Raw genomic sequence first — 168,413 nt, 5'->3', positions numbered from 1 at the left:
GGGGGGGGGGGGGGGGGCGGGCGGGGGGGCGCCCCGGCCGCGGCCCCGCCCCGCCCCCCGGGCCGCGGCGCGTGTCGACGCGGCGTCAGTTCCTCACGGGGCGAAGGTCGTCGTGGAGGCGAGGCTGCCCGCCGACGGCAGCGCGGGCAGCGACGGCAGTGCGGGCAGGGCGCCGAGGAGGCCGGCGACCGCCGCGAGGATCGGGGCCAGCAGCCCGGTGACGGCGCCCAGCAGCCCGCCGAGGTCGAGCGAGGTCAGCGCGCTGAGCAGCCCGTCGACGGCCGCCTGGATCGCGTTCAGCAGGTCCGAGACGGGGTCGGCCGCCCGGGGCGCGGCCCGGTGCGCACGGTCGGCGGCGCCGGCGTCCAGGTTCCGCAGCCGCTCCTGGACCTTGTTGCTCCACTCCCGCAGTGCCTTCGCGTAGGCGGCGGCCTGCGCCGGGTCGATGCGGGTGCCCTGCGCCGCGGCGAGGCCGGGAAGTTCGTCCAGCAGGGGCGTCAGGGCCCGGTCGTACTGTCCCGGGTCCAGTGCGTCGATCCGGTCGAGGAGCGTGGCGAGGTCGGTGCCGGGCGGCAGAGCCGTCTGCGCGACACCGGGTCCCGTCGCTTCTCGGCCGGCGTCGGCGGCGGCAGCGGAGGCCGCCGCCGGGCCGAGCACCAGGGCGGCACAGACCAGGGGGGAGACGAGGAGGCCGCGGGAGGCAAGGGCGCGCATGGGTTTCCTTTCGAGAACGTCCGTCTTTCGCCCACCGTGGAAAGCGGGGTGCGGGCCCGCAACCGGTCACCCACTCTGCCGAGCGTCGGCCGTGCCAAGACGAAGGCGCTGACCAGCGGTTTGCCCCGGCACCGGGCTCCGTCCGGGTGTCGGCCGGATGTTCGCCCGTCAGGGTGCGCCCGTCCGGCCGCGGCCGAGCGGCGCCAGTCGGGCCCTCGCTCTTGTATGTTCTATGCCAGACACCATAAGTTACCCTCTGGTAGTGATGTGGTGCGTCTCCACGGAAAGGGTGGTGGTCAGGTGAGTCCGCGCACGAGCGACAGCCGGGAACGGATGCTGCGCGGTGCCTCCGACCTGCTGGGCGAGTACGGCGCCGGTGCCACCAGCATCGACCGGGTCCTGGCCCGCACCGGTGCCCCCCGAGGCTCCGTCTACCACCACTTTCCCGGCGGCCGTGCCCAGCTGGTCGAGGAGGCGGTGACCCGGTCCGGAGACGTCATGGCGAAGCGGATCGACGCGGCCGTGGCGGCCGAGGACCAGGACCCCGTGGCGGCGCTCGACTCCTTCTTCGCGCTGTGGCGGCAGCGGCTGACGGAGAACGGCTACCGCGTCGGCTGCCCGGTCGCTGCCGTGGCCGCGGCGACCAACGACGAGGCTCCCCAGCTGGCCCGCTCCGCCGCCGCCGTCTTCGCCCGCTGGCAGCAGGCGCTGGCCGCGCACTTCCACCGGCACGGCCTCGCGCAGGCGCGCAGCACCCGGCTGGCCGCCTTCGTCGTCGCCGCCCTCGAAGGCGCCGTGATCATGTGCCGTGCCGAACAGACCACCGCACCGCTGGACGCGACCGCCGCCGAGCTGCGCGAACTGCTGACCCGTGCCTTCCAGGACCGGTGACGACCTGACGACCACCTGTCTCTCACGACCTGCCCCCGGCTCGTCACGTCAGGCGCCGACACCTGACGGCACGTGACGGCACGTGACGACCACCACGGCCCGCTGCCCCGTAGGCGGCGGACCGGCCCGCACCACCACGAGCACATCTGAGGAGCCACCCGTGTCCACCACCGACCTCGCCGCCCTGTCCGGCCTCGAACTGATGCGCTGGATACAGTCCGCGCGGCCGACCGACACCGTGCCCCCGACGATCGGCAGGCTGCTCGGCATGCGCTTCGACGAGGTGGAACACGGCCGGATGGTCATGTCGCTCGACACCCGCCCCGACTTCGCCAACCCCCTCGGCACCGTGCACGGCGGCATCGCGGCCACCCTGCTCGACTCCGTGATGGGCTGCGCCGTGCACACCACCCTGCCCGCCGGCGTCGGCTACACCACCCTCGAACTCAAGGTCAACTACATCCGCGCCGCCCACACCGGAGGCCAGACCCTCACGGCCGAGGGCAACATCATCCATGCGGGCCGCTCCACCGCCACGGCCGAGGGCAAGGTGCTCGACGAGCGCGGGAAACTGATCGCCCACGCGACCACGACCTGCCTCATCCTGCGACCGGCCGGCGACTGACGGCGGACCGGCCGCAGGACCCGCGCGCCGGGCGGGCGGCTACTCCGGGACGCGGGCCAGGTCGTGCAGCCAGGCCTTCGCCGAACTGTCCGACGGGGCACGCCAGTCGCCGCGCGGGGAGAGCGAACCGCCCGCCGAGACCTTCGGCCCGTTCGGCATCGCCGAGCGCTTGAACTGCGCGAAGGCGAAGAAGCGGCGGCAGAAGTAGTCGAGCCAGTGCCTGATCTCCGCCAGGTCGTACGCCTTGCGGTCGCCCTCGGGGAAGCCGGGCGGCCAGGCACCCGCCTCCCGGTCGTGCCAGGCGTGCCAGGCCAGGAAGGCGATCTTCGACGGCCGGAACCCGTGCCGCAGCACCTGGTACAGGGTGAAGTCGTGCAGGGCGTACGGGCCGATCTTCGACTCGGTGGACTGCAACTCCTCACCCGGCACCAGCTCCGGGCTGATCTCGGTGTCGAGGATCGCCGCGAGGGTCCTGCCGGTCTCCGCGTCGAACTGCTCGCTGCTGATGACCCAGCGGATCAGGTGCTGGATCAGCGTCTTCGGCACCCCGGAGTTGACGTTGTAGTGGCTCATCTGGTCGCCGACCCCGTACGTCGACCAACCCAGCGCCAGCTCCGACAGGTCCCCGGTGCCGAGGACGATGCCCCCGCGCTGGTTGGCCAGCCGGAACAGGTAGTCGGTGCGCAGACCGGCCTGCACGTTCTCGAACGTCACGTCGTAGACCGGCTCCCCGGCGGCGAACGGGTGGCCCATCTCCTGCAGCATCAGCCGCGCGGTCGGCGTGATGTCCAGCTCGGCCGCGGTCACACCGAGCGAGTTCATCAGCCGGTGGGCGTTGCCCTTGGTGTGCTCGCCGGTCGCGAAGCCCGGCAGGGTGAAGGCCAGGATGTCGCTGCGCGGGCGGCCCGCGCGGTCCATGGCACGGGCGGCGACGATCAGCGCGTGCGTGGAGTCGAGGCCGCCGGACACGCCGATGACGATCTTCGGTCCGCCGATCGCCGCCAGCCGCTGCTGGAGCGCGGCGACCTGGATGTTGTACGCCTCGTAGCAGTCCTGGGCGAGCCGCTGCGGGTCGGCCGGGACGAAGGGGAAGCGCTCCACCCGGCGCCGCAGCCCGAGGTCCGCCGCCGGCGGGTCGAGGTGGAAGGCGACGGTCCGGAAGTCGCCGGTGCGGGCCGCGTGGGTACGGCGGTTGTCGTCGAACGAACCCATCCGGGCCCGCTCCTGGCGCAGCAGGTCCAGGTCGACGTCGGCCACCGCGTACTGGTCGTCCAGCGGGAACCGGTCCGTCTCGGCCAGCAGCGCGCCGTTCTCGTAGATCATGGTCTGGCCGTCCCAGGACAGGTCCGTCGACGACTCGCCGAGCCCGGCCGCCGCGTACACGTACGCGGCGAGGCAGCGCTGCGACGCGGAGCGGCACAGCAGCTTGCGGTCCTCCGCCCGGCCGACCGTGATCGGGCTGCCGGAGAGGTTGAGCAGCACGGTCGCGCCGGCCAGCGCCGCCTCCGCGCTCGGCGGCACCGGCACCCACATGTCCTCGCAGACCTCGGCGTGCAGCACGAGACCGGGGACGTCCTCCGCCTCGAACAGCAGGTCCACTCCGAACGGCACGCTCTCGGCGCCGATCCGGATGGTGCCGCCGCGCTCGTCGTCGCCCGCGGCGATCTGGCGCCGCTCGTAGAACTCGCGGTAGTTCGGCGGGTACGACTTGGGCGCGATGCCGAGGATCCGGCCGCGGTGCACGAACACCGCGCAGTTGTAGATCCGGTTGCGGTGCCGCAGCGGGGCGCCGACGACGAGGACCGGCAGCAGCCCGGCCGAACCGGCCCGCACCGCCTCGACGGCCTCCTCGACCTGGTCGAGCACCGCGTCCTGGAGCAGCAGGTCCTCGATCGAGTAGCCGGTGAGGCCGAGCTCCGGGAAGACCGCCACCGCGACGCCCTCCTCGGCGCAGCGGCGGGCCTGCCGCAGTACTGCCTCGGCGTTGGCGCGCGGGTCGGCGATGACGGTGTGGCCCGTGCACGACGCGACGCGCGCGAAACCGTGCTCATAGATCGACCAGAAGTTCAACGGGGGCTTCCTCGGGAGAGACGGACACGGTGCGGATGCCGGACAGAAAGCATCGCCGTGGCACCCTCTCCGTCGACGGCCTGGCGAACCTCCTGCCCCGAGCAGCATAGATCGCCGGGCGATCCGGGCTGGTCAGGGATTCCGTGCGGCCCGCGCACAGGTCCGCCGCGCACGGCGGGTCACCGGCGCCGGATGCCCCGGCCGTGCCGGAGCGCGGCCGGGGCAGGTCGGCGGAACCGGACCGCTACGCGGCGGTGCCGCCCGAGTAGTCGCTGTTGAACGTGGTCTCGACGGTCGTCGCCACCGACTGCGCCACCCCGGTGCCCGTGAGGATGATGCCCAGCTCGCGGTTGTTGGAGAGGGAGTTGCTGCTGATGTTCATGGAGCCGGCCTCCACCTCCTGGGTGGACAGGCCGTAGTCGGCGACCATGGCCTTGGCGTGGATGTAGAAGCCGTCGGGGTCGGAGTAGCCGACGACCGTGCCGCCCGCGGCCTTGACGGCGGAGACCTCGCTGGAATAGTCGCCCGGCGTCTCCAGGACGACCCGCACCTTCACGCCCGCCTCGGCCCTGGCGACGATGGCGTTGACCACCGTGCTGTCGCTGAACTCCAGTTCCTCGACGTCGAGCGTCTTGGTGGCGGCGTTGACCACGGTCAGCAGGCGGCTGCGCGAGTCGGTGGGGGACCAGAGCAGGTGGTCGCCGTCCGTGGGGGTGATCGAGGTGCCGGCGTAGTCGGCGTTGAAGACCTTCTCGATCGCCGCGACGTCCCGGGTGTCGTCGGTGAAGACGCCGTAGTCGCGTCCCGTCGAGTAGTACTGGGAGGTCAGGTTGCCGGTCAGGACGAGCGACTTGGTGGCGTCGACCGTGATGGTCTTCTGGTGCGTGTAGACGAAGCTGGACGGCGACCACACCACGCCCACGCCCGCGTTGGTGAGGGAGGTGTAGGCGGAGTTGTTGGCGCTCTTGTGCGCCTGGTCCAGGACGACCCGCACGGTGACGCCCTTGTTCTCCAGGGCGATGAGGTCGTTGACGGCCGTGGTGTCCTCCAGCTCGTACATCGTCATGTCGAGCGAGCTGGTGGCCGAGTTGATGAAGTCGTAGATCGTGGGCTCGCTGCTGCTGAGCGAGAAGGCGAACGCGGAGTAGCTCGCGGCGTTCGCGGGGACCGCGGTGGCGACCACGGCCGCACCGGCCGCCAGGGCGACACCCGCGCGAACGAGAAGCTTCGACAGCATGTGCGTGACTCCTAGTCGAGTAGACGCTCACGTGGGGGGTGGGTGAGCGTGGGCATGACACCACGCGCGTAGACTGCCGAGGAAGGGAAGCCGGGTGAACTCACCGTTACCTGTGGGGCGTGCGGGCGGACATAGCGGACTCGGCGCAGGTGGGGGCCGGTTCATGGGCGTACCGCGAGAACGCAAAATCTTCGTAGCTGGGCGCACGGACGCAAGGAAACCGGTGACGGCGGCGGGATGCCGGCCGGTGTCGGCGGGGGTGGACGGCGGCTCGGCGTCAGCGGCGGTCCGGTGGCGGCCTGGCGTCAGCGGCGGTCTGATCGTGCCGGTGTCGGCGGTGGTCTGACGGTGGCCGGTGTCGACGGCAGTCTCATGGGCGCCGGTGTCCATCGCGGCTGAGGATGCGGGAGACGGAGCGGGCGCGGGTCACGCCGGTGGAGTGTGGCGCGGGCGGTTCGGTGCGGGGGCCGTCCGGTCGGGAGGCGGTCGAGGTCGGCGTCACGCGCGACCGTCCGCCGTGCCGCGGGTGTGCGGCGAGCGCGTGGCGGCCCCCGCGTCACCGGGAGGCGGAGAGGCCTGACTGCGGCGGGCGCCGGAATGGGCGTCGGCCTCCGCCCCGCCGCGCGCCTCCCCGTGGGGCCGGTGCGCGGGGTTCAGGTGGTCCTGAGCCGGACTCCGAGGCCGCCGTCGAGGAGGTCGAAGGCCTGGTGGGTGGCTCGGACCGCCTCCGGGTGGCGGGCGTCGGCGGACTCGCCGGCCGCCAGCGCCACGTGGTTCAGCACGGCCAACTGCCGCTGCACCGCGATCACCTGGGCCGCCGCCAGACGCGCCACCAGCGGATCGGCGCCGGTCTCCCGCAACGCCTCGGCCAGCGCCTCGGTCCCGCGTGCGGTGTACCGCGTCAGCCGCGCCGCCAGGCTCTCCGTGTCGAAGACCATCCTGAGGAAGGCGACGATCTCGGGAGTGTCGTTGAGCCCGGTGTTCGGGTCGCGCCGTGCCAGCGCGTCCAGCAGCGCCTCCCGCAGCGCGTCGAGCGGCTGCCGCCCCGCCGCGCGGGTGCGCACGATCCGGGCCGCCTCGCTCTCGTGGTCGGCGAACCGGTGCAGGACCAGGTCCTCCTTGGTCGGGAAGTACGCGAAGAGCGTCCGCCGGGAGATCTCCGCCGCCTCCGCGATCTCGGTGATCGAGACCTGGTCGAAGCCCCGGTCCAGGAAGAGGCGGATCGCCGTCGCCGACACCGTCTCCCGGGTGCGTTCCTTCTTGGTCTCCCGCAGGCCCATGCGCTGATTCATGCACTCAGTCTACCTGGTGGTAGACTCGGTGCATTCTTGCACTGAGTGCAATCGTTGGAGGCGTCATGCGAACCGAGATCATCGTGGTGGGGGCGGGTCCGACCGGACTGATGCTGGCCCATGAGCTGGCCCTGGCCGGCGTACCGGTCGTCGTCCTGGAGAAGCAGCGCACGCGCAACCCCCAGTCCCGGGCGGGCGGCCTGCAGCCGCGCACCGCGGAGGTGCTCGACCTGCGCGGACTGCTGGACCCCCTGCTCGCCGACGCGCCCTCGCGCGCCCTGCACGGGGGGCACTTCGCGATGCTGCCCGTCGAACTGGACTGCCGCCCCTGGCGCACCCGCCACCCCCGCCCGGTCACGCTCCCGCAGGAGCGGCTCGAGGCGTTCCTCGAGCAGCGGCTGCTCGCGCGGGGCGTGCCCGTGCTGCGCGGGCACGAGGTGTCGGCCGTGGAGCAGGACGCGGACGGCGTCACGGTCGGGGAGATACGCGGCAGCCACCTGGTCGCCTGCGACGGCGCGCACAGCGCGGTCCGCGCCGCGCTGTCGGTCCCGTTCCCGGGCCGGGCCGGCCGGATGTCCGCGGTGGCCGCCGACCTCACCCTCGCCGCCAGGTCCGACACGGTCCCCACCGAGTACGGGCACTTCAGCCAGTACCCGCGGACCGCCGGCGGCTACTTCAGCATCCTGCACCCCCTCGACGGCGACCGGTACCGGCTGATCTTCGGCCGGCTCTCCGGTGACGGCCCCGACCGCTCGGCCCCCGTGACCGCGGACGAGGTCTCCGAGGCGCTGCACGCCGTGTACGGGCGGGAGACCGAACTGGGCGAGCTGCGCGCGGCGTCCCGGTTCAGCGACGCCGTCCGCCAGGTCGAGCGGTACCGCGAGGGCCGGGTGTTCTTCGCCGGGGACGCGGCGCACATCCACGCGCCGATCGGCGGCCAGGGCGTGAACCTGGGCGTGCAGGACGCGGTCAACCTGGGCTGGAAACTGGCCGCCGAGGTGCTCGGCCGGGCCCCCGCGGGTCTGCTGGACACCTACCACGACGAGCGGCACCCGGTCGCGGCACGGGTGTTGGAGCACACCCGCGCCCAGGCCGTGCTCATGAACCCGGGCCAGGACGAGGAACTCGCGGCGGTCCGGTCCCTCGCGACCGAACTGCTGCGCCTGCCCGACACCAACCGCTACCTCTCGGGCGTGATGTCCGGCCTCGACACCGAGTACCCCGGGGTCGGCCCCCGGATGATCGACCTGGAGCTGGTCACCGGGTCCGGTCCGGCCCGGGTGAGCGATCTGATGCACTCGGGCCGGGGCCTGCTGCTCTCGCTCGACGGCAGGCAGCGCTCCGTGGGCGGCCGGGAGGACCGGGTCGAGCACGTCACGGCGAAGACCGACGAGGACGTGTCCGGCGCCGGGGCCTTCCTGGTCAGGCCCGACGGCTACGTGGCCTGGTCCACGGCCGACGGCAGCCCCCTGGAGACGGCCCTCGCCCGGTGGTTCGGCTGAACCCCTGCCCGGTGGTCCGGCCGGACCCGTGCCCGCGGGGTCAGCCGTCCGCCAGTCCGAGCTGGCGCAGCATGCCGAGTTCGTCGCTGCTGCCCCAGCGCTCGACGAGCCTGCCCTCCTCGTCGAAGCGGCTGATCTGCATGCCCCGGTAGCTCACCGTCCGGCCGGTAGGAGGCTGCCCCATCAGCGGTCCCAGATGCGTCCCGCTGATCTGGTAGGCGAACGCCAACTCGTCGTCGGTCGCCAGCAGATGCTCCACCTCGACGTGCAGGTCGGGGAAGGCCGCCCGAAGATCGTTGAACATGGCCTTGTATCCGGCGGGTCCCGGGACCTGTCCCGGTGCAGGGTCATGGTCGACGGAATCGGGCGCCACGATGGCGTCCAGCGCGTCGAGGTCCCCGGCTTCGACGGCCTTTCCGAAAGCGGTCTGTGCGGCGATGTTCGTCTGCTGCGCCATGAGCACTCCCGGGCGTGCGCGGGGCGCCGGCCCGTGTGTCGGCGGGGAGGTCCGCGCCTACGCCGTACACCGACCGTACAACGGCCCTCGGCCCCCGGCAGGTCAGGCCTCCTGGACGGTCCGCCCCGGCATCGGTCAGTAATGGAGAAGCACTACTGTTCCACCCCGACTAGCGTGGCGGCCATCGACGCAGGCACCGCGCAGCGGACGGAGACGGGTGTGAGCATGGCCAGAACGACCGGGACGCAGAAGACCACGCCCCATGTGGCCGACACACACGGCCTGATCCGTGTGCACGGCGCGCGGGAGAACAACCTCAAGGACGTCAGCATCGAGATCCCGAAGCGCCGGCTGACGGTCTTCACCGGGGTCTCCGGCTCGGGCAAGAGCTCGCTGGTGTTCGACACCATCGCCGCCGAGTCGCAGCGGCTGATCAACGAGACCTACCCCGCCTTCGTCCAGGGCTTCATGCCCAACCTGGCCCGCCCCGAGGTCGACGTCCTCGAAGGACTGACCACCGCGATCATCGTCGACCAGCAGCGCATGGGCGGCGACCCGCGCTCCACCGTCGGCACCGCCACCGACGCCAACGCGCTGCTGCGCATCCTGTTCAGCAGGCTCGGCAAGCCGCACATCGGCTCGCCCAAGGCGTTCTCCTTCAACATCGCCTCGATCAGCGGGGCCGGCGCCGTCACCGTCGAACGCGCGGGACAGAAGGTGAAGGAGCGGCGCAGCTTCAGCATCACCGGCGGCATGTGCCCGCGCTGCGAGGGCCGGGGCGCCGTCACCGACCTCGACCTCGCCCAGCTCTACGACGAGAACCTGTCCCTCAACGAGGGCGCGATCACCGTCCCCGGCTACAAGGGCGGCGGCTGGAACTCCCGCCTCTACGCCGAGTCCGGCTTCTTCGACCCGGACAAGCCGATCAGCAAGTTCACCAAGAAGGAGCTGCAGGACTTCCTGCACCGCGAGCCGACCCGGATGAAGATCGCGGGCATCAACATGACCTACGAAGGTCTGATCCCGCGCATCCAGAAGTCGATGCTCTCCAAGGACAAGGAGTCGATGCAGCCGCACATCCGCGAGTTCGTGGAGCGTGCGGTCACCTTCGCCACCTGCCCCGACTGCGACGGCACCCGGCTCAGCGAGGGTGCCCGCTCCTCGAAGGTCGACGGGATCAGCATCGCCGACGCCTGCGCGATGCAGATCAGCGACCTGGCCGCCTGGGTACGCGGCCTCGACGAACCCTCGGTGGCACCGCTCCTCGCCACGCTCCGGCACACCCTGGAGTCGTTCGTGGAGATCGGCCTCGGCTACCTCTCGCTCGACCGGCCGGCCGGCACCCTGTCCGGCGGCGAGGCCCAGCGCACCAAGATGATCCGCCACCTCGGCTCCTCGCTCACCGACGTCACCTACGTCTTCGACGAGCCCACCACCGGCCTGCACCCGCACGACATCCAGCGCATGAACGGCCTGCTGCTGCGGCTGCGCGACAAGGGCAACACCGTACTCGTCGTGGAGCACAAGCCGGAGGTCATCGCCATCGCCGACCACGTCGTCGACCTCGGCCCCGGCGCCGGGGCGGGCGGCGGCACGATCTGCTTCGAGGGCACCGTCGAGGCACTGCGGACCGGCGGCACGATCACCGGCCGCCACTTCGACGACCGGGCCGCTCTCAAGGACGCGGTCCGCAAGCCCACCGGCTCGCTGGAGATCCGCGGCGCCCACACCCACAACCTCCAGGGCGTCGACGTCGACATCCCGCTCGGCGTCCTCGCCGTCGTCACCGGCGTCGCGGGCTCCGGCAAGAGCTCCCTGGTGCACGGCTCGATCCCGGCCGGCGCCGGGGTGATCTCCGTCGACCAGGGCGCCATCCGCGGCTCCCGGCGCAGCAACCCGGCGACGTACACCGGACTGCTCGAACCGATCCGCAAGGCCTTCGCCAAGGAGAACGGCGTCAAGCCGGCCCTGTTCAGCTCCAACTCCGAGGGTGCCTGCCCCACCTGCAACGGCGCCGGTGTGATCTACACCGACCTGGCGATGATGGCGGGCGTCGCCACCACCTGCGAGGACTGCGACGGCAAGCGGTTCGAGGCGTCCGTCCTCGACTACCACCTCGGCGGCCGGGACATCAGCGAGGTGCTCGCGATGCCGGTGACCGAGGCCGAGGAGTTCTTCGCCGCGGGCGAGGCGCACACCCCGGCCGCCCACCGCATCCTCCAGCGGCTCACCGACGTCGGCCTCGGCTACCTCACCATCGGCCAGCCGCTCACCACCCTGTCCGGCGGCGAGCGCCAGCGCCTCAAGCTGGCCACGCACATGGCCGACAAGGGCGGTGTCTACGTCCTCGACGAGCCGACCGCGGGCCTGCACCTCGCCGACGTCGAGCAGCTGCTCGGACTCCTCGACCGGCTGGTCGACTCCGGCAAGTCGGTCATCGTCGTCGAGCACCACCAGGCGGTCATGGCCCACGCCGACTGGATCATCGACCTTGGCCCGGGCGCCGGCCACGACGGCGGCCGGATCGTCTTCGAGGGCACGCCCGGCGACCTGGTGGCGGCCCGCTCCACCCTCACCGCGCAGCACCTCGCGCAGTACGTCGGCGCCTGAACAGGCGACCGCTCCGGGGAGACGGGATCTCCCCGGAGCGGTCGCCCGCTGAGGATTGAAGCTTCAAACGTCAATGGTTAGGCTGCGTGCCATGACCACGACGCCACGCTGGCTGAACCCCGAGGAACGACGGGCGTGGCTCGCCTACGTCCAGTTCTCCACGCACCTGTCGGACCACCTCAACCGCCAGCTGCGGCGCGACGCGGGCATGACCCACGCCGACTACACGCTGCTCGCCAACCTGTCCTCGGTCAAGGACCACAGCCTGACCATGTCCGAGCTGGCCGAACGCCTGAAGATCACCCGCAGCCGCCTCACCCACGCCGTGACCCGCCTCCAGGAGGCCGGCTACGTCGACCGCCGCGAGGACCCGGTCAACCGCCGCAACCAGCACGCCATCCTCACCCCGGCCGGCATGAGCCTCCTGGAGCGCGCCGCACCCGGCCACGTCGAGGCGGTCCGCCGAGCCGTCTTCGACGCCCTCACCCCCGAGCAGGTCACCCAGTTCGCCGAGATCGGCGAGGCCGTCAACGCCGCGCTGCAACGCATGGACGCCGACACCGGCGAACAGGAGACACTGCCCTGGCGGCGCCGCTGAATCCGTGCCCCCGAAGGGGCGCGGGGAACTGCGCGACCGGCCACGACGGCGCAGCACATCCATGACGGCACAGCGGCTGGTAGCGGCGTCCGCCGCGGACGCCGAATCCGCAGCGGGCCCCGAGGCGGTGGCCGGAGGCCGGTCAGGCCTCGTCGTCGCCTTCCGGCGCCAGCAGGATCGCCGTCTTGGTGCGGTGCGCGACGGCATCGCTGACCCGCGGGTCGAACAGCGCCTCGACGGCGTTCCGGTGGTGCGGGCTCAGCACGATGAGATCGGCCGCGAACTCCTCCGCGGTGTCGGCGATGGCGGTCGCGACCTGGGTGGTCAGCCCCCTGACGAGGGTCCCCCCGGCCTTGACGCCCGCTTCGCGCAGGGCCGTCAGCGCCTCGTCGAGGACCGCCTGTGCCTCGGCGTCCTCCTCCAGGGGCACGATCGCGGCGACGGAGGCGGCGGAAGCGATGACGTGTACGACGCGGACCTCGGCGTTCGTCAGCTTGGCCAGCTCGCCGGTCAGCCGCACCGCGGAGCGGCGGGCGGGGCCGGGATCGACGGCGACCAGGATGCGCTGGAACACGGACACGGTGTTTCCCCTTCCGGGGGCCTGGAAGGTCTACTCGGTGGTCAGGGACGCCGGATCACGGCGTGACGGGTCGGCGCGTCCGGCGCCGAACGAGTTCTTCCAGCCCCACCCTGTGATCATCTCACCGGCCGCCTGCGCCACGGACGGCGGCCCGTGTAACAGCCACTGAACTGCCCCTCACCGCATGACGTCGACGAGATGCGGCACGACACGGGTCAGGCGCGTCACGCCCCACAGGATCAGACCGGCCCCGGCCACCTCGGGCAGCAGCCACCACCCGGTGCGGACCGACTCGTCGAACAGGGCGACGCCGAGCAGCAGGCTCACCGCCGCGTCGCCGATCGTCAGCGCCGGCTGGGAGGCGACGAGCGGACCGGCCTGGAGCGCGTTCTCCAGGAGCAGCAGCGCCGCGATCCCGGTGAGCGCGAAGCCGTAGGTCTGCCAGGCGGTGAGGAACGCGGCCAGGCCGTCGTCGGCGAGCCGGCCGGTGGCCGACTTCATGAGTGCCGCGGTCAGCGCGTTGCCGATCGCGGCCCCGGTGGCCAGGCCCGCCGCGCGGAACAGCGGCGACGCCGAGGACCGTACGAGCAGCACGGTGACGGCGATGGCGCCCAGGGTGAGGACCAGGACCGGGATCCAGCGCTGCATCGACGCCTGCTGACGGCCGCCGGACGGGGCCGCCGAGGCGAGCAGCAGGGCCAGCCCGGCCACCACCACGGCGATCGTCCGCCAGCCCTCCGGGCTGGGCCTGCGGTGCATCAGCGGCACGGCGATCAGCAGCGCGAACGGCAGCTCCAGCATGAACAGCGGCTGGACCAGCGCCATGGGCCCGTTGACCAGCGCGAGCGCCTGGAAGACCGCGGCCCCCGCCACTCCGGCGATACCGATGGCCCAGGCCGGCCGCCGCATGAGCACCAGCAGCAGGCGCAGTCCGCTGCGGCTGGGCGCGGTGGACGCGGCCTTGCGCTGGAAGGCCGTGCCCGCCGCGTTGCTGACGGCACCCAGGACGGCGAAGACCACGGCGAGCACCATCATGGTTCCAGCATGCCCGCTGCGCCCGGCCCGCTCAGCCCGGAGCGTCCGGCCCCGCCCGTGCGGAGCGGGCGCTACGGCCGGAGCACGATCTTGCCCTGGGCGTGCCCCCGTTCCAGGTCGCGGAACGCCTCCCGGACCTGTTCCAGCGGGTAGACGCGGGCGATCGGCACGTCCAGCTCGCCCCGGGCGGCGAGCCGCGCGAGCTCGCCGACCACGACCGCGGACGCGGCCGACCCCTCCCCGTAGGTCCGGGCCCCGACCCGGGCCGCGGCCTGCCAGTCGCGGATGGTGTTGATCCGTCCGGGCCGTACGCCCAGGTCCACGGCCATGTCCACGTAGCCGTCGCCGAACGTGTCGATGAACGCGTCGACGTCCCTGCCCCCGGCGGCCTTCCGGATCCGGTCCGCCGCCCCTTCCCCGTAGGCGACCGGGACGACGCCGTGGGCCGTCAGCCAGGCGTGGTTCGCCTCGCTCGCCAGCCCGACGACGGTGGCGCCGCGCCGCCGCGCCAGCTGTACGGCGAGCGCCCCCACGCCACCGGCGGCCCCGGACACCACGACGGTCTCCTCCGGCCCGGGGTCCACCGCGAAGACCGTCGCGTACGCGGTGGTGCCGGCCACGTACAGCGATCCGGCCACCTCCCAGGGCAGGCCCTCCGGGCGGGACACCAGGTTGACGTCCTCGGCCACGACGTACTCGGCGTGGCTCGCCCGGTCGTGGGTGAAGCCGAGCACCTCGTCGCCCACCGCGAAGCCGCGTACCTCGGGCCCGGTCGCCACCACCAGGCCGGCCAGGTCGCTGCCCTGCCCGGACGGGAACGTCGCGGGCCAGCGTCCGTGCCGGGCACCCTCGCGGATCATCACCTCACCCGGCTGGATCCCGGCCGCGCGGACCTCGACCAGCACCTGCCCGGGGCCCGGCACCGGCCGCTCCACCTCCTCCACCCGCAGCACATCGATCCCGCCGTACGCGTGGAACCGCACCGCCTTCATCGCGTGATCACCGTTCTTCCTCGCTGGGAGAAGCCCTGGCCGACGAGCCATCGGCCGGACAGACACCGACCGCGGCTCCGCCTTCAACGAACCGGGGGTGCGGCTCTCTTCCCGGGACCGGCATCGAGGCTCGTCAAGGCCTGTGCGCGTCAGACGAGTTGGTGGGCGAGGGGGTCGTCGGCCAGGAACGCGGCCAGTGCGGTCCGGTCGGGCGCCGTGGCCGGGCCGCGACGGGTCACCGCGAGGGCCGCCGCCGCGTTGGCGCCGCGCGCGGCCGTCAGCGGGTCGAACCCCTGGCCGAGCAGGGCGAGGAACGCGCCGACGTGCGCGTCGCCCGCGCCGTTGCTGTCCACGGCGGTGACCGGGAAACCCGGCACGTGCACGGGCGGCCGGCCGGGCGCGGACAGCCAGCAGCCGTCCTTGTCGGCCCGCACGAGCACCCCGGCCCCGGGGGTCAGCCGCCGCGCGAGCTCCGTCGCCGCGGCGCGCGGATCCTCGTGCCCGGTCATGATCCGGGCCTCGCGGGCGTTGGCGCTGAGCCAGTCGGTGCGGGCCAGCACGGGAGCGAGGACGCTCTCCGGGATGTCGGCGACCAGCGGGCCCGGATCGAGGCAGAGGACGCTGCCGGCGGGCAGCGCGGCGGTGAGGCCGGACAGCAGCGGGCCGTTGCCCGGCAGGGCCAGCCCGTAGCCGGAGAGCTGCACGAGGTCACCGGGGTGCAGCCGGGCCCGGACCGCGGCCACGTCGGCCGGTGCCAGCGTGGCCTCGGCGCCGAAGCTGGTCACGAAGGTGCGTTCGCCGCCGGAGTCGACCAGGGCCACCGTGAAGCCGGTGTCGAGGTCCGCACGGGCGGGCAGCAGCGTCCCGATGTCCTCGGCGGCCAGTGCCGCCCGGACCAGATCGCCGTGCGGGCCCGTCCCGTGCAGCCCTGCGTAGACCGCCTCCGTGCCCAGCCGGCGGGCCGCCACCAGCGTGTTGAAACCACCGCCCGCGGTCGTCTCGGTGCGCGTGCCGACGACGTCGCCGCCGCGTTCGGGCAGCGCGGGGATCTCGATCACCACGTCGGCGAGCACGTTCCCGGCGAGCACCAGCCGCCGGTTCACCGGCCGGCTCCCTGGAGACGGGCGGCGGTGGGTTCGCCGCTGTCACCCCGGGCGGGCGTGCCACGCCGGCCGCACAGCGCGTACACCCCCGCGCCGACGACCATGGAGACCGCCCAGCCGAGGCCGTTGACGCCCGGCCAGGTGCCACTGAGCGGCCCCGCGAACCAGACGTCGTCCGCGCTGGCCGAGGCCTTGGTGAAGAGCAGGCCGGCGACGATGGCGAGCGCCCAGCCGAGCACCGCGGGCAGCCGGAAGCCGCCCGAGTACCAGTAGGCGCTGGAGCGGGTGGTGTCCAGCAGGGCCCGCGGGTCGTAGGCGCGACCACGCAGCGAGTCCACCGCGACCACGCCGATCCAGGCCGAGATGGGCACGGCGAGGAGCGTCAGGAAGGTCGAGAACGGCCCGTAGAAATCGTCGGCGACCAGCATGAAGTAGATGCCGCCCGCGAACATCAGCACGACGTCGAGAGCGACGGCGTACGCCCGCGGCACCCGCAGGCCGAGAGTGATCATCGTGAGTCCCGCCGAGTACGTGGAGAGGTGGTTCGACATCAGCAGCCCGCCGAAGGCCGCGACGAGGTACGGGATCGCCATCCAGGACGGCAGCATCGCGTTGATCGCGGCGACCGGGTCGGAGGCGGTGGCCAGCGTCCGGTCGCCCGCGGAGAGCAGCGAGCCGAGCGAGATCAGCAGCACCAGCGGGATGCCCGCACCGAACGCCGAGGCCACCACGAGCCGCCGGCCCGGGATCTCGCGCGGCAGGTAACGGGCGTAGTCCGCACCGGCGTTGGCCCAGCCGATGCCGGTGCCGGAGGCGATGAAGCCCACCCCGGCGACCACCGCGCTGGTCGGCCCCGCCGGGGCGTCGAGCACCTTGGACCAGTCGACGGTCGAGATCAGGAAGCCCATCACCACGAGGTTCAGGACCCCGAAGACGACCGTGGCCCACTTGTTGATCCACATGATGGTGGCGTGGCCCAGGCCGCTGATGAGCAGCGTGCAGGCGATGAAGACCAGCAGGCACACCAGGGTGAGCACGGTGTTCTGCCGGACCCCGAACGCGGTGTCGAGGAGCGCCAGCAGCGCGTAGGCCGCGGTGGTCGTGGAGATGGTCTCCCAGCCGACCCGGCTCAGCCACGTGACCAGGGTCGGACCCGCGTTGCCCCGCTGCCCGAAGACCGCACGGGACAGGGTGAGCGCCGGCGCGCCGCCCTTCTTGCCCGCGAGGCTCAGGGCACCGACGAGCGCGAAGGAGCCGAACGAGCCGAGGACGGCCACCAGGACCGCCTGCCAGATGTCCAGGCCGCGGAACGCCACCAGGGTGGCACCGAGGGGCAGCCCGAGGATGCTGATGTTGGCGGCGAACCAGGTCCAGAACATCTGGCCGGCATGGCCGCGCCGTTCGCCGTCCGGGACCGGTTCGATCCCTCTGGTCTCGACGGTACCGACGCGATCGTTCGTCTTCGGGACGGCCATGACGGAACCTCCTTGCAGGGTGCGGAAGGGCGGGTGACGGGGGAGAGGAGGGGGAGGAGGGGGAGGGCTCAGCGGTGGGTGAGCAGGGCGGCCGTAAGAGGCTCCAGCTCAAGGGAGTTGACGGAGCGAAGGGTGCGTACGGCCTCGGCGGGCAGCGCGGAGAGCCCGGCGACCGAACCGGCGACGGCGCCGGCGATCGCCCCGATGGTGTCGCTGTCCCCGCCGAGGTTGGCGGCGAGCAGCGCGGTCCGCCACGGGTCGCCGTCCGCCAGGGCGAGCACCGCGAACGCGGCGGGCACCGACTCCTGGCTCGCCACGCTGGTGCCGACGAGCGCGACGACCCGGTCCAGGGCCTCGCCCTCGGTCCGGTCGCGCACCAACTCCCGCGCCCACTCGATCCGGGCGGCGATGTCCGCCCCGGCGACCCAGTGCCCGCGCCGCGCACCGGCACGGGCAGCGGCCACGGCGGCGGTGACGGCCTCGTCGAGCGAACCGCCGCCCACCCCCGTGCTGACGGCCGCGGCCACGGCGGCGGCGCCGGCGATGCCGAGGGTCGTGTCGTGGGTGACCTGGCAGGACTCCGCGACCCGGTCGACGAAGGCGTCGAGCGGGTCGGCGGCGAAGGCGATCCCCACCGGGGTGACGCGCATCGCGGCGCCGTTCGTCGTGCCGGTGCGGCCCGCCTCGCGCGGCGGGACACCGCGGGCCACCGCGTCCAGTGCGGCCTTGGTGGACGGGCCGAGGAGGTCGAAGGACCCCTTGGCCCTCATCTCCTTCTCCCAGTCGAGCAGTTCCTGGGCCAGCCGCAGCGGGTCGATCCGCCCGTGCCCCTCGACGAGCAGCCGGCCGACGATGACGGCCTGGTCGGTGTCGTCGGTGACGGATCCGGCGGGCATGCCCGCGCTGACCGGATTGTCGGGACGGGCCGCCTCGAAGCCGGTGACGGCGCCGTACACGCGCACGACGTCCTGCCTGGACATCACCTGCGTGGGCATCCCGAGGGCGTCGCCGAGCGCGAGTCCGTAGAACGCGCCCAGCGCGCGGTCGAGTCGGTCGGTCACGAGCGGCCTCCGTTGCCCGAGCGGACGTGCAGTTCGAAGCGGGCGGGATCGAGGAGGCTGCCGACCTGCTCGACCACCGAGCCGTCGGCGGCCCGGTACACCTGGTCGAGCCGGAGGAACGACTCGCCGGGGGAGCGGTGCAGTACGGCGGCCTCGGCCTCCGCGAGACCGCGCACCGAGACGACACCCTCACCGGAGTCGCTGACCCGGCCCGCCGCGATCAGCGCCCGGCTGAGCGAGCCCCCTTCGAGACCGCGCTCCGGCAGCCCGGCCAGCTCCCCGGTGACCGGCACCCGGCTGCGCTCCAGCGACACGCCCTGCCCGTCGGGCAGCCGCCGGACCCGGTCCAGGGCGATGAACGCGTCGGACGCGAGCCCGAGCCGGGCCGCCAGCTCCGGATCGGCGGCCTCCTCGAAGCGGAGGACCTCCGTCGTCAGCTCGGTGCCCTGCGCGGCCAGCGCCCGGGTCCAGCCAAGGCGGTTGTCGAGCGGCGCCCCGTCGAAGGTGACGAACGAGCCGATGCCCGCGTGGGTGGCGATGAGGCCCTCCTCGCCGAGAACCTGCAGGGCCTGCCGAAGGGTGGTGCGGCTGACCCCGAACCGCTCCCTGAGCGCGTGCTCCCCGGGGAGCCTGCTGCCGTCGGCATGGACCCCCGCGCGGATCTCGTCGGCGAGTACACGGGCGATGCGATGATGCTTGTGAACCTGTCCAGGCATGTCTAGACAGTAGGTGAACAAGTGGCGGTGGTCCAGAGGTCCCGACCCGGTTCCTAAACTTGACTCTGTCAAAACTAGGTGGCTATGTTCGATGTGTGCCGAGGTGGCGAGGGCCCGTCGGCGCACTGCCGTCACGCACCCCACCGCAGCAGCCGGTGGGCCGACCCATCGGGAAGCGACATGCACTGTTACGACTGCGCCCAGTCGGGGCGTCACGAGAGCAACGGGATCGGCGCCTGTACCCGCTGCGGCCTCTTCACCTGCGCCGACCACGCGCGGATCCTGCAGACCACCGTGCAGCGTCCCGTCGGGGTGATCCCCATGACGAGCGCCCTCCCGGCCCGGCGCCTGGTCTGCGGTACCTGCCGTACGGCGGAGGCCGCGTAGACGCTTGGGCGCACAGAACGGACCGGGTCGACTCCGGTTGTATCGTGCCCCCACCGGGCGGAACGGCCGGCGGGTTGTAGGAGAGCCACATGACCATGGAGGAGTTCGCGGGCGACCTGCTCAGGCGCAAGGGTCTGCGCAGCACGGCCCAGCGCCGGGCCGTGCTGACCGCTCTGCGGGGCCATCCGCACTCCACGGCGGCCGACCTCGAGACGCGCATCGGCACGGACCGGGCCGAGACCGGCGGGCTCTCCCGGCAGGGCCTGTACAACGTGCTGGAAGACCTGACCAAGGCCCAGCTGGTCCGTTGCATCGAACCCGCCGGCTCACCCACCCGGTACGAGCTGCGCGTCGGCGACAACCACCACCATCTCGTCTGCCGCCGGTGCGGGCGCATCGAGGACGTCGACTGCAGCGTCGGCGCGGCACCGTGCCTCACCCCCGACGACGACAGGGGATTCGCCGTCGACGAGGCCGAGATCACCTGGTGGGGACTGTGCGCGGAGTGCCGCGGGGCCACCGCACCGCAGTGAACTCCGCAGGCGCCACTGACACGTGACACAGGTCACCCCGTCTCGTGAGCCGATTCAGGAATGCGCGCTCACCGCATCCCGCTGCAACGTTCCAGGGGGTGGGCTGGGCAAGGGCGCTCGGTACGGCCGGCCACGGAGGGCGAAGAAACCATTCGGTTCCGTACGGCCACCCCTCCCGAACCCGCCGTCCCCGAAAGGTTCCCCCGCTCACCATGCCTCTGGCTCTGCTTGCCCTTGCCGTCGTCACCTTCGGCATCGGCACCACCGAGTTCGCCACCATGGGCCTGCTGCCCCAGATAGCGGACGGCGTCGGGGTGTCGGTGCCACACGCCGGCAACCTCGTCTCGGCCTACGCTCTCGGCGTCGTCGTCGGCGCCCCCCTCCTGACCGGCATCGGCGCCCGCGTCCCCCACAAGCGGCTGCTGCTCCTGCTGACCGGGCTCTTCGTCGTCGGCAACACGGCGTCCGCGCTCGCCCCGAACTTCGGCCTGCTGTTCGCCGCCCGCTTCCTCGCCGGACTGCCGCACGGCGCGCTCTTCGGCGTCGGCGCCGTCGTCGCCTCCCGGCTGGTCGCCGCCGACCGCGCGGCCCGTGCCGTCTCCCGGGTCTTCCTCGGCCTCACCATCGCCAACATCATCGGCGTCCCCGCCGGCACCGCCCTCGGCCAGCACCTGGGCTGGCGGTACGCCTACTGCGCGGTCGCCGTCATCGGCCTCGTGGCACTCCTCGCCCTCGCCCTCCTCGTGCCCCACCAGCCGCGCGGCCCGCAGGCCGGCATCCGGCAGGAACTGCGCGCGATGGGCAACCGGCAGGTATTCATCGGCCTCGCCACCGCCGTCGTCGGGTTCGGCGGCTTCTTCGCCGTCTACAGCTACCTCGTCCCCATGCTGACGCACCTGACGGGCCTCTCCGACGCCTCGACCACCTGGGTCCTCGCCCTCTACGGCGTCGGCATGACCGCCGGCACCCTGGTCGCCGGCCCCCTCACCGACCGCGCCCTGCGCCCCACTCTGTACGCCGGGATCACCCTCCTGGGAGCCGCGCTGGTCACGTTCTACTTCACCGTCCACAGCACGGTGCCGGCCCTCGTCACGGTCACCTTCATCGGCGCGATGGGCGCGCTCGTCACCACGCCCGTCCAGATGCTGCTGATGATCAACGCGAAGGACGCCCCGACGATGGCGGCGGCCTCCAACCACTCCGCCTTCAACATGGCCAACGCGGCCGGCGCCTGGCTCGGCGGCCTGGTCATCTCGGCGGGCTGGGGGTGGGCCGCACCCAACCTGGTCGGCGCGACCCTCGCGGCGGCCGGCCTCGGACTGGCCGTCACCGGCGGCCTCCTGGACCGCGGCAACCGCCCCTCGACGGTGGTCACCGGCCAGGAAGCCACGGAACCGGACCGGCCCACCACACCCGCCCAGGGCGTGACCGAGCCGAACCGGGGCTGACCTTCGCCTTCGAGACGGTCCGGCGATCCGGCGGCGTGGCGGTACGGCGGCGTGGCGACTCGCACTCCCGTGTGTCGCCACGCCGTCACGGCGCCGCCACTGCCTGGCGATCATGCTTGCTGTCCCGCCACGCCGCGTGATCGGATGGCGGCAGCATCGCGTGCCGGTGACGGTCTGCGTCAGGCATGGAGGTGCGGAACCGAAGGGACCGCCCTCCGTGGCTTCCCGTGACGGCGACCGCGCGGTCGCCCTGAGCAGGCAACTCGCGCGAGCGCATGACGAACTGCGTCGCCGCATCCGAGAGATCAGGACGGGTCTGGGACACCGTCGACCGGATGACGACGTGCTGCTCACCCACTGCCTGGCCTTCTGCACCGCGTTGTCCTCGCACCATCAGGGCGAGGACGACGGGCTGTTCGCTCAACTCCGCCGCGAACGCCCGGATCTCGCCCCGACGATCGCGAACCTCGTCGAGGACCACGGACTGATCTCCTCGATCCTGTCCCGGGTGAGCGAACTCGCCGACAAGGCTGCCGGACCGCACGGTTCGGCCCTGGAGGAGATCGGGCGCGAACTCGACGGACTGGCGGCGATCATGGAATCCCACTTCAGGTACGAGGAGCGCACGATCAGCGAGGCGCTCGACGGCCGGACACCTGACACGGACTGGCCCGACCTGGTGTTCGGATTCGGCATGACATGACCCGACGCCGCACCGGACGACCGACCCGAGTGGCGGTCAGCCGGCCGCCGACTCCGAGACCAGGGCGTCGATCGCCCCACGCAGCGCGGCCAGTTCGGCCGGGGTGGGATCGGCCGGTTCGGGCTGCACCAGCGCGGCGGGGTTCACCACGGGGGTGGTGCCCTCGGGACCGGCGGCACCCGCGGCGCGGGCGAGCAGCGCGCTCGTGTCGGGCAGCGGGACGCCGAGGCCCTCGCCGAGCCTCCGCAGTGCGGCCGGGAGCGACGGCGACGGGAAGGGGAAGTCCGCGGGCAGCAGCCCGGCCTGCAGGGTGTGGTCGACGCCGCGGAAGTCCAGGACCCAGTCCTCCCAGCCCGGCAGCGGCCAGTCGTGCACGCCGGCCACGGTCTGCACCGCCCACAGCGAGACGGTGCGGGCCCCCGGGTCGAAGTGGACGCCGCCGTGCGGCATGTCGGTGAGCGCGGGAGTGGCCGACGACGCGGCGATCAGGTCGATCAGGCGGGGGCCGCCCGCGAGATGGTCGACGGGGTCCCAGTCGCTGCCCCACGCGCGGACGCTCCCGTCGGGCAGCCGCAGGGAGGCCACGGTGCACGGCTCGCTGTACTCGCTGGCCGCGAACCCGCGAGGCTCGAAGGTCTCGAACCAGCCCGGCGTACGGGTCAGGTCCCTGCCGAGGCCCAGGTGGTGGGTCAGGTCACCCATGCCGTCGTGCGCGAAGCGGACGTCCCAGCCGGGCCAGGTCCGCGCCAGTACGGAGCGGGTGGCGAGGTGGTCGGCCCAGTCGTCCGTGGCGGCGAACCAGAACAGGGTCCGGCGGTCGTGGTCGACGAGTGCCGCACCCTCGCACCACACGTCGTCGAGCCATTCGTCGATCTCCCGGTGGGTACGGAAGCAGCGCGTCGCCGCGACCGGGCCGGGCAGCAGATCACGGGCCACCCGGTGGGCGGCCCAGTGTGAGTAGTACCGCTGCCAGGCGCCGTTCTCGACCACCACGTACTGCGCTCGTGCTCCCATGATCGTGAGGCTAGCTCCGGCGGACGGCCGGCGCCGAACGAATTTCGGGCGGCCCGGCTCGGGTTCGTCGGCTGGGGGGACGCGGCGCGTGGTGCCCTCCTCTCGCGTCCCGTCCCAGGGCGGCGTGCCGCCCCGCACCGGACGGGCCACGCCACCGCACGCTCTGTTGCGGCGGCGCGGTCGCCCGGCCCCGGATCAGGCGGGCCGCCCGCGGAGTTCGACGAGGGTCGACGCGGTCAGCGGCAGCGGCTCGTCGGACGGGTCGACCAGGACGACCGTGCAGGTCGCGGCGTGGGCGAGTGCGGTGGTGAGGCTGCCGTCGGCGAACTGGGCGAGCGGTCCGCGCGGTGAGCGCCCGACGGCGACGGCACGGGCGTGGACCTCGGCGGCATGCCGGGCGAGGACCCGGCCCGCGGCGGCGTGGTCGCCGACGCTGCCCAGGATCTGACCGGTGGCGGCGAAGCCCTGCGCGGCGAGCCGGTCGAGATGCGCGACGACCGCGGCCCGCGCCTCGTCGAGGGTTTCGGTCTCCGCCGCCGACTCCTCCACGACGGCCGTCCGCTGGACGTGTACCACCTCCAGCGGGCTGCCCGTGTCCCGCGCGAGCCGGGCGGCGGCGTCCACGATGGCCGTGGCCCGCCCGTGGGCACCGACGGCCACGACGACCGGACCCGGTCCTGCCGCGGCCTGCCGCCCGATGGGCGTGAGCGTGGGCACGGCCGGCTCGCCGTCGGCCAGGCGGGCCTCCGCGTCCCGCAGCAGCCGGTGCCCGCTGGCCAGCACCGGGATCGCGAGCAGGAAGGTGCCGGCGCCCAGGTAGAACGGCACGCTCAGGTCGGTCGCGTCGGCCAGCTTCCCGGCGACGTACGGGGCCAGGCCGCCGCCGATGAACCGGAGGAAGCCGTAGGCGGAGGAGGCCACGGGACGCTCGACCGGCGAGACGACCATCACCGCCTGCGTGGTGAGCGTGTTGTTGACGCCGATGAAGATTCCGCTGAGGACGACGGCGACGATCACGACCGTCGGCGTGCCGACGCCCGCCGCGATGACCGCCATCACCGCGCCGAGGCCGACGAGGTTGGCGTACAGCACGGGCGCGGTGCCGAAGCGGGCCTGCAGCCGTGGTGCGAAGAAGACGCTGAAGGCGGCCACCAGCAGCCCCCAGCCGGTGAAGACCAGCCCCAGCTGATGGGCGTCGAGCTCCATCGGGTAGGGCGCGTAGCCGAGCATCGTGAAGAAGCCCCAGTTGTACAGCAGGGCCATGATGCCCATGGTCAGCAGCCCTCGGTGGCGCAGGGCCGTGATCGGTGCCAGCGGCGAGGTGCGGCGCTCCGGCTTGGGCAGTGCGGGCACGAAGGCCAGCGTCGCGACGAGCGCGATCGCCATCAGGACGGCGACGCCGAAGAACGGACCGCGCCAGCTGATGCCGCCCAACTCGCCGCCCAGCAGCGGGCCGACGGCTATACCCAGGCCGAGGGCGGTCTCGTAGAGGATGATCGCCCCGGCGAATCCACCGCTCGCCGAGGCGACGATGACGGCCAGCGAGGTGGCGATGAACAGGGCGTTTCCCAGCCCCCATCCGGCCCGGAAGCCGACGATGCCGTTGATCGAACCGGAAGTGCCGGCGAGCGCGGCGAACACGACGATGATCGCGAGGCCGGTGACGAGGGTGCGCTTGGCGCCGATCCGGCTGGACACCCAGCCGACGATCAGCATGGCGACCGCGGTCACGATCAGGTAGCTGCTGAACAGAAGCGAGACCTGGCTGGGCGAGGCGTGCAGGCTCTCGGCCAGCGCGGGCAGGATCGGGTCCACCAGGCCGATGCCCATGAACGAGATCACGCAGGCGAACGCCACGGCCCACACGGCCTTCGGCTGCCTGAAGGGGCTCGCGGCCCCCTGGTGCGGTGCACTCATCAACGGTCCTCTCTCCGGATGCGGACGGACGGGACGGATGGCTGAACGGGACCAAGGCTGGACGGGACGGAAGGCCGAACGGGGCGGACGCGGGAGGGAGTCGCTCCCTGGGGGTGCGCGGATCCGCAGGCGCCTCAGCCGCGTGCCCGGCGCTCCTCGATCACGCGGGCCAGGGCGGGCAGGGCGAGCCGTACGGCCTGTTGTTCGGGCTCGGTCAGTTCCTCGACCAGTTCCTGGAGGGCGGCGGTGCGTTCGGCGCGGCGCTGCCGGGAGACGGCGAGGCCGGTCGCGGTGATCTTCACGAGGACCCCCCGGCCGTCGGTGCTGTCCGTGTGCCGCGCCACCAGCCCCGCGCGCTCCAGCCGGCCGACGAGCTGGGTCGTCCCCGGCTGAGAGACGCCTTCGGCGCGGGCCAGTTCGGTCAGCCGCAGCGGACCCTCCCGGCCCAGCCGGGCCAGGGCCGAGGAGGCGGCGGTGCTCAGGCCGCCCGCGGTGGCGCTGTGCCGTACATGGCGCACCAACTGCTCGACGGCGGCCATCAGTTGCTCCGGTGCCCCGGCAGCCCGCTCTTCGACCCGGTCATCCATAACCGCATTGTGCATCTAGATGTACTGTGAAACAAAGAGTGGGAGGGGAGAACTTCTTCCGGCGGGACGGTCCTCGTCGCCGTCACAGGTCCACGCGCACGCCCAACCCCCGCGCCCGTGCCATGTCGTAGGCCACCCGGACCGCCGCGACGTCCAGGGCCGCGTGCCCGGTGGACTTGAAGACCGTGAGGGCTCCGGTGTCACCGTCCCGCCCCGGGTGGTCGCCGGCGAGGACGGAGCCCAGGAGGGTGACGGGCCGTCCCGGGGGCAGCTCCTGGAGTTCATGGGCGCCGGCCGGCGGCGGGGACGTGGCCGCGCCGGTCCACTCGGCGAACAGGGCCGAGTCCCGGACCGTGCCGGGGTCCAGTTCGGGACCGTGCGAGCCGCCGACCGAGGAGACATGCACGCCGGGGGAGAGCCACTCCCGGCGGACCACGGGAGCGGTGGCGCCGGTGCAGCAGAACACCACGTCGGCCGCGCGTACCGCGTTCTCGATGCCCGGGGCGGCCCGCGCACCCGGGAACAGTGCGGCCGTCTCACCCACCCGTACCGGGTCGCGTCCCGCCACGACCACCTCCGCCTCCGGCCGGACCGCGGCGAGCAGCGCCACCTGGGCCCGCGCCTGCGCCCCCGTCCCCACCACCGTCACCCTTCCGAGACCGGGCCGGGCGGCCAGGGCCAGCGCACTCCGCGTGGCGGAGGCCGCCGTCCTGACCTCGGTCAGCGCCTCGGCGTCCACCAGCGCGAGAGGCCGCCCGTCGTGCTCGTCGAACAGGACCACGAGCCCCCGGTGGAAACTCCGTCCGGGGTGCCCCGGATCGGCGGTCACCGTCACCAGCTTCGCGGCCAGGCCCAGCCCGGAGACGTACCCCGGCATCGCGCCGAGCAGGCCGGACGGCGTCAGGGCGGCGATCCGCGGCGGAACGGAGACCTCCTCGCGGGCGACGGCGACGAGCGCCCGGCCCACCGCGTCGAGCACGGCGGACGGCTCCAGCGCCGCGGCCGTCTGCCGGCGGTCCAGCACCAGCACGCCGCTCACCGGCCCGCCTCCGCTCCGTCGGCGGTCAGTGCCGCCACCAGTTCATCGGCAGCAGCGGTCAACTCCCGCTCCACCACGGCCAGTTTCGGTCCGTCGAACTCGGTCGCCGGCCCCACCACCGTCAGCGCGCACACCGGCGCCCCGGGGGCGGGCACCACCGCCCGGCTGACGGAGGCCACCAGTTCGTCGTTACGGCCGTGCTCCACGGCGACACCGGTCCGCGCCACCTCGGCCAACTCCCGCGCGATCTCCGCGTCGTCCCCGGGGAGCCGCTCCAGCCACCGGCGCCGCGCCTCCGGTTCGAGTGCGGCGACCAGGGCCAGTGGCCCGGCGAACCGTCGTACGGGCAGCAGTTCGCCCCGCAAATGGCTGATCATGGCGAGCCGTTCGGGTCTGACCACGTCGATCACCCGGCCGCCGCCCTCCTCCAGCACCTGGAGGTTGACCATCAGCGAGGTCGTGGCCGACAGCCGTTCCAGCACCGGACGGGCCAGCGCCGTCAGCGAGTTGCCCGCGGCCGACGCGGACATCCGCAGCACGGCGGCGCCCGGCAGGTACCGGTCGCCGGCCCGCAGCACCCAGCCCCGCCTGACCAGGTCCAGCAGGATCCGGTACGCGGTGGCGCGGTGCAGCCCGACCTCGGCGGCGAGGTCCGTCAGCCGCACGGGGTGCGGCGCGCGCGAGACGGCCTCGACCAGGTCGAGGGCCTTGTCCACGGCCGACCGGGGCGGCCCCGGTGCGACGGGTGCCTCTGGTGCGGCGGGTGCGTCGGGCATGACGGCGGCTCTTCCCTCTCGTCTCGTCCCCGGTGCCGCGACGACCGCGGACCGGCGCTTCCTGTCCGGTACGGGCCCTTGCGGCGGTCCACCGGCTGCAGAGTACAGTTACCTGGATTTTCGCCACACGATACAGCTGTTACGTACCGCGTAACAAAGCAATCCAGCCTCAGTGGACCGAAGGGTGACCATGACCGACCTGCCCCCGGGTGCCCCGACCCCCTGGGCCGCTCCGCCCGCCGGAACCGTCACGGTCTACCGCGGCGCCACCCTCTTCGACGGCACCGGCGGCCCGCTGCGGCCGAACACCACGATCGTCACCGACGGCGCCCGCCTGCACACCGTCGCCGCCGACACCGACCCGCTGCCCCCGCACGCAGCAGGCGCCCGCCAGGTCGACCTCGACGGACGGTTCGTCGTCCCGGGCCTCGTCGACACCCACCAGCACCTGGCCACCCCGCCCGACCGGCCCGTCGCCGAAGCGGTGCTCCGCCGCCTGGTGTACAGCGGGGTCACCGCCGTCCGTGACATGGCCGACGACCTGCGGCACATCGGCGACCTGGCCCGGGCCACCCTGGTCGGCGAGATCCCCGGCCCCGACATCCGCTACGCCGCCCTCATGGCCGGGCCCTCCTTCTTCGACGACCCCCGCACCCACGAGGTCTCCCGCGGTGCCGTGCCCGGTGCCGTCCCCTGGATGCAGGCCGTCACCCCCGGCACCGACCTGCCGATCGCCGTCGCCCTCGCCCGCGGCACCCACGCCGCCGCCGTCAAGGTCTACGCCGACCTGGACGCCGCGACCGTCGCCGCCGTCACCGCCGAGGCACATCGCCAGGGCATCGCCGTCTGGGCACACGCCACCGTCTTCCCGGCCGCGCCCGGCGAGGTCGTCGCCGCGGGCGTCGACAGCGTCTCCCACGTCACCCTGCTCGCCTTCGAGGACCCCACCGAGCCGCTGAGCAGCTACAAGACCAAACCGCCGGTCGACCACGACCGTTTCGCCGCGGGCGACGACCCGAAACTCGCCGCCCTCTTCGCCGAGATGCGCAGCCGCGGCACGGTCCTGGACGCCACCGCCTCCATGTGGACCAGCGACGAACTCCGCGGCGACACCGCCGAGTCCGCCGAACGGGCCGCCCGCAACGCCGAGTTGGCCGCCGCCGTCACCGCCCAGGCGTACCGCGCCGGAGTCGACGTCTGCACCGGCACCGACCACGAGACCGACCCCGGCGACCCCTTCCCCGCCCTCTACGGCGAACTCGCCTTCCTCGTCGGCCGCTGCGGCACCCCCGCCGCCGACGTCCTGCGCTCGGCCACCCTCGTCGGCGCCCGCGCCGCCGGCACCGAGGCGGACATGGGCACCGTCGAACCCGGCAAGCTCGCCAACTTCGCCGTCCTGGAGGAGAACCCCCTCGACGACATCGGCAACCTGCGCACCATCACGTACACCGTCAGACGCGGACACCGCTTCGACCGCGCCGAGTTCGAGAAGGACGCCCAGTGACCGACACCGACACCGACACCGACACCGACTCCGGCATCGCCTTCGGGCGTCCCGTGATCGTCAACGCCCTGGGCCAGCTCGACAACCCCAACACCCCGGCCGCCCGGGCCGCCGCCACCCAGCTCAACCCCGCCAGCGACCAACTCGCGGTCGACGCCCGGGCGATCGCCGACGCCCACGCCTCCGGCCTGACCGCCGTGAACATCACCCTCGGCTACACGATGGGCGACCTGCCGCCGTACGAGCACACCCTCGAAGAGATCGCCGTCTGGGACCGGATCATCGAGGCACACCCCGCCGACCTGCTCAAGGTCCGCACCACCGCCGACATCCACCGCGCACACCGGGAGGGACGGATCGGCGTCGTCTACGGCTTCCAGAACGCCGTCGCCGTCGGCGCGGACCCCGCCCACCTCGACAGCCGGGTCGCGACCTTCGCCGACGCCGGCGTCCGCGTCGTCCAGCTCACCTACAACCAGGCCAACCACCTCGGCGACGGCTCCATGGCTCCCGCCAACCGAGGCCTGACCCCCTTCGGCCGGCAGGCCGTCGAGGTTCTCAACGACCACCGCCTGATGGTCGACCTCTCCCACAGCGGCGAGCGCACCTGCCTGGACGCGGCCCGCCACTCCCGGCAGCCCGTCTCCGTCAACCACACCGGCTGCCGCGCCCTGGCCGACCTGCCGCGCAACAAGACCGACGAGGAACTCCGCCTGGTCGCGGACCGGGACGGGTTCGTCGGCATCTACTTCATGCCCTTCCTCGACGTCACCGGGCAGGCCACCGCCGCCGACGTCGTGGAGCACATCGTGCACGCGGTCGACGTCTGCGGAGAGGACCACGTCGGCATCGGCACCGACGGCACCGTCACCGCCGTGGACGACCTCGACGCCTACCGCGCCACCCTCGCCGAACACGTCGCCGCCCGCTCGGCGGCAGGCGTCGGCGCGGCCGGTGAACGGGCCGACACCTACCCCTTCGTCGTCGACCTCCGCGGCGTCGACCAGTTCCGCGACCTGGTCCGCCTCCTGGAGAAGCGCGGCTACCGCTCCGGGCGCATCGAGAAGATCCTCGGCCGCAACTTCCTCGACTACGCCGACCGGGTCTGGACGGCCTGACGGGGGACCCGGGCGTCAGCCGCCGGCCGACGGGCGGCCGGCTTCGACGGCCGCACCGTCGGCCGCCGCCGTCCCCGGCGCGGACCTGAACCGCCGCGCCGGGCCGGGCTCGCGCAGGGTGCCGAACAACAGCCGGCTGAGCACCGGCATCAGGACCAGCGGTGCCAGCGCCGTCTGCAAGGAGGTGGCGTCGGCGAGGCTGCCGAGGAGCGGGCCGGCCAGGCCGCCGACGCTCACCGTCAGGCCGAGGGTGACCCCGCTCGCCGTGCCGATCCGCGAGGGCAGATAGTCCTGGCCGAGGGTCACCTGGAGCGAGAACGGCACGTACAGGCCGACCGACGTCAGCGCCACGAACAGGTAGAGCGCCGGACCCGGCACCCACACCACACCCGCGACCGCCACCACCGACAGGACGTACGACCAGCGGCAGACGGTCACCCGGTCCCAGCGGCCCGCCAGGGAGCCGCCCAGCACCGAACCGACCGCGCCGCCGAGGTAGAGCACGGTCAGCGCCGCGGAACCGGCGGCGGCCCCGCCACCCGTGCGCTGCCTGGCGTACAGCGAGATGAAGGTGCTCAGGCCGACGAAGGCGATCGACCGGAACACCACGGCCAGCGACAGCCGCACGAAGGACGCCACGTCGTCGGTCCCGCCCGGCCCCGGCACGGCGGCGCCGGAAGCCTTGCCCTCGCGCAGTCCGCGCAGCACCGGCAGGCACAGCGCGGCACCGGCCAGCGCCGGTATCACCAGCAGCGGCGTCCAGCGCAGCCCGCCGCCCGCCACCACCGCGCCCACCATCAGCGGAGCCAGCGCGAACCCGATGTTGCCGCCGGTGGCGAACACCCCCATCGCGCCGTGGCTGCCCCGGCTGGCGAGCCGCGCGACCCGGGCCGACTCGGGGTGGTAGGCGGCCACGCCGATCCCGGACAGCGCCATGAACCCGAGGGTCAGCGCATAGGAGTCGCCCAGCCCGCTGAGCGCCACCCCCGCACCGCCGAGCAGCGTGCTGGCCGGCAGCAGCCAGGGCAGCGGCCGGCGGTCGGTGAGCGCCCCGAACAGCGGCTGCGCCACCGACGACAGCACGGACGCGGCCAGTACGACCCCGGAGGCGACCGCGTACGAATAGCCGCGCTCGGCCACGAAGAACGGCAGCAGCGCCGCGACGGCGCCCTGGTAGATGTCGACACAGCCATGGCCGACGGAGAGCAGAGTGATCGATGAGTTCCTTCGCACCCCGCCATGCTCCGGGCCCGACCACCTGTCGCACTTCCGGTAATCTGCCAAGCGATGACGGAAATCCGCCACGAGACCGTTGCCCCGACCGAGACCCGCCGGCTCGCCGCCGGTCACGAGATCGACGCGCACCGGCACGACGACCACCAGATCGTCTACGCGGGGCGCGGCGTGCTGGCCGTGACGACCGACGCGGGCTCCTGGGTCGCCCCGGGCAACCGCGCCATCTGGGTCCCGGCCGGAACCGTCCACGCGCACCGGGCCTACGGCGAACTCGAACTCCACTTCGTCGGGCTGCCCGCCGGCGAGAACCCCCTCGCACTCGGTACGCCCACCGTCCTCGCGGTCGGCCCGCTGCTGCGCGAGCTGATCATCGCCTACACGAGCGACGAGGACGACGACAGCCCGGAACGGGCCCGCCTGCGCGCCGTCCTGCTCGACCGGCTGCGGGCCTCACCGCAGCAGCCGCTGCACCTGCCCGCCCCCACCGCACCCCTGCTCCGCGAGGTGTGCGCGATCCTGGAGGCCGACCCGGCCGACGGCCGCACCCTCGGGGAACTCGGCCGCACGGTCGGCGCCGGCGACCGCACCCTGTCCCGGCTCTTCCGCGCCGACCTCGGCATGACCTTCCCGCAGTGGCGCACCCAGCTGCGCCTCCAGCACGCCCTGGTCCTGCTCGCCGACCGGATGCCGGTGACGGCGGTGGCCCACGCGTGCGGCTGGTCGTCGGCCAGCGCCTTCATCGACGCCTTCCGCCGCGCCTTCGGCCACACCCCGGGCTCCCACCGCGACGGCCCCTGAACCAGGCGTGCCTCCGGAGGCCGGCCGGGGCGACGGGTACGCCCGCCGCCCCGGCCGGCCCGCGCTCACTGGCCGGGCGCGAGGATGTACGTGTTGAGGGTGCCCACCGCGGTCAGCGGGGTGGGCGACCCGGTGTCGTACCGGTCCACGGCCACGTAGTTGGGCTTCTTCCGGGCGGCGGGAGTGCAGAAGTTCTGCGCCCGGTTGAGGATCTTGCCGTTGTCGGTGGTGGCGGTACCGGCGATGGGGTAGTCCCGGAAGTGGTTCATCACGAACAGCGGGTGGAAGGCGGACGAGTCCGTGGTCAGCGGCCTGTCGGTGCCCCACCGGCTGTAGCAGGACCAGTCGGAGGAACCGAGGCCGGCGCCCATGGACCAGTAGTTCTCCACGGTCCACTCCCGCTGGTACATCACCCCGAACGTGTCGCGGGTGGCATACCCGTTGGCGGTGTCGCTCGCCCGGGTCCGGTCGCTGAAGACCAGCAGCTGCTTGCCGCGGGCCGCGAGGTCGGCCATGGTGGGCCACCCCTTAGCGGCGACGCCGTCCTGGTCGGGCCGGTACAGCACGTCGTACAGGCCGTTGACCGAGGCGAGGGACGACTTCAGCACGTCGGAGGAGGCGTAGTCCTCCAGGAACACGGTGGCGAACTGGCCGGGGTTGGCCTTGAGGAAGTCCACGATGCGCTGGAGGTCGGTGGCGAGCGGGACCGGGTTGCTCACCCCGTCGCAGCTGTTGTGGCACAGCACGGCCTGCCCGGAGACCGTGTAGTCGTCGAGCATGAAGCCCCGCACGCCGTCGGAGAGCTGACGGCTGATCCCGTAGTTCTGGTTGGGGAACAGACTGACCGGGAAGGACGCGAAGTTGCCGTCCGAGCCGTTGGCGAAGGCGTTGTGGGCGGTCAGGAAGGTCACCTGGTCGAGGGTCCGGGTGTCCGCGGAGGGCATCGCCGTGGTGGCGTAGGAGACCGGGGTGAGATACCAGCGGGCGAGGTCGCCTGAGGAGCCGACCTGCACGGCGGCGGAGTCCGACGACGATCCGGTGAGGTACTGCGAGGTGCCGGGGACGGTGACGGAGTAGGTGCTGCCGGTACCGGCGGTGACCGTCCAGGTGGTGCCGTCGGCACCGCAGGCGGCGGTGACCGCGGCGGTGCCGCTGCGTCCGAGGCAGGTGCCGGACTCGTCGGCGTTCTGGAGCTGGTACCCACCGCTGACCGCGACGGCGGTCCACTGCTGGTGGTCTTCGTTGCCCTTGGGGTTGTGCGCGGCGACGGTGCCGCCGCTGTCGGCGGCGTTGAGGCCGGTGACGTAGTTCTGCAGGTAGACCGAGGAGGTGGGGACCGCGGCCGACGCGGTGCCCGGCAGGAACACGGGCGCCGACAGGGCGAGGACGGCGGAACAGCAGAGGACGCGCAGGGGACGCAGACGCACGGGATATCCCTTCGCCGTGACAGGAGTTGCCGATGTGACAGAGCCATGAATTACCCGCTGGTAGGTGTGGAGCGCCAGTGCTGTCGCCTGAATTCCGCGTCAACCGAAGAAACTTGACGCTCCGTCACCGCTGTGCCGGTCCCCACCCGCGCCCGGCCGGTGCGGCAGGGACTGGACTCGGCGCTCCCCGGCACCGATCGTTGGCGTATGAACGATCACCGCACGGCCCCCGCCGCCTCTGCCGCCCCCTCCGAGGCCGAGGAGATCCGCCTCTTCCGGGAACGACACGGCCTGGCCGGGCTGATCGACATCCACACCCACTTCATGCCCGAACGGGTCCTGCACAAGGTCTGGAACTACTTCGACACCAACGGACCACTGATCGGCGACCTGGAGTGGCCCATCACCTACCGGAAGGAGGAGGCCGAACGCACCGCTCTCCTCAGGGAGTTCGGCGTCCGCTCCTTCACCTCGATGCTCTACCCGCACAAGCCCGGCATGGCGCCCTGGCTCAACGCGTGGGCCGCCGACTTCGCCCGCCGTACCCCCGACTGCCTGCACACGGCGACCCTCTTCCCCGAGCCCGGCGTCGAGACGTACGTCCGGGCGGCCGTCGAGGCGGGCGCCCGGGTGTTCAAGGCACATGTGCAGGTGGGCGCGTACGACCCGGCCGACCAGCTCCTCGACGGGGCCTGGGGACTGCTGGCCGACGCAGGGGTTCCCGTCGTGATCCACTGCGGCTCCGGTCCCGCCCCCGGCAAGCACACCGGCCCCGGGCCGGTCGCGCGGGTACTGGCCCGGCACCCGAGGCTGCGGCTGATCATCGCGCACATGGGGATGCCGGAGTACGAGGAGTTCGCCGGCCTCGCCGAGCGGTACGGGGAGGTGCGGCTGGACACCACGATGGCGTTCACGGACTTCACCGAGCGGTTCATGCCGTTCCCGCCCGGGGCCCTGCCCCGGATCGCCGCCCTCGGCGACCGCGTCCTGCTCGGCTCCGACTTCCCCAACATCCCCTACCCCTACGTGCACCAGCTCCACGCCCTGGAGCGGCTGGAGCTCGGCGAGGAGTGGCTGCGGGCGGTGTGCCACGACAACGCGGCAGGCCTGTTCGACCTGTGACCGTGCCCGTCCACCGCGGGGCGGCGGAGCGCCGGGCCGGCAGGTTCAGTCCTGCGCCGCCCTGGGCGCCGCGACGACCACGACGCCCGCCTCCTGCCTCTCGAACAGGCTCACCAGCTCGGGCAGCGCGACCGGGCCGTCGCTGTGCCCGACGCTGTGGTCGATCAGCAGCACGGGTTGCTGGAAACCATCCCGTTCGGCGGGCACGAAGTCGGTGACGGTCTCCCGGCGCACGAGGACGACACGGCCGTCGTCCAGGGGATCGCGGGGCAGGCGGTCGAGGTGCGCACGCAGCGCGGCCGGATGCGCGGCCAGTTCCTGGGCGAGCACGTCCCGGCGGGCCAGCAGGGAGACGGCGAGCCGGTTCCCGGTCCGCTCGTACCGGGCCGCAAGATCCTCCGGCAGCAGGTAGAACACCCCCTCCTCGCCCTCGTGCCCCCGGTTCAGCAGCATGCGGGCCATCCGCTCGGCCGAATCGCCGGACGTCTGGTCGAGGTCGAGGACCACTTCCCGGGTGTCCGGGTCGAGGGAGGGGATCGCGCTGATCCACATGCGGGCGGGGCCGTCCATGCCCGGCATTCAAGCACACCGCCGTACCCGGTCCGGCGGGCCCGCTCAGTCCCCGACGAACCGCACCGTCTCGGTGACTTCGGCCCGCCCGGTACGCACCCGTGGCGCGCCCTCCTCCTCGAAGCCCACCGCGACACCGCACAGCAGCACGAGCCGGTCGCCGGCGCCCACCAGCCGGTTGACGGTCCGGCGGTACATGGTCCACATCACCTGCGGGCAGCTGTGCAGGCCCTCGGCCCTCAGCAGCAGCATGACCGTCTGGAGGTACATCCCGGCGTCCGCCCACTGCCCGGGCCCCATCGCCCGGTCGAGGTAGCAGAACAGCACGAGGGGCGCGCCGAACGCCTGCGTGTTCAACGCGGCGATCTTCACGGGCCGTTGCGGGTCCTGGCGCTTGATGCCCAGCGCCGCGTACCGCTGCGCGGCTGCGGCGGCGAAGCGGTCCGCATACGGGGCGGCCGGCTCGGCCGGGTACATCGGGTACTCCCGCTCGTCGCCCGGGTCGCCGGCCAGCGCCCTGGCCGTGGCCTGCCGCTTCAGCTCGGCCAGCGGCTCGCCGGACACCACGTACACCTGCCAGGGCTGGAGGTTTCCGCTCGACGGCGCCCGCGAGGCCGCGGCCAGGACCCGTGCCAGCACCTCCCTGGGCACCGGCCGCTCGCTGAACGCCCGTACGGCCCGGCGGCTGTCCACCGCCACGTACACATCCACGCCGACTCGGCCTTTCGGGAACGTCGCAACGGGCTGGGAAAGCCCGCAAGCGACTGCGGGGCACTGGAAACCAGTGGAAGCCACTGGAGACTAAGGGAGTTCGACGCTGATGACGGTGCGCAGCATCCCGCGCAGGTGATCCGGCATGTCGATGGTGTCCGGGCTGAGCAGCCACTGGACCTGGAGGCCGTCCATGTAGGCGACCAGGTCCGCGGCCAGGTGCGAGGTGTCCGCATGAGGGCGCAGCAGCCCGCGCCGCGCCAGGTCGTCGACGGCCGCCTGCATCTCGTGGCGGGTGCGTTCGTAGCGCGCGACGAAGTACGGGCGTGCCGGGTGGTCCGCCGCGGTGGCCTCGCTGGACAGCACCGCGAACAGGCTCACGATGAGCGGGTTGGCCTGGTTGTGCGCGACGAGCCTGATCATCGCGGCGAAGTAGGCGAGGCCGTCCTGGCTGAGTGCGCCCGACTCCAGGAAGTGCTCGCCGTCCTGGCGGTCGCGTATGTCCAGTACCGCCTCCAGGAGCGACTCCTTGGTCGGGAAGTGGTGCAGCAGGCCCGCGCGTGAGACACCGCAGGCGGCGGCGAGCTGCACCATGCTGGCGTTGCGGTAGCCGACCTGCCCGAACGCGGTGAACGCGGCCTCGATGATCTGGGCGCGCCGGCGTTCCCCCTTGGGGTAGTTCCGTGGAGCCGCGGTCGGCCGCGCCGTTTCCCTTGCCATGAACGAGATGCTAACGACCTCTAGAAACCAGCACCCCTGTCGGTATTCTGTTTCACGGCCGTCCGCCACGAGAGGAGTTCCCCTTGTCGACACCACAGTTGTCGGTTCAGCTCTACTCCGTACGCCAGGCCCTTGAGGCCGACGAAGACGCCGCCCTCGGCCGTCTGGCCGCCCTGGGACTGACCAACGTCGAGGCCTTCGGCTTCACGCACCGCGCGGCCGAGCTCGCCGACGCGCTCGCCCGGCACGGACTGTCCGCGCGCACCGCACACGCCGGCTTCCTGTCGCCCGACGGCGCGACGGGGACCGACCTCGACGACACGTTCCGGGCCGCCCGGCGGCTGGGCGTGGACATCCTCTTCGACCCGTTCGTGCCCGCGTCCCGGTGGGCCGACGAGAAGGAGATCGCCCGCACCGCCGCCCTTCTGAACGAGGCCGCCGAGCGTGCCGCCGGACACGGACTCCGGGTCGGCTACCACAACCACTCCCAGGAGTTCGTGCACACCGTCGGCGGCGTCAACGCCTTCGACCGCTTCGCGGACCTCCTGAACCCGGAAGTCGCCCTGGAGATCGACCTGTTCTGGGCCGCGGCCGGCGGCAACGACGTCGTCGCCCTCCTCGACCGGCTGGGCCCCCGGGTGCGTGCCGTGCACGTGAAGGACGGACCCGTCATCGACGACCCGTTCACCTCGGGCGCCCCCTTCGACCCCGCCGACACCCGCCAGGTTGCGGCCGGACGGGGGCAGGTCCCGCTGGCCGCCTCACTGGCCGCGGCCACGCACGCCGAGTACGCCGTCATCGAGTTCGACCACTACGCGGGCGACATCTTCGAGGGCATCGCGACCGGCATCTCCTACCTGAAGGCGAAGGGCATCGCCTGATGACGGCACGCGGCCCGGTCGGTGTCGGTGTCATCGGCGCCGGCAACATCAGCGACCAGTACCTGACCAGCCTCACCCGCTACCCCGACCTGCACGTGGCCGTCGTGGGCGACCTCGACACCGCGCGTGCCGAGACCCAGGCACGCGCGTACGGCGTCAAGGAGTGGGGAACCGCCGCCGACGTCCTCGCCCACCCGGACGCCGAGATCATCGTCAACCTGACCCTGCCCGCCGTGCACGCCGAGGTCAGTTCGGCGATCCTCGCGGCGGGCCGGCACGTCTGGTCCGAGAAGCCCGTCGCCCTGGACCGCGCCGACGCGCGAGCCCTGCTCGACCAGGCCGCCGCGGCGGGCCTGCGGGTCGGGGTCGCCCCCGACACGATCCTCGGCCCCGGCCTCCAGACGGCCCTGCGCGCGATCGCCCGCGGCGACATCGGCACCCCGCTGTCCGCGCAGACCGTCATGCAGTACGCGGGACCCGACCTGTGGCACCCGAACCCGGAGTTCCTGTTCGCGAGGGGCGCCGGCCCCCTCTTCGACATGGGCCCCTACTACCTCACCGCCCTGGTCTGCCTGTTCGGGTCGGTCTCCCGGGTCGCCGCCCTCGGCTCGACCGCCCGCGCGGTGCGGACCGTACGGAGCGGGGACCGCACGGGCGCCGAGTTCACCGTCGCCGTACCCACCCATGTCTCCGCGCTCACGCAGTTCGAGAGCGGCGGGGTCGGTCAGAGCGTCTTCAGCTTCGACTCCCCGCTCGCCCGCACCGGGTACGTCGAGATCACCGGCACCGAGGGCACCCTGGTCCTGCCCGACCCCAACACCTTCGCCGGCGAGGTCAGGATCACGCGCGTGACGCAGCGGGGCCGCGAGCCGGAGTGGGAGACCGTTCCGTCCGTCGGCGTCGAGGGCGGCCGGGGCCTGGGCGTCCTCGACATGGCACGGGCCGTCCGCGGCGGGGGCCTGCACATCGCCAGTGGCGAACTCGGCTACCACGTCCTGGACGCCATGATCTCCATCGACGAGGCCGTCACCTCCGGCCAGACCGTCCGCGTCGGCAGCACGGCGCCCGCGATACCGCTCGTCCCCGAGGACCGGGACCCCTACGGAGCCACCCTCTGACCGCGACCCCGGCGCCGCGCTCGCGGACCGTGCCCAACTGCTCGGCTCTCACAGGTGATTGACGGGGAGATCGGGAGGCTGCTTCACTGGTCCAGTGGCTGAGCCACTGGACCTACAAGTCGCTGGACCTACAAGTCGCTGAACCAGTGGGCCGCCAGACCGGTGAGCCGCTGGAGCACTGACCGAAGCCTGGGAGATCCTCCGTGGCCGTCGAGAGCATTCCGCGCCGAACCGTGGTCGACCTGCTGGAAGCACGGCTGCGTGAGGACATCCTCAGCGGCACGCACGGCCCCGGGGCCCTGCTGCCCCCCGAGCGGGAGCTGGCCGCCGGGTACGGGGTCACCCGTACGACGCTGAAGCACGCGCTGACGCGGCTGGAGCAGGCGGGACTGCTGAGCACCCGGCACGGCATCGGCACACGCGTCCTGGACTACCTGCGGATCGGCGGCGCCGACCTGCTTCCGATGCTGGCGGCACAGGACCCCGCGTGGCTGCGGGAGGTCTTCGAGGTGCGCCGGCACATCGGCACCCTGATCGCGGGCCGCGCGGCCGACCGGCGTACGGACCGCCAGGCCCGTCGGCTGGAACACCTGCTGCGTCAGGTCGCGGACGGCCCGGACGCCGACGCCGTTCAGCTCGCCGACGTGGAAGTGCACCGCGAACTGGCGCGGGCCACGGGCAACCGGGTCTATCTGCTCCTCACGAACACGCTGTTCAACGCCTACCTTCCGGTTCGGACCGCGCTGCGGACGCCGTTCGAGGACGCCGCGCGGGCGGCGGACCGCCTCACGCCGGTGGTACGGGCCGTGGCCGGCCGGGACGTCGCGGAGGCGCGGCGCGCGGCGGAGACGTATCTGGCCGACACCGAGAAGATCATGCTCGCTTCGCTGAGCAGCCCTCGCGGACGGCCACCCGCCGACAGCCCCCGGTAGAGCCGCGCTCCCCGCCAGTGACTCCGGCCGCGGTGCGGCCCCGCTCATGCGTATGTGCATGCCCGTTCATCTCCCGCTTTCATGTCTGTCATGTACCGGACAACGGCGGGACCCGGGCTCGACCCCCCATGACGGCCGCCCGTTCACCGTGGGCGCGGCGGCGACCGACAACACAAGGAGCATGGTGAGCAGATCAAGCAGGAGACGCGCCGTCCTCATCGGCATGATGCTGTCCGCGGTCATCGGCGGCTCCGTCCAGCCGGCGGTCGCGGCGCCGGTGCGGGACGCCGGGGACCAGGCCACGACGTTCCGGAAGTCCCCGGTGTGGTCCACCGAACAGGAGATCGCGCGGGCACTGTCCACCTCGCTGAGCGACCCGCAGTGGCGCGAACAGGTCCGGACGGCCGCCCTCGGCACCGGGGACGTGGACCTTCAGGCGCTGACCGGCGGGACGACCGCCGCCCCGGACGGCAGGAACCTGCACGCCTCCGTCTCGGCCGCGAACCGACGCATCGCGGGCCTGAAGGGCCTGCCCGCGTCGACCGGTTCGCTGCTGCGCGTCCGGCTGGGCGCGCCGTCCATGCGCTCGCGGCTGAACGCCGACGTCACCCCGTGGATCGCCGTCGCCGCGCCCGACGACCACGCCGAGAACATCACGGCGTACGACAGCCGCGGCCACGCCCACACGGTCGGCACCGCGCGCGTCCCCGACCGCCCGCTGTACATCCTGGACATCGACGTCACCAAGGCCCACCGGGCCGGCCTGAAGGTGCTGCAGAAGGCCTTCGCCGACAAGGGCCTGACCTCCCTCCCGTCGAAAGCGGCGAACAGCGCGCAGGCCGCGAGCGCGGCGGGCTGGTGGGCGACCAAGGTCACGGCCGTCGAGGTGAACGACGACCAGGAGCCCTGGTTCAAGGGCGCCGCCGAGATGTTCTCGCTGGTGACCGGCTTCGGCCAGGACGGCACGGCACGCGTCGACTCGGTGGACATGCCCTACCTGGACTACGACGGCACCGTCTACTACCCGAACCAGATCCTGGTCAACTGGTCCAACTACAAGTACAACCTGGCCGACGTCGTCATGATGGAGGACGACGACGGCACCAACTACCGCGCACTGGCACAGGCGATCACCACCGCGCTGCTCACCGTCACCGACCAGGGCACCTACATCCCGCTGGTGAACGCGGTCCTCAGCGCGATCCCCGACAGCTGGTTCACCGACGACCCCGACTACGTGGAGTCCTGGTACACCCTCGCCCAGAACTCCACGGGCCGCCTGAACGGCGCCTCGGGCAACGGCTGGATGACCGTCGAGCCGTACTTCGTCCAGGAGTTCTAGCCCCCTGCCCCCGAGCGCGGACCGGCTGCCGCACGCCGACGAACGCACCGGTCCGCCCCGGGGACACGGCCCTCAGGAGCCGTGCGTGACCGCCATGGTGTCCCAGAGCGAGCACTGGTGCTCCGCGGAGACCTGGTCGTCGCCGACCGGCACACTCCTGCCTCCCGCCCGCAGCGACAACGTCAGCCCCTTGCCGTTGTGGTAGGCGGGCCAGGCGGGCTGCCGGGCGACGTGCGGCCGGCCGGTCTTCGTGAAGGCGCCCCAGTACTGCGTCATCTCGCGGGCCAGCCGGCGCTCGCCGGCGTTGAACAGCGGAGCGATCGGCGTGCCGTTGTCGAAGCTGGGCCAGATGTAGGCGAGTTCCGCGGCGTGGCCGGCGCCCCAGACGTAACCGGGGATCTGCGTCAGGCCGGGGCCGGTCCGGTGGTCGAACTCGTACGCATACGTGGGGGTGTAGCGCGCGAAGGTGCGGACGAGCGAGCGTTGCCCGCAGCCGCCGATCCCGGCGATCAGCCCCGAGTCGGTCATGACCGCGCCGACCAGGTACGCCGCCGTGTACGCGTCGGACGTCCCGGGCCAGGGATAGCGGGCGAGGACCTCGTCGGCGCGGTCCCCGGCGACGCCCTGGACGAAGGCGAGGTAGGCCTCCTTGCCCGCCCCTATGTAGCCCTGGGCGAAGGTGCGGCCCTCGTCACGGTTGGCGCCGACGACCAGCGGCACCCGGGCGAACCGCCCGCTGTCCACGGCCTCGCGTACGTTGACCGGGAACGTCGGCGTCCCGTCCACGAAGGCGGCCGAGAAGGTCCGGCTCGCGTCGAGGAGCGAACCCGCCGAAGCCGACCGCAGGCAGCCGAGGACGGCCGTCTGGTCGGTGCCGTCGCAGCCCGCCTGGCGGGCGAACGCCGTTCCCCCGGTCTCGGCCTGAGCCTGCGGCTCGCTGGGACAGGAACCGCTCTGGATCACGGCGCGGGCGAACAGACCGCGCGAGCCCGGCGACACCAGATGTCCGCAGACCGACCAACCGCCCGCGGACTCCCCGTCGATGGTGACCGCGGCGGGGTTCCCGCCGAAGGCCGCGATGTTGCGCTGCACCCAGCGCAGCGCGGCCTGCTGGTCCATGAAGCCGTAGTTGCCGGACTCGCCGCCCTCCTCGGTGAGGGCGGGCAGCGAGAGGAAGCCGAAGGCACCGAGCCGGTAGTTGAGCGAGACGCCGATGACTCCCGTCTCCCGTACGAGCTTCGACTCGTCGTTCTGCGCCCCGCTGCCGTTGGTCAGGCCGCCGCCGTGGATGAACACGTGCACGGGAAGGCGGGCCCCGGCCCGCACTCCCGCCGGCCGCCACACGTTGACGTCGAGACAGTCCTCGGTCTCGCTGCGCGGGCCGTTGCCGCTGGGCAGCACCGGGCAGGGGTTGCCGAAGGCGGTGGCCTCCCGGACCCCGGTCCAGCGTGCCGCAGGCCGCGGCGGCTTCCAGCGCAGGGAACCGGCGGGAGCCGCCGCGTAGGGGATGCCGAGGAACCGTTCGACACCGCGGGAGACGGCGCCGCGCACGGCGCCCTTGTCGGTGGACACCACGGTCGGCGCACTCGCGGACGCAGTTGCGGACGCCGTCGCGGGCAGCAGCCCGACGGCGGCCATGGACAGGACCAGCGCGCCGCCCAGGGCAGCACGGATTCTGCTCGCAGTCATGGGGACCTCTCTGGCGGGACGCCGGCCGCGGCGGTGCGGCCGGCACGCGGGGTGGTGCGGGGGAGGAACCGGGCGGTCAGCGGGTGACGCCGACGCTGCCGTGCAGGGGGAGCGTCCGTGACGAGGAGCCCACCCACACGTCCCGTTTCCCGGTACCGAGCGCCCAGGCGTGGGAGGCGGTGTCCCAGTACTTCAGCTGCTGGGCGTCGACCCGGATGCGCACGGTCTTCGACTGACCCGGGCGCAGCCGCACCTTCTGGTAGCCGCCGAGCGAGCGCACCGCCTGCGGCGCCGTGGTCCCCGGGCTCGCGCCGACGTAGACCTGGGCGACCTCGGCACCGGCGCGGGTGCCGGTGTTCTTCAGGGTGAACGAGACGGTCAACGCGCCATGACTCTGCCGTACCGCGAGGTCGCGGTAGGCGAAGGAGGTGTACGACAGCCCGTAGCCGAAGGGGAAGAGCGGAACGGCCCCCTCCTTGTCGTACCAGCGGTAGCCGACGTAGATGCCCTCGGAGTAGTTCTCCTGGTCGCCCACTCCCGGGTACCTGAGCGGGTCGCCGGCCACCGGTGTCCCGGACTCGCTCGCGGGGAACGTCTGGGTGAGCTTGCCCGAGGGGTTCACGTCTCCGAAGAGCAGCCCGGCGGTGGCCTCGGCCCCGTTCTCCCCGGGGTAGTACATGTCGAGCACCGCCTTGACCTTGGACAGCCACGGCATGGTGATCGACGACCCGGTGTTGAGGACGACGATCGTGTTCGGGTTGGCGTCGGCGACGGCGGAGATGAGCCCGTCCTGGTCGGCCGGCAGGGAGAGGTCCTTCCGGTCGAAGCCCTCGGTGCCGTCGTCGTAGGCGAAGACGACGGGGGTCCTCACCTGGCGGGCCAGGGCCACCGCCTCCTCTCGCGCCGCCTGCGCGGCCTGCGGGGTGATCCAGCTCAGCCGGACCTTCGTCGGTCCGCCCTGGATCGCGAGGGCACCGGCCTCAAGGCTGTGCGTGCCCGCCGTGAGGTGCACCGTGGCACTGCTGGAGCCCAGGAAACCGGTGATGACACTGTTCCCGTCGATCTTCAGCACGCCGTACGCCGCGGGAAGGTCGAAGACGAAGGAGTAGTCGCCGTCGGCCGGCACGGTGAGGGTGCCGCTGTAGTAGAAGGAGGTGTCCGGTGTGACGGGGATCGAGCCGTCCGCGTCGACCGGCAGGGCGGGGCTGAGGGCCGAGGCGGGGACGGGGACGCCGGTGTTGTCGCCGCCGGCCGCGTAGCGCACGGTGGCGTGCCGGCCGGCCCGCGCGGTGATGGCGTCCAGCGGCGAGGCCGCGGAGTCCGGTACGACGTTGGAGCTGCCGCCGCCGGTGACCTTCGGTGTCCTCGCGGTCGGGCCGATGAGTCCGATGCTGGTGTCCTTGCCGGTCAGCGGAAGCGCTCCGCCGGTGTTCTTCAGCAGGACCGCGCCGGATTCGGCCACCTTCTGGGCGACTTTCGCGCCGCCTTTCGGATCGCGTGCGGGCCGTCGGGTCGCCGCGCCGTCGAGGAGGCCGAATTTCGCCATCTGCTCCAGAATGCGCGCGACCGAATCATTCAGGGCCGAGACCGGAATGCTGCCGTCGGATATCGCGGTCTTGAGCGCGTCGCCCAGGAAGACGCCGCTCGGCATCTCCTGGTCGAGGCCGTTCACGATGTCGGTCGTGGCGTGGGCCGCGCCCCAGTCCGACATGACCCAGCCCGCGAACCCCCACTGCTCCTTGAGGATCGAGTTCAGCAGTTCGTCGCTGGCGCAACCGTGGCTGCCGTTCACCGAGTTGTACGAGCACATCACCGCCCCGGCGCCGGCCTTGACAGCGGACTCGAAGGCGGGCAGCTCGATCTGACGGAGGGTCTGCTCGTCGACGTTGACGTTCACCCCCATGCGGTTGTCCTCCTGGTTGTTCTCCGCGTAGTGCTTGACGGTGGCGATCAGGCCCTGGCTCTGGACGCCCTCGACCTCGCCGGCGACCATGCGGGAGCTGAGCAGCGGGTCCTCGCTGAAGGTCTCGAAGTTCCGCCCCGCGTACGGGACCCGGATGGTGTTCGTCATGGGCGCGAGCAGGACGTCCTGGCCGAGCGCACGGCCGTCGCGGCCGACGGTCCGGCCGAACTCCCGGGCCAGTTGGTCGTCGAAGGACGAGGCCAGTGCGACCGGAGCCGGCATCGCGGTGGCGTGCTCGTTGACCCGGACGCCCGCCGGGCCGTCGGTGAGGCGCAGTTCGGGGATCCCGAGGCGGGGCACCCCGGGGATGTACCCGGCCTGCCCGAGCGCCTGCGGATCGGTACCGCCGTGGACGAAGGACAGCTTCTCGTCCAGCGTCATCCGGGCGACGAGGGCGGCGACGCGCGCGGACACCCTGACGGTCACACCCGAGCTGCCCGCGCCCGAGGCGGTGGGAGCCACGAGTGCGCTCCCGGCCAGGAGGGCCGCGCTCACTCCCGCGATCAGCGCCGTACGGCGTAAACGGCCGCCGCGGCGTCGTACCGATCTCCGATCGGGCTTCATACGGACTCCCCTCACCACTGAAGTGCTCGACGATTTATGTTTCCGCTGGACAGAATTCGAGTCGAAGCAGGTGGCTCTATAAAAGATCGAACGTTCAAGGAGGTTAAATTCGCACATTCGATGCGTCAACCCTCTGGAATTCCGTTCCTGCCAGACATAAATTGACGCTCCCACGAGGGAGGTGACACGTGTCTCCACGTGACGAGGTCCTGACCCATGTCCGGCGGCACGGGAGTGCGTCGCGCCCCGAACTGCAGACGGCGCTCGGCATCAGTCGTCCCGTCGTCGCGGCCGTGGTCCGCGACCTCCTCGCCGCGGAGCTGCTGACCGAGCACCAGGGGGAGAACACGGGCGGCCGTGGGCGCCCCGGACGCCGCCTCCGGCCGCGCTATCCGGCAGGCGCGGTCGTCGGGGCGGACGTCAGCCACCGGCATCTCACCGTCGCCGCGGCCACACTCGACCTGACCGTCCGGGCCGAGCGGCGGGTGGCGATCGACGTGGACACCCGGCCGACCGCGGCCCTGGACATCACTGCGGACATGATCCGGCGCACGGTCGAGGAGGTCCGGTCCACGGTCGACGGGCCCGTCAAGGCGTGCGTCGTCGGCATACCGGGGCCGCTGGACATGAGCAAACGGGCGATCGCCTCGCCCACCATCCTGTCCAGCTGGTCCGGGCTCGATCTGGCGGCCGAGCTGGGCTCCCGGACGGGACTGACGGTCTCCCTCGACAACGACGCGAATCTCGGCGCCCTCGCCGAGCACCGCCACGGTGCGGCCGGCAGCCGCGGCAACCTCATCTACGTCAAGGCGTCCGACGGGATCGGAGCGGGTCTCATCGTCCACGGGATCCCGGTCAGCGGCAGCTTCGGGGCCGCGGGCGAGATCGGGCACACCCAGGTGATCCCGGACGGCGACTGGTGCCGGTGCGGGAACCGCGGCTGCCTGGAGACCATCGTCTCGGTCCGCCAGGTGCTCCAGCAGGTCCGGCACTTCTACCCGGGCGACACCGACCTGCGGTCCCGGCTGCCGGAGATCGCCCACCACCCGGTGGCCCGGAAGATCTTCGCCGAGTCGGGCCGCACCCTCGGCCGCGTCCTCGCCAACCTGTGCGCACTGCTGGACCCCGCCGCCGTCATCATCGGCGGCGAGATGAGCCAGGCGGGCGAGGTGTTCGTCGACGGAGTCCGCGACTCGATCGAGCGGCTCGCCCAGCCGGGTTTCGACAGCCGCGTCCTGGTCGCCGCGTCCGCCCTCGGCACCCGCGCCGAGCTGATCGGAAGCCTCACGCTCGCCCGGGACATCGCCCTGCGCGGCGGAATCCGGCAGACCGGGAGCTGACCGGCGAGGGACGGGCCCTCGTACGGGCCGTCGTACGGGCCCCGAGCGGGTCCTGCGCGACCATGGGACACCCGCCGCCCGTCGCCCGCGGTCGTCGCCGACGAGGTCAGGGGCTCTGCCCGCAGGCCGGAGGGAGGCCCGCCGTACCATCGAAGGGCGATCGGCGGCTTTCGTGGCGCGGTCCCGCACCCGCGCAGTGCCCGTGCCACGCGAACAGCAACGCGGTCACCGACGGGGTCGGCCCGGGCCGGGAGCTGATACCAGGGACAGGCAAGGATGAGCGAGCAGAGCAACCCCACCGCCACGACGGGTATGACGGACACGACGGTCAAGGCGTTCGCACCGGACGGTCCCACACTGCGCCGCCGCCACCGGCGGGCGGTCGGGCAGTTCGCCCTGTGCGTGTTCGTGCTCGTCCCCTGGACCGTCTACCTGGCCGTCTCGCTGCCCGATCGCTTCGAGGCGCGCTACTGGCCGATGGTGTGGGTGGGCTTCGACGTCCTGCTGCTGGTGTCGCTGGTCGGTGCCGGGCTGGCGGTCTGGCTGAGGCGGCAGGCCCTGATCCCGTTGTCCTTCGTGGCGGCCACGCTGCTGGTCTGCGATGCCTGGTTCGACGTTTCCCTGAGCTGGGGCCGGGACGACGTGTGGGGAAGCATAGCCTCGGCCGTACTGGTGGAACTGCCGCTCGCCGTCCTGCTCGTCATGCGGGCGCGCCGGGTGCTCAAGGTCTCGGCCCGGCTGGCCTGGGAGGGACTGGGCCTGGCAGGCGAACCTCCACCGCTGTACAAGATGCCGCTGTTCGTCACCCTGGCGTCCTCGGGCACCGTCCGCTTGGACTTCAAGGCGGCCGACGACGCCTGACGGCGTCCGGCCTCTATGTGTCCTGACCTTAATCAACTAACATAGTGAAATTAGGTAGATGAATGCGCTGATCATTCTCAGGGGTGGCCGTGGACTTCGGACTGACCGACGAGCAGGATCTGTTGCGCGCGACGGCACGGAAGTTCGTCGCCGACGTGTGCCCCGCCGAGAAGGCCAAGGAGTGGGACGAGCAAGGCGTCGTACCACCCGAGCTGTTCCGGGGCATGGCCGACCTCGGCTGGTTCTCGCTGCCGTTCGGCGAGGAGGAGGGCGGTGACGGCGGTGGACCGCTGGAGCTCATCCTCATAGCCGAGGAACTCGGGCGGGCCAGTTTCGACGTGGCCATGTGCTATATCGGGGTGCTCATCCCCGGCATCACCGTGTTCCGCTGGGGGGACGAGGAGCAGCGCCGCTTCATCCGCGAGCAGGTGATGACCGGCCGCCACCGGCTGGCCGTCGGCCTCAGCGAGCCGGACAGCGGGTCCGACGCGGCGGCGCTGCGCACCAGCGCCGAGGACCACGGCGACCACTTCCTGGTGCGCGGCCAGAAGGCCTGGTGCACCGGGGCCGGGCTGCCCCACACCACCATCGCGGCCTATGTCCGCACCGGGCCCCGGGAACCCAAGCACGGCGGGATCAGCCTCCTCCTCGTCGACCCGACCACGGAGGGCGTCGAGGTGCGCCGGACGCCGACCCTGGCCCGGCACATCCTGGGCACCAACGAGGTGTTCCTCAACGACGTCCGGGTGCCCAAGGAGAACCTCGTCGGCCCCCGCGACGAGGGCTGGAAGGTGATGCTCTCCAACATCGAACTGGAGAAGGTGATCATCAGCGGCGGGTATCTCGGCGCCGCCCAGGCCACCTTGGACGAGATGCTGGAGTACGCCCGCACCCGGCACGCCTTCGGACGTCCGATCGGCAACTTCCAGGTCCTCGCCCACGCCATGGCCGACCTGCAGACCGAGATCGACTCGGCCAGGCTGCTGGCCTACCGCGCGGCCTGGCTGCTCGCCCAGGGCAGACCCTGCACCAGGGAGGGCTCGATGGCCAAGCTGAAGGGGTCGGAGACCTACGTGGCCGCCGCCCGGCTCGGCATGCAGGTGTGCGCGGGGCACGGCTTCTCCACGGAGAGCGTGATGAGCTTCCGCTACCGGGAGTCGATCGTCGCCACCATCTCCGGCGGCACCAGCCAGATCCAGCGCAACGGCATCGCCCGCTCCATGGGCCTGCGCGGCTACTGAGCCTCGTCCTGCTCCGCGAGCCAGCGCTCGTGCCGTGCGAAATGGCCCTGGTCCCGGGTCACCCAGATCCCGGAGGCCCGGGCCAGTACGGCCCGCGTCGGCAGCAGCACCAACTCGCCCGCGAGGTACCAGCGGGAGCCCTCCCGCCGCTCGACCCAGGCCCGCACGCGCAGCGGGTGCCGCACCGGCACCGGCTTGACGAAGCTCACGGTCAGCTCGGCCGTGACACTCAACACTCGGTGCAGCAGCGGAAGATGGCCGAGGCAGTCGTCCAGCACGGCCGCCGTCCAGCCGCCGTGCGCGACGTTCGGGCCGCCCTCCTGGTCCGGTGGGCAGCTGAGGTCGAACCAGGCCACCCCGTCCTCGTCGAGCCGCTCCCGCTCGACTCCGAGGTGGCAGGAGCCTGCACCGCGACAGGCACCGCACAGGGCGACACCGCCCGGCGTGCGCGGCGGCTCCTGGAACTCCGAGGCCGCCGCCTCCGTGGCACCGGATCTTGTCGACATCGCCCAACTCCTCGTATCAGAACGCCGGAACACATCAGAACGCCGGAACACACCGGAACGTCGAAGCGCAGGAACGTCAGACATCGGCCAGCAACGGCCGCAGCGTTCCCGCGATCAGCCGGACCTGGCGGGCCACCATGTCCTCCGGCATCCCGGCCAGGGACGCCCACAGAAAGACCCCCTCGGCCGGCAGGCCCTTCACGTACGACCTGACGGCCTCGGCGACGGTCTCCGGCGTCCCGTAGAGGAACTGGCCGACGCCGGTCGCGGCGAGCCCCGTCTCCCGCCACCTGTCGGGGTCGATGGGGCGGGGCACGGGCTGGTCGGTGCCCTCCACCATGTAACGGCGGTAGCTGTCCCACTGGTACGAGAGGTGTCTGCGCACCACGGGCCAGTCGGCCTCCGGGTCCTCGGTGACGAAGGTGGTGAACGAGCCCTGCATCCGGGCCGCCGCCCCGTCGTACCCGCTCTCCGCCAGCCCCTCCCGGTACGGCGCGAGGAGCGCCGGGTCGAGCGAGAGCAGACCCGTGCCGAGCCGCCCGGCCCGCCGGGCACCCTGCGGGCCCTGGTAGCCGAGCCAGATCGGCAGCGGGTCCTGGACCGGGCCGGGGGTGACCCGGCCCGAGGCCCACAACTCCCGTATCTCACGGACACGTTGATCGGTCGTGGTGTAGCGCTTGGCGAGGTCCGCGCCGTACAGCCGGTACTCCGGGACCCGGTAGCCGGTGCCGAGCCCGAGGTCCAGGCGGCCTTCGCTCAGGATGTCCACGAGGGCGGCCTGTTCGGCGATCTCGGGAGCCGCGTGCAGTGGCGCGGCCACGACGGCGGTGCCCAGGCGCAGCCGCCGGGTCCGGGCGGCCGCAGCGGCGGCCATGGTGAGGGGCTGGGGGAGGTAGCCGTCCTCGAAGCCGTGGTGCTCGGAGAACCACACCGAGTCCAGGCCGAGCCGGTCCGCCTCCTCGCACATCTCCAGCGCGAAGCCGTACAGCCGGGACCAATCCTGTTGCCAGGGCGGGGGATTGCGCAGGTCGAAGTAGATGCCCACCTTCACCGGGAACCTCCAGGGGTGTCGTGCGCCAGGCGGACCGTCGCGCGGGTCACCGCGATCCCGGCGCCGGGCGGCAGCAGTCGTACGGGACGCAGGTCGAGGGCGGCTATCTCGGGGAGGTCCTCGACCAACGCCGACAGCCGCAGCACCGTCTCCTCCAGGGCGGCCAGATCCACGCCGGGTGCGCCCGCCCTGCCCTCCAGCAGCGGAGCCGCCCGCAGCGAGCGGACCATCTCCCGGGCGTCGCGGTCGCTCAGCGGGGTGACCCGGTGCGCGACGTCCGCCATCAGGTCGGCGTATCCGCCGGTGAGGCCGAAGGAGATGACCGGGCCGAAGACCGGGTCGGAGCCGACGGACAGGAACGCGTCCAGGCCCGGACCCTGGCCGGGGTCGTGGACGCTGATGCCGTAGGCGGCGAGCAGTTCGGCCGCTGTGTCGGCGCCTTCGCTCGTTCCGGCGAGCAGTTCGGTGGCCGTGCCGCTGCCTTCGCTGATTCCGGTGAGCAGGGAGCGTGCCCGGTCCACGTCGATCCCCGGCAGGTCGGGGACGACGCCCGCGGCGGTGGAGCGCCACGCCTGGTAGGCCGCCGCATGCCCGAGCGAGGCGGCAGCCGCCTCCGGGAAGGTGTACGACGGTACGGCCCGCCCGTCCCGGCGCAGGGGGCCGGTGATGCCCGCGCTGCCCAGGAAGCTGGTCACGACCGGCTTCTCGGGTGCCGCGGCGGCGGCGTCGAGGATGGCCGACGCCACCTCGTCGGGCTGGTCCGCGAGCGGCGGCATGAACAGGACGATCGCGGCGTCGATGCCGTCGTCGGCGAGGGCCGCGTCCAGGGCCTGCCGGTAGTGGGCGGCGGTCGCCGTCGGGGTGAGGTCGACGGGGTTGCCGATCTCGGCGCCGGGCGCGAGAACGCGGCCCAGTCGCTGCCGGGTGCGCTCGCCGAGCGGGGGCACGCGCAGGCCGTTCGCCGTGCAGGCGCCGACCGTCAGCGCCGCGGGGCCGCCCGCGTTGGTGATCACCGCGACGCGGTCACCGGGCGGCGGAGGCTGGTGGGAGAGGAGCAGGGCCACGTCGAACAGCTCCTGCAGACCGCGGGTGCGGATCACGCCGGACTGCGCGAACAGGGAACTCACCGCCGAGTCCGCCGGGCCGCCCGGGTGGACGGCGATGATCGGCTTGCGGGGCGCGATGCGGCGGGCGATGCGGGCGAAGCGGCGCGGATTTCCGAACGTCTCGACGTGCAGCAGGATCACGGAGGTGGCCGGGTCCTCCTCCCACCACCGGAGCAGGTCGTTGGTGGACACGTCCACGGCGTGGCCGACCGACACGAAGCCGGAGAAGCCGAGCCCGAGCCTGCGGGCGTGGTCGAGCACGGCGAGCCCGAGCGGCCCCGACTGGCTGGACATGGCCACCCGGCCGGGCGCAGGCAGGGCGGGGGAGAAGGTCGCGGCGAGCCGCGCGGCCGGCGTCGTGTTGACGACGCCCATGCAGTTCGGGCCCACCAGCCGCATCCCGGACGCCCGCGCGAACCGGGCCAGTTCACGCTCCGCGGCCCGCCCTGCGGGACCGGTCTCGCCGAAGCCGCTGGAGACGACGACCACCGCCTTGACCCCGGCCTCGGCGCAGTCCCGTACGACCTCGGGCACGGCCTCGGCCCGGACGGCGACCAGGGCCAGGTCCGGTGCCTCGGGCAGGTCGCGGACATCCGCGTACGCCCGTGCCCCGGCGACCTGTCCGGCGTGCGGGTTGACCGGGAACACGCCGCCGGTGAAGCCGCCGCGCCGCAGGTTGGCCACGATCTCGTGCCCGATCGTCAGCGGCTCGCGGTTGGCGCCGATCACCGCGACCGACCGCGGTTCGAGCAGGGGCCGCAGGGAGCGCCGTACCGCGGTCTGCTCGCGGCGCTCGGCCCGGGCGAGGGCCTGGGCCTGCGGGTCGACGGCGATCTCGAAGTGGATGATCTGGCCGGGCGGCCCGGCCTCGACCCGGAAGCCGGAGCCGAGGAACACGTTGATCATCCGGGTGTTGTCCGCGAGGACGTCGGCCTCCAGGACCCGGATGCCACGGGCGCGGGCCGCCGCCGCGATGTGCTCCAGGAGCAGCCGGCCGAAGCCCTCGCTCTGGTGGTCGTCCCGGATGGTGAACGTGACCTCGGCGTGCTCCGGTTCCCGAGGGTCGCGGACGTAGCGTACGAGTCCCGCGATGTCGTCCCCCGCCAGGGCGACCAGCGCCAGTTCGTCGAGGTAGTCCACGTGCGCGCCGCGCCGGATGACGTCGTCGCGCACCCGGACCACGGGCCCGAGGGAGCGGTAGGCGAGGGTCTGCCGGGACAGCCCGGCGACGAAGGCGACCAGCCGGTCGGCGTCCTCGGGCCGGACCGGCCGGACGAACGTCGACCGGCCCGTCCGCACGAGTCCCGGCCGCTCCAGGTCCTCGGGGTAGGGGGGAGCGGTGCCGGGGGTGGTGCCGCTCAGAGGGCCGCCTCCTGGGGAGTCTGCTCCGGCAGGCGGAACAGCTCGTTGAAGGTGCCGCGGGTGACCCGGTCGCGGATGTCGTCCGGCACCCCGTCGAACAGGTCGTGGAGCGTGGACTGGGTGTGGCCGTAGGTGCCCTCCAGGTGGGGGTAGTCGTCGCCCCACATCACGTTCCGGTAGCCGGTGGACTCGACGATCTCCACCGAGCTCTTGTCGTGCTGGAAGGAGGCGTAGACCTGCTGCCTGATGATCTCGCTGGGCAGCCGGCTCAGCTTCGGGCGGACGAACATGCCGTGCTGGCGGTAGGCCTCGTCCATGCGGTCGCCGATGGCCGGCACCCAGCCCGCGCCGCCCTCCGCGATGAGCATCCGCAGGTTCGGATGCCGGTCCAGGGCGCCGCCCGCGACCATGTGGGAGATCACCCGCATGCCCGGATAGGTGGTCTCCATGTAGTTGACGACCGCGCCGCCCGGACCGCGGAAGACGACGGTCTCGGCGCCGGTGCCGATGTGGAAGCCGAGCACCAGGCCGGCCCGCTCCACCGCCGTCCACAGCGGCTCCCAGCGGTCGAGCGCGTACTCCTCGCCGGGCCGGGTCGAGCAGGGCAGGAACACCGCCTGGAAGCCGAGTTCGGCGACCCGCTCGACCTCCTTGACCGCGTCCTCGATGTTCGCGGTCGACACGCAGGCGGGGGTGATGACGCGCTTGTTCCTGCACAGGACCTCGTCGTAGGCCCAGTCGTTCCAGGCGCGCACGGTCTCCCGGGCGAGCTCGCGGTCGGTGATGGAGACGAGCCAGAACCCCATGGAGGGGAAGGCCAGCTGGCCCCACACGCCCTCCTGGTCGAGGTCCTTGAGCCGGACCTTGAGGTCCCAGGCGCCCGGCGGTCGCATGGCGTCCATGAAGTCGCCGAGCTGGCGGTCGACGCGCTGGTCGTCGATGTAGAGCACCTCGTACTTCTCGCCGCGCTCACTGCGCGGCGCCCGGGCGGCCAGCCGGGGCGGCAGCGCCTCGGTCCACAGGTCGGCGGGTTCCATCACATGGGAGTCCCCTGAGTTGACCCAGAGCTTGGTCATGGCGCTCCTTCGACTGAATGGATGCAATCAGTTAGCTATTTTAGGTGGGGGAGCGTGTGGAGGGAAGACGTGAACGGGGTCGAGATCATGCCCGATCGCTTAATTAGTCGAATTGGTTGACTGATTGCGCTGATAGCTGGAAGATCTGGGCAGCTGAGCCGCGAGGAGGCGCCATGGCCGGTGATCGGGACACCGCTGACAGGTACTTCGAGCCGCTGGTGGAGACCATGCCGCGCGACCGCCTGGAGGCGCGGCAGGAGGAACAGGTCCTGGAGCTCGTCGAGTACGCCTACGGCCGCTCCGCCTTCTACCGCGAGCTGTGGGACGGACACGGGGTGCACCCCCGCGACATCCGCTGCCTGGAGGACTTCCGGGACCGGGTGCCCTTCATCACCAAGGACATGGTCCGCGCCCACCGGGCCCGCACCGGCGACCCCTTCGGGGGGCTGCTCTGCGTCCCGGTCGAGGAACTGACCTCCGTCTCCTCCAGCTCGGGCACCACCGGCGACCCGGAGTTCTTCGCCGAGATCTGGCAGGGCGCCCCGCCCCTGGTCACCGCACAGGTGCGGGACCTGTGGGAGCTCGGACTCCGGCCGGGGGACCGGGTGCTCAGCCCGCCCGGCACCTTCCGCAACCTCATGGACGCCGGCTACCAGGCACTGGGCGCCGTGGTCATCGAGGTCGACACCTGGATGGGCAGGATGCAGGAGGTCGTCGACGCCCTGCGCACCTACCGGCCCGCCTACCTCCAGATGATGTATCCGCAGATGGTGGAGTTGGAACGGCTGGCCGAGAGCACGGACCTGCGGGAGGCGTTCTCGTCCCTCAAGGGGGCTTCCTGCGCCGGCCAGCCGCTCAGCCGCAGGATGCGCGCCCGGATCCGCGACGACTGGGGCATCGACGTCTACGAGTACACCAGCGCCGCCGACACCGGCACGGCCTGGGAGTGCCGCGAGCACGACGGCTTCCACCTGTGGGAGGACACCGTCTTCCCCGAGTGCGTCGAGGTCACGGAGGACGGCTGGCACGACGCCGCCGAGGGCGACCTCGGAGAACTCGTCGCCACCGACCTCGACAACCGCGCCGCACCCCTCATCCGCTACCGCAGCGAGGACCTGGTCCGCCTCGCCCGCGACACCTGCGGCTGCGGACGCACCCACGCCCGGATGTGGGTGGCAGGCCGGCGCGGCGACGAGACCGTGGTGCGCGGCCGGGCCGTCGTACTGCGGGACATCTGGCAGGCGGTGGAGGACCAGCCGGAGACGGTCGCCGGGGTGTTCCAGATCGTCCGGCAGGGCCGCGAGGTCGACGAACTGAGGCTCCGGGTCGGCTACGACCCCCACCTCACCGGCGATCCCGACGCGCTGGCCGGACGGCTGATCGAGGCCGTGCGGGAGCGGACCGGGGTCAAACCGGTGCTCGACCTGCGCACCGAAGAGGAGTTGCTGCAGACCATGACCAGCGTCGCCAAGTTCCCCCGGGTGGTGAAGAGCTGATGGCCCGCGCCGACACCCTCGCCCACGCCCGGGAACTGGAACGGCCCGAACTCGCCTACCTCGTCCGCTTCCCCACCCCCGCCGGGATGCGGGAGACCGGACTCACCTGGGCGGAACTCGCCCGTGACACGGCCTGGGCCACCGAACGGCTGCGCGGGCACGGCCTGGCGTCCGGGCAACGGGCCCTGCTGACCGCGTCGGGCTTCGAGGGCTTCTGGGGGCAGGCGGTGATCGGCGCCCTGTGCACCCTGCGGGTGACCTACGGCATCGCCGAGGCCATGGGCTGGGACCACCGCCGCACCACGGTCTTCCACCGCGAACTCCACCCCGACGCGGTGATCGGCCTGTCCGCGGAGACGCTGGAAGGGCTGTCCGGCACCGCCGACATCGGAGAGATGTTCCGCCCGACGCGGGTCGTGCTGGCCCGGCCCGCCGCCGTACCGGTGCTGCGCGGTGCCGGGGTGCCCGCGTGTGTGCTGGCCGCCGTCGGACCCGCCCTCGCCCTGGAGTGCCCCGAGCGCGCCGGCGCGCACGTCAACGCCGCCGAGTGGCACGTCGGCGAACGGGACGGGGAACTGCACGTGGCCGCGGGGGAGTTGCGCACCTCGCCGCTGCCCGAGACCCCGCTCGGCATCCGGGGGCGTGTGGCAAGCGGTCGCTGCGCATGTGGCAGCGAGGACCCGCGGGTGCTGCTCGCCGAGGCCGATTCGTCTTCGTCACCGAGGAGTTGAGGATGTCCGAAGCAGTGGTCGACGGCCGGGTGGTGGTCGTCACCGGCGCCGGGAACGGCATCGGCCGGGCGCACGCCCTGGCCTTCGCCGCGCAGGGAGCCAGGGTCGTGGTCAACGACCTCGGCGGGGGACGGGACGGGGCGGGCGCCTCGGCGGGGCCCGCGCAGGCCGTGGTGGACGAGATCGTCGCCGCCGGTGGCGAGGCGGTCGCCAACACGGACGACATCGCGTCCTGGGAGGGGGCGGGCCGCCTCGTCCGGCAGGCCGTGGACACCTACGGCGGCCTGGACGTGCTGGTCAACAACGCCGGGATCCTCCGCGACCGGATGATCGTGTCGATGACCGAACGGGACTGGGACAGCGTGATCGCCGTCCATCTCAAGGGCAGCTTCGCCACCCTGCACCACGCAGCGGCCCACTGGCGCGAGCGGGCCAAGGCCGGCCGGAGCAACGACGCCCGCGTGATCAACACGACGTCCCCCTCCGGTGTCTTCGGCAACCCCGGCCAGTCCAACTACGGCTCGGCCAAAGCGGGCATCGCGAGCCTGACCGTCATCGCGGCGGCCGAACTCGCCCGCTACGGCGTGACGGTGAACGCCATCGCGCCGACCGCGCTCACCCGGCTGACCGAGGACATCGACATGATGCGGGAGGCCGCGACGAGCCAGGATCTCACCCCCGAGGCCATCTCCCCGCTGGTGGTGTGGCTCGGCTCCGCCGCCTCCCGCGAGGTCACCGGCCGCGTCTTCGGCGTCGTCGGCAACCGCGTCACGGTCCTGGAGGGCTGGGTGGGCGGGCCCACCGCGAGCGCCGAATCCCGCTGGACCCAGGACGAGCTGACCTCCGCCGTCCCCAACCTGGTGGCCAAGGCGGCCCCCAACGCGGACGCGCTCGGCAACCGGAAGGGCGCCTGAGATGCCCGACATGACGGCCCGACAGATCCCGGTCACCGAAGACCTGTTCACGGCGGGCGACTCCCCGCGCCTGATCGGATCCGAGTGTTCTTCCTGCGGACTGGTGAGCTTCCCCGCCGCCCCGGACTGCGTGCGCTGCGCCGGCACCGACACGAAGGAACGGCTCCTCGCCGACCACGGCACCCTGTGGACGTACACCACCCAGAACTTCCGGCCGCCCTCCCCGCCGTACGACGGGCCCGAGGAGTTCGAGCCGTACACCGTCGGATACGTCGAGTTGCCCGGCGAACTGCTCGTCGAGGCCCGCCTCACCGAGCCCGACCCGGCACGGCTCAGGATCGGGCAGGCCATGCGGCTGACCCTCGTGCCGTACACCGTGCGCGAGGACGGCACCGAGGTCGTCACGTTCGCGTTCGCCCCGGACGAGGAGGAGACATCGTGACCGAGGCCGTCGTCATCGGGGTGGGACTCCACCCGTTCGGCAGGTTCCCCGGGAAGCCCGCCATGGACATGGGCGCCGACGCGGTCCGCCTCGCGCTCGCCGACGCGGGCGTGACCTGGCCGCAGGTCCAGGGCGGCTACATCGGCAGCTACGAGGTGGCCAACCCCGACGCGATCGTGGCCCGCCTCGGCCTGACCGGCCTGCCGCTGCGCGGGGTGTTCAACGGCTGCGCCACGGCCGGTACGGCGGTGGCACTGGCCGCCCGTGCCATCGAGACCGGCGAACACGACCTGACCATCGCCGTCGGCATGGACAAGCACCCGCGCGGCGCGTTCGCCGCCGACCCGTCCGTGGCCGGCATCCCCGCCTGGTACGGGCAGACCGGGCTCTTCCTCACCACCCACTTCTTCGGCATGAAGATCAACCGCTACCTGCACGACCACGGCATCGGCGAGCGCACCCTCGCCCGGGTGGCCGCGAAGAACTTCCGCAACGCCGCCGCCAACGACAAGGCGTGGCGCCGCACCCCCCTGTCGGAGGAGGAGATCCTCGCCTCGCCGGTGCTCAACCACCCGCTCCGGCAGTACATGTACTGCGGCCCGGACGAGGGTGCGGCGGCCGTCGTCCTGTGCCGCGCCGACCAGGCCCACAAGTACACCTCGACGCCGGTACGGATCCGCGCCACCGCCCTGCGCAGCCGCCGGCTCGGCGCCTTCGAGGTGCAGAGCCCCTCCTTCCCGCTCGGGGACGTCGTCCGGAGCCCGACCGTGGACGCCTCCCGGGAGGCGTACGAACGCGCGGGCATCGGCCCGGAGGACGTCGACGTCGCCCAGCTCCAGGACACCGACGCCGGGTCGGAGATCATCCACATGGCCGAGAACGGGCTCTGCAAGGACGGCGAGCAGGAACGCCTGATCGCCGAGGGCGCCACCGAGATCGGCGGTCGGCTCCCGGTCAACACCGACGGCGGCCTGCTCGGCAACGGCGAACCCATCGGCGCGTCCGGCCTGCGCCAGATCCACGAGGTCGTCCTCCAGCTGCGCGGCACCGCCGGATCCCGGCAGATCCCCGGCACCCCCCGAGTCGGCTACACCCACCTGTACGGCGCGCCGGGCGTGTCGGCGGTGACGATCCTCTCCACCTGACCGGAGCCCCCCATGGACCAAGACATGCAGGACTTCGCCGCCGAGGTGCGCGGCTTCCTCGACGCGCACGCGACGAAGGCCCCCGACCACACCGCCTTCACCTGGGGCGAGGGCGACGACTCGATGGCCTACTTCAGCAGCCTGCCGCCCGAGGAGGAGCGGGAGGAGGTGGACCGGGCCAGGGCCTGGCAGCGCGTCCGCCACGAGCACGGCCTCGGCTGGATCACCGGCCCGCCCGAGTACGGCGGCCGGGGCCTGACCCCCGTCCACGACCTGCTCTACGACGCCATCGAGTCCGAGTACACCGTCCCCGACACCGGCGTGCTCAGTGTGATCGGCCTCGGCATGATCGGCCCGACGATCCTGGCCCACGCCCAGCCCCCGGTCAAGGAACGCTGGCTGCCCGCGATGTACCGCGGCGACGCCGTCGCCTGCCAGCTGTTCAGCGAACCCGGCGCGGGCTCCGACCTGGCGAGCGTGGCCACCAAGGCGGTCCGTGCGGGCGGCGACTGGGTGCTCAACGGGCAGAAGGTGTGGACGTCCGTCGCCCAGCACAGCAGCATCGGGCTCGCCCTCACCAGGACGAACCCGGACGCCCCGAAGCACCAGGGCATCACCGCCTTCCTCGTCCCCATGGACGCCCCGGGCGTCGACGTCCGCCCCCTGCGTCAGATGACCGGCGGCGCCGACTTCAACGAGGTCTTCCTCACCGACGTCCGCGTCCCCGACGACCACCGCCTCGGCGAGGTCGACGGCGGCTGGACCGTCGCCTTGACCACCCTGATGAACGAACGCGCCACCGTCGGCAGCGAGGGTGCGGGACCGGTCGCCGCCGCACTCTCCCCGGAACGGCTCTCGGCGCTCATGCGGGCCACCTGGACCTGGGACGACCGCGCCCTGCGCGGCCGGCTCGCCGAACTCCTCGTGGACGCCATGGCCACCCAGCACCTCAACAACCGGGCCCTGCGCAGGCTCCGCGCCGGGGCGACACCCGGCCCCGAGATGTCCGTGTCCAAGCTGATGTACGGTCAGAACCTCACCCGGGCCGCCCACTTCGTCGCCGACGTGCTCGGACCGCGCGCGATCGCGGACACCGGCCAGTGGGGCACGTACGCCTGGACCGAACTGCTCCTCGCCACCCCGGCCCTGCGCATCCTCGGCGGCACCGAGGAGATCATGAAGAACATCCTCGCCGAACGCGTCCTCGGCCTGCCCAAGGAGGTGCGCGCATGACCGCCGACGACCGGGAACTGAGGGAACTGCGCTCCGCCGTACGGGAGTTCCTCGACACCAAGTCGCCCGAGGACGCCGTACGCAAACTGATGGAGAGCGAACCGCGCTTCGACGCCGAGGTGTGGGCGCAGGCCTCCGACCAGCTGCGGCTGCCCGCGCTCGCCATCCCCGAGGAGTACGGTGGCGACGGCTTCGGACCGGTCGAACTCGGCGTCGTCCTGGAGGAGATGGGCCGCGCCCTGTTCTGCGCCCCCTTCTTCGCCACCGTCGTACTGGCCGCCCAGGCTCTGCTGGCCTCGGGCGACCACGAGGCCTGCGCCCGCCACCTGCCCGGCATCGCGGCCGGGACCACGACGGCCACCCTCGCCGTCGCCGAGGACCACGGCTCCTGGGACCCCGTCCTCATCTCCACCCGCGCCGTACCGGACGCGGACGGCGGATGGCGGCTGACCGGCCGCAAGTGCTTCGTCGTCGACGGTACGACGGCGGATCTGCTCCTGGTCGTGGCCCGCACGGTCGCCGGACCCTCCCTCTTCGCCGTGGACCGCGCGGCCGTCGGCGTGGCGGCCGAGCCGATGGAGACCCTGGACGCCACCCGGGCGATGGCCCGCCTGACCCTGGACGCCGTGCCGGCGACCCTCGTCGGCGTGCAGGGAGCGGGCGGGCGCCTCATGGCCGACGTGCTCGACACCGCCACGGTCGCACTCGCCGCCGAACAGGCCGGCGGGGCACGCCGGTGCCTGGAGGCGAGCACGGAGTACGCCCGTACCCGGCAGCAGTTCGGCCGGCCCATCGGCTCCTTCCAGGCGGTCAAGCACAAGTGCGCCGACATGCTCGTCCAGGTCGAACTCGCGGAGGCAGCCGCACGGGAGGCGGCGCTGCTGGCCGCCGAGGGCGCCGCGGACTTCCCGGTGGCGGCGGCCGTCGCCCACGCCTGCTGCTCCCGGGCGTACCTGGGCGTGGCCATGGAGAACATCCAGGTGCACGGCGGCATCGGCTTCACCTGGGAGCACCCGGCCCACCTGTACTTCCGGAGGGCCAAGTCCTCCCAACTGCTCTTCGGGGGACCGGCGGTCCACCACGAGCGGCTGCTGGACCGGCTGGGCATCTGAACCGGCCGGCCGTCAGCCCCAGTGCCAGGCCTGGTTGCCGTTGCCGGCGCAGCTCCACGCCTGGACACGCTGGCCGTCCTGGCCCGAGGTGGCGGCCTCCGCGTCCAGACAGAAGCCGTCCGGCACGCTCACCAGGGCCTGGGCGCCGGGGACTCCCGAGCTGCCCAGGCTCCACCGCTGCACGGCGAGCCCGTCGCAGGCGGTGCTGTGGATGCCGTGGCCGTTCTGGCCGACACCGGCGGCATCCGCCTCCAGGCAGCGGTGCGTGCTCCGGTTGACGGCGACGTACTGTCCGTCCCGGCCCGGCAGCGGGTACAGCGCCCACGTCTGGTGGGGCGCGCCGGTGCACTCCCAGATCTGTACGGTCTGCTGCCTCAGGGTCGCCGTACCGGTGTCGGCGTCCAGGCAGCGCGCGGTCGCGACGCCGTTGACGGTCTCGGTCACCGTCAGCGTGCCGCTGCGCACGGCGCCGCGCGGCCTGCTGTACAGCATCTCCTTGGTCTCCGAGCCGACGCTGCCGTCGGCCGCGAGTCCGGCCGACGTCTGGAAGACCTTCAGGGCGGCGAGCGTCCGTGCCTCGAAGTCGCCGTCGACCGGCACCAGGTAGCCGTATCCGCCGAGGAGGTACTGGAGGGCGGCGACACACTCTCCGTGCGCTCCGGGGGCGAGAGCGGACCGGCAGGCGGCGGAGCGGATGTCGAGCGTCCTGGGATCGTGCGTCTCGGCCGCGGCGGAGTCCGGGGCGGCGGTGGTGGCGGAGACGGCGGCGGAGCGGGATGCCGAGGCCCGGGGCGTGGCGGACACCGTACTCGGTTCGAGGCCGGAGTCGGCGCGCGGACTGTCCGACAACGTCGTCACGGACGGCGATGCCGGCGCGGCGGACGCAGGGGAGTCGCCGCCCCGGTCCAGCAGCGCCATGGTGAGGCCTCCGGTGACCAGCGCGGCCACGGCGGCGGCCAGCACGATGTCCCGGCCCCGGCGGCTGCGGGGGAGTCCGGTGCCGGGCGCGGCGGTGACGGGGTCCCCCGCTGCGGCCCCGCTCGCGGGCCCGGACGCGTCGGGCCCGGACAGCCGGGCGAAGGCGGCGGGCCGCCGGGCGGGTCCACCCGGGAGGCCGGACGGCGCGGGCCGGGGGGTTCCTCGTTCGCCGTCGTCCGGGGGCGCCGCCAACTGGTGTCCGATCGCCGTCCGGAACACCGCGTCCGGTGCCGGACGTGACTCGGGGTCCTTGTACAGGCATTGCCGCAGGTACGCGGCGAGGTCCGGGTCGAGGTCCGCCACCTTGGCGAGCAGCTCCTCGCGCGGCGGGTCGAAGGCCACCCGGTGCAGCACGTCGACGCCGGTGCCCTCACCGAACGGCGCCGCACCGGTGAGCGCGTACGTCAGCGTGGACGCCAGGGTGAAGACGTCGGACGCGGCGGTCACCTCGTGGCCGCGCACCTGCTCCGGCGACATGAAGGCGACCGTGCCCACGTGCTGCCCGGTCGTGGTGATGGAGGTGGCGTCGGCGGCGTGGGCGATGCCGAAGTCGATGACCCGGGCGCCGTCCGCGGCGAGGATCACGTTGGACGGCTTGAGGTCGCGGTGCACGATCCCCGCCCGCCAGATGGCTTCGACCGCCCGGCCCAGGTCCGCCATGAGCCGCCAGCCCGCTGCCGCGTCGAGCGGGCCGCGCCCGTCGACGGCCTCCTCCAGGGTGGGCCCCGGTATGTACTCGGTCGCCACCCACAGCAGGTCCCCCTCGTGCCCGCTGCCCATCAGCCGTACGGTGTGCGCTCCCCGGACCCGGCCCAGCGCGCCGACCTCCCGCTCGAAGCGCCTGCGGAACTTCGGGTCCTCCGCGTACTCGGGGCGGATCACCTTGACGGCGGCCGGGCCCGGCCCGCCCTGCGTGTCGCGGCCCAGGTAGACCCGGCCCATCCCGCCGCTGCCGAGGACCGACACGAGGGCGTAGGGCCCCACCCGGACGGGATCGCCGGTGCGGAGCGGGACCGGGGGCGGTGCTTCCAGGCCGAGGGCGGCGTAGGCGCGCGCGTGCGACCGGTCGAGATGTGGAGCAGACATGGGAAGGTTCAGTTCCGGGTTTCCGCGTGACGGATGAGGCGTGCGCGACGAGTGTCGGTGCCCCGGAGGTTATCGCAAACTCCTTGAAAAAAAGGCGAGTTGGTGTTCGATTCAACCTCGTGTCGCGTCAACCGCGCGTCGCGTCGCCCAGCAGTGCCCGCGCGATGATCACCTGCTGGATCTGGCTGGTGCCCTCGTAGATCCGGAAGAGCCGGGCGTCCCGGTAGAAGCGCTCGACGGCGACCCCGCGCATATAGCCCGCACCGCCGTGGATCTGCACCGCCCGGTCGGCGACGCGCCACACCATCTCGCTGGCGAAGTACTTCGTGCAGGACGGGCCGATCTTGGTGTCCGTGCCGGCGTCGAAGCCGCGGGCGGCCTCCAGGACGGTGGCGCGGCCGGCGTAGTAGTCGGTCATCGAGTCGGCGATGAGCCCCTGGACCAGCTGGAAGGAGCCGATCGGCTTCCCGGACTGCCTGCGGGTACGGGCGTACTCCACCGACTCGTCGACGAGCCGCTCGGCCATGCCGACGCACAGGGCCGAGATGTGCACGCGTCCGTGCGCGATGCAGCCCATCGCCGTGCTGAAGCCCCGGTTCAGGCCGGCCTCGCCGCCGACGAGGGCCTCGGCCGGCACCCGCACGTCGTCGAAGTACACGTCCGCCGTCCAGGCGCCGAACTGGCCCATCTTGTGGTCCCGGGGCGCCACCGTCAGGCCCGGGGTGCCGGCCGGGACCAGGAAGGTGGAGATGCCCCGGGTGCGCGGAGCATCCGGGTCGGTGCGGGCGAAGACCATGAAGACGTCGGCGAGCGGGGCATTGGTGATGTACCGCTTGGCCCCGTTGATCACCCACGCGTCGCCGTCCAGGTGCGCCCGGGTGGTCAGCGTCGACGGGTCCGACCCGGCGTCCGGCTCGGTGAGGGCGAAGGAGGCCAGCACCTCGCCGGAGGCGATCTTCGGCAGCCACTCGGTCTTCTGCTCCGCGGTGCCGCCGACCATCAGGACGTGCCCGGCGATGCCGTTGTTGGTGCCGAACATCGAGCGCAGCGACGGGGTGGTGTAGCCCAGCTCGAACATCAGCTGGGCCTCCTCGTACATCGACAGCCCGAGGCCGCCGTACTCCTCCGGCAGGGCGAAGCCGAAGAGCCCCATCTTCTTCGCCGACTCCCGGATGTCCCCCGGCATCTCGTCCTTCTCGTCGATCTCCGCCTCCAGCGGCACGACGCGTTCCCGGACGAACCGCCGGACCTCCGACAGCACCGCGGTGAAGTCCTCCGCGTCCATGTCGCCTCCCTCGCTTGCTACTTGTCTGTGTCGTGCGGCGCTTCGTGCGGCTTCTCGTCGTGCGGCTGCTCGTCAGGTCGGTAGCAGGCCGCGAGCAGTGCCGCCGCGCTCGCCATGCCCAGCCCCGCGGCGAGCAACGCGCACCCGGATCCCCGGCGTTGACGTCCCGTCAGGCCGTCCACCGAGTACCGTCCGTTGCCGAGCGCGGCCAGTGCCACGGTCGCGCCGCCCACCACGCCGACGTACTCCCAGCCGCCCTTGAAGACGAAGAAGCCCTTGCCGCGGTGGTCGGTGCGGGCCGCCACGGTCATCAGGCCGACGGCCGCCGCGGCGGGGAGCGGGTTGGCCACGCCCAGCGTGATGCCCACCCCCGCGGCCAGCTCCGTGCCCGCCGCCATCCGGGCGTGCACGGCGGCGGGCCGCAGCCCCAGCGCCTCGAACCAGCCCGTCGTGCCTTTCAGCCCGCCCGGCCCGGCGACCTTGTTCCAGCCGTGCGCGACGAGCATCGGGCCGAGGGCCGCGCGCAGGGCCAGGGCGGCGGCGTCCTGAGCCTTCACTGACCGACCCCGGTGGCCCGGCCGGCGGGCGCCGCGCCGTACAACCGCGGTACGGCGTCGATGAGTTCCTCGGGAGTGAGGGCCTCGCCGGAGCGGCTCGGGTACACGCCGGAGACCGTCCAGCCCTCCAGCCGGTTGAGCCGGTTGCCCTCGATGCGCAGCACCTGCCCGGTCAGCCAGGACGCGGCGTCGGAGGCGAGGTAGACGACGACACCGGAGGCGTTGGCCGGGTCGCGCGGGTCGAATCCCTCGGTGGCCTGCAGGCCGGCGCCGACTTCCAGGCCTTCCGTCATCCGGGTGGCCGCGATGGGCGAGATGGCGTTCGCGGTGACGCCGTAGCGGCGCATCTCCAGCGCGGTGAGGATCGTGAGCCCGGCGATGCCCGCCTTCGCGGCGCCGTAGTTGGACTGGCCCTGGTTGCCGAACAGGCCTGTGCCGGAGGTGGTGTTGATGACACGGCCGGTGACCGGCTCGCCCCGCTTGGCGGCCTCCCGCCAGTACGCGCAGGCGTGCCGGGTCAGCGCGAACGTGCCCTTCAGATGCACCGCGATCACCGCGTCGAACTCGGCCTCGGTCATCGAGAACAGCATCCGGTCACGCACGATCCCGGCGTTGTTCACGACGACGTCCAGCCGCCCGAACTCGGCGACGGTGTCCGCAACCATGGCCTCGGTCGCCCCCCAGTCGGTGACCGAGGCATGGTTGGCGACGGCCCGGCCGCCGAGCTTGGTGATCTCGGCGACGACCTCGTCGGCGGGGGAGTCTCCGGTCCGCTCGCCGTGGATGCCGGAGCCGAGGTCGTTGACCACCACGGTGGCCCCGGCCCCGGCCAGCGCCAGACAGTGCGCCCGGCCAAGACCCCGGCCCCCGCCGGTCACGACGGCGACCTTGTCGTCCAGGATGCCCACGCCCTACCTCCCTGTTCCGCCCAGCTCGTCCAGTACTTCGTCGGTGTGCTCGCCCAGCGCCGGTGCGCCGGCGCGCGGTTTGTCGTCCACGCCCCAGAAGGCGACGGGCGTGGCCACGGTCCGCAGCGGCGGTGCGTCGCCCATGCCGGGCTGCTCCACGAACGCCCCGACCGCTTCGGCCTGCGGGTCGGCCGCCACCTCGGCGAGGGTCTGCACGGGCGCCCACCACACCTCTTCGGCGTCGAACCGCTCCGCCCACTCCGCCAGCGGCAGCTTCGCGAACTCCTCGTCGAAGACGGCGATCAGCTCGCGTACGTGGCCGCGCCGGGCCTTGCCGGTGGCGAACCGCTCGTCCTGCGCCAGGTCCTCCCGGCCGAGCGCCTTGACCACCCCGGGCCAGTGCCGGTTGCCCTCCAGGCCCACCAGCCAGAACCAGCGGTCGTCGGCGGTCCGGTAGCAGTTGTAGAGCGGGGACTCGTGCTCGGTGCGGGGCCGGGTCCGGCCGCGCTTGCCGAAGAAGTTCTGGAGCGCCAGGTCGTTGCCGTTGGCGTACGCCCCGGAGCGCAGCAGCGACACGTCCACCACGCCGCCCTCGCCGGTGCGCGCCCGGCGCAGCAACGCGGCCAGGACACCGGCCACCAGGTTGGCGGCGGCGGTCCGGTCGCCGAGACCGGGGCGGATGCCCGGCGGAGGCTCGCCGGCCGGGTTGAGCATGGCGGCGATGCCGGGCCGGGCCCAGAAGGCGGAGACGTCGTACCCGGCCCGGTCGCGCTCGGCGCCGGTCCAGCCGTACCCCGTCAGCGTGCCGACGACGAGACGGGGGTGACGTGCGCGGATCTCGTCGGGGCCGAGGCCGAGCCGCTCCAGGGCGCCCGGGCGGAGGTTGGTGACGAACACGTCGGCGCGGGCGAGCAGTTGCTCAAGGGCGGCCTTGCCGTCCTCGGACCTGAGGTCGAGCACCACGCTGCGCTTGCCCCGGTTGTCCGTCTCGAACGGGGGAGCGCTGTCGATGTCCTGGCCGACGTGGCGCAGCGTGTACCGGTTGGGGTCACCGGCCGGCGCCTCCACCTTGATCACGTCCGCGCCCCAGTCCGCCAGCATGGTGGCGGCTGCCGGAGCCGCCACCCACATGCCGAGCTCGACGACGGAAAAGCCCTCCAGTGGCCGCACGGCCCACCTCCCTGGTCGGTCAGACACCGCGGAACTCCCCGGGACGCCGGTCGCGGAAGGCCCGTAGCCCCTCGGCACGGTCCTCGGTGGCGAACAGCACCGAGACGGTCTCCTGCTCGTAGGCGACGGCCGCCGTCAGGTCCATGCCGAGGCCGTGGTCGATCAGGCGCTTCCCCGCGGCGAGTGCGAGAGGGGCTCCGGCGGCGAGCCGGGCCGCCAGCGCCTCGGCGGCCTTGAGCGCCCCGCCCGGCTCGGTCAGCTCGTTGAGCAGGCCGAGTGCGTGGGCCCGTTCGGCGTCGAGGGGTTCGCCGGTGAGGATCATCTGCTTGGCGATCGCCGGCGGCAGCAGCCGCGGCAGCCGCTGGGTGCCGCCCGCGCCCGGCAGCACGCCGAGCTTCATCTCCGGCAGCCCCAGACGGGTCCCGCGCTCCGCCACCCGCAGGTCGCAGGCGAGCGCGAGTTCCAGTCCGCCGCCGAACGCGAACCCGTGGATCGCCGCCACCGACGGCTTGGGGAACTCCGCCAGCAGCGCGTACGTCTCCGTCAGCCGCCCCACGAAGGCCCGGAACTGCCAGGGAGTGGTGAACGACTCGATCTCGCCCAGGTCGGCACCGGCCGAGAAGGCCCGGCCCGCACCGGTCAGCACCAGGGCCCGTACGTCGTCGTCCTCGCGCACCCGGGCCAGCGCGTCCCGCAGCAGCCCGACGGTCTCGGTACCGACGGCGTTGAGGCGCTCCGGCCGGTCCAGGGTGAACACGGCCACCCGGTCGCGTACTTCGACGCGCAGCACGTCCCTCACCTCACACCATCGTCAGGCCGCCGCTGACCGAGAGCGTCTGCCCGGTCATGTAGGCGGCGTCGTCGGAGGCGAGGAAGGCGACCACACCGGCGATCTCGTCCGGCCGGGCGACCCGGCGCAGCGGGATCGCCCGCACGGTCGCGTCGTACATCCTCTGGCTGTACTCGGCGACCTGGCCGAGCAGCGCGGTGTCGGTGGGGCCGGGGCAGACGCAGTTGACGGTGATGCCGTGCCGGGCGACCTCGCGGGCGAGGGCCTTGCCGAAGGCGATCACGCCGCCCTTGGTCGCGGAGTACACCACCTCGCCGGAGGAGCCGACCCGGCCGGCGTCCGAGGCGATGTGGACGATCCGGCCGCCGCCGCGCTCGATCATCGGGTCGAGGACGGCCCGGGTCACCGTGATCGTGCCGCGCAGGTTGACGGCGATGAGCCGGTCCCAGGTCTCCTCGTCGCTGTCGACGAAGCGGCCGATGACGTCGACGGCCGCGTTGTTGACCAGCACGTCCACCGGTCCGAGCGCGGCGGTCACCTGCTCGACGGCCGTCCGCACGGCCGCGCTGTCGGAGATGTCCGCGCCGACTCCCGTGGTGCGGACGCCGTGCCGTTCGGCGAGGGAGGCGGCGATCTTGGCGGCGGCCTCCGCGTCCACGTCGCAGACGGCGACCGCGGCTCCGTGCGCGGCCAGCGCGTCGGCGACCGCCTCGCCGATGCCGCGGCCCGCCCCGGTCACGAGCGCCACCTTGTCCCGTACGCTCACGCGCCCTCCCTGGCCTGGATCGGAATCAGCGCTATCGTATAACTACTTCAGCTGAATAAGCGAGATGTCTGAGTGGGGAGCCGAGAATGCGCCGAGAGATCTTCACCGAGGAGCACGACCAGTTCCGGGACACGGCCCGCTCCTACTACCTGCGGGAATGCGCCCCGTTCGCCGAACAGTGGGAACGGGACGGACAGGTGAGCCGGGCCGCCTGGACCGCCGCGGGCAAGGCCGGGCTCGTCGGCTGGGAGTTCCCGGAGGAGTACGGCGGGCAGGGGATCCGGGACTTCCGGTACAACGCCATCATGGCCGAGGAGATGGCGGCCACCGGCTCGGTCGGCATCGGGCTGGGGCTGCAGAACGACGTCATCCCGCCGTACCTCATGCGGCTGACCACCCCGGAGCAGAAGGCCCGCTGGCTCCCCGGAGTGACCAGCGGCGAGACCGTCTGTGCGCTCGCCCTCTCGGAACCGGCCGCCGGATCCGACCTCAAGGGCATCCGTACCACCGCCCGCCGGGACGGCGGCGAGTGGGTGATAGACGGCTCCAAGACCTTCATCACCAACGGCATCCTGGCCGACCTGGTCGTCGTCGCCTGCAAGACCGATCCGGCCGCCGGCCACAAGGGCATCAGCCTGATCGTCGTCGAGCGCGGCGCGGAGGGCTTCGAGCGGGGCCGCAAGCTGGACAAGGTCGGCATGAAGGCCCAGGACACCGCCGAGCTCTTCTTCCACGAGGTCCGGGTCCCGGCCGGGAATCTCATCGGGGAGGAGGGGCGCGGTTTCTACCACATGATGGGCAACCTTCCCACCGAGCGGCTCGCCATCGCCGTCTCCGCGCTGGCCTCGGCCGAACGTGCCTTCGACGTCACTCTGGAGTACGCCAAGGACCGCACTGCCTTCGGCCGGCCGATCGGGCAGTTCCAGGCCAACCGGTTCGCGCTCGCGGACATCAGGGCCCGGCTCTCCGCCGCCCGGGTCTACGTCGACGGCTGCACGATGGCGCTGGTGCGCGGCGAGCTGACCGCCGACGAGGCCGCCGCGGCCAAGTACTGGACCACGGAGACCTGCTGGGAGGTCATCGACCGCTGCATGCAGCTGTTCGGCGGCTACGGCTACGTCAACGAGTACGAGATCGCCCGCATCTGGCGGGACAGCCGGGTCCAGCGGGTGTTCGGCGGCACCTCGGAGATCATGCAGGAGATCGTGGGCCGCTCGCTGGGTCTGTGATTGGGGCTCTCTTTATTGACTGTCTTCGCTGAATAGGTTAGCTATTTAGTCACGTGGAGGTCGATGGTCGAGGCGCGCGAGGAGGCACCCGTGGTCACGGTCGACGTACAACCGCACCCGGAACAGCCCGAGTCTGACGACACCGCACAGGAGCGATTTCAGATGGATTCCGCCCGCCGCCTGACGTTCGGCGACCTCATCCGCGAGCACCGGCGGTCCTACCCGGACCAAGTCGCCCTGGTGGACGGCGAAGTCCGGCTCACCTGGCCGCAACTGGACGAGCGCACCAACCGCCTCGCCCACGCCCTGACGGATGCCGGGGTCGGACCCGGCGACCGGATCCTGTGGCTGGGGCAGAACTCCTTCCGCATCTGGGAGCTGCTCGGCGCCGCCGCCAAGATCGGCGCCATGGTCTGTCCCGGCTACTGGCGCTGGGCCGCCCCCGAGATGGCTTTCGCCATCGAGGACTTCGACCCCCGGGTCGTCGTCTGGCAGGACGCGGAGATCGGCGACACGGTCGGCAAGGCGCGGGCCGAACTCGGCGACAGCAACCGGGCGTTGTGGCTGCGGCACGACGCCGAGGGACCCGGCAGCTACGAGTCGTTCCTCGCCGTCGGCGCGCCCGAGGACCCGGCCTGCGACGTCGACCCCGACTCCGCGCTCCTCGTCATCTACACCGCGGCGATCAGCGGACGCCAGTCCGGCTCCATGCTCTCGCACCGCAACCTGCTGGCCATGGGCGTGAGCGCTGCCTGGATGGGCGACATCGGCCGGGAGACCGCCTTCCTCGGCGCGGGCCCGATGTTCCACATCGGCAACTACCAGTTCTGGGGCATCCCGGCCTTCGTGCACGGCGGCAAGAACGTCATCGTGCGCCGCGTCGTCGCCGAGGAACTGCTCCCGCTGCTGGCGGCGGAGCGGTGCACCCACGCCTACCTCATGCCCCCGACCATCGCGCAGCTCGTCGAGCTGAACCGCGAGGCCGGCCACGACCTGTCCCACCTGCGGGCGAGCGTCGCCGCCCCGCTGTGGCAGGACACCGTGCCCACCGACACCAGCCGCTTCACCCGCAACGGCGGCGGCGAGGGCCGCGGCTACGGGCAGACCGAGGTGACCGGCTTCGCCGTGACCGGCGCGTACGGCGACAGCGGCCTCGGCAACGCGGGCCGCCCCGGCCCCTTCACCGCCGTCCGCGTGCTCGACTCGGCTGGCCAGGAGTGCGAGGTCGGCGAGATCTGCGTCCGCGGCGACCTCGTGCACCTCGGCTACTGGAACCGCCCCGAGACCAACGAACAGCGGTTCCGGTTCGGCTGGTGGCACACCACCGACCTGGGCCGGCGCGAGGCCGACGGCACGATCAGCTTCCTCGGCACCACGACCCGGATGCTCAAGTCGGCCGCCGAGAACATCTTCCCGGCCGAGGTGGAGAACTGCGTCGAGGCGCACCCGGCGGTCAGGGAGGCGGCCGTCATCGGCGTCCCCAACGAGCGCTGGGCGCAGGACGTCAAGGCCGTCGTCGTCCTCCACCCGGACGCGGACCCGGTCACCGCCGAGGACCTGATCGAGCACTGCCGGGCGCGCATCGCCTCGTACAAGAAGCCCAAGACGGTGGAGTTCGTCGATACGCTGCCGCGCACCAAGGACTACGCCAAGGACTACAACGCCCTCGACGAGCGCTTCGGCGGAGGCGGCTACCCCGGCGGCGAGCAGCTCGGCGCGGGACGGTGACCGCGACCGACCGGCGGCCCGTCGTCGTCGGTGTCCACGCCACCGAGCAGGCGCTGTCGCTGCCGCACCGCGACGCCATGGACCTCGCCCTCGAAGCGGTCACCGGCGCGATCGCGGACGCCGGGCTCACCCCGGCCGACGTCGACGGCGCCCAGGTCGACTGGCCCGGCCCCGGCGGCGTACCCGGCGAGGGCAGCTCCTGGGCCCGCCTGCTCGGCCGCGACCTGCGCTGGACCAGTGACTCGATGCTGGACAACGCCGGTTCGCGCGGCCTGCTGAAGGCCGCGGCGGCGATCCGCGCCGGATACGCCGACACCGTCGTGGTCGGCGGCTGCAAGCTGGTCTCGCGCGGGACCGGTCCGGTCGGCGCCGGGGTGCCGCTGGAGTTCGCGGACGTCTGGGGCAGCTATGTCGTCGCCCAGTTCGCGCTGGTGGCCGCCCGGCACATGCACGAGTACGGCACCACCTCCCGCCAGCTCGCCGAGGTCGCCGCGACCATCCGCAACAACGGGACCGCCAACCCCGAGGCGATGATGTACGGGCGCGGCCCCTACACCGCCGACGACGTGCTCGCCTCCCGCATGGTCGCCACGCCCTTCCACCTCCTCGACTGCTGCATCGTGGGGGAGGGCGGCGCCGCGCTCGTGGTCACCACCGCCGAACGCGCCCGGGACCTCCCGAGGCCGCCCGTCGCCGTCCTCGGCGGCGCGATGGAGTACCACCAGGCCGCCTACGCCAACCCCGCGCTGCACCGCGAGGTCGGACAGCTCGGCCGGGACGCCGCCGCCCGCGCCTACGCCATGGCCGGCATCGGCCCGCACGACGTCGACGTGTTCTCCCTCTACGACCCCAACTCCTTCGAGATCATCCGACAGTTGGAGATCCTCGGCCTCTGCGCCGAGGGCGAGGGCGGTCCGCTGGCCGCCTCCGGTGCCCTCGCCGTCGGCGGCAAGCACCCGGTCAACCCGGACGGCGGCTGCCTCGCCTACGCGTGGAACGGAACCCAGCAGATGACCCTCAAAGTCGTCGAAGCCGTACGGCAGTTGCGCGGCACCGCCGTGCACCAGGTCGACGGCGCCGAACTCGCGGTCGTCGGCAACGCCGGTTCGGGCGCCCAGCACTACGAGATGAGCGTCCTGGGGAGGCTGCGATGACCGGCCGTCCGGTGCCCGTGCCCACCGCCCTGTCCGAGCCCTTCTGGGCCGCCGCCCGGCGCGGCGAACTGGTGATCCCGCACTGCCCGGCCTGCGGCCTGCGCTTCTTCGCCCCCGAACCCGCCTGCCCCGGCTGCCTGTCCCGGGACTGGCGGTACACGCCGAGCGCCGGCCGGGGCACGGTCTACTCCGTGACCGTGGTGCACCGCGCGCCCGGCCCCGGCTTCGACACCCCCTTCGCGCTCGCCGTGATCGACCTGGACGAGGGCGGCACCCTGCTGTCCCACGTCGACGCCGGCGCCCCGGACGCCGTCGCCATCGGCATGCGCGTACGCGTGGACTTCCGGCCGCTCACGGACGGCATCACCCTGCCGTACTTCGTGCCGGAGCACACTCACTGAGAGTGGAGGTGGGCAGAGTGACGCACACACCGGTGCGGGTGCCCAAGATGGCCGAGCTGGTGGCCGCCCGGCTGCGCCGGATGATCGTCCGCGGTGAGCTGACCGAAGGCGAGTCGCTGCCGTCCGAGACCGCACTCATGGAGCAGTTCGCCGTGTCCCGGCCGACGCTGCGCGAGGCGTTCCGGGTGCTGGAGTCGGAGTCCCTGATCAACGTGCGCAGGGGCGCCCGGGGCGGGGCACGGGTCCAGATCCCGGAGGGCACGGTGGCGGCCCGGTACGCCGGGGTGGTCCTCGAATACCGGGGCACGACCCTCAAGGACGTCTACGACGCCCGTACGGTGATCGAGGCGCCGTGCGCCGGCCTGCTCGCCGAGCGGCGCACGGACGATGACCTCGAACGGCTGCGGGCCGCGGTGGCCGAGGCCGAGGGGCTCATGGACGATCCCTCGGCGTTCATCCGGGCCCACATGGAGTTCCACGCCCTCGTCGTCGAACTCGCCGGCAACGAGACCCTCGGCGTTCTCAACGGCATGGTCCGGCACATCATCGACCAGGCCAACTGGTCCCATGTCGACCTCGACGCCGGCAGCCCCGAGAACATCCGCGCCAACCGCCGCGGCTTCCGTGCCCATGTCGCGCTCGTCGACCTGGTGGCCGCCCACCGGTCCGAGGCCGCGGAGGAACTGTGGCGGGTCCATCTCCAGGAGGCCGAGGACTACCTGCTGCAGAGCAGGTCCATGACGACGGTCCTGGACCTGCTCGGCTGACCCGTTTTCGTGGATGTCGCGCGCCGCCGTCAGGGGGTGCGCAGCTCCCGCACGATCGGTTCCCACACCTCGGCGTCGATCTCGTAGGCGGTGTAGAAGGACACCCGGTCGACCAGGGCCCCGTACCGCCTGCGGATCTCGCCCGCCACCCGGTCCGGCTCCGTCACCACGGCGAAGGTGGCGAGGACCTCGTCGTCGACGAGAGCGGTCATCGCCTCCCACTTGTCCTCGCGCCGGGACGTGGACAACGCGTGCAGTTCGTCGCCGAGTTCGCCCCAGCCGTGCAGTGCGAGGACGCCGCGGTAGGCGGGGGTGCTGCCGTAGAAGGCGATCTGCTGCCGGGTGCCCGCCACCGCGCGGGCCATCTCCTCCTCCGTCCGCCCGGTGGCGGTCAGCAGCAGGTGGGAGACGGCGAAGTCGGCCCGGTTACGGCCCGACTTCGCCAGGCCTGCCTCGATGGTGGGGAGGGTCACCTCGCGCAGGTAGCGCTCGGTGGTGAAGCCGTGCGCGAGCAGCCCGTCCGCCACCTCGCCCGCCACCCGGGTCATCGCCTCGCCGACGGCGGCCACGAACACCTTCGGCGCACCACCAACGGCGGGCGGCGGAGAGAAGAACGGGGACATCAGCGTGTGCGTGTAGAAGTCGCCCCGGAAGTCGAGCCGTTCGTCCTCGTTCCAGGCGGCCCAGATGGCGCGCAGCGCGCTCACGTACTCCCGCATCCGGGCCGCGGGCCGGCTCCACGGCATGGCGAACCGGCGCTCGATGTGCGGCTTGATCTGACTGCCCAGGCCGAGGACGAAACGGCCGCCGGAGTAGCTCTGCAAGTCGTGTGCTGTGTAGGCGAGTTGCATGGGGGAGCGGGCGAACGCCACCGCGATGGCCGTGCCGACCTCCAGCCGGTCGGTGTGCTCGGCGGCCAGCAGCAGGGGCAGGAAGGGATCGTGCTTGGACTCGGACGCCCACAGGCCGTCGTAGCCGGTCTTCTCGTGGTGCCGGGCCTCCTCGACCACTTCTGCGGTGCTCCACACGTTGAGCTTGCCGTCGACCTTCATACCGCTCCTTCGACCGCGTCCATGCCGATGCGCTGTGCCAGCAGTTCGCGGTGGTACGCGGGGTCGCCGAACAGCAGCTGTGATGTCTTCGCCCGCTTGAGATAAAGGTGGGCGGGGTGTTCCCAGGTGAAGCCGATGCCGCCGTGCACCTGGATGTTCTGGCCCGTCGCCTGGAGGCAGGCATCCGAGCAGAAGGCCTTGGCGAGGCTTGCCACGGCCGGCAGCCGCGGGTCGTCCTGTTCGGCCGCGAGCAGTGCGAAGTGCGCGGCGGCACGCGCCGACTCCACCTCCAGGAGCACGTCGGCCAGCAGGTGCTTCACGGCCTGGAAGGAGCCGATCGGCCGCCCGAACTGGTGCCGCACCTTGGCGTACTCCACCGCCATGTCGAGGGCGCGGGAGGCCACCCCGACCTGCTCGGCGGCGAGTGCCACCGCGGCCCGGTCGAGCACCTCGGCGACCAGGTCCCAGCCGTCGCCGTGGGTGCGCAGCCGCTCGGCCGGTACCTCGTGGTAGTCCAGGCGTGCCTGGCGGCGGGTCGGGTCCATCGTGGGCAGCGCTTCCCGGGTGAGCCCGGCCGCGTCGCCGTCCACCACGAACACCCCGATGCCGTCGTCGGCGGTCCGGGCCACGGTGAGCACGATGTCGGCGGCGGCGCCGTCGAGTACGAACGTCTTGTGCCCGGTCAGCCGCCAACTCCCGTCGCACTGCCGGGCGGTGAGCGCGACCCCGGCCGCGTCCCAGCGGGCGGAGTCCTCGGTCAGGGCCAGCGTCGCGACCAGTTCGCCCGAGGCCAGGCCCGGCAGCAGGCGCTTGCGGGCCTCCTCGTCGGCCGAGCGCAGCAGCGTGGTGGTGGCCAGCACGGTCGAGGACAGGTACGGCGCGCAGAGCAGGGCACGGCCCGTCTCCTCCAGTACGGCGCCCACTTCGATGGGACCGCAGCCGGCGCCGCCGTACTCCTCGGGGATGGCCAGCCCTTGCAGCCCCAGTTCGCCGCCCATCCGGCGCCACAGGTCCCGGTCGAAGCCCTCGGGCGTCTCCATGAGGCGTCGTACCTCGGACTCGGGCGAGGTGTCCGCGAGGAACGCCCGTACGGTGCGCCGCAGTTCCTCCTGCTCCGCGCTGAACGCGAAGTCCATGGCCGTGTCCTCCTCTCCGGTTCAGCGACGACCGCGCGCGGCGATGATCCGCTCGACGGCGGCGATGTGGTCCGGCGCGTGCATGGAGTCCCGCTCCGCGAGCAGGGCAGGCTCCATCACGGTGTCCAGCGCCTGCTCCAGATGCCGGTTCACCGCCCGCTTGGTCTCGCGCAGCGCCTGCGCGGGGAGCGCGGCCAGTCGTCCGGCCAGGTCCATGGCCTCGTCCCGGAGCTTGTCCTTCGGCACGGCACGGTTGGCGATGCCCAGCCTGACCGCGTCCTCGGCGCTCATCCGCTCGCCGAGGAACAGCAGCTCCTTCGCCCGGACCGCGCCGACCAGCGCCGGCAGCACGAACGCACCGCCGTCGCCCGCCACCAGCCCCACCTGCACGTGCGGGTCGGCGAGATAGGCGTCGTCGGCGACCAGCACCAGGTCGCTCAGCAGGGCCAGGCTGCAACCGAGGCCCACGGCAGGGCCGTTGACGGCCGCGATCACCGGCAGCGGGCAGCGGATCATGCCGGTGATGATCCGGCGTGCCTCCTCGACCTGCTGTTCCCGGAAGGCGGCGTCGCGCTGGACCCGGGTCATGATCCCGAAGTTGCCTCCGGCGCTGAACGCCCGCCCGCGCCCGGTGACCACGACGGCCCGCGCTTCGGGGTCGGCCGCCAGGCGGTCCCACAGACCGGCGAGCCCGGTGTGCAGTTCCTCGCTCATGGCGTTCAGCTGCTCGGGCCGGTTCAGCTCCACCAGCCGGACCGGCCCGACGGCCGTCACCAGCAGATCGGTCAGCTCCGTCATCTCCACCGCCGCAGATCACTAACGAGTAAGTAGAGTTGAATGCTATAACTAATTAAGCTCAATGAGAACCGGTCGGTGGGAGGCGGAGGACGCGCATGGTGCAGCAGCGGTACGAGACCGTACGGGCCGAGGTGGCGGACCGGATCCTCACCGTCACCCTCGACCGGCCCGAGAAGCTCAACGCCTTCAACCCGCGGATGATGCAGGACCTGCTCGACGTCCTCGACGCGGCCGACACCGACGACGACGTCCGCGTGATCGTCGTGACCGGCGCCGGCCGGGGGTTCTGCGCGGGCGCCGACGTCAGTACCGGAGGCTCCTCCTTCGACCACCGCAAGGCCGGCGCCCGGCACCGGGACAGCGGAGGCCGGGTCGCGCTGCGGATCTTCGCCAGCACCAAGCCGGTCATCGCTGCGGTCAACGGGCCGGCCGCCGGGGTCGGAGCCAGCATGACCCTGCCCATGGACATCCGACTGGCCTCGACGACGGCGAAGTTCGGCTTCGTCTTCGCCCGGCGCGGCATCGTGCCGGAATCCGCCGCGAGCTGGTTCCTGCCGCGTGCGGTGGGCATGCAGCGGGCCATGGAGTGGGTGGCCACCGGACGGCTCTTCGGCCCCGACGAGGCACTGGCAGCCGGGCTGGTCCGCTCCGTGCACCCGCCCGAGGAACTGCTGCCCGCGGCGTACGCGCTGGCGCGGGAGATCGCCGAGAACACGGCGCCGGTCTCGGTCGCGCTGTCCCGGCAGATGATGTGGCGGATGCTCGGTGAGCCGCATCCGATGGCCGCCCACCGGCTCGACTCGCGGATCATGAGCCAGATCGGCGGCGGCCCCGACCCGAGGGAGGGCGTGGAGTCGTTCCTCGCCAAGCGTCCGCCGCAGTTCCCGGGCCGGGTGAGCACGGACCTGCCGCCCGTCTATCCGTGGTGGCGGGACGAGGAGTTCCGTCCGCTCGGAGAGTAGATCGGGCCGGGCCGTGTCCCGGGCGGGCCGCCGCCCTCCTCGCGGCAAGACGAAATCCGGCCGAAACATTGTCGTGCCTCGCGCGAGGTGTTAGCGTCCGGACGGCGGGCATTCAGCTGAATGCGTTAAACCATTCATCGCTTGGACGGTCACGATGAGCGGTGGTCTGCTGCACGAGTCCTTGCGCGGTGTCGACTGGGGCGTCGCCACCGCCGACATCCTCGCGGCCCCGCCGCCGCCCGAGCCGGAACGGGGCGGGCACTTCGGGCGGTGGACCGACGACATCCACCGACTGGTCGGCGCCGCCCCGGGCACCCACCGGCTGGTCGCCGGCTGGCCGCTGCTTCAGCCCGACGGCCCCGGCACCTGGGACCGGGACGCCTTGGACCACTGCGACCGGGCCCTCGACAGCCTGCTCGCGCGAGGCCTGCGGCCCCGTCTCACCCTGCTGCACCTGACACTGCCACCCTGGCTGGAGGAGGCCGGCGGCTGGCTCGCCAGGGACACCGCCCAGCACTTCGCCGCCTACGCGGCCGAGATGGGGCGCCGCTTCGGCGACCGGGTGGACGGCTGGATCACCTCCACCGACCTCGCGAGCCCCACGCTCGCCGACCACGTGGCCGGACTGTACCCGCCGAACCGCGCCATCGGCCGGGCGGGACTGCGCTCCGTGCACCACCTTCTGCTCGGCAGCGGACTGGCGACGCAGGCGCTGCGCGCGGCCGGAGCGCACGGCAGGATCGGTACGACGGTCACCCTCGCCGGTGGCTACGCGGCCACCGACGACCCTTTCGACCGGATCGCCCTGGCCCGGCTGGAGAACTGGGCCAACCGCCTCTTCCTCGACCCGCTGCTGCTCGGCGAGCACATGGTGACCGAGGACGACGTCGCCCCCGTCGAGGCCACCGGCTGTGTCCACCCCGGCGACCTGGAGACCATCGCCACCGTGCAGGACGTCCTCGGCCTGTCCTGGCACACGCCCTTCCGCGTCACCGCTCCGGAGAACCTGCCGCGCGCCCTGCCCGCCGGAAAGTGCCTGGGCCCGCTGAACGAGGTGAACAGCCTGCTGATGGGCCTCGGTTTCGCGGTCATCCCCTTCGACGACGTCGAGACGACCGCGTACGGCTGGCCCATCCTCCCGGAGGGGCTCGCCGATGCCGTCGCCGGACTCCACGACCTCTACGGCGACCTGCTGCCACCGCTGGCGGTCGTCGACAACGGCATGGGCGACCTCGACCTGGTCGACGAGACCGGGCACGCCGACGACGCCCGCCGCCGCGCCCTGCTCCGTGCCCGGCTGACCTGGCTCGCCGGAGTCGTCGCCCAGGGCGTGGACGTGTGCGGCTACGAGTACTGGTCGGTGCTGGACAACGTGGAGGCCAAGTTCCGCTACACCCGCCTGTACGCGATGGCGGTCCCGGACCACGAGCGGCCCCCGTGCCCCGAGATGCCGTCCGACTGGGTGCACGGCGAAGCCTTCGGAGGCGGCGGCGCGCACCAGGTCCCCGAAACCGGCCGGACACCCGGCCGGTCACCCGGGCTGACCCTGGTGCCGGCCCCCTCCCGGCCTCAGCCGCTCTGAGCCCCGTAGGAGGCCTCGTACTCCTTCCCCCGGATCAGCCGCACCGGCGTGTAGACGAGCACCTCCTCGTCGCGCTGGTTGCGGACGCTGACGCGGCTGGTCACCACGCCCCGGCCGGGCTTGGCCGACGGGCGGCAGGCGGTGGTCTCCACGACGGCGTACAGCGTGTCGCCGACGTACACCGGGCCCAGCACGTCCAGCTCCATGTGCAGGAAGGCCAGCCCCGTGCCGTGCAGCACGTTCGTCTGGAGCACGAGTCCCTCGGCGAGGCAGTAGGTGAGCGCCCCGGGGACCAGGCGCCCGGTGTAGCCGCCGTCCGCGGCGTGCGAGGCGTCCCAGAACAACGGCTCGGTGAAGCCGCCCCAGGTGACGAAGTTGACCAGGTCGGTCTCGGTGACGGTACGCCGGGCGGTCCGGAAGACCTGCCCCACGGGCATCTCCTCGTACGTCAGCCCACGGACCAGGGGCGCGACTTCAGCACGTTGCGGTGTCATACCGGGATTCCTCTCCATGCGCGGTAGGCGATAGGCGATAGGCGCTAGGCGATACGCGGGGCGGCGGGCGGGGTCACAGATCGAGCGGGTGCTTGGCGGCCACGCCCTCGAAGTCCGGGGCGCGCTTCTCGCGGTGGGCGGCCAGCCCCTCGACCACCTCGTGCCCGCCGAACCCGAAGAACTCCAGGCCGAGAGACGCTTCGAAGATCGGCTGAGCCGTGCGGTACCAGTGGTTGAGGGACCGCTTGGTCCAGCTGATGGCACCGGCCGGACCGGCAGCGAGGGCGGTCGCCACCCGCAGGCCCTCGGCGTGCACGTCCTCGTCGGCCACGCACTTCGAGACCAGGCCGATCCGCTCGGCCTCCTCGCCGGTGAGGGTCTCGCAGGTCAGCAGGTAGTACTTGGCCTTGGCCATCCCGCACAGCAGCGGCCAGCAGATCGCGGCGTGGTCCCCGGCCGCGACCCCGAGGCGGGTGTGCCCGTCGACGATCTTCGCGCTGCGGGCGGCGACGGAGACGTCCGCCAGCATGCCGACGACCAGGCCCGCGCCGACGGCCGGACCGTGGATCGCGGAGACCACCGGCTTGGAGCAGTTGATCACCCCGTACACCATCTCCCGGGCCTCCCGCATCACCCGGGCCCGCACCGCGTAGTCCTCGGTCATCGCCTCGATGGAGTCGAAGGTCCCGCCGGCCGAGAAGGCCCGGCCCGCCCCCTGGACCAGCACCGCGCGGGTCTGCTCGTCGCGGTCGATCACCCGCCAGACGTCGGCGAGTTCACCGTGCATCCGCGGGTCCACGGCGTTGACCGGCGGAGCGTCGAGCACGACACGCAGCACGCCGGGCGCGGGCCGCTCGAAGGTCAGAGCCGTGAACGGCGCGTAGGGATCGGTCACGTCACCCTCCTGGTGCAATCAGTGCGGATACTATAATTATCTAACTGTATCGAGAGGTGCGCGACAAGCATGGATCTCACCTTCAGCGACGAACAGAACGAACTGCGCACGGTCGTCCGCTCGTTCCTGGCCAGGCACTCCGACGAGGCGGCCGTGCGCCAGCTCGCCGCCGACCCGCGCGGCCACGACCCGGCCGTCTGGCGACGGCTGGCCGGCGAACTCGGCGTGCAGGGCCTCGCCGTCCCCGAGGAGTACGGCGGCTCCGGCTTCGGCTACGTCGAACTGGGCGTCGTCTTCGAGGAAGCGGGCCGCGCGCTGCTCTGCGCACCCCTGTACGCCACCGTCGCCCTCGCCGCCGAGGCACTCCTGCGCTGCCCCGACGAACGGGCCCGGCGCGACCTGCTGCCCGGCGTCGCCACCGGCGACACCGTGGCCACGCTGGCGCTCACCGAGGACACCGGCCGCTGGGACGCGCCCGGCATCCGCCTCACCGCCCAGGAGACCACCACCGGCTGGCGGCTGACCGGGACGAAGACCTACGTCCCCGACGGCCACGTCGCCGACCTGCTGCTGGTCGTCGCCCGCACCCCCGGCGGGATCAGCCTCTTCGCCGTCGACGCGGGCGCGCCGGGCCTGACCCGCACCCCCCTGGCCACCCTCGACGAGACCCGCAAACAGGCCCGCGTGGAGTTCGCCGGTACTCCCGCCCGGCTGCTCGGCGCCGAGGGCACCGCGTGGCCGGTCCTGGAGCGCACCCTCGCCACCGCCTCCGTACTGCTGGCCGCCGAACAGGTCGGGGGAGCCGCCGCCGCGCTGGACTCGGCCGTGGCCTACGCGAAGATCCGCGAGCAGTACGGGCGGCCCATCGGAACCTTTCAGGGGATCAAGCACAAGTGCGCCGACATGCTCGTGGAGATCGAGGCGGCCCGCTCGGCCTGCTACGCCGGACTGTGGGCGCTGGACGCCGGGGACGAGACCGGGACCGCCGTCTCGGCGGCCCTGGCCCAGTCCTTCTGCTCGGAGGCGTTCACCCGGGTCGCCGGTGACGCGATCCAGATCCACGGCGGCATCGGCTTCACCTGGGAGCACCCCGCCCACCTGTACTTCAAGCGGGCCAAGAGCTCCGAGACGCTGCTCGGCCCACCGTCCTACCACCGGGAACTGCTCGCCACCCGCCTCGGCATCTGAGCACCGCCATCCGACCCTTGGCATCCGACCCCTGCATCCGACCCCTGCATCCGACCCCTGCATCCGACCCCTGCATCCGACCCCTGCATCCGACCCCTGCATCCGACCCCTGCATCCGACCACAGGCCCCCGATCACCGGCACCTGATGGCCGGCACCTGATCACTGGCATCCGATCACCTGCAAAGGAGCTGGCATGGAGATGGACTTCGGGCCCGCCGTGCGCGACTTCCGCGACGAACTGCGGGACTGGCTGGCGGACCACCTCGTGGGGGAGTTCGCCGCACACCGGGGCGTGGGCGGCCCCGTGGACGGCGCGGCCTGGGAGGTCCGGCTCGCCTGGGACCGCGAGCTGTCCGCCGGCGACTGGCTGGGCGTCGGCTGGCCGCGGGAGTACGGCGGCCGGGGACTCGGCCTCCTCGAGGAGATCGTCTTCGAGTACGAGTACGCGCGCGCCGACGCCCCCTACCGGGCCACCGGCAACGCCCTCGACCTGCTCGGCCCGATGCTGCTCCAGGCCGGCACCGAGGACCAGAAGAAACGCTTCCTGCCGCCGATCCTCGCGGTGGAGGAACTGTGGGGCCAGGGCTTCAGCGAACCCGGCGCGGGTTCCGACCTGGCGTCCGTGCGCACCCGGGCCGAGCGCGACGGCGCGGAGTGGGTGGTCGACGGGCAGAAGGTGTGGACGTCCTTCGGCGTGCACGCCGACTGGCTGTACGTCCTCACCCGCACCGACCCGGACTCCCGTCGCCACAAGGGCCTGACCATGCTGCTCGTCCCGGCCGACCAGCCGGGCGTGGAGATCCGGCCCATCCGCAACCTGGCAGGCCAGGAGGAGTTCGCCGAGGTGTTCCTGTCCGGCGCACGCACCGGCGCGGACATGGTCGTCGGCGAGGTCGGCCAGGGCTGGCGCACCGCCATGGCCACACTCGGCATCGAGCGCGGCGCCACCCTGCTGCCCCAGCAGCTCACCTTCGAGCGGGAGGCCGAGGCACTGATCGGCCTGGCCCGGGAGCGGGGCGCACTGGACGACCCCATGCTGCGCCGCCGCATCGTGGACGCCTGGATCTCGGTCCGCATCATGCGCACCACCAACCTGCGCACCGTCGCCGAACTCGTCGCGGGCCGCACCCCGGGAGCCCAGGCCACCACCGCCAAGCTCTACGCCTCCACCCGCCACCAGGAACTCGGCCACCTGGCCATGGAGTTGGCCGGTCCGGCGGGCCAGATCGTCGGCGCGGACTACGGCCTGGACGCGCGCCAGCGCTCCTTCCTGCTCTCCCTCGCGGAGACGATCTACGGCGGATCGAGCGAGATCCAGCGGAACATCATCGGCGAACAGGTGCTAGGTCTACCGAAGGAACCACGCCCATGAGCACCCCGGACGACCCCTTCGACCCCCTCGAACGCCTCGACCGCATCGAGTCCCACCTCGCGATCCAGCAACTCCCCGTCCGCTACGCCCTCGCCGTGGACGGACGCGACCTCGACGCCTGGGTGGGCTGCTTCCGTCCGGACGTCGACATGGGCCGCCACGGCCGGGGACGGGACGCCCTGCGGTCGTACATCGAGCCGCTGGTCCGGGGCTTCCACCGCTCGGTCCACCAGATCTGCGGCCACCGTGTCGAGTTCACCGGCCGGCACACCGCCACCGGGTCCGTGTACTGCCGGGCCGAGCACGAGGTGGGGGAGCGGTGGATCGTCATGGCCATCCGCTACCTCGACGACTACGCGCGCGTGGACGGCGAGTGGTACTTCTCCCGGCGCCGCGAACAGCACTGGTACGCGGCGGACGTGACCGAACGCCCGCAGGCGGTCGGTTTCGAGGGCTGGCAGGGCGCCGGACGTCCGGCCCTGCCGACGGCCTTCCCCTCCTGGACGGCCTTCTGGAAGGAGACATGATGGCACGGCTGGCAGGCAGGATCGCGCTGGTCACCGGCGGCGGGCAGGGGGTCGGCCGGGGCATCGCGCTGGCACTGGCCGCGGAGGGCGCGTCGGTGGTGATCAGCGGGCGCACCGAGACCACCCTGAAGGACACCGCCCGGGAGATCGCCGAGCGCGGCGGGCGGGTCCGCACCGTGGTCGGGGACGTCGGCGACCGCGACGACGTCGAGCACATGGTGGCCGAGACGGTACGGGAGTTTGGGGGCCTGCACGTGCTCGTCAACAACGCGCAGAGTTCCGTACAACGCCCCCTCGCCGAGACCTCGTACGACGACCTGCAACTGACCTACCGTAGCGGCCCGTTGGCCACCTTCCACGCCATGCAGGCTGCGCTGCCCCACCTCAAGGCCGGCCGGGGCAGCGTGGTGAACCTCGGCTCCTCCGCCGCGGTGCAGGGCGAGGCGACCTTCGCCGCCTACGCGATGGCCAAGGAGGCGATCCGGGGCCTGACCCGGGTGGCCGCACGGGAGTGGGGTCCCTACGGAATCCGGGTGAACGTCGTCTGCCCGGCCGCCCTGAGCCCGGCGGCGGAGGACTTCCTCGCCGCCCACCCGGACAAGGCCGAACGCGTACTGGCCGGCATCCCGCTGGGCCGCATGGGCGACCCCGAACAGGACATCGGCCGAGCCGTGGCCGCACTGGTCAGCGACGACATGGCCTACCTGACCGGAGCCACCCTGATGCTGGAGGGCGGTCGCACGCTGCTCGGATGAGCCCGCGGGCCGGCGACGGGAGCCCGCGGGCCGGCGGCGACGGTCACACCACGCCCCGCGCCCGCAGCTCCCTCAGCCGGCCCTCCGTCACCCCCGCCAGCTCGCCCAGCACCTCCGCGGTGTGCTCGCCCAGCTCCGGCGGCGGGGTGTAGCCCTCCACCGGGGTCGCCGAGAGGCGGATCGGGTTGGCGAGGAGGGGGAGTCCCGCTGCCTCGGTCAGCATGCCGCGGTGTCGGATCTGGGGGTCGGCGAAGACCTCGGGGAGTTCGTTGTAGGGGCCCGCGGGGACGTCGTGGGCGTCGAGCAGGGCCAGCCACTCGTCGCGGGGGCGGGTGCGCAGGATGTCCTGGAGCACCGGGAGGATCTCCTTGCGGTGCGCGATCCGGGCGGAGGTCGTGGCGAACCGGGGGTCCTGGAGGAGGTCGGTGCGGTCGGCCGCCGCGCAGAACGCGGCGAACTGCTTGTCGTTGCCCGCCACGAGGAACAGCGGCTTGTCCCGGCACATGAACGCCTGGGAGGGGATCCCGCCGTAGCCGCCGTTGCCGCGCCGCTCCGGGACCTCGCCGGAGACCAGGTAGTTCATCGCGAAGTGCGACAGCGAGGCCAGCCCGCAGTCCAGCAGGGAGAGGTCGATGAACTGGCCCTCCCCGGTGAGGTCCCGGTGCCGCAGGGCGGCCAGTACCGCCATGGCGGCGTAGAGCCCGGTGAGGATGTCGACCATGCTGATGCCGACCTTCATCGGCTCCTCGGGGTGCCCGGAGACGCTCATCAGGCCGGACATGGCCTGGAAGATGCCGTCGTATCCGGGCCGTTCGGCGTAGGGCCCGCTCTGGCCGAAGCCGGTGACGGACAGGTAGACCAGCCGCGGGTTGATCTTGCGCAGACTCTCGTGGTCGAGGCCGTACTTGGCGAGGGTCCCGGCGCGGAAGTTCTCCACGAGGACGTCGGAGCGGGCCGCGAGCGTGCGGAGGATCGCCTGCCCTTCGGCGGTGGCGTGGTTGACGGTGACCGACCGCTTGTTGCGGTTGCAGGAGAGGTAGAAGGCCGCGGTGTCCGTCCCGGGGGCGAACGGCGGCCCGTACGTGCGTGAGTCGTCGCCCGTGCCGGGCCGCTCGACCTTGACGACCTCGGCGCCCAGGTCGGCGAGCAACTGGGTGGCGAGGGGCGCGGCGAGGATGCGGGACAGGTCGAGCACGCGGACTCCGGCCAGGGCGGTCGACGGCATCGCGGGGCCTCCTCGACACAGATGAATGAGTTATATAAATAATACATACAGGGAGCTGAGTGTGGCGCTGCCGTGATTGCCTAACTAGCCAAATCATGTAACTATATCGACCGATCGTCGGGTCGAGACCGGAGGCGAGCGCATGACCGTCGCTGCGAGGGCCCTCACCGACCAGGAACAGCGCGAACGCCGGGAGTGGTTCCGTACTCGCTGGGAGCGTGGGGTCGCCTTCAACCGGCGCTGCCGGATGCGCATCGTGCGCTGGGACCCGGACGGCGTCGAGATGCTGCTGCCCTACGCCGAGGAACTCTCCGCCCACGAGGGCGTCTTCCACGGCGGGGTCATCTCCGCGCTGATCGACACCGCCGGCGCGGGCGCCGTCATCGCCGGGCACGACTTCGCCAAGGGGAGCCGGCTCAGCACCGTCTCGATGTCCGTGCAGTACCTCGCACCCGCCCGGGGGACGGAGGCCGTCGCCCACGCCCGCTGCGTCCGGCGCGGCGGCCGGGTGCACTTCGCCGACGTCGACGTGATCGCCGACGGCCGCGTCTGCGCCCGCGGCCAGGTGGTGGTCACCATCTCCGGGGAACGGCCGGGCGTCGGCGACCCCATCGAACCGCTCACGGAGGAGTGACGCGATGCCCGACGAGTTCGCCGAGAACGATCTGGTGCTGTACGAGGTCGACGAGGACGGCGTCGCCACCCTCACCCTCAACCGGCCCGAGCGCAGGAACGCGTGGAGCATCCCCATGGAGAACCGCTTCTTCGCGCTCCTGGACGAGGCAGCGCGCAACCCCGCCGTCCGCGTCGTGATCGTCACGGGGGCGGGACGGGCCTTCTGCCCCGGGATGGACATGCGGCGCCTGGAGCAGAACTCCCAGCCCGGCCAGTCACTGGGTCTGCACGCCCGCGTGCCCATGTACGTGAAGCGGGACATGCCCAAGCCCCTGATCGCCGCGATCAACGGCGCCTGCGCCGGCATCGGCCTGGTGCAGGCGCTGATCTGCGACGTCCGCTTCGCGGCCCGGGGCGCCCGCTTCACCACCGCCTTCACCCGCCGCGGCCTGGCCGGCGAGTACAACCTGCCGTACGTCCTGCCGCGCGTGGTCGGCGTGGAGAACGCGCTCGACCTCCTGCTGTCCGCCCGAGTCTTCGACGCGGACGAGGCGAAGGCCCTCGGCCTGGTCAGCCGTGTCGTCGACCCCGACGAGCTGCTCGACGCCGCCCGCGCCTACGCCCGCGACATCGCCCGCAACTGCTCCCCGCGCGCGATGGCCGTCGTACGCCACCAGGTGTACGGCGACCTCGACCGCACCTTCACCGACGCCCTCGCCCGCTCCTACTCCGCCATGGAGTTCTTCGCGGGCTCACCCGACTTCCGTGAGGGCGTGGCGAGCTTCACGGAGAAGCGGGAGCCCGAGTTCGAGGGGCTGCCGCCGGACTTCGACCCCGAGGACGCCACCCGCGACGCGTTCCTGCCGTACTGACCGAGGAGAGAGCGAAGATGTCAGGTCAGCCGTTCCCCGTCGAGGCCGGGCACATCATGATGTTCGCCCGCGCCATCGGCGACGAGAACCCGGCCTACCAGGGCGAGGGAGCCCTCGCGCCGCCCACCTTCACCATGGCGAGCGCCCACTACGACCCCGGCTACCACCTGCGGCCCAAGCCGGACGAGGAGTGGTTCGGGTCCGGCGGCGGCCCCGGGACGATGCCCGAGGGCGGCGGCGGGCTGCACGCCGAACAGCACTTCGCGTACCACCGCCCGGTGCGCGCCGGAGAGACCCTGCACGCCCACACGGTCCTGGGCCGGGAGTGGGAGAAGCAGGGCCGTACCGGCCGGCTGCTGTTCAGCGAACGCATCACCGAGTACCGGGACGCCGACGGCGAACCCGTCGTCAGCGCCGTCACCGTGGCCGTCGTGCCCGAGGGCCCCGCCACCCGGAAGGACGCCCGATGACCGCCCTGAGCGTCACCGACGTGAAGGTCGGCGAGACCCGCGAGAGCGTCCTCGTCACCGACCTCAAACGCACCAGGATCGTGCAGTACGCCGGTGCCTCCGGCGACTTCAACCCCCTGCACACCGACGAGCGGTTCGCCGTCGAGACGGCGGGCTACCCGGGCGTGTTCGCCCACGGGATGCTGACGATGGGCATGACCGGCCGGGTCCTCACCGACTGGGTCGGTGCCGAGGCCCTGCTGCGCTACGGCGTCCGGTTCAAGGCCCAGGTGTGGCCCGGCGACACCCTGACCGCCACGGCCACCGTCGAGTCGGTCGAGGAGACCGGGGACGGGCCGGTCGCCCACTTCACCCTGCGCACCGTCAACCAGAACGGCGTCGAGGTGGTCACCGGCACCGCGGCGGCCCGCCTGGAGCCCTGAGCCGGTGACCGGCACCGAGGACACCTGGACCGGGCTGGTCGGCCGCGCCCACGACCATGCCCGCCCCGCCGTCCGCTTCGGCGACCTCACCTGGACCGGCCGTGAACTCCTCGACCGGGCGGGCGGCGCCGCCGACTGGCTGGACACGCTCGGCCTGGCCCGCGGCACCCCGGTACCCGCGCTCGTCGCCACCTCCGCCGACGCCCTCGCGCTGGTGATCGGCGGCGCGGGCTCCGGCCACCCCCTCGCTCCGCTCGGCGTCCGCATGACCGCACCCGAGATCGCCGCGGTGGTCGACGCACTGGACTCCCACGTCCTCGTCGCCCAGCCCGAGTTCGCCGACCTCGCCCGTCAGGTGGTCCGTCTCTGCGGCTCCCGGCTGCGTCTGGTCGGTGAACTGCCCCCGCACGGACGGGTCCTGACCGCCGAACCGCAGCAACTCGCCACCGTCCTGCACACCTCCGGCACGACGGGACGGCCCAAACCCGTCCCCATGACCCAGCGCCGCCTGGCCGCCCGGGCACGGGTCAACGGCCGGCTGTGCGCGCTCGACCCCGACAGCTTCTACGGCGGTAGCGCGCCCTTCCACCACATCGCCGGCCTCGGCAACATCGCCGTCGCCCTCGCCGCCGGCGCCCTGATCACCGGCCTGCCCCGCTTCACCGTCGAGGGCTGGACCCAGCTCCGCCACCTCGGCATCACCCACACCAGCATGGTCCCGGCGATGCTGGAGACCCTGCACGCGGCCGGACAGGCCCGCCACGAGACCTTGCGGACCTTGCAGTACGGCGGCGCGCCGGTCCGCCCCGACACGCTGCGGCGGACGTACGAGGCCATGCCCGGCGTCCGCATGCTCAACATGTTCGGGCAGACCGAGGGTTCGCCGATCACCGTCCTCACGCCCGAGGACCACCGCGAGGCCGTCGCCGGACGCACCGAACTTCTGCGTTCCGTCGGACGGGCCGCCCCCGGCACGGAGCTGCGGGTGCACGGCGCCGGTCCCGACGGGATCGGTGAGATCCACGCGCGCGCCGACCACTTCTTCCACGTCGACCCGGAGGGCTGGCTGCACAGCGGCGACCTGGGCCGGGTGGCGGACGACGGGTACGTCTACCTGTCCGGCCGGGGCAGCGACATGATCATCCGCGGCGGTGAGAACGTCCACCCGTTGGAGGTCGAGACGGTCCTGACCGCCCATCCAGGCGTCGCGGACGCGGCCGTCACGGGCGCGCCGGACGAGCGCCTCGGCCAGACCGTGGTCGCCTTCGTCGTGCCCTCCGACCCCGAAGTCCCGCCGGACCCGGCGGAGTTGCGGGCCCACACCCGCGCCCGGCTGTCCGGCTACAAGGTCCCCGTGCGCTGGTTGTTCGTGTCCGAGCTGCCCCGCAACCCGAACGGCAAGGTGCTGCGCCACCGGCTGCGGGAGCCGTACGAAGAAGGAGAACCACGTGCCTGACGCCGTCGACCCGCAGCGCCTCGACGTCCTGCTGAGCCGGATCCGCCGGGAGATCGAGGACGGTCCCCTGCCCTCCGCCCAGGTCGCCGTCGCCCACGACGGGCGACTGGTCGCCGTCGAGACCTACGGCGACGCGGAGCCCGGCACCCGGTACATCCTCCAGTCCGTCGGCCGGTCGATCGTCGCGGGCGCCGTCTGGAAGCTGATCGGCGACGGACTGCTGGACACCGGCGAACAAGTGGCCGCGATCATCCCGGAGTTCGCGCCGAACGGGAAGGAGGCGGTGACCGTCGAGCAGGTGCTCACCCACACCGCGGGCTTCCCCTTCGCGCCACTCGGCCACCCCAAGATGCTCGACCGGGCGCAGCGGCTCGCCGCCTTCGGGCGCTGGCGCCTTGACTACCCGCCGGGCAGCCGCTTCCAGTTCCACCTCACCTCGGCGGCCTGGCTGATCGCCGAGATCACCGAACGGCGCACCGGCCTGGCCTTCGCCGACTACCTGCGCGAACGGATCACGGAGCCGCTCGGCCTGTCCTCGATCGAGCTCGGGGTGCCGGTGGACCGGCAGCCGGGCAGCGTCGCCCCGATGCTCGCCACCGACCGCACGGCCGAGGACCAGGAACCCGACCCCTGGGGTCCCTGGTACCTGTCCGACCCGCAGGTCCTGGCAGCCGGCGAGCCCAGTCACGCCCTGGTCGCCACCGCGGCCGACGTCGCCCTGTACTTCCAGGCGCTCACGCACTCGGGCCTGTGGAAGCCGGAGGCGGTGGCGGAGGGCACCCGCATCCGGCTGACGGAGCATCCCTACGGGGAGCAGATCTACGGGGGCGGCGGCGAACGCCGCACCAGCATGGGGCTGTTCGTGACGGTGGCCGGACCCGACGCGGGGAGCAACCTGCCGTCCACCGGTTCGCCGGCGCTGTTCGGCAGTGCCGGAGCCGCCTATCAACTGGGCTTCACGGACCCGGAGTCCGGCCTGTCCTTCGCGTGCCTGAGCAACGGCTACCCGCTGGCCGGCTACGACCACTCCCCGCGCGGCACCGCCCTGATCAACGACATCGCGAACCTGGCGGCGGGCCTGGTCCCCGTGTGAGTCCAGACCTCCGCGGTCGGTGAAACCGGCCGCGGCACGCCCGGCTGGCGGCACGGGCGCATGCGGCGCACCGTGTCCAGCGTGGTGTGCCGCATGGTCGCCCGTCCGGTACGGGCCACCGGCTTCCTGGTCCGTGCTTCCCGGTCCCTAGTACGCCGTACGCCCGCTGCGGGTGCCGCCGCCGTTCGTGGTCACGAAGTAGAAGGTGGTGCCGTCCAGCACGTCACTGGCGACCACGGTGTACCCGGCATCCTCCGTGACCAGGGTCCAATGGTCCTGGCAGTAGCCGTGAGCGGCCCAGCACACGGCCACCCACTGGCTGCCGCCGGAGTCGATCCGCAGGTTGATGTCGTTGCAGCGCGAACTCGTCGTGTAGGTGCCGCTGTAGCCGTTCGCCGGCAGGCTGATCGCCACCGACCCGCCGTAACAGGTGACCGCCGCCTGGTCGGCCCCGGCGGTGGTGGCCGACGCGGTGGCCGGCACCAGGAAGGAGAGGAACAGCGCGCTCGCGGCAAGGACGCCCAGTCGGCGCGCCCGGAGCCCTCGTTCCCGTATACGACCCATGAGATGTCCTTTCGGTTGGAAGTACCGGGTTTGAATTCCAGTCAGGGAATTCGTTCTTTACGGAACCCGCACCGGCGTTGTCCTGTCCGGTGGCTTGAAGGCATGTTCCCAACGCCCGACGCCGACTGTCATGCTCATTCGACTCCAGTGAAGATTCGCAGGTGTATCCAGGGGGAGACAACGGATGCTTCGCTTCCATTTCACTGCCGAGGACTTGGCGCGCACGCGCGTGGCAACCGCGCCGCATCCGCTGTGGGAGATCGCCGTCAGCCTGCACAGATTCCAGACCCGGAGCGGCAGATGGAACTACAGGGATTGGTATGGGCGTGCCTGCGAGAATCTTGAGGAAACGGGTCTCGCGCATCCGGTGAGAACGATGTTGTTGCCACTCTTCCCGCGCGCCCGCTATTTCGCCGACTTTCTCACGCCCTTCGACGGCGTCGACGGTCTGGAGCCCGCGCTGGAGGCCATACTCGCCACACCCGACGAGCAGGTGAACCATGAGATGGCCAGGGCGGCCCGGGCGAGCAGGGCGCCGTCCTGGACGTTACGCGTCGCCGAGAAGTCGCTGCGCGGCGACTTGGTGGACCTTCTGCGGGAGTATCACCAGACCGTCATCACTCCCCACGAGGAGGCCATCCAGGAGACCTTCCAGGCGGAGCGTGCCCGGCACGCCCGGAGCATGCTGACCGAGGGAACCGCCGGCCTGCTGGCCGACCTCTCGCCGGCGGTCCGCTGGCGGCACCCGGTCCTTGAGGTCCCGGACTACCCCGCCGAGAGCGATGTGCATCTGAGGGGCCGCGGGCTGCTGCTCATCCCGTCCTACTTCTGCTGGAAGTCACCCATCGCTCTGGCGGACCCCCGGCTTCCGCCGGTGCTCGTCTACCCCGTCCACCATGTGCTGACGGCGGCCTCCGTCCAGGACGAGGCCGCCCTGCACGCCCTCCTCGGCCGCACCCGCGCCGTCATACTGCGGGCCGCCGCGACCGGGGTCACCACCAGTGAGGCGGCACGCCGGGCCGGGGTCTCCACCGGAACCGCCACGCACCACACCACGGCCTTGCGGGACGCCGGCCTCATCACAACCCACCGGCGCGCCAACAACGCCCTGCACACCCTCACCACATTGGGAGTGGCCCTTCTGGGCGCGGAGCGAGGCTCTTGACCGCGGGTTGCGGTACAGGTCCCAGCCCGCTTCGGGCGGGGTCCCCGCCAGGCGGGTTCTCCCGTGGCGGGGGCTCAGCGGGTGATCAGCTGCTGGGCGTTGTGGAACATGATGTCGTCCTGCGCGGACTCGTCGAGCTCGGCGATGAGCTTGCGGAAGTCGGCCGGTTCGGCCAGGCCCTCCGCGTGCGGGAAGTCGGAGCCCATCACGATGGACTCGTGGTGGCCGAGCCGCCTGACGACGTTCACGATGTCGTCCTCCGGGTAGGGCACCACGCGCACGTGCTTGCGGAAGACCTGGCTGGGCCGCTCGTCCAACTGGCCGCCGATCCAGGGGCCGTTGCGGCCCATGCCCCGGCTCTTGTCCATGTGCCGGACGAAGTGCGGCACCCACTCGGAGCCGAACTCGGAGACCAGGACGTTGATGTCGGGGAAGCGCCCGAAGAGGTTGTCGAAGATCAGCGCGGACAGCGTCTCCTCGATCGGGCGCTGGCCGTAGGTGTTCTGCCACTGCCAGGCCGACATCCGGAAGTGGATCGGGTTGGGGTCGTAGCCCCAGGCGGGTGCCACCTGCGAGTTGTAGTAGAACTCGCTGATGTGGTAACAGACGCTCGCCTTGGCGTCGTTGACCAGCTTCCAGAACGGGTCGAAGTACGGGTCGCCGGGGGAGCGGCCGTACACCGGCCCGGTGGGCAGCAGGATGAAGCGGGCGCCCTGCTCCAGCACGTACTCCAGCTCCTTGACCGCGTGGTCGAGGTCGCGCAGGGAGAGCAGCGCGGGGGCGTAGATGCGGCTCTGGTGGTCGAAGCCCCACACCTCGTTCATGTAGCGGTTGAACGAGTGGTAGTTGGCGTAGAGCGGCTCGACGCCCTTCACGTACTCCTCGGCGACCAGGGCCCAGCCGCCCGGGTACATGATCGACTGGTCCAGGCCCTGCTCGTCCATGACCCGCAGCCGGGCTTCGCGGTTCTGGTACGACTCGTGCATCGGCTCGAACTGGTAGGTCTCCTCGGGGTTGCCCGAGGACATGGCCTTGAGCATCTCCTTGAGCGAACCGGGCCGGTACACCTGCCCGAACTCCGGTTCCAGGCAGACGACGATCCGGTCCCCGGCGAGGATCACCTCGCGCCCGTCCGGCAGCGTCACCGGCGCGACGGCCGCACCGAGGAACTCCTTGGGGAGGTAGCGGGTGAAGGAGTCCCGCTCCTCGTACATGTGCTGGTCGCAGTCGAAGATGCGCTTGCGCTGTTCGGCCATGCCCGTCGCCTCCGGACCCCAGAGCTAATCGGTACGCCTCCTATAATTATCTAACTGTTTCGACTAGGCAAGGGGGTGCCGTGGCGTGACTCCGCGGGGAGCGTCAGTCGATGAGTTCCAGCACGGTCTTGGGGCCCGCGCCGTTCACCACGTCGTCCGCGGCGGTGATGTGGCGCTGCCAGAGCTTCTCGGCCTCGTCTGCCTTGCCGGCCTCGATCAGGCCGACCAGGCGCACATGGGCCCGGTGACCCTTGAGGGCCTGGGCCTTCTGGGCCTCGGGGTCGGCGGCGCCCGCCGTGTACGAGGCGTTCGCCCGGTCGATGATGTTGCGCAGCATCCCGCACAGCAGGATCAGGGTCTGGTTGCCGGTGAGCTCCACGAGCAGGGCGTGGAAGGCGTCCTGGGCGTGGACCAGGCCCAGCGGGTCCTCCAGGACGTTCTTCTCGGCGGCGACGGCGTCCCGCAGCTGCTTGACGTCCTCCGCGGTGTGCTTGCCTGCGAGCTGGCGGACGCACTGCGGCTCGATGAGGGCGGCTGCGCGGTAGAGGTCGCCCAGGGTGGCGCCGCGGTACTCCAGGATCAGGCCGGCGAACCGGGCGGCGACGTCCGCGTCCGGGGCGCTCACCCGGGCGCCGCCGTGGGCGCCGCGGCGCACGGTGATCAGCGACTCCGACTCCAGGACCCGGAACGCCTCGCGCAGGGTCGGCCGCGAGATGCCGAACTGCTCCATCAGGCCCGACTCCGGAGGCAGCGCGTCGCCCGGCTTCAGCTCGCCCCGCACGATCTGCCGGCGCAGGTGGCCGGCGACCAGCTCGGCGGTCTTCGGGACCCGTACCTGGCGTCCGATGCGGCCGGGGGCGCGGACGGGCGTGCTCGGCGTCTCTGCTGCGGCTGCCTCGGCCACGGTGGACTCTCCTCGTGTGTCGCCAGGTAAATAGCAAAATGAATCTGCTTAGTGCATCGAGGGTACCAGGTCAAGGGTGGATCGACCGGTGGTCGGCGGGGGCGGTCTGGCCTCTTCCGGCCTCCATGAGATATAGATGATTCATCTATCTATTAAGCTTGCTCGACGGATTCACGGGAGTGACCCCATGACCGAGAAACCGACCCCGGTGATCCTCACCGAGCTCACCGACGACGGGGTCCTGCTGCTCACCCTGAACCGGCCCGAGCGGCACAACGCCTGGACCCTGGACATGGAACTGCTCTACAACGAGCTGTTCGACCGCGCCGAGGCGGACCCCGCGGTACGGGCCGTGGTGCTCACGGGCGCCGGCCGCAGCTTCTGCCCGGGCATGGACATGAGCGTGCTGGACGGCGCGTCCTCCGGAGCCCGCCCCTGGCCCACGGACCGGCTGCCGCCGCGCACCCGGCCCATGACCTTCCCCAAGCCCCTGGTGGCGGCGATCAACGGCGCCTGCGCGGGCATCGGCTTCAACCAGGCGGTCATGTGCGACGTACGGTTCGCCGTGCCCGGGGCGAAGCTCGCCGCCGCGTTCAGCGCCCGCGGCCTGGTGGCCGAGGACGGGGTGTCCTGGCTCCTGCCCCGGCTCGTCGGCTACGGCAACGCCACCGACCTGCTGCTGTCCTCGCGCCGGATCACCGGCACGGAGGCCCTCGCCATGGGCCTGGTCAACCGCCTGGCCGCACCGGAGGACCTGCTCCCGTCGGCGCTCGCCTACGCGACCGAACTGGCCCGCACCGCAAGCCCGTACGCGATGTCCCTCATCAAGCGCCAGCTCGCGGACGACCAGGCCCGCACCTTCGCCGAGAGCCGCGACAGTGCCGCCGTACTGCTGGCCACGGCCAAGCGCGCCCCGGACTACCGGGAGGGCGTGCGCAGCTTCATCGAGCGCCGCAGGCCCGAGTTCGCGGCCCTGGGAGAAGCCGTTCCGGAGGTCGCGTCGTGACCCGCGCGGCGATCCCCCTGCACCGCCGCACGATCACCTTCTCCGCCTACGAGGAGGACCGCGGCGAGATCTCGGTCGAGGCCGAACTGCGCGACGAACGACCGTGGGAGCAGCCGCCGGGCGGAGTCGTCCACCGGATGGTGCTGTCGGTGCGCGTGCGCCTCGCCGACATGGTGATCACGGCCGCCGAGGCAGGCATGCGGGACTTCCCGCACGCCGAGTGTCCGCTGATCGCTCCCGCCTTCGACGGCCTGGTCGGGCTCGGCGTCGCCGCCGGCTACAACCGGGCCGTCCAGGAACGCTTCCGGGGGGTCTCCGGCTGCACGCACCTGCACGAGCTGGCCCGCGCACTCGGCCCGGCCGTCGTCCAGTCCGCCATCTCCGCCCGCAACCGCCACGCCCCCGACCCCTCCGCCGACGACCCGCGCTCCAGCGCCTGGGTCATGAACAGCTGCCACATCTGGGCCCCGGACGGCGTAGGCCCACGCAAACTCGAAGCAGGCTGGCGCCCAGGCACCGGCCCACGCCCGGTGCCCGAACTCGGCACCTTCGAGTAGCGCTCAGTGCAGCGCCCCGAAAGGGGCGCGGGGCGGTATCAATATGCGGCTACCGCCGCGTGGGCGCGACCAGCCACGACGCAGCAGCAGACGACCGACGGCCTGCGGCCCCACACTCCGCGGACTAACCCGCACTCGCCCTCGGCTCCCGCGGCAACCCCAGCACCTTCTCCGCCAGAATATTCCGCTGGATCTGCGAGGTACCGGCGTAGATCGTCCCGGAACGGGCGATCAGATACGTCGTCGACCAGGACGCCGAGGAGTTGGCGGCGCCCGGATCGTCGGCGCGATACGTCCGCAGCGGTGGCCGCCCCACCGGTACCTGCCCGTGCAGGCCCATGATGTCCATGGCGAGGTCGGTGACCTCGGTGTGGTACTCGCTCCAGTACAGCTTGGCGATCGACGTCTCGGGACCCGGCTCCGCGCCCTTGAGCCAGCCGGTGAGGATCCGGTACCCGAGATAGCGCATGATCTCGACCTTCGACCAGCACCAGGCGATGCGCTGCCGGATCACCGGATCCCGGTCCTTCCCGTACCGGCGGGCCAGCTCGACCAGGCGCTCCACCTCCGCCCGGAACAGCACGGGGTTGGTGGCCGCCTCCTCCCCGCGCTCCACGCCCAGCAGGCTCTGCGCGACCGCCCACCCGTTGTCGACGCCGCCGACGACCAGGTCGGCGCGGGTTCGGGCGCCGTTGAAGAAGACCTCGTTGAAATGCAGCTGCCCGCTCATCATGCGGAACGGGCGCACCTCCACGCCGGGCTGGTCCAGCGGCACGAGCAGGAGGGAGATGCCCCGGTGCTTCGGGGCGTCCCGGTTCGTGCGCGCCAGGACGAAGATCCAGTCACTGTGGTGGGCGCCCGAGGTCCACACCTTCTGGCCGTCGATCACCCACTCGTCGTCCTCCCGGACGGCGCGCGTGGTGAGGGAGGCCAGGTCCGAGCCCGCGTCCGGCTCCGAGTAGCCCTGGCACCAGGTGTCCGCACCGCTGAGGATGCGCGGCAGGAAGTGGCGCTTCTGTTCCTCCGTGCCCCAGCGCAGCAGCGTGTTCGCCAGCATCTTCACGCCGAAGGTGTCCTGGGGCAGTCCGAACGGCACGCCCGCCAGCGCCAGTTCCTCCATCAGCACCACCTGGTGGAGCTTGGACAGGCCACGGCCGCCGTACTCCTCGGGCCAGGTCAGCGAGAGATAGCCGCGCCCGGCGAGCCGTCGGCGCCAGTCGCGGGCGAAGGCCCGGGCCGGTTCCTCGTCCAGGGCTCCGATGCCCTTCCAGTCCGGTGGCAGCTCCTCGGCGAGGAAGCTCCTGACCTCGGTGCGGAACGCCTCGGTCTGCGGCGGATAACTGATGTCCACCTGGTCTGCCTCCCTGTCCGGCCGGCCCGTCGCACGGTTGATAGTTTCAGCATAATAGGTTATCTATTTAAGAGGAATAGCGACGAGTCAGGGGCGGGCCGCATGGGATTGCTGGAGGGTCGGAACGCCGTGGTCACGGGCGGCGCACAGGGCATCGGCTACGAGATCGCCGGCGTCCTCGGCGCCGCCGGGGCTCGCGTCGTCCTCGGCGACATCGACGGGGCCGCCGCGGCACAGGCCGCAGAACGCCTCGGCAAGGCGGGCGTGACGGCGACCTCGATCCGCTGCGACGTCACCGACGAGGACGAGGTGGCCGCGCTGATCGCCCACTGCGCCGATGCCTTCGGGCCGGTCGGCGTGATGGTCAACAACGCCGGTTTCACGAGGGACGCGACCCTGCGCAAGATGCCCGTGGCCGACTTCCGTGCCGTCCTCGACGTGCACCTGACCGGCGCCTGGAACGGCACCCGGTACGCGGCCGAGGCGATGCGCGCCCACGGACAGGGCGGCAGCATCGTCAACATCTCCTCCATCGCGGGCAAGGTCGGCAACTTCGGGCAGACCAACTACAGCGCCGCCAAGGCCGGACTCGTCGGCCTGACCAAGGCCGCCGCCAAGGAACTGGCGAAGGCGGGCATCCGGGTGAACGCCGTACAGCCCGGTCTGATCCGCACCGCCATGACCGAGGCGATGCCCAGGGCGGCCTGGGACGCGAAGCTCGCCGAGATCCCGCTGGGCCGCGCGGGCGAACCCGCCGAGGTCGCCCAGACCGTCCTCTTCCTCGCCTCCGGCATGGCGAGCTACGTCACCGGAGCCGTGATCGAGGTCACCGGCGGCCGGTACATGTGATCCCCCGCCGACGAGCCGACGAGCCGACGAGCCGACGAGCCGACGAGCCGACGAACAGACGGGCTGACGAAAGGCATGACGGATGCGTGACGCGGTCATCTGCGAACCGATACGTACCCCGGTCGGGGGCTATGGGGGAGTGTTCCGGGACGTCACCGCGACCGAGCTGGCCGCGACCGTCGTCCGGGCCGTCCTGGACCGCACCGGCGTCCCGGCCACGGCCGTGGACGACGTGATCCTCGGCCAGTGCTACCCCAACGGCGAGGCGCCCGCCATCGGCCGGGTCGCCGCCCTCGACGCCGGACTGCCCGTGGAGGTGCCCGGACTCCAGCTCGACCGCCGCTGCGGCTCCGGCCTCCAGGCCGTCATCACGGCCGCGATGCAGGTGCAGACCGGCGCCAGCGACCTGGTCCTGGCCGGGGGCGTGGAATCCATGAGCCAGGCCGAGTTCTACACCACCGACGCCCGCTGGGGCGTACGCGGCGCCGGCACCATGCTGCACGACCGGCTCGCCCGCGGCCGGGTCACCTCAGGCGGCGTCAACCACCCCGTCCCCGGCGGCATGCTGGAGACGGCCGAGAACCTGCGGCGCGCCTACGCCATCCCGCGCGAGGAACAGGACCAACTGGCCCTGCGCTCCCACCAGAACGCGATCTCGGCCCAGCAACAGGGCCGCTTCGCCGACGAGATCGTGCCCGTCACCGTACGGACGCGGAGGGGCGAGACGGTCGTCGACACCGATGAACACCCGCGCCCGGACTCCTCGTTGGAGAAACTCGCGCGGCTGCGCCCGGTACTGGGCCGCCAGGACCCCGAGGCCACCGTCACCGCCGGGAACGCGAGCGGCCAGAACGACGGCGCCGCGATCTGCGTCGTCACCCACCCCGAACGCGCCGCCGAACTCGGCCTGCGCCCGCTGGCCCGACTCGTCTCCTGGGCCGTCGTCGGCGTGCCGCCCGAGACGATGGGCATCGGACCGGTGCCCGCCACCGCCAAGGCCCTCGAACGGGCAGGACTGAAGCTCGCCGACATCGACCTGATCGAGCTCAACGAGGCCTTCGCCGCCCAGGTGCTGGCCTGCACCCGCGCATGGGAGCTGACCGAGGCCGACTTCGAGCGCCTCAACGTCAACGGCTCCGGCATCTCGCTCGGCCACCCCGTGGGCGCCACCGGTGGCCGCATCCTCGCCACCCTGCTGCGCGAGCTGGACCGCCGCCAGGCCCGCTTCGGCCTGGAGACCATGTGCCTCGGCGGCGGCCAGGGCCTCGCCGCGGTCTTCGAACACTCAGCCAAGGGAGGACGCTGACATGGCCGGACTGATCGCCTACGGCGCCCATGTGCCGTACCACCGCCTCGCCCGGGCCGACGTCGCCGCCGCCCTCGGCACGCCCGCCGCGAAGGGCACCCGCGCCGTGGCCGGCTACGACGAGGACACCACGTCCATGGCCGTGGAGGCCGCCCGCACGGCCCTGGCCCGGGGTGATCTGCGCCCGCGCATCGGGCAGCTGTTCCTGGCCACCGCGACGCCCGCCTACCTCGACAAGACCAACGCGACCGCCGTGCACGCGGCCCTCGGCCTGGACCCGCACGTCCTCGCCGCCGACATGGCCGGCTCCGTACGCTCCGGCCTCGGCGCGCTGGTCACCGCCGCCCGCTCCCCGGTCCCCACCCTGGCGGTCCTCTCCGACCTGCGCACCGGCCTGCCCGGTGGCGCCGAGGAGGTGGCCGGCGGCGACGGCGCGGCGGCGTTCGTCTTCGGCGGCCACCGCAACGGCACCCCCGTCCTCGCCGAACTGCTCGCCCACGACACCGTCAGCGACGAGATCCTCGACCGCTGGCGGCTGCCCGGCGCCCCCGCCTCCCGGGTCTGGGAGGAGCGCTTCGCCGAGGAGATCTACGTCTCCCTCGCGGACCAGGCACTGACCGCCGCCCTCGACCACGCGGGCCTGGACCGCACCGCGATCGACCACCTCGTCGTCTCCGGCCTGCACGCGCGCGCCTGCGCGACGGTACGGCGGACGGCGGGTGTACGGCCCGAGACGGTCACCGCGGACCTCACCGGCGCCATCGGCAACGCAGGCACCGCCCAGCCCGGCCTGCTCCTCGCCGACGTCCTCGACCGCGCCCGCCCGGGCGAGCTGATCGCGCTCGTCGTCCTCGGCGACGGCGTCGGAGTCCTGCTGCTGCGCACCACCGATGCCCTCCCGGCACACCGCAGCACCCGTCCGGTCGCCGCGCAGATCGCCGCGGGCAGCCCACCGATGCCGTACGCCACCTATCTGTCCTGGCGCGGCCTCCTCGACCGCGAACCGCCCCGCCGGCCCGACCCCGAGCCGCCGTACGCCCCGCCCGCGCACCGCCGTACCGGCTGGAAGTACGGCTTCGTCGCGGCCCGGTGCGAGAAGTGCGGCACCCGCCAGCTGCCGCCGGACCGGGTGTGCGCCTCCTGTCACGCCGTCGACGCCATGACCGACGAACCCATGGACGCCGTACGGGGCAGGGTGGCGACCTTCACCGTGGACCGGCTGGCGTACACGCCGAGCCCGCCGATGCTGGTCGTGGTCGTCGACTACGACGGCGGCGGCCGGTTCCGCTGCCAGCTGACCGACGCCACCGAGGCGGACGCGGTCATCGGCGCCCGGGTGGAGATGACCTTCCGGCGCACGGTCACCGCGTCCGGCATCCACAACTACTTCTGGAAGGCCCGCCCGGTGCGCCTGGGCGAGGACGAGAACGAGTACGAGAACGAGAACGAGGGGACGGACTGATGGGCTCGCACGGAATCCGCGACCGGGTCGCGATCGTCGGCATGGGCTGCACGCCGTTCGGCGAGCACTGGGGCAAGTCCGCCGACGACCTGCTGGTCGACTCGGTCGGCGCGGCCGTCGCCTCGGCCGGCGTCACCCTCGACGACATCGACGCGTTCTGGTTCGGCACCCAGGCCTCCGGCGTGTCCGGGCTGACCCTGAGCCGGGCCCTGCGGCTGCCCAACAAGCCGGTCACCCGTGTCGAGAACATGTGCGCGACCGGCTCCGAGGCCCTGCGCAACGCCTGTTACGCGGTCGCCTCCGGCGCCTACGACATGGCGATGGCGGTCGGCGTGGAGAAGCTCAAGGACTCCGGCATGTCCGGCCTCTCCGGCACCGCGATCCCCGGCGCGGGCGACGACAGCCGCGGCGAGATCACCGCCCCCGCCAACTTCTCCCTCCTCGCCCCCGCCTACGCCGCCAAGTACGGCCTGCCGGAGGACGAGTTGAAGGACGTCATCACCCGCATCGCCTGGAAGAACCACGTCAACGGCGCCCGCAACCCCCGTGCCCAGTTCCGCAAGGAGGTGCCGCTGGAGCGCATCCGGTCGGCGCCGATCGTGGCCGGCATGCTCGGCGTCTTCGACTGCTCGGGCGTCTCGGACGGTTCGGCCGCCGCGATCGTGGTCCGGGCCGAGGACGCCTACCGGTACACCGACAAGCCGATCTTCGTGAAGGCCCTGTCCTTCGTGGCCGGCCCGGCGGACGGACTGCTCGACCCGGAGTACGACTTCACCACCTTCCCCGAGGTCGTCGCCTCCGCCCAGGAGGCCTACCGGCAGGCGGGCGTCACCGACCCGCGCACCGAACTCGCCCTCGCCGAGGTCCACGACTGCTTCACGCCCACCGAACTGGTGCTGATGGAGGACCTCGGGTTCGCCGAGCGCGGCCAGGCCTGGAAGGACGTCACCGGCGGCGCGTTCGACCTGGACGGCTCGCTGCCGGTCAACCCGGACGGCGGCCTGAAGGCCTTCGGTCACCCGATCGGCGCCTCGGGCCTGCGCATGATGTTCGAGGCCTGGCTCCAGCTGCGCGGCGAGGCGCCGCCGGAGCGCACCGTGCGGACGCTGGCCGAGGGCCGCTCGCTCGCCCTCACCCACAACCTCGGCGGCGGACCCGGCGAATGCGTGTCCTTCGTGTCCGTCGTCGGCAGTGAACTCTCCGACAGTCAACTCTCCGACTGAGAAAGGTGGTTCGTGCCATGGGACGACTCGATAAGAAGATCGCGATCGTCACCGGGGCCGCTTCCGGCATCGGCGCGGCCACCGCCCTCCGCGTCGCCGCCGAGGGCGCCCACACGGTCGTGGCGGATCTGGACCCGGACGGCGCGAAGGCGGTCACGGAGGAGATCCGGTCCGCCGGCGGCTCCGCGACCGCCGTCGCCGTCGACCTCGGTGACATCGACAGCGTACGGGCCATGGTGGCGGCGGCCGTCGAGACCTACGGCGGCCTCGACGTCCTGCACAACAACGCGGCGGCCACCCGGCTGGCGGCCCGTCAGGACCTCGCCGTCACCGAGGCCGACCCGGCCGTCTGGGACGACACCCTGCGGATCAACCTGCGCGGGACGATGGTCGCGATCCAGGCCGCCGTACCGCACCTGATCGCGCGCGGCGGCGGCTCGATCATCAACACCTCCTCGGGCGCCGGACTCGCGGGCGACCTGCGCAATCCGGCGTACGGGGCGTCCAAGGCCGCGCTGATCAACCTCACCCAGTACGTCGCGACCCAGTACGGCAAGCAGGGCGTCCGCTGCAACGCCGTCGCGCCCGGGTTCATCGTCACCCCGGCGAGCTCCGGCTCGGCCCACGCGGGCATCCGCGACGCGATGCTGCGCCACCACCTGACCCCGCGCCTGGGGCGGCCGGAGGACGTCGCCGCGGCGGTCGTCTTCCTCGCCTCCGACGAGTCCGCGTTCATCACCGGCCACACCCTGCGCGTCGACGGCGGCCTCCTGGCCCACCAGCCCTACGTCGCCGACCTGCGCGACGCGTGAGCCGCCGTCAGGACAGCGCCTCCGGCTCCAGGTCGCCCAGGTAGGCCGCCCGCACCGCCGGGTCCCGGCGCACCTCCTGCGGGGTGCCGGCGCAGATCCGGCGGCCGAAGTCGAGCACGACGATCTCGTCGCAGACACTCATCACCATGTCGACGTCGTGCTCGACGAGCAGCACCCCCATGCCCCACTCGTCGGCGAGCCGCCGCACCAGGCGCGCCAGCTCCCGGGTCTCGTCGTCCGACAGGGCGGCGGCCGGCTCGTCGAGGAGCAGCACGGACGGCGACGCCGCCACCGAGCGGGCGATGGCCAGCAGCCTCCGCTCCCCGTACGACAGGTCGCCCACCGGCCGGTCCAGGCTGTCCTGAAGCCCGAACTCCCTCACGGCGACCAGCACATGGGCGGGCAGTGGCCGACTGCCGGGACGCACCAGGTCGGTGAGGCCGGCCCACGGCCCGGGCCGGTCGCAGGCGGCGTAGAGGTTGTCCAGGACGGTCATGTCCTCGAACAGCTCCAGCGACTGGAAGGACCGGCTCAGCCCGGCCCCGGCCCGCCGGTGCACCGGCATCCGGGTCACGTCCCGGTCGCCCAGGCGGACGCTGCCGGACGCGGCCCGGGTGAAGCCGGTGACGGCGTCGATGGCGGAGGTCTTTCCGGCGCCGTTCGGCCCGATCAGACCGACGACCCGGCCGGGCTCGACGTCGAAGGAGAGCCCGTCGACCGCGACGACACCGCCGTAGCGCACGGTCAGCTCCCGCACCCGCAGCGGGAGCGGTGCGGCACGGGTCACGTGCAGCTCCTCTTCTCCTTGGCTCGGCCCGGGCGGGACGGCCGGGTGCCCACGGCGCAGCCTGCGCTCAAGTCCCCCGGCCTGCCTGCCGACTTCGCGCCCGATGCCGTCCTGGTTGCCGACCAGCGTCAGCACCAGCACGATCCCGCCGATCAGTGGCATCCAGTCGCTCAGCCCCGGCAGCAGCAGGTCCCCGAAGCGGGCACCGACCGTGCCCGCGGCGAACGTGGCACCGAACAGCGGGCCGACGAGGTAGCCGACCCCGCCGATGACGGCCAGTCCGAGCGCGGTGATGGAGTCGAAGCTCGCGAAGTCGGCGAAGACCACGGACGTCGAGCGGAAACCGATGAGCACGCCCGCGAGCGCGGCGATCGCCGCCGACAGGCCGAAGGCGTAGAGCTTGACCGCGCGGACGTCGATGCCGAGGGCCGCGGCGGCCCGTTCGTTGGCCCGTACGGCGACGAGCCGGCGGCCCGTGCGGCCACGCCGGACGTTGGCGACCGCCAGCGCGGTGACGGCGAAGGCCACCAGGACCACGGCGGCGTAGCGCTGCGGATGGTCGACCCCGGAGACGGCGATGCCGAAGAGGGTCTGCTTGCCGACCGCGATGCCGTCGCTGCCCGGTGTCGTGGACAGATCGGTGTTCTGGAAGACCATCGCCTCCAGGGTGGTGCCGAGCCCGAGGGTGATGATGGCGAGGTTCACCCCACGGGTGCGGACCGCCGGGAGCGCGAACAGCAGCCCGATCGGCACGGTCCCCAACACGCCCGCGAGCAGGGCGAGTTCGAAGGGCCAGCCCCAGTCGGCCGCTGCATGCCCGGCGATGAAGGCGCCGGTCCCGGCGAGGGCGTAGGCGGCGAGCGAGACCTGCCCCGCGTAACCGGTCACCACGACGATCGACAGGATGATCAGGCAGAGCACCAGCGTGTTGGTGATCGCGTCGGCCCAGAGCGGCGAGGAGACCGCCACCAGGACCAGCCCCACCACGACGGCGGCGGCCAGCGGCACCGGACGCACCCGGCCCGTGCCCAGCGCGGGCAACCGGTCCAGGAAGGTGCCCCGCAGCGGCAGTGCCCGGCCGCGGACCACCAGCACGAGGGCGATGCAGAGGAAGGGCACCGACGAGGCGAGTCCGGTGACGCCGGAGCCGAAGCGGGTCAGCTCCGACTGGACGACCCCGATGCCCAGGCCGCCGGCCAGCGTGACGGGGAACGAGTTGAACCGGCCGACCAGGGCGGCGGCCAGCGCGCTCAGCAGCAGGGTGGTCAGCCCGGTCACCGACAGGCCGATGACCGGCACGATCAGAATGGCCGTCAGCCCCGCGAACGCCGAGCCCAGCGCCCAGTTGGCGGCGGCGACCAGGCCGGGGGACCAGCCGAGCGCGGCGGCGGCACCCTCGTGCTCGGCGACCGCGGTGGTGCCCAGGCCGAACAGCGTGTGCCGGTACACGAGATGGAGGACCACGGTCACCGCGACCGCGATGCCCAGCAGCCAGAGCCGGTCCTCGGAGACCGTCGCCCCGGCGAGCGTGAGCAGCCGGGTCGGCAGCTTGCCCGGCACCAGTTGCAGGCTGTCACCGTACCGTTGGACGGCGACGGCGGTGAGCACGATGAACACCGCCAGCGTGCCCACCAGCCGGGCCAGCGTGGAGGCCCGGCGCAGGGGCCGGATCACCAGCAGGTGGGTCAGCAGTCCGAGCAGCGCGGAGCCGGCGACCCCGCAGACGGCGGCCGGCCAGTACGGCATGCCGTGCCGGGTGGCCAGTTCCCACTGCAGGTAGGCCCCGGCCATGCCGATCGCCCCGTGGGCGAGGTTCAGCACGCCGGAACCCCGGTAGACCAGCACGATGCCGTGCGCGGTGAGCGCGTACAGGGCTCCGAGGCCCAGTCCCAGCAGTGCGAAACGCAGGATGTCGTCCATCTGTGGCACCTCCAGACAGACAGAGTAATTATTTAAATAATTGTGTCCAGAGTACTTCACTAAACAATCCGCCGCCTCCATGCTGTTCGGCATCTCGGCCCAGCACCCTCGCGGAGGAACCATGAACCAGTCACGCCGACACAGAACCGCCGCTGCGGGCGCACTCGCCGTCACCGGAGCCCTGCTCGCCGCCGGCTGCGGAGGAGGGTCGGCCTCCGACAGCTCCGCCGAGACGTCGTCGCTCAAGGGCACGCCCGTCAAGGTGATGGTCTGGAACCCGGAGGACACCCAGGGCAGCGCCCAGCCCGGCGTCCGGCTCACCGCACAGGCCTACGAGAAGTGGATCAACGCCAACGGCGGCATCAAGGGAGCCCCGCTGAAGGTCATCACCTGCAACGAGAAGAACGACCCCGACGAGGCGGAGAAGTGCGCCCAAGAGGCGGTCGCCGACAAGGTCGTGGCCGTCGTCGGCTCCTACAGCCTGGCCGGGGACCGCTACATGCCGATCCTCCAGAAGGCCGGCATCCCCTACCTCGGCGGGACCGGCGTCTCGGCCGCCGAGTTCTCCAACCCCCTGTCGTACCCGGTCAACGGCGGCACCCCCGCGGTGTTCGCCGCGCACGGCCGGCAACTGGTGCAGTCGGGCTGCAAGAAGATCTCCGGCGTCCGCTACGACCTCGCGGCGGCGGCCATCGTCTCGCAGTTCCTCACCCTCGGCGCGACCTCCGCCGGCGGGACCGCCCCCAAGGACCTCAAGGTGCCCGTCACCGCCACCGACCTCGCCCCGCAGGTCGCCGCCGCCACCCAGGGCAGCGACTGCGTGAGCGTCATCCTGGGCACCCACTCCGACCTGTTCGTCAAGGCGTACGTGCAGTCCGGGGCGAAGACGAAACTCGGCAGCGTCGTCGGCAACCTCACCCCCGACCTGGCCGCGAGCACCGGCGGCAGCAGCAGCCCGCTGGAGGGCGCCGTGATCACCGGCTACTACCCGCCGGTCTCCGACAAGGCATGGAAGGGCTTCACCGAGGCCGCCTCCGGCGACAAGGACATCGACACCTCCAACGGCGCCAACGAGACGACCTGGGTGGCGTTCACCGTCTTCACCGAGGCCGTCAAGAAGCTGCCGGCCATCTCGGCCGAGGCCCTCGTCAAGGAGCTGAACACCGCGCAGGGCATCAGCACCGGCGGCCTCACCCCGCCACTGAACTGGAAGGCGTCGACGGCACTGCCGATCAAGGGACTCAACCGCATCCACAACACCACCGCCACCGAACTCACCATCCGCGACGGCAAGATCGAGTGGGCGAAGTCAGGATCCACCTTCGTCGACGTCCGCAAGATCCTGACGGCCGCGTCGGCCGGCTGACGGGAGAACGCCCGTGCACGACAACGGACATCCCCTGATCGAGACCCGTGCCGTGTCCGCCGGATACGGCACCCGGCCCGTACTGCGCGACCTCGACCTGGAGGTCCGCCCCGGCGAGGTCGTCGCCCTGCTCGGACCCAACGGCGCGGGCAAGACCACCACCCTGCGCGTGCTCGCGGGCGAACTGGCCCCCATGAGCGGCGAACTGCGCTGGCTGGGCGCCCCCGGCCGGGCACCCCTGCACCGCCGCGCCCGTGAAGGCCTCGCCTACGTCGGCGAACGGGCCGTCTTCAGCAGGCTCGACACCACGGACAACCTGCGCGTCGGCCGGGTACGGACCGAGCAGGCCCTGTCCCTGTTCCCGGAACTCGAAAAACGGCTCAGGATCGGCGCGGGCATGCTCTCCGGCGGAGAACAGCAGATGCTCGCACTCGCCCGGGCCCTGGGCCGCGCTCCCAGGCTGCTGCTCGCCGACGAACTCTCCCTCGGCCTTGCCCCGCTCGTCGTGGACCGCCTCCTGCGGGTGGTCCGCGAAGCGGCCGACCAGGGTCTTGGCGCGCTCCTGGTCGAACAGCACGTGCGCAAGGTGCTCGGCATCGCCGACCGCGTCTACGTCCTGCGCCGGGGCCGCGTCGAGATGGCCGGCACCCCGGCCGAACTGCGCGCCGACCTCGACGCGCTCGAGTCCTCCTATCTGACCAAGAACCCCGCGTCATGACCGAGTGAGGTGGTTGCCGTGCCCAGCGCACGCGAACAGATCCGGGCCCTGGTCCGGTCCGGCGACACATTCCGTCAACCCGCCCAGGAAGTCAGGGAGTTGCAACTGGAAGCCGCGCGGGAGGCCTTCACCGCCCACCGCGAGCGGATCCCGCTGCTGCGCACCCGGGCGGAGGAGACCGGCGTCCACGAGATCACCGCTCTCCCCGACCTCGTACCGCTGCTCTTCTCCCACACAAGCTACAAGTCGTACCCCGTCTCCCTCATCGAGAACGGCCGGTGGGACCGGCTCCTGCGCTGGTACTCGACCGTCTCCGTGGTCGAACCCGACGACGTCGACGTCGAGGGCGTCACGGACATCGACGAGTGGACCGACCGCATCACCGCGGCCGGCCACCGCCCCTACATCACCAGCGGCACCTCGGGAAAGGTCTCCTTCCTCAACTGCGACACCGACGACCTCGACTTCCTGCACGCCGTCCTGGAGAACCTCACCTGCTGGCCCGACCCCCTGCCGCCGAAACCCACCCGCCGCGGCTACCTGCTGGCCCCGGCGAGCGGCCCGATGCGCTCCATCGACGGCTTCCGCTGGCACGCGGACGTCTTCGCGCGCCCGGGGGAGACCCGGCTGCTCACCGAGGCACCGCTGAAGGTGTCCGAGCTGATGGGCAGCGCCCTGCTGCGCCGGCGGATGGCCGAGGGCACCGCCACCCCGCGCGAGATCAGCTCCTTCGAGACCACGTCGGCCGCCCGCGAGCAGGAGCTGGACGCCGCGCTGACCGCGATCGTCGACGACATCCTCGCGCACCGCGACGAACCGCTGCTGATCGCCGGCATGAACAACCAGCAGTTCACCCTGATCCAGGCCCTGCGCGCGCGGGGCGTCGCCGACGGCAGCCTGCACCCCGACACCCTGGTGCTCAGCGGCGGCGGCAACAAGGGCCGCGCCCTGCCCGACGACTACCAGCAGCAGTTCGCCGCCTTCTACGACGGCGTACGCCGGGTGCGCAGCTACGGCATGACCGAACTCCAGGGCTCCTGTCTCGCCTGCGAGAACGGCCGCTACCACGTGCCCCCATGGGTGATCCCGCTCGTCCTCGACCAGACCGGTGAGACCCTCCTGAACACCGGACACGGCGTCACGGAAGGGCGGTTCGCCTTCCTCGACGTCTCCCTGTCCGGCCGCTGGGGCGGACTCATCAGCGGCGACAAGGTCTCCGTGGACTTCTCACCCTGCGACTGCGGCAGGCCGGGACCGGCCGTGCTGCCCGACATCCAGCGCTACGGCGAACTCGGCGGCGGTGACGACAAGATCACCTGCGCCGCGACACTCGACTCCTACGTACGGGGGATGATCCACGGATGAGCGGCACGGCACTCGACGGCGCCGTGGCCGTCGTCCATGTGATCCGCGGCGAGGTCGACGAGAGCCCGCACACCCCGCACGGCCGGGGCGCCTTCACCGCACCCGCCCTCGACCTCGACCGCCTGGTGTGGCCGCGCACGGAACCCGGCCCCGCCTTCCACGTCCCCGCCGCGGAGATCGTCGACCTGCTGGTGGAGACCGGCGAGGCGCTCAGGTCGGACCGGCAGGGCCTGCTCGCCGAGGCCCTCGAACGCATGGTCAACGTCAGCACCCTCCCCGAGGAGGTGCTCGAACGCGCCTACGCCGCCCTGTGGCGCAGCTTCCGCGAGCCCGCCCTCCAGGCCCAGATCGACCACGAACTCGGCGGCACGGAAGTCCTGGACGGCTGGCGCGAGGTACGGCTGCCCGAGGGCCGGATCGCGGCGACCCGCGCCTTCCCGCCCCGCCTGGTGCACATCATCGCCGGCAACGCCCCGGGCGTCGCCGCCCAGACCGTCGTCCGCGGGGCCCTCACCAAGGGCGTCAACCTCCTCAAACTCCCCTCCAACGACCTGTTCACCGCGACCGCGATCCTGCGCACCATGGCCGCCGTGGCCCCCGGCCATCCCGTGGTGCGCTCGTTCTCCGCCGTGTACTGGAGCGGCGGCGACGAGTCGGTGGAGAGCGTGCTGTTCCGCCCGCAGTTCTTCGACAAACTGGTCGCCTGGGGCGGCGAGGCCACCATCAGAGGCGCCCTGAAGTACGTGGGTCCCGGGTTCGAACTCGTCTCCTTCGACCCCAAGACGTCCATCTCCCTGATCGGCAGGGAGGCCTTCGCATCCGCCGAGACTCTGGCCCGGGCCGCCGACGCGGGCGCCACCGACGCCACCTTCTTCAACCAGCAGGCGTGCGTGGCCAGTCGCTTCCAGTTCGTCGAGGGCACCGAGGAGGAGGCCGACCGCTACGCCGCCCTGCTCTGCGAACGCCTCGGCGTGGCCCGGGAGTTCAACTCCGCCGACGGTCCCCGGGCCCCGGCGGGGCTCCGCGAGGAGATCGACGTCCTGCGGTCCCTGGCACCCGACTACCGCGTCTGGGGCGGATACGACGGCCACGGCCTGGTCATCCGCTCCCCGGAGCCGGTGGACTTCCACCCCGACGGCAAGATCGTCAACGTCGTCCCGGTCGCCGCGCTGTCCGAGGCCGTCGCACACGCCGGGGTCGCCACCCAGACGGTCGGCGTGTACCCCGCCGACCGCAAGGCCGACCTGCGCGACGCCCTCGCCTGCGCCGGCGTACAGCGCGTGGTCTCCCTCGGCGGAGCGGGCGGCATGCCCCCGGGCCTCTCCCACGACGGCTTCCACCCGCTGCGCCGACTCATGCGCTGGGTCAACGACGAGTGACCCGGCGGGCCCGTCCCCGGACCTTCCGCCCGTCCCGTCGCCGTTCCGGCGGTCGTGGCTCATCCCGCGTTGATCACCACCGCCTTCACCTGGGTCCAGTCCTCCAGGTAGTCCGGACCCATGGAGCGGCCGAAGCCGCTGTGCTTGTAGCCCCCGAACGGGGTGCCGATCGACCCGTTCGGGCCGCCGTCGCCGACCGTGTTGACCGCGACCTGGCCGGCCTGGACCCGGCGGGCGAGCCGGACCGCCCGCCCGACGTCCCGGGTCCAGACGGTGGCGGTCAGGCCGTAGCGGGTGCCGTTGGCGACGGCGACGGCCTCCTCCTCGTCCTCGTAGCCGAGGACGGACAGGACCGGGCCGAAGATCTCCTCCTGGGCGATGCGCATCCCGGGGGTGACCCGGTCGAAGAGGGTGGGCTCGACGAAGTGGCCGTCGTCGTACGGTGTCCCGGACAACTTGCCGCCCCCGACGACCACTTCGGCGCCCTCCTCACGGCCGATGGCCAGGTAGTCGAGAACTCGCCGCTCCTGTCGGGCGTTGATGAGCGGGCCCATGTCCACCGCCTGGTCCCAGAGCCCTACCCGTACGGCGCGGAACGCGTCCGCGAGTGCGGCGACGAGCCGGTCGTGCAGGGCGGAGTGGACCAGGACACGGGAACCGGCGGCGCAGACCTGCCCGCTGTTCATGATGATGCTGCGCACGATCGCCGGTACGGCCTTGGTGAGGTCGGCGTCGGGCAGCACGATCTGCGGGGACTTGCCGCCGAGTTCGAGCTGGAGCGGGACGAGGTTGCGGGCGCAGGCCTCCATCACGGCGGTGCCGGTCGCGGGGGAGCCGGTGAAGCTCATCTTGCGGATGCCCGGGTGGGCGGGCAGGGCGGCCCCCGCCTCCGTGCCGTATCCGGTGACGACGTTGAGGACGCCCGGCGGAAGGCCCGCCTCCTGGGCGAGGCGGGCCAGGTAGAGGGCGGTCAGCGGGGCGTCCTCGGCCGGCTTGAGGACGACCGTGTTGCCGGCCGCGATCGGGGCGGCCGTGTTGAACACGGTCATCGGTCCTGGCGCGTTCCACGGGATGATCGCGCCGACCACGCCGTACGGCTCGCGCAGGGTCAGGCCCAGCACGTCCGGGGACCGGGTCGGCAGGGTGTCGCCGAAGATCTTGTCGGCCTTGCCCGCGAGATAGGTGAGGCGGGCCGCGATGGGGGAGGGGCCGACCGGGTGGCCGACCTCCATCGCCTCCAGACGGTTGATGTCGTCGTCGTGCTCGCGCACCAACTGGGCCCAGCGGTAGAGGAGTTCGCCGCGCGTGGCGGGGCTGGTGTCGCGCCAGGCGGGCAGCGCCCGCTCGGCGGCGCGTACGGCGTCGTCGACGTCCTCGGTGCCGCCGCGGGGGACGCGGGCGAGCAGCGCCCCGGTGGCGGGGTTGACGACGTCGACGGATGTCCTGGAACGGGCGGGGACCCATTCGCCGTCGATCAGGTGCGTGCCGTCGGGCAGCAGGGCGGCGATGTCCGGCGGGGCGGGGGCGGTGGTGGTCATCGTGATCCTTGGAGAAGAGGGCGGCGGGCGGGGTCGGGGTGGCGGGTCACGCGGCCGAGGCCTTGAGGTCCTCGTAGCGGTGGCAGGCCACGGTGACCCCGGCGTGGTCGGTGAGTTCGGGCCGGGTCGTCCGGCAGACGTCCTGGGCGAACGGGCAGCGTGCGGCGAAGTCGCAGCCCCCGTCGGTACGTCCCGGGGCCGCGGCGGCGACCGTGCGCCGTCGCTCCTCCTGGCGACGGCGCTGGACCACGGGGTCCGGGACCGGGGCCGCGGCGAGCAGCGCCCTCGTGTAGGGGTGGGCGGGATCGTCGGCGACCCGGGCGGCCGGGCCGCGTTCGACGACCCGGCCGGCGTACAGGACGACGATGGTGTCGCTGAAGTAGCGCACCACGGACAGGTCGTGCGAGATGAACAGATAGCTCAGGCCGCGACTCCGCTTGAGCCGGGCCAGCAGGTTGAGCACCTGTGCCTGCACGGAGAGGTCCAGGGCGCTGACCGCCTCGTCGCACACGACGAACTCCGGTTCCATCACCAGCGCCCGGGCGATGGCGATCCGCTGGCGCTGGCCGCCGGAGAAGGCGGCCGGATAGCGGTGGGCGGCACCCGGCGGCAGGCCGACGTCGGCCAGCGCCGTCATAACCCGCTCGCGGACGGCGTCCTCGGGCAGGCCGAGGTTGTAGCGCAGCGCCTCGGCGAGGGTGTCGCCCACGGTGTGCGCCGGGTTCATGGAGCCGTACGGGTCCTGGAAGACCACCTGCATACGGCGGGCCAGCAGCCGGCGGTCGGCACGTGTGCCGTGCGTGATGTCGGCGCCGTCGAACGCGACGCGGCCGGCCGCCGCCGGGACCAGCCCCAGGACGGCCGAGCCGATGGTCGACTTCCCCGAACCGGACTCGCCCACCAGGCCGACGGTCTCACCGCGCCGCACCGTCAGATCGACCCCGCGCACGGCGTGGACGGCCCCCGCGCGACGGCCCGGCCGGTGGTAGGAGACGCTCAGGGCGCGCACGTCGAGCAGGGCCGTGCCCGTGGTCGTGTCCATGCGCGTGCCCATGCCCGTGTCCGGCAGCGGGGCGGTGTCCCGGGTGTGTTCAGTCATGGATCGCTTCTCCGATCAGCTCGACGGGCCGGATGCACCGCGCCGAGCGCTCCAGGGCCGCCGACCGGGAGATGACGACGGGCTTTTCGCGGCAGGCGTCGGTCACCCGCGGGCACCGGTTCTGGAAGTGGCAGCCCACCGGCCACTCGGGCGGGGGCGGCACCGTGCCGTCGACGGCGGGCAGCGGCTCGCCCGGCACCGCGTGGTGCGGGTCGGAGGCGAGCAGCCCGGCCGTGTAGGGGTGGGCCGGCGCGGTCACCAGCGCGGTGACCTCCGCCTCCTCGACGACCTCGCCTGCGTACATCACCACGGCCCGGTCGCACAGGTCGGCCACTACCCCCCAGTCGTGGGTGATGAGGACGACGGCCGTACCGGCCCCGCGCAACTCCCGCAGCAGGTCGAGGATCTCGGCCTGCACGGTCACGTCGAGCGCGGTGGTCGGCTCGTCCGCGATGACGAGGGCCGGGTCTCCGGCCAACGCGGCGGCGATGCCGACGCGTTGGGCCATGCCCCCGGACAACTGGTGCGGGTAGCTCGCGGCGACCCGGGCCGGATCGGGCAGCCGTACCGTCCGGAGCAGCTCCAGGGCGCGCTGCCCGGCCTCCTTGCGGGAGCACCCGGTGTGGACGCGCACCGCCTCCGCGACCTGGGCGCCTGCCGTGAACGAGGGGTCCAGGCCGGCGATCGGATCCTGGGAGATCCAGCCGATCCGGCGGCCCCGGACCCGGCGCAGCGAGGCGGCGTCGGCCTGCGCGAGGTCGTTCCCCTCGAACCGGATGACGCCCGAGGTGATCTCTCCGCCCGCGGGGAGCATGCCGAGCACCGAGGTGGCGGTGACGGTCTTGCCGCAGCCGGTCTCGCCCACGATGCCCAGCACTTCGCCGGCCCGCAGGTCGAAGGAGACGTCCCTGACGACCTCGGTCGGGGTTCCGTCGACGGGTAGGGCGACGGTCAGCCCGCGGACCGACAGCAGGGCGTCCTCAGCGGGTTCGGCCACCGTGGTGACAGAGGTCCGCGGGGCGGTCAGGAGGGACCGCCGGGCCGAACGGCGACGGGACGGCGGCTTGTCGGCCGGGGGCGCGTACCGCTCGGCGAGGGTGTCGCGCAGCCCGTCGCTCAGCAGGCCGAGCGCCAGGATGAAGCTGATGATCATGAAGCCGGAGGGGATCAGGAGCCACGGGTCGGTGCCGATGTTCTTGGAGGCCTCGGCGATCATGCTGCCCCAGCTGGCCTCGTCGGTGCCCAGTCCGAGGAAGCCGAGCCCGGTCTCCAGCAGGACGGCGTAGGCACCGTACACGGAGGCCTGGACGAGGACCACGCCGGTGACGCGGGGCAGCACGTGGCGGCGGACGACGACCCGGTCCCGGATGCCGCTCGCGACGGCGGCCCGGACGTACAGCTCCTCCTTGACGCCGAGGGTGGCGGAGCGGACGACCCGGGCCAGCAGCGGTGCGCCGAGCAGGCCGTTGGCGGCCATGGCGGCGCTCTCGTCGTTCGTGAACACCGAGAGGACCACGAGGAGCACGATGATGACCGGCACGGCGGAGACCAGGTCGGCGGTCTTCAGGACGAGCCGGTCGAACCAGCCGCCCCGGTAGCCCGCGACCATGCCCGCCGGGACGCCGAGCGTCAGATAGACGACCAGCGTGACGAGCACGCCGAGGAGGGTGACCTGCCCGCCGTGCATCAGCCGGCTGAGCACGTCCCTGCCCAGCTCGCCGGTGCCGAGCCAGTGCGCGCCGCTCGGGGGTTGCAGCGCCGCGGTCAGGTCCTGCTCGTCGGGGCCGTACGGGGCGGTCCAGCCGGCCGAGAGGGTGACGAGAAGGACCAGCAGGAGGTAGGCGGCGGCGACCGCCGCGGCGGGCTTTCGGACGAACCGGGCGACGAACCCGCGCGGGTGGGCCGCCGGCCGCCGACCCGCACGAGCGGTCACCGCGAAGTCCACGCCCGTGCCCTTCACGTCTGCGGTGTTCATGTCGGTGCGCTTCATGTCCGCACCTTCGGGTCGAGCATCGTGTACACCACTTCGATCAGCAGGTTGACCAGCACCACGGTGACGGTGAAGACGAGGGCCACGCCCTGGACCATGGGGATGTCCTGGGTGGTCGCGGCTGTCACCGCCAGTCCGCCGAGACCCGGCAGCACGAAGAGGGTCTCGGCGAGCACGGTGCCGCCGAACAGCGTCACCACGACGACACCGAGGACGGTGACGATCGGGGCCGCCGCGTTGCGCAGCACGTGCCGGAAGATCACCGACCGCTCCGGGATGCCGCGCGCCCGCAGCACACGGACGTACTCGCGGTTCAGCTGGTTCAGCACGCCGTCCCGGGTCTGCTTCGCCACGGGCGCCGTGGCCGGCACGCCCAGGGTGAGCACCGGGAGCACCAGCGATTCGAACCACCCGGTCGGCGATTCGGTGAAGGGGACGTACCCCGTGGCCGGGAAGACGGGCAGCTGCACCGCGAACGCGGTCATCAGCACCAGGCCGAACCAGAAGTTCGGCACGGCGAGCCCGACCAGCGAGATGCCGTCCACGGCACGCCCCAGCCGGCCGCCCCTGAGCGCGCTCAGGACACCGAGCGCGACGCCCGCGACGGCGGCCACCAGGATCGCGCCCCCGATGAGCGACAGCGTGACGGCCAGCCGGGAGCCGAGCTGGTCGCTCACGGGCACGCCCGAGGTGATCGAGTCGCCCAGGTCGCCGCGGAGGGCGTGGCTCAGCCAGTCCCAGTAGCGGACCGGCAGCGGATGGCCGAGCCCGAGCCGGGCGTCGACTGCCGTCACCTGGGCGGGGCTCGCGTTCGCGCCCAGGATGGTACGGCCGGGGTCGCCCGGGACCAGGGTGGTCAGGACGAACGTCAGAACGGTCACGCCGAACACCACGGGGACGGCGCCGACGAGCCACCGGAAGAGGATCCTGTGCACGGTGCCTCCTACCTGGTCGCGTAGAAGGCGAGCGGGCTGGCGAACGGCGCGCCCGCGCTGACCTCGACGCCGCCGGTGCCGGGCCGGACGTAGTAGTTGACCGGGGTGAAGGCGACCGGAGCGAACCAGGCGTTCGTCACCAGGTACTCCTGCATCTGCCGGTCCAGTTCGGCGCGTTCGGCGGGCTTCGCCGCGGCGGCCCTGTCGAACAGGTCGGTGAGTTCGGGCGCGGTGGAGCCGAAGCCGTTGAAGACCTTCGAGCCGGGCATGAACAGGTCCAGGCCCTCCAGGTACATCGGCTCCTCGGTGAACCCGCCGGAGACCGCCGGGTACTTGTGGTTGGTCTGGTTCTCCACGAAGGAGGTGATGCTGGTGACCGCGGTGACCTTCACCTTGATGCCGACCTTCGAGAGCTGGCCGGCGATCGCCTCGGCCATCGTGTCGAATCCGACGAACGTGGCCGCCAGGACCGGCAGTTCGAAGCCGTTCGGGTAACCGGCCTCCTTGAGCAGCTGCCTGGCCTTGGCGGGGTCGTAGGCGTAGTGGTCGGCGAGGTCCGCCGAGTAGCCGTCGCCGCCTTTGATCACGGTCTGCACGGTCGGCGTGCCGCCGGAGCCGAGCAGTGCCTTGGTGACGGCGTCACGGTCGATGGCGTAGTTGACCGCCTGGCGCACCCTGACGTCACCGAGCGGCTTGGACACCTCTCCGCCGCGGTCGATCAGGCTGAGGCCTTGGAGGATCACCGGCAGGCCCACGGTGCTCATACCGGCGGACTTCGCGGAGGCGGCGGAGGTGTAGTCGCCCTTGTAGACGTCGATCTGGCCGGTCTTCATGGCGTTGACCGCAGTCTGGCCGTTCTGCACGATCCGGATCACGATCTTCTTGTAGTGCTGCTTGGACTTGTCGTAGTAGCCCGGGTTGGCGGTGTAGGCGTAGTGGTCGCCCGCCACGCTGTCGGAGGGCGAGTAGACGTAGGGGCCGGCTCCCTGACTGGCCTCGGCCGGCGTCAGGTGGGCCGGGTCGGCCAGGCCCTTGGGGCTGATGATCTGGCCGATGCCGTAGGACTGGGTCAGCAGGGTCGGCAGGATCGGGTTCGCCTCGGCCAGCCTGATGGTCAGTCCGAGGTCGCCCGAGGTCTCGATCGTCGCGTCCGTGAGGTAGTGGGCCTGGTTGCCCTGCGCCTTCCTCGCGTACTCCAGCGACGCCTTCACCGCGTCGGCGGTCACGGGCGTGCCGTCGGCGAACCTGACGCCGGAGCGGAGCGTGATGGACAGCTGCCTGTTGCCGGTGCCGACGTATTTCCAGGACTTGGCGAGCGCCGGCTCCACCTTGCCCTCGGGGGAGAGGTAGAAGAGCGATTCGTACGACAGCATCGTGAAGTCGACGAAGCCGAGGTCGAGGCTGCCCGGGTTGAGCGTGGGCGGGGCCTGCTGCTCGGCGACGGTCAGGGTGTCGCCCGCCACCTTGGTGCCGCCGGTGGAGCCACCACCGGCGGCGGTGCCTCCGCCGCACGCGGCGAGCGTGAGAGTGAGAGCGGTGCAGAGGGCGGCGAGGCCGCCTCCGGCACGGACGGACCGGTGGCCTCTCGGCGCGGTGGATCGGGGTGCGGCATCGTGGGACGTCATTGTCTCTCCTTGCTGTGGCCGGGCGGGCGTGGCCGCGGGCTCGGGGCGGGGCACGGACAGCGGCCGGCCCGCTCCGGTGGTCGGTTCCGGTGGTCGGCTCCGCGCGCCTCGGCGGAGGCGCAACGGCCGTGCAGGCCAGGGGTGTCAGTGGCCTGGAGGCGTGTTCCGGACCTGGACCGCGGGAGCCGCGGGTGCCGGTGGCATCCTGTGGGGCGTACGCCTGCGCCTGTGCTGCGGGAGTGGGCGAGTCGGCCGACGGGCCGAAGGGGGAGTGGTCGCGTCGCGTGGGACCGCCGCGCGGCCACGGCCGGGAGCCGTGTGGGGCGGGCGGTGACTGATGAGCGGCGTCGAACCGGAGGTGCTCCCGCTGCTCGCGAGGGTGGTGCTCAGGGGTACTGCCGCACCGGGGGCTGGCCGGTGGACCGGGACGGGGGCGACCCGGTGCTGCAACCCTGCTGAAACCGTGCGGCGGTGTCTACGGGTCGTACAAGACCAAATGGGTCGGGGAACCGAAAGATAAGCATGCGGGCCGCGTGGTGTACAGCGGTGCTGCCGTGCCGGGCGCGGCCCGCCGGGCCGGAACCGAAGCCGCCTCAGCCCAGGAGACCCTGCAACGAGTCGGCGGTCGCGCGGACCAGATCGGTCCAGCCCAGGAGCGTCTCGCGGGACTCCAGGTAGGTGATGGCCGAGACACTGACGCCGCCGATGACGGCCCCCTTGGCGTCCCGTACCGGCGCGCCGACGCAGTGCACGCCGATCTCGTTCTCCTCCCGGTCGAGGGCGAAGCCCTGTTCGCGTACCCGCGCGAGCTCGGTGCGCAGGGCGCCGGGTTCGGTGATGGTGTGCTCGGTCCGGGCCGGCAGCCCCACCCGGTCCAGCAGCGCGGTGAGTTCGTCGTCGCCCAGGCCGGACAGGATGCACTTGCCGATCGACGTGGCGTGCAGCGGCAGTTGCATGCCCACGCGGGACGCCGTCTGCACCGGCTTGGGGCTGGCGACCTTGATCAGGCAGGTCGCGGCGTCCCCGGTGCGCACCCCGAGGTGCACGGTGGTCCCGACCCGTCTGCCGAGGACCTCCAGTTCGGCGCGCATCACCTGGTCCTCCTCGCAGCCCTGGGTGACCCGGGCGGCAAGGGCCCGCAGCCGGGGGCCGGGGCCGTAGCCGCCGGTGCCGTCCGAGGCGAGGAAGGACGTCGCCACCAGGTTGGTGAGGATGCGGTGCGCGCTGGCCTTGGGTACTCCGGCGGCCGTCGCGACGTCGCCGAGCCGGTGCGGGTAGCCGGGTGCCACGGCGGCTTCCAGCAGGTTGAGCGCCTTGTCCGTGGCGTTCCCCGCGAGCGAGCTGCGGCCTCCGCGACCGCTCGCCCGTGGGTCCTGCGGAGTTTCGATCCCGGCCATTGACAGGCTCCCGTCGCACGGTTTCACTGATGGACGTTCCACTAGAGGATACGCCATTCCACGTAACGGAACATCGCCCCGGAGTGGCGAGGCCGGAGGGCTGCCGGCGCTCGCCCCGGAGGATTCCGGGCTTCTCTGCGAGACCCACTGAGAGGACAGCACACCGTGGCTGAGAAGGTCCACCAGGTACGCACCACCCCGGAACAGATGGCAGAGATCGAACAGCAGTGGATCGACGAGGTCCGCGAGGACCAGGAGCTCACCGCCTTCGGTCTCTACCCCCAGCCCTCGCGCGGCAGCGTGGACGCCCGGGGCAGCTACCAGCTCTACCTTCCCCCGCAGTACGAGACGGCCCCGGAACAGCGCTTCCCCGTCGTCTACTGGCTGCACGGCGGGTTCGGCAACGCCCGTCAGGGTTCGGCGATGATCGCGCGGATCGACAAGGCCATCCGGAACGAGGTCATGCCGCCGACGATCGTCGTGGTCCCGCAGATCCTGCCGATCGGCTGGTACGTCGACTCCAAGGACGGCGCCCGCCCGCTCGCCCAGATCACCGCGTTCGACCTGGTCCAGCACATGGACGCCACCTACCGCACGATCCCCGAGGCCGCCGCCCGCACCGTCGAGGGCTTCTCCATGGGCGGGTTCGGCGCCCTGCACCTCGGCCTGAAGTACCCGAAGGTCTTCGGCAAGGTGTCCGCGGTCGCCCCGGCGATCCTGCGCGACCTCAAGGACGAGCCCGAGGACCGGGTCAACAACACGTACTTCGGCGACCAGGAGTACTACGACCTCTGCCACCCCTGGAGCCTGGTCCTCGCCAACGCCCCCGAACTCCGCCGCACCAGCCAGGTCCGGCTGCTCTCCGGCCGGCTGGACACCCGCCTCGCGCCGACCATCCGCGACCTGGACGTCCGCTTCACCGAACTCGACGTCCCGCACGACTTCTTCGAGTTCCCCGACGCCGACCACGAGTACGCCGACATCATGGACGGCTACGGCGACAAGTACTACGCCTGGTGGCGCACCGCCTGACGGCACGGCACGGCACGGCACCGTGCACGGCGTGGGAGGCCGGTCCGGTTCCCGCGGCCCGACCACGGCAGGGGAGCCGGGTCCGCCGCCGGGCACCCGCATCCGCATCCGCGTCCCGGCCGACTGAGCGCGGAACGACGTACCGCTGCTCCCGGGCGACGACCGCGGCGTGAGCGGAGGGGGCGGAGGGGGCGGCCGGGGCCGAGCCGGTCGTCGGGGAGTACGCCCGCGAGGCGGCCGGTCGCCACGGGGCGTCGCGGCGGAACTCCCGACGCAATCCTGGCGACAGCCGACGCCGCCGCCGCGAGCGCGCAGCGCACCGTTCCCCGCGCCGGCCCGGCCGCGCACCCGGCGCCCAGGGACTTCCACAGTCCCGAGGCCCCTGCCGCTGGACTCCCCGCATGCGCTGGACCGGCCGCGGACCGAGGGGACCGGCCTCCCTCGGCGCGCCCGGCCCTGTACCCGGGCCGACTTCGCGGCGACCGATCCCGGCGGCCCGGATCCGCCCGCCCGGCCCGCGACCCGTACCCACCGGCGCCGGGTGTCCGTGCGGCCGGGCCGCCACCGCCGACACCCCCCTCGTGCGGACCACCACCTCGTGACCCCCACCCCTTCGTTTCCCGTGTCGAAAGGCAGCAAGACCGTGCGTCTGACCCCCCTGACCAGCCTCACCCCCGAGCAGACCGAGCTCCTCGAAACCATCGTCGGACCCGGAGGCGAAGAACCCCCGCCGCCCTTCCTCGTCTGGGCGCGCAACATGGAACTCGCCCACTGGGTCGAGAACCTCGGCCGCTACTGCCGTAACGAGTCGCGTTTCCCGCAGCGGTTGCGTGAGCTGAGCGTGCTGATCGCGGGCCGCCACTTCGACAGCCAGTCCGCCTGGAACGCCCACATCCAGCAGGCGGTCGCGGAGGGCGTCCCGGCCGAGTGTCTGGAACGGCTGGCGCGCGGCGAGGACCCGCGGTTCAAGGCCGAGGACGAGCGCGTCTTCCACGCCTTCGCCCACGAGATGCTCTACGACCACTTCGTCAGCGACGAGACCTACGCGCGGGCGCTGGCGCTCTTCGGGGAGGAGGGGGTGCTGGACCTGATCGGCTGCATCGGCAGCTTCTCCATGTCCGCGATGATGCTCAACGTCTTCCAGGTCCCGCTGCGCCCGCATCTGCCCCGCCCGTTCGCCGACGTGGACGGCTTCCGCAAGGTCACCGGGGGCGAGGCCTGATGCGTTCGCCGCTCCAACTGCTGGACGGACTGCTCGCCGGACCGCTCGACGCGGAGGGCACGGAGAGCGTGGCCCACCGCCTGGTCCTCGGCGGCCCGTTCGGCGCCGAGCCGGCCGACGTCTCCGCCGCGCGTCTCGCGCACTTCGCCGACGCCGGCGGGCTGCTGGTCGAGACCTCGCACAGCTACGCCAGGGGACAGGCCGAGGGGGCGATCGGCCCCTGGCTGCGCGGAAACCCCGGCACGCTCGGCGTGGCGACCAAGGTCGGCCACGACGTCACCGGCGCGGACATCCCCCTCACCCGGGACACCGTCCACGACCATGTACGGGCCGCACTGCGCAGTCTCGGCGTGGAGACCATCGACGTCCTCCTCTACCACTGCGACGACCTCGACCGGCCCGTCGCCGAACTCGCCGAGACCCTGGTGAGCCTCGTCGAGGCCGGATACGTCCGACGCGTCGGCGCCTCCAACTGGCAGGCGCGGCGCCTCTCCGAGCTGGCGACCGAACTGGCCGGGCGCGGCCACACACCGGTGGCCAGCTACCAGTTCTGCCTCGCCGAACCCGACCCGGCCCTGCTCGGCGGCAGCCTGCACGCGGACACCGCCGTCCTCGACGTGGTCCGCGCACACCGGCTGCCGCTGTTGGCCTGGTCCGCGCAGGCCCGCGGCTACTTCGCGCGCACCGAGCCGCGAGAGGTCGACGGCAGGCCGGACCCGTTCGACACCGAGGACAACCGTGCCCGACGGCAGCGCTGCCGTGAGCTCGCCGGGCAACTGGGCACCCGGCCCGAGACGGTGGCCCTGGCCTGGTCCCTCCGGCAGGCGCGGGTGTGGCCGTCCGTCGGCCCGAGGACCACGGAGCAGATCGACCGCTCGCTGACGGCCCGCCGGGTCCGTCTGACCGACGACCAGGTCCGCTGGCTGCGGCACGGCCGGTGACACCCGCCGCCCGCCGGACGGACTCCCCGCACGTCGGCCGCCGCATCTCCCCGAGGGCGGCGGTCTGCGTGGTGTCCGTCGCCGCCAACTTCATGGCGATCATGGACACCACGACCGTCAATGTGGCCCTTCCGGCTCTGGGCCGCGACTTCGCCGTGGACAGTTCCGGTCTGAGCTCGGTGAACGTGGGCTACCTCGCGGCCATGGCGGTCTGCATCCCGGTCTCCGGCTGGCTCACGCACCGCTGCGGCACCCGGCGCACCGCACTGGCCGCACTGCTGCTGTTCACTCTCGCCTCGGGCCTGTGCGCCACGGCCGGCTCCCTCGGGACGCTCACCGGCTACCGCGTGCTGCAGGGTGTCGGCGGCGGCCTGCTCGGCCCTGTGGGCATGACGATGATGCTGCGCGCCTTCCCCGTCGCCGAGCGGCTGCGCGTCCAGCGGTACGTCATGCTGCCGACCGCCGTCGCCCCGGCCATGGGCCCGGTGCTGGGCGGCTGGCTGGTGGACACCGCCTCCTGGCACTGGGTCTTCCTCGTCAACGTCCCCGTCGGCGTGCTCGCCCTGCTCTTCGGCCTGCGGGCCCTGCCCGACTTCCCCGGCCCCGGCGCGCCGCGCTTCGACCTCCTCGGCTTCCTGCTCACCGGCGGCGGCCTCGCTGCGCTCCTGTACGCCCTGACCAGGGCCCCGGACCGGGGCTGGGGCAGCGCGTACGTCCTCGTCCCGCTGGTGGCCGGTGCCGTCCTGCTGGCGCTGGCGACGCCGTGGCACCTCCGTACCCGCCACCCCATGATCGACCTGCGGATCCTCCACGACCAGCTCTTCCGCACCACCCAGCTGTCCCTGCTCCCGATGGGCGCCGCCTTCCTGGGCGTCCTCTACCTCTACCCGCAGTTCCTGCAGAACGGCCTCGGCTACGACGCCCTCCACTCCGGCCTCGCCACCTTTCCCGAGGCCCTCGGCATGCTGACGGCCGCCCAGCTGGCCCCTCTGCTGCACGACCGGGTCGGCCCGAGCCGTCTCATGGCGGCCGGCGGCACCGCGGCCACGGGCGTCATCGTCTTCCTGGCGGCCGAGGCGGGCACCCTGCCGTCCGCCGTGCTCTACCCGTCCATGTACCTGCTCGGCTGCTCGGTGGGGCTCCTGTTCGCCAACGGCCAGAACGCGGCCTTCGTCACCGTGCCCGCCGCCCGCACCGCCGACGCCACGACGCTCCTCACCATGCAGCGGCAGCTCGCCGGAGCCTGCGGGGTGGCCCTGGCCGCCACCCTGGCCGACGGCGGCTTCCGCACCGGGCTCCTCGCCATGGCGGCGGTCAGCGGGTGCGCGGCGCTCCTCGCCCTGCGGGTCAGCGACCGGCGGGTCCGGGACGGCTGTCGCGCCGACGCCGCCCGCGACGCACCGGAGGAGTCGGTGCAGCCGGGCCGCACGGCGGAGCCGTGACGGCGGACCGTTTACGGGGCGTCCCGGTGACCGGGCGCGCGTTACCCGATTCATCCTGCCGGGTCAAGTCACGATCCCTCGGAACGTGACCGTGCGAGGTCCGTCGGGCCTACTTGAAGTGCGGGCCTCACCGGAAAAGAAATCCGGAACACACATGAGGCAGAACGGTGGGACTCGAATTCGCACCGGAATTTCAGGGGCCGACAGAAAGCCCCGTGTATCGACAGGAGAGAATCCATGAACCGTGTTTTCCGTACCAGCGGCAAGAACAGTTCCGGGCGTCGGCGCTTCGGTCTGGCGGCGCTCGCGGCCTCGGCCGCGGTGGTCGTCGGCGGAGTGGTCCTGCCGGCGTCCGCCGCCATGGCCGCACCGATGCCCGCCGCGCCTGTCGTGAGCTTTGTCCACGGTGGCGGCGCCGGCGGTGACGGAGGTGCCGGAGGCGGCGGCCTCATCGGCGGCGGCGGGGGCTCCGGCGGCTCCGGCGGCGGCAGCGTCCTGGGCGTCGGCGGCGACGGAGGCCGGGGCGGCAACGGCGGCAACGGCATTCTGTCCGGCGGCGGTGGGGGCGGCGGGGGCGGGGGTGGCGACGGTGTCGTAGGCGGCAACGGAGGCTCCGGCGGCGACGGCGGGACCGGCCTGTTCGGCGGCAGCGCGGGCTCCGGCGGCTCCGGTGGCTCGGGAATCCTCAAGGGCGGCAACGGAGGCAAGGGCGGCAACGGAGGCTTCGGGGTCTTCCAGGGCGGCTCCGGCGGCAAGGGCGGCGCGGGCGGGCTCGGCCTCCTCTTCGGCGGCCTGGGCGGTGCCGGTGGCGCCGGCGGCGGCAGCCTCTTCTGACCGTCCCGCCCGGTGGGGGCGGAGACCGAACGGCCTCCGCCCCCACCGCCACCCGCCCCCAGATCCGATCAAGAAATACGGAGAACCCTCATGTCCACAACTCGCTGGCAGCGTCCGTTCGTCCTGGCGGTGGCCTCGGTGGCCCTCGCGGCCGGCACCGCGTGCGCGGCCCAGGCGGCGCCCGGTGTCGCACCGGGCACCGGCCGCACGGCACCGGTCGCCTCGTCCCACTGCGGCCAGGGCGGGGAAGGCGGCAAGGGCGGTGCGCCCGGCCGGCCGGGGGAGCCCGGCAAGCCCGGCAGCCCCGGCTGCCTCACGTTCGGCGACCTGCCCGACAAGCCGAAGTCGGATCTCACCGGCCTGGACAGGGCACGGATCGTCCTGACCGTGGAGACCGGGAAGGCGAAGAAGGCCGACGTCATCAAGAAGTACAAGATCTCCGAGAAGGAGTTCGACACCTGGGACCGGCAGTTCCGGGACGGGGACTGGGCCGCGCTGCTGGGTCTGGATTCGCTCTTCGGCTCCTGAATGAATTCCCCGGCGCCCCGGCCCGGTGCGGGCCGGGGCGTTCTGGCCTGTTCCACGGCGGAAGCCGCTGTACGGAAAACAATTCTCCTGGAAATGAGGAATGCCATGCGTATGCGTTCTTGGAAGGCCCGCCTCGGACTCACGGCTTCGGCCGCCCTGGCCGCCGGTGTCGCGGTCGGCGTGCTGGCACCGGCCGCGTCGGCGGCACCGGCACCGCAGAGCCTCACGGCTGCCACGGCCGCGCGGCAGCTTCCCGCCGACAGCACCGGGCCGGGCGCCGGTCACGTCCGGTTCGGCACGGTCAGCGCGGGCAACGGCAGCGTGCGGATCGGCGACCGCGTCTGCGCGGGCAACTGCAACGGCACCGTCAACGGGGGCGACAGCGGCCAGGGCGGGGGGATCTGCGCCGGACTGTGCAACGGCAGCGCCAACGGCGCCGCCGGCACGGCAGGCGCCCCCGGACGCCAGGGCGGCACCGGAGGCACGGGCGGGATCTGCGCCGGGATCTGCGGCGGCAGCGCCAACGGCGGTACGGGCGGCACGGGCGGAGTCGCGGTGGGCGCAGGCGACGGCGGCCGGGGCGGCACGGGCGGCACCGGCGGGATCTGCCTGGGACTGGGCTGCGCGACCGGCGGCCGAGGTGGCACGGGTGGCGATGGTGGCACCGGTTGACCGCCGAGGACGAGATGAACGATTCGCGGCCGGCTCTTCAACTGACCCGCGGTTCAGCGGAGTCGGCCTCACCAACTGACCCGCCGTTCAGCAACCGGCCATGGTTCGGCGAAGCCGGGTACAGATTGCGTCATAGTCCGAGCCGGAACTTGAATTGGTCTGGACAACCCTGTCACTCTCCTCGCGTGTGGATCCGCCTCTTCCGCCTGAGAGCTCGTCTACTCCGCATCCTGGTCCCCGCGGCGATCGGCGTCTCGGCCGTCGTCGGAGCCGGGGTCATCGCCGTCGGCCGGCCCGCCGCGGCCATGGGCGCACCCGCCGCGGACCGCTACGTGGACATCGCCTCGGTCCCGCGGACCGTACCGCCCGTCATCGGAGCGGACGCCGCCACCGGCACCTACACGGAGGACTGCGGCCGCAACCTCGACGCCCACCGCAACGCCGACAACCTCGTGGCCTCGCCGGGTGTCACGGGCTCGGCCCACCACATCCACGACTACGTGGGCAACGTGTCGACCAACGCCATGTCCAGCAACGCCGAACTGGCCGCGGCCCGCACCACCTGCCTCAACGGCGACCGTTCCACGTACTACTGGCCCGTGCTGCGCCGGCTGGACCGCACGGGCACCGACCTGCACGCGGTCGGCGGCGGCCCGGACGGCAACACGGGCCGGATCCTGACGCCGTCCTCGGTCGTGATCGAGTACCGGGGCAACCCGGTGAGCAAGGTCGTCGCCATGCCCCGGTTCCTGCGTCTGGTCACCGGCGACCCGGTCGCGCTCTCCACGGGCGGCGCCAACGTCCGTGCGCAATGGGGTTGTTCGGGCTACCAAGGCCGCTTCACCACCAGGTACGCGGTGTGTCCCGAGGGCAGCGGACCGACCCGCACCCTGGACTTCCCCAGCTGCTGGGACGGCCTGTCCACCGACAGCCCCGACCACCGTACCCACGCCGTGTTCCCGACGGCCGACGGAGTCTGCCCGCACGCCACCTTCGCCGTCCCGCAGTTGCGCATCACGCTCACCTATGCGGTGCCGGCCGGCGTCCGCTACGCCGTCGACTCCTTCCCGGAGGAGAAACGCGACCCGAGCACCGACCACGGCATGTTCATCGACGTCATGACCGACCCTCAGATGGCCACGCTGGTCGACTGCCTCAACCAGGGCAGGCACTGCCGGGCGGCATGACCCGCGCCGGCGAGGTCCGTGGAGAAAGTCCGCACCGGATCGAACCGGCCCCGGTCACCATCCGTTTATGACGCGTCAGCCCAGGAGAGGACGGGAGAAAATGGATGGCGGCGCTGTGGTCCCGCGCACGGGGCAAGCAGAGAACGAGCGACGAGGTACTCATCCGGTCCTTGTACGAGGAGCACGGCAGAGCCCTTCTCGCCTACGCCCAGCGGCTCACGAACGACCACGCCGCCGCTGAGGACGTGGTCCAGGAGACCCTGATCCGCGCCTGGAAGAACCAGGAGTCACTGCTCAACGGCAAGGGCTCGGTGCGCGGCTGGCTGCTGACGGTGGCCCGGAACATCATCACCGACCGGTACCGCGCCAAGGCCGTGCGGCCGACCGAGGTCGCCGAGTCGGTGGCCACCACCCCGGTGGCGAAGGACCACGCGGACGGCGTGGTGGACTCGATGCTCGTGATGGAGGCCCTCGACCGGCTCTCCCCGGACCACCGGGACGTGCTCAACGAGATCTACTTCCAGGGCCGCAGCGTCGCCGAGGCCGCCGAGTCTCTCGGAATACCTCCCGGCACCGTCAAGTCCCGATCACACTATGCCCTGAGACAACTGAGGGACCTGTACAAGGAACAGCCCACGACAGCCAAGCTCGTCGCGCTGAAGGAGGTGGCGGCATGAGCACCAAGGAACACGAGAGCGCGCTGCTCGGCGCCTATGTCCTCGGCACACTCGACGAGCAGGAGATGCGTGCCGTCGACGAGCACGTCGAATCGTGCGACCGATGCCGCGAAGAACTGGACGGATTGCGTGAGATGGAGTCGGCACTCGGCGAAGTGCCGCCCGAGGCGTTCCTCGACGGTCCGCCGGAGGGCGGGGACCTGCTGCTCCAGCGCACGCTGCGGCAGGCACGCAGCGAACGCGACGGCGAGGTCCGCAGGCGTGGCGCCGTCCTGGCCGCGGTGGCCGCGGTCGCGGCGGCGGCCGTCCTCGGTGGCGGGGTACTGATCGGCAAGAGCATGGGCGGTACCGCCGACGAGGTCGCGGATCCCCCGCAGTCCTCGGTCTCGGCACCTGCCACCCTCCCCCCGGCCGGCACCAGGGTCGCCTCCGGCACCAGCACCGCCACCGGCAGCCGGATGACGCTCCGGGTGACCCCGGCCGCCTCCTGGGTCAGGGTGAACGCCTCGGTGGCCGGCATCCCGGTGGGCGAGCACTGCCGCCTCGTCGTGGTGAGCAAGGACGGCCACCGGGAGATCGCGGGCAGCTGGGTCGTCGCCGACAAGGACAAGGGCGCCAACCTCGACGGGTCGGCGGACATCGCGATCGACGACGTGGCGAAGATCCTGGTCGAGAACGAGCGGGGCACGGAGTACGTGTCCCTGAAGGTCTGACCCCGCACCCTTCCGGCATCACCCGACCACCGGGCGGTACGGCCGCGCGCCCGCCTCGCGCGGCCGTTCCGCCCGCTGCCTTTCGCCGCGGCTCCTCCCGGGCGAACGGGGACCTGGTCAACGGACCTGCGCCGTCGGCGCCAGGACCCCGCGCTCCCGCACGGCGAACGCCAGCGCGAGGTCGGCCGCTCGCCCCACCCCGTCGCCCTCGGCGCGCACCGCCCGCCCGAGGTCCCGCGCCGCGTCCACCACCCGGCGTTCCCCCACCCGCTCCAGCGCGACCCGCACCCCGGCCGCGTCCAGGCCGTGCCGCGGCAGATGCAGCCCCACACCCCGCCGCCGCACCAACTCGCCCCACATCGGCTGGTCGAGCGTCCCGGACAGCACGAGCGAGGGCACCCCGGCCCGGACCACGGACCCGGTGGTCCCGGAGCCGCCGTGGTGCACGGCGAGACGGCAGCGGGGGAGCAGCGCGGTGAGGTCCGCGCTCTCCAGCAGCCGGACTCGCGACCGGTCACCGACCGCGTCGGCGGGCAGCACGGCCCAGCCCGCGGTCACCTCCGCGCGCAGCCCCAGCTCCCCGGTGGCCCGCTCGATCATGGCCAGAACGGCCGCGGGATCGGCCGGCGGCGTGCTCCCGAAGCCGAAGTAGACGGGGGGCTCCCCGGCGTCCAGCCAGCTCTCCAGCCCGGCGTCCAGGCCGTGTTCGGCCACCGCCGCCCGGTCCTCGCCGGTCAGTTCCAGCCACCCCGCGAACGGCCGGTACGCGGGCCACTCGATGCCCGGCGCCAGCAGCCTGCTGTAGCCCTGGATCTCCAGCGCGTCCAGCATCCGGGCGCGCTGCGGGGTGGAGAGGTCCGTGGGAGCCAGTCCGAAGGCCTCGCGGAGCCTGTTGACGCCCTCGCGGCGCGACTGCCAGGAGGCGTGTTCGTAGACGAGGTGCGTCTTGCGGTTGGCGCCGGGTCCGGTGCCCGCGCGGCTGGTCACGAACGGGTTGGGCACCGCGTCGTTGGCCCGCACCGGGAACAGGTGCAACAGGGCCAGCGGCAGCCTGCGGGCCTCGGCGATCAGCACCGCGGCGTCCTCGGTCAGCGAGCCGGAGACGATGAGGTCGGCGCCTTCGCAGGCTCGGTACAGGGTGCGCGCGATGTCGGCGGTGTGCGCAGCCATCACCGTGCGCAGCCCGGCGAGGAACTCCGCCCCGTCGCCGGAGGTGGCCCAGCTGCGTTCCGGTGCCGGGGCGGACAGGAACTCCCGCCAGTCCACGGGCAGTTCCACCAGGTGCAGGCCGGCGGAGCGCACCATGCCGGCGAGCCCGGCCGGGACCGCCAGCACGGGCGTGTGCCCGCGTCGGACGAACTCCCGGCCGAGCGCCACCAGCGGCTGGACGTCGCCTCGGGTGCCGTGGGTCATCAGGACGATACGCAGGGCCTTCATGGTGTGGTCACCTTCCGTGGATTCCCCCCGTCACGGGAGCGCGGCCACAACACGAGGGTCGGCCGGATATGGTTCGGCCCTTCCGCAGTGGGACAGACCACAGCAGCCGGCGGGAACCGGATCCGCACCTGGCGCGTAGGAGTCGTCGCAAACCTCCGTCGGGAAATCGTCACCCGCTGTTTACGCGTGTCAGTTTTACGGCGAAAGATAAGTGATGAGAATTGACGACCGCATCCCTGGATAAACACACGGGAAAGTTTGCGTCGAATGTTCGCCGACTGTGCGGCCAATGTCCGAAATGCCATTAAAAAGCCAGGTCAAAGTGGTGGAAGTGGCGGTTCCGGTCGCCGTTGACAATGGACTGGACCACCCGTACGTTCTTGAGTGTGCAACAACGTCTGGCTGGTCATTCGCCGGCGTGATCGGTCTTTTGGTGTACCCCCTGTTCCCCTGCTGCAGGACGGCCCAATGACGTTCGTCATCGCACGGCAAAATTCACTTCTTTCCGGTCTCCGGGATCTTTACGAAAAAGATCCGCACCGGCTTCTCTTCACCTTTGTCGACGACCATGGCGAGGACGCCGAGACGCTCCGGGCCGCGGAACTCGCCGAAGCGGTCGACGACATCGCCCGCTCCCTCTCCTTATGGGGACTGGTCCCCGGAGACCGGGCCGTGCTGGTCTACCCGCCCTCGCTCGACTTCGTGAAGTCCTTCATGGGCTGCCTCGCGGCCGGCGTACTGCCCGTGCCCGTCTACCCCCCGAACCCCTTCCGGCTCAGCCGGGACCTGGCCGGGTTCACCGCGATCGCCGAGAGCTCCGGGGCCAGGGCCGCCCTCACCAACGGCCTCTTCGACCGCAGCCGCCGAACCGCCTCGGTCGGCCGCCTGCTCGGCCGCTCCGAACAGGTCTGGCCCCGCATCCCCTGGTACCGCACCGACCGCCGCCCCGGCCCCCGCAACCGCGGCGCCTGCGACCCCGACGCCTGGTACCGGCCGGCGGACCCCGGCGACACCGCGTTCCTCCAGTACACCTCCGGCTCCACCGGCACTCCCAAAGGCGTGATGGTCACCCACGGCAACCTCCTCCACGAGATCGCCGCCAACATCGCCGACCTGCGCCTGAACGACGACACCAGGGGCGTGTTCTGGCTCCCCCAGTACCACGACATGGGCCTGGTCAACGTCATCCTCAGCACCGCCGTCGGCAACTCGGCGACACACATCCTGTCGCCGCTCACCTTTCTCCAGCGGCCCTGGCTCTGGCTCGACGTCATGTCCCGGGTCCGCGCCACGATCACCTCGGCGCCGAACTTCGCCTACGAACTCGCGGTCCGCAAGACCTCCCCCGAGATGCGCGCCGGCTGGGACCTCTCCGCCCTGGAGATGGCCGTGACCGCGGCCGAACCGATCCGCACCCGCACCGTCCGCGCCTTCCTCGACGCCTTCGCCGTCAGCGGGATCAGGCCCGACGTCTTCTACGGCGCCTACGGACTGGCCGAGAACACGGCGAGCGTCACCAACCGAGGCCAGGGCGTACTGCGGCTCGACAAACAGGCCCTCGCCGAGGGTGACGTCGTCCCCGCCGAGGAGAGTCCGCACGCCCCGGGGCGGACCGCCGAGTACTACGGCTGTGGCTTCTCCGGCAAACCGGGGGACCGGATCCGGATCGTCGACCCGGAGACCCGCGCCCCCTGCCCGCCCGCGCGGGTCGGCGAGATCTGGGTACGGTCCTCGACCACGGCCGCCGGTTACTGGAGCCGGCCGGAGGCGACCCGCGAGACCTTCCACGCCACCGTCACCGGCGACGACGACCCGACCCGGTACCTGCGCACCGGCGACCTCGGCTTCCTGCACGAGGGCCAGCTGTTCGTCACCGGCCGGATCAAGGACCTCATCATCGTCCGGGGCCGCAACGTCCACCCCTCCGACATCGAGGACAGCGTCCGGGAGTGCCACGAGGACGTACGGCCCGGCGGCGTCGTGGCCTTCTCCCTCGCACCGGACGAGACCTTCCCCGGTGACGTCCCCGGCGACGGCGTCGCCGAACGCCTCGTGGTCCTCGCCGAGACCGGCCGCAAGCGGGTCGACGCGGACCTCGCCGCCGAGATCTGCGCCACCGTCCGCAAGTTCGTGTACGCCGACCATCAACTCGACTGCCACACCGTCGTACTGGGCCGCCCCGGCCTGGTCCGCAAGACCACCAGCGGCAAGGTACGCCGCCGGGCGTGCAAGGCGGCCCTGCTGAGCGGCGAGACCGACCGCGAGACCGGCACCCTCCTGGTCTCGGTCCAGCAGGCAGCCACCCCCGGCAGGCCCCCCGGGGACATCTCGTGAACCCCCACGGCCCGGTCTTCGCGACCGGCCCCCACGACCCGCGCCTGTACGACGTCGACGACGACTTCCGGCGCGTCCTGATCGACCTGTCCGCGCTCACCGTGGCCTCCGCCGGCCGCCGCGACCGCTTCTTCCACGCCACGTCGACCGCGGCCCGCGGCACCCTCACCGTGCTCGACGCCCCCCTGCTGCCCGCCCACGGCTTCCTCCGCCCCGGCCGCCGCTTCCCGGTGCTCGCCCGCTACAGCAACTCCGTCGGCACCGACGACATCAAGCCCACCGTCCGCGGCCTCACCCTCCGCCTCCTGGCGGACGCCACCGGCGACACCGGACTCCTCGACCTCACCCTCAACACCGGCCCCACCTTCTTCGCCTCCACCGCCGAGATCTTCCGCCGCACCTTCGGCACCCCCGAGGAACGCGCCGCCGTCATCGGCGAGCGGCCCGAGATCCGCTCGACCATCTGGAACAACATCCGGACAGCCGGCTCCTACGCCACCTACGACTTCTACTCCCAGGTGCCCCAGGGCTTCGTCACCGCGGACGGCCGCCACCGGCTCATCCGCTTCCGGGTGTTCCCCGTCCAGGAGCCCCTGGTACGGGGTGACTTCGACCACGACGGCCTGTGGTGGCCGCCGGACGCCCCGAACGAGATCCCCCGCCCGGCCGGCGACACCCGCGAACCCGCCCTCCTCCGCGCGGAGTTACAGACCCGCCTGCGCACCACCGGCGTCCGCAACACGCTCCAGGCCCAGCTCCACCCCCTGGACGGCGACCCCGGCACCACGGAGACCGCCCTCGACCCGGCCCGCGCCTGGCCCGAGAACCGCTGCCCCTGGTTCGACCTCGCCGAACTGCGTCTGGACGCCCCCGCCGACCCCGAGACCGCCGACCGGACCGCCTACGACCCCGCCCTGGCCCCGCCCGACCTGGGCATCGCCCTCGCCCGCTCCCCGTACACCACCGCCTCCCTGAACCACCTGCGCGCGCTGGTCTACCGGGCCGCCTCCCACGCCCGCCGCGGCGAACCGCAACCACCCGAACTGGCACGGCTGCTGAGGCCCGTCCGGCCGAACCCGGCAGGCCCCCGCAGGGTCGTGGTGGTGGGCGCAGGCCCGAGCGGCCTGACCGTCGCCCGCGAACTGGAGCGGGCCGGACACCGAGTCACCGTCCTGGAGGCCGCCGAAGCCGTGGCCGGAAAGTGCGAGAGCGCGGAGATCGACGGCCATGCCTACGACCTCGGCGGCCACATCTGCACCAACCAGTACGAGCGGGTCGCCGAACTCGTCACCGAACTCGGCGTGGCCACCGAACCGACCACGCCCTACCGGATCCTCGACGCCGAGCGCGGCACGACCACCCCGCAGGACACCTCCTTCTTCCGCAGGGACACCGTCCGCCGCTACCGGGCGCTGCGCGCCCGCGAGTTCCCCCGCATCGGCGAGCCCGGCCTCGCGCACTCCGCGAAGGCCCTCGCCGCCCCCGTGCGGGAATGGCTCGCCGAACACGGCCTGGAAGCCATGGCCGCGTCCTTCGGCACCGGCTGCACGGCGGCCGGCTACGGCTACCTCGACGACGACCTGCCCGCGCTCTACTTCGTCAAGTACGCCGAGATGACCGGGCTGCTCGGCAGCAAGCCCGAACTCCTCGGCCACCCGGGCGCGTTCACCGTCAAGGGCGGCTTCGCCACCCTGTGGCGCCGGGCCGCCGAGGAACTGCGGGACCTGCGACTCGGGGCGCGCGTCGAGTCCGTCGAACGGCACCCGGGCGGCGTACGGGTACGCACGGCAACGGAGTCGGTCGAGGCGGACGACCTGGTGCTCACCGTCTCCCTGGACCGCGCGCTGCCGTGGCTGGACGCCACCGACGAGGAGCGCGCGCTCGCCGCCCGGATCCGGGACCGCGCCTACCACACCACCGTCGCCACCGCCTCCGGCCTGCCCGGCGCCGCCTTCCACTTCCTGAAGCAGCACAACGACAGCCCGACCGCCACCGGCCACTGCGTCGCCTACCACCACCGCTACGAGGACAGCGACATCCGCACCTTCTACTCCTACGGCCGTCCCGACGACGTCGCCGCACTCCTGCGCGAGGACGTCGAGGCCCTCGGCGGCCGTCTGGAGGAGGTGCACCTGCGGCGTGCGTGGGCGTTCTTGCCGTACTTCGGCACCGACGACCTGCGCGACGGCGCCCTGGACCGCCTGGAAGCGTTGCAGGGCCGCCACCACACCTACTACGCGGGCAGCCTGCCCTCCTTCGAACTGGTCGAGTGCGTGGTCGCCCAGGCCCATGAGCTGGCCCGCCGGCACTTCGCGGCCCCGGCCCGCACCCCGACCGCCCCCGACCGGACGGCGACCGCCGCCGAGCCGGGCGCCGGACTGTCCGTGACCGCCGTACGCGACTGGCTGGTCACCCACATCGCAGCCGAACTCCGCCTGCCCGCAACCGAGGTGGACACCAGTCGGCCACTGGAGGAGTACGCCCTGGAATCGCCGTCCGTGGCGGCGCTCCAGGCCCGGCTCTCCGACCGGCTGGGCTACCGCATACCGCACACCCTCTTCCTGGAGGTGCCCACCATCGACGCCGCGGCCCGATTCCTCGCGGAACCCGAACCCGACACGGCGGACGACGACCCGCCCGCCACCCGTCTCGTCCCCCTCAACTCCCCCCGCCCCTTCTTCTGCGCCGGCGGACTCGGCGGCTCCGCCCTGTACCTGACCGCGCTGGCCCGCGCACTCGGCGACGGCCGCCCGTGCCACGCCTTCGAGATACCCGGCCTCGACGGCAGGGAGGAACCCCTCGACGACCTCGAGACACTCGCCTCCCTCTTCGCCGACGCGATCCAGCGCGTCCAGCCGCACGGCCCCTACCTCCTCGGCGGGCACTCCTTCGGCGGAACGGTCGCCTACGAGGCGGCCCGGCTGCTGCGCGAACGCCGCGAGCCGGTCCACCGCGTCGTCCTCTACGACACCTACGTCCCGCTGCCCGGCCGGGGCGCCCCCGCCGACGACGACCTGCGAGCCGTGGAAGAACTCCTCGCCCTCCGCCACATGGTCTGCCTCGCCCTGGACGCCTGTAGCTGCGGAGTCGACCGGTCCCGGCCCCTGACCGACCAGGGCGCACGGATCGCCCGGGCCCTCGGCGCCCGCGACCCGGAGACGTACGAGGCGCACCTCGTCAACCTGGTCGCCACCTACCAGGCGGGCCTGCGCGCCTTCGCCCTCTACGAGCCGGGCCCCTCGGACCTCTCGGTGCTGCTGGTGAAACCGGAGGCCGGATTCGCCCCGCTGGCCCGGGAGGACCACCGCGTCCCGATGCACTTCGAGACACCGAACGGCTGGGACACCGTCGAACTCGGCGACCTGACCGTCGTCCCGGTCACCGGCAACCACTTCACCCTCTTCATGCGCCCGCACCTGACGGCCGTCGCCGAAGCCACCCGGAACGGTCTGAGGCGGGCCGGATGAACACGGGACAGCGGACCGATGCCGCCCGCCACTACGACCCGGCCGACCCCGCCGTCCAGGCCGACCCGTACCCGCTCTACCGCGCCCTGCGCGAGACCGATCCCCTGCACTGGAACCCCCCGGGCTTCTGGTTCCTCACCCGCCACCGGGACGTGCACGCACTGCTGCGCGACCCCCGGCTCGGGGCGGACAACGGCAGCGGCGGCGCGGCGCAGGAGAGCGCCAGGACAGGCGGGACGCAGCCCGAGCGGATGGCCGGCGGCGACACACCCTCCATGATCCTCATGGACCCGCCCGGCCACACCAGGCTGCGCGCACTCGTCAACAAGGCGTTCACCCCGCGCTCCATCGCCCACCTGCACGAGCGGATCCAGCGGATCACCGACCGGCTGCTCGACCGCTGGCCACCGGGGGAGGAGGGCGACTTCGTCGCGGACTTCGCCTATCCGCTGCCCCTGGAGGTCATCTGCGAGATGCTCGGCGTGCCCGAGGCCGACCGGGACGACGTCCGGGACTGGTCCGAGGACATGGCCCACCTCGTCGACCCCGTCGTCACCCCGCAGACGGTGGCGCGGGGACTGCGCGGGCGGCGGCGGCTCGTCGAGTACTTCGGCCACCTGGCCGCCGAGCGCCGCCGCGCCCCGGGCGACGACATCCTCAGCGGGCTGATCCGCGCCGAGACCGAGGGCGACCGGCTCACCTCCGACGAACTGCTCTCCACCGCCGCCCTGCTGGTGGTCGCCGGACACGAGACCACCGCCAACCTGATCGCCAACGGGATGCTCGCCCTGCTGCGCCACCCCGGCCAGCTGGAGCTGCTGCGGTCCTCCTCCGGACCGGGCCTGATGCCCTCGGCGGTCGAGGAGATGCTGCGCTACGACGGCCCCGCCCAGGCCGTGGGCCGGCGCGCGCTGACCGACCTGGAGCTGCACGGCGTACCGGTGCCGCGCGGCAGCCGCCTGGTGCTGAGCCTGGGCGCGGCGAACCGGGACCCGGACAGGTTCCCCGACCCGGACCGGTTCGACGTCACGCGCCCGGACAACCGGCATCTGGCACTGAGCGGCGGCGCGCACTTCTGCGTCGGCGCACCGCTCGCCCGCATGGAGGCGACCGTCGCCTTCACCGCCCTGCTGCGCCGGCACCGGCGCCCCGAACTCGCCGCCGAGCCCCGCTGGCGCCGGCGCACGGGCCTGCGCGGCATGCGCGAACTACGCGTCCGGGTCTGAGCCGTGACGAGGAGAAACGCCACCGACGGCGGACCGCCGTGCACTGCCGTGCTCCGGCCGTGGCCGTATCGACGGCCGGGCCCGCGTCGGGCGGCGCCCAGGTCATGACGATGCCCGTGACCCACGCATCGAGGTAGGTCCCGTCCGAGCGGGCAGAGCCCGGCAGCGGTGCCGGGAGCGCTGTCCGACGCACCATGCGCATGTAAGGAGTCGACATGGCACAACCCCTGCCCCGGACCGAGTGGCCGTTCGGCCCGGTCGACATCACGAGGCCGGCCACCCTGCGGGACGTCCGGACCACCACCCCCGCCGTGCGGCGAGCGGCACCGCCGCACGGGGCGCCACCCGGCGGCATCGTCCCGGGCGCCGAATCGAGCGTCGTGGTCGGCATAGCCGACCACGAGATCCTGGTACGCACCGGCATCCGGGCGGCGCTGGAGCGGGCCCACGGCATCGACGTCGTCGCGGACGCGGGCGACGCGGGCGCCGTGATCGAGATGACACTGCGCCACCGGCTCGGCGTGCTCCTCATCGACAGCGGTATGGCGGGCACGCACGGGGCCCGGGTCATGCGCGCGGTGCGCCGCCTGTCCCCCTCGACGGCCGTGGTGGTGCTCGCGTCCTCGCCGGGCGGCAGCCACCTCGACCGCATCCTGCGGGCCGGAGTCGCGGGGTGCCTGCTCAAGAGCGGCGATCCGCAGGACCTGGTCGCAGCGGTCCGGGTGGCGGCGACGGGCGGAGCGGTCCTGTACCCCGAGGTCGCCAAGCACGTCCTCGACAGCGTCGCCCGAATCGACACCGAACGCGTCGAGCGGGCGCGTGAACTCGTCGGTGGCCTCACCGCGCGCGAGCACGAGGTATTGGCGCTCGTGGCCCAGGGGATGGCGAACAGCGAGATCGGACGTGCGCTGCACCTCAGCGAAGGGGGAGTGAAGGCCCACATCAGCCGCCTCCTGACCAAGCTCGGCTGCGGGAACCGGGTGCGTGCCGCCCTCATCGCCCAGGACGCCGGTCTCACCGAGGGCCTCCCGGCCGACCCGGCCTGCCCACGACCCGTCTGAACTTCGGCCACGACCGGCCGTTGTGGACCCGCCGGGACCGAGCCATGCGGACTCGTCTTCCCCTTGCCCTTCCCTTTCCCCCTCTCCTTCGCCTTCGCCTTCGTCCTCGCCTTCGTCAGGCCCCGCCTTCCGGCGCAGGCGGCGCACTCCCCGGTGGACCGGCCGGCCAGTCCAGCCATTCCAGGATCGCGTCTCCCATGACCCAGGGGAGGTCGCCCGCACCCAGGAACGGCAGGGCTTCCGTGAACAGCTCGACGTTCTCGCGGTACGGACACGGCAGCCGGGTCCAGTCGCTGCCCCAGAACACCCGGCGCGGGCCGAAGGCGTCGAAGACGCGCTCCAGGGGCGTGTGGAGGTCGGAGAACGGGAACGGCAGCCGCGAATGGCAGGGCATCGCGGTGGCCTTGACCGCGACCCGCGGATGCCGCGCGAGCGCGATCAGGTCCGTGAGATGCGCGAACGCCTCGGGGGACCTGGCGTCCACCGGCACGGCCAGATGGTCGACGATCAGGCGCAGGTCCGGGAAGCGCCGGGCGACCTCGCCGAGAGCGGTGCTCATGCCGGGCGCGTAGACCATGACCGGTAGCGCGACGGCGTTCGCGGCGGTCCAGAACCAGTCCAGGCCGCCGGCCCGGAACCGGGTCCGCCACGGGTCGCGGTGCAGCGTGAGGCGGACACCCAGGCTGCCCGGGCGGTCCCGCCAGCGGGCCAGTGGCTCCGCCTGCGCGGGACCGGTCAGGGGGATCCGGCCCATCACCGCCAGCCGGTCGGGATGCCGTGCCGCGGCGGCCCACGCCAGGTCGTTGCGGTCGCCCTCCCAGGACGGCGGCACGAGAACCGCGCGATGGACCCCGGCGGCGTCGAGCACCGCGAGCGTTTCGTGTGCCGTGACCGGAGCGGCGCGATGGGCAGCCGCCGCACCACCGGGCGGCCACGGCCGGGCCGGTGTGTCGGCGCCCCAGACGTGGACCTGCGCGTCGACCAGCCTCATACCGCTGCGGGCACGCACCGGTGCGGTGACAGGTCGCTGATGTACTTCGCCTCGATGCCCGACTTCGCCAGGTACTCCAGGCACAGCGCGACGCGCTGGACACGCTGGCGGACGGTGTTCTCGTTGACCGGGTCGTGCGGGTGGGACTGGGCGCTCGCCCCGATCTTCAGCATCATCGGCGAGCAGATCTGCACCAGTTCGGGCACCTCGTAGAAGCGGATGAAGCCGCCCTTGCTGCCGTACACGTCCGTCGGCAGGTCGATGGTCAGCTGCGGGGAGCCCCGCCGGATCTCCTGGAGCACCCCGAGCCCGAGGTCGTGGGTCGTGGTGACGCTGTCCGCGCCGTTCTCCGCGTAGATCCGCGAGGTCATCGGGTTCGACACGATGCAGTGCGAGGACGCCTTGAGCATGAGGTCGGCGGGCAGTTCGCCTGCGGCCCGCATGTCCGACAGCAGCCTGATGACCCCGAGGTCGTACGCGATCAGGCCACGGCAGCCCAGCTCGGTCAGCCGGTACGCCTCCTCGACGCTCTGCGCGATCGCGTCGTTGTTGTTGATCCGGCGGCCCTGGGAGGCACCGAATCCGCCGCGGTAGAAGGCCGCCTTACGGTCGTACTCCGGGCGCGGGCCGAGCGCGAACAGCATCCCGACACCGTTCTCCCGGCACAGGCCGAGCATGTCCGTGACCTCGGAGTCGGACAGCAGCATCGCACCGAGCGTCTCGTTGAAGCGGGTGACCGGCAACCCCTCGGCCTGCAGCAGGCGGAGCGTCGCGTCGAGCACCTTGAAGCTGTTGACCACGGGGATCTCGACGCCGTAGTGCCCGCCGTCCGCGAACTCCACTCCGGAGGCCTTGAGTTCGATCTCGTCGCTGTACGGCAGACCGTTGTCGACGAGGTACCGGCGGGCCCGTGACGCGCCGCGGGTGATGGTGGATCCGAAGTCGTCCGACATGTTCTCCCCTTCTGAATCCTGAAGTGACCCCAGCTGTCGCCACGTTCGTGGACAGCCGACGCGAATCGAGGCTAGCGGCGGCGTCGGGCCCGGCCGGGAATCCCCCGAATATGTAGCCGAGTTTCCGGTCCGAGCACGCTCAGAGGTATCCGAAAGTTGCAGTTCCTCGAATTCCTCCTGCACGTCATGTACTGCTGACCACAAGGGATTTCGGCCCAAAGGAGGGAGAGCACGGATGAGCCGTGCCGAAGCCGCGACGGTCGGCCTGCTGCACCCCGGCCGGATGGGCGGTGGGTTCGGTGGCGCGCTGGCCGACGCGGGACACCGCGTGCTGTGGTGCCGGGCGGGCCGCAGCGCCGCCACAGCGCGTCGGGCCGAGGAGTTCGGCCTGCAAGCCGTCGACGACCTCGCGCAGCTCACGGCCCGGAGCGAGGTGATCGTCTCGATCTGCCCACCGCACCATGCGCCGCAGGTCGCCGCGGCGGTCGCCGAGTCCGGATTCCGGGGACTGTTCCTGGACGCCAACGGCACCACCCGGGCGGCGCTGCTCGAACTGGCCGGAAAACTCTCGGCGGCGGGCATCCGCGTCGTGGACGGCTGCGTCATCGGACCGTGCCCCCAGGACGCTCCGGGCGCCCGGTTGCATCTCGCCGGCGAAACGGACGACGTCGCGCGGATCATCTCGCTGTTCGACGGAACCGGAATCCGGGCGCTGGACACCGGCGGTTTCCTCGGCGCCGCCTCGGCCCTCAAAACGTCCTATGCCACCTACCAGAAGGTCGCCTACGTCCTGGCCGGGATCGCATTCGCATACGCAGACGCCCAGGGCGTCACCGAACCCCTCGTCGGGGAGGCATCGTTGATAACCCGTTCGCCTTTGACCGAAGTACTCGAGGACGGAATGCTGCCCAGCGTCGCGTCACGCGCCTGGCGATGGGGGCCCGAACTCACCCGATGTGCCGACGCCCTGCGCGAGGCGGGCCTCCCGGGCGACCTCGCCGATGCCGCGGTACCCGCACTGGAACGCTGGTTCCCAGTCCGTGACACGTTCGACGGGGACACCCGCCGCGCCCTCGACCTGCTCGGCGGTCGGCCGTGAGCGCGCCGCAGGCGCCCGAGCGCGCGGAAGCCGTGGTCGTCGGGGCCGGGCTGATCGGCATGTTCACGGCCCTGTCACTGGCCCAGCGCGGCATCGACGTCGTGCTGATCGACGACATCGTCCACCAGAAACGCAGCTTCAAGGTCGGCGAGTCGTTCCTGGTGTCCACGGCGCTGCCACGCACCATCGGCCGGCTCGACACCTTCCTCGACGAGGAGTGCTTCGTCAAACTCGGAGTCTGGTTCACGGAGGGCATGGAAGGCGCCGAGGCCTTCGCCCCGCGCAGCGAATGGAGCATCGCCCCGCTCAGCGAGCACACCCTCGGCCGGCAGTCGGAAGACCACCGGGACCACTACCTCTTCCAGAGCGCCGAGGACAAACTGTGGTTCCGCTGCCTGGCCGTGGACCAGCAGATCGTCCGTCCCGAGGCCGAGGACGAGATCCGCGCCACGGTCCGTGAGCACCCGCACATCCGCTTCCTCGACAGCGCACGCGTCGTCGACGTGCACGTCGAGGCCGACGCCCCGAACACCGTGTCCTGGACCGACCACGACGCCTCGAACACCGGAACGGTCACCGCCGACTGGATCGTGGACTGCTCGGGCCGCAACCGGATGCTCGCACGGAAGTTCGGCCACGCGATCGAGAAGGACGTCATCGCCGCGGACGGCTTCCAGACCACCTCGGTCTGGGGCCAGTTCAACGACATCACCGACGAGCAGTTCGCACCGGTCTGGGAGTACCACGACGCGAACGGCGGATCGACCCCGCGTGACAAGTACACCGTCCACCTGTGGGGCGAGGGGTACTGGATCTGGGTCATCCGGCTGTCCAAGGACCGCATCAGCGTCGGCGTCATCTTCGACCAGCGCACCCCGCTGCCGGGCGGCACACCCCGCGAGAAGTTCTTCGGTCTGATCGACCGCTACCCGGTGCTGCGCGACGTACTGACCGAGGAGCGGCTGCTGGAGTTCCGGATGTACCGCAACACCCAGTACCTGACCGACACGTTCGTACACCCGCACGGGTACGGCATGGTCGGGGACTCCTCCTCGATCATCGACGCCTACTACAGCCAGGGCATCGGCCTCTCCTGCCAGCAGCTCTGGCACCTCACGAACGTCATCGAGGCCCACGTGCACGGTGGCACGCTCGAACACGCGTACATCGACCGGATCAACCGCAACGCGCGGCAGGACTGGCTGATGATCCGCAACATGCTGCGCGAGAAGTTCACGCCCGCCATCCAGGACCCGCGCTACTTCCTGCTCACCCATCTGATGGACCTGGTCGTGCTCTGGTCGACCGGAACCGCGCGCTCGGACTTCGCCACCTGGCTCGTGCGCACCGACGGCGAGACGAAGCGCGAAGGCCCCCGCGAGCGGCGACTGCGCCGCCGACTGAGCAAGCGCCTCTTCTACAGCAGGTCCCAGCCGTGGGCCTGGCTGCCCCCGGAGACGGTGCAACGCGTCCAGGCACACCTGCAACGCAAGATCGCCGAGCGGGCGCGGTGGCGGCTGGACCACGGCAGCGACGTCCCCGGCTTCCACTGCCAGATCTCCATCGCGCGTCCGCTGCCGCGGCTGTGGCGCGTGTTCACCGCCGGCGCGCAAGGCGTCGTGGACGTCTCCCCGCTCGACCAGATCGCACCCGCGGCGATACGGCGCCCCTCGGCCCGCCGCCCCCTGCTCCACCGGATCCCGATGAGCGTCAACACCCGCCTGAAGTGGGTCCTCAACCTCCGTACCCACGGGGTCATCGGCATCCTCGCGTACGGATACGCCCTGGACGCGGCGGACACGGCGGTACGCAAGCTCCGCCACCGCTTCTCGGGCCGCCGGGTCCCGGCCCCGGACAGCGGGGCGGCCGAGGCGTCCGCCGGGGCACGGGAGCGTGCGTCCGCCGCCACGAAGCCGTCGTAACGCCGGCGCAGGCCCGGAGGCCGGCGGGCGCCCGGCGGGGCGACCAGGACGCCCACGGCGGACATGCCGCGCACCGGGGCCGAGAGCGGACTTGGCCCGGTACGCGGCATGTTGCTCACTGGCGCCCTGTGCACGGACGGCCGGCCAGGCGTCCGATCACTCCTTGGCCGCGGAGAGGAGGGCCAACTCGCGGTTGACCGCGGCCTGGTGTTCCTCGGCGTCCGTCCGCGCCCTCTTCGGGCTCCAGCGTCCCGTCATCACGAAGACGAAGGGGAGGAACAGCACCTGCCCGCCGACGCAGATCCACCACCAGGTGCGCCATTCTCCGGGACCGTCCTTCGACGCCTTCTGGACCGTGGCGCCGTACTCGTCGAGCACTTTGAGCTGTGGCGACGCCTTCTGCACGACGGCGAGGTTCTCCGCGCCGACCTCCTTGACGGCGCGGGCGGCCAGCTCGGGCGGCACGGTGGCCGGGGTGTACTTGTCCAGCTCGGCGAAGATCCGCGGGTGTGCGTCGACGATGGCCAGCGCGGGCGCCGCCTGGGCCGAGGCGACCTTGACCTCCGCACCATGCTCCACGAGCGGGGTCACGGAGGTGACCAGCACCGGGATGAAGGCCGCGGAGACGGCGACCACGATGCGCACCGTCCAGCCCCACACGGCCAGACCCGCCGCGGTCGCGGCCGGGTTGTGCTTCTCCACGGTCTCGGTGAAGCTCGCCATCCAGGGTGCGTAGGCGATGCCGCTGAAGACGCCGATGCCGACGAACAGCCAGGCGAACGTGTAGTAGTCGGTCGTCAGGTGGGTGGCGCGGGTGGCGAAGACGGCGGTCACCACGATGGAGCCGACCGCACCGACGATCATGAAGGGTTTGCGCACCTTGAGCCGGTCCGAGAGCAGGCCGACCAGGACCAGGGCGACGGCGTTCGCCCCCCAGTACCAGTTGGCCAGGGCGTTGGTGCGCTGCTCGCTGTAGCCGAAGACGGTCGAGAAGTAGACGACGAAGTTGCCGACCGCCGCGTAGTACAGCAGCAGGAACACGGCGATGGCGAAGGCCGAGCCCAGTACGTCCAGGCGCATCATCTGCCGCCACTCGCCACGGCGCAGGGCCTCCGTGTCCAGCCCCTTGGCACGCGCCTCGACCAGCGCCCGGTCCCGCAGCGTCACCATGATCTGGTCGCGCAGCGCCGGGGACAGTTCGCGCAGCGCGACGACCGCGGCGACGAAGACGACGAACCCGGCGATCGCCGAGTACCGGAGTTCGTCCTGCCAGGTGGCGCTGTCGAGGGTGTTGCTGGTGACGGTGGTGACCACCAGGGAGCCGATGACCGGCCCCATCGTCCAGTACCCCATTGCGGTGGCCCGGCCGAGCTGCGGGGAGAAGTCCCTGATCAGCGCAGGGGTGGCCACCAGCACGATGCCCTCGATGAAGCTGACGAGCGCGAAGAGCACCAGGTAGGTGGTCTTGTTCGCCGCGTTCGGCAGCCCGAAGAAGACCAGCAGCGCGGCGACCAGCAGCCCGTAGACCACCAGGTTCGCCCGGCCCCAGCGGTCCGCCAGCCCCGCCACGAGCGAGGCGAAGGCCCCGATCGCGTTGCCGATCACCGAGACCCAGATGAAGTAGCGGTAGGTCATCCCGAAGTGCGTGATGATCGACGTCGCCACCGCGTACTGGATGTACAGCATGTAGTACAGGACGACCGTGGTGACGACCACGATCGCGAGATACGCCATACGGCGTCCCGTCGGCGGATAGTCCGTCAGTTCGCGGCGGTAGAGCCGGGCCAGCGGGGAGCGGGTGTCCCTGGTGGGCGCATCGGGTGCGGGTCTGTCGGCGTCGAACGGCGTCGTACTGGCGGACATACGGCTCCTCCCAGGGATACCCGGAATCAGGAAGCTCGCGGCGGTGTGACGAGGGTGCGCGGAGCCCCGGCTCCGGGAGCGTGGCCAGAGGCTAGTACCGACTAGTCGGTACGCCTAGAGGTCTGCACGAGGTCGTTCACCTGGTTCCCGCGGACCTGTCGCCGGCCGGACCGTCGCCGGACGTGAGGTCAGAGGCTGCCGACCACGGTTTCGCCCTCGAAGAACACGGCGCTGGGCTTCATGGTGCGAAGCTCCGCGCTCCCGAGGCCGAAGACGTTCTCCGGCAGGACCACGAAGTTCGCCACCTTGCCGACTTCCAGCGAGCCGACTCGGTCGTCGATCCTCAGTTGCCTCGCGCCGGCAATCGTGTAGCCGTTCAGCATGCGTTCGAGCGTCAGCCTTGACGTTCCGTTCGGTCGAACACCGTCGGCATGCTTCTGCGTGTCCAGAGGGAATTCCGGGTCGATTCGTGACTGCGCCACCTGCATGCCGAAGAACGGACTGGCGCGGTGCAGCTCGTAGTTGGTGACGACGTCGCTGGAGAAGGTCAGGGCGGCGCCGTGCTCCGCGATGGCGTTGAACTCGTACATACGGTTCCAGCGGGCTTCGCCGAGGTAGTTCTTCGACTCCTCACCGAAATAGCCGCCGGACCAGTGTGTCGTCCAGTTGACGATGATGTCGAGTTCCGCGGGGCGGGCCATGTCCTGCGGATCGACGAGTTCGCAATGCGCGAAGGTGACCTGGGTGCGCCATGGTTCACCGGTCGCCGCCGTCCGGGCCCTTGCCGCCTCGACCGCGTCGCAGGCTGTGCGGAAGGCCCGGTCTCCGACCATGTGGATGTGCAGGTCGAGATCGGAGCTGTTGCACAGGAGCAGGCACTCCGTCAGCTCGGCCGCTTCCATTTGGATCTCGCCGAGGTTCTGACCTGCGGGGTCGTTGCTCCAGGGTTCCAGGAGGGCGCTGTTCCCGTTCTCGTTGGTGCCGTCCAGGAACAGCTTGAGGGTCCTTGTCCGAATCCTGCCGCTGCCGTAGGTGCTCTGAAGTTCTTGCGCCTTGGCCACGGCAGCCGGCAGGTCATCGAGGGTGCGAAAGCGCTGGGAGCCTTCGTAGTAGAGGTGAAGCTTCCCGTCCGCCTCCAGCTCGGACAGTGCACGCAGAGTGTCCTCGTCGTCCGTCAGTGCCTCGAAGAGAGCTGTCACTCCGTACTCCGACATGAAGCGAAGGACCGGCAGGATGTTCTCGGCGGTGATCTCCTCGGGCGGGCACCATCCCAGGCTGTCGTACATCGTCTGCAGGAAATGCTGGTGTGCGTTCTCGAGGACATGACCCGTGGGCTGCCCGTGTTCATCGCGTGCGAACATCTCAAGGCCGGGCATGGGGTCAGGGGTGTCTTTCGTGACCTCAAGGAGTTCGAGCATCCTGGAGTTCACCCAGTGCGAGTGCTCGCTGTGGTCCTGGCAGAGCACCGGACGATCGGATATGGCGCTGTCGAGCAGTTCCTTGGTCGGCCGGCCGTCACCGAAGAGCGTGCTCGGGTAGTACTCGAAATAGAGGAACGGCATCTCCTCCTTGGGATGTTCGTCACCGAACTCCCTGATGAACCGGAGGATTTCAGCGAGGTCGTGTGTCCAGGGCAGACGTACGTGCCACTGGCTCTTGGCGACCCTCGTGGGGTGCGTGTGCGAGTCGATGAGGCCGGGCAGGATCATCCTGCCCTCCATGTCGATCTCGGCGATCGGGTCCCTTCGGTCCCAGTCGCTCTCCTTTCCGACGAACGCGATCCGGCTTCCGTCCACGACCAGGGTGTCTGCCCAGGGGCGCGCCGCGTTCGACGTATAGACCAAGGCGTTCTTCAGAACCGCTTCCATGTGATCTCCAGTCGCGCATGTGGTCGGTGCCAGGACGGGCCGCCGGGGGCGGCTTGAGCCCCCTCCGAGCGTTGCTCCGGTGCCGGTGCCGGTGCCGGTGCCGGTGCCGGTGGTCGTGTGGGAGAGGGGCCGGTGGGCGGTGCCGCCTCGGCGGCGACCGCATCGGTCGGCGGGACGGCCGGTCGAGGGGTCCGACGGCGTCCTGCACGTCCCGCGTGTCACGGAAATGTTGTGCCTGTTATATATCGGCCAAGTCATATCGGTGGGCGAGGCTGGCGGTCAAGGGCCGGGTCGGGGTCGGTCGCGTGCCGGGATCGCGCAGGGGTCGCCGGTTCGCCGAGGTCGGGCGGGGGTGACCGAAGGGCCGGTCGGCGTATCGGGGTCCCCTTCCCTGTTCGTCGGCTGTGCTCCCGTGGACCCTTCCCTCGACAGTGTGTCAAGTTTTATGTAAGCATTGCTACACGACGACCGTGGCGTGAACCCACCGGGTGGTCGAGGATCTGCCGAACGGGCCCCGGTTCGACGATCCGGGCAGGCGTGATCCCTGCCCCTGCTGTCCTGTGGCTGAATCCAGCCGTAGCTCCGTGTTCCCGACGGACGCGGGAGCGCCTTGTCGTCCATGGCCCTGATCCGCAGTCGAAGCAGGTGGCCCGATCCGCATGCGGCCTCCTGTGACGCCCCTAAGGAGAGCCACTTGTCAGAGGAAGCATCGGGACGTGAACGGCCGGTGGAACGTGCATGGCCTGAGGGCGCGCTGGAAGGCTCGGTATTCCGCCCCCTCTGGCTCGACACTGTCCGCCCCGAGCCTCGCGGCGCCCTGCCCGCTGACTTCGAGGCCGATCTGCTCGTGGTCGGGGGCGGTTTCACGGGTCTGTGGTCGGCGTTGCGCGCTGTGGAGCGGCGGCCCGGTACACGCGTGGTGCTGATCGAGGCCGAGAGCATCGCCGAGCATGCTTCGGGCCGCAACGGTGGCTTCTGCAGCGCGAGCATCACGCACGGCGAGGGCAACGGCCGGCGGCGGTGGCCCGCCGAGTACGAGAAGCTCCACGAACTCGGCATGCGGAACCTGGACGGGATCGAGGAGACCGTCAAGCGATACGGAATCGACTGCGCGTTCACCCGCGGCGGCACGCTGGCCGTCGCGACGCGCCCGCACGAACTCCACGCCTTCGAGCCGGATACGCCCGGCTTCCTCGACGCCGCCTCCGTGCGCGAGCTGGTCGACTCGCCGACCTATCTGGGGGGTCGCTACGACCCCGACGAGGGAGCGCTCGTCGATCCGGCGCGCTTGGCGTGGGGACTGGCCGACGCGGCGGAGGGCCTCGGGGTCCGCATCGCCGAGAACACGCGACTGCTGTCCCTGGACGGCAGGAACGACGAGGTTCTCGCAACCACCTCGACGGGAGTGGTCCGGGCGCGCAAGGTGGTACTGGCCACCAACGCCTTTCCCAGCCCCCTTCGCAGGAAGCGGCTGGCCGTCGTCCCCGTCTTCGACTACGTCCTGGCGACGGAACCGCTGACCGACGACCAGCTCGCCGCGATCAGGTGGAACCCGGCCATCGGAGTCGCCGATTCCGGGAACCGGTTCCACTACTACCGGATCACTCCCGACCGGCGGATCCTGTGGGGCGGTTACGACGCCGTGTACCACTACCGCCGTTCCGTCGGCCCGCAGCACTTCGACCGACGGGCGACGTTCGACACCCTGGCGAGGAACTTCGCGGCCACGTTCCCGCAACTGCGCGGGATCCGGTTCACCCACCGCTGGTCGGGAGTGATCGACACCTCCACGCGGTTCACCGCCTTCTACGGAACGGCCCACCGCGGACGCACCGCGTACGCGGCCGGCTTCACCGGCCTCGGCGTCGGAGCGTCCAGGTTCGCCGCGGACGTCATGCTGGACCTGATCCGGGGCGAACGGACCGAACGCACGGAACTGGAGATGGTCCGCAAGCAGCCGCTGCCGTTTCCTCCCGAGCCGTTCGCCTGGATCGGGATCCAGATCACGCGCTGGTCACTGGCCCGGGCCGACCGCAAGGGCCGGCGAAATCTGTGGCTGCGCACCCTCGACCGCCTCGGCCTCGGATTCGATTCGTAGGAGAGCGGTGTGCGCGGCCGGGCATTGCGACCGCGCCTGCGCTTTCGGAATCCTCTCAGGAAACTGACAGGCATCCCTGCGCGACCCTGAATTGGCTTGCAGTGGGCACGAGTTGGGTCCACGCATGCGCACGGAGTCCGTATCTGCGGCGCCCACTGCCGGTGGTGTCGCGATGGGGCGTCCCGGTTCTCCGATGCCCGCAGCTAACAGCTCTGTAAAGCTCGCGTGAACCTGGTGCTTATAAATAGCAGGCGCTATATAGTGAGTGTTATGTAAGGGCTGTCGCCCTACGCGAGGCGCTCTTGGAGCGTCGTTCCGCACACTTCTAGGAGACCTCTATGTCCCTGGCCGTGACCCCCTCTCCACGATGTCGCACATCGGCCCTCGCCGGCGCGGCCGTCACCCTGACCGTGCTGGTGAGTGCCTGCTCCGGCGGATCCGGCAGCTCGTCCGGCACCGGCAGTGAGCAGCGCAGACTCGTCTCCATGAGCGAGGCGGCCAAGGGCGGTGTCGACCTGGTGACCTGGAATCTGACCAGCGGCGAGCCGGACACCCTCGACCCGCCCAACGCCGCCACCTACGGCGGGGGCCAGGTCGTCATGAACCTCTGCGACACACTGGTGCGCTACGACGCGGACTACAACCTGTCGGAGGGACTGGCCACCTTCGAGCGGGAATCTCCGACCAAGCTCGTCTACCGCCTGCACACGGCGAAATTCTGGGACGGGAAGCCGGTCACCGCCGAGGACGTCGTTTACAGTCTCGGCCGGGCCAAGGCCAACAGTGTCGTCAGCTCCTTCTTCCAGTCCGTGAAGTCGATCAGGGCGACGGGCGACAAGGAGGTCACGGTCACCTTCTCCGAGCCGGACGAGAAGTTCAACTCGGAAATGGCCAACATCTCCGGTGTCGTCGTGGAGAAGGCCTATGCCGAGAAGGCGGGGAAGAACTTCGGTACCGCCGCCGGCGGAGTCATGTGCAGCGGTCCCTTCACACTGGACCAGTGGAAGTCCGGCAACTCGATCACAATGTCCCGCAACGACGGCTACTGGGACACGACCCGGATCCCCAAGGCCAAGAAGGTCAAGTTCACCTTCGTCACCGACACCAACGCACTCACCCAGGCCCTCGACACCGGTGAGATCGACGGTGCCTACGAACTGCCCCCCAACGCGATACAGGCCCTGGAGAAGTCGAAGGAAGGCCGCCTGTACTTCGGCCCCTCCACCCAGGGCACCGGTCTCAACGTGGCGAACGCGGGCGGCGCGACGGCCGACCCGAAACTCGGCGCCGCCCTCCAGCGAGCCATCGACCGCGAGGCCATCGTCAAGGCCGTCTACCACGGTGCCGGTCAGCCCCTGTACACCGGTCTCACCCCGCGGACCTGGCCCTCGGACCAGACCGCTCTCTACGCCAAGGCCTACGCGAAGTTCAAGAAGGTCCGGTCCTACGACATCGACGCGGCCAAGAAGCTGGTGAAGGCGTCGAGTTACCGGGGCCAGGAGCTCGTCGTGGCGTACCAGGCGGGTGACCCGACCATTGCGCGGATGGCACAGCTGATACAGCAGCAGGCCAAGCAGGCGGGCATCAACCTCAAGCTGCAGAGCATGGGGGCGCTGGCCTACCAGCAGGCGGGCTACGACGCGAGCAAGCGCAAGGACATGGACTACATGTTCGGCTCCAACTTCAACTCCGTGGCCGATCCGCTGGAGCCGGCCCTCTTCAACTACCTGCCGAACTCCCCGTACAACTACACCGATTACAAGGACGCGCGGACCGCCGAACTCCTCAAGGAGGCTGTCAGCACCTTCGACGCGAAGAAGCGGGCGGAACTCGTGATCCAGGCCCAGGACCGGTGGGAGTCCGTCAACGGGACGATTCCGCTGGTCGCCACCGACACGGTCACGTTCCTGAACAAGCGGCTGGCCGGAGCGGTCACCTCCTTCGCCTACTGGTCGATGCCGAACATGGCCTTCATCGGATCCGCGAAGTGACCCCGATGACAACAACCTCGCTGACCAAACGCGTCACCGCACGGACGGTCCGCCTGCCCGGCCCGCCCGTGCTGCGAGCAGCCGGGCGAAGCCTGCTCGGGGCCTGCGCCACCGTGGTCGCGGCTTCGTTCCTGATCTACGGAGCGCTCTCCCTCACCCCCGGCGACCCGGTCGACCAGATCGTCGGCCAGCGCGCCACGCAGGCACAGCGGGCCGCCGCCCGCCACCAACTCGGCCTGGACGAACCCCTGCCCGTCCGGTACGGCAAGTGGCTCCTGCACGCCGTCCAGGGCGACCTGGGACGGTCGATCACCTATCGGCAGAACGTCTCCGGGCTCGTCGAGCCGCGGATCGGCACCACGCTGACGCTGGTCGCCCTCGCCGCCGTCATCATCGTGGTCGCAGGAGTCGCCGTCGGCGCGTTCAGCGGCTACAACGACCGCTGGCGTCCGTTCATCAGCGGGCTCATCGGGATCGGACTGTCGGTGCCCGCCTTCGTCTCGGCGAGCATCCTCATCGGGGTCTTCGCCGTGAAGCTCGGCTGGTTCCCCACCTACGGATCCGGCGAGGGATTCACCGGGCACCTCCACCACCTGCTGCTGCCGGCCATCGCCCTGTCCCTGGGCTGGACGGCCTACGTCGCCCAGCTGACGACGGCCGCGGTGCACGAGCAGGTGAACAAGGACCACGTCGCCACCGCCGTCGGCCGCGGGCTCAGCCGCGGCATCGTCTTCCGGCGCCACGTGCTGCGCAACGCCGCGCTGCCCGTCATCACGGCGTCCGGACTGACCGTCGCGGGCCTGGTGGCCGGAGCGGTCGTGGTGGAGACCGCGTTCGCCGTCGACGGCATCGGGTCCCTGCTCATCAAGAGCGTGACCAACAAGGACTATCCCGTCGTCATGGCGATCTCGATGCTGATCGTCGTCATCTTCGTCGCCGTCACCACGGTCCTGGACATCGCCCAGATGCTGCTCGACCCGCGGTCCCGCTCGGCAGGGGGCAGCTCATGACCACTCTGCCGCTGCCCGTCTCGCGCGTATCGCGGGCCGGCCGCGCCCTCCGCACGGCCGACCCGATCCTCCTCGCCGCCGGGGTTCTCTGCGCCCTGCTCGTCCTCGTGGCCCTGTTCGGCCCGCTGGTCGCGCCCTACGGACCGAGCGACACCGACATCCTCGCCGCCAGCCAGGGCCCGGGCCCCGACCACCTGCTGGGCACCGACGCGCTGGGCCGGGACATCCTCACCAGGATCCTGTACGGCGCCCGGCTCAGCTTCGCCGGCCCCGGCCTGATCGTCGCCCTGAGCCTCACCCTCGGCACCGGACTCGGCATCCTCGCCGCCTGGCGCGGCGGCCTGGCCGACTCGCTCCTGTCCAAGGTGTTCAACGTCCTGTTCGCCATGCCCGGGATCCTGGTCGTCATCGTCGCCGGGGCCGTGTTCGGCGGCGGCTTCTGGGCCCCCGTGCTCTCCCTTTCCCTGGTCTACACCCCGTACATCGCCCGCGTCGTCCGCAGCAGCGCGCTGACCCAGCGGAACATGGCCTACGTCGAGGCCTGCCGGCTCGCGGGCATGACCGGCTGGCGGATCTGCAGCCGCCATGTGCTGCGCAACCTCATCCCCCTGGTGCTGGCCCAGGCGACGATCAGCTTCGGCTCCGCCCTCATGGACTTCGGCGCCGCGTCGTTCCTCGGCGTGGGCATCCAGCCGCCGCAGGCGGAATGGGGCCTGATGGTCAGCGAGGGGCAGTCCGAACTCCTCGACGGAGCCCTGCAACAGAGCCTGTGCGCGGGCCTGATGATCCTGATCTCGGTCGTGGCGTTCAACATCCTCGGCGAACGTCTCGGCACCCGCGCTGGAGGGCAGCGATGAACTCCCCACTGATCGACATCGAGCACCTCCGCATCGAACTGCCCGGCCGCGGCCGGGGCACCCCCAGCCGCACGGTCATCCACGACGTGAGCCTGCGCATCGAACCGGGCGTCTCCGTCGGCCTCGTCGGCGAGTCCGGCTCGGGCAAGTCCATGACGACCAAGGCCGTCATGGGCCTGCTTCCCAAGGGCGCGCGCACCTTCGGCGAGGTCCGGTTCCGCGGCCAGGACCTGGCGACCTACGACCGCAAGCGCTGGGCCGCCTACCGCAGCCGCGACGTCTCGATGATCCACCAGGACCCCCGGTCGCACACCAATCCCCTCGTCAGGATGGGCGACTTCCTCGTCGAAGGCGTCGTCGCGTCCAGGCAGATGACCCGTGACGAAGCCCTGGACCTCGCCTGCTCGCTGCTGCGCGACGTCGGCATCCCCGACGCCTCCCGCCGCCTCGGCCAGTACCCCCACGAACTCTCCGGCGGCCTGCTCCAGCGCATGATGATCGTGATGGCGCTGATGCCCTCTCCGGCCCTCGTCCTGGCCGACGAACCCACCACGGCACTCGACCCCACCGTCCAGTCCGAGGTGGTCGCCATCCTCTCCGAGCAGATCAGGGACCGCTCCCTGGGCATGCTCTTCATCACCCACGACCTGGACCTCGCGGCGGCGATCAACGACTCCCTGGCCGTGATGTACGCGGGCGTGGTGGTGGAGACGGGAACGGCCACGGAGATCTCCTCCCGTGCCCGGCACCCGTACACCGTCGGCCTGCTGCGTTCCCGCCCCGGCATCGACGAGGTCGAGGAGCTCAAGCCGATCGCCGGCCGCCCGCTGTCCGCGTTCGAGGCGGGCACCGGCTGCGTCTTCGCCTCACGCTGCGAGTTCGCCACCGAACACTGCCGGCAGGAACGCCCGGCGCTCCGCACCCTCGGCCGCCACCAGGTCGCCTGCCACCGCGCCGAAGAACTCTCCGACGTCCTGGTCAAGGAGCCCGCATGACCGACAACCTCCTTGCGGTCCGCGGCCTGCGGAAGGTCTTCACCACCCGGACCGCCGGCGGCCGACACGAACACGTCGCGGTCGACGACGTCTCCTTCGACATCCCCGAGGGTTCCTGCCTGGCGATCGTGGGGGAGTCGGGTTCCGGCAAGACCACGACGGCCCGCATCGTCGCCGGCCTGGAGACGGCGGACGGCGGCACGGTGACGCTGGCCGGGCAGCCGTCCGACCGCCGCGGGCGGCGGCGCGGGCCCGGCAGTGCCCAGATGGTGTTCCAGGACCCGTTCGGCTCGCTCGACCCGCGCCAGCGGGTGGGCAGCGCGATCGAGGAACTCCTGCACCTCCACCACAGGCTCGGGCGCACCGAGCGGAGGGCGAGAGTCGTCGAACTGCTCACGCAGGTCGGGCTGGACGAGCGGCATGCCGGTGAACTCCCGGGCAACCTCTCCGGCGGCCAGCGCCAGCGCGTCGCGATCGCACGGGCCCTGTCCATGGAACCGAAGCTGCTGATCCTGGACGAGGCCGTGTCGGCCCTGGACGTCAGCGTCCAGGCGCAGGTGCTCAACCTGCTCATCGACATCCGGCGGCAGACCGGCATCACGTACCTGTTCATTTCCCACGACCTGGCGGTCGTCCGGCAGATCAGCGACCGCTGCCTGGTGATGCGGGACGGCCGGGTGGTGGAGGAAGGGCGGACCGCCGACGTCCTCGGCAACCCGGCCGAGGAGTACACCCGCCTCCTCATCGACGCCGTACCGAGGCCCGGCTGGGTACCCCGCCGCCGTACGCAGACCGCCTTTGCTCCCTGAAAACACGCACTCGAATACGAGGAGGTCGCACGTGACTGCACCGACTTCAGATGTACAAATGGTTTCCGTATCGTGGGGCGATGCTCCGTCGATCGTCGGGCGTGAATTCATCGGAAGCTGGTTCAGCGCATCGGCCGAACGCAACTCGGCTTTCGACGAAGTGACCTATGTGGTGGACAACGAGCACGCATTGGACGGCGGGAACTTCCCCGCGGGACTGATGGAGGGGTTCTACGTCCTGGCCCTCCTCGACCACCTGGTCAACGAGGTCGTCCACATCGACGATCCCCGGTGGAGCGGCTGGAACTACGGCCTCGACCGGGTGCGGTTCGTCAGCCCGCTGACCGTCGACGACAGGTTCCGGGTACGGGGAACGGTCCGGGAAGTGACCCCCCGCAAGGGCGGATATCTCGTGTGCCTGGAATGCAGTTACGAGGTCGAGGGCCGGGCCAGGCCGGCGATGGTCGCCGAATGGCGTGTTCTGTGGACGCTTGAAACCGGAGGAGCCGAAGAATGAGCAGCGAGGAAATCGTCTGGATGCCCGGCCACCGGATGGCCGAGGCCATCCGCGCGAAGGAGCTGTCCCCGACGGAAGCGGTGACGGCCGTTCTGGGGCAGCTCGAAAAGGTCGAGCCGCACATCAACGCCTTTGTGACCGTCGTCGCCGAACAGGCGCTGGAACAGGCCAAGGAGGCCGAACGGCAGATCGCTCGCGGTGACGAGACCGGGCCGCTGCACGGCGTCCCGATCACGGTGAAGGACCTGACCTCCACCGCGGGGGTGCGCACCACCTTCGGCGCCGAGGCCTTCAAGGACTACGTTCCCGAGCACGACGACGTCTCCTGGGCCCGGCTCAAGGCCGCCGGGGCGATCCTGGTCGGCAAGACCACGACCCCTCCCTTCGGACTCCTCGGCATCACGGACTCCGACGTGAGCGGCAGGACGTCCACCCCCTGGGCCGCGCCGACGCACACCTCCGGTGGCTCCAGCGGTGGCGCCGCCGCCTCCGTGGCCTGCGGTGTCGCGCCCTTCGCCTGGGGCTCGGACGGCGGCGGGTCGATCCGCGTACCCGCGGCGTGCTGCGGTGTGGTGGGGCTGAAGTCCACCCCGAACCGGATCCCGGGCAGCGAGAGCCTCTGGGACACCACGTCCGTCGTCGGCCCGCTGACCCGCAACGTCAGGGACTCGGCGCTCCTCCTGGACGTCACCGCCGGACCGGACCCGAGGTTCCCGCTCGGCCTGCCGTACGCCGGCGAGAGCTTCGAGGCGGCTACCCTGAACCCCACCGTGGCCGGTCTGCGGATCGCCTACTCCCCGGACTTCGGCAGCGCCGAGATCGATCACGAGGTGCGTGCCGTCGTGGACGAGGCGGTCCGCACGCTGGAGTCCGCCGGCGGCGCCCACGTGGAGCAGGTGGAGATGAGCGTCCCCGACCCCATCGACTACTTCGGCAAGATCTACGGCCCGGCCTTCGCGGCCATGATGGCCATGCCCACGCCGACCGGAGGAACCTTCGGCGACCTTCCGGTCCACCCGGCGATCCGGAGCATCGCCGCCGTGGGCCGGACCATGTCGGCCATGGACTACTTCCACGTCGAGCAGGTCGTCCGGACGCAGATCCTGCAGGCCTTCCTCGGCGTGCTCGGCGACCACGACCTGCTCGTCTCCCCGACGATGCCCGTCCCGGCCTTCCCGCACCCGGGCGTCGAGGCCGGCAACACGCACGTGAACGGCAAGCCGGTCGCCAACCCCATGCTGGACTTCCACCGGATGACCGAGTCCCCGACCCACGCCATGCTGCCCGCGATCACCGTCAACTGCGGCTTCACGGAGGCCGGTCTGCCGGTCGGGCTGCAGATCATGGGACCGCTCCGGGCGGACGCGGCCGTTCTCGCGGCAGCCGCCGCCTTCGAGAACATCACCGCCTGGTCCGCGCGCCGGCCGCCGATCGCCTGAGACCGTCCGTCCGCCGTCGCCCCCGGGGCTTTGGCAGACGCTGCGACGCCCTTCGGGGCGACCCGTCGAGCTTTTATGTAGCACTTGCTATAGAAAACTCGCGCGCCGAGAAGGCACACCACACCCCCGAGAGGCGGAAGCCAGTGGAATTCATGCGCGTCGAACCGGGCCCGGTCCCGGAACAGGCCCAGTCCGTACGGATCCCCATGCGGGACGGAACCCGGCTGGCCACCGACGTCTACCTGCCGTCCGGGACCGGACCCTGGCCCGCCGTCCTGGTCCGCCTGCCGTACGACAAGAACGGCGGGTACTGCTTCATGCCGGAGATCGCGGCGTACGTCACCGGCCGGGGCTACGCGGCCGTGGTCCAGGACGTCCGCGGCAAGTTCCGTTCCGAAGGCGCCACGGAGTTCGGCATCCATGAGGTGTCCGACGGCTACGACACCGTCGACTGGGTCTGCCGGCAGCCCTGGTGCGACGGAGACGTCGTCATGACCGGCGACTCCTACTTCGGGCTGACCCAGCTCGCGGCGGCGGCCTCCGGGCATCCGGCGCTGCGCGCGATCTCCCCGAGGCTCACGGGCACCCGACTCGCCTGCGTGGTGGACGAGGCGCCCGACGCGACGACCGTGGAGCAGACCAGCCGCCGCGGCTACTTCGCCACCCACTACGTGGAACGGGACACCTACCTCTGGGAGCCCGACTGGTCGGCACGACCGCTCGCCGACCAGTTCGAGCAGTTCTTCGGCGCCCTCGGCCGCAGGTCGGTCAGCTACGACACGGACCTCAAGGAGCCGGACGGGCTGCGCGGCCCGAGCGTGGACGACCTCCTCGACGCCCCGCCGCTGCCCGTGCTGTTCACCGTCGGATGGTTCGACAACTGCGCCGTGTGGTCCTGGCCGGACATCCAGCGGCTGCTGCGGCACCCGCGGTGGGCATCTCGGCTCCACCTGCGTCTGGAAGCCGTCGACCACGAGAACAACCGGCTCGCCGACGTCCCGATCACCCCGGACATGGACCCCTCGCGGTCCGCGGAGGCACGGGCCCGGCTCATCCCGCGGATCGTCGACCCGACCCTGGAGTTCTTCGACCACTGCCTCGGGCGGTCCGGAGCCGCGGAGACACCCCGGGTCGCCTACGAGGTGTGCGGAGAGGGATGGCGGACGGCCGAGGCGTGGCCGCCCCCGTCCAGCGGCCGGACGGAGCTGTACGCGGCGCCCGGTCAGGAGGAGCGCCGGGCCGGCTTCGTGACCTCCGCCCCGACCGGCGACGACCGCGTCCTGCGGTGGTCGGCGCGCCCCGAGGATCTCGTGCCGTCGATCTCGGAGAACCCCTTCGCCCTGGTGGCCGGGGCGAGGGACCTGGCCTCCGACACCACCAGGTCCGACGTCGCCTCGGTGGACACCGAACCCTTCACGGACGGGCTGGTGCTGGCCGGGCCCGTGGACCTGCACGGCACCCTCACGGTCGAGTACCGCAGCACGGACCTGCACGCCCGTCTCCTCGACATGGCACCGGACGGGACCGGAGCCCTGGTCGCACGGGGCCAGGTCCGGCTCACCGACATCGAAGGGAGCAAGGACTTCCACGTCAGCCTCCTGCACGCCGGCTACCGGCTGCGGCCCGGGCACAGCCTCAGGCTGCACCTCGCGAGCAGCGACTACCCGGAGTTCATGTTCAACACCGGCGACGGCTCCGACGCCTGGACCGCGACCGCGGCCCCCGCATCCACCACGGCCGTCCGCCTCGGCGGGCCCGACGGCCTCCGGCTCACCCTCACCACGCTGCCCGCCCCACAGGCCTGACGGCCCGTCGGTGTTCCGCACCCGCCCCACCCGACACTCACCCCTCGTGAGATTTGGACCTCGATGACGAACAACCTGAAGATCGATCTGGCCCCGCACCACCGGGACTTCCTCGACCTGACCATCCCGGACGCGCTGGACCTCGCGGCGCGGCGCTGGGGAGACCGGCTCGCGGTCAAGCTGATCGAGGGCCGGCCGAGCGAGCACACCTGGTCACAACTGCGCATGCTGGTCGCACGGGTGCGCTCCGGCTTGGAGGCAGGCGGCGTCGAGCCCGGCGACAAGGTCGGCATCATGCTCGGCAACCAGCTCGAATTCCCGCTGGCCTGGCTCGCCGTCATCGAGGCCGGCGCCGTGGCCGTCCCGCTCAACAGCAAGTACACCGCCCGTGAAGTCGACTTCGTCCTCGGCGACGCCGACGCCACCTGGCTGATCACCGAAGGCGAGACGATCGAACGCCTGGCGCGGGACGGCTCCGTGGGCCCGGTCCCCATGGACCGGGTGATACCCGTCGGCGGTGCCGTGCCCGGCACCGGCCCGGACTTCTCCGTACTGATGAGCACGGACATCACCCCACGCACCCACCGGGCAGGCACCCTGGACGTCGTCAACATCCAGTTCACCTCGGGGACCACCGGCCTGCCCAAGGGCTGTCTGCTCACCCACGAGTACTGGACCGAGTTCGGCGTCTACTCCAGCGCGCTGTTCGACGATCCGCAGCGGCTCCTGGCCGACCACCCCTTCTACTACATGCAGAACCAGGCGTACTTCATGATGGCCCTGGCCGGTGGCGGCGCCCTGTACGTCACCAAGGGGCTGAGCCGCCGGAAGTTCATGGGATGGCTCACCGACCACGAGATCGACTTCGCCTGGCTCGACGACTTCATGCTGGCGGAGCCCGCCGGGGCGACCGACCAGCACCTCGCCATCGGCAAGGCGCCGGTCTCCGGAGTCTCCGGCAGCGCCCACACCGGCCTGGAGAAGCGCTTCGGCCTGCTGGCACGGGACTGGTACGCCAGCACCGAGGCCGGGAACGGCACCTTCGTGCCCTGGGAACGCACCGATCTCACCGGCACACCGACGATCGGCCTGGCCTGGCCCACCCGGGAGACGAAGATCATCGCGGAGAACGGGGACGAGGCCGGGCCCGGCGTCGCCGGGGAACTGTGCCTGCGCGGCAAGGGCATGATGCTGGGCTACCACAACAGGCCGGAGACCAACGCCGAACTGTTCCTGCCCGGAGGCTGGTACCGCACGGGTGACCTGGTCCGCAAGGACTCCGACGGTCTGCACTACTTCGAGGGCCGCATCAAGGACATGGTCAAGCGCAGCGGGGAGAACATCTCCTGCGCCGAGGTCGAACTGCGCATCATGGAACTGCCCGAGGTCGCCGAGGCCGGAGTCGTCCCGGTCCCGGACCCGGACCGCGGAGAAGAGGTCAAGGCCGTCATCGTCCTGGAGGACGGTGCGACCCTGTCCGCGGAGAGGGTCGCGCAGTGGTGCCGGGAAGGGCTCGCCGCGTTCAAGGTGCCCCGCTACGTCGAGTTCCGCGACCGGCTGCCGCACACCCCGAGCGGGAAGACGGCCAAGTCGGTCCTCCGCTCGGAGCCCGAGCCGTTCGGCACCGGAGTGGTCGACCTGCGTCCGCCGGCCCGGGCGGGGAACTGACTGCCCGGACGCCGGGAGGAGACACCGCCCGGTCTATATAGTGACCGATATACATCGGAGGAGGGGCAGAGACAATGCCGCGCGTGATCGACAGGGAACAACGCGTCCGGGAGATCGTCGAGGCCACGCTGGCCATCCTCGGAGAACAGGGTTACAAGGAGCTGACCCTCCGTAATCTCGCCAAGCGCATGGGCGGCTCCATCACCCTGATCACCCACTACTTCGCCAACCGCGACCTGCTGCTGTCCGGAGTGCTGGAGGTCGTACTCGACGACGCGAGGAAGTTCAGCGAACAGCTGATGTCGATCGAGGACCCCCACGACCGGCTGCGCGCGGTCATGCTCTGGTTCCTCCCGCTGTCCGAGGAGGAGGTGCGCAACGAGCGGGGCCGTATCAGTCTCGTCGCCCATCAGGACGCCTCCCCGGCGATCCGGGAATGGCTCGACGAGATGGAGACCGCCATGCGGTCCGTGCTGGCCAAAGCGGTGTCCGACTTCGTCGAACCCGAGGAGCGGGACGCCATCGTGGACCAGATGCGCGTGTGGGGGAGCGGCATGGTGCTCTCCGTGGCCGAACACCCGGAGATCTGGACGCCAGAGCGGCAACTGGAGGCCCTCGAACGCTTCCTCAAGGCGTTGAGGCTGACGTCGAACATCCGGCCCACCTCGGTGGCGGGTCGGGTGCGGGCGGGGAGAACGGCGGCACCTGCGACGGACGTGTGACTCCCCCGCTCGGCTGCGGAGTGCCGAGGGGCGGCGGAGCCACGGGCATCGGCGGTGGACGGGGGCGCCGATGCCCGCGCGTCTCGGGGGTCGCGGTGCACCTCTGAGCAGGGCCGACGGAGCGGGCAGGTGTCCTCGGGCCGGCGGCCTGGGCCTACAGTGGGGGCGTGTCCTCAGGAAACGCCGTGGTGGCGCGCAACATGCGCCTTCTCAGAGAGCAGCGGGGTCTGTCCCTGGCCGAACTGGCCCGGCAGGCAGGGCTGGCGAAGCAGACCCTGTCCAAGCTGGAGCAGGGAACCGGCAACCCCACGGTGGACACGCTGTTCTCCATCGCCGCCGCCCTCGGCGTGCCCGTCACCCGGCTGGTGGCGGAGCGGGAACAGGTGATGACCGTCCAGCGCGCCGACGAGGTCGTCTGGCAGGACCACGGGGGCTACGAATCCCGTTCGCTGGACCACATCTACGGGTCCGGTGTCATCGAGAACTACCTCGTGCGGGTCGCCCGCGACCCGCAGGGCACGGTCAAGCCGTCCGAGGCGCACCCGGTGGGAACACTGGAGCACCTGTACGTGATCAGCGGCCGGGTCCGGGTGGGACCGGTCGACTCGCCGGTGGAGCTGTCGGCGGGCGACTTCGTGCGCTACCCGGGGGACCGCCCCCACGCGTACGAGTCGCTGGAGGGCGAGAGCGTCGTCCACGTGGTCGTCAGTGTGCCGCGGGTGCAGCCGGGTACCGGAGGCGTCAACCTCGCCCGGACGCACGGCAACGGTCAGCACTGAAGCGCGGACCGGGCGGGCCCCGAGGGCTCCTGCCGGGACCGGGCCGCGAGGACGGCCCTGGATGCCTCGTGGGCCACGCGGCGCAGGGCCGGGGTGAAACGGGCGGGGTCGAAGCGGGCGTCGGCGCCCGCGATGGAGAGGGCCGCCACCGGCCGGCCCGCCGCCCCCATGATCGGTACGGCCACACAGGCCAGGCCCGGCGCGGCCTCCTGGCGGTCGTAGGCGACGCCGTCCTCGCGGATGCGCCGCAGCACCGCACGGAACCGGTCGGGGTCCGAGAGGGTGTGCGGGGTGCGGGCGGGCAGCCCCTCGGCGACGGCCGCCTCCGCCATGTCGTGGTCGAAGGCCAGCAGGGCCTTGCCCACACCCGTGCAGTACGCCGGCAGACGTGCGCCGACCTGCGAGGGGGAGCGGGCCGCGCGATGGCCGTGGATCTTGTTGACGTACACGATGTCGGTGCCGTGCAGGACGGCGAGGTGCACGGTCTCGTGGGTCAGTTCGTACAGGTCCGCGAGGTGCGGCATGAGGACGTCCCGCAGCAGCGGCGGGGTCGGGCCGTAGGCGCGGGTGCCGATGTCGAAGAGCTGGGAGCCCAGCCGGTAGTTGCTGCCCACGCGTTCCACCAGGTCGTTGCGGTGGAGGATGCCGAGCAGCCGGAACGCGGTCGACTTGGTCAGCCGGGTGCGCCGGGCCAGCTCGCTCACACCGGCCTCGCCGTCCAGCTCCGCGAGCGACTTGAGCAGGACGAGGGCTTTGTCGACCGCGGTCTGCTGCTCCGCCACGGGGCCGGAGGCGGGCTGCGGTACGGGCGCGGTGTGCGCCGGGAGGGGTGAGGGTACGGGCATGACGGGCTCCGGTTGCATTCCAGGCGGCCATTTCGATGGACGCACGTCCAATGTAAATGACCGCTACGGGGATGTAAACGGAGGGCCGAGCCGACCGGAGTGACCGTGACCACGGCAGCGGGCGGGGAGACGACCGACCTCGTCTCCCCGCCCCGGCTGTCAGGACTTCGCGGCGGCCCTCATCCTCCGGCCACAGCAGGCCGGAGCAGGTCCAGCGCGATGTCCACGATCATGTCCTCCTGCCCGCCGACCAGCCCCCGCTTCCCGACCTCCAGCAGAATGCTGCGGACGTCGACCCCGTACTGCCGTGACGCGGTCTCGGCGTGCCGCAGGAAGCTGGAGTAGACCCCGGCGTAGCCGAGGGTGAGGGTCTCGCGGTCGACCTGGACCGGGCGGTCCTGCAACGGTCGTACGAGATCGTCGGCCGCGTCCTGGAGGGCGAAGAGGTCGCAGCCGTGCTGCCAGCCCTGGAGGTCGGCCACCGCGACGAACGGCTCGATCGGGCAGTTGCCCGCGCCCGCGCCGTGCCCGGCGAGCGACGCGTCGACCCGGGTCACGCCCGCCTCCACCGCGACGACCGAATTGGCCACGGCCAGCGAGAGGTTCTGGTGGGCGTGGATGCCGATCTGGGTCTCCGGGGCGAGTACGTCGCGGTAGGCGCGGACGCGCTCACGGACGCCGTCCATGGTGAGCCGGCCGCCGGAGTCGGTGACGTACACGCAGTGCGCGCCGTACGACTCCATCAGCTTGGCCTGCTCCGCCAGCTTCCCGGCCGGGGCCATGTGACTGAGCATCAGGAAGCCCGAGACGTCCATGCCCAGTTCGCGGGCGGTGCCGATGTGCTGGGCGGCGACATCGGCCTCGGTGCAGTGGGTGGCGATGCGGACGGACCGTACGCCGAGCGAGTAGGCGTGCTTCAGTTCGGCGATGGTGCCGATGCCGGGCAGCAACAGCGTGGTGAGCGTGGCCCGTTCGAGGACCGACGCGGCGGCCTCGATCCACTCCCAGTCGGTGTGGCTGCCGGGGCCGTAGTTCAGCGAGCCGCCCGCCAGGCCGTCGCCGTGCGCCACCTCGATGGCGTCGACACCGGCCGCGTCGAGGGCGGCGACGACACGGCGCACGTCGGCGGGCTCGATGCGATGCCGTACGGCGTGCATGCCGTCTCGGAGGGTGACGTCCTGGACGTACAGGTTCGTGGTCATGCCCGGTCCCCCTGGCGTGCGTGCTGGGCGATGCGCTCGGCGGTGCGCAGGGCGGCCGAGGTCATGATGTCGAGGTTGCCGGCGTAGGCGGGGAGGTAGTGGGCGGCGCCCTCGACCTCCAGGAACACCGAGACCCTGGTGGTCACTTCGGGCGCGCCCGTGGGCAGCAGGGTGTGCACCGGCTCGTCCGGCGCCACGGCGGTGAACTGGACGTCCTGCTTGAGCCGGTAGCCGGGAACGTACTTGGCGACCTCCGCGACCATGTCGGCGACGGAGGAGCGGATCGTGTCCCGGTCCGCGTCGCCGGTCAGGCAGAAGACCGTGTCCCGCATGATGAGCGGCGGTTCGGCCGGGTTGAGGACGATGATCGCCTTGCCGCGCGCGGCTCCGCCGACCTTCTCGATGGCCGACGAGGTGGTCTCGGTGAACTCGTCGATGTTGGCGCGGGTTCCGGGTCCGGCCGACTTCGACGCGATGGAGGCGACGATCTCGGCGTACGGGACCGGCGTCACGCGGGCCACGGCGTGCACGATCGGGATCGTGGCCTGGCCGCCGCAGGTGACCATGTTGACGTTCTCGGCGTCGAGGTTCTCGTCGAGGTTCACCGGAGGGACGACGAACGGGCCGATCGCGGCAGGCGTCAGGTCGACGAGCGTCTTGCCGAAGGGCTTCAGGCGCTCCGCGTTGGCGATGTGGGCCTTGGCCGAGGTGGCGTCGAAGACGATGTCGATGTCCTCGAACCCGTCCAGGGCGATCAGGCCGTCCACCCCCTCGGACGTCGCGGGGATGCCGAGCCGTCGGGCGCGGGCGAGACCGTCGGAGTCGGGGTCGATGCCGACCATGGCCGCCATCTCCAGCGTCTCGGAGAGGCGGATGACCTTGATCATCAGGTCGGATCCGATGTTGCCGGAACCGATCACGGCCACTCTGGTCTTCTTCATGAGGCCTCCTTGTCGCTGAACGTGGCGGAGACGGTGCCCAGGGCGGAGATCTCCGCGCGGACGGTGACGCCGGGAGTGACGGCGGCCATCGGGCCGAGCGCACCGGACAGGACGACCTGCCCGGCCCGCAGCGGCTCCCCGTAGGCGCGGGCGGTACGGGCCAGCCACAACAGGGCGTTGAGCGGGTCGCCGAGACAGGCGGCGCCGTTCCCCTCGGAGACCAGGACGTCGTCGAGGTACATCCGCATGGTCGCCGCGCGCGGTTCGAACGCGTCGAGCGACAGGCGCGCCTCCCCGAGGACGTACAGCCCGCTGGAGGCGTTGTCGGCGACCGTGTCGGTGAGGGTGATGTCCCAGCCGGCGATACGGCTGTCCACGATCTCCAGCGCGGGTGCCGCGAAGGCGACCGCGGCGCGCACGTCCGCCGGGGAGAGGTCGTCGCCGTCCAGGTCCGCCGCCAGCACGAAGGCGATCTCCGCCTCGGCCTTCGGCTGGAGCAGCCGGGACATCGGCACCTCGGCGTGCGCGGAAACGTCCATGTCGGCGAAGAGCACGCCGAAGTCCGGCTGGTCCACGCCGAGTTGCCGCTGCACGGCGGGGGAGGTGAGGCCGATCTTGCGGCCGCTGACGACGGCGCCCTCGGCCAGCCTGACGTCGACGAGGCGGCGCTGGACCTGGTAGGCGCCGTCGACGTCGACCGGGCCCAGCAGATCGCGGACCGGGGCACAGGGCCTCCGCTCGGCCGTGGCCGCGAGCAGCCGCTCCGCGGCGGCACCGATCGCCGTTTCGCGCTCCGTCATCGGTTCGGCTCCTGTTCTGCCGTGGCCACCGCGAAGCCGGCGATCCACTCGGGGATGGGTGCGTAGAAGCGGGAGGTCATGCGGTAACCGCCGGTCGCGGCGAGGGACGCGAAGGCGGCGATCCAGGTGCGGACCTCGTGGGCCGAGCCGCCGCCCTCGGCGCCCATCCACTCCACGGTCCAGCCGTCCACGTCGCCGAGCCGGCCGCTCTCCAGCGTGTCGAGCACGTGCGTGTCCCAGGCCGGGTTGATCGGGATCATCTTCGTCGAGCCGGCCGCGTAGTCCCGGCCCGCCTGGACCACCCGCTCCTCGCCCCGGGCCCGTTGCTCGGGGGTCGGCGGGTGGCCCTCGATCAGGGCGTCGGCCACGCGCGGCGGGGCGCCGTCGAGCACCGGCACCGGAGGATCGTGCGAGAGACCGCCGGAGCCGAGGAAGAGCACACGGCGGTCCAGGCCGGCCGCCGCCTCGCCGATCGCGGTACCGAGGGCGCGGATACGGCTCACCGGCCCGAGCGGGGTGGCCACGCCGTTGACGAAGACGGGCACGACCGGGACCTTGTCGATGCCGCCGAAGAGCACCTCCAGCGGCTGGACGAAGCCGTGGTCGACGGTCATCCGGGCGGACACCGTCAGGTCGACGCCCCGGTCGAGCACACCGCGGGCGAGGGCGCGCGCGGCCTCCGTGTCGACCGACAGCGGCCCCGCCGTGGAACCGAAGTCACCGACCGCGTTGGCGTCGGTCCCCAGGCAGAAGGGCGGCATCTCCTTGTAGAAGAAGCCGTTGTAGTGGTCGGGGGCGTACAGGACGACCAGTTCGGGGTCGAAGTCGCGGACGAAGGACCGTGCGCCCTCGACGGCCTCCTCGACGGCGGCGAGGACGTCGGGCGCGGGGTCGTTCCTGCCGATCAAGGGGGAGTGGGACAGGCCCACGGCAGCGGCGTTCATGATGCTTCTTCCTGAGGGTCGACGGCCTGGGGGTGGACGACGAGCTTTCCGGTGAGCCGCCCGTCGATCATCAGCTGGAAACCCTTGTGGATCTCGTTGAGCGGAAGCGTCCGGTCGATGACCGGGCGCACGCCGGTGGCGTCCATGAGCTTCAGCAGGCCGACCAGCTCACCCCGGGTGCAGCCGGTCGAGCCGAGGATGCGCTGCTGGAGGTAGAAGACCCGGCCCAGGTCGGCGGGCGGGTTGGTGCCGCTGGTCGCACCGGCGATCACGATCGCGCCGCCCGGACGCAGCGATTTCAGCGAGTGGGACCAGGTCGCCTCGCCGACCGTCTCGATCACCACGTCCACCCGCTCGGGCAGCCGCTCCCCGGTCGGTACGGCCTTGCGCGCGCCCCAGGACTCGGCCTGCGCCCGCTTCTCCGCGCTGCGGCTGGTGGCGTACACGACCGCCCCGGCGGCGACCGCCAGCTTGATCGCGGCCGAGGCGACCCCGCCCCCCGCGCCCTGCACCAGCACCCGGTCCCCGGCCCGGATCCCGGCCTGCGTGAAGAGCATGCGGTACGCGGTGCCCCAGGCCACCGGCAGGCAGGCGGCCTCGTCGAAGGTGAGCCACTCCGGCTTGGGGATCAGGTTGCGGGTGGGCACGGACAGGTACTCCGCGAAGGCGCCGTCGTGCTGCTCGGAGAGCAGGGCACGCCCCGGGTCGAGGGTCTCGTCACCGAGCCCGCCGTCCGGATCCGCGAGCACGGGATGGACGAGGACCGCGTTGCCGTCCTCGTCGTGGCCCGCCGCGTCGCAGCCCAGGACGACGGGCAGCCGCTCGGGCGGATGGCCCACCCCGCGCAGGGTCCACAGGTCGTGCATGTTGAGGGAGGAGGCGACCACGCGGACGACGGACCATCCGGGGCGCGGCTCGGGCTTCGGGATCTCTCCCAGGACGAGCCCCGACAGCGGGTCCGTGGCGCTCTGGGAGATGGCGGTTGCGGCAAGCATGCGGCCACGCTCTCCCGGAGGCGGCGACCTCCGACAGCGCGTGTGCCGCAGGACGGCACGACGGATGGCACACCCTTTCGCCGGTGTTGTTGCCTGTGCCCATGACCTCGACGAACGATCCCAAGGGCGCTGCCACGGCGGCACCGCGCGGGGCGCTGCGGCGCCCCGCAGACCTGGCACGGAACCTCGACGTCTCCGGGCTCGTCGACACCGAGGGCGGACTGTTGGACCGCGTGATCTTCACCGACCAGCAGCTGTACCGGCAGGAACTGCGCCGTGTCTTCGCGCCGAGCTGGCTGTTCCTCGCGCACACCGACCAGTTCCACAAGCCGGGCGACTTCTTCACCACGTACATGGGCGAGGACCCGGTCATCGTGACCCTGGACCGCGACCGCCGGATCCGCGCCTACCTGAATTCCTGCCGCCACCGGGGCGCCCGCGTGTGCCGCGCGGACTTCGGTACGACCCGCAACTTCACGTGCACGTACCACGGTTGGTCCTTCAACCTGGACGGCTCCTTGGTGAGCGTGCCCAACAAGGAGGGCTACCCCGCCGACTTCGACGGGGGGCAGTGGGGTCTGGTGGGGGTCCCGCACGTGGAGACCTACCACGGCCTGGTCTTCGGCACCTGGAACCCGGACCCGGTCCCGCTGCGCGCGTCGCTCGGTGACATGGCCTGGTACATGGACGCCATGCTCGACCACGACGACCAGGGCACGGCCGTCGTCGGCGGCGTCCACAAGTGGGTCCTGGAGGGCAACTGGAAGCTGGCGGCCGAGCAGTTCGCCACCGACTGGTACCACGTCAACATGAGCCACGCCTCCGCGCTCATGCTGCTGGCGCCGGCCGGCAAGAAGCCCAAGGACGAGGTCGTGCACCGCACCGGCCGCCAGTTCTCCGACGCGAACGGCCACGGCGCCGGCTTCCCGGTCCACCCCAGGAACCGGTTCGACGCGCAGACCGTGCACCAGTGGACGGACTACGACGCGTTGCGCGAACGCCTCGGCGAGGCCCGGGTCGAGGGGCCGCTGACCAACGGCCACGCCACCGTCTTCCCCAACTTCTCCTACCTCCCCGTCAACGGCTCCATCCGCGTCTGGCACCCCAAGGGCCCCGACCGGATGGAGGTGTGGGCCTGGACCGTCGTCGACAAGTCCATGCCGGAGGAGGTCCGCGAGGCCCAACGCCTCTACAACCTGCGGACGTTCGGGCCCAGCGGGATCTTCGAGCAGGACGACGGCGAGAACTGGAGCGAGGTGCAGGCCGTCGCGAACGGCTTCATCACCAACGGCGTCGCGCTCAACTACCAGATGGGTCTCGGCTCCGAACGCGAGGACGGCCGCCACCCCGGCAGGACCAGCGAGCTGTACAGCGACGCCGCGGGCCGCGCCTTCTACGGGCGCTGGCGCGCACTGATGAACACCCCTGCCTGGCACGAGACGTCGCACGAGACGTCGCACGAGACGTCGCACGAGACGTCGCACGAGACGTCGCACGAGACGTCGCACGAGACGTCGCACGAGACGTCGCACGAGACGTCGTACG

Annotated in this window: 148 protein-coding genes; 85 read left to right on the top strand and 63 right to left on the bottom strand. The window is 71.9% G+C overall.

The window, feature by feature from the left end; genetic code table 11:
* Positions 1-93 precede the first annotated feature (93 nt).
* Positions 94-714, bottom strand: a complete 621-nt coding sequence (locus AB0D74_RS29840; protein WP_362593735.1) for a hypothetical protein — start codon at positions 712-714, stop codon at positions 94-96.
* Positions 715-1,014: 300 nt separating this feature from the next.
* Here AB0D74_RS29840 and AB0D74_RS29835 point away from each other — a divergent pair, with 300 nt between their 5' ends.
* Together AB0D74_RS29835 and AB0D74_RS29830 are read left to right on the top strand one after the other, a co-directional pair.
* Positions 1,015-1,605 (top strand): TetR/AcrR family transcriptional regulator, encoded by a 591-nt coding sequence (locus tag AB0D74_RS29835; protein ID WP_362593732.1) that lies wholly within the window; start codon positions 1,015-1,017, stop codon positions 1,603-1,605.
* A gap of 160 nt (positions 1,606-1,765) precedes the next feature.
* The gene (locus AB0D74_RS29830; protein WP_362593730.1) at positions 1,766-2,230 is read left to right on the top strand and encodes a PaaI family thioesterase; all 465 of its coding nucleotides are present in this window, start codon (positions 1,766-1,768) and stop codon (positions 2,228-2,230) included.
* Between the two features lie 39 nt (positions 2,231-2,269).
* Here the strand turns inward: AB0D74_RS29830 and AB0D74_RS29825 are convergent, their stop codons facing one another.
* The 3 genes from AB0D74_RS29825 to AB0D74_RS29815 form a co-directional block, all read right to left on the bottom strand.
* On the bottom strand, positions 2,270-4,300 hold the full coding sequence (locus tag AB0D74_RS29825) for an NAD(+) synthase (protein WP_362593727.1): 2,031 nt from the start codon (positions 4,298-4,300) through the stop codon (positions 2,270-2,272).
* A 244-nt stretch (positions 4,301-4,544) separates the two neighbouring features.
* Positions 4,545-5,537 carry a phospholipase D-like domain-containing protein gene (locus AB0D74_RS29820; protein WP_362593724.1) on the bottom strand — a complete coding sequence of 331 codons (993 nt, stop codon included), beginning with the start codon at positions 5,535-5,537 and terminating at the stop codon, positions 4,545-4,547.
* A gap of 653 nt (positions 5,538-6,190) precedes the next feature.
* On the bottom strand, positions 6,191-6,829 hold the full coding sequence (locus AB0D74_RS29815) for a TetR family transcriptional regulator (RefSeq protein ID WP_362593722.1): 639 nt from the start codon (positions 6,827-6,829) through the stop codon (positions 6,191-6,193).
* Positions 6,830-6,894: 65 nt separating this feature from the next.
* Between AB0D74_RS29815 and AB0D74_RS29810 the strand changes: the two genes are divergently transcribed.
* The gene (locus AB0D74_RS29810; protein WP_362593719.1) at positions 6,895-8,331 is read left to right on the top strand and encodes an FAD-dependent monooxygenase; all 1,437 of its coding nucleotides are present in this window, start codon (positions 6,895-6,897) and stop codon (positions 8,329-8,331) included.
* 40 nt (positions 8,332-8,371) lie between these two features.
* On the opposite strand, the gene AB0D74_RS29805 is transcribed toward AB0D74_RS29810, so the two are convergent.
* On the bottom strand, positions 8,372-8,788 hold the full coding sequence (locus tag AB0D74_RS29805) for an ester cyclase (RefSeq protein ID WP_362593716.1): 417 nt from the start codon (positions 8,786-8,788) through the stop codon (positions 8,372-8,374).
* A gap of 225 nt (positions 8,789-9,013) precedes the next feature.
* Between AB0D74_RS29805 and AB0D74_RS29800 the strand changes: the two genes are divergently transcribed.
* On the top strand, positions 9,014-11,398 hold the full coding sequence (locus AB0D74_RS29800) for an excinuclease ABC subunit UvrA (protein ID WP_362593747.1): 2,385 nt from the start codon (positions 9,014-9,016) through the stop codon (positions 11,396-11,398).
* 91 nt (positions 11,399-11,489) lie between these two features.
* A complete protein-coding gene (locus AB0D74_RS29795) occupies positions 11,490-11,996 on the top strand; it encodes a MarR family transcriptional regulator (protein WP_362593713.1) in 507 nt (168 codons plus the stop codon).
* Positions 11,997-12,138: 142 nt separating this feature from the next.
* Here the strand turns inward: AB0D74_RS29795 and AB0D74_RS29790 are convergent, their stop codons facing one another.
* The 7 genes from AB0D74_RS29790 to AB0D74_RS29760 all read right to left on the bottom strand — a co-directional run bounded on the left by AB0D74_RS29790 (position 12,139) and on the right by AB0D74_RS29760 (position 18,958).
* Positions 12,139-12,576, bottom strand: a complete 438-nt coding sequence (locus AB0D74_RS29790) for a universal stress protein (RefSeq protein WP_362593710.1) — start codon at positions 12,574-12,576, stop codon at positions 12,139-12,141.
* Positions 12,577-12,753: 177 nt separating this feature from the next.
* Positions 12,754-13,611 (bottom strand): DMT family transporter, encoded by an 858-nt coding sequence (locus AB0D74_RS29785; protein ID WP_362593707.1) that lies wholly within the window; start codon positions 13,609-13,611, stop codon positions 12,754-12,756.
* A 71-nt stretch (positions 13,612-13,682) separates the two neighbouring features.
* On the bottom strand, positions 13,683-14,603 hold the full coding sequence (locus AB0D74_RS29780; RefSeq protein WP_362593704.1) for an NADP-dependent oxidoreductase: 921 nt from the start codon (positions 14,601-14,603) through the stop codon (positions 13,683-13,685).
* Positions 14,604-14,752: 149 nt separating this feature from the next.
* Positions 14,753-15,706, bottom strand: coding sequence for a PfkB family carbohydrate kinase (locus AB0D74_RS29775; RefSeq protein ID WP_362593701.1), 954 nt, complete (start codon positions 15,704-15,706; stop codon positions 14,753-14,755).
* The gene (locus tag AB0D74_RS29770; RefSeq protein WP_362593698.1) at positions 15,703-17,181 is read right to left on the bottom strand and encodes a cytosine permease; all 1,479 of its coding nucleotides are present in this window, start codon (positions 17,179-17,181) and stop codon (positions 15,703-15,705) included. The genes AB0D74_RS29775 and AB0D74_RS29770 overlap by 4 nt, the downstream gene beginning before the upstream one ends.
* A 68-nt stretch (positions 17,182-17,249) precedes the next feature.
* Positions 17,250-18,242 (bottom strand): ADP-ribosylglycohydrolase family protein, encoded by a 993-nt coding sequence (locus tag AB0D74_RS29765; protein ID WP_362593695.1) that lies wholly within the window; start codon positions 18,240-18,242, stop codon positions 17,250-17,252.
* A complete protein-coding gene (locus tag AB0D74_RS29760) occupies positions 18,239-18,958 on the bottom strand; it encodes a GntR family transcriptional regulator (protein ID WP_362593692.1) in 720 nt (239 codons plus the stop codon). Before AB0D74_RS29760 ends, AB0D74_RS29765 begins: the two co-directional genes overlap by 4 nt.
* A gap of 180 nt (positions 18,959-19,138) precedes the next feature.
* Between AB0D74_RS29760 and AB0D74_RS29755 the strand changes: the two genes are divergently transcribed.
* From AB0D74_RS29755 to AB0D74_RS29740, 4 genes are all read left to right on the top strand, one after another.
* Positions 19,139-19,345, top strand: a complete 207-nt coding sequence (locus tag AB0D74_RS29755; protein WP_362593689.1) for a DUF2180 family protein — start codon at positions 19,139-19,141, stop codon at positions 19,343-19,345.
* 95 nt (positions 19,346-19,440) lie between these two features.
* A complete protein-coding gene (locus AB0D74_RS29750) occupies positions 19,441-19,878 on the top strand; it encodes a Fur family transcriptional regulator (RefSeq protein ID WP_362593744.1) in 438 nt (145 codons plus the stop codon).
* 212 nt (positions 19,879-20,090) lie between these two features.
* Positions 20,091-21,326, top strand: coding sequence for an MFS transporter (locus tag AB0D74_RS29745; RefSeq protein ID WP_362593686.1), 1,236 nt, complete (start codon positions 20,091-20,093; stop codon positions 21,324-21,326).
* 217 nt (positions 21,327-21,543) lie between these two features.
* A complete protein-coding gene (locus AB0D74_RS29740) occupies positions 21,544-22,029 on the top strand; it encodes a hemerythrin domain-containing protein (protein ID WP_362593683.1) in 486 nt (161 codons plus the stop codon).
* 36 nt (positions 22,030-22,065) lie between these two features.
* Here the strand turns inward: AB0D74_RS29740 and AB0D74_RS29735 are convergent, their stop codons facing one another.
* The 5 genes from AB0D74_RS29735 to AB0D74_RS29715 form a co-directional block, all read right to left on the bottom strand.
* The gene (locus tag AB0D74_RS29735) at positions 22,066-23,043 is read right to left on the bottom strand and encodes a hypothetical protein (RefSeq protein WP_362593680.1); all 978 of its coding nucleotides are present in this window, start codon (positions 23,041-23,043) and stop codon (positions 22,066-22,068) included.
* 195 nt (positions 23,044-23,238) lie between these two features.
* Positions 23,239-24,960: an MFS transporter gene (locus AB0D74_RS29730; RefSeq protein WP_362593677.1), complete on the bottom strand. Its 1,722-nt coding sequence runs from the start codon at positions 24,958-24,960 to the stop codon at positions 23,239-23,241.
* Positions 24,961-25,094: 134 nt separating this feature from the next.
* Complete coding sequence (locus AB0D74_RS29725) at positions 25,095-25,547, bottom strand: MarR family transcriptional regulator (protein ID WP_362593674.1); 453 nt, start codon at positions 25,545-25,547, stop codon at positions 25,095-25,097.
* An 82-nt stretch (positions 25,548-25,629) separates the two neighbouring features.
* Entirely contained in the window at positions 25,630-26,586 is a 957-nt protein-coding gene (locus AB0D74_RS29720) for an ornithine cyclodeaminase family protein (protein ID WP_362593672.1), read from the bottom strand.
* Complete coding sequence (locus AB0D74_RS29715) at positions 26,583-27,362, bottom strand: helix-turn-helix domain-containing protein (RefSeq protein WP_362593669.1); 780 nt, start codon at positions 27,360-27,362, stop codon at positions 26,583-26,585. The genes AB0D74_RS29720 and AB0D74_RS29715 overlap by 4 nt, the downstream gene beginning before the upstream one ends.
* Before the next feature lie 190 nt (positions 27,363-27,552).
* Between AB0D74_RS29715 and AB0D74_RS29710 the strand changes: the two genes are divergently transcribed.
* A complete protein-coding gene (locus AB0D74_RS29710; RefSeq protein WP_362593667.1) occupies positions 27,553-28,866 on the top strand; it encodes an amidohydrolase family protein in 1,314 nt (437 codons plus the stop codon).
* On the top strand, positions 28,863-29,984 hold the full coding sequence (locus AB0D74_RS29705) for a membrane dipeptidase (RefSeq protein ID WP_362593664.1): 1,122 nt from the start codon (positions 28,863-28,865) through the stop codon (positions 29,982-29,984). Before AB0D74_RS29710 ends, AB0D74_RS29705 begins: the two co-directional genes overlap by 4 nt.
* A gap of 15 nt (positions 29,985-29,999) precedes the next feature.
* Here the strand turns inward: AB0D74_RS29705 and AB0D74_RS29700 are convergent, their stop codons facing one another.
* Entirely contained in the window at positions 30,000-31,217 is a 1,218-nt protein-coding gene (locus AB0D74_RS29700; protein WP_362593662.1) for an MFS transporter, read from the bottom strand.
* Positions 31,218-31,271: 54 nt separating this feature from the next.
* On the opposite strand from AB0D74_RS29700, the gene AB0D74_RS29695 reads away from it, so the two are divergent.
* The gene (locus tag AB0D74_RS29695) at positions 31,272-32,018 is read left to right on the top strand and encodes a helix-turn-helix transcriptional regulator (RefSeq protein ID WP_362593659.1); all 747 of its coding nucleotides are present in this window, start codon (positions 31,272-31,274) and stop codon (positions 32,016-32,018) included.
* A gap of 65 nt (positions 32,019-32,083) precedes the next feature.
* On the opposite strand, the gene AB0D74_RS29690 is transcribed toward AB0D74_RS29695, so the two are convergent.
* The gene (locus AB0D74_RS29690; RefSeq protein WP_362593741.1) at positions 32,084-33,439 is read right to left on the bottom strand and encodes an RICIN domain-containing protein; all 1,356 of its coding nucleotides are present in this window, start codon (positions 33,437-33,439) and stop codon (positions 32,084-32,086) included.
* Between the two features lie 213 nt (positions 33,440-33,652).
* Between AB0D74_RS29690 and AB0D74_RS29685 the strand changes: the two genes are divergently transcribed.
* Complete coding sequence (locus AB0D74_RS29685) at positions 33,653-34,567, top strand: amidohydrolase family protein (RefSeq protein ID WP_362593656.1); 915 nt, start codon at positions 33,653-33,655, stop codon at positions 34,565-34,567.
* Positions 34,568-34,612: 45 nt separating this feature from the next.
* Here AB0D74_RS29685 and AB0D74_RS29680 read toward each other — a convergent pair whose 3' ends face one another.
* The 3 genes from AB0D74_RS29680 to AB0D74_RS29670 all read right to left on the bottom strand — a co-directional run bounded on the left by AB0D74_RS29680 (position 34,613) and on the right by AB0D74_RS29670 (position 36,568).
* Positions 34,613-35,137: a hypothetical protein gene (locus AB0D74_RS29680; RefSeq protein ID WP_362593653.1), complete on the bottom strand. Its 525-nt coding sequence runs from the start codon at positions 35,135-35,137 to the stop codon at positions 34,613-34,615.
* A 45-nt stretch (positions 35,138-35,182) separates the two neighbouring features.
* On the bottom strand, positions 35,183-35,848 hold the full coding sequence (locus tag AB0D74_RS29675; RefSeq protein WP_362593650.1) for a nitroreductase: 666 nt from the start codon (positions 35,846-35,848) through the stop codon (positions 35,183-35,185).
* A 90-nt stretch (positions 35,849-35,938) separates the two neighbouring features.
* Positions 35,939-36,568 carry a TetR/AcrR family transcriptional regulator gene (locus AB0D74_RS29670; RefSeq protein WP_362593648.1) on the bottom strand — a complete coding sequence of 210 codons (630 nt, stop codon included), beginning with the start codon at positions 36,566-36,568 and terminating at the stop codon, positions 35,939-35,941.
* An 83-nt stretch (positions 36,569-36,651) separates the two neighbouring features.
* Here AB0D74_RS29670 and AB0D74_RS29665 point away from each other — a divergent pair, with 83 nt between their 5' ends.
* The 4 genes from AB0D74_RS29665 to AB0D74_RS29650 all read left to right on the top strand — a co-directional run bounded on the left by AB0D74_RS29665 (position 36,652) and on the right by AB0D74_RS29650 (position 40,841).
* Positions 36,652-37,449: a sugar phosphate isomerase/epimerase gene (locus AB0D74_RS29665; protein WP_362593645.1), complete on the top strand. Its 798-nt coding sequence runs from the start codon at positions 36,652-36,654 to the stop codon at positions 37,447-37,449.
* Positions 37,449-38,567, top strand: coding sequence for a Gfo/Idh/MocA family oxidoreductase (locus AB0D74_RS29660; RefSeq protein WP_362593642.1), 1,119 nt, complete (start codon positions 37,449-37,451; stop codon positions 38,565-38,567). Before AB0D74_RS29665 ends, AB0D74_RS29660 begins: the two co-directional genes overlap by 1 nt.
* Before the next feature lie 203 nt (positions 38,568-38,770).
* On the top strand, positions 38,771-39,499 hold the full coding sequence (locus tag AB0D74_RS29655) for a GntR family transcriptional regulator (RefSeq protein WP_362593639.1): 729 nt from the start codon (positions 38,771-38,773) through the stop codon (positions 39,497-39,499).
* A 181-nt stretch (positions 39,500-39,680) separates the two neighbouring features.
* Positions 39,681-40,841, top strand: a complete 1,161-nt coding sequence (locus AB0D74_RS29650) for a DUF3103 family protein (RefSeq protein WP_362593637.1) — start codon at positions 39,681-39,683, stop codon at positions 40,839-40,841.
* Positions 40,842-40,913: 72 nt separating this feature from the next.
* On the opposite strand, the gene AB0D74_RS29645 is transcribed toward AB0D74_RS29650, so the two are convergent.
* Together AB0D74_RS29645 and AB0D74_RS29640 are read right to left on the bottom strand one after the other, a co-directional pair.
* Positions 40,914-42,530 (bottom strand): carboxylesterase family protein, encoded by a 1,617-nt coding sequence (locus tag AB0D74_RS29645; RefSeq protein ID WP_362593634.1) that lies wholly within the window; start codon positions 42,528-42,530, stop codon positions 40,914-40,916.
* A gap of 76 nt (positions 42,531-42,606) precedes the next feature.
* The gene (locus tag AB0D74_RS29640; RefSeq protein WP_362593632.1) at positions 42,607-44,955 is read right to left on the bottom strand and encodes a glycoside hydrolase family 3 C-terminal domain-containing protein; all 2,349 of its coding nucleotides are present in this window, start codon (positions 44,953-44,955) and stop codon (positions 42,607-42,609) included.
* A 290-nt stretch (positions 44,956-45,245) separates the two neighbouring features.
* Here AB0D74_RS29640 and AB0D74_RS29635 point away from each other — a divergent pair, with 290 nt between their 5' ends.
* The 3 genes from AB0D74_RS29635 to AB0D74_RS29625 all read left to right on the top strand — a co-directional run bounded on the left by AB0D74_RS29635 (position 45,246) and on the right by AB0D74_RS29625 (position 48,499).
* Positions 45,246-46,397 carry an ROK family protein gene (locus AB0D74_RS29635; protein WP_362593629.1) on the top strand — a complete coding sequence of 384 codons (1,152 nt, stop codon included), beginning with the start codon at positions 45,246-45,248 and terminating at the stop codon, positions 46,395-46,397.
* A gap of 276 nt (positions 46,398-46,673) precedes the next feature.
* The gene (locus AB0D74_RS29630) at positions 46,674-47,258 is read left to right on the top strand and encodes a hypothetical protein (RefSeq protein WP_362593626.1); all 585 of its coding nucleotides are present in this window, start codon (positions 46,674-46,676) and stop codon (positions 47,256-47,258) included.
* Positions 47,259-47,347: 89 nt separating this feature from the next.
* On the top strand, positions 47,348-48,499 hold the full coding sequence (locus AB0D74_RS29625; protein WP_362593624.1) for an acyl-CoA dehydrogenase family protein: 1,152 nt from the start codon (positions 47,348-47,350) through the stop codon (positions 48,497-48,499).
* Here AB0D74_RS29625 and AB0D74_RS29620 read toward each other — a convergent pair.
* The 4 genes from AB0D74_RS29620 to AB0D74_RS29605 all read right to left on the bottom strand — a co-directional run bounded on the left by AB0D74_RS29620 (position 48,493) and on the right by AB0D74_RS29605 (position 53,600).
* Positions 48,493-49,005, bottom strand: coding sequence for a PaaI family thioesterase (locus AB0D74_RS29620; protein ID WP_362593621.1), 513 nt, complete (start codon positions 49,003-49,005; stop codon positions 48,493-48,495). The genes AB0D74_RS29625 and AB0D74_RS29620 overlap by 7 nt on opposite strands.
* Positions 49,006-49,081: 76 nt before the next feature.
* Positions 49,082-50,056 (bottom strand): LLM class flavin-dependent oxidoreductase, encoded by a 975-nt coding sequence (locus AB0D74_RS29615; RefSeq protein ID WP_362593618.1) that lies wholly within the window; start codon positions 50,054-50,056, stop codon positions 49,082-49,084.
* Complete coding sequence (locus AB0D74_RS29610) at positions 50,053-52,461, bottom strand: GNAT family N-acetyltransferase (RefSeq protein WP_362593615.1); 2,409 nt, start codon at positions 52,459-52,461, stop codon at positions 50,053-50,055. Before AB0D74_RS29610 ends, AB0D74_RS29615 begins: the two co-directional genes overlap by 4 nt.
* Before the next feature lie 59 nt (positions 52,462-52,520).
* Positions 52,521-53,600, bottom strand: coding sequence for an amidohydrolase family protein (locus AB0D74_RS29605; protein WP_362593612.1), 1,080 nt, complete (start codon positions 53,598-53,600; stop codon positions 52,521-52,523).
* Positions 53,601-53,773: 173 nt separating this feature from the next.
* Between AB0D74_RS29605 and AB0D74_RS29600 the strand changes: the two genes are divergently transcribed.
* Genes AB0D74_RS29600 through AB0D74_RS29570 form a run of 7 tightly spaced genes read left to right on the top strand, consistent with a single transcriptional unit; the run spans position 53,774 to position 60,673 of the window.
* Positions 53,774-55,096 carry a phenylacetate--CoA ligase family protein gene (locus AB0D74_RS29600; RefSeq protein WP_362593609.1) on the top strand — a complete coding sequence of 441 codons (1,323 nt, stop codon included), beginning with the start codon at positions 53,774-53,776 and terminating at the stop codon, positions 55,094-55,096.
* On the top strand, positions 55,096-55,827 hold the full coding sequence (locus AB0D74_RS29595; protein WP_362593606.1) for a hypothetical protein: 732 nt from the start codon (positions 55,096-55,098) through the stop codon (positions 55,825-55,827). Before AB0D74_RS29600 ends, AB0D74_RS29595 begins: the two co-directional genes overlap by 1 nt.
* A gap of 2 nt (positions 55,828-55,829) precedes the next feature.
* On the top strand, positions 55,830-56,741 hold the full coding sequence (locus AB0D74_RS29590) for an SDR family oxidoreductase (protein ID WP_355726174.1): 912 nt from the start codon (positions 55,830-55,832) through the stop codon (positions 56,739-56,741).
* Between the two features lie 10 nt (positions 56,742-56,751).
* Positions 56,752-57,183, top strand: coding sequence for an OB-fold domain-containing protein (locus tag AB0D74_RS29585; RefSeq protein WP_362593603.1), 432 nt, complete (start codon positions 56,752-56,754; stop codon positions 57,181-57,183).
* The gene (locus AB0D74_RS29580; protein WP_362593601.1) at positions 57,180-58,328 is read left to right on the top strand and encodes a thiolase family protein; all 1,149 of its coding nucleotides are present in this window, start codon (positions 57,180-57,182) and stop codon (positions 58,326-58,328) included. The genes AB0D74_RS29585 and AB0D74_RS29580 overlap by 4 nt, the downstream gene beginning before the upstream one ends.
* A 12-nt stretch (positions 58,329-58,340) precedes the next feature.
* Positions 58,341-59,561, top strand: a complete 1,221-nt coding sequence (locus AB0D74_RS29575; protein WP_362593598.1) for an acyl-CoA dehydrogenase family protein — start codon at positions 58,341-58,343, stop codon at positions 59,559-59,561.
* Positions 59,558-60,673 (top strand): acyl-CoA dehydrogenase family protein, encoded by a 1,116-nt coding sequence (locus AB0D74_RS29570; protein ID WP_362593596.1) that lies wholly within the window; start codon positions 59,558-59,560, stop codon positions 60,671-60,673. Before AB0D74_RS29575 ends, AB0D74_RS29570 begins: the two co-directional genes overlap by 4 nt.
* A 12-nt stretch (positions 60,674-60,685) precedes the next feature.
* Here AB0D74_RS29570 and AB0D74_RS29565 read toward each other — a convergent pair whose 3' ends face one another.
* The 7 genes from AB0D74_RS29565 to AB0D74_RS29535 form a co-directional block, all read right to left on the bottom strand.
* Complete coding sequence (locus tag AB0D74_RS29565) at positions 60,686-62,737, bottom strand: protein kinase (protein ID WP_362593593.1); 2,052 nt, start codon at positions 62,735-62,737, stop codon at positions 60,686-60,688.
* Positions 62,738-62,864: 127 nt separating this feature from the next.
* On the bottom strand, positions 62,865-64,022 hold the full coding sequence (locus AB0D74_RS29560; protein WP_362593591.1) for an acyl-CoA dehydrogenase family protein: 1,158 nt from the start codon (positions 64,020-64,022) through the stop codon (positions 62,865-62,867).
* A gap of 17 nt (positions 64,023-64,039) precedes the next feature.
* Positions 64,040-64,579, bottom strand: a complete 540-nt coding sequence (locus AB0D74_RS29555) for a DoxX family protein (RefSeq protein ID WP_362593588.1) — start codon at positions 64,577-64,579, stop codon at positions 64,040-64,042.
* Positions 64,576-65,487, bottom strand: a complete 912-nt coding sequence (locus AB0D74_RS29550) for an SDR family NAD(P)-dependent oxidoreductase (RefSeq protein ID WP_362593585.1) — start codon at positions 65,485-65,487, stop codon at positions 64,576-64,578. Before AB0D74_RS29550 ends, AB0D74_RS29555 begins: the two co-directional genes overlap by 4 nt.
* A 3-nt stretch (positions 65,488-65,490) precedes the next feature.
* Positions 65,491-66,657, bottom strand: coding sequence for a CoA transferase (locus AB0D74_RS29545; protein WP_362593582.1), 1,167 nt, complete (start codon positions 66,655-66,657; stop codon positions 65,491-65,493).
* A gap of 19 nt (positions 66,658-66,676) precedes the next feature.
* Positions 66,677-67,447: an enoyl-CoA hydratase/isomerase family protein gene (locus AB0D74_RS29540; protein ID WP_362593579.1), complete on the bottom strand. Its 771-nt coding sequence runs from the start codon at positions 67,445-67,447 to the stop codon at positions 66,677-66,679.
* A gap of 10 nt (positions 67,448-67,457) precedes the next feature.
* The gene (locus tag AB0D74_RS29535) at positions 67,458-68,213 is read right to left on the bottom strand and encodes a glucose 1-dehydrogenase (protein WP_362593576.1); all 756 of its coding nucleotides are present in this window, start codon (positions 68,211-68,213) and stop codon (positions 67,458-67,460) included.
* An 86-nt stretch (positions 68,214-68,299) separates the two neighbouring features.
* Between AB0D74_RS29535 and AB0D74_RS29530 the strand changes: the two genes are divergently transcribed.
* The 5 genes from AB0D74_RS29530 to AB0D74_RS29510 all read left to right on the top strand — a co-directional run bounded on the left by AB0D74_RS29530 (position 68,300) and on the right by AB0D74_RS29510 (position 73,492).
* Positions 68,300-69,442, top strand: a complete 1,143-nt coding sequence (locus AB0D74_RS29530; RefSeq protein WP_362593573.1) for an acyl-CoA dehydrogenase family protein — start codon at positions 68,300-68,302, stop codon at positions 69,440-69,442.
* A 162-nt stretch (positions 69,443-69,604) separates the two neighbouring features.
* Positions 69,605-71,170, top strand: coding sequence for an AMP-binding protein (locus tag AB0D74_RS29525; RefSeq protein WP_362593570.1), 1,566 nt, complete (start codon positions 69,605-69,607; stop codon positions 71,168-71,170).
* Positions 71,167-72,324, top strand: coding sequence for a thiolase family protein (locus AB0D74_RS29520; RefSeq protein WP_362593567.1), 1,158 nt, complete (start codon positions 71,167-71,169; stop codon positions 72,322-72,324). The genes AB0D74_RS29525 and AB0D74_RS29520 overlap by 4 nt, the downstream gene beginning before the upstream one ends.
* Entirely contained in the window at positions 72,321-72,725 is a 405-nt protein-coding gene (locus AB0D74_RS29515; RefSeq protein WP_362593564.1) for an OB-fold domain-containing protein, read from the top strand. The genes AB0D74_RS29520 and AB0D74_RS29515 overlap by 4 nt, the downstream gene beginning before the upstream one ends.
* A 17-nt stretch (positions 72,726-72,742) precedes the next feature.
* On the top strand, positions 72,743-73,492 hold the full coding sequence (locus AB0D74_RS29510) for a FadR/GntR family transcriptional regulator (protein WP_362593561.1): 750 nt from the start codon (positions 72,743-72,745) through the stop codon (positions 73,490-73,492).
* A 29-nt stretch (positions 73,493-73,521) separates the two neighbouring features.
* On the opposite strand, the gene AB0D74_RS29505 is transcribed toward AB0D74_RS29510, so the two are convergent.
* From AB0D74_RS29505 to AB0D74_RS29495, 3 genes are read right to left on the bottom strand one after another with little or no spacing between them, the layout of a single operon-like run.
* On the bottom strand, positions 73,522-74,544 hold the full coding sequence (locus AB0D74_RS29505; protein ID WP_362593558.1) for an LLM class F420-dependent oxidoreductase: 1,023 nt from the start codon (positions 74,542-74,544) through the stop codon (positions 73,522-73,524).
* Entirely contained in the window at positions 74,541-75,680 is a 1,140-nt protein-coding gene (locus tag AB0D74_RS29500; protein WP_362593555.1) for an acyl-CoA dehydrogenase family protein, read from the bottom strand. The genes AB0D74_RS29505 and AB0D74_RS29500 overlap by 4 nt, the downstream gene beginning before the upstream one ends.
* A 21-nt stretch (positions 75,681-75,701) precedes the next feature.
* Positions 75,702-76,478, bottom strand: a complete 777-nt coding sequence (locus tag AB0D74_RS29495; protein ID WP_362593552.1) for an enoyl-CoA hydratase/isomerase family protein — start codon at positions 76,476-76,478, stop codon at positions 75,702-75,704.
* 95 nt (positions 76,479-76,573) lie between these two features.
* Here AB0D74_RS29495 and AB0D74_RS29490 point away from each other — a divergent pair, with 95 nt between their 5' ends.
* On the top strand, positions 76,574-77,440 hold the full coding sequence (locus AB0D74_RS29490; RefSeq protein ID WP_362593549.1) for a crotonase/enoyl-CoA hydratase family protein: 867 nt from the start codon (positions 76,574-76,576) through the stop codon (positions 77,438-77,440).
* Positions 77,441-77,594: 154 nt separating this feature from the next.
* Entirely contained in the window at positions 77,595-79,022 is a 1,428-nt protein-coding gene (locus AB0D74_RS29485; protein ID WP_362593546.1) for a family 1 glycosylhydrolase, read from the top strand.
* Here the strand turns inward: AB0D74_RS29485 and AB0D74_RS29480 are convergent.
* On the bottom strand, positions 79,010-79,516 hold the full coding sequence (locus AB0D74_RS29480; protein ID WP_362593543.1) for a MaoC/PaaZ C-terminal domain-containing protein: 507 nt from the start codon (positions 79,514-79,516) through the stop codon (positions 79,010-79,012). The two genes, AB0D74_RS29485 and AB0D74_RS29480, sit on opposite strands and share 13 nt — an antisense overlap.
* Positions 79,517-79,589: 73 nt before the next feature.
* Positions 79,590-80,411, bottom strand: coding sequence for an enoyl-CoA hydratase/isomerase family protein (locus tag AB0D74_RS29475; protein WP_362593540.1), 822 nt, complete (start codon positions 80,409-80,411; stop codon positions 79,590-79,592).
* A 69-nt stretch (positions 80,412-80,480) separates the two neighbouring features.
* Here AB0D74_RS29475 and AB0D74_RS29470 point away from each other — a divergent pair, with 69 nt between their 5' ends.
* The 4 genes from AB0D74_RS29470 (at position 80,481) to AB0D74_RS29455 (ending at position 84,255) form a co-directional block, all read left to right on the top strand.
* Positions 80,481-81,599: an acyl-CoA dehydrogenase family protein gene (locus tag AB0D74_RS29470; RefSeq protein ID WP_362593537.1), complete on the top strand. Its 1,119-nt coding sequence runs from the start codon at positions 80,481-80,483 to the stop codon at positions 81,597-81,599.
* A gap of 195 nt (positions 81,600-81,794) precedes the next feature.
* Entirely contained in the window at positions 81,795-82,973 is a 1,179-nt protein-coding gene (locus AB0D74_RS29465; protein WP_362593534.1) for an acyl-CoA dehydrogenase family protein, read from the top strand.
* Entirely contained in the window at positions 82,970-83,500 is a 531-nt protein-coding gene (locus AB0D74_RS29460) for a nuclear transport factor 2 family protein (protein ID WP_362593531.1), read from the top strand. Before AB0D74_RS29465 ends, AB0D74_RS29460 begins: the two co-directional genes overlap by 4 nt.
* Positions 83,497-84,255: an SDR family oxidoreductase gene (locus tag AB0D74_RS29455; RefSeq protein ID WP_362593528.1), complete on the top strand. Its 759-nt coding sequence runs from the start codon at positions 83,497-83,499 to the stop codon at positions 84,253-84,255. Before AB0D74_RS29460 ends, AB0D74_RS29455 begins: the two co-directional genes overlap by 4 nt.
* A 43-nt stretch (positions 84,256-84,298) precedes the next feature.
* Here the strand turns inward: AB0D74_RS29455 and AB0D74_RS29450 are convergent, their stop codons facing one another.
* On the bottom strand, positions 84,299-85,480 hold the full coding sequence (locus AB0D74_RS29450; RefSeq protein ID WP_362593525.1) for a CoA transferase: 1,182 nt from the start codon (positions 85,478-85,480) through the stop codon (positions 84,299-84,301).
* A 142-nt stretch (positions 85,481-85,622) separates the two neighbouring features.
* Here AB0D74_RS29450 and AB0D74_RS29445 point away from each other — a divergent pair, with 142 nt between their 5' ends.
* Genes AB0D74_RS29445 through AB0D74_RS29420 form a run of 6 tightly spaced genes read left to right on the top strand, consistent with a single transcriptional unit; the run spans position 85,623 to position 90,408 of the window.
* Positions 85,623-86,114, top strand: coding sequence for a PaaI family thioesterase (locus AB0D74_RS29445; protein ID WP_362593522.1), 492 nt, complete (start codon positions 85,623-85,625; stop codon positions 86,112-86,114).
* Between the two features lie 4 nt (positions 86,115-86,118).
* On the top strand, positions 86,119-86,967 hold the full coding sequence (locus tag AB0D74_RS29440; protein ID WP_362593519.1) for an enoyl-CoA hydratase-related protein: 849 nt from the start codon (positions 86,119-86,121) through the stop codon (positions 86,965-86,967).
* A gap of 17 nt (positions 86,968-86,984) precedes the next feature.
* The gene (locus AB0D74_RS29435; RefSeq protein WP_362593516.1) at positions 86,985-87,437 is read left to right on the top strand and encodes a MaoC family dehydratase N-terminal domain-containing protein; all 453 of its coding nucleotides are present in this window, start codon (positions 86,985-86,987) and stop codon (positions 87,435-87,437) included.
* Positions 87,434-87,859 carry a MaoC/PaaZ C-terminal domain-containing protein gene (locus AB0D74_RS29430; protein WP_362593513.1) on the top strand — a complete coding sequence of 142 codons (426 nt, stop codon included), beginning with the start codon at positions 87,434-87,436 and terminating at the stop codon, positions 87,857-87,859. The genes AB0D74_RS29435 and AB0D74_RS29430 overlap by 4 nt, the downstream gene beginning before the upstream one ends.
* 4 nt (positions 87,860-87,863) lie before the next feature.
* Entirely contained in the window at positions 87,864-89,315 is a 1,452-nt protein-coding gene (locus AB0D74_RS29425; protein WP_362593510.1) for an AMP-binding protein, read from the top strand.
* Positions 89,308-90,408, top strand: coding sequence for a serine hydrolase domain-containing protein (locus AB0D74_RS29420; protein WP_362593507.1), 1,101 nt, complete (start codon positions 89,308-89,310; stop codon positions 90,406-90,408). The genes AB0D74_RS29425 and AB0D74_RS29420 overlap by 8 nt, the downstream gene beginning before the upstream one ends.
* A gap of 147 nt (positions 90,409-90,555) precedes the next feature.
* On the opposite strand, the gene AB0D74_RS29415 is transcribed toward AB0D74_RS29420, so the two are convergent.
* Complete coding sequence (locus AB0D74_RS29415) at positions 90,556-90,972, bottom strand: hypothetical protein (protein ID WP_362593505.1); 417 nt, start codon at positions 90,970-90,972, stop codon at positions 90,556-90,558.
* A gap of 376 nt (positions 90,973-91,348) precedes the next feature.
* On the opposite strand from AB0D74_RS29415, the gene AB0D74_RS29410 reads away from it, so the two are divergent.
* Positions 91,349-92,137, top strand: a complete 789-nt coding sequence (locus AB0D74_RS29410; protein WP_362593501.1) for a DUF5937 family protein — start codon at positions 91,349-91,351, stop codon at positions 92,135-92,137.
* A gap of 74 nt (positions 92,138-92,211) precedes the next feature.
* Here AB0D74_RS29410 and AB0D74_RS29405 read toward each other — a convergent pair whose 3' ends face one another.
* On the bottom strand, positions 92,212-93,393 hold the full coding sequence (locus tag AB0D74_RS29405; RefSeq protein WP_362593498.1) for an amidohydrolase family protein: 1,182 nt from the start codon (positions 93,391-93,393) through the stop codon (positions 92,212-92,214).
* Positions 93,394-93,496: 103 nt separating this feature from the next.
* The gene (locus AB0D74_RS29400; RefSeq protein WP_362593495.1) at positions 93,497-94,297 is read right to left on the bottom strand and encodes an FCD domain-containing protein; all 801 of its coding nucleotides are present in this window, start codon (positions 94,295-94,297) and stop codon (positions 93,497-93,499) included.
* 187 nt (positions 94,298-94,484) lie between these two features.
* Between AB0D74_RS29400 and AB0D74_RS29395 the strand changes: the two genes are divergently transcribed.
* Positions 94,485-95,303 (top strand): enoyl-CoA hydratase-related protein, encoded by an 819-nt coding sequence (locus AB0D74_RS29395; protein ID WP_362593492.1) that lies wholly within the window; start codon positions 94,485-94,487, stop codon positions 95,301-95,303.
* On the top strand, positions 95,300-95,860 hold the full coding sequence (locus AB0D74_RS29390) for a DUF2889 domain-containing protein (RefSeq protein WP_362593489.1): 561 nt from the start codon (positions 95,300-95,302) through the stop codon (positions 95,858-95,860). The genes AB0D74_RS29395 and AB0D74_RS29390 overlap by 4 nt, the downstream gene beginning before the upstream one ends.
* Positions 95,861-95,984: 124 nt before the next feature.
* On the opposite strand, the gene AB0D74_RS29385 is transcribed toward AB0D74_RS29390, so the two are convergent.
* Complete coding sequence (locus tag AB0D74_RS29385) at positions 95,985-97,211, bottom strand: acyl-CoA dehydrogenase family protein (protein ID WP_362593486.1); 1,227 nt, start codon at positions 97,209-97,211, stop codon at positions 95,985-95,987.
* 102 nt (positions 97,212-97,313) lie between these two features.
* Between AB0D74_RS29385 and fabG the strand changes: the two genes are divergently transcribed.
* From fabG to AB0D74_RS29360, 5 genes are all read left to right on the top strand, one after another.
* The gene (fabG, locus tag AB0D74_RS29380) at positions 97,314-98,060 is read left to right on the top strand and encodes a 3-oxoacyl-ACP reductase FabG (protein ID WP_362593483.1); all 747 of its coding nucleotides are present in this window, start codon (positions 97,314-97,316) and stop codon (positions 98,058-98,060) included.
* An 82-nt stretch (positions 98,061-98,142) separates the two neighbouring features.
* Positions 98,143-99,366: an acetyl-CoA C-acetyltransferase gene (locus tag AB0D74_RS29375; RefSeq protein WP_362593480.1), complete on the top strand. Its 1,224-nt coding sequence runs from the start codon at positions 98,143-98,145 to the stop codon at positions 99,364-99,366.
* A gap of 1 nt (position 99,367) precedes the next feature.
* Positions 99,368-100,828, top strand: coding sequence for an OB-fold domain-containing protein (locus AB0D74_RS29370; protein WP_362593477.1), 1,461 nt, complete (start codon positions 99,368-99,370; stop codon positions 100,826-100,828).
* Entirely contained in the window at positions 100,828-102,051 is a 1,224-nt protein-coding gene (locus AB0D74_RS29365) for an acetyl-CoA acetyltransferase (protein WP_362593474.1), read from the top strand. The genes AB0D74_RS29370 and AB0D74_RS29365 overlap by 1 nt, the downstream gene beginning before the upstream one ends.
* 17 nt (positions 102,052-102,068) lie before the next feature.
* Positions 102,069-102,863, top strand: coding sequence for a glucose 1-dehydrogenase (locus tag AB0D74_RS29360; protein WP_362593471.1), 795 nt, complete (start codon positions 102,069-102,071; stop codon positions 102,861-102,863).
* A 7-nt stretch (positions 102,864-102,870) separates the two neighbouring features.
* Here the strand turns inward: AB0D74_RS29360 and AB0D74_RS29355 are convergent, their stop codons facing one another.
* Positions 102,871-105,570 carry a branched-chain amino acid ABC transporter permease/ATP-binding protein gene (locus AB0D74_RS29355; RefSeq protein WP_362593468.1) on the bottom strand — a complete coding sequence of 900 codons (2,700 nt, stop codon included), beginning with the start codon at positions 105,568-105,570 and terminating at the stop codon, positions 102,871-102,873.
* 121 nt (positions 105,571-105,691) lie between these two features.
* On the opposite strand from AB0D74_RS29355, the gene AB0D74_RS29350 reads away from it, so the two are divergent.
* Genes AB0D74_RS29350 through AB0D74_RS29335 form a run of 4 tightly spaced genes read left to right on the top strand, consistent with a single transcriptional unit; the run spans position 105,692 to position 110,398 of the window.
* On the top strand, positions 105,692-106,936 hold the full coding sequence (locus tag AB0D74_RS29350) for an ABC transporter substrate-binding protein (RefSeq protein WP_362593465.1): 1,245 nt from the start codon (positions 105,692-105,694) through the stop codon (positions 106,934-106,936).
* 13 nt (positions 106,937-106,949) lie between these two features.
* Positions 106,950-107,654: an ABC transporter ATP-binding protein gene (locus tag AB0D74_RS29345; RefSeq protein ID WP_362593462.1), complete on the top strand. Its 705-nt coding sequence runs from the start codon at positions 106,950-106,952 to the stop codon at positions 107,652-107,654.
* Positions 107,655-107,672: 18 nt separating this feature from the next.
* Positions 107,673-109,019, top strand: coding sequence for a hypothetical protein (locus AB0D74_RS29340; protein ID WP_362593459.1), 1,347 nt, complete (start codon positions 107,673-107,675; stop codon positions 109,017-109,019).
* Entirely contained in the window at positions 109,016-110,398 is a 1,383-nt protein-coding gene (locus tag AB0D74_RS29335; RefSeq protein WP_362593456.1) for an acyl-CoA reductase, read from the top strand. The genes AB0D74_RS29340 and AB0D74_RS29335 overlap by 4 nt, the downstream gene beginning before the upstream one ends.
* 59 nt (positions 110,399-110,457) lie before the next feature.
* Here the strand turns inward: AB0D74_RS29335 and AB0D74_RS29330 are convergent, their stop codons facing one another.
* From AB0D74_RS29330 to AB0D74_RS29305, 6 genes are all read right to left on the bottom strand, one after another.
* On the bottom strand, positions 110,458-111,936 hold the full coding sequence (locus tag AB0D74_RS29330) for an aldehyde dehydrogenase family protein (protein ID WP_362593454.1): 1,479 nt from the start codon (positions 111,934-111,936) through the stop codon (positions 110,458-110,460).
* 46 nt (positions 111,937-111,982) lie between these two features.
* Complete coding sequence (locus AB0D74_RS29325) at positions 111,983-113,035, bottom strand: oligopeptide/dipeptide ABC transporter ATP-binding protein (protein ID WP_362593451.1); 1,053 nt, start codon at positions 113,033-113,035, stop codon at positions 111,983-111,985.
* Positions 113,028-115,025, bottom strand: coding sequence for a dipeptide/oligopeptide/nickel ABC transporter permease/ATP-binding protein (locus AB0D74_RS29320; RefSeq protein WP_362593448.1), 1,998 nt, complete (start codon positions 115,023-115,025; stop codon positions 113,028-113,030). The genes AB0D74_RS29325 and AB0D74_RS29320 overlap by 8 nt, the downstream gene beginning before the upstream one ends.
* Positions 115,022-115,960 (bottom strand): ABC transporter permease, encoded by a 939-nt coding sequence (locus AB0D74_RS29315; protein WP_362593444.1) that lies wholly within the window; start codon positions 115,958-115,960, stop codon positions 115,022-115,024. The genes AB0D74_RS29320 and AB0D74_RS29315 overlap by 4 nt, the downstream gene beginning before the upstream one ends.
* An 8-nt stretch (positions 115,961-115,968) precedes the next feature.
* Positions 115,969-117,585 carry an ABC transporter substrate-binding protein gene (locus AB0D74_RS29310; protein ID WP_362593441.1) on the bottom strand — a complete coding sequence of 539 codons (1,617 nt, stop codon included), beginning with the start codon at positions 117,583-117,585 and terminating at the stop codon, positions 115,969-115,971.
* Positions 117,586-118,178: 593 nt separating this feature from the next.
* Complete coding sequence (locus AB0D74_RS29305; protein WP_362593438.1) at positions 118,179-118,982, bottom strand: IclR family transcriptional regulator; 804 nt, start codon at positions 118,980-118,982, stop codon at positions 118,179-118,181.
* A gap of 165 nt (positions 118,983-119,147) precedes the next feature.
* On the opposite strand from AB0D74_RS29305, the gene AB0D74_RS29300 reads away from it, so the two are divergent.
* The 10 genes from AB0D74_RS29300 (at position 119,148) to AB0D74_RS29255 (ending at position 128,230) form a co-directional block, all read left to right on the top strand.
* On the top strand, positions 119,148-120,014 hold the full coding sequence (locus tag AB0D74_RS29300; protein WP_362593435.1) for an alpha/beta hydrolase-fold protein: 867 nt from the start codon (positions 119,148-119,150) through the stop codon (positions 120,012-120,014).
* A 643-nt stretch (positions 120,015-120,657) separates the two neighbouring features.
* Positions 120,658-121,236, top strand: a complete 579-nt coding sequence (locus tag AB0D74_RS29295) for a carboxymuconolactone decarboxylase family protein (protein WP_362593432.1) — start codon at positions 120,658-120,660, stop codon at positions 121,234-121,236.
* The gene (locus tag AB0D74_RS29290) at positions 121,236-122,177 is read left to right on the top strand and encodes an aldo/keto reductase (RefSeq protein WP_362593429.1); all 942 of its coding nucleotides are present in this window, start codon (positions 121,236-121,238) and stop codon (positions 122,175-122,177) included. The genes AB0D74_RS29295 and AB0D74_RS29290 overlap by 1 nt, the downstream gene beginning before the upstream one ends.
* A complete protein-coding gene (locus AB0D74_RS29285; RefSeq protein ID WP_362593426.1) occupies positions 122,174-123,619 on the top strand; it encodes a DHA2 family efflux MFS transporter permease subunit in 1,446 nt (481 codons plus the stop codon). Before AB0D74_RS29290 ends, AB0D74_RS29285 begins: the two co-directional genes overlap by 4 nt.
* A gap of 237 nt (positions 123,620-123,856) precedes the next feature.
* Positions 123,857-124,453: a hypothetical protein gene (locus AB0D74_RS29280; RefSeq protein ID WP_362593422.1), complete on the top strand. Its 597-nt coding sequence runs from the start codon at positions 123,857-123,859 to the stop codon at positions 124,451-124,453.
* A 90-nt stretch (positions 124,454-124,543) separates the two neighbouring features.
* Entirely contained in the window at positions 124,544-124,981 is a 438-nt protein-coding gene (locus tag AB0D74_RS29275; RefSeq protein ID WP_362593419.1) for a DUF1153 domain-containing protein, read from the top strand.
* Between the two features lie 105 nt (positions 124,982-125,086).
* Positions 125,087-125,653, top strand: a complete 567-nt coding sequence (locus AB0D74_RS29270; protein WP_362593416.1) for a hypothetical protein — start codon at positions 125,087-125,089, stop codon at positions 125,651-125,653.
* Between the two features lie 185 nt (positions 125,654-125,838).
* Positions 125,839-126,840: a DUF1996 domain-containing protein gene (locus AB0D74_RS29265; RefSeq protein ID WP_362593413.1), complete on the top strand. Its 1,002-nt coding sequence runs from the start codon at positions 125,839-125,841 to the stop codon at positions 126,838-126,840.
* A gap of 104 nt (positions 126,841-126,944) precedes the next feature.
* On the top strand, positions 126,945-127,517 hold the full coding sequence (locus AB0D74_RS29260; RefSeq protein ID WP_362593410.1) for a sigma-70 family RNA polymerase sigma factor: 573 nt from the start codon (positions 126,945-126,947) through the stop codon (positions 127,515-127,517).
* Positions 127,514-128,230 carry a zf-HC2 domain-containing protein gene (locus AB0D74_RS29255; RefSeq protein ID WP_362593408.1) on the top strand — a complete coding sequence of 239 codons (717 nt, stop codon included), beginning with the start codon at positions 127,514-127,516 and terminating at the stop codon, positions 128,228-128,230. The genes AB0D74_RS29260 and AB0D74_RS29255 overlap by 4 nt, the downstream gene beginning before the upstream one ends.
* 117 nt (positions 128,231-128,347) lie before the next feature.
* Here the strand turns inward: AB0D74_RS29255 and AB0D74_RS29250 are convergent, their stop codons facing one another.
* Entirely contained in the window at positions 128,348-129,667 is a 1,320-nt protein-coding gene (locus AB0D74_RS29250; RefSeq protein WP_362593405.1) for a nucleotide disphospho-sugar-binding domain-containing protein, read from the bottom strand.
* A 468-nt stretch (positions 129,668-130,135) separates the two neighbouring features.
* On the opposite strand from AB0D74_RS29250, the gene AB0D74_RS29245 reads away from it, so the two are divergent.
* The 4 genes from AB0D74_RS29245 (at position 130,136) to AB0D74_RS29230 (ending at position 137,755) form a co-directional block, all read left to right on the top strand.
* On the top strand, positions 130,136-132,001 hold the full coding sequence (locus AB0D74_RS29245; protein ID WP_362593401.1) for a fatty acyl-AMP ligase: 1,866 nt from the start codon (positions 130,136-130,138) through the stop codon (positions 131,999-132,001).
* On the top strand, positions 131,998-135,468 hold the full coding sequence (locus tag AB0D74_RS29240; protein WP_362593399.1) for an alpha/beta fold hydrolase: 3,471 nt from the start codon (positions 131,998-132,000) through the stop codon (positions 135,466-135,468). The genes AB0D74_RS29245 and AB0D74_RS29240 overlap by 4 nt, the downstream gene beginning before the upstream one ends.
* Positions 135,465-136,694, top strand: coding sequence for a cytochrome P450 (locus AB0D74_RS29235; RefSeq protein ID WP_362593396.1), 1,230 nt, complete (start codon positions 135,465-135,467; stop codon positions 136,692-136,694). Before AB0D74_RS29240 ends, AB0D74_RS29235 begins: the two co-directional genes overlap by 4 nt.
* A 215-nt stretch (positions 136,695-136,909) precedes the next feature.
* Positions 136,910-137,755: a response regulator transcription factor gene (locus AB0D74_RS29230; RefSeq protein WP_362593393.1), complete on the top strand. Its 846-nt coding sequence runs from the start codon at positions 136,910-136,912 to the stop codon at positions 137,753-137,755.
* A gap of 115 nt (positions 137,756-137,870) precedes the next feature.
* Here the strand turns inward: AB0D74_RS29230 and AB0D74_RS29225 are convergent, their stop codons facing one another.
* Both AB0D74_RS29225 and AB0D74_RS29220 read right to left on the bottom strand, forming a co-directional pair.
* Positions 137,871-138,746 (bottom strand): amidohydrolase family protein, encoded by an 876-nt coding sequence (locus AB0D74_RS29225; protein WP_362593390.1) that lies wholly within the window; start codon positions 138,744-138,746, stop codon positions 137,871-137,873.
* Positions 138,743-139,699 carry a hypothetical protein gene (locus AB0D74_RS29220; RefSeq protein WP_362593387.1) on the bottom strand — a complete coding sequence of 319 codons (957 nt, stop codon included), beginning with the start codon at positions 139,697-139,699 and terminating at the stop codon, positions 138,743-138,745. Before AB0D74_RS29220 ends, AB0D74_RS29225 begins: the two co-directional genes overlap by 4 nt.
* 235 nt (positions 139,700-139,934) lie before the next feature.
* On the opposite strand from AB0D74_RS29220, the gene AB0D74_RS29215 reads away from it, so the two are divergent.
* The gene (locus AB0D74_RS29215; protein ID WP_362593384.1) at positions 139,935-140,798 is read left to right on the top strand and encodes a DUF1932 domain-containing protein; all 864 of its coding nucleotides are present in this window, start codon (positions 139,935-139,937) and stop codon (positions 140,796-140,798) included.
* Positions 140,795-142,720: an FAD-dependent monooxygenase gene (locus AB0D74_RS29210; RefSeq protein WP_362593381.1), complete on the top strand. Its 1,926-nt coding sequence runs from the start codon at positions 140,795-140,797 to the stop codon at positions 142,718-142,720. The genes AB0D74_RS29215 and AB0D74_RS29210 overlap by 4 nt, the downstream gene beginning before the upstream one ends.
* Positions 142,721-142,876: 156 nt before the next feature.
* Here AB0D74_RS29210 and AB0D74_RS29205 read toward each other — a convergent pair whose 3' ends face one another.
* Together AB0D74_RS29205 and AB0D74_RS29200 are read right to left on the bottom strand one after the other, a co-directional pair.
* The gene (locus tag AB0D74_RS29205) at positions 142,877-144,583 is read right to left on the bottom strand and encodes an MFS transporter (protein ID WP_362593379.1); all 1,707 of its coding nucleotides are present in this window, start codon (positions 144,581-144,583) and stop codon (positions 142,877-142,879) included.
* 188 nt (positions 144,584-144,771) lie between these two features.
* Entirely contained in the window at positions 144,772-146,451 is a 1,680-nt protein-coding gene (locus AB0D74_RS29200; protein ID WP_362593376.1) for an amidohydrolase family protein, read from the bottom strand.
* Positions 146,452-147,178: 727 nt separating this feature from the next.
* Between AB0D74_RS29200 and AB0D74_RS29195 the strand changes: the two genes are divergently transcribed.
* The 12 genes from AB0D74_RS29195 (at position 147,179) to AB0D74_RS29140 (ending at position 161,141) form a co-directional block, all read left to right on the top strand.
* Positions 147,179-148,549: an FAD-binding oxidoreductase gene (locus AB0D74_RS29195; RefSeq protein ID WP_362593738.1), complete on the top strand. Its 1,371-nt coding sequence runs from the start codon at positions 147,179-147,181 to the stop codon at positions 148,547-148,549.
* 338 nt (positions 148,550-148,887) lie between these two features.
* Complete coding sequence (locus tag AB0D74_RS29190) at positions 148,888-150,540, top strand: ABC transporter substrate-binding protein (RefSeq protein ID WP_362593373.1); 1,653 nt, start codon at positions 148,888-148,890, stop codon at positions 150,538-150,540.
* Between the two features lie 5 nt (positions 150,541-150,545).
* Complete coding sequence (locus AB0D74_RS29185) at positions 150,546-151,550, top strand: ABC transporter permease (protein ID WP_362593370.1); 1,005 nt, start codon at positions 150,546-150,548, stop codon at positions 151,548-151,550.
* Positions 151,547-152,407 (top strand): ABC transporter permease, encoded by an 861-nt coding sequence (locus AB0D74_RS29180; protein WP_362593367.1) that lies wholly within the window; start codon positions 151,547-151,549, stop codon positions 152,405-152,407. The genes AB0D74_RS29185 and AB0D74_RS29180 overlap by 4 nt, the downstream gene beginning before the upstream one ends.
* Positions 152,404-153,402 carry an ABC transporter ATP-binding protein gene (locus AB0D74_RS29175; RefSeq protein ID WP_362593364.1) on the top strand — a complete coding sequence of 333 codons (999 nt, stop codon included), beginning with the start codon at positions 152,404-152,406 and terminating at the stop codon, positions 153,400-153,402. Before AB0D74_RS29180 ends, AB0D74_RS29175 begins: the two co-directional genes overlap by 4 nt.
* Positions 153,399-154,211, top strand: a complete 813-nt coding sequence (locus tag AB0D74_RS29170) for an ATP-binding cassette domain-containing protein (protein ID WP_362593361.1) — start codon at positions 153,399-153,401, stop codon at positions 154,209-154,211. Before AB0D74_RS29175 ends, AB0D74_RS29170 begins: the two co-directional genes overlap by 4 nt.
* Positions 154,212-154,242: 31 nt before the next feature.
* On the top strand, positions 154,243-154,728 hold the full coding sequence (locus tag AB0D74_RS29165) for a hypothetical protein (protein WP_362593358.1): 486 nt from the start codon (positions 154,243-154,245) through the stop codon (positions 154,726-154,728).
* Positions 154,725-156,167 carry an amidase gene (locus AB0D74_RS29160; RefSeq protein ID WP_362593355.1) on the top strand — a complete coding sequence of 481 codons (1,443 nt, stop codon included), beginning with the start codon at positions 154,725-154,727 and terminating at the stop codon, positions 156,165-156,167. The genes AB0D74_RS29165 and AB0D74_RS29160 overlap by 4 nt, the downstream gene beginning before the upstream one ends.
* 152 nt (positions 156,168-156,319) lie before the next feature.
* The gene (locus tag AB0D74_RS29155; RefSeq protein ID WP_362593353.1) at positions 156,320-157,972 is read left to right on the top strand and encodes a CocE/NonD family hydrolase; all 1,653 of its coding nucleotides are present in this window, start codon (positions 156,320-156,322) and stop codon (positions 157,970-157,972) included.
* Positions 157,973-158,035: 63 nt separating this feature from the next.
* Entirely contained in the window at positions 158,036-159,640 is a 1,605-nt protein-coding gene (locus AB0D74_RS29150; protein WP_362593349.1) for a class I adenylate-forming enzyme family protein, read from the top strand.
* Between the two features lie 83 nt (positions 159,641-159,723).
* A complete protein-coding gene (locus AB0D74_RS29145) occupies positions 159,724-160,362 on the top strand; it encodes a TetR/AcrR family transcriptional regulator (protein ID WP_362593346.1) in 639 nt (212 codons plus the stop codon).
* Positions 160,363-160,529: 167 nt separating this feature from the next.
* The gene (locus AB0D74_RS29140; RefSeq protein ID WP_362593344.1) at positions 160,530-161,141 is read left to right on the top strand and encodes an XRE family transcriptional regulator; all 612 of its coding nucleotides are present in this window, start codon (positions 160,530-160,532) and stop codon (positions 161,139-161,141) included.
* On the opposite strand, the gene AB0D74_RS29135 is transcribed toward AB0D74_RS29140, so the two are convergent.
* From AB0D74_RS29135 to AB0D74_RS29110, 6 genes are all read right to left on the bottom strand, one after another.
* The gene (locus AB0D74_RS29135) at positions 161,132-161,986 is read right to left on the bottom strand and encodes an IclR family transcriptional regulator (RefSeq protein ID WP_362593341.1); all 855 of its coding nucleotides are present in this window, start codon (positions 161,984-161,986) and stop codon (positions 161,132-161,134) included. The genes AB0D74_RS29140 and AB0D74_RS29135 overlap by 10 nt on opposite strands.
* 179 nt (positions 161,987-162,165) lie before the next feature.
* On the bottom strand, positions 162,166-163,188 hold the full coding sequence (gene dmpG, locus AB0D74_RS29130; RefSeq protein ID WP_362593338.1) for a 4-hydroxy-2-oxovalerate aldolase: 1,023 nt from the start codon (positions 163,186-163,188) through the stop codon (positions 162,166-162,168).
* Positions 163,185-164,129, bottom strand: coding sequence for an acetaldehyde dehydrogenase (acetylating) (locus AB0D74_RS29125; protein WP_362593335.1), 945 nt, complete (start codon positions 164,127-164,129; stop codon positions 163,185-163,187). The genes dmpG and AB0D74_RS29125 overlap by 4 nt, the downstream gene beginning before the upstream one ends.
* On the bottom strand, positions 164,126-164,929 hold the full coding sequence (locus tag AB0D74_RS29120) for a fumarylacetoacetate hydrolase family protein (protein ID WP_362593332.1): 804 nt from the start codon (positions 164,927-164,929) through the stop codon (positions 164,126-164,128). The genes AB0D74_RS29125 and AB0D74_RS29120 overlap by 4 nt, the downstream gene beginning before the upstream one ends.
* Positions 164,926-165,873 (bottom strand): 3-carboxyethylcatechol 2,3-dioxygenase, encoded by a 948-nt coding sequence (locus AB0D74_RS29115; protein ID WP_362593329.1) that lies wholly within the window; start codon positions 165,871-165,873, stop codon positions 164,926-164,928. The genes AB0D74_RS29120 and AB0D74_RS29115 overlap by 4 nt, the downstream gene beginning before the upstream one ends.
* Positions 165,870-166,868, bottom strand: a complete 999-nt coding sequence (locus AB0D74_RS29110; protein ID WP_362593326.1) for a zinc-binding dehydrogenase — start codon at positions 166,866-166,868, stop codon at positions 165,870-165,872. The genes AB0D74_RS29115 and AB0D74_RS29110 overlap by 4 nt, the downstream gene beginning before the upstream one ends.
* A gap of 101 nt (positions 166,869-166,969) precedes the next feature.
* Here AB0D74_RS29110 and AB0D74_RS29105 point away from each other — a divergent pair.
* Positions 166,970-168,413: SRPBCC family protein (locus AB0D74_RS29105; protein WP_362593323.1), on the top strand; the 1,444-nt coding region annotated here is incomplete at its 3' end.

This window comes from Streptomyces sp. NPDC048278, from assembly GCF_040652195.1.
GTDB lineage: Bacteria > Actinomycetota > Actinomycetes > Streptomycetales > Streptomycetaceae > Streptomyces.
This window is presented reverse-complemented; position numbering and strand designations above follow the sequence as displayed.

Bases quoted from the DNA above. Each gene is read 5' to 3' on its own strand.
- AB0D74_RS29515 (WP_362593564.1), top strand. From the start codon at position 72,321: ATGACCGGCCGTCCGGTGCCCGTGCCCACCGCCCTGTCCGAGCCCTTC.
- AB0D74_RS29565 (WP_362593593.1), bottom strand. From the start codon at position 62,737: ATGTCTGCTCCACATCTCGACCGGTCGCACGCGCGCGCCTACGCCGCC.
- AB0D74_RS29715 (WP_362593669.1), bottom strand. From the start codon at position 27,362: ATGCCCGACGCACCCGCCGCACCAGAGGCACCCGTCGCACCGGGGCCG.
- AB0D74_RS29175 (WP_362593364.1), top strand. From the start codon at position 152,404: ATGAACTCCCCACTGATCGACATCGAGCACCTCCGCATCGAACTGCCC.
- AB0D74_RS29490 (WP_362593549.1), top strand. From the start codon at position 76,574: ATGGTGCAGCAGCGGTACGAGACCGTACGGGCCGAGGTGGCGGACCGG.
- AB0D74_RS29155 (WP_362593353.1), top strand. From the start codon at position 156,320: ATGCGCGTCGAACCGGGCCCGGTCCCGGAACAGGCCCAGTCCGTACGG.
- AB0D74_RS29355 (WP_362593468.1), bottom strand. From the start codon at position 105,570: ATGGACGACATCCTGCGTTTCGCACTGCTGGGACTGGGCCTCGGAGCC.
- AB0D74_RS29770 (WP_362593698.1), bottom strand. From the start codon at position 17,181: ATGGCCGTCCCGAAGACGAACGATCGCGTCGGTACCGTCGAGACCAGA.
- AB0D74_RS29310 (WP_362593441.1), bottom strand. From the start codon at position 117,585: ATGACGTCCCACGATGCCGCACCCCGATCCACCGCGCCGAGAGGCCAC.
- AB0D74_RS29795 (WP_362593713.1), top strand. From the start codon at position 11,490: ATGACCACGACGCCACGCTGGCTGAACCCCGAGGAACGACGGGCGTGG.
- AB0D74_RS29450 (WP_362593525.1), bottom strand. From the start codon at position 85,480: ATGCCGTCGACCGCCCTGGCCGGAGTCCGCGTGCTCGACCTGTCCCGC.
- AB0D74_RS29250 (WP_362593405.1), bottom strand. From the start codon at position 129,667: ATGAAGGCCCTGCGTATCGTCCTGATGACCCACGGCACCCGAGGCGAC.
- AB0D74_RS29150 (WP_362593349.1), top strand. From the start codon at position 158,036: ATGACGAACAACCTGAAGATCGATCTGGCCCCGCACCACCGGGACTTC.
- AB0D74_RS29305 (WP_362593438.1), bottom strand. From the start codon at position 118,982: ATGGCCGGGATCGAAACTCCGCAGGACCCACGGGCGAGCGGTCGCGGA.
- AB0D74_RS29505 (WP_362593558.1), bottom strand. From the start codon at position 74,544: ATGAAGGTCGACGGCAAGCTCAACGTGTGGAGCACCGCAGAAGTGGTC.
- AB0D74_RS29465 (WP_362593534.1), top strand. From the start codon at position 81,795: ATGGAGATGGACTTCGGGCCCGCCGTGCGCGACTTCCGCGACGAACTG.
- AB0D74_RS29815 (WP_362593722.1), bottom strand. From the start codon at position 6,829: ATGAATCAGCGCATGGGCCTGCGGGAGACCAAGAAGGAACGCACCCGG.
- AB0D74_RS29110 (WP_362593326.1), bottom strand. From the start codon at position 166,868: ATGCTTGCCGCAACCGCCATCTCCCAGAGCGCCACGGACCCGCTGTCG.
- AB0D74_RS29170 (WP_362593361.1), top strand. From the start codon at position 153,399: ATGACCGACAACCTCCTTGCGGTCCGCGGCCTGCGGAAGGTCTTCACC.
- AB0D74_RS29200 (WP_362593376.1), bottom strand. From the start codon at position 146,451: ATGGAAGCGGTTCTGAAGAACGCCTTGGTCTATACGTCGAACGCGGCG.
- AB0D74_RS29115 (WP_362593329.1), bottom strand. From the start codon at position 165,873: ATGAACGCCGCTGCCGTGGGCCTGTCCCACTCCCCCTTGATCGGCAGG.
- AB0D74_RS29445 (WP_362593522.1), top strand. From the start codon at position 85,623: ATGACCGTCGCTGCGAGGGCCCTCACCGACCAGGAACAGCGCGAACGC.
- AB0D74_RS29645 (WP_362593634.1), bottom strand. From the start codon at position 42,530: ATGACTGCGAGCAGAATCCGTGCTGCCCTGGGCGGCGCGCTGGTCCTG.
- AB0D74_RS29185 (WP_362593370.1), top strand. From the start codon at position 150,546: ATGACAACAACCTCGCTGACCAAACGCGTCACCGCACGGACGGTCCGC.
- AB0D74_RS29680 (WP_362593653.1), bottom strand. From the start codon at position 35,137: ATGGACGGCCCCGCCCGCATGTGGATCAGCGCGATCCCCTCCCTCGAC.
- AB0D74_RS29650 (WP_362593637.1), top strand. From the start codon at position 39,681: ATGGTGAGCAGATCAAGCAGGAGACGCGCCGTCCTCATCGGCATGATG.
- AB0D74_RS29630 (WP_362593626.1), top strand. From the start codon at position 46,674: ATGAGCGAGCAGAGCAACCCCACCGCCACGACGGGTATGACGGACACG.
- AB0D74_RS29245 (WP_362593401.1), top strand. From the start codon at position 130,136: ATGACGTTCGTCATCGCACGGCAAAATTCACTTCTTTCCGGTCTCCGG.
- AB0D74_RS29375 (WP_362593480.1), top strand. From the start codon at position 98,143: ATGCGTGACGCGGTCATCTGCGAACCGATACGTACCCCGGTCGGGGGC.
- AB0D74_RS29570 (WP_362593596.1), top strand. From the start codon at position 59,558: ATGACCGCCGACGACCGGGAACTGAGGGAACTGCGCTCCGCCGTACGG.
- AB0D74_RS29235 (WP_362593396.1), top strand. From the start codon at position 135,465: ATGAACACGGGACAGCGGACCGATGCCGCCCGCCACTACGACCCGGCC.
- AB0D74_RS29820 (WP_362593724.1), bottom strand. From the start codon at position 5,537: ATGCTGTCGAAGCTTCTCGTTCGCGCGGGTGTCGCCCTGGCGGCCGGT.
- AB0D74_RS29270 (WP_362593416.1), top strand. From the start codon at position 125,087: ATGCGTATGCGTTCTTGGAAGGCCCGCCTCGGACTCACGGCTTCGGCC.
- AB0D74_RS29605 (WP_362593612.1), bottom strand. From the start codon at position 53,600: ATGACCAAGCTCTGGGTCAACTCAGGGGACTCCCATGTGATGGAACCC.
- AB0D74_RS29405 (WP_362593498.1), bottom strand. From the start codon at position 93,393: ATGGCCGAACAGCGCAAGCGCATCTTCGACTGCGACCAGCACATGTAC.
- AB0D74_RS29590 (WP_355726174.1), top strand. From the start codon at position 55,830: ATGTCCGAAGCAGTGGTCGACGGCCGGGTGGTGGTCGTCACCGGCGCC.
- AB0D74_RS29225 (WP_362593390.1), bottom strand. From the start codon at position 138,746: ATGAGGCTGGTCGACGCGCAGGTCCACGTCTGGGGCGCCGACACACCG.
- AB0D74_RS29575 (WP_362593598.1), top strand. From the start codon at position 58,341: ATGGACCAAGACATGCAGGACTTCGCCGCCGAGGTGCGCGGCTTCCTC.
- AB0D74_RS29560 (WP_362593591.1), bottom strand. From the start codon at position 64,022: ATGGACGCGGAGGACTTCACCGCGGTGCTGTCGGAGGTCCGGCGGTTC.
- AB0D74_RS29810 (WP_362593719.1), top strand. From the start codon at position 6,895: ATGCGAACCGAGATCATCGTGGTGGGGGCGGGTCCGACCGGACTGATG.
- AB0D74_RS29840 (WP_362593735.1), bottom strand. From the start codon at position 714: ATGCGCGCCCTTGCCTCCCGCGGCCTCCTCGTCTCCCCCCTGGTCTGT.
- AB0D74_RS29600 (WP_362593609.1), top strand. From the start codon at position 53,774: ATGGCCGGTGATCGGGACACCGCTGACAGGTACTTCGAGCCGCTGGTG.
- AB0D74_RS29365 (WP_362593474.1), top strand. From the start codon at position 100,828: ATGGGCTCGCACGGAATCCGCGACCGGGTCGCGATCGTCGGCATGGGC.
- AB0D74_RS29525 (WP_362593570.1), top strand. From the start codon at position 69,605: ATGGATTCCGCCCGCCGCCTGACGTTCGGCGACCTCATCCGCGAGCAC.
- AB0D74_RS29120 (WP_362593332.1), bottom strand. From the start codon at position 164,929: ATGACGGAGCGCGAAACGGCGATCGGTGCCGCCGCGGAGCGGCTGCTC.
- AB0D74_RS29470 (WP_362593537.1), top strand. From the start codon at position 80,481: ATGGATCTCACCTTCAGCGACGAACAGAACGAACTGCGCACGGTCGTC.
- AB0D74_RS29370 (WP_362593477.1), top strand. From the start codon at position 99,368: ATGGCCGGACTGATCGCCTACGGCGCCCATGTGCCGTACCACCGCCTC.
- AB0D74_RS29695 (WP_362593659.1), top strand. From the start codon at position 31,272: ATGACGGAAATCCGCCACGAGACCGTTGCCCCGACCGAGACCCGCCGG.
- AB0D74_RS29125 (WP_362593335.1), bottom strand. From the start codon at position 164,129: ATGAAGAAGACCAGAGTGGCCGTGATCGGTTCCGGCAACATCGGATCC.
- AB0D74_RS29290 (WP_362593429.1), top strand. From the start codon at position 121,236: ATGCGTTCGCCGCTCCAACTGCTGGACGGACTGCTCGCCGGACCGCTC.
- AB0D74_RS29755 (WP_362593689.1), top strand. From the start codon at position 19,139: ATGCACTGTTACGACTGCGCCCAGTCGGGGCGTCACGAGAGCAACGGG.
- AB0D74_RS29260 (WP_362593410.1), top strand. From the start codon at position 126,945: ATGGCGGCGCTGTGGTCCCGCGCACGGGGCAAGCAGAGAACGAGCGAC.
- AB0D74_RS29160 (WP_362593355.1), top strand. From the start codon at position 154,725: ATGAGCAGCGAGGAAATCGTCTGGATGCCCGGCCACCGGATGGCCGAG.
- AB0D74_RS29495 (WP_362593552.1), bottom strand. From the start codon at position 76,478: ATGACGGAGCTGACCGATCTGCTGGTGACGGCCGTCGGGCCGGTCCGG.
- AB0D74_RS29230 (WP_362593393.1), top strand. From the start codon at position 136,910: ATGGCACAACCCCTGCCCCGGACCGAGTGGCCGTTCGGCCCGGTCGAC.
- AB0D74_RS29275 (WP_362593419.1), top strand. From the start codon at position 124,544: ATGTCCACAACTCGCTGGCAGCGTCCGTTCGTCCTGGCGGTGGCCTCG.
- AB0D74_RS29255 (WP_362593408.1), top strand. From the start codon at position 127,514: ATGAGCACCAAGGAACACGAGAGCGCGCTGCTCGGCGCCTATGTCCTC.
- AB0D74_RS29205 (WP_362593379.1), bottom strand. From the start codon at position 144,583: ATGTCCGCCAGTACGACGCCGTTCGACGCCGACAGACCCGCACCCGAT.
- AB0D74_RS29530 (WP_362593573.1), top strand. From the start codon at position 68,300: ATGCGCCGAGAGATCTTCACCGAGGAGCACGACCAGTTCCGGGACACG.
- AB0D74_RS29220 (WP_362593387.1), bottom strand. From the start codon at position 139,699: ATGTCGGACGACTTCGGATCCACCATCACCCGCGGCGCGTCACGGGCC.
- AB0D74_RS29215 (WP_362593384.1), top strand. From the start codon at position 139,935: ATGAGCCGTGCCGAAGCCGCGACGGTCGGCCTGCTGCACCCCGGCCGG.
- AB0D74_RS29710 (WP_362593667.1), top strand. From the start codon at position 27,553: ATGACCGACCTGCCCCCGGGTGCCCCGACCCCCTGGGCCGCTCCGCCC.
- AB0D74_RS29360 (WP_362593471.1), top strand. From the start codon at position 102,069: ATGGGACGACTCGATAAGAAGATCGCGATCGTCACCGGGGCCGCTTCC.
- AB0D74_RS29335 (WP_362593456.1), top strand. From the start codon at position 109,016: ATGAGCGGCACGGCACTCGACGGCGCCGTGGCCGTCGTCCATGTGATC.
- AB0D74_RS29670 (WP_362593648.1), bottom strand. From the start codon at position 36,568: ATGGCAAGGGAAACGGCGCGGCCGACCGCGGCTCCACGGAACTACCCC.
- AB0D74_RS29725 (WP_362593674.1), bottom strand. From the start codon at position 25,547: ATGGATGACCGGGTCGAAGAGCGGGCTGCCGGGGCACCGGAGCAACTG.
- AB0D74_RS29410 (WP_362593501.1), top strand. From the start codon at position 91,349: ATGTTGTTGCCACTCTTCCCGCGCGCCCGCTATTTCGCCGACTTTCTC.
- AB0D74_RS29455 (WP_362593528.1), top strand. From the start codon at position 83,497: ATGATGGCACGGCTGGCAGGCAGGATCGCGCTGGTCACCGGCGGCGGG.
- AB0D74_RS29620 (WP_362593621.1), bottom strand. From the start codon at position 49,005: ATGTCGACAAGATCCGGTGCCACGGAGGCGGCGGCCTCGGAGTTCCAG.
- AB0D74_RS29500 (WP_362593555.1), bottom strand. From the start codon at position 75,680: ATGGACTTCGCGTTCAGCGCGGAGCAGGAGGAACTGCGGCGCACCGTA.
- AB0D74_RS29805 (WP_362593716.1), bottom strand. From the start codon at position 8,788: ATGGCGCAGCAGACGAACATCGCCGCACAGACCGCTTTCGGAAAGGCC.
- AB0D74_RS29325 (WP_362593451.1), bottom strand. From the start codon at position 113,035: ATGACTGAACACACCCGGGACACCGCCCCGCTGCCGGACACGGGCATG.
- AB0D74_RS29760 (WP_362593692.1), bottom strand. From the start codon at position 18,958: ATGCCTGGACAGGTTCACAAGCATCATCGCATCGCCCGTGTACTCGCC.
- AB0D74_RS29440 (WP_362593519.1), top strand. From the start codon at position 86,119: ATGCCCGACGAGTTCGCCGAGAACGATCTGGTGCTGTACGAGGTCGAC.
- dmpG (WP_362593338.1), bottom strand. From the start codon at position 163,188: ATGACCACGAACCTGTACGTCCAGGACGTCACCCTCCGAGACGGCATG.
- AB0D74_RS29730 (WP_362593677.1), bottom strand. From the start codon at position 24,960: ATGAGTGCACCGCACCAGGGGGCCGCGAGCCCCTTCAGGCAGCCGAAG.
- AB0D74_RS29745 (WP_362593686.1), top strand. From the start codon at position 20,091: ATGCCTCTGGCTCTGCTTGCCCTTGCCGTCGTCACCTTCGGCATCGGC.
- AB0D74_RS29320 (WP_362593448.1), bottom strand. From the start codon at position 115,025: ATGAAGCGCACCGACATGAACACCGCAGACGTGAAGGGCACGGGCGTG.
- fabG (WP_362593483.1), top strand. From the start codon at position 97,314: ATGGGATTGCTGGAGGGTCGGAACGCCGTGGTCACGGGCGGCGCACAG.
- AB0D74_RS29595 (WP_362593606.1), top strand. From the start codon at position 55,096: ATGGCCCGCGCCGACACCCTCGCCCACGCCCGGGAACTGGAACGGCCC.
- AB0D74_RS29435 (WP_362593516.1), top strand. From the start codon at position 86,985: ATGTCAGGTCAGCCGTTCCCCGTCGAGGCCGGGCACATCATGATGTTC.
- AB0D74_RS29395 (WP_362593492.1), top strand. From the start codon at position 94,485: ATGACCGAGAAACCGACCCCGGTGATCCTCACCGAGCTCACCGACGAC.
- AB0D74_RS29330 (WP_362593454.1), bottom strand. From the start codon at position 111,936: ATGACCACCACCGCCCCCGCCCCGCCGGACATCGCCGCCCTGCTGCCC.
- AB0D74_RS29460 (WP_362593531.1), top strand. From the start codon at position 82,970: ATGAGCACCCCGGACGACCCCTTCGACCCCCTCGAACGCCTCGACCGC.
- AB0D74_RS29280 (WP_362593422.1), top strand. From the start codon at position 123,857: ATGAACCGTGTTTTCCGTACCAGCGGCAAGAACAGTTCCGGGCGTCGG.
- AB0D74_RS29350 (WP_362593465.1), top strand. From the start codon at position 105,692: ATGAACCAGTCACGCCGACACAGAACCGCCGCTGCGGGCGCACTCGCC.
- AB0D74_RS29660 (WP_362593642.1), top strand. From the start codon at position 37,449: ATGACGGCACGCGGCCCGGTCGGTGTCGGTGTCATCGGCGCCGGCAAC.
- AB0D74_RS29190 (WP_362593373.1), top strand. From the start codon at position 148,888: ATGTCCCTGGCCGTGACCCCCTCTCCACGATGTCGCACATCGGCCCTC.
- AB0D74_RS29430 (WP_362593513.1), top strand. From the start codon at position 87,434: ATGACCGCCCTGAGCGTCACCGACGTGAAGGTCGGCGAGACCCGCGAG.
- AB0D74_RS29415 (WP_362593505.1), bottom strand. From the start codon at position 90,972: ATGGGTCGTATACGGGAACGAGGGCTCCGGGCGCGCCGACTGGGCGTC.
- AB0D74_RS29800 (WP_362593747.1), top strand. From the start codon at position 9,014: ATGGCCAGAACGACCGGGACGCAGAAGACCACGCCCCATGTGGCCGAC.
- AB0D74_RS29585 (WP_362593603.1), top strand. From the start codon at position 56,752: ATGACGGCCCGACAGATCCCGGTCACCGAAGACCTGTTCACGGCGGGC.
- AB0D74_RS29485 (WP_362593546.1), top strand. From the start codon at position 77,595: ATGAGCGGTGGTCTGCTGCACGAGTCCTTGCGCGGTGTCGACTGGGGC.
- AB0D74_RS29480 (WP_362593543.1), bottom strand. From the start codon at position 79,516: ATGACACCGCAACGTGCTGAAGTCGCGCCCCTGGTCCGTGGGCTGACG.
- AB0D74_RS29785 (WP_362593707.1), bottom strand. From the start codon at position 13,611: ATGATGGTGCTCGCCGTGGTCTTCGCCGTCCTGGGTGCCGTCAGCAAC.
- AB0D74_RS29780 (WP_362593704.1), bottom strand. From the start codon at position 14,603: ATGAAGGCGGTGCGGTTCCACGCGTACGGCGGGATCGATGTGCTGCGG.
- AB0D74_RS29750 (WP_362593744.1), top strand. From the start codon at position 19,441: ATGGAGGAGTTCGCGGGCGACCTGCTCAGGCGCAAGGGTCTGCGCAGC.
- AB0D74_RS29685 (WP_362593656.1), top strand. From the start codon at position 33,653: ATGAACGATCACCGCACGGCCCCCGCCGCCTCTGCCGCCCCCTCCGAG.
- AB0D74_RS29735 (WP_362593680.1), bottom strand. From the start codon at position 23,043: ATGGGAGCACGAGCGCAGTACGTGGTGGTCGAGAACGGCGCCTGGCAG.
- AB0D74_RS29135 (WP_362593341.1), bottom strand. From the start codon at position 161,986: ATGCCCGTACCCTCACCCCTCCCGGCGCACACCGCGCCCGTACCGCAG.
- AB0D74_RS29180 (WP_362593367.1), top strand. From the start codon at position 151,547: ATGACCACTCTGCCGCTGCCCGTCTCGCGCGTATCGCGGGCCGGCCGC.